Origin of the sequence: Knoellia tibetensis (assembly GCF_048606415.1) — a bacterium.
GTDB lineage: Bacteria > Actinomycetota > Actinomycetes > Actinomycetales > Dermatophilaceae > Knoellia > Knoellia tibetensis.
The window spans coordinates 1-227509 of the sequence record NZ_JBMBWF010000002.1 but is presented as its reverse complement, the minus strand read 5'-3'; the positions used below and the strand labels follow the sequence as shown (position 1 = coordinate 227509).

At 71.5% G+C, this 227509-nt stretch carries 216 protein-coding genes, 3 tRNA genes, 2 pseudogenes and 2 riboswitches (1 of these 223 cut by a window edge); of the genes and pseudogenes, 108 read left to right on the top strand and 113 right to left on the bottom strand.

Annotated elements, in window-relative coordinates; genetic code table 11:
- Both ACOJV7_RS12940 and pssA read left to right on the top strand, forming a co-directional pair.
- A protein-coding gene (locus ACOJV7_RS12940; protein WP_420190619.1) for a phosphatidylserine decarboxylase crosses the window boundary here: on the top strand, positions 1-494 show its 3' portion. 184 nt of this gene lie to the left of the window's left edge; 494 of the gene's 678 nt are visible here — the last part of the coding sequence; its start codon lies off the left edge, out of view; its stop codon occupies positions 492-494.
- Positions 491-1384 carry a CDP-diacylglycerol--serine O-phosphatidyltransferase gene (gene pssA / locus ACOJV7_RS12935; RefSeq protein ID WP_420190618.1) on the top strand — a complete coding sequence of 298 codons (894 nt, stop codon included), beginning with the start codon at positions 491-493 and terminating at the stop codon, positions 1382-1384. Before ACOJV7_RS12940 ends, pssA begins: the two co-directional genes overlap by 4 nt.
- Before the next feature lie 13 nt (positions 1385-1397).
- Here the strand turns inward: pssA and ACOJV7_RS12930 are convergent, their stop codons facing one another.
- Positions 1398-1922 carry a GrpB family protein gene (locus ACOJV7_RS12930; RefSeq protein WP_420190617.1) on the bottom strand — a complete coding sequence of 175 codons (525 nt, stop codon included), beginning with the start codon at positions 1920-1922 and terminating at the stop codon, positions 1398-1400.
- Between the two features lie 42 nt (positions 1923-1964).
- Between ACOJV7_RS12930 and ACOJV7_RS12925 the strand changes: the two genes are divergently transcribed.
- The 11 genes from ACOJV7_RS12925 (at position 1965) to ACOJV7_RS12875 (ending at position 10486) form a co-directional block, all read left to right on the top strand.
- Positions 1965-2828 (top strand): LLM class flavin-dependent oxidoreductase, encoded by an 864-nt coding sequence (locus ACOJV7_RS12925; RefSeq protein ID WP_420190616.1) that lies wholly within the window; start codon positions 1965-1967, stop codon positions 2826-2828.
- Between the two features lie 90 nt (positions 2829-2918).
- Positions 2919-3656 carry a helix-turn-helix transcriptional regulator gene (locus ACOJV7_RS12920; protein ID WP_420190615.1) on the top strand — a complete coding sequence of 246 codons (738 nt, stop codon included), beginning with the start codon at positions 2919-2921 and terminating at the stop codon, positions 3654-3656.
- Complete coding sequence (gene sufB, locus ACOJV7_RS12915) at positions 3653-5071, top strand: Fe-S cluster assembly protein SufB (protein WP_420190614.1); 1419 nt, start codon at positions 3653-3655, stop codon at positions 5069-5071. Before ACOJV7_RS12920 ends, sufB begins: the two co-directional genes overlap by 4 nt.
- A gap of 61 nt (positions 5072-5132) precedes the next feature.
- Entirely contained in the window at positions 5133-6302 is a 1170-nt protein-coding gene (gene sufD, locus ACOJV7_RS12910; protein ID WP_420190613.1) for a Fe-S cluster assembly protein SufD, read from the top strand.
- Positions 6299-6649 carry a non-heme iron oxygenase ferredoxin subunit gene (locus ACOJV7_RS12905; RefSeq protein WP_420190612.1) on the top strand — a complete coding sequence of 117 codons (351 nt, stop codon included), beginning with the start codon at positions 6299-6301 and terminating at the stop codon, positions 6647-6649. Before sufD ends, ACOJV7_RS12905 begins: the two co-directional genes overlap by 4 nt.
- Positions 6650-6652: 3 nt before the next feature.
- Positions 6653-7432 carry a Fe-S cluster assembly ATPase SufC gene (gene sufC, locus ACOJV7_RS12900; protein WP_420190611.1) on the top strand — a complete coding sequence of 260 codons (780 nt, stop codon included), beginning with the start codon at positions 6653-6655 and terminating at the stop codon, positions 7430-7432.
- A gap of 32 nt (positions 7433-7464) precedes the next feature.
- Positions 7465-8754, top strand: coding sequence for a cysteine desulfurase (locus tag ACOJV7_RS12895; protein WP_420190610.1), 1290 nt, complete (start codon positions 7465-7467; stop codon positions 8752-8754).
- A complete protein-coding gene (sufU, locus tag ACOJV7_RS12890) occupies positions 8754-9233 on the top strand; it encodes a Fe-S cluster assembly sulfur transfer protein SufU (protein ID WP_420190609.1) in 480 nt (159 codons plus the stop codon). Before ACOJV7_RS12895 ends, sufU begins: the two co-directional genes overlap by 1 nt.
- Positions 9230-9556, top strand: a complete 327-nt coding sequence (locus tag ACOJV7_RS12885; protein ID WP_035949715.1) for a metal-sulfur cluster assembly factor — start codon at positions 9230-9232, stop codon at positions 9554-9556. The genes sufU and ACOJV7_RS12885 overlap by 4 nt, the downstream gene beginning before the upstream one ends.
- Before the next feature lie 29 nt (positions 9557-9585).
- Positions 9586-10098: an acVLRF1 family peptidyl-tRNA hydrolase gene (locus ACOJV7_RS12880; protein ID WP_420190608.1), complete on the top strand. Its 513-nt coding sequence runs from the start codon at positions 9586-9588 to the stop codon at positions 10096-10098.
- 28 nt (positions 10099-10126) lie between these two features.
- Complete coding sequence (locus tag ACOJV7_RS12875; protein WP_420190607.1) at positions 10127-10486, top strand: hypothetical protein; 360 nt, start codon at positions 10127-10129, stop codon at positions 10484-10486.
- Between the two features lie 33 nt (positions 10487-10519).
- On the opposite strand, the gene ACOJV7_RS12870 is transcribed toward ACOJV7_RS12875, so the two are convergent.
- Positions 10520-10945 carry a cupin domain-containing protein gene (locus ACOJV7_RS12870; protein WP_420190606.1) on the bottom strand — a complete coding sequence of 142 codons (426 nt, stop codon included), beginning with the start codon at positions 10943-10945 and terminating at the stop codon, positions 10520-10522.
- 4 nt (positions 10946-10949) lie between these two features.
- The gene (ypfJ, locus tag ACOJV7_RS12865) at positions 10950-11861 is read right to left on the bottom strand and encodes a KPN_02809 family neutral zinc metallopeptidase (protein ID WP_420190605.1); all 912 of its coding nucleotides are present in this window, start codon (positions 11859-11861) and stop codon (positions 10950-10952) included.
- A gap of 123 nt (positions 11862-11984) precedes the next feature.
- On the opposite strand from ypfJ, the gene ACOJV7_RS12860 reads away from it, so the two are divergent.
- From ACOJV7_RS12860 to ACOJV7_RS12845, 4 genes are all read left to right on the top strand, one after another.
- Positions 11985-13583 (top strand): ABC-F family ATP-binding cassette domain-containing protein, encoded by a 1599-nt coding sequence (locus ACOJV7_RS12860; RefSeq protein WP_420190604.1) that lies wholly within the window; start codon positions 11985-11987, stop codon positions 13581-13583.
- A 115-nt stretch (positions 13584-13698) separates the two neighbouring features.
- Entirely contained in the window at positions 13699-15585 is a 1887-nt protein-coding gene (locus ACOJV7_RS12855; protein ID WP_420190603.1) for an ABC transporter ATP-binding protein, read from the top strand.
- A gap of 156 nt (positions 15586-15741) precedes the next feature.
- On the top strand, positions 15742-16932 hold the full coding sequence (locus ACOJV7_RS12850) for a hypothetical protein (RefSeq protein WP_420190602.1): 1191 nt from the start codon (positions 15742-15744) through the stop codon (positions 16930-16932).
- Positions 16932-17648: a class F sortase gene (locus ACOJV7_RS12845; protein WP_420190601.1), complete on the top strand. Its 717-nt coding sequence runs from the start codon at positions 16932-16934 to the stop codon at positions 17646-17648. The genes ACOJV7_RS12850 and ACOJV7_RS12845 overlap by 1 nt, the downstream gene beginning before the upstream one ends.
- A gap of 36 nt (positions 17649-17684) precedes the next feature.
- Here the strand turns inward: ACOJV7_RS12845 and ACOJV7_RS12840 are convergent, their stop codons facing one another.
- Positions 17685-18470 carry an SURF1 family cytochrome oxidase biogenesis protein gene (locus ACOJV7_RS12840; RefSeq protein WP_420190600.1) on the bottom strand — a complete coding sequence of 262 codons (786 nt, stop codon included), beginning with the start codon at positions 18468-18470 and terminating at the stop codon, positions 17685-17687.
- 32 nt (positions 18471-18502) lie between these two features.
- Here ACOJV7_RS12840 and moaA point away from each other — a divergent pair, with 32 nt between their 5' ends.
- Positions 18503-19513, top strand: a complete 1011-nt coding sequence (gene moaA / locus ACOJV7_RS12835; RefSeq protein ID WP_420190599.1) for a GTP 3',8-cyclase MoaA — start codon at positions 18503-18505, stop codon at positions 19511-19513.
- A gap of 12 nt (positions 19514-19525) precedes the next feature.
- On the opposite strand, the gene ACOJV7_RS12830 is transcribed toward moaA, so the two are convergent.
- On the bottom strand, positions 19526-19726 hold the full coding sequence (locus ACOJV7_RS12830) for a hypothetical protein (protein WP_420190598.1): 201 nt from the start codon (positions 19724-19726) through the stop codon (positions 19526-19528).
- Positions 19723-20019 carry a DUF3099 domain-containing protein gene (locus tag ACOJV7_RS12825; protein WP_420190597.1) on the bottom strand — a complete coding sequence of 99 codons (297 nt, stop codon included), beginning with the start codon at positions 20017-20019 and terminating at the stop codon, positions 19723-19725. Before ACOJV7_RS12825 ends, ACOJV7_RS12830 begins: the two co-directional genes overlap by 4 nt.
- Positions 20020-20119: 100 nt before the next feature.
- Between ACOJV7_RS12825 and fabG the strand changes: the two genes are divergently transcribed.
- From fabG to ACOJV7_RS12810, 3 genes are read left to right on the top strand one after another with little or no spacing between them, the layout of a single operon-like run.
- Positions 20120-20833 (top strand): 3-oxoacyl-ACP reductase FabG, encoded by a 714-nt coding sequence (fabG, locus tag ACOJV7_RS12820; protein WP_420190596.1) that lies wholly within the window; start codon positions 20120-20122, stop codon positions 20831-20833.
- A 38-nt stretch (positions 20834-20871) separates the two neighbouring features.
- Positions 20872-21630, top strand: coding sequence for an enoyl-ACP reductase FabI (gene fabI / locus ACOJV7_RS12815; RefSeq protein ID WP_035949736.1), 759 nt, complete (start codon positions 20872-20874; stop codon positions 21628-21630).
- Between the two features lie 27 nt (positions 21631-21657).
- Entirely contained in the window at positions 21658-23862 is a 2205-nt protein-coding gene (locus ACOJV7_RS12810; protein ID WP_420190595.1) for a tetratricopeptide repeat protein, read from the top strand.
- 75 nt (positions 23863-23937) lie between these two features.
- On the opposite strand, the gene cphA is transcribed toward ACOJV7_RS12810, so the two are convergent.
- The 5 genes from cphA to glgC form a co-directional block, all read right to left on the bottom strand.
- Positions 23938-26829, bottom strand: coding sequence for a cyanophycin synthetase (cphA, locus tag ACOJV7_RS12805; protein WP_420190594.1), 2892 nt, complete (start codon positions 26827-26829; stop codon positions 23938-23940).
- A 63-nt stretch (positions 26830-26892) separates the two neighbouring features.
- Positions 26893-27753 carry a cyanophycinase gene (locus ACOJV7_RS12800; RefSeq protein WP_420190593.1) on the bottom strand — a complete coding sequence of 287 codons (861 nt, stop codon included), beginning with the start codon at positions 27751-27753 and terminating at the stop codon, positions 26893-26895.
- A 19-nt stretch (positions 27754-27772) separates the two neighbouring features.
- Positions 27773-29023, bottom strand: a complete 1251-nt coding sequence (gene serB, locus ACOJV7_RS12795) for a phosphoserine phosphatase SerB (protein ID WP_420190592.1) — start codon at positions 29021-29023, stop codon at positions 27773-27775.
- Between the two features lie 9 nt (positions 29024-29032).
- Positions 29033-29848, bottom strand: a complete 816-nt coding sequence (locus ACOJV7_RS12790) for an LLM class F420-dependent oxidoreductase (RefSeq protein ID WP_420190591.1) — start codon at positions 29846-29848, stop codon at positions 29033-29035.
- A complete protein-coding gene (gene glgC, locus ACOJV7_RS12785; protein ID WP_420190590.1) occupies positions 29845-31098 on the bottom strand; it encodes a glucose-1-phosphate adenylyltransferase in 1254 nt (417 codons plus the stop codon). Before glgC ends, ACOJV7_RS12790 begins: the two co-directional genes overlap by 4 nt.
- Positions 31099-31174: 76 nt before the next feature.
- On the opposite strand from glgC, the gene glgA reads away from it, so the two are divergent.
- A complete protein-coding gene (gene glgA / locus ACOJV7_RS12780; protein ID WP_420190589.1) occupies positions 31175-32365 on the top strand; it encodes a glycogen synthase in 1191 nt (396 codons plus the stop codon).
- Here the strand turns inward: glgA and ACOJV7_RS12775 are convergent.
- Positions 32344-33108: a hypothetical protein gene (locus ACOJV7_RS12775; protein WP_420190588.1), complete on the bottom strand. Its 765-nt coding sequence runs from the start codon at positions 33106-33108 to the stop codon at positions 32344-32346. The genes glgA and ACOJV7_RS12775 overlap by 22 nt on opposite strands.
- Positions 33109-33150: 42 nt before the next feature.
- Between ACOJV7_RS12775 and ACOJV7_RS12770 the strand changes: the two genes are divergently transcribed.
- From ACOJV7_RS12770 to ACOJV7_RS12745, 6 genes are all read left to right on the top strand, one after another.
- Complete coding sequence (locus tag ACOJV7_RS12770; protein ID WP_420190586.1) at positions 33151-33933, top strand: ABC transporter ATP-binding protein; 783 nt, start codon at positions 33151-33153, stop codon at positions 33931-33933.
- A gap of 73 nt (positions 33934-34006) precedes the next feature.
- Positions 34007-34459, top strand: a complete 453-nt coding sequence (locus ACOJV7_RS12765; protein WP_420190584.1) for an NfeD family protein — start codon at positions 34007-34009, stop codon at positions 34457-34459.
- A 30-nt stretch (positions 34460-34489) separates the two neighbouring features.
- The gene (locus ACOJV7_RS12760; RefSeq protein WP_420190583.1) at positions 34490-35650 is read left to right on the top strand and encodes an SPFH domain-containing protein; all 1161 of its coding nucleotides are present in this window, start codon (positions 34490-34492) and stop codon (positions 35648-35650) included.
- Between the two features lies 1 nt (position 35651).
- The gene (locus ACOJV7_RS12755) at positions 35652-36440 is read left to right on the top strand and encodes a sulfite exporter TauE/SafE family protein (protein ID WP_420190582.1); all 789 of its coding nucleotides are present in this window, start codon (positions 35652-35654) and stop codon (positions 36438-36440) included.
- Entirely contained in the window at positions 36437-37159 is a 723-nt protein-coding gene (locus ACOJV7_RS12750) for a TSUP family transporter (protein ID WP_420190581.1), read from the top strand. Before ACOJV7_RS12755 ends, ACOJV7_RS12750 begins: the two co-directional genes overlap by 4 nt.
- 9 nt (positions 37160-37168) lie before the next feature.
- Complete coding sequence (locus ACOJV7_RS12745; protein WP_420190580.1) at positions 37169-37978, top strand: TrmH family RNA methyltransferase; 810 nt, start codon at positions 37169-37171, stop codon at positions 37976-37978.
- Positions 37979-37998: 20 nt separating this feature from the next.
- On the opposite strand, the gene ACOJV7_RS12740 is transcribed toward ACOJV7_RS12745, so the two are convergent.
- Together ACOJV7_RS12740 and ACOJV7_RS12735 are read right to left on the bottom strand one after the other, a co-directional pair.
- Positions 37999-39186 carry a trans-sulfuration enzyme family protein gene (locus ACOJV7_RS12740; RefSeq protein ID WP_420190579.1) on the bottom strand — a complete coding sequence of 396 codons (1188 nt, stop codon included), beginning with the start codon at positions 39184-39186 and terminating at the stop codon, positions 37999-38001.
- The gene (locus ACOJV7_RS12735) at positions 39183-40379 is read right to left on the bottom strand and encodes a M20 family metallopeptidase (RefSeq protein ID WP_420190578.1); all 1197 of its coding nucleotides are present in this window, start codon (positions 40377-40379) and stop codon (positions 39183-39185) included. Before ACOJV7_RS12735 ends, ACOJV7_RS12740 begins: the two co-directional genes overlap by 4 nt.
- A gap of 120 nt (positions 40380-40499) precedes the next feature.
- Here ACOJV7_RS12735 and ACOJV7_RS12730 point away from each other — a divergent pair, with 120 nt between their 5' ends.
- Positions 40500-41003 (top strand): Lrp/AsnC family transcriptional regulator, encoded by a 504-nt coding sequence (locus tag ACOJV7_RS12730; protein ID WP_420190577.1) that lies wholly within the window; start codon positions 40500-40502, stop codon positions 41001-41003.
- A 9-nt stretch (positions 41004-41012) separates the two neighbouring features.
- Positions 41013-41477 carry an EVE domain-containing protein gene (locus tag ACOJV7_RS12725; RefSeq protein ID WP_420190576.1) on the top strand — a complete coding sequence of 155 codons (465 nt, stop codon included), beginning with the start codon at positions 41013-41015 and terminating at the stop codon, positions 41475-41477.
- A gap of 12 nt (positions 41478-41489) precedes the next feature.
- Here the strand turns inward: ACOJV7_RS12725 and ACOJV7_RS12720 are convergent, their stop codons facing one another.
- The gene (locus ACOJV7_RS12720; protein WP_420190575.1) at positions 41490-41870 is read right to left on the bottom strand and encodes a DUF3037 domain-containing protein; all 381 of its coding nucleotides are present in this window, start codon (positions 41868-41870) and stop codon (positions 41490-41492) included.
- Positions 41867-42631, bottom strand: a complete 765-nt coding sequence (locus ACOJV7_RS12715; protein WP_420190574.1) for a HipA family kinase — start codon at positions 42629-42631, stop codon at positions 41867-41869. Before ACOJV7_RS12715 ends, ACOJV7_RS12720 begins: the two co-directional genes overlap by 4 nt.
- Positions 42632-42686: 55 nt before the next feature.
- On the opposite strand from ACOJV7_RS12715, the gene ACOJV7_RS12710 reads away from it, so the two are divergent.
- Positions 42687-44207, top strand: a complete 1521-nt coding sequence (locus ACOJV7_RS12710; RefSeq protein WP_420190573.1) for a protein kinase domain-containing protein — start codon at positions 42687-42689, stop codon at positions 44205-44207.
- 90 nt (positions 44208-44297) lie between these two features.
- On the opposite strand, the gene ACOJV7_RS12705 is transcribed toward ACOJV7_RS12710, so the two are convergent.
- Positions 44298-44385: transfer RNA gene (locus tag ACOJV7_RS12705), tRNA-Leu, on the bottom strand.
- Positions 44386-44487: 102 nt separating this feature from the next.
- Here ACOJV7_RS12705 and ACOJV7_RS12700 point away from each other — a divergent pair.
- Entirely contained in the window at positions 44488-45816 is a 1329-nt protein-coding gene (locus tag ACOJV7_RS12700; protein WP_420190572.1) for a M20/M25/M40 family metallo-hydrolase, read from the top strand.
- A gap of 27 nt (positions 45817-45843) precedes the next feature.
- Here the strand turns inward: ACOJV7_RS12700 and ACOJV7_RS12695 are convergent, their stop codons facing one another.
- Entirely contained in the window at positions 45844-46029 is a 186-nt protein-coding gene (locus ACOJV7_RS12695; RefSeq protein ID WP_420190571.1) for a DUF5703 family protein, read from the bottom strand.
- 39 nt (positions 46030-46068) lie between these two features.
- Between ACOJV7_RS12695 and ACOJV7_RS12690 the strand changes: the two genes are divergently transcribed.
- The 3 genes from ACOJV7_RS12690 to ACOJV7_RS12680 all read left to right on the top strand — a co-directional run bounded on the left by ACOJV7_RS12690 (position 46069) and on the right by ACOJV7_RS12680 (position 48490).
- Positions 46069-46476 (top strand): hypothetical protein, encoded by a 408-nt coding sequence (locus ACOJV7_RS12690; RefSeq protein ID WP_420190570.1) that lies wholly within the window; start codon positions 46069-46071, stop codon positions 46474-46476.
- Between the two features lie 65 nt (positions 46477-46541).
- Positions 46542-47615: an LLM class F420-dependent oxidoreductase gene (locus ACOJV7_RS12685; protein ID WP_420190569.1), complete on the top strand. Its 1074-nt coding sequence runs from the start codon at positions 46542-46544 to the stop codon at positions 47613-47615.
- Complete coding sequence (locus ACOJV7_RS12680) at positions 47612-48490, top strand: undecaprenyl-diphosphate phosphatase (RefSeq protein WP_420190568.1); 879 nt, start codon at positions 47612-47614, stop codon at positions 48488-48490. The genes ACOJV7_RS12685 and ACOJV7_RS12680 overlap by 4 nt, the downstream gene beginning before the upstream one ends.
- A gap of 53 nt (positions 48491-48543) precedes the next feature.
- On the opposite strand, the gene corA is transcribed toward ACOJV7_RS12680, so the two are convergent.
- On the bottom strand, positions 48544-49527 hold the full coding sequence (gene corA, locus ACOJV7_RS12675; protein WP_420190567.1) for a magnesium/cobalt transporter CorA: 984 nt from the start codon (positions 49525-49527) through the stop codon (positions 48544-48546).
- 29 nt (positions 49528-49556) lie between these two features.
- Here corA and ACOJV7_RS12670 point away from each other — a divergent pair, with 29 nt between their 5' ends.
- The 8 genes from ACOJV7_RS12670 to mshC are packed head-to-tail and all read left to right on the top strand — an operon-like array spanning position 49557 to position 55378.
- Positions 49557-50249 (top strand): MSMEG_4193 family putative phosphomutase, encoded by a 693-nt coding sequence (locus tag ACOJV7_RS12670; RefSeq protein WP_420190566.1) that lies wholly within the window; start codon positions 49557-49559, stop codon positions 50247-50249.
- A gap of 40 nt (positions 50250-50289) precedes the next feature.
- Positions 50290-50982 (top strand): energy-coupling factor ABC transporter permease, encoded by a 693-nt coding sequence (locus tag ACOJV7_RS12665; protein WP_420190565.1) that lies wholly within the window; start codon positions 50290-50292, stop codon positions 50980-50982.
- Complete coding sequence (locus ACOJV7_RS12660; protein WP_420190564.1) at positions 50979-51305, top strand: PDGLE domain-containing protein; 327 nt, start codon at positions 50979-50981, stop codon at positions 51303-51305. Before ACOJV7_RS12665 ends, ACOJV7_RS12660 begins: the two co-directional genes overlap by 4 nt.
- A 49-nt stretch (positions 51306-51354) precedes the next feature.
- Positions 51355-52068: a cobalt ECF transporter T component CbiQ gene (gene cbiQ / locus ACOJV7_RS12655; RefSeq protein WP_420190563.1), complete on the top strand. Its 714-nt coding sequence runs from the start codon at positions 51355-51357 to the stop codon at positions 52066-52068.
- Positions 52065-52796, top strand: coding sequence for an energy-coupling factor ABC transporter ATP-binding protein (locus tag ACOJV7_RS12650; RefSeq protein ID WP_420190562.1), 732 nt, complete (start codon positions 52065-52067; stop codon positions 52794-52796). Before cbiQ ends, ACOJV7_RS12650 begins: the two co-directional genes overlap by 4 nt.
- Before the next feature lie 9 nt (positions 52797-52805).
- Positions 52806-53315: a DUF3090 domain-containing protein gene (locus ACOJV7_RS12645; RefSeq protein WP_420190561.1), complete on the top strand. Its 510-nt coding sequence runs from the start codon at positions 52806-52808 to the stop codon at positions 53313-53315.
- 4 nt (positions 53316-53319) lie between these two features.
- On the top strand, positions 53320-54111 hold the full coding sequence (locus ACOJV7_RS12640; RefSeq protein WP_420190560.1) for an SCO1664 family protein: 792 nt from the start codon (positions 53320-53322) through the stop codon (positions 54109-54111).
- Positions 54112-54133: 22 nt separating this feature from the next.
- Positions 54134-55378, top strand: a complete 1245-nt coding sequence (gene mshC / locus ACOJV7_RS12635) for a cysteine--1-D-myo-inosityl 2-amino-2-deoxy-alpha-D-glucopyranoside ligase (protein ID WP_420190559.1) — start codon at positions 54134-54136, stop codon at positions 55376-55378.
- 28 nt (positions 55379-55406) lie between these two features.
- On the opposite strand, the gene ACOJV7_RS12630 is transcribed toward mshC, so the two are convergent.
- Entirely contained in the window at positions 55407-56252 is an 846-nt protein-coding gene (locus tag ACOJV7_RS12630) for a PAC2 family protein (protein WP_420190558.1), read from the bottom strand.
- 48 nt (positions 56253-56300) lie between these two features.
- Here ACOJV7_RS12630 and ACOJV7_RS12625 point away from each other — a divergent pair, with 48 nt between their 5' ends.
- Positions 56301-57008, top strand: a complete 708-nt coding sequence (locus ACOJV7_RS12625; protein WP_420190557.1) for an HAD family hydrolase — start codon at positions 56301-56303, stop codon at positions 57006-57008.
- On the opposite strand, the gene ACOJV7_RS12620 is transcribed toward ACOJV7_RS12625, so the two are convergent.
- Together ACOJV7_RS12620 and ACOJV7_RS12615 are read right to left on the bottom strand one after the other, a co-directional pair.
- Positions 56937-57782: a RecB family exonuclease gene (locus tag ACOJV7_RS12620; protein ID WP_420190556.1), complete on the bottom strand. Its 846-nt coding sequence runs from the start codon at positions 57780-57782 to the stop codon at positions 56937-56939. The two genes, ACOJV7_RS12625 and ACOJV7_RS12620, sit on opposite strands and share 72 nt — an antisense overlap.
- 196 nt (positions 57783-57978) lie before the next feature.
- Entirely contained in the window at positions 57979-59238 is a 1260-nt protein-coding gene (locus ACOJV7_RS12615) for an MFS transporter (RefSeq protein ID WP_420190555.1), read from the bottom strand.
- 150 nt (positions 59239-59388) lie between these two features.
- Between ACOJV7_RS12615 and ACOJV7_RS12610 the strand changes: the two genes are divergently transcribed.
- The gene (locus ACOJV7_RS12610; RefSeq protein WP_420190554.1) at positions 59389-59898 is read left to right on the top strand and encodes a MarR family winged helix-turn-helix transcriptional regulator; all 510 of its coding nucleotides are present in this window, start codon (positions 59389-59391) and stop codon (positions 59896-59898) included.
- Positions 59899-59977: 79 nt separating this feature from the next.
- Here the strand turns inward: ACOJV7_RS12610 and metH are convergent, their stop codons facing one another.
- On the bottom strand, positions 59978-63724 hold the full coding sequence (metH, locus tag ACOJV7_RS12605; protein ID WP_420190782.1) for a methionine synthase: 3747 nt from the start codon (positions 63722-63724) through the stop codon (positions 59978-59980).
- A gap of 118 nt (positions 63725-63842) precedes the next feature.
- Between metH and ACOJV7_RS12600 the strand changes: the two genes are divergently transcribed.
- Genes ACOJV7_RS12600 through arc form a run of 3 tightly spaced genes read left to right on the top strand, consistent with a single transcriptional unit; the run spans position 63843 to position 67654 of the window.
- On the top strand, positions 63843-64943 hold the full coding sequence (locus tag ACOJV7_RS12600) for a site-2 protease family protein (RefSeq protein WP_420190553.1): 1101 nt from the start codon (positions 63843-63845) through the stop codon (positions 64941-64943).
- 11 nt (positions 64944-64954) lie between these two features.
- The gene (locus ACOJV7_RS12595) at positions 64955-65956 is read left to right on the top strand and encodes a tRNA (adenine-N1)-methyltransferase (protein WP_420190552.1); all 1002 of its coding nucleotides are present in this window, start codon (positions 64955-64957) and stop codon (positions 65954-65956) included.
- A 33-nt stretch (positions 65957-65989) separates the two neighbouring features.
- Entirely contained in the window at positions 65990-67654 is a 1665-nt protein-coding gene (gene arc / locus ACOJV7_RS12590; protein ID WP_420190551.1) for a proteasome ATPase, read from the top strand.
- Between the two features lie 113 nt (positions 67655-67767).
- Here arc and ACOJV7_RS12585 read toward each other — a convergent pair whose 3' ends face one another.
- From ACOJV7_RS12585 to ACOJV7_RS12575, 3 genes are read right to left on the bottom strand one after another with little or no spacing between them, the layout of a single operon-like run.
- Positions 67768-68115: a DUF3054 domain-containing protein gene (locus ACOJV7_RS12585; RefSeq protein WP_420190550.1), complete on the bottom strand. Its 348-nt coding sequence runs from the start codon at positions 68113-68115 to the stop codon at positions 67768-67770.
- Between the two features lie 3 nt (positions 68116-68118).
- A complete protein-coding gene (locus tag ACOJV7_RS12580) occupies positions 68119-69108 on the bottom strand; it encodes a ribose-phosphate diphosphokinase (protein WP_420190549.1) in 990 nt (329 codons plus the stop codon).
- A 21-nt stretch (positions 69109-69129) separates the two neighbouring features.
- Entirely contained in the window at positions 69130-70098 is a 969-nt protein-coding gene (locus tag ACOJV7_RS12575; protein ID WP_420190548.1) for an alpha/beta hydrolase, read from the bottom strand.
- A 68-nt stretch (positions 70099-70166) separates the two neighbouring features.
- Between ACOJV7_RS12575 and dop the strand changes: the two genes are divergently transcribed.
- Genes dop through prcA form a run of 4 tightly spaced genes read left to right on the top strand, consistent with a single transcriptional unit; the run spans position 70167 to position 73579 of the window.
- Positions 70167-71693, top strand: a complete 1527-nt coding sequence (gene dop / locus ACOJV7_RS12570) for a depupylase/deamidase Dop (protein ID WP_420190547.1) — start codon at positions 70167-70169, stop codon at positions 71691-71693.
- Between the two features lie 52 nt (positions 71694-71745).
- Entirely contained in the window at positions 71746-71934 is a 189-nt protein-coding gene (locus ACOJV7_RS12565; protein WP_035948323.1) for a ubiquitin-like protein Pup, read from the top strand.
- Between the two features lie 5 nt (positions 71935-71939).
- The gene (prcB, locus tag ACOJV7_RS12560; RefSeq protein WP_420190781.1) at positions 71940-72773 is read left to right on the top strand and encodes a proteasome subunit beta; all 834 of its coding nucleotides are present in this window, start codon (positions 71940-71942) and stop codon (positions 72771-72773) included.
- Complete coding sequence (gene prcA / locus ACOJV7_RS12555; RefSeq protein WP_420190546.1) at positions 72770-73579, top strand: proteasome subunit alpha; 810 nt, start codon at positions 72770-72772, stop codon at positions 73577-73579. The genes prcB and prcA overlap by 4 nt, the downstream gene beginning before the upstream one ends.
- A 52-nt stretch (positions 73580-73631) precedes the next feature.
- On the opposite strand, the gene ACOJV7_RS12550 is transcribed toward prcA, so the two are convergent.
- Both ACOJV7_RS12550 and ACOJV7_RS12545 read right to left on the bottom strand, forming a co-directional pair.
- Complete coding sequence (locus ACOJV7_RS12550) at positions 73632-74336, bottom strand: dienelactone hydrolase family protein (protein WP_420190545.1); 705 nt, start codon at positions 74334-74336, stop codon at positions 73632-73634.
- A 66-nt stretch (positions 74337-74402) separates the two neighbouring features.
- Complete coding sequence (locus ACOJV7_RS12545) at positions 74403-75038, bottom strand: peroxiredoxin (protein ID WP_035948315.1); 636 nt, start codon at positions 75036-75038, stop codon at positions 74403-74405.
- Between the two features lie 145 nt (positions 75039-75183).
- Here ACOJV7_RS12545 and pafA point away from each other — a divergent pair, with 145 nt between their 5' ends.
- Genes pafA through ACOJV7_RS12530 form a run of 3 tightly spaced genes read left to right on the top strand, consistent with a single transcriptional unit; the run spans position 75184 to position 77985 of the window.
- Entirely contained in the window at positions 75184-76545 is a 1362-nt protein-coding gene (pafA, locus tag ACOJV7_RS12540; protein ID WP_420190544.1) for a Pup--protein ligase, read from the top strand.
- Positions 76546-76604: 59 nt separating this feature from the next.
- The gene (locus tag ACOJV7_RS12535) at positions 76605-77549 is read left to right on the top strand and encodes an FKBP-type peptidyl-prolyl cis-trans isomerase (protein ID WP_420190543.1); all 945 of its coding nucleotides are present in this window, start codon (positions 76605-76607) and stop codon (positions 77547-77549) included.
- A 49-nt stretch (positions 77550-77598) separates the two neighbouring features.
- Positions 77599-77985: an FKBP-type peptidyl-prolyl cis-trans isomerase gene (locus ACOJV7_RS12530; RefSeq protein WP_420190542.1), complete on the top strand. Its 387-nt coding sequence runs from the start codon at positions 77599-77601 to the stop codon at positions 77983-77985.
- On the opposite strand, the gene ACOJV7_RS12525 is transcribed toward ACOJV7_RS12530, so the two are convergent.
- Positions 77972-79075 carry a DUF3866 family protein gene (locus ACOJV7_RS12525; RefSeq protein WP_420190541.1) on the bottom strand — a complete coding sequence of 368 codons (1104 nt, stop codon included), beginning with the start codon at positions 79073-79075 and terminating at the stop codon, positions 77972-77974. The genes ACOJV7_RS12530 and ACOJV7_RS12525 overlap by 14 nt on opposite strands.
- A gap of 32 nt (positions 79076-79107) precedes the next feature.
- Here ACOJV7_RS12525 and ACOJV7_RS12520 point away from each other — a divergent pair, with 32 nt between their 5' ends.
- The 6 genes from ACOJV7_RS12520 to ACOJV7_RS12495 all read left to right on the top strand — a co-directional run bounded on the left by ACOJV7_RS12520 (position 79108) and on the right by ACOJV7_RS12495 (position 86075).
- A complete protein-coding gene (locus ACOJV7_RS12520) occupies positions 79108-80097 on the top strand; it encodes a helix-turn-helix transcriptional regulator (protein WP_420190540.1) in 990 nt (329 codons plus the stop codon).
- Positions 80097-81065 (top strand): helix-turn-helix transcriptional regulator, encoded by a 969-nt coding sequence (locus tag ACOJV7_RS12515; protein WP_420190538.1) that lies wholly within the window; start codon positions 80097-80099, stop codon positions 81063-81065. The genes ACOJV7_RS12520 and ACOJV7_RS12515 overlap by 1 nt, the downstream gene beginning before the upstream one ends.
- 29 nt (positions 81066-81094) lie before the next feature.
- Positions 81095-81394 (top strand): Sec-independent protein translocase subunit TatA, encoded by a 300-nt coding sequence (gene tatA, locus ACOJV7_RS12510; protein WP_420190537.1) that lies wholly within the window; start codon positions 81095-81097, stop codon positions 81392-81394.
- A gap of 83 nt (positions 81395-81477) precedes the next feature.
- Positions 81478-82251 carry a twin-arginine translocase subunit TatC gene (tatC, locus tag ACOJV7_RS12505; protein WP_420190536.1) on the top strand — a complete coding sequence of 258 codons (774 nt, stop codon included), beginning with the start codon at positions 81478-81480 and terminating at the stop codon, positions 82249-82251.
- Positions 82248-83144 carry a diacylglycerol/lipid kinase family protein gene (locus tag ACOJV7_RS12500; RefSeq protein WP_420190535.1) on the top strand — a complete coding sequence of 299 codons (897 nt, stop codon included), beginning with the start codon at positions 82248-82250 and terminating at the stop codon, positions 83142-83144. The genes tatC and ACOJV7_RS12500 overlap by 4 nt, the downstream gene beginning before the upstream one ends.
- A gap of 9 nt (positions 83145-83153) precedes the next feature.
- Positions 83154-86075, top strand: coding sequence for a DEAD/DEAH box helicase (locus ACOJV7_RS12495; RefSeq protein WP_420190534.1), 2922 nt, complete (start codon positions 83154-83156; stop codon positions 86073-86075).
- 17 nt (positions 86076-86092) lie between these two features.
- On the opposite strand, the gene ACOJV7_RS12490 is transcribed toward ACOJV7_RS12495, so the two are convergent.
- Together ACOJV7_RS12490 and ACOJV7_RS12485 are read right to left on the bottom strand one after the other, a co-directional pair.
- Positions 86093-87085, bottom strand: a complete 993-nt coding sequence (locus ACOJV7_RS12490) for a 5'-3' exonuclease (protein WP_420190533.1) — start codon at positions 87083-87085, stop codon at positions 86093-86095.
- 38 nt (positions 87086-87123) lie between these two features.
- The gene (locus ACOJV7_RS12485) at positions 87124-87501 is read right to left on the bottom strand and encodes a hypothetical protein (protein WP_420190532.1); all 378 of its coding nucleotides are present in this window, start codon (positions 87499-87501) and stop codon (positions 87124-87126) included.
- Positions 87502-87538: 37 nt separating this feature from the next.
- Here ACOJV7_RS12485 and ACOJV7_RS12480 point away from each other — a divergent pair, with 37 nt between their 5' ends.
- Positions 87539-87961, top strand: a complete 423-nt coding sequence (locus tag ACOJV7_RS12480; protein ID WP_420190531.1) for an Lrp/AsnC family transcriptional regulator — start codon at positions 87539-87541, stop codon at positions 87959-87961.
- Between the two features lie 62 nt (positions 87962-88023).
- Positions 88024-88443 (top strand): hypothetical protein, encoded by a 420-nt coding sequence (locus ACOJV7_RS12475; protein WP_420190530.1) that lies wholly within the window; start codon positions 88024-88026, stop codon positions 88441-88443.
- 23 nt (positions 88444-88466) lie between these two features.
- Here ACOJV7_RS12475 and map read toward each other — a convergent pair whose 3' ends face one another.
- The 4 genes from map to ACOJV7_RS12455 all read right to left on the bottom strand — a co-directional run bounded on the left by map (position 88467) and on the right by ACOJV7_RS12455 (position 92637).
- Positions 88467-89243, bottom strand: coding sequence for a type I methionyl aminopeptidase (gene map, locus ACOJV7_RS12470; protein ID WP_420190529.1), 777 nt, complete (start codon positions 89241-89243; stop codon positions 88467-88469).
- A 13-nt stretch (positions 89244-89256) separates the two neighbouring features.
- Positions 89257-89760 (bottom strand): Cys-tRNA(Pro) deacylase, encoded by a 504-nt coding sequence (ybaK, locus tag ACOJV7_RS12465; protein WP_420190528.1) that lies wholly within the window; start codon positions 89758-89760, stop codon positions 89257-89259.
- Positions 89761-89782: 22 nt separating this feature from the next.
- Positions 89783-91048 (bottom strand): MFS transporter, encoded by a 1266-nt coding sequence (locus ACOJV7_RS12460; RefSeq protein WP_420190527.1) that lies wholly within the window; start codon positions 91046-91048, stop codon positions 89783-89785.
- Between the two features lie 134 nt (positions 91049-91182).
- On the bottom strand, positions 91183-92637 hold the full coding sequence (locus ACOJV7_RS12455; protein WP_420190526.1) for a KamA family radical SAM protein: 1455 nt from the start codon (positions 92635-92637) through the stop codon (positions 91183-91185).
- 86 nt (positions 92638-92723) lie between these two features.
- Between ACOJV7_RS12455 and kdd the strand changes: the two genes are divergently transcribed.
- The 9 genes from kdd (at position 92724) to ACOJV7_RS12410 (ending at position 103023) form a co-directional block, all read left to right on the top strand.
- Positions 92724-93881 (top strand): L-erythro-3,5-diaminohexanoate dehydrogenase, encoded by a 1158-nt coding sequence (gene kdd, locus ACOJV7_RS12450; protein WP_420190525.1) that lies wholly within the window; start codon positions 92724-92726, stop codon positions 93879-93881.
- 18 nt (positions 93882-93899) lie between these two features.
- Positions 93900-95972: a phosphate acetyltransferase gene (gene pta / locus ACOJV7_RS12445; RefSeq protein WP_420190524.1), complete on the top strand. Its 2073-nt coding sequence runs from the start codon at positions 93900-93902 to the stop codon at positions 95970-95972.
- Positions 95972-97174 carry an acetate/propionate family kinase gene (locus tag ACOJV7_RS12440; RefSeq protein ID WP_420190523.1) on the top strand — a complete coding sequence of 401 codons (1203 nt, stop codon included), beginning with the start codon at positions 95972-95974 and terminating at the stop codon, positions 97172-97174. Before pta ends, ACOJV7_RS12440 begins: the two co-directional genes overlap by 1 nt.
- Positions 97175-97311: 137 nt before the next feature.
- The gene (gene kamD, locus ACOJV7_RS12435) at positions 97312-98943 is read left to right on the top strand and encodes a lysine 5,6-aminomutase subunit alpha (protein WP_420190522.1); all 1632 of its coding nucleotides are present in this window, start codon (positions 97312-97314) and stop codon (positions 98941-98943) included.
- Entirely contained in the window at positions 98940-99746 is an 807-nt protein-coding gene (kamE, locus tag ACOJV7_RS12430) for a lysine 5,6-aminomutase subunit beta (RefSeq protein WP_420190521.1), read from the top strand. The genes kamD and kamE overlap by 4 nt, the downstream gene beginning before the upstream one ends.
- Positions 99747-99751: 5 nt before the next feature.
- Positions 99752-100147, top strand: a complete 396-nt coding sequence (gene kal, locus ACOJV7_RS12425; protein ID WP_420190520.1) for a 3-aminobutyryl-CoA ammonia lyase — start codon at positions 99752-99754, stop codon at positions 100145-100147.
- A gap of 23 nt (positions 100148-100170) precedes the next feature.
- Entirely contained in the window at positions 100171-101766 is a 1596-nt protein-coding gene (gene lnt, locus ACOJV7_RS12420; protein WP_420190519.1) for an apolipoprotein N-acyltransferase, read from the top strand.
- On the top strand, positions 101753-102532 hold the full coding sequence (locus ACOJV7_RS12415; RefSeq protein WP_420190780.1) for a polyprenol monophosphomannose synthase: 780 nt from the start codon (positions 101753-101755) through the stop codon (positions 102530-102532). The genes lnt and ACOJV7_RS12415 overlap by 14 nt, the downstream gene beginning before the upstream one ends.
- Positions 102529-103023, top strand: a complete 495-nt coding sequence (locus tag ACOJV7_RS12410) for an FxsA family protein (protein WP_420190518.1) — start codon at positions 102529-102531, stop codon at positions 103021-103023. Before ACOJV7_RS12415 ends, ACOJV7_RS12410 begins: the two co-directional genes overlap by 4 nt.
- 85 nt (positions 103024-103108) lie before the next feature.
- On the opposite strand, the gene ACOJV7_RS12405 is transcribed toward ACOJV7_RS12410, so the two are convergent.
- The 3 genes from ACOJV7_RS12405 to ACOJV7_RS12395 all read right to left on the bottom strand — a co-directional run bounded on the left by ACOJV7_RS12405 (position 103109) and on the right by ACOJV7_RS12395 (position 106592).
- Positions 103109-103471 (bottom strand): RNA polymerase-binding protein RbpA, encoded by a 363-nt coding sequence (locus tag ACOJV7_RS12405; RefSeq protein WP_420190517.1) that lies wholly within the window; start codon positions 103469-103471, stop codon positions 103109-103111.
- Between the two features lie 188 nt (positions 103472-103659).
- Positions 103660-105045: an MFS transporter gene (locus ACOJV7_RS12400; protein ID WP_420190516.1), complete on the bottom strand. Its 1386-nt coding sequence runs from the start codon at positions 105043-105045 to the stop codon at positions 103660-103662.
- 68 nt (positions 105046-105113) lie between these two features.
- Positions 105114-106592: a D-alanyl-D-alanine carboxypeptidase family protein gene (locus tag ACOJV7_RS12395; protein WP_420190515.1), complete on the bottom strand. Its 1479-nt coding sequence runs from the start codon at positions 106590-106592 to the stop codon at positions 105114-105116.
- A gap of 359 nt (positions 106593-106951) precedes the next feature.
- Here ACOJV7_RS12395 and ACOJV7_RS12390 point away from each other — a divergent pair, with 359 nt between their 5' ends.
- A complete protein-coding gene (locus ACOJV7_RS12390; RefSeq protein ID WP_420190514.1) occupies positions 106952-110236 on the top strand; it encodes a GH92 family glycosyl hydrolase in 3285 nt (1094 codons plus the stop codon).
- Positions 110237-110721: 485 nt separating this feature from the next.
- Complete coding sequence (locus ACOJV7_RS12385) at positions 110722-111060, top strand: single-stranded DNA-binding protein (RefSeq protein ID WP_420190513.1); 339 nt, start codon at positions 110722-110724, stop codon at positions 111058-111060.
- 38 nt (positions 111061-111098) lie between these two features.
- On the opposite strand, the gene ACOJV7_RS12380 is transcribed toward ACOJV7_RS12385, so the two are convergent.
- Both ACOJV7_RS12380 and ACOJV7_RS12375 read right to left on the bottom strand, forming a co-directional pair.
- Positions 111099-111413 (bottom strand): DMT family transporter, encoded by a 315-nt coding sequence (locus tag ACOJV7_RS12380; RefSeq protein ID WP_420190512.1) that lies wholly within the window; start codon positions 111411-111413, stop codon positions 111099-111101.
- 12 nt (positions 111414-111425) lie between these two features.
- Positions 111426-111493: riboswitch (guanidine-III (ykkC-III) riboswitch) on the bottom strand.
- 55 nt (positions 111494-111548) lie between these two features.
- Positions 111549-112010: a GNAT family N-acetyltransferase gene (locus ACOJV7_RS12375; RefSeq protein WP_420190511.1), complete on the bottom strand. Its 462-nt coding sequence runs from the start codon at positions 112008-112010 to the stop codon at positions 111549-111551.
- A 160-nt stretch (positions 112011-112170) separates the two neighbouring features.
- On the opposite strand from ACOJV7_RS12375, the gene ACOJV7_RS12370 reads away from it, so the two are divergent.
- On the top strand, positions 112171-112584 hold the full coding sequence (locus ACOJV7_RS12370; protein ID WP_420190779.1) for a helix-turn-helix transcriptional regulator: 414 nt from the start codon (positions 112171-112173) through the stop codon (positions 112582-112584).
- A 10-nt stretch (positions 112585-112594) separates the two neighbouring features.
- Positions 112595-113005 (top strand): VOC family protein, encoded by a 411-nt coding sequence (locus ACOJV7_RS12365; RefSeq protein ID WP_420190510.1) that lies wholly within the window; start codon positions 112595-112597, stop codon positions 113003-113005.
- On the opposite strand, the gene helR is transcribed toward ACOJV7_RS12365, so the two are convergent.
- Positions 112989-115148, bottom strand: coding sequence for an RNA polymerase recycling motor ATPase HelR (helR, locus tag ACOJV7_RS12360; protein ID WP_420190509.1), 2160 nt, complete (start codon positions 115146-115148; stop codon positions 112989-112991). The two genes, ACOJV7_RS12365 and helR, sit on opposite strands and share 17 nt — an antisense overlap.
- A gap of 214 nt (positions 115149-115362) precedes the next feature.
- Positions 115363-116085 (bottom strand): VOC family protein, encoded by a 723-nt coding sequence (locus tag ACOJV7_RS12355; RefSeq protein WP_420190508.1) that lies wholly within the window; start codon positions 116083-116085, stop codon positions 115363-115365.
- 145 nt (positions 116086-116230) lie between these two features.
- Between ACOJV7_RS12355 and ACOJV7_RS12350 the strand changes: the two genes are divergently transcribed.
- The 3 genes from ACOJV7_RS12350 to ACOJV7_RS12340 all read left to right on the top strand — a co-directional run bounded on the left by ACOJV7_RS12350 (position 116231) and on the right by ACOJV7_RS12340 (position 118272).
- A complete protein-coding gene (locus ACOJV7_RS12350) occupies positions 116231-116746 on the top strand; it encodes a putative immunity protein (RefSeq protein ID WP_420190507.1) in 516 nt (171 codons plus the stop codon).
- 33 nt (positions 116747-116779) lie between these two features.
- Positions 116780-117361, top strand: coding sequence for a GrpB family protein (locus ACOJV7_RS12345; RefSeq protein ID WP_420190506.1), 582 nt, complete (start codon positions 116780-116782; stop codon positions 117359-117361).
- Positions 117362-117450: 89 nt separating this feature from the next.
- Positions 117451-118272, top strand: coding sequence for a DUF72 domain-containing protein (locus tag ACOJV7_RS12340; protein ID WP_420190505.1), 822 nt, complete (start codon positions 117451-117453; stop codon positions 118270-118272).
- A 13-nt stretch (positions 118273-118285) separates the two neighbouring features.
- Here the strand turns inward: ACOJV7_RS12340 and ACOJV7_RS12335 are convergent, their stop codons facing one another.
- A complete protein-coding gene (locus tag ACOJV7_RS12335; RefSeq protein WP_420190504.1) occupies positions 118286-118588 on the bottom strand; it encodes a hypothetical protein in 303 nt (100 codons plus the stop codon).
- A 282-nt stretch (positions 118589-118870) separates the two neighbouring features.
- Between ACOJV7_RS12335 and ACOJV7_RS12330 the strand changes: the two genes are divergently transcribed.
- The 5 genes from ACOJV7_RS12330 (at position 118871) to ACOJV7_RS12310 (ending at position 124076) form a co-directional block, all read left to right on the top strand.
- Positions 118871-119266 (top strand): GNAT family N-acetyltransferase, encoded by a 396-nt coding sequence (locus tag ACOJV7_RS12330; protein ID WP_420190503.1) that lies wholly within the window; start codon positions 118871-118873, stop codon positions 119264-119266.
- A gap of 247 nt (positions 119267-119513) precedes the next feature.
- Positions 119514-121169, top strand: coding sequence for an NAD(P)/FAD-dependent oxidoreductase (locus tag ACOJV7_RS12325; protein ID WP_420190502.1), 1656 nt, complete (start codon positions 119514-119516; stop codon positions 121167-121169).
- The gene (locus ACOJV7_RS12320) at positions 121169-122557 is read left to right on the top strand and encodes an ATP-binding protein (RefSeq protein WP_420190501.1); all 1389 of its coding nucleotides are present in this window, start codon (positions 121169-121171) and stop codon (positions 122555-122557) included. The genes ACOJV7_RS12325 and ACOJV7_RS12320 overlap by 1 nt, the downstream gene beginning before the upstream one ends.
- Positions 122558-122578: 21 nt before the next feature.
- Positions 122579-123109 (top strand): nitroreductase family deazaflavin-dependent oxidoreductase, encoded by a 531-nt coding sequence (locus ACOJV7_RS12315; protein WP_420190500.1) that lies wholly within the window; start codon positions 122579-122581, stop codon positions 123107-123109.
- Positions 123110-123263: 154 nt separating this feature from the next.
- Entirely contained in the window at positions 123264-124076 is an 813-nt protein-coding gene (locus ACOJV7_RS12310) for a M57 family metalloprotease (protein WP_420190499.1), read from the top strand.
- 85 nt (positions 124077-124161) lie between these two features.
- On the opposite strand, the gene ACOJV7_RS12305 is transcribed toward ACOJV7_RS12310, so the two are convergent.
- From ACOJV7_RS12305 to ACOJV7_RS12290, 4 genes are read right to left on the bottom strand one after another with little or no spacing between them, the layout of a single operon-like run.
- Complete coding sequence (locus tag ACOJV7_RS12305) at positions 124162-124980, bottom strand: GNAT family N-acetyltransferase (RefSeq protein ID WP_420190498.1); 819 nt, start codon at positions 124978-124980, stop codon at positions 124162-124164.
- A complete protein-coding gene (locus ACOJV7_RS12300; RefSeq protein ID WP_420190497.1) occupies positions 124977-125600 on the bottom strand; it encodes an L-threonylcarbamoyladenylate synthase in 624 nt (207 codons plus the stop codon). Before ACOJV7_RS12300 ends, ACOJV7_RS12305 begins: the two co-directional genes overlap by 4 nt.
- Positions 125601-125603: 3 nt before the next feature.
- Positions 125604-126065: an OsmC family protein gene (locus ACOJV7_RS12295; RefSeq protein ID WP_420190496.1), complete on the bottom strand. Its 462-nt coding sequence runs from the start codon at positions 126063-126065 to the stop codon at positions 125604-125606.
- Positions 126062-126607: a DUF1697 domain-containing protein gene (locus ACOJV7_RS12290; protein WP_420190495.1), complete on the bottom strand. Its 546-nt coding sequence runs from the start codon at positions 126605-126607 to the stop codon at positions 126062-126064. Before ACOJV7_RS12290 ends, ACOJV7_RS12295 begins: the two co-directional genes overlap by 4 nt.
- A gap of 26 nt (positions 126608-126633) precedes the next feature.
- Between ACOJV7_RS12290 and ACOJV7_RS12285 the strand changes: the two genes are divergently transcribed.
- On the top strand, positions 126634-127242 hold the full coding sequence (locus tag ACOJV7_RS12285) for a histidine phosphatase family protein (protein WP_420190494.1): 609 nt from the start codon (positions 126634-126636) through the stop codon (positions 127240-127242).
- Between the two features lie 48 nt (positions 127243-127290).
- On the opposite strand, the gene ACOJV7_RS12280 is transcribed toward ACOJV7_RS12285, so the two are convergent.
- Positions 127291-128772: a glutamate-cysteine ligase family protein gene (locus tag ACOJV7_RS12280; RefSeq protein WP_420190493.1), complete on the bottom strand. Its 1482-nt coding sequence runs from the start codon at positions 128770-128772 to the stop codon at positions 127291-127293.
- 142 nt (positions 128773-128914) lie between these two features.
- Between ACOJV7_RS12280 and ACOJV7_RS12275 the strand changes: the two genes are divergently transcribed.
- Together ACOJV7_RS12275 and ACOJV7_RS12270 are read left to right on the top strand one after the other, a co-directional pair.
- Positions 128915-130093: an exonuclease SbcCD subunit D gene (locus ACOJV7_RS12275; protein ID WP_420190492.1), complete on the top strand. Its 1179-nt coding sequence runs from the start codon at positions 128915-128917 to the stop codon at positions 130091-130093.
- Positions 130090-133179 carry an AAA family ATPase gene (locus tag ACOJV7_RS12270; RefSeq protein ID WP_420190491.1) on the top strand — a complete coding sequence of 1030 codons (3090 nt, stop codon included), beginning with the start codon at positions 130090-130092 and terminating at the stop codon, positions 133177-133179. The genes ACOJV7_RS12275 and ACOJV7_RS12270 overlap by 4 nt, the downstream gene beginning before the upstream one ends.
- A gap of 180 nt (positions 133180-133359) precedes the next feature.
- Here ACOJV7_RS12270 and gcvP read toward each other — a convergent pair whose 3' ends face one another.
- From gcvP to clsA, 10 genes are all read right to left on the bottom strand, one after another.
- Positions 133360-136248 carry an aminomethyl-transferring glycine dehydrogenase gene (gene gcvP / locus ACOJV7_RS12265; protein WP_420190490.1) on the bottom strand — a complete coding sequence of 963 codons (2889 nt, stop codon included), beginning with the start codon at positions 136246-136248 and terminating at the stop codon, positions 133360-133362.
- A gap of 73 nt (positions 136249-136321) precedes the next feature.
- Positions 136322-136419: riboswitch (glycine riboswitch) on the bottom strand.
- A 73-nt stretch (positions 136420-136492) separates the two neighbouring features.
- Positions 136493-137068 (bottom strand): MerR family transcriptional regulator, encoded by a 576-nt coding sequence (locus ACOJV7_RS12260; protein ID WP_420190489.1) that lies wholly within the window; start codon positions 137066-137068, stop codon positions 136493-136495.
- A gap of 145 nt (positions 137069-137213) precedes the next feature.
- Positions 137214-137714 (bottom strand): bifunctional nuclease family protein, encoded by a 501-nt coding sequence (locus tag ACOJV7_RS12255; protein ID WP_420190488.1) that lies wholly within the window; start codon positions 137712-137714, stop codon positions 137214-137216.
- A 17-nt stretch (positions 137715-137731) separates the two neighbouring features.
- On the bottom strand, positions 137732-138430 hold the full coding sequence (ftsR, locus tag ACOJV7_RS12250) for a transcriptional regulator FtsR (RefSeq protein ID WP_420190487.1): 699 nt from the start codon (positions 138428-138430) through the stop codon (positions 137732-137734).
- Positions 138411-138869, bottom strand: coding sequence for an FHA domain-containing protein (locus tag ACOJV7_RS12245; protein WP_420190486.1), 459 nt, complete (start codon positions 138867-138869; stop codon positions 138411-138413). The genes ftsR and ACOJV7_RS12245 overlap by 20 nt, the downstream gene beginning before the upstream one ends.
- Before the next feature lie 94 nt (positions 138870-138963).
- Entirely contained in the window at positions 138964-139353 is a 390-nt protein-coding gene (gene gcvH, locus ACOJV7_RS12240) for a glycine cleavage system protein GcvH (RefSeq protein ID WP_420190485.1), read from the bottom strand.
- A gap of 21 nt (positions 139354-139374) precedes the next feature.
- Positions 139375-140484 carry a DUF881 domain-containing protein gene (locus ACOJV7_RS12235; protein WP_420190484.1) on the bottom strand — a complete coding sequence of 370 codons (1110 nt, stop codon included), beginning with the start codon at positions 140482-140484 and terminating at the stop codon, positions 139375-139377.
- A gap of 10 nt (positions 140485-140494) precedes the next feature.
- On the bottom strand, positions 140495-140827 hold the full coding sequence (locus tag ACOJV7_RS12230; protein WP_035914305.1) for a small basic family protein: 333 nt from the start codon (positions 140825-140827) through the stop codon (positions 140495-140497).
- Positions 140824-141747, bottom strand: coding sequence for a DUF881 domain-containing protein (locus tag ACOJV7_RS12225; protein ID WP_420190483.1), 924 nt, complete (start codon positions 141745-141747; stop codon positions 140824-140826). The genes ACOJV7_RS12230 and ACOJV7_RS12225 overlap by 4 nt, the downstream gene beginning before the upstream one ends.
- Positions 141744-142346: a cardiolipin synthase ClsA gene (gene clsA, locus ACOJV7_RS12220; protein ID WP_420190482.1), complete on the bottom strand. Its 603-nt coding sequence runs from the start codon at positions 142344-142346 to the stop codon at positions 141744-141746. The genes ACOJV7_RS12225 and clsA overlap by 4 nt, the downstream gene beginning before the upstream one ends.
- Positions 142347-142382: 36 nt before the next feature.
- Here clsA and ACOJV7_RS12215 point away from each other — a divergent pair, with 36 nt between their 5' ends.
- The 3 genes from ACOJV7_RS12215 (at position 142383) to ACOJV7_RS12205 (ending at position 145333) form a co-directional block, all read left to right on the top strand.
- The gene (locus ACOJV7_RS12215) at positions 142383-143546 is read left to right on the top strand and encodes a MalY/PatB family protein (protein WP_420190481.1); all 1164 of its coding nucleotides are present in this window, start codon (positions 142383-142385) and stop codon (positions 143544-143546) included.
- Complete coding sequence (locus ACOJV7_RS12210) at positions 143543-145165, top strand: phospholipase D-like domain-containing protein (protein ID WP_420190480.1); 1623 nt, start codon at positions 143543-143545, stop codon at positions 145163-145165. The genes ACOJV7_RS12215 and ACOJV7_RS12210 overlap by 4 nt, the downstream gene beginning before the upstream one ends.
- A gap of 91 nt (positions 145166-145256) precedes the next feature.
- Positions 145257-145333, top strand: a tRNA-Pro gene (locus ACOJV7_RS12205).
- 93 nt (positions 145334-145426) lie between these two features.
- On the opposite strand, the gene ACOJV7_RS12200 is transcribed toward ACOJV7_RS12205, so the two are convergent.
- The 17 genes and pseudogenes from ACOJV7_RS12200 to ald form a co-directional block, all read right to left on the bottom strand.
- Positions 145427-147001, bottom strand: coding sequence for a hypothetical protein (locus ACOJV7_RS12200; protein WP_420190479.1), 1575 nt, complete (start codon positions 146999-147001; stop codon positions 145427-145429).
- Positions 147002-147036: 35 nt separating this feature from the next.
- Positions 147037-149142: a sensor histidine kinase gene (locus ACOJV7_RS12195; protein WP_420190478.1), complete on the bottom strand. Its 2106-nt coding sequence runs from the start codon at positions 149140-149142 to the stop codon at positions 147037-147039.
- On the bottom strand, positions 149139-150596 hold the full coding sequence (locus ACOJV7_RS12190; RefSeq protein ID WP_420190477.1) for a glycosyltransferase family 2 protein: 1458 nt from the start codon (positions 150594-150596) through the stop codon (positions 149139-149141). Before ACOJV7_RS12190 ends, ACOJV7_RS12195 begins: the two co-directional genes overlap by 4 nt.
- Positions 150593-151705, bottom strand: a complete 1113-nt coding sequence (locus tag ACOJV7_RS12185; RefSeq protein ID WP_420190476.1) for a HEAT repeat domain-containing protein — start codon at positions 151703-151705, stop codon at positions 150593-150595. Before ACOJV7_RS12185 ends, ACOJV7_RS12190 begins: the two co-directional genes overlap by 4 nt.
- A complete protein-coding gene (locus ACOJV7_RS12180) occupies positions 151702-152085 on the bottom strand; it encodes a response regulator transcription factor (RefSeq protein ID WP_420190475.1) in 384 nt (127 codons plus the stop codon). The genes ACOJV7_RS12185 and ACOJV7_RS12180 overlap by 4 nt, the downstream gene beginning before the upstream one ends.
- A 129-nt stretch (positions 152086-152214) precedes the next feature.
- Complete coding sequence (der, locus tag ACOJV7_RS12175; RefSeq protein WP_420190778.1) at positions 152215-153696, bottom strand: ribosome biogenesis GTPase Der; 1482 nt, start codon at positions 153694-153696, stop codon at positions 152215-152217.
- 49 nt (positions 153697-153745) lie between these two features.
- A complete protein-coding gene (locus tag ACOJV7_RS12170) occupies positions 153746-154093 on the bottom strand; it encodes a lysophospholipid acyltransferase family protein (RefSeq protein ID WP_420190790.1) in 348 nt (115 codons plus the stop codon).
- A 92-nt stretch (positions 154094-154185) separates the two neighbouring features.
- A pseudogene (locus ACOJV7_RS12165) lies at positions 154186-154380 on the bottom strand (1-acyl-sn-glycerol-3-phosphate acyltransferase); the annotation flags it as partial.
- 94 nt (positions 154381-154474) lie between these two features.
- A complete protein-coding gene (locus ACOJV7_RS12160) occupies positions 154475-155269 on the bottom strand; it encodes an endonuclease/exonuclease/phosphatase family protein (protein ID WP_420190474.1) in 795 nt (264 codons plus the stop codon).
- Positions 155270-155404: 135 nt separating this feature from the next.
- On the bottom strand, positions 155405-156112 hold the full coding sequence (gene cmk / locus ACOJV7_RS12155; protein ID WP_420190473.1) for a (d)CMP kinase: 708 nt from the start codon (positions 156110-156112) through the stop codon (positions 155405-155407).
- A gap of 48 nt (positions 156113-156160) precedes the next feature.
- Positions 156161-157276 (bottom strand): prephenate dehydrogenase, encoded by a 1116-nt coding sequence (locus ACOJV7_RS12150; RefSeq protein WP_420190472.1) that lies wholly within the window; start codon positions 157274-157276, stop codon positions 156161-156163.
- Entirely contained in the window at positions 157273-158217 is a 945-nt protein-coding gene (locus tag ACOJV7_RS12145) for a pseudouridine synthase (protein WP_420190471.1), read from the bottom strand. The genes ACOJV7_RS12150 and ACOJV7_RS12145 overlap by 4 nt, the downstream gene beginning before the upstream one ends.
- Positions 158214-158870 (bottom strand): SMC-Scp complex subunit ScpB, encoded by a 657-nt coding sequence (scpB, locus tag ACOJV7_RS12140; protein ID WP_420190470.1) that lies wholly within the window; start codon positions 158868-158870, stop codon positions 158214-158216. Before scpB ends, ACOJV7_RS12145 begins: the two co-directional genes overlap by 4 nt.
- The gene (locus ACOJV7_RS12135) at positions 158863-159849 is read right to left on the bottom strand and encodes a segregation and condensation protein A (RefSeq protein WP_420190469.1); all 987 of its coding nucleotides are present in this window, start codon (positions 159847-159849) and stop codon (positions 158863-158865) included. The genes scpB and ACOJV7_RS12135 overlap by 8 nt, the downstream gene beginning before the upstream one ends.
- Positions 159833-160750 carry a ParA family protein gene (locus tag ACOJV7_RS12130; RefSeq protein WP_420190468.1) on the bottom strand — a complete coding sequence of 306 codons (918 nt, stop codon included), beginning with the start codon at positions 160748-160750 and terminating at the stop codon, positions 159833-159835. The genes ACOJV7_RS12135 and ACOJV7_RS12130 overlap by 17 nt, the downstream gene beginning before the upstream one ends.
- A 93-nt stretch (positions 160751-160843) precedes the next feature.
- Positions 160844-161794 (bottom strand): site-specific tyrosine recombinase XerD, encoded by a 951-nt coding sequence (gene xerD, locus ACOJV7_RS12125; protein ID WP_420190467.1) that lies wholly within the window; start codon positions 161792-161794, stop codon positions 160844-160846.
- 37 nt (positions 161795-161831) lie between these two features.
- Positions 161832-162947, bottom strand: a complete 1116-nt coding sequence (ald, locus tag ACOJV7_RS12120; RefSeq protein WP_420190466.1) for an alanine dehydrogenase — start codon at positions 162945-162947, stop codon at positions 161832-161834.
- Positions 162948-163003: 56 nt separating this feature from the next.
- Here ald and ACOJV7_RS12115 point away from each other — a divergent pair, with 56 nt between their 5' ends.
- Positions 163004-163615 (top strand): hypothetical protein, encoded by a 612-nt coding sequence (locus ACOJV7_RS12115; protein WP_420190465.1) that lies wholly within the window; start codon positions 163004-163006, stop codon positions 163613-163615.
- Here ACOJV7_RS12115 and hisS read toward each other — a convergent pair.
- Both hisS and ACOJV7_RS12105 read right to left on the bottom strand, forming a co-directional pair.
- On the bottom strand, positions 163578-164924 hold the full coding sequence (hisS, locus tag ACOJV7_RS12110; protein WP_420190464.1) for a histidine--tRNA ligase: 1347 nt from the start codon (positions 164922-164924) through the stop codon (positions 163578-163580). The genes ACOJV7_RS12115 and hisS overlap by 38 nt on opposite strands.
- Positions 164921-165622, bottom strand: a complete 702-nt coding sequence (locus ACOJV7_RS12105; RefSeq protein WP_420190463.1) for an MBL fold metallo-hydrolase — start codon at positions 165620-165622, stop codon at positions 164921-164923. The genes hisS and ACOJV7_RS12105 overlap by 4 nt, the downstream gene beginning before the upstream one ends.
- 57 nt (positions 165623-165679) lie before the next feature.
- Between ACOJV7_RS12105 and ACOJV7_RS12100 the strand changes: the two genes are divergently transcribed.
- Both ACOJV7_RS12100 and ACOJV7_RS12095 read left to right on the top strand, forming a co-directional pair.
- The gene (locus tag ACOJV7_RS12100) at positions 165680-166474 is read left to right on the top strand and encodes a peptidylprolyl isomerase (RefSeq protein ID WP_420190462.1); all 795 of its coding nucleotides are present in this window, start codon (positions 165680-165682) and stop codon (positions 166472-166474) included.
- Between the two features lie 2 nt (positions 166475-166476).
- Positions 166477-168306 carry a DUF349 domain-containing protein gene (locus ACOJV7_RS12095; RefSeq protein ID WP_420190461.1) on the top strand — a complete coding sequence of 610 codons (1830 nt, stop codon included), beginning with the start codon at positions 166477-166479 and terminating at the stop codon, positions 168304-168306.
- Between the two features lie 423 nt (positions 168307-168729).
- Here the strand turns inward: ACOJV7_RS12095 and ACOJV7_RS12090 are convergent, their stop codons facing one another.
- The 11 genes from ACOJV7_RS12090 to ACOJV7_RS12040 all read right to left on the bottom strand — a co-directional run bounded on the left by ACOJV7_RS12090 (position 168730) and on the right by ACOJV7_RS12040 (position 183161).
- Positions 168730-171024, bottom strand: a complete 2295-nt coding sequence (locus tag ACOJV7_RS12090; protein ID WP_420190460.1) for a RelA/SpoT family protein — start codon at positions 171022-171024, stop codon at positions 168730-168732.
- A 9-nt stretch (positions 171025-171033) separates the two neighbouring features.
- Positions 171034-171594: an adenine phosphoribosyltransferase gene (locus ACOJV7_RS12085; RefSeq protein WP_420190458.1), complete on the bottom strand. Its 561-nt coding sequence runs from the start codon at positions 171592-171594 to the stop codon at positions 171034-171036.
- A 4-nt stretch (positions 171595-171598) separates the two neighbouring features.
- Positions 171599-172792 (bottom strand): protein translocase subunit SecF, encoded by a 1194-nt coding sequence (secF, locus tag ACOJV7_RS12080; RefSeq protein ID WP_420190457.1) that lies wholly within the window; start codon positions 172790-172792, stop codon positions 171599-171601.
- Positions 172793-172871: 79 nt separating this feature from the next.
- Entirely contained in the window at positions 172872-174689 is a 1818-nt protein-coding gene (gene secD / locus ACOJV7_RS12075; RefSeq protein WP_420190456.1) for a protein translocase subunit SecD, read from the bottom strand.
- A 1-nt stretch (position 174690) separates the two neighbouring features.
- Positions 174691-175017 carry a preprotein translocase subunit YajC gene (gene yajC, locus ACOJV7_RS12070; RefSeq protein WP_420190455.1) on the bottom strand — a complete coding sequence of 109 codons (327 nt, stop codon included), beginning with the start codon at positions 175015-175017 and terminating at the stop codon, positions 174691-174693.
- A 230-nt stretch (positions 175018-175247) separates the two neighbouring features.
- A complete protein-coding gene (gene ruvB, locus ACOJV7_RS12065; protein WP_420190454.1) occupies positions 175248-176444 on the bottom strand; it encodes a Holliday junction branch migration DNA helicase RuvB in 1197 nt (398 codons plus the stop codon).
- Entirely contained in the window at positions 176441-177046 is a 606-nt protein-coding gene (ruvA, locus tag ACOJV7_RS12060) for a Holliday junction branch migration protein RuvA (RefSeq protein ID WP_420190453.1), read from the bottom strand. Before ruvA ends, ruvB begins: the two co-directional genes overlap by 4 nt.
- On the bottom strand, positions 177043-177555 hold the full coding sequence (gene ruvC, locus ACOJV7_RS12055) for a crossover junction endodeoxyribonuclease RuvC (RefSeq protein ID WP_420190452.1): 513 nt from the start codon (positions 177553-177555) through the stop codon (positions 177043-177045). Before ruvC ends, ruvA begins: the two co-directional genes overlap by 4 nt.
- 88 nt (positions 177556-177643) lie before the next feature.
- Positions 177644-178402, bottom strand: coding sequence for a YebC/PmpR family DNA-binding transcriptional regulator (locus tag ACOJV7_RS12050; protein ID WP_420190451.1), 759 nt, complete (start codon positions 178400-178402; stop codon positions 177644-177646).
- Positions 178403-178608: 206 nt separating this feature from the next.
- The gene (pdxT, locus tag ACOJV7_RS12045; protein ID WP_420190450.1) at positions 178609-179211 is read right to left on the bottom strand and encodes a pyridoxal 5'-phosphate synthase glutaminase subunit PdxT; all 603 of its coding nucleotides are present in this window, start codon (positions 179209-179211) and stop codon (positions 178609-178611) included.
- 107 nt (positions 179212-179318) lie between these two features.
- Positions 179319-183161 carry a CARDB domain-containing protein gene (locus ACOJV7_RS12040; protein ID WP_420190449.1) on the bottom strand — a complete coding sequence of 1281 codons (3843 nt, stop codon included), beginning with the start codon at positions 183159-183161 and terminating at the stop codon, positions 179319-179321.
- A 107-nt stretch (positions 183162-183268) separates the two neighbouring features.
- Here ACOJV7_RS12040 and ACOJV7_RS12035 point away from each other — a divergent pair, with 107 nt between their 5' ends.
- Together ACOJV7_RS12035 and ACOJV7_RS12030 are read left to right on the top strand one after the other, a co-directional pair.
- On the top strand, positions 183269-184993 hold the full coding sequence (locus tag ACOJV7_RS12035) for a helix-turn-helix transcriptional regulator (RefSeq protein ID WP_420190448.1): 1725 nt from the start codon (positions 183269-183271) through the stop codon (positions 184991-184993).
- A gap of 91 nt (positions 184994-185084) precedes the next feature.
- Positions 185085-185333: a hypothetical protein gene (locus ACOJV7_RS12030; RefSeq protein WP_420190447.1), complete on the top strand. Its 249-nt coding sequence runs from the start codon at positions 185085-185087 to the stop codon at positions 185331-185333.
- A 25-nt stretch (positions 185334-185358) separates the two neighbouring features.
- Here the strand turns inward: ACOJV7_RS12030 and ACOJV7_RS12025 are convergent, their stop codons facing one another.
- The 5 genes from ACOJV7_RS12025 to ACOJV7_RS12005 form a co-directional block, all read right to left on the bottom strand.
- Positions 185359-187407 carry a family 43 glycosylhydrolase gene (locus tag ACOJV7_RS12025; protein WP_420190446.1) on the bottom strand — a complete coding sequence of 683 codons (2049 nt, stop codon included), beginning with the start codon at positions 187405-187407 and terminating at the stop codon, positions 185359-185361.
- Positions 187408-187440: 33 nt separating this feature from the next.
- Positions 187441-188346: a glycoside hydrolase family 43 protein gene (locus ACOJV7_RS12020; RefSeq protein ID WP_420190777.1), complete on the bottom strand. Its 906-nt coding sequence runs from the start codon at positions 188344-188346 to the stop codon at positions 187441-187443.
- Between the two features lie 63 nt (positions 188347-188409).
- Positions 188410-189297: a carbohydrate ABC transporter permease gene (locus ACOJV7_RS12015; protein ID WP_420190445.1), complete on the bottom strand. Its 888-nt coding sequence runs from the start codon at positions 189295-189297 to the stop codon at positions 188410-188412.
- On the bottom strand, positions 189294-190280 hold the full coding sequence (locus ACOJV7_RS12010; RefSeq protein ID WP_420190444.1) for a carbohydrate ABC transporter permease: 987 nt from the start codon (positions 190278-190280) through the stop codon (positions 189294-189296). The genes ACOJV7_RS12015 and ACOJV7_RS12010 overlap by 4 nt, the downstream gene beginning before the upstream one ends.
- Before the next feature lies 1 nt (position 190281).
- Complete coding sequence (locus ACOJV7_RS12005; RefSeq protein WP_420190443.1) at positions 190282-191628, bottom strand: ABC transporter substrate-binding protein; 1347 nt, start codon at positions 191626-191628, stop codon at positions 190282-190284.
- Between the two features lie 174 nt (positions 191629-191802).
- On the opposite strand from ACOJV7_RS12005, the gene ACOJV7_RS12000 reads away from it, so the two are divergent.
- The 3 genes from ACOJV7_RS12000 to fdhD all read left to right on the top strand — a co-directional run bounded on the left by ACOJV7_RS12000 (position 191803) and on the right by fdhD (position 194447).
- Positions 191803-192330: a GNAT family N-acetyltransferase gene (locus ACOJV7_RS12000; protein WP_420190442.1), complete on the top strand. Its 528-nt coding sequence runs from the start codon at positions 191803-191805 to the stop codon at positions 192328-192330.
- Positions 192327-193574, top strand: a complete 1248-nt coding sequence (locus tag ACOJV7_RS11995; protein ID WP_420190441.1) for a kynureninase — start codon at positions 192327-192329, stop codon at positions 193572-193574. The genes ACOJV7_RS12000 and ACOJV7_RS11995 overlap by 4 nt, the downstream gene beginning before the upstream one ends.
- Before the next feature lie 63 nt (positions 193575-193637).
- Positions 193638-194447 (top strand): formate dehydrogenase accessory sulfurtransferase FdhD, encoded by an 810-nt coding sequence (gene fdhD, locus ACOJV7_RS11990; protein WP_420190440.1) that lies wholly within the window; start codon positions 193638-193640, stop codon positions 194445-194447.
- Positions 194448-194582: 135 nt separating this feature from the next.
- Here fdhD and ACOJV7_RS11985 read toward each other — a convergent pair whose 3' ends face one another.
- The 9 genes from ACOJV7_RS11985 to thrS all read right to left on the bottom strand — a co-directional run bounded on the left by ACOJV7_RS11985 (position 194583) and on the right by thrS (position 202933).
- Positions 194583-195149 carry a hypothetical protein gene (locus ACOJV7_RS11985; RefSeq protein ID WP_420190438.1) on the bottom strand — a complete coding sequence of 189 codons (567 nt, stop codon included), beginning with the start codon at positions 195147-195149 and terminating at the stop codon, positions 194583-194585.
- A gap of 143 nt (positions 195150-195292) precedes the next feature.
- Positions 195293-196225, bottom strand: a complete 933-nt coding sequence (gene pdxS / locus ACOJV7_RS11980) for a pyridoxal 5'-phosphate synthase lyase subunit PdxS (protein ID WP_420190437.1) — start codon at positions 196223-196225, stop codon at positions 195293-195295.
- Between the two features lie 21 nt (positions 196226-196246).
- Positions 196247-196840 (bottom strand): hypothetical protein, encoded by a 594-nt coding sequence (locus ACOJV7_RS11975; RefSeq protein WP_420190436.1) that lies wholly within the window; start codon positions 196838-196840, stop codon positions 196247-196249.
- Entirely contained in the window at positions 196840-198030 is a 1191-nt protein-coding gene (locus tag ACOJV7_RS11970) for a glycosyltransferase family 4 protein (protein ID WP_420190435.1), read from the bottom strand. The genes ACOJV7_RS11975 and ACOJV7_RS11970 overlap by 1 nt, the downstream gene beginning before the upstream one ends.
- Positions 198027-198956, bottom strand: coding sequence for a phosphatidylinositol mannoside acyltransferase (locus tag ACOJV7_RS11965; RefSeq protein WP_420190434.1), 930 nt, complete (start codon positions 198954-198956; stop codon positions 198027-198029). Before ACOJV7_RS11965 ends, ACOJV7_RS11970 begins: the two co-directional genes overlap by 4 nt.
- Positions 198957-198973: 17 nt before the next feature.
- A complete protein-coding gene (gene pgsA / locus ACOJV7_RS11960; protein ID WP_420190433.1) occupies positions 198974-199615 on the bottom strand; it encodes a phosphatidylinositol phosphate synthase in 642 nt (213 codons plus the stop codon).
- Positions 199616-199641: 26 nt separating this feature from the next.
- Positions 199642-200208: an HIT family protein gene (locus ACOJV7_RS11955; protein ID WP_420190432.1), complete on the bottom strand. Its 567-nt coding sequence runs from the start codon at positions 200206-200208 to the stop codon at positions 199642-199644.
- Positions 200209-200456: 248 nt separating this feature from the next.
- Positions 200457-200924, bottom strand: a complete 468-nt coding sequence (locus ACOJV7_RS11950) for a GNAT family N-acetyltransferase (RefSeq protein WP_420190431.1) — start codon at positions 200922-200924, stop codon at positions 200457-200459.
- A gap of 23 nt (positions 200925-200947) precedes the next feature.
- On the bottom strand, positions 200948-202933 hold the full coding sequence (gene thrS, locus ACOJV7_RS11945; protein WP_420190430.1) for a threonine--tRNA ligase: 1986 nt from the start codon (positions 202931-202933) through the stop codon (positions 200948-200950).
- Positions 202934-203102: 169 nt separating this feature from the next.
- On the opposite strand from thrS, the gene ACOJV7_RS11940 reads away from it, so the two are divergent.
- The 4 genes from ACOJV7_RS11940 to ACOJV7_RS11925 all read left to right on the top strand — a co-directional run bounded on the left by ACOJV7_RS11940 (position 203103) and on the right by ACOJV7_RS11925 (position 209070).
- Positions 203103-203432, top strand: coding sequence for a putative quinol monooxygenase (locus ACOJV7_RS11940; protein ID WP_420190429.1), 330 nt, complete (start codon positions 203103-203105; stop codon positions 203430-203432).
- 53 nt (positions 203433-203485) lie between these two features.
- A complete protein-coding gene (locus tag ACOJV7_RS11935) occupies positions 203486-204238 on the top strand; it encodes an N-acetyltransferase (RefSeq protein WP_420190428.1) in 753 nt (250 codons plus the stop codon).
- 104 nt (positions 204239-204342) lie between these two features.
- Entirely contained in the window at positions 204343-207138 is a 2796-nt protein-coding gene (locus tag ACOJV7_RS11930; RefSeq protein ID WP_420190427.1) for a M6 family metalloprotease domain-containing protein, read from the top strand.
- A gap of 51 nt (positions 207139-207189) precedes the next feature.
- Positions 207190-209070, top strand: coding sequence for a S9 family peptidase (locus ACOJV7_RS11925; protein WP_420190426.1), 1881 nt, complete (start codon positions 207190-207192; stop codon positions 209068-209070).
- Between the two features lie 88 nt (positions 209071-209158).
- On the opposite strand, the gene ACOJV7_RS11920 is transcribed toward ACOJV7_RS11925, so the two are convergent.
- From ACOJV7_RS11920 to ACOJV7_RS11910, 3 genes are read right to left on the bottom strand one after another with little or no spacing between them, the layout of a single operon-like run.
- Positions 209159-210016 (bottom strand): MaoC/PaaZ C-terminal domain-containing protein, encoded by an 858-nt coding sequence (locus ACOJV7_RS11920; protein WP_420190425.1) that lies wholly within the window; start codon positions 210014-210016, stop codon positions 209159-209161.
- Positions 210016-211353, bottom strand: coding sequence for a 3-oxoacyl-ACP reductase (locus ACOJV7_RS11915; protein WP_420190424.1), 1338 nt, complete (start codon positions 211351-211353; stop codon positions 210016-210018). The genes ACOJV7_RS11920 and ACOJV7_RS11915 overlap by 1 nt, the downstream gene beginning before the upstream one ends.
- Positions 211354-211356: 3 nt before the next feature.
- A complete protein-coding gene (locus tag ACOJV7_RS11910) occupies positions 211357-212646 on the bottom strand; it encodes an acetyl-CoA C-acetyltransferase (protein WP_420190423.1) in 1290 nt (429 codons plus the stop codon).
- Positions 212647-212759: 113 nt separating this feature from the next.
- Here ACOJV7_RS11910 and ACOJV7_RS11905 point away from each other — a divergent pair, with 113 nt between their 5' ends.
- From ACOJV7_RS11905 to ACOJV7_RS11895, 3 genes are read left to right on the top strand one after another with little or no spacing between them, the layout of a single operon-like run.
- A complete protein-coding gene (locus tag ACOJV7_RS11905) occupies positions 212760-213509 on the top strand; it encodes a TetR family transcriptional regulator (RefSeq protein WP_420190422.1) in 750 nt (249 codons plus the stop codon).
- Between the two features lie 30 nt (positions 213510-213539).
- Positions 213540-215522, top strand: a complete 1983-nt coding sequence (locus ACOJV7_RS11900) for an acyl-CoA dehydrogenase family protein (RefSeq protein WP_420190421.1) — start codon at positions 213540-213542, stop codon at positions 215520-215522.
- Positions 215519-216151 (top strand): class I SAM-dependent methyltransferase, encoded by a 633-nt coding sequence (locus tag ACOJV7_RS11895; RefSeq protein ID WP_420190420.1) that lies wholly within the window; start codon positions 215519-215521, stop codon positions 216149-216151. Before ACOJV7_RS11900 ends, ACOJV7_RS11895 begins: the two co-directional genes overlap by 4 nt.
- Before the next feature lie 64 nt (positions 216152-216215).
- Here the strand turns inward: ACOJV7_RS11895 and ACOJV7_RS11890 are convergent, their stop codons facing one another.
- The 4 genes from ACOJV7_RS11890 to ACOJV7_RS11875 form a co-directional block, all read right to left on the bottom strand.
- Complete coding sequence (locus tag ACOJV7_RS11890; RefSeq protein WP_420190419.1) at positions 216216-217037, bottom strand: hypothetical protein; 822 nt, start codon at positions 217035-217037, stop codon at positions 216216-216218.
- A 96-nt stretch (positions 217038-217133) separates the two neighbouring features.
- On the bottom strand, positions 217134-218255 hold the full coding sequence (locus tag ACOJV7_RS11885; protein ID WP_420190418.1) for an NAD(P)/FAD-dependent oxidoreductase: 1122 nt from the start codon (positions 218253-218255) through the stop codon (positions 217134-217136).
- Positions 218252-219535: a class I SAM-dependent methyltransferase gene (locus tag ACOJV7_RS11880; protein WP_420190417.1), complete on the bottom strand. Its 1284-nt coding sequence runs from the start codon at positions 219533-219535 to the stop codon at positions 218252-218254. Before ACOJV7_RS11880 ends, ACOJV7_RS11885 begins: the two co-directional genes overlap by 4 nt.
- Entirely contained in the window at positions 219532-220911 is a 1380-nt protein-coding gene (locus ACOJV7_RS11875) for an FAD-binding oxidoreductase (RefSeq protein WP_420190416.1), read from the bottom strand. Before ACOJV7_RS11875 ends, ACOJV7_RS11880 begins: the two co-directional genes overlap by 4 nt.
- A gap of 189 nt (positions 220912-221100) precedes the next feature.
- Here ACOJV7_RS11875 and ACOJV7_RS11870 point away from each other — a divergent pair, with 189 nt between their 5' ends.
- The gene (locus ACOJV7_RS11870) at positions 221101-221475 is read left to right on the top strand and encodes an effector-associated constant component EACC1 (protein ID WP_420190415.1); all 375 of its coding nucleotides are present in this window, start codon (positions 221101-221103) and stop codon (positions 221473-221475) included.
- Positions 221441-223192 (top strand): caspase, EACC1-associated type, encoded by a 1752-nt coding sequence (locus ACOJV7_RS11865; protein WP_420190414.1) that lies wholly within the window; start codon positions 221441-221443, stop codon positions 223190-223192. The genes ACOJV7_RS11870 and ACOJV7_RS11865 overlap by 35 nt, the downstream gene beginning before the upstream one ends.
- A gap of 110 nt (positions 223193-223302) precedes the next feature.
- Here ACOJV7_RS11865 and ACOJV7_RS11860 read toward each other — a convergent pair.
- The 4 genes from ACOJV7_RS11860 to ACOJV7_RS11845 form a co-directional block, all read right to left on the bottom strand.
- Positions 223303-223376, bottom strand: a tRNA-Val gene (locus ACOJV7_RS11860).
- A 102-nt stretch (positions 223377-223478) separates the two neighbouring features.
- The gene (locus tag ACOJV7_RS11855; RefSeq protein ID WP_420190413.1) at positions 223479-223913 is read right to left on the bottom strand and encodes a TIGR02611 family protein; all 435 of its coding nucleotides are present in this window, start codon (positions 223911-223913) and stop codon (positions 223479-223481) included.
- A complete protein-coding gene (locus ACOJV7_RS11850) occupies positions 223910-224758 on the bottom strand; it encodes an aminotransferase class IV (RefSeq protein ID WP_420190412.1) in 849 nt (282 codons plus the stop codon). The genes ACOJV7_RS11855 and ACOJV7_RS11850 overlap by 4 nt, the downstream gene beginning before the upstream one ends.
- Before the next feature lie 68 nt (positions 224759-224826).
- Positions 224827-225867 carry a chorismate-binding protein gene (locus ACOJV7_RS11845; RefSeq protein ID WP_420190411.1) on the bottom strand — a complete coding sequence of 347 codons (1041 nt, stop codon included), beginning with the start codon at positions 225865-225867 and terminating at the stop codon, positions 224827-224829.
- A gap of 188 nt (positions 225868-226055) precedes the next feature.
- On the opposite strand from ACOJV7_RS11845, the pseudogene ACOJV7_RS11840 reads away from it, so the two are divergent.
- Positions 226056-227509: pseudogene (locus ACOJV7_RS11840) on the top strand (hypothetical protein); the annotation flags it as partial.

The following is a 227509-nucleotide window of genomic DNA, read 5'->3' as shown; positions in this document are numbered from 1 at the left end:
ACGTCGACTCGGTCCTCTCGCCCGCCGACGGCAAGGTCATGTATGCCGGCCTCGGCCAGGACGGCGTCGCTCCCGAGGGGGAGTGGCAGCAGGTGAGCATCTTCCTGTCCGCCTTCGACGTGCACATCAACCGCGCCCCCTACGGCGGCCGGCTGCGCGAGGTGACCTACCGGCCCGGCAAGTGGCTCGCGGCATACAGCCACGAGAGCGCGCACCTCAACGAGCGCACCGACCTCGTCGTCGACCGTGAGGTCGACGGGGTGACGCGCACCGTCCACTTCCGCCAGATCGTCGGCCTCATGGCCCGCCGCGTGGTCACGCGGGTCGCAGCGGGCGACGAGATCGAGACCGGCCAGCGGATCGGGCTCATGAAGTTCGGGTCGCGGATGGACGTCTTCGTCCCGACCGACGCCGAGCTCCTCGTCGAGGCCGGCGCGCGCGTCGTCGCGGGCGAGACGGTCATCGCCCGATGGCCCTCGGGTCCACGGGCATGAGCGACGACGGCTCCGGGCGCAGGCGGCGCTTCGACCGCTGGCGCCTCGTCTCGCCCACGGGCGCCGAGGTCGTCTCGCTGCGCCAGCTGAGCAAGCGCGAGCGGCTGCGAGTCACCGCCCCCTCGATCTTCACGACGATCAACATGATGAGCGGCCTCTCGTCGGTCCTGCTCGCGTTCCGGGGGCAGTTCACCCTGGCGGCGATCCTCATCGCGGTCTCGATCGTCATGGACATCGCCGATGGTGGCGTCGCCCGCCTCGTCGGTGCGACCTCACCGTTCGGGCTGCAGATGGACTCGCTCGCCGACCTCATCGCGTTCGGGTTCGCGCCGGCGATCCTCGTGCACACGTGGGCGCTGCCCGACTACCCCGTCCTGTCGTGGCTCGCGGCCTTCTTCTGGCTCGGGTGTGCGGCCTTTCGTCTCGCCCGCTTCAACGTCACGGTCGACCCGACGGCCGACAAGCGCTACTTCGTCGGGCTGCCCAGCCCGGCTGCCGCGTCGGTCGTCATGGCGACGATCTTCGCCCTCAACCAGCCCGAGGCAGGGGGCTACGACACCTCGCTCATCGTGCCGGTGCTCGTCAGCGTCGTCCCGGCGATCCTCATGGTCACCTCGATCCGGTTCCGGTCGTTCCGCAACCTGCTCGCACCGTCGACGCCGCAGGCCTGGGCGATCACTCTTCTCGTCGCCCTGGCGGTCATCGTGGGTCTCGCCCTCGAGCCCGGGATCACGGGTCTCGTCATCGCCTACGGCTACGTGCTGCAGGCACCGCTCGGCGTGCTCACCGCGCCGGTGCGGGAGCGGCTCTTCGGCAGCGACGCGGTGGCACCGCGCCGACAGCGGATGCCCTCGGTCTTCCTTCCGGACCCCGACGCCGACGACGCCTGAGGCGCCGCTCGCCTCAGCTCTCGGTGGGCCGGGCCCACCCGCGCGCGTCCGTCGCTGGGGTCGCGAGGGCGGAGAAGAACCGCGACTTGCTCTCCTCGTAGCCCGCAGTGCCGACACTGTCGGACTTCAACGCGTTGTACTCGTCGAGCAGCGAAGGGTCGGCACGCAGCCGCTCCCATGCGAGCCGGAAGCGCGCGTCGTGCTCCGAGCCGTGCGGGGTGACGGCCAGTCCGGTGGGGATGGACCCCGGCACCTCGAAGACCGCGAGCGTCGCGGCCCAGGCGTGCGGACTCGCGACCGGGAGGACGTCACGCAACCGGCTCACCACGTCTCCGAAGTCCTTCGCCCGCACCCGCAGGTGGAGGTCGACGTCGCCCTTGGTGAGGGCACCCGGCACGCTCAGTCCTCCGATGAGCTCCACCTCACCGGGCAGTCCGAGCCCGGAGAGCGCCGTGGCGACGCGGGCGCGAACCTGCCGGGCCTCGTCGAGGAGGCCGTCAGACCACACGAGCCCGTCCATCGCACCAGCAGAGCACATGGAAGCCTGCTCGCGGTCCGGTGCCCCCAATAGAGTCGAGGCATGCGCCATGGCCTCTCCGTGCCGAACTTCGGCACGGGCCTCGACGCCGCCCGGGTGGCGGAGTGGGCCCGCTCGGCAGAGGACGCCGGGTGGGACGGGTTCTTCCTGTGGGACCACCTCTTCGCCTTCGCCGACGGGCCGGTCGACGTCGTCGACCCCTTCCTTGCCCTGACGGCGGCAGCGTGCACCACGCGGACCATCCGGCTCGGAACGCTCGTCACGCCGCTGCCCCGCCGCCGCCCGCTCGTCGTCGCACGCCAGAGCGTCACCCTCGACCGGCTGAGCGCGGGGCGCCTCGTGCTGGGGGTGGGCAGTGGCGCCGGACCCTTCGAGTGGGACTTCTGTGGGGAGGAGTCGGACCCCGTGGTCCGCGGCGAGATGCTCGACGAGCACCTCGAGCTGCTCTCGCGCCTCTGGTCCGGTGAGCCGGTGAGGCAGGAGGGGCGCTTCTACACCGTCGCCGGCCCCGACTGGGCGGCCCGATGCCATCCGCCGTCGCTCCAGCAGCCCAGGATCCCGGTGTGGGTCGGTGGGACGTGGCCGGGCACCCGGCCGTTCGCCCGGGCCGCCCGGTGGGACGGGGTCGTGCCCATGCGGGTGGACGGGCGATGGACGGTCGGCGACACGGCGGCCGTGAGCGCCAGGATGCGCTCGCTGCGCGACGGGACGGACGCACCCTTCGAGATCGCCGTCCCCGGCGAGAGCGACCCCGCGGACGGCTCACGTCGGTCGACCTTCGCCGACCACGAAGCTGCGGGTGCGACCTGGTGGGTCGAGGCCGTCCACCCCTGGCGCTACGGCGACCCCGGGCAGGGAGAGTGGAACCTCGACGCCATGCAGGAGCGCATCGAGGCGGGTCCCTGACCCCGGCTGCGCAGCGTGGCGCTCGGGCCCATACGGGGTTAGGCACACCTTCGTTTCCCTCCGTGGGCGCATTTACGTAACATTGTCGTTGTGAATATCCCGGTCGGCACCGCGGTGCCCCACACGCTCGAGTCGCGCACGCGCGACCGGGTGCTGCGGGTCATCGGGGAGCGCGGCCCTGTCACGGCCACGGCGCTGGCCGACGAGCTCGGCCTCACGGTGCCGGCGGTGCGTCGCCACCTCGACAACCTCGGCGAGTCGCACCTCATCGAGGAGCGCGAGGCAGCGAGCTCCACGAGCCGCGGACGCGGTCGTCCCGCACGTGCCTACGTCCTCAGCGAGGGCGGCCACCAGTCGCTCGAGTCCGACTACGACCACCTCGCCACGGAGGCCCTTCGCTTCCTCTCGACGGAGGCGGGTGACGACGCGGTCCGCCGCTTCGCCGAGTCCCGCGTCGGGGAGCTCGAGGAGCGGTATGCCGTCGAGCTGGCTGCCGCCGGTCCCGACACCGAGGCGCGGGTCCAGACCCTCGTCGCCGCGCTCACGCGCGACGGCTTCGCCGCCTCCGCCCGCCCCGTCGGTGCCCCCCGCGGGACCGCAGGCGGCAGCGCGACCGGGCTGTCCGGCATACAGCTGTGTCAGGGGCACTGCCCCGTCCAGCACGTCGCCCGGGAATTTCCCCAGTTCTGTGACGCTGAAACCGACGCGTTCTCGCGGCTGCTCGGCGTCCACGTCCAACGTCTCGCAACCCTGGCGCAGGGCGACCACGTGTGCACGACGTTCGTCCCCACCAAGCCTGAGCCTTCAACAGAAAGGTCTTCGCGATGAGCACCATCGAGGAGCTGAACCCGGGTCTGAAGGACCTGGGCCGCTACGAGTACGGCTGGGCCGACAGCGACAGCGCAGGCGCCACCGCCCGCCGCGGGCTCAACGAGGACGTCGTCCTCGACATCTCGCGGCGCAAGAGCGAGCCGCAGTGGATGGAGGACCTGCGCCTGAAGTCGCTGCGCCTCTTCGGCAAGAAGCCCATGCCGACGTGGGGGAGCGACCTCACCGGCATCGACTTCCAGAACATCAAGTACTTCGTGAAGTCGACCGAGAAGCAGGCGACCTCGTGGGAGGACCTGCCCGAGGACATCAAGGCGACCTACGACCGCCTCGGGATCCCCGAGGCCGAGAAGCAGCGCCTCGTCGCCGGTGTCGCCGCGCAGTACGAGTCCGAGGTCGTCTACCACCAGATCCGCGAGGACCTGGAGGAGAAGGGCGTCATCTTCGTCGACACCGACACGGGCCTGCGCGAGCACGAGGACCTCTTCCGCGAGTACTTCGCCTCGGTCATCCCCGCCGGTGACAACAAGTTCGCCGCGCTCAACACCGCGGTGTGGTCGGGTGGCTCGTTCATCTACGTCCCGCCGGGCGTCCACGTCGACATCCCGCTCCAGGCCTACTTCCGGATCAACACCGAGAACATGGGTCAGTTCGAGCGGACGCTCATCATCGCCGACGAGGGCTCCTACGTGCACTACGTCGAGGGCTGCACCGCGCCGATCTACCAGTCGGACTCGCTGCACTCCGCCGTGGTCGAGATCGTCGTCAAGAAGAACGCCCGCGTCCGTTACACGACGATCCAGAACTGGTCGAACAACGTCTACAACCTCGTCACCAAGCGCGCGACCTGCGCCGAGGGCGCGACGATGGAGTGGATCGACGGCAACATCGGCTCCAAGGTGACGATGAAGTACCCCGCCGTCTTCCTCATGGGCGAGCACGCCAAGGGCGAGACCCTCTCCGTCGCCTTCGCCGGCGAGGGCCAGCACCAGGACGCCGGCTCGAAGATGGTCCACGCCGCCCCCAACACGAGCTCGACGATCGTGTCGAAGTCGGTCGCCCGTGGCGGCGGCCGCACGTCCTACCGCGGCCTCGTCCAGATCATGGAGGGCGCGCACGGCTCGAAGTCGAGCGTCGTCTGCGACGCGCTGCTCGTCGACACGATCAGCCGCTCCGACACCTACCCCTACGTCGACATCCGCGAGGACGACGTGACGATGGGCCACGAGGCCACCGTCTCCAAGGTGTCCGAGGACCAGATGTTCTACCTCATGTCCCGAGGCATGTCCGAGACCGAGGCGATGGCGATGATCGTGCGCGGCTTCGTCGAGCCGATCGCCAAGGAGCTCCCGATGGAGTACGCCCTCGAGCTCAACCGCCTCATCGAGCTCCAGATGGAAGGAGCCGTCGGCTGATGGCACCCCACGAAGTTCTCCGTTCCTTCGTCACTTCGATACTTCGCGAGGACCCCACCAGATGAGCCTTCTGGCCCAGAAGAACCCCGCCGCCGAGGCGCACACCGACTCGGCCGCTGCCTTCGTCCCCGACCAGTCCCGCGGCGAGCGGACCACCTCGTATGCCGTGTCGGACTTCCCGGTCCCGTCCGGTCGCGAGGAGGAGTGGCGCTTCACCCCCGTCGACCGTCTCCAGGCGCTCTTCGCCGAGACGTCCGGCACCCCGCTGCGCCGAGAGGAGTCACTGCCCGAGGGCGTGACCCTCTCCAGCCTCTCCCGTGAGGAGTGGCAGCGCAGCGGTGCGCCGAAGCCCGCCGACCGCGCCGCCGTCGTGGCCGTCGACCGGGCCGAGTCGGTCACCGTCCTCGACGTGCCCGCGGAGGCCCAGCTCACCGATCCGGTGCGACTCCTCCTCACCGGTGACGGCGCCCTGTCCCACGCGCACACGCTGGTCCGTGTCGGACCGTTCGCCAAGGCGACCATCGTGCTCCGGCACGAGGGCGACGCCCAGTACTCCGAGCTGCTGTCGGTCGTCGTCGGCGACGGGGCGGACGTCACGGTCGTCACGGTCCAGGAGTGGGACGACACCGCCCTCCACCTCGGCCAGCACGACGTCGTCGTCGGTCGTGACGCCACGGTGCGCCACATCGCCGTGACTCTCGGCGGCGGCATCGTGCGGATCAACACCAACGCGTCCTATGCCGGTCCCGGCGGGTCGTTCGAGGCGCTCGGCGTCTACTTCGCCGACGCCGGCCAGCACCAGGAGCACCGCCTCTTCGTCGACCACGAGGCGCCGCACTGCCGCTCCAACGTCGAGTACAAGGGCGCACTGCAGGGCGACTCCGCCCACACCGTCTGGGTGGGCGACGTCCTCATCCGTGCGGCAGCCGAGGGCACCGACACCTATGAGCTCAACCGCAACCTCATCCTCACCGACGGGGCGCGCGCCGACTCGGTGCCGAACCTCGAGATCGAGACCGGTGAGATCGCCGGTGCGGGCCACGCCTCGGCGACCGGCCGGTTCGACGACCAGCAGCTGTTCTACCTGCAGGCCCGCGGCATCGACGAGGACACCGCGAGGCGACTCGTCGTCCGCGGCTTCTTCGCCTCGATCGTCGGCCGGATCGGCGTCCCCGAGGTCGAGGAGCACCTCATGGCGGCGATCGACCGCGAGCTGGAGGGCACGGCGTGAGCGAGACCACCACGTCCGCGAGTACTGCGCCCTTCGTTCGCGTCTGCTCGCTCGACGAGCTGCCCACCGTCGGAGCGGCCGCGGCCGACATCTCCGGCCGCATCGTCGCGATCGTCCGTACCGCCGAGGGTGAGGTCCACGCCGTCGACGACACGTGCAGCCACGCCAACGTCTCGCTCTCCGAGGGCGAGCTCGACGGCTGCACCCTCGAGTGCTGGCTGCACGGCTCACGCTTCGACATCCGCACCGGCGACCCGTCGGGTCCCCCCGCCACGGCGCCCATCGCCGTCCACACCGTCAAGATCGAGGGCGACGACGTCTACGTCGCCCTGAACCAGGAGAACTGATTCATGAGCACGCTTGAGATCAAGGACCTTCACGTCACCGTCGAGACCGACCAGGGCACCAAGGAGATCCTCCGTGGCGTCACCCTGACCATCAACTCCGGTGAGACGCACGCGATCATGGGCCCGAACGGCTCCGGCAAGTCCACGCTCGCCTACTCGATCGCCGGCCACCCCAAGTACACGATCACGAGCGGCACCGTCACCCTCGACGGCGAGGACGTCCTCGCGATGAGCGTCGACGAGCGGGCCCGCGCCGGTCTCTTCCTCGCGATGCAGTACCCCGTCGAGGTCCCCGGCGTGACCGTGAGCAACTTCCTGCGGACCGCCAAGACCGCCATCGACGGCGAGGCTCCCAAGCTCCGCACCTGGGTCAAGGACCTCAAGCAGTCCATGGCCGACCTCAAGATGGATCCCGCCGTCTCCGAGCGCGGCGTCAACGAGGGCTTCTCGGGCGGCGAGAAGAAGCGCCACGAGATCCTCCAGATGGAGCTGCTCAAGCCCAAGATCGCCATCCTCGACGAGACCGACTCCGGCCTCGACGTGGACGCGCTGCGCATCGTCTCCGAGGGCGTCAACCGCGCCAAGGAGTCCACCGGGTCCGGCGTCCTGCTCATCACGCACTACACGCGGATCCTGCGCTACATCAAGCCCGACTTCGTCCACGTCTTCGTCGACGGCCGGATCGCCGAGGAAGGTGGCCCCGAGCTGGCCGACCGCCTCGAGGCCGAGGGCTACGACCGCTTCCAGGTGCCGGCGACGCCCGCAGCCCCCGCGAACGCCTGACCGGAACCATCGACACCACTGGGACCCCTGCCATGACAGCGACGCCGTTCACCGCCGAGGAGGTCGCCCGGATCCGGGCCGACTTCCCGATCCTGGCGCGCACCGTGCGCGACGGTGCGCCGCTCGTCTACCTCGACTCCGGCGCGACCTCGCACAAGCCGGTGCAGGTCCTCGACGCCGAGCGCGACTTCTACGAGCGCCTCAACTCCGCACCTCACCGCGGGGCGCACGCGCTCTCGGAGGAGGCGACGGCGGCATACGAGGGGGCGCGCGAGCGCATTGCGGCCTTCATCGGTGCGCAGGCCCAGGACGTCGTCTTCACCAAGAACGCGACGGAGGCGCTCAACCTCGCCGCCTACGCGTTCTCGAACAGCCCGCACCCCGGCATCCCGGGCAGCGAGCGGTTCGCGCTCGGCGAGGGCGACGAGGTGCTCGTCACCGAGATGGAGCACCACGCCAACCTCGTGCCGTGGCAGGAGCTCTGCCGGCGCACCGGCGCGACCCTGCGCTGGATCCCCGTCACCGACGAGGGCCGGCTCGACCTGTCCGGGCTCGACGAGCTGCTCACCGAACGGACCAAGGTCGTCGCTTTCGTGCACGCCTCCAACGTCCTCGGCACGGTCAACCCGGTCGCCGAGATCGTCGCCCGTGCTCGCGAGGTCGGCGCGCTCGTCGTCCTCGACGCGTGCCAGTCGGTGCCGCACCTCGGCGTCGACGTCACCGAGCTCGACGTCGACCTCCTCGCCTTCTCGGGCCACAAGATGTTCGGCCCGAGCGGCATCGGCGTGCTCTGGGGCCGGCGCGGGCTGCTCGAGGCGATGCCGCCGTTCCTCACCGGCGGGTCGATGATCGAGACCGTGCGGATGGAGGGCAGCACCTACGCCCCGCCGCCCCAGCGCTTCGAGGCCGGTGTACCGATGACCGCGCAGGCGATCGGCCTCGCCGCCGCGGTGGACTACATCGAGTCCATCGGCGGGGTCGACCGGATTCACGCGCACGAGCTGGCGCTCACCGAGCGGCTGCTCGCGGGGCTCGCGGCACGCTCGTGGGTCACCGTCGTGGGGCCGTCGGACCTCGAGGCTCGTGGCGGCACGGTCGCGTTCGTCGTCGACGGCGTGCACGCGCACGACGTCGGCCAGGTGCTCGACGGCTCGGGCGTCGCCGTCCGCGTCGGCCACCACTGCGCGTGGCCGCTGCACCGCCGCTTCAGGGTCGCGGCGACGACGCGGGCGAGCTTCGCGGCATACAACACCGTCGAGGAGGTCGAGGCGCTGCTCACCGCGCTCGACACCGTGCCGCAGATCTTCGGGATGGCCGGCTGATGGACCTCTACCAGCAGCTCATCCTCGAGCATTCCAAGAACCCCCAGCACGCCGGTCTCCGCGACCCCTACGAGGCAGAGGTGCACCACGTCAACCCGACCTGCGGCGACGAGGTGACCTTGCGCGTGCACGTCGAGGACACCCCCGACGGTCCCGTCGTGCGCGACGTGTCCTACGACGCCCTCGGCTGCTCGATCAGCATGGCGTCGACGTCGATCCTCGCCGAGGAGACCGTCGGTCACCCGCTCGCCGAGGCGCTGCAGACCTACGAGGCCATGAAGGCCATGCTCACCTCCAAGGGTGAGGACCCCGGAGACGAGGAGGTCATCGGCGACGGCGTCGCCCTGGCCGGCGTCGCCAGGTACCCCGCCCGCGTCAAGTGCGCCCTCCTCGGATGGATGGCGTTCACCGATGCGTTGCACCAGTCCGGACACCCCACCGAGTCCGAGCGAAGCCCACTGAACGAAGGAACGTCATGAGCGAGACCACCGCACCGGCCAACGTGGCCGACGTCGAGGAGGCCATGCGCGACGTCGTCGACCCCGAGCTCGGCATCAACGTCGTCGACCTCGGCCTCGTCTACGGCATCACCGTCGACGGCCAGAACCACGCCGTCATCGACATGACCCTGACGTCGGCGGCGTGCCCGCTCACCGACGTCATCGAGGACCAGACCGCGCAGTCCCTCGAAGGGCTCGTGTCGTCCTACCGCGTCAACTGGGTCTGGATGCCGCCGTGGGGCCCCGACAAGATCACCGACGACGGTCGCGAGCAGCTGCGCGCCCTCGGCTTCAACATCTGACCAAGGCAACGACCCGAGTGGGCCGTGTAGTGGACGTCGCGCCCGAGCGGTATGCCGCGTGGCGCGAGCGCTTCGACACCGCCAACCCCGACGGCCCCCAGCGGGTCGTCGGGGTCTCGCGTCTGCAGGCGCGCCACCTCGCCGTCGTGCTCGTCAGGCGAGGTGGGTATGCCGTGGCGCACGTCGACGGGACCGCTCTCGTCACGCACAAGGTGGGGACCCGCCACGTCCAGTCGCGCACGGCCGCCGGCGGGTGGTCGCAGCAGCGGTTCGCCCGGCGCCGGGGCAACCAGGCCGACGAGCTGGTCCGAGCGGTCGTCGAGCACACCCTGAGAGTCGTGCCGGACGGCATACCGGAGGCCTTGGTCGTCGGGGGAGACAGGGCGCTGGTACGCGAGGTCCTGGCCGACCCGCGGCTGGCGTGGCTGCGCGAGCTGCCGCGGCGGGAGTTCCATGACATCGGCGACCCGCGACGAGCGGTCCTCGACGACGTCGTGCGCCGCGCGGTGGCCGTGCAGGTCACCATCGACGACGGGCCCTGACGGGTCGGTCGGCGGACAGAATGGGGCCATGGCCTCCTACACCGTGAACCGCAGGGCCGTGCGCCACTGCCGTGACCTCATCGCCGCGGGCAAGGTCGTCCTCGACAGCGACTGGGGGCGGGTGCAGCCCGACGCGGACATGCAGAACGCGTTCCTCGAGGAGCACGACTGGCCCGACTACGCCGCGTGGCACCTCGGATTGACCGAAGGCGCCAACGACGAGACCAAGGCCCGGCACGCGTTCGTCATGGGCGACTTCGACAAGGTCCACCGCAGCGCGCTCATCGCGTGCGTCTACCGCGCCTCGGAGTGGCGGCACAAGAAGGTCGAGCTCGCCGCCCACCGGCTCCTCCAGGAGCTCGACAAGAAGTACCCCGAGGGCAACTGAGGCCCAGCGCTCGGAGTCTCAGCGGCCGGAGGGTCAGCGGCGGGGCGAGCCGAGGCGCAGCTCGTTGCGGAAGCGCCACAGGAGACCCAGCTTCGCCCGTGGTCCCGGGTTCGTGGCCATCGTCCGGAACAGCTCCTCGGTGCGCTGGGCGGGCGTGACCGTCCACGTGGCGCGGCAGCGGTCCGGGCCGGCGTTCCACATGCCGTGCGCGGTCCGCGGCGGGACGTCGAGCACGTCCCCGGCCCGCAGGAGACGCTCGTCGCCCTCGAGGACGACCGTGAGCTCGCCCTCGAGCACCTCGAAGTGCTCGCGCTGGCTGGGGTGCCAGTGGGTCGGGGGAGGGGTGCCCGGCAGCCACTCGCACTCGAGCTCCAGGGCGCCGGGGGCCGAGGAGAGAACCGTGAGCGTCTGTCGAGGCCCGAGGCGGATCGTGTCGCTCGCACCGGCGGGCCCGGTCATCGGCTCAGCTGACGCGGTCGACGTTGAAGGTGTTGCACTTGTTGAGGTCGCCGGTCTTGTAGCCCTGGAGGAACCAGCGCTGGCGTGCCTCGGCGCTGCCGTGGGTCCACGACTCGGGGTTGACCTGCCCTTGGGTCTTCTCCTGGATCCGGTCGTCACCGACGGCGGCCGCGGCCGACAGCGCGCTCTTGATGTCGGTCTCGGTGAGCTCCTTGAGGTAGGGCTTGCCGCTCGGACCGTTGGTGCTCGAGGCGCTCTTGGCCCAGACGCCGGCGAGGCAGTCGGCCATGAGCTCGATCCGGACGCCGCCGCTGTTGGGGCCCTGCGGGTCCTGCTGGGCCCGGCCGAGCAGGCCGAGCTGGTCCTGGAGGGCGTGGCCGTACTCGTGGGCGACGACGTACTCCTGCGCGAGCGCACCCTCGTCAGCACCGAACTGCTCGCTGAGGATCGAGAAGAAGTCGGCGTCGATGTAGACCTTCTGGTCCAGCGGGCAGTAGAAGGGGCCCACCTGGTTGCTCGCCGTGCCGCACTGCGACTGGGTCGAGCCGGTGTAGAGGACGGTCTTCGTCGGCTGCCACTGCTTCTGGTAGCGGGGCAGCTCCTCGGTCCAGAAGGCCTGGACCGAGTTGACGGTGCCGATGACGCGGCACTGCACGTCCGCATTCGCGTCGGCGCCGGTCTTGCACTTCTCGAAGTCCTGGCCGCTCGCCGACGTGCCGTCGACCTGCTGGTCGCTGCTGCTGCCGCCGCCTCCGCCGGTGGGGAGGTCCGACGGGTTGATGCCGAAGATCAGGGCGATGATGAGCATGATGATGCCGCCGAGGCCGCCGCCGACGACGAGACCCCCGGGGGCCCCACCGCCACCTCCCGACTCCACCTGCGAGGTGTCGAGACCGACGTCGTCGTTGAAGCTCATCCAGGCCTCCCAGCTGTGGCGTTTTCCGTGCGGAGCACGGCGCCACCTAGACTAAACGGCGAAGGGCCCGCGGTGCGGAAGCGGAGCGCCCTCACTCATCTCCCACCCCGACGAAGGACTCCCGTGCTCACTGCTGCCTCCATCGAGCTGCGCGCGGGGTCCCGTCTCCTCGTCGACGGCGCGACGTTCCGCGTCGCCGCCGGCGACCGGATCGGCCTCGTCGGGCGCAACGGCGCCGGCAAGACCACCCTCACCAAGGTGCTCGCCGGCGTCGGGCAGCCCGCCGCCGGGACCGTGCAGTCGACCGGCGAGGTGGGCTACCTGCCGCAGGACCCGCGCACCGGCGACCTCCACGTCACCGCTCGCGACCGCATCCTGTCCGCGAGAGGCCTCGACCGCATCGTGCGCGAGCTGCGTGCCGCCGAGAAGGCGATGGCGGAGGAGACCGGAGAGCGGCTCGAGCGCGCCATGCGTCGCTATGCGCGCCTCGACGCGGAGTTCCAGGCCGCCGGCGGGTATGCCGCGGAGTCCGAGGCCGCGTCGATCGCCTCGGCGCTCTCGCTCGAGGAGCGACACCTCGAGCAGACGCTCGCGACCCTGTCGGGCGGACAGCGCCGCCGCATCGAGCTGTCCCGGATCCTCTTCTCCGGCGCCGAGACCCTGCTCCTCGACGAGCCGACCAACCACCTCGACGCCGACTCGATCGTCTGGCTGCGCGACCACCTCAAGGGCTACAAGGGCGGCCTCATCGTCATCTCGCACGATGTCGACCTGCTCGACGCCGTCGTCAACAAGGTCTTCCACCTCGACGCGAACCGGGCCGAGCTCGACATCTACAACCTCGGCTGGAAGGCCTATCTCCAGCAGCGCGAGACCGACGAGCGCCGACGCAAGCGCGAGCGGCTCAACGCCGAGAAGAAGGCCTCGGTCCTCATGGCCCAGGCCGACAAGATGCGCGCCAAGGCGACCAAGACCGTCGCCGCCCAGAACATGGCGCGACGGGCAGAGCGGCTCCTCTCCGGGCTCGAGACCGAGCGGGCGCAGGACCGCGTGGCCAAGCTGCGCTTCCCCGACCCGTCCCCGTGCGGGCGCACCCCGCTGCGCGCGAGCGGCCTGTCGCGCTCCTACGGCTCGCTCGAGATCTTCACCGACGTCGACCTCGCGATCGACCGCGGCTCGCGGGTCGTCGTCCTCGGGCTCAACGGTGCGGGCAAGACGACGCTGCTGCGGATGCTCGCCGGCGTCGACGCCCCGGACACCGGGCAGGTCGAGCCCGGGCACGGGCTCAAGATCGGCTACTACGCCCAGGAGCACGAGAACCTCGAGGTCGACCGCACCGTCCTCGACAACATGAAGTCGGCCGCCCCCGACCTCGGCGAGACCGAGGTGCGCAAGGTCCTCGGATCGTTCCTCTTCAGCGGCGACGACGTCGAGAAGCCCGCCGGTGTGCTCTCCGGCGGCGAGAAGACCCGGCTCTCGCTTGCACTCCTCGTCGTGTCGTCGGCCAACGTCCTGCTGCTCGATGAGCCGACCAACAACCTCGACCCGGCCTCGCGTGAGGAGATCCTGGGCGCGCTGCGGACCTACAAGGGCGCTGTCGTCCTCGTGACGCACGACGAGGGAGCCGTCGACGCCCTCGAGCCCGAGCGGATCCTCCTCCTGCCCGACGGGGTCGAGGACCTGTGGGGACCGGACTACAAGGACCTTGTCACCCTCGCCTGAGAGGCTGGAGGAGGTGCGGACGGAATCCACCGGGAGCCGTCGAGGTTTGACCTCACGTGCACCTGAGGATCGAGGATCGACACATGGGACGAGCTGACACGATGGCGGCCACGGCATGAGCATGGCCGGCTGGCAGGCCATCCACAGCCTGAGCAAGGACGCGAGCGTGCGCTCCAGGGAGCTCGCTCCCGGCACCGCTCGACGCGTCCTGTCCTACGCGCGCCCCTACCGCGGCCTCATCGCCGGCTTCCTGGCGCTCGTCGTCGTCGACGCGGCCCTCATCGTGGCCACCCCGCTCATCCTCAAGAGCCTCATCGACGACGGGATCTATCCCAAGGACTCCGACCTCGTCGTGCGCCTCTCGATCCTCGTCGCGGCGATCGCGGTGGTGAGCGCGGTCGTCACCCTCGTCTCGCGCTGGCTCTCCGCCCGGATCGGCGAGGGGCTCATCGTCGACCTGCGCACGCAGGTCTTCGGGCACGTCATGCGCCAGCCGATCGCGTTCTTCACGCGAGCCCAGACCGGTGCCCTCGTCTCGCGCCTCAACAACGACGTCATCGGCGCCCAGCAGGCGTTCACGTCGGTGCTGTCGAGCGTCGTGAGCAACGCCGTCTCGCTCGCGCTCATCATCGGCGCCATGCTCGTCCTCTCGTGGCAGCTCACGCTCGCCTCGCTCGTCCTCGTGCCGCTGTTCCTCCTGCCGGCCCGGAGCATGGGCCGGCGCCTCGCGGGCCTCGCGCACGAGCAGATGGGCCTCAACGCCGACCTCGGCACCCGGATGACCGAGCGCTTCAACGTCGCGGGCGCGCTCCTCGTCAAGATCTACGGCAACCCGGTCGTCGAGGACCGCGAGTACTCCGACCGGGCGTCCCGGGTGCGCGACATCGGCGTCCGGATCGCCGTCAACCGGTCCGTCTTCTTCGTCGGTCTCACGCTCGTCGCGGCCCTGGCCACCGCCCTCGTCTATGGCTTCGGCGGTCTCATGGCCGTCGAGGGCGCGCTCACCGTGGGTACCCTCCTCGCCCTGACGGCGCTGCTCGCGCGGCTCTACGGCCCACTGACGACGATCTCCAACGCCCGCGTCGACGTCATGACCGCGCTCGTGTCCTTCGAGCGGGTCTTCGAGGTCCTCGACCTCGAGCCGCTCGTCGCGGAGGCGCCGGACGCCACCCCCGTTCCGGCAGGGCCCGTCCGCGTCGACCTCGACCACGTCGGCTTCGCCTACCCCGCGGCCGACGAGATCTCGCTCAGCTCGCTCGAGGCGACGGCGACGGGGGACCGAGAGGCCGGGTCGGTCGTCCTCGAGGACATCGACGCGACCATCGAACCGGGTCAGCTCGTCGCGCTCGTCGGCCCGAGCGGTGCCGGCAAGTCGACGCTCACCTCGCTCGTGGCACGGCTCTACGACCCCACGAGCGGCGCCGTGCGCATCAACGGCGCCGACCTGCGCACCGTGACGCTCGAGTCGCTGCGCGACACGGTGAGCGTCGTGACGCAGGAGGCGCACCTCTTCCACGACACCATCCGCGCCAACCTCCTGTATGCCGCACCGTCGGCCACCGATGCCGAGCTCGAGGCCGCCCTGCGTGCCGCCCGCGTGTGGACCCTCGTCGAGCGCCTGCCCTCCGGCCTGGACACGGTCGTCGGCGACCGCGGACACCGCCTCAGCGGTGGGGAGAAGCAGCGCATCGCCATCGCCCGGCTCCTGCTCAAGGGACCCAGGCTCGTGGTGCTCGACGAGGCGACCGCGCACCTCGACAGCGAGAGCGAGGTCGCCGTGCAGCGCGCCCTCGACGCCGCCCTCGAGGGCCGGACCGCGCTCGTCATCGCCCACCGCCTCTCGACGGTGCGCCATGCGGACGTCATCCTCGTCCTCGACGGCGGGCGGATCGTCGAACGCGGCACGCACAGCGAGCTGCTCGCGGCCGGCGGACTCTACGCCGACCTCTACACCACGCAGTTCGCGGACACTCCCGCAGTCACGACGGTGCCCCGCGCGTAGTCAGTTCGGGCCATCGGGCTGGTCCCCCCGACGGCAGTGACTAGTCCCTTCTAGGCAACCCTCGGGATTTTCCGACGGTGGTTACCCATGAGTCATAAGCATGGGCACGGATGCACCACCCGTGCATGCACTCTGACACCCGGAGGGGACCACCACATGACTCAGGACGCCACTCGCTCGATCACCAGCACAGCCCTCGGGCTGGCTCTGGTCGGGGGTGTCGCCGCCACCATCGCCATGGCGGGGGCGGCCCAGGCCGACTCGAAGGCGAAGGTCACCATCTGCCACGCGACCGGCGCCGAGGACAAATGGGTCGTCATCACCGTCGACGCCCAGTCGATCCTCGACGGCAAGGGCCAGGCGGGCAGCGGACGCAACGTCATCCCGCCGTTCCTGCACACGGACGGCAAGGGCGAGAACCCGGTGTCCTACCCGGGGCTCAACTGGCACGACAACTGGGAGACCGACGGCCGCGGTGTGCCGACCGGCGACGTCGCCCCTGTCGACTGCCTCGGCGCGGAGACCGGCACCGAGCCGACGCCCACCGCCACCCCGACGGTGACGCCCAGCGTGGCCCCGACGGCCAGCCCCGAGGTCACCCCCACGGACGAGGCCAGCACCACCCCGTCGGCGACGCCCAGCGTCACCGAGACGGGTGGGCCGGAGGTCACCCCGACGCCGTCGGTCACCGAGACGGGTGGCCCGGAGGTCACCCCGACGCCGACGGTCACCGAGACGGGTGGCCCGGAGGTCACCCCGACGCCGACGGTCACCGAGACGGGTGGGCCGGAGGTCACCCCGACGCCGTCGGTCACCGAGACGGGTGGCCCGGAGGTCACCCCGACGCCGACGGTCACCGAGACGGGTGGCCCGGAGGTCACCCCGACGCCGACGGTCACCGAGACGGGTGGCCCGGAGGTCACTCCGACGCCGACGGTCACCGAGACGGGTGGCCCGGAGGTCACCCCGACGCCGACGGTGACGATCCCCACGCCGACGGTCACCGAGACCGGTGGTCCGGAGGTCACTCCGACCCCGACGGTCACCGAGACCGGTGGCCCGGAGGTCACCCCGACGCCGACGGTGTCCGAGACCGGTGGCCCGGAGGTCACCCCGACCCCGACGGTCACCGAGACCGCGACGCCGACCCCGGACATCACCGAGACTCCCTCGGTGCCCGTGCCCGGCGGTGAGCCCGAGGTGCAGCCCACCGGACCGGTCGTCGAGACCGACCTCGTGTCGGCGCCAGGCCCGCAGTCGGTGCTCGTCGGAGGCGGCTCGGCCCTGGCCCTGCTCGGCGCTGGTGCGACCCTCCTCGGCGCTCGACGAGGACGGCAGCTCCCCTGATGTCCGGACGCCCTCTCGTTGTCGGGGGCGTCGCCGCCCTGGTGGTGGGCGGACTCCTCCTCGTGCTCGGGCTCGGCCCGGAGCGGGGAGGGGCGGAGCCCACCACCGCCTCCTCGGTCACCCGGGTCGTCGCGCAGGGAACCAGGACCTCTCCCTCCCCGGTCCCGCGCGCGACCACGACGGCCCCGGCCCTCGGCACGACCGAGGGCCGGCCACTGCCCGAAGCCGGCTCGATGCCGAGGACTGTCGCGTCGACGGCCCTGCCGCCCGCGGTGTCGGGACTGCGGCTCGAGGTGCCCTCGATCGGACTCGACCTTGCCGTGAAGGCTGGTGGAGTGAGCGCGTCGGGACGCATCGTGCCGCCCGCCGGCCGTGCGACGTGGGTCCGGGGGTTCGGCCGGGTCGAGCCCGGCGCCGTCGGCACCGCCGTTGTGGCGGGCCACGTCTCGGCCTACGGCAAGCGTGACGTCTTCGCCGACCTGTCCTCGGTGCGCGTCGGCCACGAGCTGCTCGTGCGGTCCGGCTCCGACGTGCGCACCTACGCGGTGACGCGGGTACGCGTCGTGGACAAGGCCGACCTCACCCGCGACGCGGAGGTGTGGGGCGAGAACGGCTCGCAGCGAAGGCTCGTCCTCATCACGTGCGACGACGACCTCGGCTTCCGCAAGGACGGCCACCGGGTCGCCAACTACGTCGTCGTCGCCGAGGCGACCTGATCCGGTGTTCCCCGCCACCGACGTCGAGCCGACGGCTCAGTAGTCCTCCTCGTCCCAGATCCGGACCTTCTTGGGCTTGACGGGCCGGTCGAGGTCCTCCTCGCGCAGCTCACGGCGGATGCCCAGCCAGATGAGCAGCAGGCCGACCGGCATCGAGAGCCACCACTGGAACGCGTAGGCCTGGTGCGGGCCCAGGCTGCGGTCCGGGCGCTCGAGCGGCTGGGGCCGCGCCGGTGTCGAACCATCCGCCGCCCGCTCGCTGTCGAGGACGACGTAGCCGTCGAGGACGTCGCGACCCCAGGCCGACTCGACATCGGGCAGGCTGATGTTCGCCACCTGACCCTCGGGCAGGGTCTTGCGCTGGGTGGTCTCGAGCGGACGCACCCACCCCACGACCGAGATCTCGCCGGAGGGGGCATCCGGGACCTCGGGCCGTACGGATGCGCCGCGCTCGGAGTTGGGCACCCAGCCGCGGTCGACGACGACGGTCCGGCCGTCGTCGAGGACGAGGGGAGCGAGGACCTCGTAGCCGAAGACGTTGTTGTTGGGCCGGTTGCGGACGAGGAGCTGCTCACCGTCGTAACGCCCCACTGCGCTCACTCGTGTCCAGTCGTCCTCGGCCCGGTCGACCGGCTCGTCGCCGAGCACCGTGGTCGCGGGAACGGGGTCAGCCCGGTAGTGGGCGTCGAGCAGGGCGTTGCGCTCGACCTTGAACTCGTGCCGGCCGTACTGCCAGTGACCGAGCTGGTAGGCGCCGACGGCATACAGCGCGGCGAGTGCCAGTGCGCCCAGCCAGCGAGGGGTGAGCAGACGCCGGAGCACGCGAGTCACGCTACCCGGCATACGCTGAGGGCATGTCCGCCGCCCCGCACACCGCACGCCTCGCGGACCGTCACGGTCGCGTCGCGCGGGACCTGCGGGTCTCGGTCACCGACCGGTGCAACCTCCGCTGCCGCTACTGCATGCCGGCCGAGGGTCTGCCGTGGCTCGCCAAGCCCGAGATGCTCACCGACGACGAGCTCGTCCGGCTGGTGGGGATCTTCGTCCAGCTCGGGGTCGAGCAGGTGCGGCTCACCGGCGGCGAGCCGCTGCTGCGCCGCTCGCTCGTCGACCTCGTCGGGCGGATCGCCGATCTCGAGCCACGCCCGCGCATCGCGATGACGACCAACGGCGTCGGTCTCGACCGCCTCGCCGCACCGCTGGCGGCCGCCGGTCTCGACCGCGTCAACGTCAGCCTCGACACGGTCGACCCGGCCGAGTTCGCGGCGCTCACCCGCCGGAACCGGCTCGCCGACGTCGAGGCGGGTCTCGTGGCGGCACGCGAGGCGGGCCTGACACCGGTCAAGGTCAACGCGGTCGCCATGAGGGGGGTCAACGACACGTCGGTGGCCGACCTGCTCGCCTGGTGCCTCGAGCGTGGCTACGAGCTGCGCTTCATCGAGCAGATGCCCCTCGACGCGCAGCACGGCTGGGACGCCTCGACGATGATCTCGTCGGAGGAGCTCCGCGAGCGGCTCTCCGAGAGGTTCGCCATCACCCCGCTGCCGGCCGCGGAGCGGGGGAGCGCCCCGGCCGAGCGGTTCCTCGTCGACGGTGGACCCGCGACGGTCGGGATCGTCGCCAGCGTCACCGCGCCCTTCTGCGGGGCCTGCGACCGGACCAGGCTCACGGCCGACGGTCAGGTGCGCAACTGCCTCTTCTCGCAGCGCGAGACCGACCTGCGTGGGCCGATGCGCGAGGGAGCGAGCGACGCCGAGCTCGCCGACCTCATCACCGGCGAGATGTGGCGCAAGGCCAAGGGGCACGGGATCGGCAGCGAGGGCTTCGTCCAGCCGCTGCGTCCCATGAGCGCCATCGGCGGCTGACCGGGCGGCCGCTCAGCCGGCGTCGGCGGGGATCTCGTCGACCGGCACGGTCTCGCGGAGGAAGCCGCGCAGCGAGAGGAAGTCGCCGAGGGTGACGCGGTGCTCGTCGCAGGCCAGCCACACCTTGCGGCGCTCGGCGGTGTGGAGCTTGGGGTTGTTCCAGAGCAGGGCCCACGCCGCCTCCAGACGGCACCCCTTGGCGCTGCAGGTCACGAGTCGATCTGGCGACGGTGGGGGTCGCGCGGGGTGACGGGGGCGAGCCGGCCGGCCGCGCGCGGCGAGCGCGCGTTGGCGAAGACGACGGCGATGTAGGGGAGGACGACCGCGAGGGCCACGCACGTCCAGCGCACCCACCCGGAGGTGAGGAAGGCGAGGACGAAGCAGGCGGTGCGAATCCCCATCGTCACGAGGTACTGCTTCATCCGGGCGTTGAGGTCGTCGGCCGCCTTGCGGGGCGCAGTCGTCACCGACTGGACGCTCGGGTCGGGTCGACGGGCCGTGCTCACCACCTCACTCTACGTCCGCTTCCTGAGTGCCTCCCGCGCCGTGGACGCCCGGTCGAGGCGATGCGGGCTACCCATCGGTAGTCCACTAGCGTCGTGCGCCATGAGCCACGCACGCAACGTCCTCGTCACCGGGGGCAACCGAGGGATCGGTCTGGCGATCGCCAAGGCCTTCGCCGACGCCGGGGACTCCGTCATCGTGACGAGCCGCAACGGGCAGGCGCCCGACGGCCTGCGCGCGGTGACCTGCGACGTCACCGACACCGCCTCCGTGGACGCGGCGTTCACCGCGGCGGAGGAGGTCTTCGGCGGCCCGGTGCAGGTGCTCGTGGCCAACGCCGGCATCACCAAGGACGGCCTGCTCATGCGGATGAGCGACGAGGACTTCGACGCCGTCATCGACACCAACCTCGCCGGCACCTTCCGCTGCGTGCGGCGGGCGAGCACCGGGATGATCAAGGCCCGCGGTGGGCGCATCATCCTCATCTCGAGCGTCGTCGGCCTCTACGGCGGTCCGGGCCAGACCAACTACGCCGCGAGCAAGGCCGCGCTCGTGGGCCTCGCGCGCTCGGTGACCCGCGAGCTCGGTGGTCGTGGCATCACCGCCAACGTCGTCGCACCCGGGTTCATCGAGACCGACATGACCGCCGCGCTGCCGGAGGAGACGCAGAAGACCTACAAGGCCGGCATACCGGCGGGACGGTTCGCGCAGGCGAGCGAGGTCGCCGCCGTCGTCCGCTTCCTTGCGTCCGACGACGCCGCCTACGTCACCGGGGCGGTCATCCCCGTCGACGGCGGCCTCGGCATGGGCCACTGACCACCTCCACCCCCACCTCACCCAGGAGAACGACACCGATGCTGCTCGAGGGCAAGAAGCTGCTCATCACGGGAGTCCTCATGGACTCCTCGATCGCCTTCCACGTCGCCAAGCTGGCGCAGGAGCAGGGCGCCGAGGTCGTGCTCACGTCCTTCGGGCGGACGATGAAGATCACGTCGACGATCGCCAAGCGGCTGCCGACCACGCCGCCGGTGGTCGAGCTCGACGTCACCGACACCGAGCACCTCGATACCCTCGCGGAGCGGCTGCGTGAGCACGTCGACGGGCTCGACGGCGTGCTGCACTCGATCGGCTTCGCGCCGCAGGGCGCCTTCAACTTCCTCGAGGGGACCTTCGAGGACGTGTCGACGGCGATGCACGCCTCGGCCTACTCGCTCAAGTCGCTCGCCGTCGCCGCGCTGCCGCTCATGTCGCCCGGCTCGTCCGTGGTCGGCCTGACGTTCGACGCGAAGTTCGCCTGGCCGGTCTACGACTGGATGGGCGTCGCGAAGGCGGCGTTCGAGTCGACGAACCGCTACCTCGCCCGCGACCTCGGTCCGAAGGGCGTGCGCTGCAACCTCGTCGCCGCCGGGCCGATCCGCACGACCGCCGCGAAGTCGATCCCGGGGTTCCAGACCTTCGAGGACTCGTGGGACGAGCGGGCACCGCTGGGCTGGGACGTCAACGACGCCGTGCCCGCCGCGAAGGCCTGCGCGGCCCTGCTGTCGGACTGGTTCCCCGCGACGACGGGCGAGATCGTCCACGTCGACGGTGGCGTCCACGCGATGGGCATCTGAGCCCAGGAGGACAACTAGGCTCGCCGGGTGACCAGCGACCTGCACGCCGCCCCTGCCGTGACCGCGACCGAGGTCCGGGTCCTCGAGGGGCCCAACCTCTACTTCCCGAGGCCGGCGGTCAAGGTCACGCTCGACCTCACGGCATACGTCGACGCCGACCGAGAGACGCTCGCCGGTGTCGCGCGCACAGCGGGACTCGGGGGCGCCCAGGTGGGCGACCCGCACACCGAGCAGCGGCAGCGGGTCGTCGCGCGGCTGGCGGAGCGGGCCGTCCGGCAGGTGTCCCGCGCATCGGGCACGAGCCGGCTCGGCGTGCGGTCGCGACCCGGCACGGAGCTCTCGGTCGTCGTCGTGTCGTTCGTGTGGCGCCGGCGCGGCTCCGCGCAGGCGCTCGGGGAGTCCGTGGCACCGGTGCTCGAGGCGTGGCTGCGCGGTGACGACGTCATCGAGCAGCAGGCCGAGCTCGTCCGGTCGGCCCCGGACGGACCGCCGCCGCGCATCGTCACGCCTCGGATCCCCGTCGCCTCGGTGACCGGCACGAACGGCAAGACGTCGACGACCCGTCTGCTCGCCCACATCGCCATGACGGCGGGCAAGCACACGGCATGGAGCTCGACCGACGGCGTCGTCGACCACGGCGAGATGCTCGAGCCCGGCGACTTCTCGGGGCCCGCCGGTGCGCGCGGTGTGCTCGGCGCGCCCGGTGTCGAGATAGGCATCCTCGAGACGGCGCGCGGAGGCATGCTGCTCAAGGGGCTCGGGGTGTCCCACAACGACGTCTCCGTCGTCACCAACGTCTCGGCCGACCACCTCGGCCTGCACGGCGTCGACACCGTCGACCAGCTCGCCGAGGTCAAGGCGATCATCACCCGCGCCACGCGCCCGGAGGGGTGGACGGTCCTCAACGGCGACGACCCCCGCGTCTGGGCGATGCGCACCGGCTCGCCGGCGAAGCCGTGGGTCTTCACGCTCGACCCCAACTCACCGGCGATCCGCGAGGCCCTCGGAGCCGGCGGCCGGGCGATCACCGTGCTCGACGACCACGTCACCGTCCTGAGCGACTCGGGTATGCCGGACCGTCTCGTCCCGATCGTCGACGTCCCGATGACGATCAGCGGCCTCTCGCGGCACAACGTCGCCAACGTCCTCGCCGCGGCTGCGGCGGCGCTCGGGCTGGGCATCGACCGGGCCGCCGTGGTCGAAGGGCTGCGCTCGTTCCGGCCCGACGCGTCGCTCAACCCGGGGCGCATGAACACCTACACCGCGAAGGCGGGACTGGGCGGCGACTGCACGGTCGTCGTCGACCTTGCGCACAACGAGGCCGGCCTCGACGCCCTCATGGACGTCGCCGAGGGTCTCGTCGCGCCCGGCTCGCGGATCCATCTCGGTCTCGGCGCGGCCGGTGACCGCACCGACGAGATCCTCGAGAACCTGGGCGAGATCGCCGGGCACCGGGCCGACCACGTCGTCGCGGCGCACAAGGCGCACTACCTGCGCGGTCGGTCGATGGAGGAGCTCGAGTCCCACCTGCGTGTGGGGCTGCAGCGCGCCGGCGTCGCCGACATCGCGTCCTACACGACCGAGCTGGCCGGGCTCCAGGCGCTCGTCGAGGCGGCGCACGACGGTGACGTCGTCGCGATCATGTGCCACGCCGAGAGGCAGGCGATCTACGACTGGCTCGCCGAGGTCGGCGCGGTCGCCGACGACGCGGCCGACATCCGCCGCAAGGTCATCGCCTCCCGTGGTGAGCACGAGGCCGAGGAGGCCATCGCCGAGCTGTGGGCCGATGAGGACGCGCATCGTCGCATCGAGACCGGGGCGGCACTGCACGCGAGCTACCCGGGCGACGCCCGGATCACCTACGAGTACGCCGGAACCTTCGACTCCGCCGGGCAGGAGCAGCGGGCGGTCGAGCTCTACCGTGAGGCGCTCGACGCCGGCCTGCGCGAGCCCTACCGCCACCGGGCCGTCATCCAGCTCGCGTCGTCGCTGCGCAATGTCGGCGAGCACGAGGAGGCGGTGCGCCTGCTCGACGAGCTCGCCGCCGACCGGCCCGAGTCCGTCGGCATCGCCGCCTTCCGCGCCCTCGCCCTGCACTCGGCGGGCCGGTCCGCCGACGCGCTCGGCGGGCTGCTGTCGGCCGTCGCGCAGGCCAGCACCGACGAGGACGTGCTGCGCTACCGACGCTCGCTCACGGCATACGCGAAGGAGCTGGAGCAGGGCGTGAGGTGACGACCGACCCGCACCTGCTGGGAGGGTGACGACAAGGCCGCCCGACCCGCCAACGGGGTCTGGCGGCCTGTGTCGTCACTGCGTGGTCGAGCCCGCGTGCGACGCCTCGGGATCCACCTCGCCGAGGTCGTGGTCCGCGAGGTCCTGGTCGGTGGCCTCCTCGCCGCTCACCTGCGCCTCGGCCGAGAGGGTGCCCGGGTCGAGATCCGGGTCGGCCAGCGAGTCGGCGGTGCGCGTGCCCGGCTGGGCCTGCTTGGTCATCGTCTCCAGCTCGTTCATGACGACGCCGTGCTGGTCGACACAGACGACGACGATGTCGCCGGGGTTGGCGCGGGCCATGACGTGGCGCACTGCGGAGAGCTCGTCGGTGACGATCTCGACCTGGCGGCAGCGCGCGCCGTCGGCCATCGCGGCCTTGGCCCCGTCGGCGACGAAGCCGGCGGTCTCGCCGGGCTTGCGGCCGCGGAGCCGCTCGTCCTCACGGACGACGAGGACGTCGAAGTGCTGTGCGGCGAGGGAGCCGAGCTCGCGCATGTCCTCGTCGCGCCGGTCTCCGGCGGTGGCGATGACACCGAGCCGCGAGATCTTGCCGAGGTCGCTCGAGCCCGCCTTGGCGTCGGCGTAGCGCTCGACGAACTCGCCGAGGACCTTCATGCCGGGGGCGTTGTGGCAGTAGTCGACGATGACGTCGATGTTGTTGACGTTGACCTGGTTCATGCGGCCGGGGGAGAGGTAGTAGCTCGTCGAGAAGGTCCGCAGGCCCTGGCGGATCTCGTGCAGCCCGGTGCCGACGGCGAAGGCCGCACCTGCGGCTGCCATGGCGTTGGCGACGTTGAACATCGCCGTGCCGCCGAAGGTCGCGGGCAGGAGGTGGGTCCAGGCGAGCTGCATGGCCCGGCGGCCGTGGCGGATGACGATCATGTCGCCCTTGTCGGACGGCTCGAGGACGACCGCGCGACCGCCACGGCGGCAGTGGTCGTCGACGAAGTCGCGCACGGGGGTGCCCGGGGCCGACATGGTGAACCAGACGACCGAGCCGGAGCACTTGCGGCGCATCTTGCGGACGAGCTTGTCGTCGGCGTTGAGGACGGCGAACCCGTTGCGCGGCACCGCCTCGACGATGACGGCCTTGACGTCGGCGAGCTGCTCGACGGTGTCGATGCCGCGCAGTCCGAGGTGGTCGGGAGCGATGTTGGTGACGACGGCGACGTCGTTGCGGTCGTAGCCGAGGCCCTCGCGCAGGATGCCGCCGCGGGCGACCTCCATGACGGCGAAGTCGACCCGGGGGTTCTGGAGGACCATGCGGGCGGACTTCGGGCCGGAGGCGTCGGCCTTGAAGACCAGCCGCTCGTCGACGACGATGCCGTCGGTCGAGGTCATGCCGACCTTGCGGCCGACGCCCTTCATGATGTGGGCGATCATCCGCGAGGTCGTCGTCTTGCCGTTGGTGCCGGTGACCGCGACGATCGGCACGCGCGAGGGCGCGCCGGGCGGGAAGAGCAGGTCGACGACGGGCCGTGCGATGAACTGCGGCTCGCCGATCGTCGGGTGGGTGTGCATCCGGAACCCGGGGGCGGCGTTGACCTCGCAGATGGCGCCGCCGGTCTCGCGGACGGGGGAGGCGATGTCGGGGCAGATGAAGTCGATGCCGGCGACGTCGAGCCCGACCATGCGGGCGGCCTCCTCGGCGATCTCGACGTTGTCCGGGTGGGCGTCGAAGGTCCGGTCGACCGAGATGCCGCCGGTCGACATGTTGCCGGTGAGGGCGAGCTTGACCATCGTGCCCTGCGGCGGGACGGCGTCCATCTCGAAGCCCTGGTCGCGGACGAGCGCCTCGGCGGCCCCGTCCACCTTGATCCGGGTGAGGACCTTCTCGTGCCCGACGCCACGCCGCGGGTCGGCGTTCGTGATGTCGACGAGCTCGGACACGGTGTGCTCGCCATCGCCGACGACATGCGCGGGGACGCGCTCGGCGATGGCCTGCATCCGGCCACCGACGATGAGGCAGCGGTAGTCCTTGCCGGTGACGAAGGACTCGACGATGACCCAGCCGCGGCGCGACTGCTCGCGGGCCACCTCGAAGGCCTCGCGCACCTCGTCGTCGCTCTGGAGGTCGAGGCACACCCCGCGGCCGTGGTTGCCGTCGAGCGGCTTGACGACGACCGGGAAGCCGATCTTGCGGGCGGCGGCGACGGCGTCGTTGGGACCGCGCACCGTCTCCTGCTTGGGCACGGGGAGGCCGGCTGAGCCGAGCAGCTTGGTCGTGAGGTCCTTGTCGGAGGCGATGTCGACGGCGAGGGCGCCGGTCTTCGACGTCATCGTGGCCCGGATGCGCTGGGCGTGGACGCCCTGGCCGAGCTGGACGAGGCTCGCGCTGTTGAGCCGGATGTAGGGGATGTCGCGGCTCACCGCCTCCTCGAGGATGGCCGCGGTCGAGGGGCCGAAGGCGGTCCGCTCCGCGCGCTTGAGGAAGGTCTCGAGGGCCTCGTCGAAGTCGAAGCCCTCCTCCTCCTGCACGAGGTGGTTGACGAGGCGCACCGCCAGGTTGCCCGCGGCGAGGCCCACGCCCTCGTCGGAGTAGCCGTAGATGACGTTGTAGCGACCCGGGACGCCCTTGACCTGACGCGTCTTGCCGCGACGCTGGTCGTGGCCCGCCTCCTGCTGGAGCTGGAGCGCGATGTGCTCGCTCACGTGCCCGAGCCAGGTGCCCTCGCGCATCCGCTCGATGAAGCCGCCCTTGACCCCGCGCGAGCACGTGTGGTTCTCGAGACCGGGGAGGAGCTCGACGAGCCGGTCGGTGAACCCGTCGACGAGGTCGGTCGGGTACTGCTCGAGGATGCCGAGGTCGACGACGAGGTGGATCGCCGGGTCGTAGGACCAGACATTGCCGCCGCGGTAGACACGGGACTCGACGATGGTGAGCTCGGGTGCGGCCGGGCCGGTGGGGGTCGGGCGGTCCTCGGACATCGGACTCCTCGGTGTGGGGTGGGTGGTCCTTGCGGTCGGTGCGGGGTCGGTGCGGGGGGCGGGTCAGTCGGTGGAGCTGGCGGCGAGCGAGGCACCCACATCGGGGTGCTGCTCGACGAACTCGACGAGCGTGGCCGTCGCCAGGTCGAAGGTGGCCCCTGCCGGAAGAGTGTGGATCACGGCCCCGGAGACGAGCAGTGGTGCCCCGCGCCGCGCGTCGGGTGCGTCGGTCGTGACGTCGCGGCAGTCGATGACCGTGACACCCCCACGCCCGTGCACGGTGAAGCGGGAGCCGTCGACGACCTCGATCGCCGTGTCCTCGTCGATGCCGATCCCCAGCAGGCTCGGCGACGAGGCGACGACGGACATGAGCCGACCGTAGCGCGAGCGCTGGGCGAAGTGCTGGTCGACGATGACGCCCTTGAGCAGACCCAGCCCGGCACTGATCTGGCTGGCCCGCTGCACGGGCGTGATGCCCTCGTCGCCCATCGAGATCATGAACTCGCTCATGATCGACGCACCGGCCGAGGTGCCGGCGACGACGGTGCCGCGGGCGTGCGCGCGGTGCAGGGCGTCGCCGAGCGGGGTGCCGGGGAAGTACTGCGACAGCCGCAGCTGCGACCCGCCGCTCATGAAGACGCCGGTCGCGTTGTCGACCAGGGCGACGGCGTCCGAGTCCTGGGCGTCGCGCCGCGACTGCGGGTTGACGACGTCGACGCTCTCGACCCCGAACCGGGTGAAGACCTCGGTGTAGGAGGAGACGACCTCGTCCTGGAAGGAGGACGCCGTCGGGATGACGACGAGACGCGCCTTGCGGCCACCGGTGATCCGCACGAAACGCCGCAGGAGCGCGGCTCGGCCGACACGGTCCTCGGCGCCCCCGATGATGAAGAGCGTCGGTGTCGCGGACGGGTAGCGGGGCATTGGGCCAGCCTACGAGGTGTCAGTCGTGCGGGGTCGCAGGCGCGGGCGTCGGGGTGCCGTCGGCGTCGTCGGCCTCCTCGATCTCCTCGCGGGTGATCCCGAGGAGGTGGAGGACGGCGTCGAGATAGGGGACGTTGACGGCGGTGTCGGCCTGCTCGCGTACGACGGGCTTGGCGTTGAAGGCGATGCCGAGCCCGGCCGTGCCGAGCATGTCGAGGTCGTTGGCACCGTCGCCGATGGCGACCGTCCGGGCGAGCGGCAGCCCGGCGAGCTCGGCGAACTCGCGCAGCGCGGCGGCCTTGCCCTGACGGTCGACGACGTCGCCGAGGACCCGCCCGGTCAGACGCCCGTCGACGATCTCGAGGCGGTTGGCGCGGGCGTGGTCGATGTCGAGCTCGTCGGCGATGGGCTGGACGATCTCGATGAAACCACCGGACACGAGCGCGACGGTGAAGCCCAGCCGCTTGAGCGTCCGGACGAGGGTGCGCGCACCGGGGGTGAGCCGCACGGCGTCGCGAACGGTGCCGAGCACCGAGGCGTCGAGCCCCTCGAGGGTGGCGACGCGCGCATGCAGGCTCTCGGCGAAGTCGAGCTCCCCGGCCATCGCGCGCTCGGTGACGGCGGCGACCTCCTTCTCCCGGCCGGCATGGCGGGCCAGCAGCTCGATGACCTCGTCCTGGATGAGCGTGGAGTCGACGTCCATGACGACGAGCCGCCGGCCGCGGCGGGCGAGCCCGGACGGCGACACGGCGATGTCGACCCTCGCCTGCGCCGCGACGAGGGAGAGCTCGCGTCGCAGCGCGGCGAGGTCGGCCCCGCTCACGTCGAGCTCGAGCGTCGTCACTGGGTAGCGCGAGAGACGGCGGATGCGGTCGATGTTGGCGCCGTGCGCGGCGATCGAGCGCGACACGGCGGCCACCGCGGCGGCCTGCAGCGGGGCACCGAGGACGACGACCGCTGCTCGGCCCGTCGGCCGTCGGCGGTTGTCGCCACGACCCTCGACGACGTGCACGGCGAGACCGAGCCGGTCCCCGACGCCGCGAACCACCGGCTCGAGCTCTGCGGTGTCACCGATCGGCCGGAGCAGCGCCGCGAGCGTCAGCTGCCCCCGGACGAGCACCTGCTCGAGGTCGAGGACGAGCGCACCCGTCGGCGCCACGGCATCGAAGAGGGCGCTCGTCACACCCGGGCGGTCGTCACCGGTGAGGGTGACGAGCAGGGTGGGGTGGGCGTCGGCCGGTGGCTGTGCGGGTTCGGGCTCCGGGGTCACGCGCACAGGCTAGGAGTTCACGCCGTCGCGCCACGAGAGCAGATCACGGACCGGACCGAGGTCGGCGTAGGGACCGCTCAGGCCGAGGGTGAACAGGCGCGTGCCGACGGCATACAGGGCATCGGCGTTCGACGCGTAGTCGGGCACGTCCTCCGGGAACCGGCCCGGTCGCATGGCGACGCCGGCAGAGCGTTCGATCGTCGCGGGGTCGCGACCGACCTTGGCGCACCAGTCGTCGAGCACCGCGTGCTTGTGCGCGATCGTCTCGGCGCCGCCGAAGCCGTGCCAGATGTCGGCCTGCTCGGCGACGATCCGCAGCGTCTTCTGCTCGCCACCGCCGCCGACGAGCACCGGGATCGAGCGGGTCGGCGCCGGGTTGAGCCGCTCCCACCGGGCCTTGATCCGCGGCAGGTCGCGGTCGAGGGCGTCGAGGCGGGTGCCGGCGCGACCGAACTCGTAGCCGTACTCGTCGTAGTCGCGCTCGAACCACCCCGAGCCGATGCCGAGGATGAGCCGCCCCTCACTGCCACGCGCCGAGATGTGGTCGACCGTCCGCGCCATGTCGGCGAGCAGATCCGGGTTGCGGTAGGAGTTGCAGGTGACGAGGGCGCCGATCTCCACGCGCTCGGTCGCCTCGGCCCACGCGCCGAGCATCGTCCAGCACTCGAAGTGGGCGCCGTCCGGGTCGCCGTTCAACGGGAAGAAGTGGTCCCAGTTGAAGAGGACGTCGACGCCCAGCTCCTCGAGCCGCGCGCACGTGCGACGGATGTCCGCGTATGCCGCGTGCTGCGGTTGGAGCTGGACCCCGACTCGCGCTCTCGTCACGGCTGGATGACCGTGCCCTTGCCGACCACGGTGATGCCCGACTCGGTGACCGTGAACCCCCGGGCCCGGTCGTGCTCGACGTCGAACCCGATCGAGGTGTTCTCGGGGAGGTGGACGTTCTTGTCGATGATGGCCCGGCGCACCCGGCAGTTGCGGCCGATGTCGACGCCGTCGAGGATCACCGAGTCGTCGATCTCGGTGTAGCTGTGGACGTTGACGTCGGGCGAGATCACCGACGCGTTGACCCGGGCGCCACTGATGATGACGCCGGGGGAGACCATCGAGTTGAGCGCCTCACCGAAGCGGCCCGAGGCGCCGTGGACGAACTTCGCCGGCGGGTACGGGCCGTAGCTCGTGAAGAGCGGCCAGTCGTAGTTGTAGAGGCTGAAGACGGGGTGGATCGAGATGAGGTCCATGTGGGCGTCGAAGTAGGAGTCGATCGTCCCGACGTCGCGCCAGTAGCCCTGGTCGCGCTCGGTGCCACCGGGGATGACGTTCTTCTTGAAGTCGTAGGTGTAGGCCGAGCCCTCCTTGACGAGCGCGGGCACGATGTCACCGCCCATGTCGTGGGAGCTCTCCTCGTCCTCGGAGTCGCGGGTCACGGCGTCCTGGAGGACGTCGGCGTCGAAGACGTAGTTGCCCATCGACGCCAGGATCTCGTCGGGGGAGTCGGGCAGGCCGTCGGGGTCGGCCGGCTTCTCGCGGAACGCCTTGATGCGGGTGTGGTCGTCGGCCTCGACCTCGATGACGCCGAACTGGTCGGCCATCGCGATCGGCTGGCGGATCGCGGCCACGGTGACCCCGGCACCGGCCTCGACGTGCTGGTCGACCATCTGCGAGAAGTCCATGCGGTAGACGTGGTCGGCCCCGACGACGACGACGATGTCGGGGCGCTCGTCGGTGATGGTGTTGAGGCTCTGGAAGATCGCGTCGGCGCTGCCCTGGTACCAGGACTTGTCGATGCGCTGCTGCGCCGGGATCGGCGCGACGTAGTTGCCGAGCATCGTCGACATGCGCCACGTCTTGGTCACGTGGCGGTCGAGGCTGTGCGACTTGTACTGGGTGAGCACGACGATCTTGAGGTAGCCGGAGTTGACGACGTTGCTCAGCGCGAAGTCGATGAGCCGGTAGATGCCGCCGAACGGCACCGCAGGCTTGGCCCGGTCGGCCGTGAGGGGCATGAGCCGCTTGCCCTCTCCACCTGCGAGAACGATGACGAGCACCTTGGGTCCACCGCTGCGGTAAGCCATGCAGCCAACCTAGTGGAACCGGAGCCGCCGATGTGATGGGCGCCGCAGGGGTCCCGGGCGGCGCTAGGGTCGAGTCGTGCGCGTCGACATCCTCAGCAAGGAGTACCCCCCGACGATCTACGGCGGGGCGGGGGTGCATGTCGCCGAGCTGACCCGGGCCCTTCGAGAGCGCGGAGACATCGACGTCCGGGTCCGCGCGTTCGGCCCGCCGCGCGACGAGGAGGGCACCACTGGATACCCCGACCTCGACGCGCTGTCCGGCGCCAACCCGGCCCTCGTGACGATGGGCGTCGACCTCGCGATCGCGGCCGACTGCGCCGGGGCCAACCTCGTCCACTCGCACACCTGGTACGCGAACTTCGCCGGGCACACCGCCTCGCTCCTCGAGGGTGTCCCGCACGTCGTCAGCGCGCACAGCCTCGAGCCCATGCGACCGTGGAAGGCCGAGCAGCTCGGCGGCGGCTACCGCCTGTCCTCGTGGATCGAGCGGACGGCATACGAGGGGGCGGCCGCGGTCATCGCGGTGAGCGATGGCATGCGCAAGGACGTCCTGCGCAGCTATCCCGACATCGACCCCGCCAAGGTGCGGGTCGTCCACAACGGCATCGACAGCGAGCTCTGGAAGCGCGCCGAGGACGCCGACGTCGTGCGCCGCCACGGTGTCGACCCCGACCGGCCGAGCGTCGTCTTCGTCGGCCGCATCACCCGCCAGAAGGGCCTGCCCTACCTCCTGCGCGCCGCGTCGGAGCTGCCGCCCGAGGTCCAGCTCGTCCTCCTCGCCGGTGCGCCGGACACGCCCGAGATCAAGGCCGAGGTCGAGGAGCTCATCGCCGGGCTGCGTGAGACCCGCGACGGCGTCGTGTGGGTGCCCGAGATGCTGCCCCGGGCGGAGGTCATCGCGATGCTGTCGGCTGCGACGGTCTTCGTCTGCCCGTCGGTCTACGAGCCGCTCGGCATCGTCAACCTCGAGGCCATGGCCTGCGACCTCCCCGTCGTCGCGACGGCGACCGGCGGCATCCCCGAGGTCGTCGTCGACGGCGAGACCGGCTGGCTCGTGCCGATCGAGCAGGTCCAGGACGGGTCGGGCACGCCGGTCGACCCCGACAGGTTCGCGGCAGACCTCGCCGCGGCGCTCAACGAGGCCGTCTCGGACCCCGAGCGGGCCGCCCGCTTCGGCGAGGCCGGGCGCCGTCGGGCGGTGGAGTCGTTCTCCTGGGCCCGGATCGGTGACGAGACGCTCGCGGTCTACCGCGACGTCCTGGGGTGAGCCACGGCCGCGACCCCGGCGTTGGTCGCGTCCGCGAGGGCGCGCTCGGCCACACGCCGCAGGTCGCGGAGCAGGTCGAGCCGTCGCTGCTGGGTCCAGCCGTCAGGGCCGTCCTGCGGTCCGTCGATGCCGGCCGCCGCGGCGGTGCTGACCGCGGCCGCGAAGGTCACCGCACGCAGAGCCTGACCCGGCAGGTCGTCGGGCAGCGCCCACTGGCCCGGGCGTGGCATCGCCTCGCGCGCTGAGGCCGCGTCGAAGGGCTGCCCGCCGAGGGCGTCGAGCTGCTCGGTGACCTCGAGGACCTTCGCCGTGAGGGTGCGCGTCGTCTCCCGTGGGTCGAGCGCCTCGACCCGGTGGGTCGGGACCGGCTCGCAGTCGTATGCCGTCCAGTCCAGTCGCGTGCCCGCGTCTTGCCCGGTGGCGCCGGGCGCGCCGAAGGTCGACCACCTCGGGATGAGGAGCGCGCCGAGCCCCGGAGCGATGAGGCACTCCTCCGCTTCCACGGCGGCGTCGAGCGCGTCGGCGCCGCACCGGGGCAGGCTCGCCGGGTCGCCGCTCGACGGGAGGGCGACGAGCACGGTCCGCTCACCGAGGTCACGCCAGAGCTCGAGCGTGCGGATGCCGTCGCCGACCGCGTCGACGTCGGGGAGCGCTGACTCCATCGCCGACTCGAGCGTGCCGCCATTGCGCCACGTCGAGGTGACCCACAGGGCGATCCGGACGGAGGCGGGCAGCTCGGGCATGCCGTCATCGTAGGCAGCCCTGGTTCAACTAGGGTTCCCGTCATGAGCGATGTGCTGGCGCTGGCGGGGGTGGGCGTCGTCCGCGGCGAGACGACGCTCCTCGACGACGTCGACTGGGAGGTCGAGGAGGGGCAGCGCTGGGTGGTCCTCGGGCCCAACGGCGCGGGCAAGACCACGCTCCTGCAGCTCGCGTCGGCCCGGATGCACCCGACGCGCGGCGTCGTCGGCATCCTCGGCGAGGTCCTCGGCGCCGTGGACGTCTTCGAGCTGCGGCCGCGCATCGGCCTGGCCTCGGCCTCGCTCGCCGAGCGGATCCCCGGGGGAGAGCGCGTGGGTGACGTCGTCGTCACCGCGTCCTACGGCGTCGTCGGTCGCTGGCGCGAGAGCTACGACTCGCTCGACCACGCGCGTGCGTCCGAGCTCCTCCAGGCGCTGGGTGCCGACCACCTCGTCGACCGCACCTTCGGCACCCTCTCCGAGGGCGAGCGCAAGCGCGTCCAGATCGCCCGGGCGCTCATGACCGACCCCGAGCTCATGCTCCTCGACGAGCCGGCGGCGGGCCTCGACCTCGGCGGCCGCGAGGACCTCGTCGCGCGGCTCGGCGAGGTGGCGGGCGACGTCATGGCGCCGGCCCTCGTCCTCGTGACGCATCACGTCGAGGAGATCCCGCCCAACTTCACCGACGTCCTGCTGCTGCGGGACGGCAAGGTCGTCGCGCAGGGGCCGATCGAGATCACCCTGACGTCCGAGAACCTCAGTCGCACGTTCGGCATGCCACTGCGACTCGAGCAGCGGGGGGCCCGGTTCGTCGCCTGGTCCGACTGACGGGCACGGATCGGGGCATGGGATCGTTGTCAGGACAACCCGTCGACGACGACGGTGACGGAAGGGGAGAGTCATGGAGTGGCTGACCGAGAACCCGTGGGTCGCCTGGGTGGGCGTGGCCCTCATCCTTGCGGCGATCGAGGCCGCGACCGTGGACTTCGTCTTCGTCATGTTCGCCGGGGGAGCCCTCGCCGGGGCGCTGGCCGCAGCGCTCGGCGGCAACGTCGCCGTCCAGGTGATCGTCGCCATCCTCGTCGCAGGGCTGCTGCTCTTCGTCGTGCGACCCATCGTCAAGCGCAAGTTCACCGACGGTGAGCACGACCACCACATCGGGGCCTCGGGCCTCGTCGGTCGCGAGGCACGCGTCCTCCAGACCGTCACCGACACCGACGGGCGGATCAAGCTCGCGGGGGAGACGTGGTCCGCCCGGGTCGCCGAGGGCTCGCAGGCCCTCCGGCCGGGCGACGACGTCAGAGTCATCGCCATCCACGGCGCGACGGCCATCGTCGCCGCCGACCGTCACTGACCAGACCGTCACTGATCGCAGGGAGAACCCATGATCGAGCTCGTCATCCTCGGGCTGCTGCTGCTCTTCGCCGTCATCGTGCTCATGCGCACGGTGCGGATCGTGCCCCAGCAGACCGCCCTCATCATCGAGCGGCTCGGTCGCTACCACAGCACCCTCGAGGGCGGGATCCACTTCCTCGTGCCCTTCGTCGACAAGGTGCGCGCCAACATCGACCTGCGCGAGCAGGTCGTCTCCTTCCCGCCGCAGCCGGTCATCACGAGCGACAACCTCGTCGTCAACATCGACACCGTCATCTACTACTCCGTCATCGACGCCAAGTCCGCGGTCTACGAGATCGCCAACTTCATCCAGGGCATCGAGCAGCTCACCGTCACGACCCTGCGCAACGTCATCGGCTCGCTCGACCTCGAGCAGACCCTGACCAGCCGTGACCAGATCAACGCCCAGCTCCGTGGCGTCCTCGACGAGGCGACCGGCAAGTGGGGCATCCGCGTCAACCGCGTCGAGCTGAAGGCCATCGACCCGCCGATGTCGATCCAGGAGTCGATGGAGAAGCAGATGAAGGCCGAGCGCGAGCGTCGCGCCCAGATCCTCAACGCCGAGGGCGTCAAGCAGTCCAACATCCTCACCGCCGAGGGTGAGAAGCAGAGCCAGATCCTGCGCGCGGAGGGTTCGGCCCAGGCCCGGGTCCTCGAGGCGCAGGGCCAGGCCCGCGCCATCCAGCAGGTCTTCGACGCCATCCACCGCGGCAAGCCCACCCAGAAGCTCCTCGCCTACCAGTACCTCCAGGTCCTGCCCCAGATCGCCCGCGGTGACTCCAACAAGATGTGGATCATCCCGAGCGAGCTCACCGACGCCCTCAAGGGCATCGGCGGCGCACTCGGCCGCGGCGAGGGTGGCGGCGGCTTCGACGACGGCGACTCCGACGAGTGGGAGCCGTCCGAGGACCTGTCCACCCCTTTCGACGAGACCATGCTCGTCGACCCGGCCCAGGCCCTCGCCGAGGCCCGCGACCAGGCCGGCGAGGCCCAGCGCGAGGCCAAGGACCACGCGACGCCACCGGCCCGCCAGCAGCCGCCGCTGACGCCGCCCGCCGATGCCGTGCCCCCGCGCACCCCGGCGGAGCAGCCTGCTCCGCCGGCTCAGCCGGCCCAGCCGGCGGACACCACGCCGCCGCGCGAGAGCTGAGGTGGGCCTCGCCGAGGCCGCGCTCATCCTCCTCGCCGGCGTCGCCGCCGGCACGATCAACACGGTCGTGGGGTCGGGCACGCTCGTGACCTTCCCGACCCTTCTGTTCTTCGGCTTCGCGCCGGTGACAGCCAACGTCTCCAACACCGTCGGGCTCGTCGCCGGTGGCCTCACGGGTTCGTGGGGCTACCGGCACGAGCTCGGCGGCATGCGGTCGACGCTCCTTCGGTGGATGCCGATGTCCCTCGTGGGCGGGGTCACCGGAGCGCTGCTCCTGCTCGTCCTCGACCCGGCGGCCTTCAAGGCGATCGTCCCGGTCCTCATCGGTCTCGGGGTGCTCCTCGTCGCCCTCGGGCCGCGCCTCACCGCGTGGAGCGCGGCCCGACGCGGCGAGGAGACCTCGACCGCACTCGGCGACCACTCGCGCCGACGGGCTCTCGTCCTGTCGTCCCTCGTCCTCGCGACCGCGGTCTACGGCGGCTACTTCGGGGCCGCCCAGGGCGTCATCCTCATGGGCGTCCTCACGACGCTCACGAGCGAGTCGCTCCAGAGCCTCAACGCCATCAAGAACGTCCTCTCGACGATCGTCAACGCGGTCGCGGCCCTGACCTTCGTCATCGTCGCCCCCGACCAGGTCGACTGGCGCGTGGCCGGCCTCATCGCCGTCGGGTCGCTCGTCGGCGGCGTCATCGGCAGCCGGGTCGGACGGCGCCTGCCGCCGAACGTCCTGCGTGCGGTCATCATCGTCATCGGCATCGTCGCGATCGCCCGCATGGTCCTCGCTCCGTGATCTCGTGGTGGGTCGTGCTGGGTCTCGGCCTGGCCCTCTTCGTCGGCGCGCTCGTCCAGTCGATGATCGGCTTCGGCATGGCGGTCGTGGCCGTCCCCTTCGTCGTCGTCGCCGCGCCCGACCTCATGCCGGGAGCGGTCCTCGTCACGAGCTTCACGCTGCCGGTCGTCCAGCTCGCCCTCGCCCCGCTCGACACCGCCTGGCGCGAGCTCGGCTGGGCCCTGCTGGCCCGGCTCGTGACGACACCTCTCGGCGTCGCGGCGGTGGCCCTGCTCTCGACCCGGGTCATCTCGGTGGCTGTCGCGGTCCTCATCCTCGTCACCGTCGCGACCTCGCTCACGACGATCGAGGTCCGGATGAACGCGCGCAACGCGGTCGCGGCCGGTGCCATCGCCGGGGTGTCCGGCACCGCGACGAGCATCGGTGGGCCCTTCCTCGCGCTCGTCCTCCAGCACGAGCGTCCCGAGCGCATCCGCTCGACGCTCGCGGTCTTCTTCCTCCTGGGAGCCGTCATGGCGATCGGCTCGCTCGGGCTCGCCGGAGAGTTCACCCGTGAGCAGCTCGTCGCCGGTCTCGTCTGGCTCCCCTTCATCGGAGCCGGGTATGCCGTCGCCTCACCTCTGCGGCACCGTCTCGACGGCGAGCGCCTGCGCCGGTCGGTCCTGACGTTCTGCGTCGTCGCGGGAGTCAGCCTCGTCGTCCGCGCCCTCGTCTTCTAGCCTCTCAGGGTGCCGACCCGGATCACCGACCCCGACGACCCTCGCGTCCATGACTACGTCGGGCTCACCGACGTCGCCCTGCGGAGACGCAGCGAGCCCGAGCGCGGGCTCTACATCGCCGAGTCCGAGAAGGTCATCCGCCGCGCGCTGGCGGCCGGTCACCGCCCCCGCTCGTTCCTCATGGCGGAGAGGTGGCTCACCGACCTCGGCGACCTCGTCTCGCAGGCGGAGGCGGACGGCATACCCGTCCTCGTCGCCGACCACGAGGTGATCGAGGGGTTCACCGGGTTCCACCTGCACCGCGGCGCGCTGGCGTCGATGCAGAGGCCGGAGCTCCGGTCGGTGGCCGAGGTCGTCGCGGACGCACGACGGGTTCTCGTCATCGAGGACGTCGTCGACCACACGAACGTCGGTGCGGTGTTCCGCAGCGCCGCCGCGCTCGGGATGGACGCCGTGCTGGTCACCCCGCGGTGCGCCGACCCGCTCTACCGGCGCGCGATCAGGGTCTCGATGGGCACGGTCTTCCAGGTGCCGTGGACGCGGATCGACCCGTGGCCGGCCGGCATGGACACCTTGCGGGACAGCGGTTTCACGGTCGCAGCGCTGGCGCTGTCGGACGACGCGGTCGGGCTCGACGAGCTCGCAGCCGACCCGCCCGAGCGGCTCGCCCTCGTCCTCGGCACCGAGGGCGACGGGCTGGGCCGCCGGACCGTCGAGGGGGCGGACGTCGTCGTCACCATCCCGATGGCCGGGGGAGTGGACTCGCTCAACGTCGCGGCCGCCGGAGCCGTCGCCGCCTGGGCGCTACGCGCTCACTGACGCCGGCCAAGCCGACCGCCTCATGAGTCGTGGGCCGTCGCGGCGATCGCCTGGCGCAGGTCGTCGACGAGCGCATCGGCCCCCTCGAGCCCGATGGACAGGCGCAGCATGCCCGGGGGGATGCCGGCGTCGAGGCGCTGCTCTGGCGTCATGTTGAAGTGGGACGAGTTGAAGGGGACGCTGGCCAGGGTCTCCACCCCGCCCAGGCTCGTCGCCTCGACCCCCACCCGGAGCCGGCGCAGCACCGCGAGGACGCGCTCGTCGCCTCCGGCGAGGACGAGGCTGAGCATCGCGCCCTTGGCGTGCGGCATGACGGCGTCGACGACTGCTCCCGCGTCGGGGTGGTCGAGCCGGCTCGGGTGACGGACGTGGTCGATGCCCGGTTCGTCCGCCATCTTCGTGGCGACGATCTCGGCCGCGCTGCATGCCTCTGCCAGCCTGACCCCGAAGGTCCGCATGCCTCGCCAGACGAGGAAGGCGGCGTGGGGGTCCATGCAGCCGCCGAAGGTGATGAGCCGACGCTGCACCTCCGCGGCGAGCTCCTCGTCGTCCGTCGTGACCGCTCCCGCCACGACGTCCGAGTGACCCGCCAGGAACTTGGTGGCCGACTCCACGACGATGTCGGCGCCGAGCTCGATGGGACGCGTGCAGAACGGTGTGGCAAACGTGTTGTCGACGACGAGGCGTGCCCCGACGCTGCGGGCGACGGCGGCCACGGCAGGGACGTCCAACAGCCGCAGCTGGGGGTTCGACAGGGTCTCGCCGTAGAGCACGGCGGGACCGTGGGCCCGCGCCGCTCGTTCCCACGCGGCGGTGTCGAACGCGTCGACCCTGACGACGGTGATCCCGAGGGCGGGCAGGTCACGCTGCAGCAGGTCGTCGGTGTCGCCGTAGACCTGTTTCGACGCCACCACGGTGTCGCCGCTCCGGAGCAGCGTGAGCAGCGTGGTGGCGATGGCTGCCATGCCGCTCGCCGTCATGATCGAGCGCGACGCGCCGTGCAGCCGGGCGACCTCGGCAGCCGCCGCGTCCACCGTGGGGTTGTTGAAGCGGGAGTACCACGTCTCGCGGAGACCACCGGTTCCCTGGATGTCCGCGTACGACGTGTCGTCGAGCTCGAACGTCGTCGTCTGGTAGATCGGAGGGATCACCGGGTACGTCCGCGACGTGTGGTCGCGGCCGGGGCGGTACGGGTTCGTGCTGGTCACGTCGAGCTCCTGTCTGTGGTCCCGGCTGCTGGGATGTCCACGAACTGCGAGCCCTCGAGCACCGTCACCAGCGAGTCGGCGAACGCGCGCAGCTGGGAGAGGTCGAGCCACTCGTCGGCGGCGTGCAGGCCACCGCCGCTCGGACCGCAGACGACGGTGGGACAGAGCTCCTGCCACAGCGGCGCCTCCATCCAGTAGGGGGCGTCGAAGACGGCGCCGGTGTCCAGCGCGTCGCCGAGGGCGCGACCGAGCTCCGCCGCGACGCCCTGCTCGTCGAGCCGCCACCCCTCGCGACCGGCCACGAGCTCAGCGGTGGCCCGCCACCGAGGGTCGAGCAGGGCCGTGACGACGTCGAGGGCCTGCGCGCAGGGCTGCTCGGGGGTCAGCCGCATCTCCACGAGGCATTCGGCGCTGTCGGGGACCACGAACGCGGACGAGCCGCCCGTGACCACGGTCGCCATGAGGTCGCCCCCCTGGGCGCGCACGGCGGGAGCCTGCTCGTCGAGAGCGTGGAGGAAGCGACCCAGGTGTGTCACCGCGTTGACCCCGAGCTCGGCCTGGGAGCTGTGGGCCGCTTGCCCGGGGAAGCGGACACGAACGACCGCGAAGCCGCGCAGGGATCGGGTGACGACGAGGTCGGTCGGTTCTGCGATGAGGCAGACATCCGGCTGGATGCCGAGGTCCGGCAGGGTCGCGATGACGGACTCGCTGCCGATGCTGGCGTCCTCCTCGTCCGCGACGAGGGCGAGCACCGGCCGCACCGGCGTCCCGGTCGCCACGAGCTGCTCGGCCGCCACGACCAACGCCGCGACTCCACCTTTCACGTCCGCTGCGCCGCGTCCGAGGAGCCGGTCGCCCTCGACCCGAGGAACGAACGGGTCGGTCATCCCCGCGACCCCGACCGTGTCGAGGTGCCCGTTGAGCACCACGGTGGCTGCACCGGGGCGCGCGGGAGGCGCGGCGACGAGGCTGGGGCGTCCCCCGTCCTCGGCGCCCGGCACGACGGTGACGGTGAACCCCGACCGGGTGAGGCGTGAGGCCAGCAGCTCGACGATGCGCTGCTCTCCGGCCGCGCCGGGGACCAGACCGGGGTTGACGCTGTCCACCGCCACCAGCTCGCACGCCAGCTGAACTGCCGCGGCGGCCGTCGGTGATGCGTGGAGCTCGACCATGCTGCTCGTGTCCTGTCCCATGGCGAGCATCCTCCGGCAGGCGCACATCTGTCACCAGAGATCCGGAACGACCGACGACAACCTCGGTCCACGGCGCAACGACGTTGCGCGTCGGTCCCCGAGGCAGGAATGATCGGTCCCGTGACCGCCGACCTCGACGAGATCGACCGCCGTCTGCTCGCGGCGGTGCAAGCCGACTCACGGCTGTCGCAGGCGGCCCTGGGCACCCGGGTCGGGCTCTCGGCGGCCGCCGTCAACCGTCGCCTCCGACGCCTGTCGGACAGCGGCGTCATCACCGGCGTCACGACGGTGCTCGCGCCCGAGCGCCTCGGCCATCCGCTCACCGTCATTGCGCAGGTGGAGGTCGAGAGCGAGCAGGCGATGCCCCTGGACCAGGTGCGTGAGGCGTTCGTGTCCTGCCCGCAGGTGCAGCAGTGCTACAACGTCGCGGGGGACTGCGACTTCGTCCTCGTCCTCGTCGTGCGCGACATGGCCGAGTACCTCGAGCTCACTCGCACGCTCTTCTACGGCGACCCCAACGTCAAGCGGTTCAAGACGCAGGTGGTCCTCGACCGCACCAAGGTCACGCTCGACGTGCCGCTGGACCCGACCGACGACGGCGGCGCCCGCACGACGGGCCGTTAGGACGGGTCCATGGCGAACCTCATCAGGCGGGACAACCTCGGCGCATGGCTCATCAAGTGCAACCCGCTGTCCAACCCCGAGCTGGTGCGGCAGCTGGACCAGCCCGACCCGCCCGTGGTGACTCAGTGGTGTGTCGCGGACAACTACCGCAGCCGGATGATGCGGCCCGGCGACCCGGCCCTCCTCTGGTTCTCGGGCAACGGTCGGCACGTCTGCCGCGGCATCTGGGGCCTCGGCCGGGTCACCGGCACCTTGGCCGAGGGTCACGGCGACGGCGGGACCCCCGGCCCGGTCACGATCCCGCTCGACGTCCGGCTCCTCACCAGAGGGGAGGAGCTCGCCGCGAGCGAGCTGGTGGAGGCGGGTGTCACCGACCTCGAGGTGCAGGTCACGCCGGCGATGTCGAACCCGTCATGGGTGAGCAAGGACCAGCTCGCCCGCATCGAGGCGCTGATGGAGGCCTCGAGCGGCTGAAGGAGATGCCCCTCAGCGGACGAGGCGGTCGAGGAGGGCCTGGAGCTCGCCTTCGGGGTCCTCGGTCGTGCCGCCGTGCACGCCCGACGGCTGGATCACGGTACTGCGCGGAGCGCTGAGCCACCCGAACCGCTTGCCCGGCGTCGACAGGGTCGGGCGCCCACCGCCACCGGTGCCCGCACACACGTCGTCGACGACTGCCAGCGACGCCCGGACGGCGTCGACGTCGACATCGGGGGCAAAGGCGCGCAGCCGGTCCTCGTCCACGTGGCACGCAGCCCGGAGGAAGCCCGCCGACTGGGAGTAGAGGACGACGCCGACGTTGAGGCACTCACCGCGGTCGACGCGCGGCACGCACCGCAGCACGACGTACTGGTAGGGATGACCGCTCATGCCGCCGCCTCCCACCAGGCGCCGGCGTTCTCGAGCCGACGGGTGAGGTGGTCGACGTATGCCGTCCGCACCGCCTCCGCGTCGTCGAGTCCCGGAGCCGTCTCGAGCCACTCCTCGGGCACGAGCCCGACGACCTCGGTGATCGCCTCCGTTGTCAGGGCCGCGACAGCCCGCGCATGCGCGGCACCCAGGTCGCCTGCCACGTCACCGAGCACGTGCTGCGACGCGTCGAACGGCTGGGCGGCGAACCGCGCAGCGTCGGCGCCGCGGCTGGGCCACGAGTGGTGGAACCAGATCGCGGCGCCGTGGTCGATCGCCCACACCTGCCGGTGCCACACGAGAAGGTTGGGGTTGGACCACGTGCGGTCGACGTTGGCGGTGAAGGCGTCGAGCCAGACGATGTCGGCCGCCTCCTCAGGGGTCGGCGGCCGGGAGCCGTCGTAGCCGAAGGAGCCGGGCAGGAAGTCGACCGCGAGGTTGGTGCCGGGGCTCGCGTTGAGGAGGTCCTGGACCTCCTCGTCGGCCTCGTAGCGCGCGATCGCCGTCGGCATGTCGATGACGGCCATCTCGGGCACCCGGATGCCGAGGCGCCGCGCGAGCTCGCCGACGACGACCTCGGCGACGAGGACCTTGAGTCCCTGACCGGCGCCGCGGAACTTCACGACGTAGGTGCCGTCGTCGGAGCCCTCGACGATGCCGGGGAGGGACCCGCCCTCGCGCAGCGGGGTGACGAACCGCGTCGCGGTGATGTGGGGCAGCACGGACTCAGCCTATGGGAGGGACTAGTGTCGACGAAGCCCCCACGCGAGGAGAAGGATGAGCCAGACGCAGGGACGGCTGCTCGGCGGCCGTTATCGACTCGGAGCCCCTTTGGGAAGAGGTGGCATGGCCGTCGTCTGGCGTGCCCAGGACGAGATGCTCGGGCGCGAGGTCGCGGTCAAGACCCTCGACCTCACCGGTCCCGACAGCGACAACGCGGGGGAGCGGTTCCGTCGCGAGGCCCGCGCCACGGCAGCGCTCAACCACCCGCACATCGTCACGGTCTACGACACCGGGGTCGAGGACAACACGGCATACCTCGTCATGGAGCTCCTCCCGGGACCCACGCTCGCCGAGCAGGTGCGCGACTCGGGACCCTTCCCGGTCGAGGAGGTGCGGATCATCGGCGAGGAGGTCGCGAGTGCACTCCAGGCCGCCCACGACGCCGGGATCGTCCACCGTGACATCAAGCCGGGCAACATCGCCTATGCCGCCGACGGCACCGCCAAGGTGCTCGACTTCGGCATCACCCAGCTCGTCGACGAGGCGCTCGGTCACGGCCACCAGCTGACGATGACCGACACGATCGTCGGCACCGCCGAGTACCTTGCGCCCGAGCAGGCCACCGGTCAGCGCGTCGATGCCCGGGCAGACCTCTACGCCCTCGGCTGCGTCCTCACGACCTTGCTCACCGGCAAGCCGCCGTTCTCGGCTCCGACGCCTGTCGCCATCCTCATGAAGCACGCCCACGAGGTGCCGCCGGACGTGCGCGACCTGCGCCCCGACGCACCCTCCGACCTCGCCGGCCTCGTCGCGGCCCTGCTCGCCAAGGACCCCGCGAACCGTCCCCAGTCGGGCCGCCAGGTGGCCGAGCTGCTGCGGGCTCACCGCGCGCCCGCGCTGACCGAGGTGCTCCCCGCGGCCGCGGGCAGCATGGCCCCGACGGCCGTCGCACCCGGGCCCGAGCCCATCGACGAGAGGTGGGCCGAGCCGGCATACAGGAGGGACCTCGAGCCCGAGCGACGCGAGTCGCGGGCGTGGATCTGGCTCCTCCTGCTCGCCCTCGCGCTGGCCGCCGCCGGCCTCTGGTACGTCCTGCAGGGCCGCGACGGCGAGGGCACCCAGTCGCCGTCCACCACCCCGACCGTCTCCCAGACCTCCGAGGCGCCGTCGGAGACTCCGACGCCGACACCGGAGACGCAGACGCCCAACCCGACGGTGACGATCACCACGACTCCCACGCCGACTCCGTCTCCGACGCCGTCGGAGACGCCGACGCCGGCCGACACGGGCAAGGCCGTGACCGACGCCGTCTCCGACTTCCAGTCGAGCCTGCGCGACGCCCGGCAGAGCGGCGACATCGAGGCGGACGTCGCCGGGACCATCCAGGACAAGCTGCGCGACATCAACGCCAAGGTGCGCGACGAGGACGTGCAGGCGGTCCAGTCGCTCGTCGACGACATCGAGAAGGAGCTGAGCCAGGCGGCGGAGGACGGCAAGCTCACCCAGCCGGGCGCCGCGACGCTCGCCGAGCCGTTCGACACGCTGCGCCAGGCGGCGGACGCGTACCAACCCTGAGCGATCGGGCCGAGCGGTGTGCCTGACCGGCACGCGGCGCGGAACGAGAAACGCCCCGAGCTCCTGACCTGCAGGAACTCGGGGCGACCGTGGTGTCCGAGGGGGGACTTGAACCCCCACCCTCTATACGAGGACTAGCACCTCAAGCTAGCGCGTCTGCCAATTCCGCCACCCGGACGGGGTGTCTGCAAGCCCCGTGGGGCGGTGCCTGCAACGAGCGGGAACTTTACACGGCATACCGGTCCGAGCGAAATCGACCCCTCGGCCTAGTCTGGAAGCCATGACGGAGACGACGAAGAGCCGCCCCGAGGACGAGGTCGTCGGCATCTGCCGCGACCTCATCCGCATCGACACGTCGAACTATGGAGACGGCTCCGGACCGGGGGAGAGGGAGGCCGCCGAGCACGTCGACCGCCTCCTGCGCGAGGTCGGCCTCGAGCCCGAGATCGTCGAGTCCCAGCCGGGCCGCACCTCGGTCGTCGTGCGGATCCCGGGTGCCGACCGGAGCCGTGGCGCGCTCTGCATCCACGGTCACCTCGACGTCGTCCCCGCCAACGCCGACGACTGGTCGGTCGACCCCTTCGCGGCCGTCGAGAAGGACGGCTGCATCTGGGGCCGGGGCGCCGTCGACATGAAGGACATGGACGCGATGATCCTCGCGTGCGTCCGGCATCTCGCGCGTGAGGGCATCGTGCCGCCACGCGACCTCGTCGTCGCCTTCTTCGCCGACGAGGAGGCCGGGGGAGTGCACGGCTCGCACCACCTCGTCGAGCACCGGCCGGACCTCTTCGAGGGCGTCACCGAGGCGATCAGCGAGGTCGGCGGCTACAGCGTCACCGTGCCGACCGCCGACGGCGGTGAGAAGCGCGCCTACCTGCTCCAGACGGCCGAGAAGGGCATCGCCTGGATCCGGCTCACCGCGCACGGCCGTGCGGGCCACGGGTCGGTCCCCAACGACGAGAACCCCATCGCCCGCCTCGCCGAAGCCCTGAGCCGGCTCGCGGCGCACAAGTGGCCGCGCGAGTTCATCCCCTCGGTCCGCACCCTGCTCGACCGGCTGAGCGAGATCACCGGCGTCGCCTATTCGGACGAGGACATCGACGAGCTGCTCGACCACCTCGGCGGCGCGCAGGGCTTCGTGCGCGGCACGCTGCAGGACACGAGCAACGTGACGATGCTCGACGCCGGCTACAAGCACAACGTCATCCCGCAGCACGCCCACGCCAACGTCGACTGCCGCTTCCTCCCCGGCCACGAGGACGACCTCATGCGCACCATCGAGGAGCTCGTCGGCGAGCACGTCGAGGTCGAGGTGCTCCACCGCGACATCGCGCTCGACGCCCCCTTCGAGGGCGCCCTCGTCGACGCCATGGTCGAGGCCCTGCGCGCCGAGGACCCCGAGGCAGAGGTGCTGCCCTACTGCCTCTCCGGCGGCACCGACAACAAGGCCCTGTCGCTCCTCGGGATCACCGGCTACGGCTTCGCGCCGCTGCGGCTGCCCGCCGATCTCGACTTCGCGCCGATGTTCCACGGCATCGACGAGCGCGTCCCCACCGAGTCGCTGCGCTTCGGCACGCGGGTGCTCCAGCGGCTCATCGAGACCTGCTGACGGCGCCGGGGGCCCCGCGCGCGACGCTCAGGAGGCTCGCGGCACCCGGATGATCTTGCGCCGCAACCAGGTTCGCGTCGTCCCACCGATGTAGATGCGGGTCCGGTGCAGCTCCCAGTGGCCGTACTCGGCCTGCTCGGTGAGGGCGCGACGGATGTCGGCGCGCCTGGTGCCGCGGCCGAAGACGAGGACCCGGTACTCGTACTCCACCATCGACCCATTGTGGGGCACGAGTCCGATAGCGTCTGTCACATGAGCGCCGACCCGCGTGCCGCCCTGTCCTCCCTCGTCACCGCGTTCGAGCGGCACCTCGAGGCGTGCTCGGGTCGCAGGGGTGAGGACGACCCCACCGTGGCCGCGGCCTACGACGACCTCCTCGACGCCTTCGAGGTCTACGACAACGCTCTCTACGAGGCCTTCGGCGAGATGACGCCGCTCGACGTCTACACCGGCGACGACGCCGACGAGGACGAGGAGGCGCGCGACGATGTCGACGACGACGACGACGACGACGACGATGACCTCGACGAGGACGACGACGATGACGACGGCATCTACGCCGGCCTCGACGACGAGGAGTACGACGAGTCCGACGACGAGGACTCGGACGATGACGGCGACGACTCGGAGGACGACGACGACGACGACGACGCGCGCTGAGCTCACCCGTCCCCACCGTTCCCCTCGGTGACGGCCGACCCCGTCACGCCCACTACGGTTGGCGCATGCGACTCGCGGTGAACCTCGGCTACATGGGGCTGTCCTCGAGCCAGGACATGCTCGCGCTGGCCGCCGAGGCCGACCGGCTGGGCTACGACTCCGCGTGGGTCGCGGAGGCCTACGGCAGCGACGCGGTGACCTTCCTGTCGTGGATCGGCGCCCGCACCGAGCGCATCGGGCTCGGGTCGGCGGTCATGCAGATCCCGGCGCGCACCCCGGCGATGACGGCGATGACTGCCGCGACGCTCGACCACCTCTCCGGCGGCCGTTTCCGGCTAGGCCTGGGCGTCTCCGGTCCGCAGGTGAGCGAGGGCTGGCACGGCGTCCGCTTCGGCAGGCCCCTGGCCCGCACCCGTGAGTACGTCGAGATCGTCCGCCGTGCCCTGGCGCGCGAGCGCGTGGAGTATGCCGGCGAGCACTTCACGCTGCCCCTCCCGGACGGTCCCGGCAAGGCACTCAAGCTGACGATCGCGCCCACGCAGAAGCACGTGCCGGTCTACCTCGCCGCCGTCGGCCCCAAGAACCTCGAGCTCGCCGGTGAGATCGCCGACGGCTGGCTCGCGATCTTCTTCTCGCCGGAGCACTCCGGTGACATCCTCGAGTCCATCGCTACCGGGCGTCGGGCCGCGGGCAAGGGCACCGAGGACGACCCCATGGCCGGCTTCGACGTCGTGCCCACGGTCCCGGTCGTCGTCACCGACGACGTCGAGGCCGGTGCGCAGGCGGTCGCCGCCTACTCCGCCCTCTACATCGGCGGGATGGGCTCGCGGGAGAAGAACTTCTACAACCAGCTCGCCTGCCGGATGGGCTTCGAGGAGGAGGCCGCCAAGGTGCAGGAGCTCTTCCTCGCCGGTCAGCACCGCGACGCCGCGGCCGCCGTCCCCGTCGAGTTCATCGACGCCACCGCCCTCATCGGCCCGCCCGAGCGCATCCGCAGCCGCGTCGGCCGCTACGCCGAGGCGGGCGTCACCACCCTGGGCGTCTCGCCCTTCGCCCTCACCGTCGAGGAGCGGCTCTCCACCCTGCGCGTCATGTCCGAGATCGTCCCGTCCCACGCCGAGGAAGTCCCCGCCCCGTGATCCTTGCTGACCCCGCCGTCGAGCTCAGCTACTTCCAGTCCGTGGTCCTCGGCATCGTCGAGGGCCTGACCGAGTATCTCCCGGTCTCGTCGACGGGCCACCTCACGATCGCCGAGAAGCTCCTCGGTATGCCGGTCGACGCACCGGCCGTGACGGCATACACGGCCTTGATCCAGATCGGAGCCATCCTCGCGACGTTCACCTACTTCGGGAGGAAGATCCTCCGCCTCTTCCTCGCGTGGGTCGCCGGGCTGCGCAGCGCCGAGGCGCGCAAGGAGCACGACTACCAGCTCGCGTGGGCGGTCATCGTCGGCTCGCTCCCGGTCGTCGTCGTCGCCCTGCTGCTCAAGGACCTCATCTCCGGTCCGCTGCGCAGCCTCTGGGTCGTCGCGGCCGCGCTCATCCTCTGGAGCGCCGTCATGTGGGTCGCCGAGCGCCGCCACGACACCCTCGAGGCGGCGGGAGACCAGCGTGGCGAGGACGCGCTGACGATCAAGGACGGGCTCGTCATCGGACTCGTCCAGTGCTTCTCGCTCGTCCCGGGTGTCTCGCGCTCGGGCGCGACGATCTCGGCCGGCCTCATGCGCGGCATCGACCGCGTGACCTCGACCGAGCTCTCCTTCTTCCTCGCGATCCCCGCGCTCACCGGCGCCGGCATCTACGAGACGCTCGACAACGTCGAGGCGCTCAAGGTGCTCGGCATCGGCCCCATCATCACGGGCTGCGTGGTCGCGTTCGTCGTTGCCTACGCGTCGATCGCCTGGCTGCTCAAGTTCGTGCAGAGCAACTCGCTCATCTCGTTCATCGCCTACCGGGTCGTCCTCGGCGCGGTGATGTTCCTCGCGCTGGGCGCGGGCTGGCTCACGGCCACCTGACCGACCGGACTGCGACGGACCGGCACACCCGGCACAGCCCGGCACGGCACGGCCTAGAGCCAGCTCACCTTCTTGAACGTGGCGTAGAGCCCGACGCACGCGGCGGCCATGACGCCGAGGACGAGGAAGTAGCCGTAGTGCCAGTGCAGCTCCGGCATGTTGTCGAAGTTCATGCCGTAGATGCCCGCGATCATCGTCGGCACCGCGGCGATGGCGACCCACGCCGAGATCTTGCGCATGTCGGCGTTCTGCTGGACCGAGATCTTGGCGAGGTTGGCGCTGAGGACGTCGCTGAGGAGGCGGTCGTAGGACTCGACGCGGTCGGCGACGAAGTGCAGGTGGTCGTCGACGTCGCGGAAGAGCAGGCGCAGCTCCTCGTGCGGCTGGGGAGAGCGCGTGCTCGTGTGCAGCATCCGCAGTGGCGCGATGAGCGGTGTGATCGCGCGCCGGAACTCGAGGACCTCCCGCTTGAGGCGGTAGATCGCGTCGGAGGAGACGAGCCCCTCGGAGAAGACCCCCTCCTCGATCTCGTCGATGTCGCGGGCGAGCTCGACGTCGATCTCGCGGTACTGGTCGACGACGCGGTCCATGATCGCGTGCAGCGCCGACATGGGGCCCAGCGCGAGCTTCTCGCGGTCGGCCTCCAGCTCGCGACGGACGCCGGTGAGCGGGGTCAGCTCGCCGCGGCGGATCGTGAGGACGAAGTGGTCGCCGACGTGGACCATGAGCTCGCCGGTCTCGACGTCCGAGGTCTCCTCGATGTAGCTGAGCGTCTTGAGCACGACGAAGAACGTGCGGCCGTAGGCCTCGATCTTGGCCCGCTGACGGCCCTTGACGGCGTCCTCGATCGCGAGGGGGTGCAGCCCCAGCCCGAGCTCCTCGTTGACGCTCTCGAGCTCGTCCATCGACGGGTCCTTGAGCCCGATCCAGATGAAGTCGGTGTCCGACCCGGTCTCGCGGATGGCCTCGAGCTCGTCGCTGAGGTCGCCGCACGTGTCGCGCCGTCCGCCACGGTAGAGCGCCTTGTCGATGATCACGCGCGTCATTGTTGCCTACAGTGGGCGCCGTGGCTCTGCTCCTGCTCGTCCGACACGGGCACTCGACAGCGAACGCCGACGCCGTCCTCGCGGGATGGACCGAAGGCGTCGGTCTCACCGACCGGGGGCGAGGCGACGTCGAGCGCGTCGCCGCCCGTCTCGCCGGGCTCGACATCGCCCGGCTCGTCACGAGCCCGCTCCAGCGGTGCCGTGAGACCGCCGCCATCCTCCTGCCGGGCGCGACTGCCGAGGTCGTCGAGGACCTGGGGGAGTGCCGCTACGGCGCGTGGACCGGGCGCCGGCTCGCCGACCTCACCTCCGAGCCGCTCTGGCGCACGGTTCAGGACGACCCGGCGTCGGCCCGCTTCCCCGAGAGCGACACCTATGCCTCGGAGTCGCTGACCGAGATGACCGAGCGCACGGTCGCCGCGATCCGGCGGATCGACGAGGAGGTGACGCAGGAACGCGGACCCGATGCGGTCTGGGTCGCCGTGAGCCACGGCGACCCCATCAAGGCGGTCATCGCCGACGCCGTCGGCGCCGGCATCTCGGGCCTGCAGCGGGTGCACGTCGACCCCGCGTCGGTCTCGGTCATCCGCCGCACCGGCGAGCGGTCGATGGTGCTCGCCACGAACTCGTCGGGGGAGGCGCTCCGCGCCGCGGCCGCCCGCCCGGCGACCGTGCCCCCGGGCGACGCCACCGTGGGAGGAGGCACGGGCTAGAGTCCTTGTTGCAAATACTTGGCAACAAGGAAGGCGCGACATGCACGTCCCCGACGGGTTCCTCGACGCTCCGACGTCGCTCGCGACGGCCGCCGTGGCCGCGGGCGCCGTGGGTCTGGCCCTCGGCCGGGCCCGACGCGAGCTCGACGACCGCACGGCCCCACTGGCCGGTCTCGTCGCCGTCTTCGTCTTCGCTGCCCAGATGCTCAACTTCCCGGTCGGTGCCGGCACGTCCGGCCACCTCCTCGGTGGTGCGCTCGCTGCGGTCCTCGTGGGTCCGTGGACGGCGACGCTCTGCCTCACCGTCGTCCTCGCCGTCCAGAGCCTGCTCTTCGCCGACGGCGGGATCACCGCCCTCGGCACCAACGTCGTCCTCATGGCGGTCGTCGGCGTCTGGACCGGCTGGCTCGTCTTCGTCGGCCTGCGCCGTCTCGTGCGCCCGACCGGGATGAGCGTCGTCCCCGCCCTCGCGGGCGTCGCGGCGGTCGTCTCCGTCCCGGCCGCTGCCCTGACCTTCACCGCCCTGTATGCCGTCGGCGGCCACGCGCCGATCCCGCTCGCCGAGCTCACCGCGGCGATGCTCGGCTGGCACACCCTCATCGGCCTCGGCGAGGGTGCCATCACGTTCCTCGCCGTCGGCAGCATCATCGCCACCCGACCCGACCTCGTGCACGGCGCCCGTGACCTCGGTGCTCGCCAGGAGCTCGAGATCCGGACAGGAGCCACTGCATGAGCACCCCAGCACCCCGCAGCCGCGTGTCGACCAGGCGCCTCGTCGTGGCCGGACTCGTCGTCTGTGCCGTCCTCGCCGGCGTGGTGTCGGCCTGGGCGTCCGCGAGCCCCGACGGTCTCGAGCATGTCGCCGAGACCCTCGGATTTCTCGACTCGGCGACCGACCACGGCAGCGCCGGCTCGCCCTTCGCCGACTACGGCACGGCCGGGGTCGAGAGCCCAGGGCTGTCGGGCGGCCTCGCTGGGCTCGTCGGGGTCGTCGTCGTGGCTGTCGTCGCCTTCGGGCTCATGCACCTGCTGCGTCGCCGCGGCTCCGACGACTGACGTGGGCTCCGGTCACGGGCCGCACCTCCACGTCGAGGGGAACTCGCCGGTGCACCGCCTCCCGGCGCACACCAAGCTCGTCGGCCTGCTCGCCTTCGTGCTCCTCGTCGTGGCCCTGCCGCGCGAGGCCCACCTCGTGCGCCTTGCGATGCTCGTCGTCGCCCTGGGTGTCGTCGCCGCGACCCGCGTCCCGGCACGGCACGTCCTCGGCCGGCTCGTCGTCGAGGTCCCCTTCGTCGTCTTCGCGCTGCTCCTTCCGTTCATCGCCACCGGGCCGCGCCGGACGCTCGGGCCCCTCACCGTCTCGCGGGACGGCCTCGACGCCGGTCTTGCCCTGCTCGTCACGGCGACGACGAGCGTGCTCATGGCGATCGCCTTCGCGACGACGACGTCGAGCCGGGACCTCGTGCGTGCCCTGCAGCACCTGCGGGTGCCGGACCGACTCGTCCAGATCCTCGCCTTCATGGTCAGATACCTCGGTGTCGTCGGATCGCAGGCCCAGCGGATGAAGGTCGCCCGGGACTCACGCGGCTTCCGCCCCCGCTCGCTGGGCTCGTGGCCCGTCCTCGCGTCGAGCGCCGGATCGCTCTTCATCCGCTCCTACGAGCGTGGCGAGCGCGTCCACCTCGCGATGCTGTCGCGCGGCTACTCCGGTCGTATGCCGGTGACCGACCCGCTCCGGGCCGGCGTCCGCGACTGGGCCCGGGCGCTCCTCCCTGCCGCGCTCGCCACCGTCGCGCTCGTCGCGGGGTATGCCGGGTGAGCACCCCCGTCCTCGACGTCCGGGGCCTCGCGTTCGCCTACCCGGACGGCCACCAGGCGCTCTTCGGCGTCGACCTGCACGTGCACCGCGGGGAGCGCGTCGCCCTCCTCGGCCCCAACGGCGCTGGCAAGACGACGCTCGTCCTCCACCTCAACGGCATCCTCGAGGGAGGCGCCGGCACGGTGTCGGTCTCCGGGCTGCCGGTCACGCGCGAGAACCTTCTCGAGATCCGTCGCCGGGTCGGCATCGTCTTCCAGGACCCCGACGACCAGCTCTTCATGCCGACGGTGCGCGACGACGTCGCCTTCGGGCCGGCCAACCTCGGCCTGCGCGGCGACGAGCTCGACGCTCGGGTCGACAGCGCCCTGGCGGCCGTGGGGATGCTGGATCTCGCCGGGCGGGCTCCGCACCACCTGTCCTTCGGTCAGCGGCGCCGGGTGGCCATTGCCACGGTGCTCGCGATGGAGCCCGAGATCCTCGTCCTCGACGAGCCGTCCTCGAACCTTGACCCCGCCTCGCGGCGGGAGCTCGTCGAGCTCGTCGAGTCGCTCGACGTCACCGTGCTCATGGTCACCCACGACCTGCCCTTCGCCCTCCAGCTGTGCGAACGGGCTGTCGTGCTCTCCGACGGGGTCGTGGCCGCCGACGGCGACACCAAGGACCTGCTGGGCGACGCGGCGCTGCTACGGACCCACCGCCTCGAGATGCCCTGGGGCTTCTCGGGTTAGTCTGCGCGCATGGCGTTCAGTGACTTCGACCCGCCGGAGCGATTCGTCGCCGGCACCGTCGGTCCACCCGGAGGCCGCACCTTCTTCCTCCAGGCGCGTGGCCGCGGCCGGCTCGTGTCCGTGTCGATCGAGAAGGTCCAGGTCGGCATCCTCGCGGACCGGATCGTCGACCTGCTCGACTCCGTGGGCGGGCCCGAGGGTTCCGACGCCGTCGCCGAGCAGCACGTCGACACCGACGCCCTCGAGACGCCGATCGAGGACGAGTTCCGGGTCGACACCGTGAGCCTCGCCTGGGACGAGGAGCGCTCGGCCGTCGTCATCGAGTGCCACGACCGTGACCCCGAGGAGGAGTCCCCCTCGGAGAGCGTGCGCGTCGTCCTGGACGCCACCTCGGCACGTGCCTTCGCCCGCCGGTGCCAGGCGATCGTCGCCGCCGGCCGTCCCCCCTGCCCGTTCTGCGGGCAGCCGCTCGACCCCGAGGGGCACATCTGCCCCCGGGCCAACGGCTACAAGCGCTAGACCCGTGGCCGCCGAGGTCGAGCACCTGCTCGCCGAGGGCGAGGTCGAGCTCCTCGGGCGGATCGTCGACTCGTCCAACGGCGCCGTCCTCGTGCGGGTCGGCCTCGACGGGGAGACCCGGCTCGCGATCCACAAGCCCGTCGCCCTCGAGCGACCCCTCTGGGACTACCCCGACGGCACCCTCGCCGGACGGGAGCGCGCGGCCTACGTCGTCAGCGAGGCCGGGCACTTCGGCGTCGTCCCGACGACGGTGCTGCACGACGGGCCGTGGGGGACGGCGTCGACACAGGAGTGGATGGGACGGCCCGACGTCGCTCCGGACCTCGTCGTCGACGTCGTCGCGCCCGACGCGGTGCCCGCGGGCTGGCGCGAGGTGCTCAGGGGCGAGACGCCCGACGGCGAGGAGGTCGTCGTCGCGCACGCCGACGACGCCCGGCTGCGGACGGCCGCGGTCTTCGACGCCCTCATCAACAACTCCGACCGCAAGGGCGGCCACCTGCTCGTCGTCGGCGGCGGACTCTGGGGCGTCGACCACGGCGTGAGCCTCGGCGTCGAGCCCAAGCTGCGCACGGTGCTGTGGGGCTGGGCAGGGGAGCCGTGCGACGACGCGGACCTCGAGCGCGTGGAGCGCGTCCGGGCCGCCCTCGCCGAGGGCACCCTGCGCGCCGAGCTCACCGGGCTCCTCACCCCCGACGAGGTCGCTGCTCTGCAGGCGCGGGCCGAGCGGCTGCTCGCGACCGGGCTCCACCCGCTGCCGACCCCCGGCTGGCCGGCCATCCCGTGGCCGGCCATGTGAACGGCCGCCGTAGGCTTCCTCCGTGATCTCGTGGCCCACCCCGTTCCTGCCCGCCGTTCCCGGACACGGGGAGCCACTCCGGCTCCACGACACGAGCTCGGGGGAGCTGCGCGAGGTCGCTCCCGGACCGGTGGCCCGCCTCTATGTCTGCGGGATCACGCCCTACGACGCCACCCACCTCGGCCACGCCGCCACCTACGTTGCCTTCGACCTCGTCGGCCGGGTCCTGCGCGACAACGGGCACGAGGTGCACTACACGCAGAACGTCACCGACGTCGACGACCCGCTGCTCGAGCGGGCCGAGCGTGACGGCATCGACTGGCGCGACCTCGCGGCCGCCGAGGGCGACCTCTTCCGCGAGGACATGACCGCCCTGCAGGTCATCCCGCCCGAGGACTACGTCGGCGTCGTCGAGGCCATGCCGACCATCGCGGACCTCGTGCGGCGCACGGTCGAGAGCGGGACGGCATACGAGGTGACGTCCGACGAGGCGAGCGGCCCGGACCTCTACGTCGACCTCGCCAAGGTGCGCGACTTCGGGTCGGTCTCCGGTTGGACGCGCGAGCAGATGCTCGAGGTCTTCGCCGAGCGCGGCGGAGACCCCGACCGCCCCGGCAAGCGCGACGAGCTCGACCCGCTGCTCTGGCGCGGCGCCCGCGAGGGCGAGCCGTCGTGGGAGTTCGAAGGACTGCCCGCGGGGCGCCCGGGCTGGCACGTCGAGTGCACCGCCATCGCTCTCGACCGCCTCGGCGTGCCGATGGACGTCAACGGCGGCGGCTCGGACCTCATCTTCCCGCACCACGAGATGACCGTCGCCCAGGCGAGCGCGGTCGGTGTCCACGACTACGCCGCGATCCACGCCCACGCCGGCATGGTCGGCCTCGACGGGCACAAGATGAGCAAGTCCCGCGGCAACCTCGTCCTCGTCTCCAAGCTGCGCGAGGACGGCGTCGACCCGATGGCGATCCGTCTCGTCCTGCTCGGCCAGCACTACCGCAGCGACTGGGACTACACCGAGGAGCTCCTGCGCACGGCGCAGGCGCGGCTCGCGCGGTGGCGCGAGGCCCTCTCGGTCAACGCCGCCGGGTCGTCCGACCACGCCGTGGCAGCGGTGCGAACGGCGCTGGCCGACGACCTCGACGCGCCGGCCGCCCTTGCCGCGGTGGACGCGTGGGTCGAGCACACCCTGACCGTCGGGGGCGACGACGCCGGGGCGCCGGGCGTGCTCGCGCGCGCCCTCGACGCCCTCCTCGGCGTCCGCGTCTGAGGCCGCGCCGGCAGGCTCGGCCGGCGGCTCAGTCCTCCGTGCCGCGCTTGCGGAGGTAGCGCTCGAACTCCTTGGCGATGGCGTCGCCGCTCGCCTCGGGCAGCTCGGCGGTGTCCTGTGCGTCCTCGAGGGACTCGACGTACTCGGCCACCTCCGCGTCCTCCGACGCGAGCGCGTCGAGCCCGTTCTCCCAGGCGCGGGCGTCCTCGTCGAGGCTTCCGTGCTGGATCGGCGCGTCGAGGAGGTCCTCGAGGCACGACACGATCGCCCGGGTCGCCTTGGGTGAGGGCGTGTGGTGGGCGTAGTGGGGCACCGCCGCCCAGATCGAGATCGAGCTCACCCCCACCTGCACCGCGGCGTCGGCGAGGACCCCGACGATGCCCGTCGGGCCCTCGTAGGTGCTCGACTCGATGTCGTGGCGGTGGCGGGTGTCCTCGTTGTCGGAGGTGGCCGTGACCTGGATCGGGCGGGTGTGCGCCACGTCGGCGAGGAGCGCGCCGAGCGTGATGACGGTCGTGACGTCGGCGGCCTGCGCGAGCTCCATGAGCTCGATCGCGAAGGCGCGCCAGCGGAACGACGGCTCGACGCCCTGGACGAGGACGACGTCGCGGCCGATGGGCGTGTCGGTGGCCACGAGGATCCTCGTCGTGCGCCAGCTGATCCGCCGACGGCCGTTCTCGACGACGACCCGGGGGCGGTTGACCTGGAAGTCGTAGTAGTCCTCGGGGTCGAGCGCGGCGACCGGCTCGGCACCCCACAGCTCGGCGAGGTGCTCGATGACACCGGTGGCCGCCTCGCCGGCGTCGTTCCAGCCCTCGAACGCCGCGATCATCACAGCGTTCTCTAGGTCGGGCAGGTCGTCGAGTTCGATCAACGCATCCTCCTCGTAGGTCCGGCTCCACCCTATTCGTAGACTCCACGCATGACGTTGCCTGCCGCAGTTCTCTGGGACATGGACGGGACCCTCGTCGACACCGAGCCCTACTGGATCGCGGCGGAGCACGCCATCGTCGAGGAGCACGGTGGCGTCTGGTCCGACGAGTTCGCGCACCAGCTCGTCGGCAACGACCTCATGGTGAGCGCCGAGTTCATCCGTGACAACTCGCCGATCACGTGGGAGCCCGAGCGGATCATCGAGGAGCTCCTCGTCCGGGTCACCGCACAGGTGCGTGAGCACGTCCCGTGGCGGCCGGGTGCGCGCGAGCTGCTCGCGGCGCTGCTCGAGGCCGGTGTCCCCAACGCCCTCGTGACGATGTCGTGGCGCTCGCTCGCCGGGGCGGTTGTCGAGGCGCTGCCGGACGACACCTTCGCCGCCATCGTGACCGGCGACGAGGTCGAGCACGGCAAGCCGCATCCGGAGCCCTACCACGCGGCGGCGCGCATGCTCGGCGTCGACGCCCGTGACTGCATCGCCATCGAGGACTCTCCGACGGGAGTCCGCTCGGCCGTGGCCGCGGGCGTCCCGACGATCGCGGTGCCGCACGTCGTGCCGGTGCCCGTCACGCGCGGTGCGGTGCAGCTGCCGAGCCTGCGCGGACTGACCCCCGAGGACCTCGTCTCAGTCGTCGCCGACGAGCGCCTCGCCCGTGACGCGCGGGTCGAGGACGAGACGACCGGCGTCGGCGGGTAGCGGCGGGGGAGTGCCACCCCACTCGGGGCACAGCTCCTTGAAGTCGCACCAGTCGCACAGCCGTGACGTGCGCGGCCGCCAGTCGCCGGTCTCGCTGGCCCGCACGATGGCCTGCCACACCGCCTGGACGTTGCGCTCGAGCCCGAGGAGGTCGTGCTCGTCGGGCTCGTAGCGGACGATCTCGCCGTTGCCGAGGTAGACGAGCTGGAGCTGCTTGGGGATGACGCCGCGCTGGCGCCAGAGCACGAGCGCATAGAACTTCATCTGGAAGAGCGCCTTGCCCTCGAACGCCTCGCGCGGCGAGCGACCGGTCTTGTAGTCCACGACCCGCATGGCGCCGTCCGGCGCGATGTCGAGGCGGTCGACGTAGCCGCGCAGGGTGAGGCCCTCGACCTCGGTCTCGACGTAGAGCTCGCGCTCGGCGGGCTCGAGCCACTGCGGGTTCTCGAGGGTGAACCAGCGCTCGACGAGGGCCCCGGCGGCGGCAAACCAGCCGTCCTCGTCGAGGGTCTCGTCGTCCTCGATCATCGTCGCGAGCTCGGGCCGCTCCTCGACGAGGCTGGCCCACCGCGGCTGGAGCAGGGAGAGCGCGGCCTCGGGCGTGCGCTCGGCGGCCGGCAGCTCGAAGAGGTGCTCGAGGACCTCGTGCACGAGGGTCCCGCGGGCCGCGGCGGGCGAGGGCGGCCCGTCGAGCTTGTCGATCGTCCGGAACCGGAAGAGCAGCGGGCACTGCTTGAAGTCCGCTGCGCGGCTCGGGGACAGGGCGGGAACCATAGACTCCACCGTATGCCGTCGCTCCGACACCCCGACGCACCTCACCGTCCGTGCCGCTTGCGTCCGCAACCCTGGCAGCAGAGCCACCAGAATCGCGGACGCAAGGTGTGCCGCGCGGACGGCATACCCCTTGCGTCCGGCAGGGTGCCGGCCTGGCAACCACAGTTGCGGACGCAAGGTGTGCCGCGCGGTCGCCTCAGGCGGCGAGGACCGCCTCGTCGGACCCGGACCGCGTGCCCGACGCCCCCTCGACCGCGGCGCGACGCATGGCACCACGGAGGCGCCACGCGGCATACACCGCGAGCAGGCTGATCGCGAGGTGCAGTCCGAGGAAGCCGTTGGCGAAGCCCGCTCCGAGAAGGGCGCCCGCGACGAGCGGCCCGACGGCCGAGAAGGTCGTCTGGAGGGCTCCGAAGATGCCGAGCGTCTGGCCGACCATGCCGGCCGGGGCCAGGGATGCGGTGAGCGGGTTGAGGACCGGGCTGTACATCGTCTCGCCGACGGCGAAGATGCCGAACGTCGTGACGAACATCGCCGAGGCGACACCTGGCGCGAACTGGGCCGACGACAGGACCATCCACGACAGCACCCAGATCGCACCGACGGCCATGAGCAGCGTGGGCGCGCTGCGGTTGGCCGTGAGACGCACGACGATGACCTGGAGCGCGACGATGACGACGGCGTTGACGGCCGCGGCCGTGCCGATGGCCGCCGTGTCGATGTCGAGGACCGTGAGGCCGTAGGCCGGGAGGCCGGACTCGAACTGCGCGTAGAAGCCGAGGGCGAGGGTCACCGTGACGACGGCGGTCCACCGCAGCGCCGGGCTCGCGAAGATGAGCCGCAGGGACTCGCGCGGGCTCGACGGCGCGGACACGTCGGTGACGAGGTCGGCACCCGGGTGGATGCCGGCACCGCGGCCGGCGAGACCGATGATGAGGGAGGAGAGCGCGAAACCGGCTGCGGCGGTGAGGAACCCGACGTCGAGACCCTGCGGCTGGCGCAGGTCGACGAGGTGCCCGGCGATGTAGGCGCCGGCGGCCATGCCGAGCGCCTCCCCGGTGAACTTGTAGGCGAAGATCTTGCGGCGGTCCCCACTGTCTACCCAGCGGAGCACGAGCACCTGCTTGGCCGGCACGGCGGCGGTGAGCCCGAGCCCGAAGACGAACATCCCCGCGAGGAAGGCAGCGGGGGAGTCGGCGAAGACGAGCGCGCCCACGCCCAGGGCGCCGAGCAGCTGGGCGAGCACGGCGACGAGCACCGGGTCGAAGCGGTCGCTCAGCCGGCCCGCGACGGGCGCCGCGACGAGTGCCCCGATCGAGAACAGCGACGACGCGGCAGCAGCGGCGAACGCGCCCCACCCACGGGTGTCGGCGGCATACGCGTACTGGAACGGGAGGACGGCACCCCATCCGAGCATGCCGATGGACGAGGCGAGGACGAGCAGCTTGGCGCGCACGACGAGGTTCCACCTTTCCGGTGTGTGGCAGGAGACAGACCCCGACCGCACCGGACCGGGACCCACATCGGCTTCGATGCCGAAGAGTTCGAACCCGAATGTTCGATTTCGAAAGGTTAGCATTCGAAGAACGCATGCGACAATCGGGTTATGCCCCGACGACCGAGGTCCGCAGCGCAGCAGCACCGCGACGCCGTCGCGGCCTATGTCGCCGCCGGTGGCGAGGAGTCCGTGCAGCGCGTCATCACGGCTCTCTATGGCGTGACGAAGAAGCTCGACCAGTGGTACGCCCGCCAGCTCGCCGACCTCGACCTCACCCAGGGGGAGTGGGCCGTCGTCGCCTCGCTGGCGCGCGCCGGGGAGGCCTGCCTCACCCCGAGCCAGCTCGCCGAGCTGACGAGCGTCGCTCCGTCGTCCATGACCCACCGCCTCGACAAGATGGTTCAGCGCGGCCTCGTCGCCCGCCGTCCGGACGCCGACAACCGCACGCGCACCCTCGTCTCGCTCACCGCCGAGGGGTGGGAGCTGTTCACCCAGTCGATCCGCGAGTCCGACGTCGTCGAGAGCGACGTGCTGCGCGGCCTCGACGCCGAGGAGCGCGGCGAGCTCGCCCGCCTCCTCGAGGAGGTCATCGCCGAGCTCGACGACGTCGACGCCTGAGGCCGCCGGTCCGGAGACGAGGCCCAGGCGGGGCCGTGAGCCGCCCCGGCGAGGTGCCGGGACGGCATACGGGGCCTTGTCAGTCCTCGGGCTGGTAGCCGAGGTTCGGCGCGAGCCAGCGCTCGGCCTCTGCGAGGGTCCAGCCCTTGCGCTCGGCGTAGTCCTCGACCTGGTCGCGCCCGAGGCGCCCCACGACGAAGTACTGGCTCTGCGGGTGTGCGAAGTACCAGCCGCTCACCGAGGCGCCCGGCGTCATCGCCATCGACTCGGTGAGGTCCATGCCGGCCCGCTCGCGCGCCTGGAGGAGCGAGAAGATCGTCTCCTTCTCGGTGTGGTCGGGGCAGGCGGGGTAGCCCGGAGCCGGCCGGATGCCGGTGTACTTCTCGGCGATGAGGTCCTCGTTGGTGAGGTGCTCGGAGCCCGCGTGGCCCCACAGCTCGCGCCGGACCCGCTCGTGCATCCGCTCGGCGAACGCCTCGGCGAGCCGGTCGGCGAGGGCCTCGAGGAGGATCGCGCTGTAGTCGTCGAGCTCCTCCTTGAAGGCCATGATGCGGTCGTGCGAGCCGAGGCCGGCAGTGACCGCGAAGGCGCCGACGTGGTCGCGGATCCCCGTCTCCTTGGGCGCGACGAAGTCGGAGAGGCACCGGTTGGGCACGCCCTCGCGGTGCTGGCCCTGCTGGCGCAGACCGTGGATCGTCGTGAGCACGGTCTCGCGCGCCTCGTCGGCGTAGACCTCGATGTCGTCGCCCACGGCGTTGGCCGGGAAGAGGCCCACGACGCCGTTGGCGGTGAGCCACTTGCCCTCGATGATCTTGTCGAGCATCGCGTTGGCGTCGTCGAAGAGGCGGCGGGCGGCCTCGCCGGTGGCGGGGTTCGACAGGATGTCGGGGTAGCGGCCCTTCATCTCCCAGGTCTGGAAGAACGGCGTCCAGTCGATGTAGCGGCGCAGCTCCTCGATCGAGTAGTCGGCGAAGACGCGCGTGAACTGCGCGGCCGCCCGGTGCCAGTGCGTGTCCGTGCGCCCCGACCAGACGTCCTTGCTCTGCTGGGCGAGCAGGTGCGGCCGGAACGGCCGGTATGCCGTCCAGTCGACGGGGGTGCGTGCCTTGCGGGCCGCGTCGATCGAGACGAGCGGGCGCTCGGTTCCCTTCGCGGCGTGCCGCGCCCGCATTGAGTCGTAGTCCGCCTTGACGGTGGCGAGGTAGGGCTCACGCTGGGCGTCGGAGAGCAGCTGGCTCACGACGGTCACCGAGCGTGAGGCGTCCTTGACCCAGACCACCGGGCCGGAGTACTGGCCGTCGACCTTGACCGCGGTGTGCGCGCGGGAGGTCGTGGCGCCACCGATGAGCAGCGGGATGTCGAACCCCTGCCGCTCCATCTCCCCGGCCACGCGCACCATCTCGTCGAGCGAGGGGGTGATGAGCCCGGAGAGGCCGATGACGTCGGCGCCCTTCTCCTTGGCCGTGTCGAGGATCTTCTGGGCGGGGACCATGACGCCGAGGTCGATGACGTCGTAGTTGTTGCACTGGAGGACGACGCCGACGATGTTCTTGCCGATGTCGTGGACGTCGCCCTTGACGGTCGCCATGACGATGAGGCCCTTGCTGTTCTGCGTCGTGACTCCCGACCTCTGCTTCTCCGCCTCGATGTAGGGGATGAGGTGGGCGACCGCCTTCTTCATGACACGGGCCGACTTCACGACCTGGGGGAGGAACATCTTGCCGGCGCCGAAGAGGTCGCCGACGACGCCCATGCCGTCCATGAGAGGTCCTTCGATGACCTCGATGGGCTTGCCGCCCGCGGCCTCGATCTCCTGGCGCAGCTCCTCCGTGTCGTCGACGACGAAGTCGTCGATGCCCTTGACCAGCGAGTGCGTGATGCGCTCGCGCACGGGCCGACCACGCCACTCCGACTGGGCGACCTCCGGGGCTGCCTCGCCGGCGTTGTTGAACCGGTCGGCGATCTCGAGGAGCCGCTCGGTGGAGTCGGGGCGGCGGTTGAGGACGACGTCCTCGATCCGCTCGCGCAGCTCGGGGTCGACCTCGTCGAGGACGACGAGGGCGCCGGCGTTGACGATGCCCATGTCCATGCCCGCGGCGATGGCGTGGTAGAGGAAGACGGCGTGGATCGCCTCGCGGACGGGGTTGTTGCCGCGGAACGAGAACGACACGTTGGAGACGCCACCCGACACGAGCGCCCCGGGGAGGTTCTGCTTGATCCACCGGGTCGCCTCGATGAAGTCGGTGCCGTAGGCCGCGTGCTCCTCGATTCCGGTCGCCACCGCGAAGATGTTGGGGTCGAAGATGATGTCGTGCGGGTCCATGCCGACCTCCTGCGTGAGCAGGTCATAGGCACGCTGGCAGATCTCCTTGCGGCGCTCGAGCGAGTCGGCCTGGCCCTCCTCGTCGAAGGCCATGACGACGACGGCGGCGCCGTACTTGCGACAGAGGCGCGCCTGCTCGAGGAAGGGCTCGACGCCCTCCTTCATCGAGATCGAGTTGACGATGGCCTTGCCCTGCGAGCACTTGAGGCCGGTCTCGATGACCTCCCACTTGCTCGAGTCGATCATGAGCGGGACGCGGCAGATGTCGGGCTCGCTCGCGACGAGCTTGACGAAGCGGTCCATCGCGGCGACGCCGTCGATCATCCCCTCGTCCATGTTGATGTCGATGACCTGGGCGCCGGCCTCGACCTGCTGGCGGGCGACCGACAGGGCGGTGGGGTAGTCCTCCTCCTTGATGAGGCGGCGGAACCGGGCCGAGCCGGTGATGTTGGTGCGCTCGCCGACGTTGACGAAGAGCGAGTCCGCCTCGACGGTGAGCGGCTCCAGGCCGCTGAGCCGGAGCGCGCCGGGCACGTCGACCGGGACCCGCGGCGTGCCGTTGGAGGCCGCGTCGGCGATGGCGCCGATGTGCTCGGGCGTCGTGCCGCAGCACCCGCCGAGGACGTTGACGAGGCCGCTCGACGCGAACTCGCCGACGACCGACGCCATCTGGTCCGGCGTCTCGTCGTACTCACCGAAGGCATTGGGCAGGCCCGCGTTGGGGTAGGCCGACACGAAGCAGTCGGCAATCCTCGAGAGCTCGGCGATGTAGGGGCGCAGCTCGTCGGCGCCGAGGGCGCAGTTGAGCCCGACGACGAGCGGGCGGGCGTGGCGGACCGAGTTCCAGAACGCCTCGGTGACCTGGCCCGAGAGGGTGCGGCCCGACGCGTCCGTGATCGTGCCCGAGATGAGGACCGGCCAGCGGCGGCCGAGCTCGTCGAAGAGGGTCTCGAGGGCGAAGATCGCCGCCTTGGCGTTGAGGGTGTCGAAGATCGTCTCGACGAGGAGCGCGTCGGCGCCGCCGTCGACGAGGCCGCGCGCCTGCTCGAGGTAGGCCTCGACGAGCTCGTCGAAGGTGATGTTGCGGGCGCCCGGGTCGTTGACGTCGGGGGAGATCGACGCGGTGCGGGTCGTCGGGCCGAGGGCGCCCATGACCCAGCGCGGACGGCCCGTCTCCTCGGCGACGGCGTCGCAGGCCCTGCGGGCGAGCCGGGCCGCCTCGCGGTTCATCTCGTAGGCGAGGTCGGCCATGTCGTAGTCGCCGAGCGAGATGCGCTGCGCGTTGAAGGTGTTGGTCTCGACCAGGTCGGCCCCGGCCTCGAGGTAGGCCCGGTGGATGCCCTCGATGATCGAGGGCTGGGTGAGGCTGAGCAGGTCGTTGTTGCCACGGAGGTCGCTCGGCCAGTCGGCGAAGCGCTTCCCGCGGTAGTCCTCCTCGGAGAGACCCTCGCGCTGGATCATCGTGCCCATCGCACCGTCGAGGACGAGGACGCGCTCCGACATCGCCGCCGAGAGGTCCGCCGTCGCGTCGGGACGGTGGTCGGTCGCCGTGTCGGTCTCGGTCGTCGCGGTGGAGGTGCTCACCGGTCGAGTATGCCGTGCCCCTTGTAGGGTCGCGCCCATGGCTGCACCTGCTGAGACCCGGTCCTCGGGCCTCGTCATCGCCCGCGTGGGCGGTGTCCCGGTCGAGATCGGCGCCAGCTGGCTCCTCCTCGCGGCCTTCATCACGTTCATCGTCGGCTCGGGCGCGCCCGAGCTGGGCGGTCTCGCCTACGTCGTCGGCCTCGCGTATGCCGTCTCACTCCTCGTCTCCGTGCTCGTCCACGAGGGCGCGCACGCGGCCACGGCCGTGGCCGTGGGGCTTCCGGTCCACAGAGTGGTGGCCGACCTCTGGGGTGGGCACACGGCATACGACCCTCGTCTGTCGACACCCGGGAAGGCGGCGCTCATCGCGGTCGTCGGACCGCTCGCCAACCTCGCGCTCGGCGCAGTGGCGTGGGTCGCTTCGCTCGCCGTGACGTCGGAGGTGCCCGAGCGCGTGCTCTACGGGGTCGCGTTCGTCAACGTTCTGCTGGCGGTCTTCAACCTGCTGCCGGGGCTGCCGCTCGACGGCGGCCAGCTCGTCGACGCCCTCGTGTGGCGGCTGACCGGTCGCCGCGAGAAGGGCCTCATCGCCGCCGGCTGGACCGGGCGCGCCGTCACCGTCGGGGTGGTCCTGTGGTTCGTCGTGCGGCCGCTGCTCGCCGGGCAGCAGCCGTCGTTCACGCAGATCGTCTGGATGGCCCTCATCGGCTTCTTCATGTGGCAGGGGGCCACAGCCGCGATCCGGACCGGCCAGGCGCGGCAGATGCTCGCGCGCGGCACGGTCTCCCAGGTCGTCATGGGGCTTCCTGTGCTCCGTCCCGAGGACCCGCTCGTCGCCGCGGCTGCCACCGCCGGGCAGGCCGTCGTCGTCGACGCGACCGGACGACCGACGGCGCTCGTGTGGGCGCAGGACGCCGCTTCGGTTCCGCGAGAGCTGTGGTCGACGACGCCGGTGTCGGCACTCGCCCGGGTCCAGCCCGACGGCTGGGTCGCGCACACCCGGCGCGGCGACGACCTCACGGCCGTCGTCACGGCGATCCAGGAGTCGCAGAGCACCGTCGTCGTCGCGGTCGAGGACGGGCGGGTGCTCGGCGTCGTCACCGTCGAGGCGGTCAACCGGGTCATCGAGGGCAACTAGACTCCCGCCTCATGAGTGCGACCGGTGCCGACCTTCGACGTGGACCCTTTGCCGAAGGTGAGCGGGTGCAGCTCACGGACTCCAAGGGCCGGCTGCACACCATCACACTCGCACCGGGCAAGCAGTTCCACACCCACCGCGGCTTCCTCCAGCACGACGACCTCATCGGCGCCCCCGACGGCTCGACGGTGACCAACACGGCCGGCTTCGAGTACCTCGCGCTGCGCCCGCTGCTCGCCGACTACGTCATGTCGATGCCGCGCGGTGCCGCCGTCGTCTACCCCAAGGACGCCGGCCAGATCGTGACGATGGCCGACATCTTCCCGGGTGCCGTCGTCGTCGAGGCCGGCGTGGGGTCGGGTGCCCTGTCGATGTCGCTGCTGCGGGCGGTGGGCGAGAGCGGGCGCGTGCACTCCTTCGAGCGGCGCGAGGACTTCGCCGAGATCGCCAAGGCGAACGCCCGCGCCTACTTCGGCGAGGACCACCCGGCGTGGACCGTCACCGTCGGCGACCTCGTCGAGGCGCTGCCCGACCACGTCGAGCCCGGGACCGTCGACCGCGTCGTCCTCGACATGCTCGCGCCGTGGGACTGCCTCGACGTCGTCGGCCGCGCCCTGGCTCCCGGCGGCGTGCTCATCTGCTACGTCGCGACCGCCACCCAGCTCTCCAAGGTCGCCGAGGCCATGCGCGACGCGGGCGAGTGGACCGAGCCGTCGGCGTGGGAGTCGCTCGTGCGCGGCTGGCACCTCGAGGGCCTCGCGGTCCGCCCCCAGCACCGCATGCACGGGCACACCGGGTTCCTCATCACGACCCGCAGGCTGGCGCCCGGCGTCACCCCGCCGCTGCGCAAGCGCCGCCCCGGCAAGGGCTACGACAGCTCCGAGGACGCCGAGGGCACGACGACCGAGACGATCCCCGGTGCGACCGCCGAGGAGTGGACCCCGGAGGCCATCGGAGAACGTGTGCCGTCCGACAAGCGAGTCAGGAAGGTTCGGCGCAGCGTCACGGGTTAGCGTGGAGGTGCACGCCGAGCCGAGGAGGCCACGATGACCGAGTTCACCCCTCCGTCCGACCGCGACGCCACGCGCCGCCTCGAGGGACAGGTCGCCGACCTGCGCTCGCAGGTCAACACCGTCTCCGCCCAGAACGAACGCCTCGTGCGCACGCTGCGCGACGCGCGTGAGCAGATCGTCACGCTCAAGTCCGAGGTCGACCGGCTCGGCCAGCCCCCGTCGGGCTACGGCGTCGTCGTCGAGACGTTCGACGACAAGACCGTCGACGTCCTCACCGGCGGACGCAAGATGCACGTGGCCGTGAGCCCCACCATCGAGCCCGGCGAGATCGAGGTCGGTCGCGAGGTCATGCTCAACGAGGCGATGAACGTCGTCGCGGTGCATGGCTTCGAGCGCGCCGGGGAGGTCGTGCTGCTCAAGGAGATCCTCGACGACGACCGCGTCCTCGTCCTCTCGCGTGCCGACGAGGAGCGCGTATGCCGGGTGGCCGCCTCCCTGGGCGGCGTCAAGCTCCGCGTGGGTGACGCCCTGCTCCTCGAGCCGCGCAGCGCGTTCGTCTACGAGCAGATCCCCAAGGCCGAGGTCGCCGACCTCGTCCTCGAGGAGGTGCCCGACATCGCCTACGACGACATCGGCGGCCTGGGCAGCCAGATCGAGCTCATCCGCGACGCCGTCGAGCTGCCCTACCTGCACCCCGACCTCTTCACCGAGCACCACCTCAAGGCGCCCAAGGGCGTCCTGCTCTACGGTCCGCCCGGCTGTGGCAAGACGATGATCGCCAAGGCGGTCGCCGCGTCGCTGTCGCGCAAGATCGCCGAGAAGGAGGGACGCGAGCCCGGGGCGAGCTACTTCCTCAACATCAAGGGCCCCGAGCTGCTCAACAAGTACGTCGGTGAGACCGAGCGTCACATCCGCGTCATCTTCCAGCGGGCCCGCGAGAAGTCGTCCGAGGGCTTCCCCGTCGTCGTGTTCTTCGACGAGATGGACAGCCTCTTCCGCACCCGTGGGTCGGGTGTCTCGAGCGACGTCGAGACGACGATCGTGCCGCAGCTGCTCAGCGAGATCGACGGCGTCGAGGGGCTCGAGAACGTCATCGTCATCGGTGCGAGCAACCGCGAGGACATGATCGACCCAGCGATCCTGCGTCCCGGTCGCCTCGACGTGAAGATCAAGATCGAGCGGCCCGATGCCCAGAGCGCGACCGAGATCTTCAGCAAGTACCTCACGGCCGACCTGCCGCTGCACGCCGACGACCTCGCCGTGAACGGCGGTTCCCCGGAGGCGACCGTCGAGGCGATGACCCATGCCGTCGTCACGCGGATGTACACCGAGGACGAGGAGAACGAGTTCCTCGAGGTCACCTACGCCGGCGGTGACAAGGAGGTCCTCTACTTCAAGGACTTCAACAGCGGCGCGATGATCCAGAACATCGTCGACCGGGCCAAGAAGATGGCGATCAAGGACCTCCTCACGACCGGCCAGCGCGGCCTGCGCGTCGACCACCTCCTCCAGAGCGTCGTCGACGAGTTCAAGGAGAACGAGGACCTGCCCAACACGACGAACCCGGACGACTGGGCGCGGATCTCGGGCAAGAAGGGGGAGCGGATCGTCTACATCCGCACCCTCATCAAGACCAAGGAGGGCAACGAGCCCGGCCGCTCCATCTCCACGATCGCCAACACCGGCCAGTACCTCTAGGACCCGCCGGACCCTCTGACGGTCCGAGTGGAGCATCACCGGGGTTCCTGCCCCTGCGATCCTCCACCTGGGTCAGGCAGTCAGCCGCCGCTGTCCCACTTCAGCCCGCGGGCCTAGGAGATCCAGCGGGCGAGGAGGCGCCAGCCGAGCATCGTCGCGGCGAGGAAGAGTGTGGCGACGACGACGAACGACGGTGCTGTGCCCGCTGTCGCGAGCCGCCGCAGCAGCATCCCGATGACGACGGTGGCCGCGACGACGATGGCGCCGAACTGCCACGACCGCGGTGACGCGTCGAGGGTGAGCGAGGCGAGCAGCCACCCCGCCGCGGTCCCGCAGAGGAACGGCGCCGCCGTCTCGAGCACCCCGCCGAGGGTGATGCCGTGCGCGTGCGAGCGGCGACCGACGAGGGCGAAGACGAGGACGGCGAGCAGGTCGAGCAGGGGTGCGAGCAGTCGCGCCACGGGTCAGCTCCCGACCTTGTCGAAGAGCGACCCCTGCGGAGGTGCGTGGGTCGGGTCGACGCCGTCAAAGAGGATGCTCACCGACTCGCCCTCGTGGATGCGCGTGATCGCCTCGGCGAACAGACCCGAGACAGTGCGCACCTGGAGCTCGGGCCAGCCGCCGGGGGCCGGCACGGTGTCGGTCGTGACGACCTGGCTCACCATCGGGTGGTTGCGCAGCCGCTCGACGGCCCGGCCCGCGAAGAGCCCGTGCGTGCAGGCGACCGCCGCCTCGGTGACCCCGAAGTCGGCGAGCCGGTCGAGCAGCTCGATGATCGAGCCACCCGTGGCGATCTCGTCGTCGAGCACGATCGCGCGCTTGCCGCGGACGTCGCCGACGATCGAGTCGATGACGACCTTGTCGTCGCTCTCCCGCTTCTTGCTGCCGGCGGCGACGGGCAGGCCGAGCAGGCGCGAGAACTGGGTCGCCTCCTTGGCGTTGCCGAGGTCGGGGGAGACGACGACCGAGTCGGTGAGGTCGGTGCCGCGGAAGTGGTCGGCGAGCACGCCGAGGGCGGTGAGGTGGTCGACCGGCACCGAGAAGAAGCCGTGGACCTGGGGTGCGTGGAGGTTCATCGTCAGCACCCGGTGGGCGCCCGCGGTCGAGATGAGGTCGGCGACGAGCCGGCCTCCGAGCGAGATGCGCGAGGCGTCCTTCTTGTCCGAGCGGGCGTAGGCGAAGTGCGGGATGACGGCCGTGATCTGGGCCGCCGACGCGCCGCGCGCCGCGTCGATCATGAGGAGGAGCTCCATGAGGTGCTCCTGCGTGGGCGGGACGAGCGGCTGGACGATGTAGACGTCGCGCTGGCGGCAGTTGGCGAGCAGCTGCGCCTGCAGGCAGTCGTTGCTGAAGCGCTTGATCTCGCTGCGCGAGAGCGGGACCCCGAGCCGGTCGCAGATCTGGGAGGCGAGCCCCTCGTGGGCGCTACCGGAGAAGACGACGATCTCTCGCATGGTCCGACCCTAGGCCAGAGGTCAGGTGAGGTGGCGCCGCAGTTCGCTGACGAGCTCCCACCGGTGCTGCGCACCCGCCGCCGAGGCACCTGGGTAGCTCGCGAACCCGTGCGGGACGCGCAGGTAGTTCGTGAGGCGGACGTCGACGCCCGCGTCACGCAGCGCGACGGCATACCGGGTCCCGTCGTCGCGGATCGGGTCGAGGTCCGCGGTCTGGATGAGCGTGGGCGGGAGGCCTTCCAAGGTGCCGAAGAGCGGTGACACGAGCGGGTTCTCGTAGTCGCGGTCCGGGCAGTAGTGGTCGCGGAAGGCGAGGATCGACTCGCGGGTGAGGATCGGCGCGTTGGCGTGCTCGTCGATCGAGGGCGAGGCCATCGTGAGGTCGGTGGCGGGATAGAGCAGCGCCTGATGGCGGATCCAGTCGGCGCCGGTGGACGCGACGACCTGCGCGACGACGGCGGCGAGGTTGCCACCGGCGGAGTCCCCGGCGACGGCCAGTCGGTGGGCGTCGGCGCGGAGCACGTCGGACTGGGCGGCCACCCACGTCGTCGCGTCGACCGCGTCGTGCACGGCCGTCGGGGCGGGGTGCTCTGGCGCGAGGCGGTAGTCGACGCTGACGACGACGGCTCCGACCTCGGTCGCGAGGTGCGTGCAGATCGGGTCGTAGTTGACGACGTTGCCGAGCACCCAGCCGCCACCGTGGAACCACACGACGACGGGCACGTCGTCCTGCGCGTCGCGGATCGCGCGGGGGCGGTAGATCCGCAGCGGGATCTCGTAGCCGTCGCGCGCGGGCGCCGTGCCGAAGGTGATGCCGACGGCCGGGTCGGCGACGCCGGTGACCCACGAGTGCGGCGGCGTCGACCGGTAGGTCGTGCCGCGTGCCTCGTGCCGCTGCTCCTCGGTCATCTCCTCGACGGGCACCCGCATGCGGTCGATGAGGGCGACGGTCGCGGTGGTGAGCGGGGACATCCCGCGGTACGAGCGCATGCCGGGAGTATGCCGTGGTCGTGGTTGGCTTGCCCCATGTCCGGATTCGGTGTCGCTGGGGTGGGTTCATGACGGTCCGACGGGTCATGGGCATCGAGACCGAGTACGGCATCTCGGTCCCAGGCGCCCCCGGCGCCAACCCGATGGTGCTCTCCGGCGACGTCGTGACGACGTATGCCGCGAGCCGGGGCATCCGTCCCGCGCAGGCCTCGTGGGACTACGCGGACGAGGCGCCGCTGCGCGACGCACGCGGTTTCGACATGGGTCGGGGGACGGCGCACCCGAGCCAGCTGACCGACGTCGAGGACCCGACGATGGCCAACGTCGTCCTCACCAACGGCGCCCGCCTCTACGTCGACCACGCCCACCCGGAGTACTCCTCGCCGGAGGTGACGACCCCACGCGACGCCGTCGTCTGGGACAAGGCCGGCGAGCTGATCATGCGGGAGGCCGTGCAGCGGCTCGCGACGGTCCCGCCGGGCGTCAACCTCTACAAGAACAACACCGACGGCAAGGGCGCCTCCTACGGCACCCACGAGAACTACCTCATGTCGCGGCGCACGCCCTTCGCCCGGATCATCTCGCAGCTGACGCCGTTCTTCGTCGTGCGTCAGGTGATGTGCGGCTCGGGCCGTGTGGGCATCGGCGTCGACTCGCGCACGCCCGGCTACCAGCTGGCCCAGCGCAGCGACTTCTTCGAGACCGAGGTCGGCCTCGAGACGACGCTCAAGCGGCCGATCATCAACACCCGCGACGAGCCGCACGCTGTCGCCGACCTCTACCGCCGCCTCCACGTCATCCTCGGCGACGCCAACCACTGCGACGTCGCCAACCTGCTCAAGATGGGCTCGACCTCACTCGTCCTCGCGATGATCGAGGACGACGCCTTCACCAAGGACCTGTCGGTCGTCGCCCCGGTGCGCACGCTGCAGGCGGTGAGCCACGACCCGACGCTGCAGTCGACGATCGACCTCGCCGACGGCCGCTCGATCAGGCCGGTCGAGCTGCTCCGGACCTACCACGAGCTCGCCTCCGCCTACGTGGAGGAGAAGTGGGGCACCGACGTCGACGCGGAGACCACCGAGGTGCTCACGTGGTGGGACCGCGTCCTCACGGCGCTCGAGGGGGACCCGATGGACGCCCGCCGCTGGGTCGACTGGGTGGCCAAGCTGTCGGTCCTCGAGGGCTACCGGGAGCGAGACTCGCTCGGTTGGGGCGACCCCCGGCTGCGCGCCGTCGACATCCAGTGGTCCGACGTCCGGGCTGACCGCGGGATCGCGCACCGGCTCGCCGCCACCGGCCGCGTCGACGTGCTCGTGTCGGACGAGGAGGCGGCGCGCGCGAGGGACCACGCACCCGAGGACACGCGGGCCTGGTTCCGGGGGGAGTGCCTGCGCCGGTTCCCGGACGCGGTGGTCGCCGCCTCCTGGGACTCGGTCGTCGTCGAGGTGCCGGGGGAGCGGTCTCTGCAGCGCATCCCCATCCTCGAGCCGCTCCGTGGGACCCGGGCCGCGGTGGGCGAGCTCGTCGACGGTGCGCCCGACATCCGGTCACTCCTCGCGTCGCTCGCTGTGGCTGACCGGCCCTCGGACTAGGCTCGGACGCACAGGCACCTGCGAGGTGCGGCGGCGACACGAGGAGGGCCCGATGGCCGGCCAGGAACAGATCAAGCCGGGGCGACGCGACGACGGTCCGGACGACGCCCCCGAGCCCGCGGCCCCGCAGGCCCAGGTCGCCGACACCGACATCGACGACATCCTCGACGAGATCGACGGCGTCCTCGAGACCAACGCCGAGGAGTTCGTCCGAGGGTTCGTCCAGAAGGGCGGCCAGTGACCCGGATGCCCGACGGCGGCCGTCTCCCGGCGGCATATCTGCGCACCGGTTCGTCGTCGTTCACGGACTTCGTCGCCGAGCACGAGCCGAGCCTCATCCCGTCGCGCCGCGGACTGCCGCCCGGAGCCACGATCGACGCACCGCACGGGACGACGATCGTCACCCTGACCTTCGACGGCGGCGTGCTCATGGCCGGCGACCGCCGGGCGACGATGGGCAACATCATCGCCAACCGCGACATGGAGAAGGTCTTTGCCACCGACGAGTTCTCCGTCGTCGGCATCGCCGGCACCGCGGGGCTCGCGATCGAGCTCGTCCGGCTCTTCCAGGTCGAGCTCGAGCACTACGAGAAGATCGAGGGCACGCTCATGTCCCTCGAGGGCAAGGCCAACCGGCTCGCCTCGATGATCCGCGGCAACCTCGGCATGGCCATGCAGGGCCTCAGCGTCGTCCCGGTCTTCGCGGGCTACGACCACCAGGCCGCGCTCGGCCGGATCTTCAGCTACGACGTGACCGGCGGCTGCTACGAGGAGCACGACCACCACAGCGTCGGATCGGGGTCGCTCTTCGCCCGGGGTGCGATGAAGAAGCTCTACCGCCCGGGCATGAGCGACGACGAGGCGGTCCGGGTGGCCGTCGAGGCGCTCTGGGACGCGGCCGACGACGACTCGGCGACCGGTGGGCCCGACGTCGGCCGGCGCATCTGGCCGACGGTCGCGCTCGTCACCGCAGAGGGCGCGCGGTTCGTCTCCGACGACGCGGTCGCGCCCGTCGTCGACGCGATCATCGAGCACCGCCGCGGCAACGCCGGCGGTCGCCGCGACGGGAGTGCGTCATGACAGCGGGTATGCCGTTCTACGTCTCGCCCGAACAGCTCATGAAGGACCGGGCGGACTTCGCCCGCAAGGGCATCGCCCGAGGTCGATCCGTCGTCGTGCTCGGCTACGACCACGGCATCGCCTTCGTCGCCGAGAACCAGTCGCGCAGCCTGCACAAGATCGGCGAGATCTACGACCGCATCGCGTTCGCCGCGGTCGGCAAGTACAACGAGTTCGAGAACCTCCGCGTCGCCGGCGTGCGCTACGCCGACCTGCGCGGCTACTCCTACGACCGCAGCGACGTCACGGCCCGCGGCCTCGCCAACGCCTACGCGCAGACCCTCGGCACGGTCTTCACCCAGGAGTCCAAGCCCTACGAGGTCGAGATCGTCGTCGCCGAGGTCGGTCGGGACGCCTCGAGCGACCAGATCTACCGACTCACCTACGACGGGTCGGTCGCCGACGAGCACGGGCTCGTCGCGATGGGCGGTGCCTCCGACCAGATCGAGGAGCGGCTCACCGAGCAGTGGCAGCCCGGCCTCACCCTCGCCGGCGCCCTTCGCCTCGCCGTCGACGGCCTCGCCCACGACCCGGCGGGCGGGCCCGACCGTGAGCTCGGCGCCGACCAGCTCGAGGTCGCCGTCCTCGACCGGACGCGCACCCGGCGCACCTTCCGGCGGATCAACGGCGACCTCCTCGGCCAGCTGCTCTCGGACGACGACCCCACCGACGACGTGCCGCCGGTCGACCACGACACCCCGCGGCAGGCGGCGAGCAACCCGCAGACCCAGCGCCACGCTGACGAGCCCACGCCCGACTCCGACTGACCCACTGCCGACCGACCCGATGCCGACCGGCCCGTCGGCATCGGGCCCAGGCTCAGCGCGTGGTCGCGGACGCCTCCACCGGGAGGTGGGAGGCCAGCCACGTCGCCGTCTGCTCCCACGCAGCGGCCGACGCCTCGGCGTGGTGGAACATCGGCGACGGGTTGTCGAAGGCGTGGTCGCCGCCCGGGTGCACGACGAACGTCACGTCGTCGTGCCCCTCGGTCACGGCGCGCTCGATGTCGCGGACCGTGGCTAGGGGGAGATAGGTGTCGCTGTCGCCGAAGTGGTGCAGGCTCGGCGACGTGACGTCGGGCGCGAGCCCGAGGAGGTTCGGCAGCGCCGAGCCGTAGTAGCTGACGAGGGCATCCGGCGCCGGCCGCGCGACGGCAGCGACGTTGAACGCCATCCCGCCGCCCAAGCAGAACCCCAGGACGCCCACGCCGCCCTCGACGGCTGGGTGGTCGCGCAGAGCGGCGACGGCCGCGACCCCGTCCTCGACGGCCTGCTGCCAGTCGAGCTCCTCGAGCAGCGCCATCGCGCGCGGCAGCCCCTCCCCGCCCTCCTCGACGACCGGGTCACCGAGACGTGCGTACAGGTGAGGGACGAGGACGACATAGCCGAGGTCGGCGAGGTCCTGCGCGCGGGAGCGGATGTAGTCGGTGACGCCGAAGATCTCCTGGAAGAGCACGATGCCCGGTCCGGAGCCGGACTCGGGCAGGAGCAGGTCAGCGGGGACGTCGAGGTCGATGGGTGACATGCAGACCAACGTATGCCGTGAGGTCCCCGTGAACGGGACCCCACGGCATACGTGTCCGAGGAGGACTCAGGCGGAGGGTGCGGCGGCGTAGCGGAGGTAGGGCTTGACCTCCTCGACGTCCGCGAACCGCTCGCGGGCCTCGACGGTGGAGACGGTGGGGGCGACGATGACGCGCTCGCCCTGCTTCCAGTCCGCCGGCGTCGAGAACGGGCCGGCGTCGTTGACCTGGAGGGCGTCGAGGGCCCGAAGCACCTCGTCGAAGTTGCGCCCGGCGCTCTTGGGGTAGGTGAGCGTGAGGCGGACCTTGCCCTTCGGGTCGATGAGGAAGACCGAGCGGACGCTCGAGGTGTCGCCCTCGCCCGGGTGGATCATGTCGTAGAGCTCGGCCACCTTGCGGTCCTTGTCGGCGACGATCGGGTAGGTCACGGCCGAGCCCCCGACCTCCTCGATGTCCTTCTTCCACGCCTCGTGGTCGTCGATGGCGTCGACCGAGACGGCGAGGACCTTGGCGTTGCGGTCCGCCCACTCGTCCTTGAGGGCGGCGACCCGGCCGAGCTCGGTCGTGCACACGGGGGTGAAGTCGGCGGGGTGGCTGAAGAGGACGGCCCAGCCGTCGCCCTTCCAGTCGTGGAAGCTGATCTCACCCTCGGTGGTCTCAGCGGTGAAGTCCGGGGCGGTGTCGCCGAGACGCAGCGTGGCCATGTGGAGTCCTCTCATCGGTAACACGACGTTGTCGAAGACCAAACATGCCGTTAGGTGCCGAATGCTGGTACCGCCGTTCCGGATGCTGGACCGGACACGATGCCGACCACCGTCATGAGGCCGTCGCCGAGACTAGGGTGACGTCATGGAGCGACGGATCTTCGGCATCGAGAACGAGTACGGCATCACCGCCTCGTCCGAGGGCCAGCGCACGCTCACACCCGACGAGGTCGCCCGCTACCTCTTCCGCAAGGTCGTCGCCTGGGGTCGCTCGAGCAACGTCTTCCTCGCCAACGGCTCCCGCCTCTACCTCGACGTCGGCAGCCACCCCGAGTACGCGACGGCCGAGTGCGACTCGCTGCGCCAGCTCGTCGCCCACGACCGCGCGGGGGAGCGGGTCGTCGAGGGCCTCGTCGCCGACGCCCAGGCCCGGCTCCGCGAGGACGGCGTCACCGGCGAGATCTACGTCTTCAAGAACAACACCGACTCTGCCGGCAACTCCTACGGCTGCCACGAGAACTACCTCGTCGGCCGCAGCGGCGACTTCCAGGTGTTCTCCGACACCCTCCTGCCGTTCCTCATCAGCCGCCAGGTCACGTGCGGCGCCGGCAAGCTCGTGCGCACCTCGAAGGGCGTGGAGTATGCCGTGAGCCAACGGGCGGACCACATCTGGGAGGGCGTCTCCTCGGCGACGACCCGCAGCCGCCCGATCATCAACACCCGCGACGAGCCGCACGCCGACGCCGAGCAGTACCGCCGCCTCCACGTCATCGTCGGCGACTCCAACATGAGCGAGACGACGACGATGCTCAAGGTCGGGTCGTGCGACCTCGTGCTCAGGATGATCGAGGACGGCGTCGTCATGCGCGACCTCACCCTCGAGAACCCGATCCGGGCCATCCGCGAGATCAGCCACGACATGACCGGCCGTCGCCTCGTCAGGCTCGCCAACGGCCGTGAGCTGAACGCCCTCGACCTCCAGCGGGAGTACCTCACTGCCGCAACGGCATACGTCGACCGCGAGGGGGCACGCGACCCCGACCACAAGACCGTCCTCGACCTCTGGGAGCGCACCCTCGACGCGATCGAGACCGGCAACCACTCCGCTGTCGACACCGAGATCGACTGGATGATCAAGTACCGCCTGCTCAGCGACTACGCCACGAGGCACGGGCTCGACCTCGACTCCCCGCGGCTCGCGCAGATCGACCTCGCCTACCACGACATCACCCGCCACCGCGGGCTCTTCTACCTCCTTCAGGCGCGGGGCAGGGCGGCCAGGGCCGTCACGGACCCCGAGATCTTCGAGGCCAAGGTCAAGCCGCCGCAGACCACCCGGGCCAAGCTGCGCGGCGACTTCATCCGCGCGGCGCAGGAGCACCGGCGCGACTTCACCGTCGACTGGGTCCACCTCAAGCTCAACGACCAGGCCCAGCGCACCGTCCTGTGCAAGGACCCGTTCCGCAACGAGGACCCCCGGGTGGAGCGGCTCATCTCAGGGATGTGACAGGTCGTGTGGTTATGGTGGGGCGATCCCACCCCCTGTTCGATCCGAGGTACTTCCCTGTGTCCCGCGCACGTTTCGCCCCCTTCGTCGCTGCCCTGACCCTGGGGGCCGTCGCCCTCGTCGGCTGCGGTGAGTCCTCCTCCGGTGGCTCCGAGGCCGACTCCGGCCCTCTCGCCCAGGTCAAGGTCGAGGGCTCCGACCCTGCCAAGGAGCCGACCGTCACGATCGCTCCCAAGCCGCTCAAGCTCACCGGTCAGACCAAGCGCGTCGTCACCGAGGGCGAGGGCGAGGCCGCGGACAAGTCCGACATGGTCTCGATCAAGGCCCAGATCGTCAACGGCACCGACGGCAAGGTCGTCACGAGCACGTGGAAGGAGGGTCAGACGCTCGGCATCGACCTCACCGACCAGCAGATGCTGCCGCTCTTCACCTCCCAGCTGCCCGGCTCGAAGCCCGGTTCGCGCCTGCTCATCGGCGCCCCCACCTCGGAGGTCTATGGGCCGCAGGGCAACACCAACCTCGGGCTCAAGGCCGAGGACCCGATCCTCTTCGTCGTCGACGTCGTCAAGGTCGCGACGCCGCTCAAGGAGGCCGAGGGCGCTGCCGTCGCTCCCAAGCCCGGTCTCCCGACCGTGAAGATGAACCCGGGCAAGGCCGCGACGATCACCATGCCGAAGACGACCGCCCCCACGACGCTCGTCAACCAGCCGCTCGTCACCGGCAAGGGCGACAAGGTCGCGAAGGGCCAGACGATCAAGGTCGCCTACACCGGCGCCCTCTGGCGCGACGGCAAGGTCTTCGACTCCAACGCGACGGGCTACCCGACCGCCATCGGCGTCGGCGCCGTCGTCCCCGGTTGGGACAAGGCCATCGTCGGCCAGACCGTCGGCAGCCGCCTGCTCCTCGTCGTCCCGCCCGCCGACGGCTACGGCGCGCAGGGCCAGGGCGAGATCAAGGGCACCGACACCATGGTCTTCGTCGTCGACATCCTCGGCGCCGTCTGACCCGCACCACCGCTGCACCACCCGATCCACCCTCGCGAAAGGACCCCTCATGGGCTTCGACCCCAAGACCACCAAGCCGGAGATCGACTTCCCGGGCGACGAGGCTCCCACCGAGCTCGTCATCGAGGACATCACCGTCGGTGACGGCGCCGAGGCCACGGTCGGCTCGACCGTCTCGGCCCACTACGTCGGCGTCGCCCACTCGACCGGCGAGGAGTTCGACGCCTCGTGGAACCGCGGCGAGCCGCTCGACTTCCGTCTCGGCGTCGGCCAGGTCATCCGCGGCTGGGACGAGGGCATCGTCGGGATGAAGGAGGGCGGTCGCCGGCGCCTGCTCATCCCGAGCGACCTCGCCTACGGCGAGCGCGGAGCCGGCGCCGTCATCAAGCCCGGCGAGAGCCTCATCTTCGTCGTGGACCTCGTCAGCGTCCGCTGACCCGCTGCGCCGCGCAGACCCCGGCGACGGCGCTGACGACGAAGGCGGCCAGGTCCTCCTCGAGGCCCCGCCCCATCGTCGACAGTCGCACCGGCGACGAGCGCAGCGCCTGCAGCAGTCCCTCCGTGCCGACCTCGACGACCTCGAGGTCGGCACGGCTGCGTTGGGCGAGCGCCGCAGCCTGTGAGCGGACGAGCGCAGCAAGCTCACCCCCGCCCGCCGGGACCGGCACGACCGCGGGGGAGAAGAGCGCATCCCCGTATGCCGTCGTGCTGTGGTGCGAGATCCCGCGGTGCCTCGGCCTCGGGTCGGCTCCCGAGACGCGGAGCGCGGCGACGGGCGTGCCACCGAGGGCCGTGGTCGCGTGGAGGGCGTCGGCGGCGGCCACCCCGGAGTAGCCCCAGCGCGTGCCGGTGCCGACGTTGCCCGGGCCCTGCGCGACGATCGTGACGTCGGCGCCCGCGACGTGCCTGGCCGCGAGCAGCCCGCTGTGCAGCGAGACCGCCTCGTGGTCACCGCCGAAGGCCTGCCCGACGGTGATCGTCGAGGTGAGCCACCCCGCCTCCTTGAGCCCGGCGACGGCCCGGGAGAAGGCGAGGGGGAGCGCGCCGCCGTCGGTCATGACGTAGGCGACCTTCGCGCTGGGGTCGACGGTGCGCACGCCCGCGATGACGGCGGGCAGGGCCGAGTGGAGGTCCGCGACGACGACGGGCATGCCGTCGACCGACTCGGCGTCGCGCAGGACGTGGTGGTGCGGGCTGTCCTGCTCGTCGACGGCGAGGAACATCTGCTGCTGCGGCGTGTAGCGCGCCTTGACGATGTGACCGGGGGAGTCGGGGGCGTCGGCCGGCAGGCTGTCGGGGATGGCGACGACGAAGGCGAGCCCGCCGGTGCCGAGCCCCTTGAGCAGGGTGGAGGCGTTGAGGACGACCCGGTCGCCCACCTCGGGCCGGCCGACCATCGCCGTGTAGGCGAGGGCGCGCACCTCGGTCGGTGCGTCGGCGGCGGGAGCGAGCGTCACGGCATACTCGACGGCTCCCGGCCACTCGCGGATCTGTCGGACGACCACGCCCTCGCGCCACTGCATCACGGGAGGCAGGGTATCGACTACCGTCGGACATCATGAGCGCAGCGCAGGGGCCCGCGGCCAAGACCGAGCGGCTGCTCAACCTCGTGCTCGTCCTCCTCTACACGCGCCGACCGCTCGCCAAGGCCCAGATCCGTGCGCTCGTGCCGCAGTACGGGGAGACCGCGTCGACCGAGGCCTTCGACCGGATGTTCGAGCGCGACAAGGACGAGCTCCGTGCGCTCGGCGTCCCGCTCGTCACCGAGGAGATCGACGTCCTGCACGAGGACGAGCCGGGCTACCGGATCCACCAGCGCGACTACGCCCTGCCCGACATCGAGTTCGAGCCCGACGAGCTCGCCGTCCTCGGCCTCGCGAGCCGCAGCTGGGCGCAGGCGTCGATGGCCGGCCCCGCGGCCCAGGCGCTGCGCAAGCTGCGCGCCGCCGGGGTCGAACGCGACGACGCCGCCCTCATCGGCATCGAGCCGCGCCTGCGCACCACCGAGCCTGCCTTCGACGCCGTCAAGGACGCGGTCCTCAGCCGGACGCCCATCACCTTCGGCTACCGGCGACCCGAGCGGGCGGAGGCGCAGGTGCGCACCGTCCAGCCGTGGTCGCTCGTGCAGTGGCACGGCCGCTGGTACCTCGCCGGCCACGACCTCGACCGCGACGACACCCGGGTCTTCCGGCTCTCCCGGATCGACGGCACCGTCCGAACCGCCGGTCGCGCAGGCTCGTTCGAGGTGCCCGACGACTTCGAGGCGCGGGTCCTCGTCGAGAGCTCCGCGCCACGCGGCGACGCCCGTGCGGCGCGCCTGCTCGTGCGCCCCGGTGCCGGGCACAGCCTGCGTCGCCGAGCGACGTCGACGGCCGATACCGACGGCGGCTGGTCCGAGCTCACCCTCGACTTCCACGACGTCGACGGGTTCGCCTCCGAGGTGGCCGGCCACGGGGACGACGTGCAGGTGCTCGAGCCCGACGAGCTCGCCGAGCGCGTCCGCAGCCAGCTGCGGGCCGTGCTCGCCGTCCACGAGGCAGGTGCCTGATGGCGACCGAGACCGCGACCAACCGCCTCACCCGGCTCCTCACGATGGTGCCGTGGCTCGTCAACCGGCAGGGCATCGAGCTCGAGGAGGCGGCGGCCGGCCTCGGGGTGAGCGTCGACCAGCTCGAGTCCGACCTCAACCTGCTCTTCCTCTGCGGCTACGGCCAGATGCCCGACGAGCTCATCGAGGCCGACTGGGAGGGCGGTCGGGTCTTCGTCGGCAACGCCGACACGATCTCGCGTCCGCTGCGTCTCGGTGTCGACGAGGCGGTGACGCTCGTCGTCGGCCTGCGCACCCTCCTCGACGTGCCCGGGCTCACCGAGCGGGACGCCATCGAGAGGGCCCTCTCCAAGCTCGAGGCCGCTGCCGGTGCCGCAGCCGAGCCGGCGTCGCGCGTGTCGGTCGACCTCGCCGACGCCGTCGACCCGGGGGTTCTCGCCCGGGCTCGGGAGGGCGTCGAGAGTCACCGCCGCCTCCACCTCACCTACCACGTGCCCGGTCGCGACGAGTCGACCGAGCGCGACGTCGACCCGATGCGCGTCATCGCCGCCGAGGGCCACTGGTACCTCGAGGGCTGGTGCCACCGGGCTGTCGGCGTCCGGATGTTCCGCCTCGACCGGGTCGAGGCCCTCGACCTCCTCGACGAGGACGGCACCCCGCCCGAGGACGCCGCGCCGCGCGAGCTCGGAGAGAGCATCTTCAGCCCGACCGAGTCCAACCTCCTCGTCACCCTGAGCCTGCGGTCCGGGGCGCTCTGGGTGAGCGACTACTACCCCGTCGAGTCCGAGACCGAGGAGCCCGACGGCTCACGCACCATCACGCTGCGCACCGCCGACACGGCCTGGCTCGAGCGGCTCGTCCTCCGGATGGGCGGGCACGTGCTCGTGACCTCACCGGAGGACCTCAGGGAACGCATCGCCGCGAGGGCCTCGGCCGCCCTGGCTCCACAGACCCACGACGTAGACTGACAACGACCCTCACCGGAAGAAGGCAACTCATGTTTGGTGGCCGACTCGGCGCCCCCGAGATCATCATCATCGCGGTCCTGCTCATCGTCATCTTCGGCTGGAAGCGCCTGCCCGACGCGGCGCGCAGCCTCGGACGCTCGGCCCGCGTCTTCAAGTCGGAGGTCGACGAGATGAAGAACGACGGCAAGGACAAGAAGTCCGAGACCGTCACCGGCGAGACCGTGCACCGTGAGGCCGACGTCGACGCGGCCCGCCGCACCTCCGCCGTGGACGAGAACGCCCCGCGGACCGACAACACGTCCGGCCCCGCCTCCGGCACCACCGCCTGACCCGCCCACCCCACATGGCCCGAGTTGCGAAACCCGGTCGTCCTCGGCTGCCCCGACGGCGCCGGCGCGACCCCGAGGGCAGGATGTCGCTCGGCGACCACCTGCGTGAGTTCCGGCGGCGGCTCTTCATCGCCGCCGCCGCCCTCATCGCGTGCTCGGTCGTCGGCTGGTACCTCTTCGACATCATCTACGAGCACCTCACCCGACCCATCGCGACGATCGCCGAGCAACGGGGTGAGGGGTCGCTCATCGACCTCAACTACGCCGGTCTCACGGCGGCCTTCTCGCAGCGCCTCAGCCTGGCGATCTGGGCGGGAACGATCATGTCGGCGCCCATGTGGCTCTGGCAGGCGTGGGCCTTCATCGTCCCCGGGCTGACGAAGAAGGAGAAGCGGACGTCGCTGGTCTTCATCGCGGCGATCGTCCCGCTCTTCCTCGGCGGATGCTGGTTCGGCTACGTCACCCTGCCCAAGGCGGTCGAGATCCTCCTCGGGTTCACGCCGGAAGGGGCGGCCAACCTCCCCGAGGCGGCGCTCTACTTCTCGTTCGTCACGCGCTTCATCCTCGTCTTCGGGATCGCCTTCCTCTTCCCCGTCGTGCTCGTCGCGCTCAACGTCGCCAAGGTCCTGCCCGCGCACGTCATGCTCAAGGGCTGGCGCCCGGCGGTGGTCCTCATCGTGCTCTTCGCCGCGATCGCCACGCCCACGCCGGACCCCTACACGATGCTGCTGCTCGCGACCCCGCTCGTGCTCCTCTACTTCGTCGCCTACGGCATCGCCCGGCTGCTCGACCGCCGACGGGAGCAGGAGCGGCCCGACTGGCTCCAGACCGCGGACGACGAGGCCTCGTCGCTGTGAGCCCGCGCCTGCGCGTCGGTCTCGTCATCAACCCGACGGCCGGCAAGAACACCGGGGCCCGCATCGGCCGCGAGGCGGCGTCGCTGCTCGCGGCCGCGGGCCACGAGGTCGTCGACCTCTCGGCGATGGACGGCGCCCACGCCGTCGAGCGCGCCCGTGCGGCCATCGAGGCCCGGTCCATCGACGTCGTCGTCGTGGCAGGCGGCGACGGCATGGTCCACCTGGGCGTCAACCTCGTCGCCGGCACCGACGTGCCGCTCGGCGTCATCGCGGCGGGAACGGGCAACGACAACGCCCGCGAGCTCGGCCTCCCGGTGCGCGACGCGGCCAAGGCCGTCGAGCGGATCACCCGAGGGGCCACCCGGCGGGTCGACGCCATCCGCGTCCTCGACCCGCACGGCTCGCCACGCTGGTTCGTCGGCGTCCTCGCCGCCGGCTTCGACGCCGTCGTCAACGAGCGCGCCAACGGGTGGCGCTGGCCCAAGGGGCAGATGCGCTACAACCTCGCCATCGCCCGCGAGCTCGGCGTCTTCAAGCCGATTCCCTACGTCGTGGAGATCGACGGGGTCCGCCACGAGACGAAGGCGATGCTCGTCGCGGTCGCCAACGGACCGGCATACGGGGGAGGCATGAAGGTCGTCCCGAGCGCGTCCTACGACGACGGGCTTCTCGACGTCCTCATCCTGCACGAGGTGTCGATCCCCACGCTGCTCAGGGTCTTCCCCAGGGTCTTCAAGGGCGCACACGTCAGCCATCCGGCCGTCGAGATCCTCACCGGGCGTCGGGTGCGGCTCGAGGCGAAGGGCATCGTGTCCTACGCCGACGGCGAGCGGTTCGAACCGCTGCCACTCGAGTGCGAGGTCGTCCCCGGAGCCGTGACCGTCCTGACGTAGCCTGACCGCATGAGCGAGCCCATTGCGGAGTCGTCCTCGCACCTCGCGACCTTCGTCGCCTCGCAGGGCTTCGACCTCGACGAGTTCCAGCTCGAGGGGTGCCGGGCTGTCGAGGCCGGGAAGGGGGTCCTCGTCGCGGCGCCGACGGGTGCCGGCAAGACGATCGTCGGCGAGTTCGCCGTCCACCTCGCGCTGGCGACCGGCCGCAAGGCGTTCTACACGACCCCGATCAAGGCGCTGTCGAACCAGAAGTACCACGACCTCGTCGCCGTCCACGGACCCGACAAGGTCGGCCTCCTCACCGGCGACGCGTCGGTCAACGGCGAGGCTCCCGTCGTCGTCATGACGACCGAGGTGCTCCGCAACATGGTGTATGCCGGCTCGTCCACCCTCCGGGGTCTCGGCTTCGTCGTCATGGACGAGGTCCACTACCTCGCGGACCGGTTTCGTGGCGCCGTGTGGGAGGAGGTCATCATCCACCTGCCCGAGTCGGTGCAGGTCGTCTCGCTGTCGGCGACCGTGAGCAACGCCGAGGAGTTCGGCGACTGGCTCGCCGAGGTGCGCGGCAACCACGCCGTCGTCGTCTCCGAGCACCGGCCAGTGCCCCTGTGGCAGCACATGCTCGTCGGCACGTCGATGTTCGACCTCTTCGTCGACGAGACCGCCGAGCCGCGTGAGGACGGGTCGACACCGCGGGTCAACCCCGAGCTCGTGCAGGCGATCCGCGGTGCCGAGCAGCGCCGCGCCGACGACGGCTGGGTGCGGGGGAGCACCCGCCACCTCGACACCGGTCGTGGCGACCTCGGGCGCGAGCGCGGGCGGGGTCCCGGTCGCGGACCCGGTGGCCAGGGCCGCGGGCAGAGCGGACGCGGCCAGGGCGGACGGGGCGGGCCGGGCGGGTTCTCCGGCCACGGCGGCCAGGGCGGGTCCGGTGGCAAGGGCGGCTCGGGCGGTCGCGGGCGCGACGAGCGCGGGTTCGTCCGCGGCGGACGGCCCGGCGGGGGAGCGACCCGCGCCGAGGTCATCGCCCAGCTCGACCGTGACGGGCTGCTGCCGGCCATCACCTTCATCTTCAGCCGGATGGGCTGCGAGGCCGCCGTCGGGCAGCTGCTCTCGGCCGACACCCGCCTCGTCCCGCAGCGCGAGGGCGAGCGCATCCGCCGGCACGTCGAGGAGCGGATGGGCTCGCTCGCCGACGAGGACCTCGGCGTCCTCGGCTACTTCGACTTCGTCGAGGGGCTGTCGCGGGGCTTCGCCTGCCACCACGCCGGCATGCTGCCGCTCTTCCGCGAGATCGTCGAGGAGCTCTTCACCGCCGGCCGCATCCGCGCGGTCTTCGCCACCGAGACCCTCGCGCTCGGCATCAACATGCCGGCGCGCACCGTCGTCCTCGAGAAGCTCGTCAAGTTCAACGGCGAGGCCCACGTCGACGTCACCCCGGCGGAGTACACCCAGCTCACCGGCCGCGCCGGCCGGCGCGGCATCGACTTCGAGGGCCACGCGGTCGTCCAGTGGAGCCGCGGGCTCGACCCGATCGCCGTCGGCGGCCTCGCCTCGACCCGCACCTACCCGCTGCGCTCGAGCTTCCGGCCCACCTACAACATGGCCGTCAACCTCGTCGCGCAGGTCGGGCGCGAGGTGGCGCGCGACATCCTCGAGACCTCGTTCGCCCAGTTCCAGGCGGACCGGGCCGTCGTCGGGCTCGCGACGAAGGTGCGCCGCAACGAGGAGGCTCTCGACGGCTACGCCGAGTCGATGCACTGCCACCTCGGCGACTTCCGCGAGTACGCCGGGCTGCGCCGGGCGATCGCCGACATGGAGAAGGACGGCGCGAAGCAGCGCTCCGCGAGCCGGCGTGCCGAGGCCGCCCTCAGCCTCGAGAACCTCAAGGTCGGCGACGTGGTCAAGGTGCCCGCCGGCCGCCGCGCAGGGTGGGCCGTCGTCGTCCAGTCCGCCAGGTCGGGCAAGGGAACGCCGAGCGGCCCCGGGGTCGTCACCGAGGACCGCCAGTTCCGCCGGCTCACCCTCGCCGACGTGCCGGAGCCGGTCGAGGCTGCCACCCGGATCACCGTCCCCAAGCACTTCAACCCGAAGTCGCCCAAGTCCCGCCGCGACCTCGCGACGACGATGCGCATCGCCGTGCCGCACGACCCCCCACGGACGTCGGCCAAGCAGACCGGGCGAGAGGCCGCCGAGGAGAACGACCGGCTCGCCCACCTGCGGGCCGAGCTCAAGGCGCACCCGTGCCACCAGTGCCCCGAGCGCGAGGACCACGCCCGCTGGGCCGAGCGGTGGCACCGCCTCAAGCGCGAGACGTCCGGCCTGCAGCGCAAGGTGGAGGGCCGCACCAACAGCGTGGCCCGGACCTTCGACCGCATCTGCGTCGTCCTGCGCGAGCTCGGCTACCTCGACGAGGACTCGGCCGTCAGCGACCGCGGCGAGCGGCTGCGCCGGCTCTACACCGAGCGCGACCTCCTCGCCGCCGAGTGCCTACGCCGCGACGTGTGGAAGCGCCTCGACGCACCCGGCCTCGCGGCGGTCGTCTCCACGCTCGTCCACGAGCCGCGTCGCGAGCAGGCGGACCCGTCACCGCGGATGCCCAACGACGACGTCTCGGCCGCCGTCACCGAGATGCAGCGCCTGTGGAGCGAGCTCGACGACCTCGAGGAGCAGCACGGGCTCGAGACGACCGAGGCGCCCGACGGCGGCATGGCGTGGATGGTGCACCGCTGGGCGAGCGGCGAGTCGCTCGACACCGTCCTGCGCGGCAGCGACATGGCCGCCGGCGACTTCGTCCGCCGGTGCAAGCAGATCGTCGACCTGCTCGGCCAGGTGGCCGACGCGGCGTCCGACACCGAGCTGCGCCGGACGGCACGCAGGGCGATCGACGGCATGATGCGTGGCGTCGTCGCCGCCGACCGGCTCGACTGACCGAGAACCCCTGTGACTCAGGGGATCTGCAGGGCGGAGAGGACGCGGTTGATCGGGTTCGTGATGCCGTAGGTGGACGCCAGCTCGCTCAGCAGGCGGGTGTCGGCCACCGACGTGGGCAGGGCCGTGTCGACGTCCGCGACCGGCGCGTCGCGCGCGACGCGCACGACCCGCGGAGCGACGTCGAGGTATGCCGCCGCCGCCTCGAGGTTGGCCCGGCGGGCTCCCTTGATGGCCGGGTCCCCGTCCTCGAGCGCCTTGCGCAGGCCGTCGAGCGTCCCGTATGCCGCGATGAGCTGGGCCGCTGTCTTGTCGCCGATGCCCTTGACGCCGGGCAGTCCGTCGCTCGTGTCGCCCCGCAGGATCGACATGTCGGCGTAGGCGTCGCCGGACGACACGGCATACCGCTCCTCGAGGTAGGACTGCGTGCCGAGGTCCGGCTCACGGACGCCGCCCTTGCCGGTGTAGAGGACGCGGACCGCGTGCTCGTCGTCGATGAGCTGGAGGAGGTCGCGGTCGCCGGTGACGACGTCGATGGGCATCGTGCCGCGGTGGCGCTCGACGAGGGTCCCGATGACGTCGTCGGCCTCGAACCCGTCGGCGCCGAGACGGGCGATGCCGAAGGCCGCGAGGGCGTCGGCGATCAGCGGGACCTGGGGCGCGAGGTCGTCGGGCACCTCCTCGGCGGCGGTGTCGTCGGAGGCCGGGTGGGCCTGGTCGGGGACGTCACCGGCGGCCGGCGCAGGGGCGTCGGCTCCCGCTCCGGCGACGCGGTGCGCCTTGTAGCTCGGGATGAGGTCGACCCGGAACTGCGGGCGCCAGTCGTTGTCCCAGCAGGCCACGAGGTGCGAGGGGTGGTGGGCCGTGACGAGGGTGGCGATCATGTCGAGGAAGCCGCGGAGCGCGTTGGTCGGGTGCTCGTCGGGGGAGGTGCGCTGGTCGGGCACGCCGTAGAACGCCCGGAAGTAGAGCGAGGCGGAGTCGAGGAGCAGCAGCCGGTCCGTCGTCATGGCGGCAGCCTAGTCAGCCGGTCCCTCGAGCCTGTGGGTCAGACGGCGCCCGCCACGGTGCCGACGAGCCAGACGCCGAACCCGAGCACGAGGAGTGCTCCCACGATGACGTCCCACACGGTCCGGGGCGAGCCGCGGCTGATCCGCACGAGCCGGACGACGAGGGTGACCGCCAGGGCCAGCACGGTCGACGGTGCGACGACGATGATGCCGGCGAAGGCGACGGAGTCGTGCGGGGTGAGGGTGCAGCCGAATCCCAGTCCCTCGCACTGACCACCGGGGTTGCGGTCCGGCGCGACGAGCCAGGCGACGCCCCAGAGAAGCCAGAGGACGACGAGGGTGGCGAGCACGACGAGCGATCCCCGTGGCGTCCTCGGCCTCGTCGGTGCCTCTGCCGTGCTCGTCGGTGTGGTCATGCCAGCCATCGTGCCCTGTGGAACTAGGGTTGGCAGCGTGGAGGACCTGGACCGCAAGATCGTCGACCAGCTCTCGACCGATGGCCGGATGAGCTACACCGACCTCGGACGGGCGCTCGGCATGTCGACGTCCGCGGTGCACCAGCGAGTGCGCCGCCTCGAGCAGCGCGGGATCATCAAGGGCTACACGGCCCGGGTCGACCACGCCGCGCTCGGTGTCGCCATGACGGCGTTCATCTCGATCACCCCCCTCGACCCCGCCGCGCCCGACGACATCCCGGACCGGCTGCGTGACGTCCCGGCGGTCGAGGAGTGCCACTCGGTGGCCGGCGACATGAACTACGTCCTCAAGGTGCGGGTGGCGACGCCGCTCGAGCTCGAGGAGCTGCTCGCCACGATCCGCTCGAAGGCCAACGTCTCGACCCGGACCACGGTCGTCCTCTCGACCCCCTGGGAGTAGGTCCCGCAGGCGCCTGTGGAAAAGCCCGCAGCGCTTCGCGGCGATCCGGGCAGCATCGCCGCATGACCTTCGAGAACCTGCCGCCCAACCTCCGTGAGCTCGCCCTCGACGACCCCGTGCTGCGCGCGGACGCCGTCGACCTCTTCGTCACGCATGCTGACCGCGAGTCCGGCTGCGTCATGCTGCTCCTCCTCGACGAGGGCCACCGGGTCGAGAGCCCGGTCGTCATCGGCGAGATGGGCCGCCCGACCGCGGAGCACCTCGACCTCGTCGTCAGCCGGGTCGTCGCGGAGCTGCGGCCGCCCGCCCTCGTCGTCGCGCTCGGCCGCAGCGGCTCCGCACTCTTCACCGACGCCGACCGTGCCTGTCATCAGGTTCTCGTTGACGGCTGTCGCGAGGTGGGTGTCGACCTGCTCGCGACCTACGTGGCGACGGCCGGGGCCGTCCGCGAGCTGCCGGACCACCTGCGCATCGCGTCCTGAGGATCGGGTTGGGCCCTCGCGCCTCAGCCCCGCGTGGGCAGGGTGAGGATCTCCGCACCGTCCTCGGTGATGGCGACCGTGTGCTCGGTGTGCGCGGTGAGGCAGCCGGTGACGCTGCGCAGCGTCCAGCCGTCGGCGTCGGTGACGAGCTCGTCGGTGTCGGCCATGACCCACGGCTCGAGCGCGAGGAGCAGTCCCGGCCGCAGCCGGAAGCCGCGTCCGGGTCGTCCGGTGTTGGACACGTGCGGGTCCTGATGCATCGTCGACCCGATGCCGTGTCCGCCGAACTGGGTGTTGACCGAGTAGCCGGCCCCGCCGAGCACCGTCCCGATGGCGTGCGAGATGTCCCCGATCTTGCCGTCCGGTCGTGCCGCGGCGATCCCGGCCTCGAGCGCGCGTCGGGTGGCGTCGATGAGCGCCTCGCCCTCGGGTTGCGGTGCGTTGCCGACGACGAAGGTCACCGCGGCGTCGGCGGCCACCCCGCCCTTGAGGACCGCGAGGTCGAGGGTGAGGACGTCGCCGTCGGCGAGGGCGTAGTCGTGGGGGAGTCCGTGGAGGACGGCGTCGTTGACCGACGTGCAGATGTAGTGCCCGAAGGGGCCACGACCGAACGACGGCTCGTAGTCGACGTAGCAGGACTCGGCGCCGGCCTCGAGGATCATGTCCTTGGTCCAGGTGTCGATCTCGAGCAGGTTCGTGCCGGGCACGGCGCGCTCCCGCATCGACTGGAGGATGTCGCCGACGAGCGCGCCGGTGACGCGGGCGCGGGCCACCTCGGCCGGGCTGAGGATCTCGATCATGGGGCCAACCCTGTCACGACGCGCGTCGGGCGATCGGCGCCAGGGTGGCTCCCGTGGCCCGGACGAGGTCCTCCGGGCTGAGCTCGAGGTCGAGCCCCCGCCGCCCACCCGAGACGAGCACGCTCCCGTGCCCCGACGCGGAGTCGTCGAGCACGGTCGGCAGGGCGCGCTTCTGACCGATGGGGGAGATGCCGCCGACGACGTATCCGGAGCTGCGCTCGGCCGCCGCCGGGTCGGCCATGCCCACCTTCTTGACGCCGAGCGCGGTCGCGACCGCCTTGAGGTCGAGTGTCGCGTCGACCGGCACGATGCCGACGGCGAGCCCGCCGCCGGTGTCGACGAGCAGCGTCTTGAAGACCCGCGCCGGTTCGACGCCGAGGGCCTGCGCTGCCTCGAGCCCGTACGACTCGGCCGCGGGGTCGTGCTCGTAGGCGCGGACGGCATACGGGATGTTCGCCTTCGTCAGCGCGACCGTCGCCTGTGTGCCGACCGAGCCACCGCGGTCCTTGCGTCCCATGACGCGAGGGTATGCCGGTCGCTCACTCCCGCGTCGCGAAGGTGCGCACGAGCGCGGCCGAGCCCGAGAGCACCGCGACGACGACGCCGTAGATCGTCGCCGTCGTCTCCAGACCGAGCTCCGGCGCGGCAAAGCCGGCGGCGACCGCGGGCAGCCCGAACGCGAGGTAGCTGACGACGAAGACGCTCGAGAAGAGCTCACCGCGCTGGTCCGGTCCGACGGTCGGCGTGATCGAGCGCATGATGCCCAGGAAGGACGTCCCGAAGCCCGAGCCCGCGACGACGGCGGCGAGCAGGAAACCGGGGAGCGACGCCGCGTGCAGGGCGACGAGGGTGAGCACGGTACCGAGCGCGAGCATCGTCGTGCCGTAGATCGTCACCTGGCGCGGGGAGCGGTTGCGCCAGAGATAGCAGCTGAGCGACCCGGTGCCGGTGAGCACGGCGACGACCGAACCCTGCGCGAGGTGCGAGCCACCACCGAGCAGCTGGCCCACGATCGGCGCCCCGAGCGAGAGGTACAGGCCACCCGTGGCCCAACCCGCGAAGAGGGCCGGGGCGCTCCTGCGGAAGGCCGCGCGAGCAGGGACCGGGATGCCGACCCGGGGCCGCAGCGAGCGGGCCCACCCGTCGTGACGGGGCGAGGTCTCGGGGAGCGCGAGAGAGGCGAGGGCGAGGACGGCATATACGGCCGTGAGCGTGGCGAAGACGAGCGGCAGGGCGTTCGAGGGCTGCGCGTCGAGGACCGCGCCGGCGACGAGCGCGCCGGCCGCGAGCCCGAAGAGAGGCATCACGCTGTTGAGCGTCGCGGCGAGCCCGGGTCGGGACTCGGGTTCGAGGTCGGTCACCCCCGCCGTCATCGTCGAGAGGAGGAGACCGGCGGCCACGCCCTGCACGACCCTGGAGACCAGCAGCATCACGACGCCGTCGGAGTGCCAGAAGCCGACCATGCTCGCGGCGAGGACGGCGAAGCCCACGGCGAGGACAGGCCGGCGGCCGACGTGGTCCGAGAGCGAGCCGGTGACGAGCAGCGTCGCGAGCAGGGCGAGCGCGTAGACGCTGAAGATCGTCGTCATCGTGCCCGGCGAGAAGCCGATCTCCTGCTGGAGCACGGGGTAGAACGGCGACGGTGCGCTCGCGCCGACCATCATCGCCACGACCGCGGCGAGCGCGAGGGCGAACCCCGGCGTCCGGTCCAGCCGCAGACGGGATCGGGTGTCCCCGTCTCTGCGCCCAGCCGGTGCCCGGTCGACGTCCTCGTCCGTGCTCGTGCGGATGCTGGTCGTGCTCATGGGGACCTCTCGGACGACATCGTCGGTACGAGAGGAGAAGAACCCCGGGCGACCTCCCCGCATTCCGCCATGCACGCCGACGGGCCCCGACCTCGGTGAGGTCGGGGCCCGTCGGCGACCGGCTGTGCGGTTGCTCAGTCGAGGTCGCGCGCGGAGGCGTCGCGGCTCGCGCCGGCACCGGCGAGCGCTGCGGCGTGCACCTCGTCGACGTCGGTGTTGGAGCGCCACCAGTCCTGCCCGGCCTCGGGGAGGGTGTAGATCGGGTCGTAGTAGACGTACTCGCGCGACAGCGCGGCAGCGTCCTCGCCCTCGATCGAGGTGCGGTAGTTCTTCCGCCAGAAGGACATGCCCTTGTCGCGGTCGTAGCTGTCGACCTGGTGCACCCAGCGCTTGCCGACGAACGGCACGTCGCAGACGATGCGCGGCGTCGCGAAGCCCGGCAGGTAGCCCATGATCGAGTGCTGGAGGTGCTGGGCCTCGTGCAGCGCGAGCCGCCAGTGCTCCGAGAACGGGATCATGTCGCACATGTAGAAGTAGTAGGGCGTGATCATGGCCTCGTCCTGGAGGGCGAAGCAGAGGTCGAGCAGGTCCTCGCTCGTGTCGTTGACACCGCGCATGAGCACGCCCTGGTTGCGGACGTCGCGGACGCCGGCCTGGAGCATCGCCCTCGCGGCGTCGGCGACGAGCGGCGTCACCGACTGTGCGTGGTTGACGTGGGTGTGGATGGCGAGCGAGACCCCACGGGAGCGGGCCAGCGCCGACACGCGCGCGACGCCCTCGACGACGTCGTCCTGGAGCCAGTGCTGCGGCAGTCCCATGAGCGCCTTGGTCGCGAGGCGGATGTCGCGGATGTTGTCGATGCGCAGGAGCTTGTCGAGGAACCCTTCGAGGTTCTTCCACGGCATGTTGGCGACGTCGCCACCGGAGACGACGACGTCCCGCACCTGCGGGGTGCGCTGGAGGTAGTCGAGCATCGCGGCGTGGCGGTCGACGGGCTTGCCGGCGAGCTTGAGCTTGACGATCTGGGGCGTCGAGTTGCCGACGAGGTCCATGCGCGTGCAGTGGCCGCAGTACTGCGGGCAGGTCGGCAGCATCTCGGCCAGGACCTTGGTGGGGTAGCGGTGGGTGAGGCCCTCGACCGCCCACATGTCGTGCTCGTGGAGGCTGTCGCGCGCAGCGAACGGGTGCGAGGCCCAGTCGGTGCGGCGGTCGCTGAAGACGGGCAGCATGTAGCGGCGCACCGGGTCGGCGAGGAAGGCCTCGGTAAAGGCGGCGCCGGCAGCGGGCATCGACCCGTCCGCCCACGTCATCTCGCTCACCATCGTGTTGAGCATCTGCGGCGGGACGAGCATCGACATCGTCGCGCGCTCGGCCTGGTCGCGCTCGAGGTCGGCGTAGAAGTCCTCGGTGAGCAGGTCGCCCATGAGGTCGCGCAGCTGGCCGACGTTCTTGACGCAGTGGGCGCGCTGCCACTGGGCGCTGGCCCAGTCGGCGGCGGTGACGTCGCGCCACCCCGGGAAGCGGGTCCAGTCGGGCTCGACGAGCTCCCTGCGCCGGTAGACGTAGGGCTGCTCGATGTTCGTCGTCATGTCTGCGAGGATACGGACAGATCACTCGCTCGTCACATTCATGCCGCAATATTTCTTGCCGCGTGTCGTCAGACAGGAGAACTTGCGTGCCTGCCACGGTCTCGTCCCACACCACCTCGTCGTCGCCGCTCGGGGTCCACCGGGTCCTCGAGCCCGCGGGGGAGTCGCTGCCGCAGGCGGCCCGCGTCCTCGACGCGAGCCCCGAGCTCTGGGACGACGAGGTCCGCATCGACGTCGAGACCCTCAACCTCGACGCCGCCTCCTACCGCCAGCTGCACGACAAGCACGGCGGTGACGGCGACGCGATCCGCGCCGAGGTCCTCGAGATCGTGCGCACCCGCGGCAAGATGCAGAACCCCGTCACCGGCAGTGGCGGCATGCTCATCGGCACCGTGGCCGAGGTCGGTCCGCGCTCCACGCTCGGGCTCGCCGCCGGCGACCGCGTGGCCACCCTCGTCTCGCTCTCGCTCACCCCGCTCGCGATCACCGACGGCCTCGAGCGCTGGGACGGCTCGGGGGAGCGGGTCCCGGCCGCCGGGCACGCCGTCCTCTTCGGCCGCTCCATCGCCGCGAAGCTGCCCGAGGACCTCTCGCCCGAGCTCGCGCTCATGGTCATGGACGTCTGCGGCGCCCCCGCGCTCGTGGCACGCACCGTCCGCTCGTATGCCGGCCGCGCCGCGCCCGTGCCCAACTCGCCAATTCCTCCCGGACCGCACGCCTCGGCCGTACCGGAGGAGGGGAATTGGCGAGTTGGGCACGGCGGCGAAGGGCCGTCGGTCGTCGTCCTCGGCGGGGCCGGCAAGTCCGGGTCGCTCTCGCTCGCCGCGGCCGCCGACGCCGGGGCGACCCGCCGTGTCGCCGTGGTGCGCGACGAGGCCGAGGCGGCCCTGCTCGAGGGCACAGACCTGGCGACCCACGTCGTCGTCGCCGACGCCCGCAGCCCGCTCGGACTGAGCGAGGCGCTCGCCGCTGTCGGTGGACCTGCCCACCTCACCGTCGTCTGCGTCGACGTCACCGGGTGCGAGCAGCCGGCGATCCTCGCCACCGCCGAGGGCGGCACGGTGATCTTCTTCTCGATGGCGACGAACTTCGCCGCCGCCGCGCTCGGCGCCGAGGGCCTCGCCGCCGACGTGACCATGCTCGTCGGCAACGGCTACGTACCGGGGCACGCGGCCTACGCGCTCGACCTCCTGCGTGGCAACCCGTCCGTGCGCGCCCTGTTCGAGGGCCGTCTCGAGCACTAGCACGGTAGTTTCGGCGGTGTGGTGACGAGCATCTACATCGCGGGCACGGAGGCGCAGTCGGGCAAGTCGGCGGTCGCGGTGGGACTGCTGGACCAGCTCGCCCGCCGCGCGGGTCGGGTCGGCATCTTCCGCCCGATCGTGCGCGCCGGTGCACCCGACGAGCTCGTCCGCACGCTGCTCTCCCAGCTGCCGCGGACCCTCACCGAGGACCGGGCGTGCGGGGTCACCTACGACGAGCTCCACGCCTCGCCGGAGCGGGCCATGGGCGTCATCGTCGACCGGTTCCACGACGTCGCGCGCGACCACGACGTCGTCCTCGTCGTCGGCTCGGACTTCACCGACGTCGCGGCGCCCACCGAGTTCTCGGTCAACGCTGCCATCGCGGCCAACCTCGGCTCCCGTCTGCTCCTCGTCGTCCCCGCCGGTGACCACGACCCGGCCGAGGTGGCGACGACGGCCGAGATGGCGGTCGCCGCCGCTCGCGGGGTCCACGCCCACGTCACCGGCGTCGTCGCCAACCAGGTCGCGCCCGACGCCCTCGACGCGACCCGGGAGCGGCTGGCCGCGCGGATGACCGTGCCCGTGCACGTCCTGCCCGAGACCCCGCTGCTGCGCGCGCCGACCGTCGCCGACCTCGTGGAGGCGTGCGACGGCCGGCTCGTCCACGGCGACCCGGCCCGGCTCGACCGCGAGTGCATGGGCCTCGTCGTCGCGGCCATGACGATGCCGCACGTCCTCGACCGCCTCATCGAGGGCGGCGTCGTCATCGTGCCGGGGGACCGGGAGGACGTCGTCATCGGCGTCCTGCTCGCCCACCGGTCCAAGACCTTCCCGACGCTGTCGGGCATCGTCCTCAACGGCGGGTTCCCGCTGCCCCCTCAGGTCGAGCGGCTCATCGAGGGTCTCGACGTCGTCCTGCCCGTCATCGCCACCGACGGCGGCACGATGGCCACCGCGAGCCGGCTGGGCGTCGCCCGCGGCCGCCTCACCCCGGACTCCGGCCGCAAGCTCGCCGCCGCCGTCGCCCTCGTCGAGGAGGGCCTCGACGCCCAGGAGGTGCTCGGCCCTCTCGTCACCGCCGGCTCCGGTGAGTCCGGCGGCGGGGTCGTCACACCGCTCATGTTCGAGCACCGGCTCGTGGAGGCGGCCCGCGCGGCGGACTCCCACATCGTCCTGCCCGAGGGGGCCGAGGACCGGATCCTCCTCGCCGCCGACACCGTGCTCGCCCGCGGGCTGGCCCGGCTCACCCTCCTCGGCGACCCCGAGGCGATCGCGGGCAATGCGGCGCGGCTCGGCGTCGACGTCGCACGGGCCGAGGTGGTCGACCCGGCAACGAGCCCGCTGCGCGAGCAGTTCGCCGCGACCTACGCACGGCTCCGCGAGCACAAGGGCGTCACCCTCGAGCAGGCCCGAGACCGGGTGCTCGACCCGTCCTACTTCGGCACGATGCTCGTCCACGAGGGCCTCGCCGACGGCATGGTCTCGGGGTGCATCACGACGACGGCCCACACGATCCGGCCCGCGCTCGAGATCGTCCGCACGGCACCCGACGTCTCGGTCGTCTCCAGTGTCTTCCTCATGTGCCTCGCCGACCGGGTGCTCGTCTACGGCGACTGCGCCGTCAACCCCGACCCGAGCGCCGAGCAGCTCGCCGACATCGCCATCTCCTCGGCCCGCACCGCCCAGCGGTTCGGCATCGACCCGAGGGTGGCGATGCTGTCCTACTCGACGGGGGAATCCGGCAGCGGCGCCGACGTCGACAAGGTGCGCGCAGCGACGGCGCTGGTGCACCAGCGCGCCCCCGAGCTCCTCGTCGAGGGCCCGATCCAGTACGACGCCGCGGTCGACCCGCACGTCGCCGCGACCAAGCTCAAGGACAGCCCCGTCGCCGGCCGGGCCACGGTCCTCGTCTTCCCCGACCTCAACACCGGCAACAACACCTACAAGGCGGTCCAGCGCAGCGCCTCGGCCGTCGCCATCGGCCCGGTGCTCCAAGGCCTCAACCGGCCGGTCAACGACCTCTCCCGCGGCGCGCTCGTCCGCGACATCGTCAACACGGTCGCCATCACCGCGATCCAGGCCGGCGCCTGATGTCGCCGCGCCCGGTCCTCGTCGTCAACGCGGGCTCGTCCTCGCTCAAGTACTCCGTCCTCGACGCCGAGTCGGAGGAGACGGCGGCCGAGGGCATCGTCGAGCGGATCGGAGGCACCGGTCGGCTCACGCACATCCGCGACGGCGAGACCACCGACGAGGAGGTGACCTGCAAGGATCACGGCGAGGCCCTCGACGCGGTCCGGCAGGCCCTGCGTGAGCACGGTCCCGACCTCACCGGCGTCGGCCTCGTCGCCGTCGGCCACCGGGTGGTCCACGGCGGGCCCCACTTCACCGAGCCAGTGCTCGTCGACGACGACGTCCTCGCCGCGGTCGAGGACCTCGTGCCGCTCGCCCCGCTGCACAACCCGGCGAACCTCGAGGGCATCCGCAGCGCGCGCGAAGCCTTCCCCGACGTGCCCCAGGTCGCCGTCTTCGACACCGCGTTCCACCAGGGCCTGCCGCCCGCCGCCCACACGTATGCCGTGCCGCGGGAGTGGCGCGAACGGCACCGCGTCCGCCGCTACGGCTTCCACGGGACCTCGCACCGCTACGTCTCCCGGCGCACGGCTCACCTCCTCGGCCGCACGCCGGAGGAGTGCAACGTCATCGTCCTCCACCTCGGCAACGGGGCCAGCGCCTGCGCCGTCCGCGAGGGCCGGAGCGTCGACACCTCGATGGGTCTGTCGCCGCTCGAGGGCCTCGTCATGGGGACGCGCTCGGGCGACGTCGACCCGGCGCTGGGCGCCTACCTGGAGCGGGTCGCGGGACTCGACGGGACGGCATACGACACCGCCCTCAACAAGGAGAGCGGACTGCTGGGCCTCGCCGGCGTCTCCGACCTGCGCGAGGTGGAGTCCCGCCGCTCGGCGGGCGACGAGGACGCCGCGCTCGCGGTCGACGTCATGGTCCACCGCCTGCGCAAGTACGTCGGCGCGTATGCCGTCCTGCTCGGTCGCGTGGACGCCATCGCCTTCACCGGTGGGATCGGCGAGAACAGCGCCCTTGTCCGTCGGGAGGTGCTCGGCGGGCTCGGCATCCTCGGCGTCGAGCTCGACCCGGACGCCAACGAGGACGGCGCGCCCGAGCGCGTCGTCACGACACCGTCGAGCCGGATTCCGGCGTGGGTGGTCCCCACGGACGAGGAGCTCGAGATCGCCCGTGCGTGCCTCGACGTCCTCGACGCTCAGGACTGCCGGTAGACCGAGACAGCGAGCCGGACGTCCACGAGAAGGGCCAGGGAACCGGATGTGGAGGGGACGCGGCCCGGTCGTGACGATCTTGCGGGCTGGAGGCGCTGTTGCGAAAGAATCGTCGGTGCCGTTGATAGTGTGCCGTCGTGTCTTCACGTCTCCGCCTCCTCCTCGAGCTCGACCGGGCCGACGTCCGCCGGGCCCGCTCGCTCGCCCGCGCCGTCGGGAAGCCCGTCGTCAGGATCGCCAACCGGCACACGACCGTCTCGGTCGAGCGCGCGACGCTGCGCCTCGCCGGGCTCTCCGGCGCCGACCACGAGCGGGTGCCGTGGGTCAACCACCTCGTCGACGCCGTCCGCGAGGGCGTGGGCCTCGAGCACGGCGTGACCCTCCCGGTGTGGGACGCCCTCCGGCGCGGCCAGGCGCCCGACCTGCTCACCCTCGCGCAGAAGGCGAGCAGCCGGTCGGTCGACTTCCGGATCCCGGAGGGCAAGGACGCCACAGCGGCGGCGAAGCAGTCACGCACGGCGGTGGCGGCCGGCATACGCCAGGTCGACCGGCAGCGCGCCGCGCGAGAGCGGCTCGTCAAGCGGCACGGCGACCCCGAGCAGCGTCCGTGGATCTACCTCATCGTCGCCACCGGCGACATCTACGAGGACATCCCGCAGGCGCAGGCCGCCGCGCGCGAGGGCGCCGACGTCATCGCCGTCATCCGCTCCACGGGGCAGTCGCTCCTCGACTACGTCCCCGAGGGCGCGACCCGCGAGGGGTATGCCGGCACCTACGCCACCCAGGAGAACTTCCGGCTCATGCGGGCGGCGCTCGACGAGACGAGCAAGGAGGTGGGCCGCTACATCCGGCTCACCAACTACGCGAGCGGGCTCTGCATGCCCGAGATCGCGACGCTCGCCGGGCTCGAGCGGCTCGACATGATGCTCAACGACTCGATGTACGGCATCCTCTTCCGCGACATCAACCCGATCCGCACGTTCGTCGACCAGCGCTTCAGCCGCCAGATCCACGCCCGTGCCGGGATCATCATCAACACCGGCGAGGACAACTACCTCACGACGAGCGACGCCGTCGAGGCCGCGCACACCGTCACGGTGAGCCAGCTGCTCAACGAGTACTTCGCCAAGGAGGCCGGGCTCGAGGACTGGCAGCTCGGGCTCGGGCACGCGTTCGAGATCAACCCCGACCTGCGCGACAGCTTCCGGATGGAGCTCGCGCACGCGCTGCTCGCCCGCACGCTCTTCCCCGACGCACCGCTGAAGTGGATGCCGCCGACGAAGCACATGACCGGCGACGTCTTCCGCGGCAACCTCCTGGACGGGTTCTTCAACCTCGTCGGTGCGCTCACCGGCCAGGGCATCCTGCTCGTCGGCATGATGACCGAGGCCGTCGTCACGCCGTGGATCTCCGACCGGGACATCGCGCTGCAGAACGTCCGCTACGTCCTCAACGCGGCCGGCGGGCTCACCGAGGACTTCCACCCGCCGCGCGACGGGTTCATCCAGACCCGGGCCCGCCAGGTGCTCACCGAGGCGATCGACCTGCTCCAGCAGATCAGCGACGAGCCCGGCAAGGCGCCGCTGCTGGAGGCCATCGCCGACGGCACCTTCGGCGAGATGAAGCGGCCGGCGACCGCGGGCAAGGGGCTTGACGGCGTCGTCGAGCGCGCCGACGGCTACGACAACCCCGCGATCACCCTCCTCGAGAGCGCGGAGCCAGCTCGGAGCCGGACGAAGTCCGGCAACGAGGAAGGAGCGACCCGATGACTACCAGCAGCACGCCGGACCGCGCCGCCGACGTCGCCGAGATCCCTCAGGTGATCCGCCCCTACGGCGACCAGACCGGCGACGGCATGGTCCAGGTGTCCTTCACCCTGCCCATGCCCAACGGCAAGCGGGCCGAGGGCGCCGCGCTCCAGCTCGCGTCGAAGATGGGCATCGAGCCCGCCCTCGTCGTCCACGCCAAGGCGATCGGCGACGGCTTCACCTTCTTCGTCGTCTACGGGCCGGTCAAGCACCTCGTCGAGCCCGCTCTCGTCGAGGTCGTCGAGCGCGAGTTCCCGCTGCTCTCGGGCAAGGAGATCAACACCGCGATCAAGCGGCACCTGCGCCGCAAGCTCGTCGTCGTCGGCGCGTGCATCGGCACCGACGCCCACACCGTCGGCATCGACGCCATCCTCAACATCAAGGGCTTCGCGGGAGAGAAGGGCCTCGAGTACCACCGCGAGATCAAGGTCGTGAACCTCGGCGCGCAGGTGCTCATCCCCGACCTCGTCGAGCGCGCCCGCGCCGAGAAGGCCGACGCCGTCCTCGTCAGCCAGGTCGTCACCCAGCGCGACGCGCACATCCACAACACGACGGCGATGTCGGCGGCCTTCCGCGAGGCGTTCCCCGCGGGTCGGGTGCCGCACCTCGTCGTCGGCGGGCCGCGCTTCGAGGAGGGCTCGGCCGGGGCCCTCGGCGTCGACCGCATCTTCGGTCGCGGCACGACGCCCGGCGAGGTCGCGAGCTATCTCATCCACGCCCTCGTCGCGCCTCGCGCCGCCGCTGGCCACAGCAAGGGAGCATGAGCACCATGAGCGACACCGCCGCCACCGTGGGCCGCACCGTCACCCACCGCCGCTACGTCCCCTACAGCCACGCGCACTACGCCGGCAACCTCGTCGACGGCGCCTACTCACTCGCCGCGTTCGGTGACGTCGCCACCGAGATGTGCATCGTCACGGACGGCGACGAGGGGCTCTTCGCGTCCTACAGCGACGTGCAGTTCCTCGCGCCCGTGCGCGCCGGCGACTGCATCGAGATCGAGGCGACGCTCGTGCGCGTCGGCACCCGCAGCCGCGAGATGGACTTCGCCGTCCGCGTCGTCGCCCGCGGCAACCCCGAGCGCGGCGAGTCCGCTGCCGACGTGCTCGACCCGCCCGTCGTCGCCACGACGGCGCGCGGCGTCGTGGTGGTGCCGCCGCGCTGATGCCGGTGACCTACGGTGGCTCCGTGCCGCCGAGAGTCCCATATGCCGTTCGCGCCCTTGTCGCGGTCGTCGCCGGGGTCCTGCTCTGGCTGGCCTTCCCCACGCACGACCTGTGGTGGCTCGCGCCCGTGGCCGTCGCGCTGCTCGGTGCGGTGACCATCGACGTCGGCGGACGTCGCGGCTTCGTCCTCGGGCTCCTCGCCGGGTGGGCGTTCTTCGTGCCGGTGCTGTCCTGGTCGGGCATCTATGTCGGCAAGGTCCCGTGGTTCGCCCTCGCGACTCTTGAAGCGCTCTACCTGGGGCTCATGTGCGCCGTCGTCGGCTTCGTCGGCCAGCGACTCCGTCCGCGTTGGGGAGACGCCGTGTATGCCGTCATCCCCCTCGCGTGGGTGGTCCAGGAGCTCGCTCGCGGGACGACACCGTTCGGCGGGTTCCCGTGGGCCCGGCTCGCGTTCAGCCAGGCCGACAGCCCGCTGGCCAACGTCGCGCAGTGGTTCGGGGCCCCAGGAGTCACCTTCGCCGTGGCCGTGGTGGGGACACAGCTGCTCGTGGCTCTCGATCTCCTCCGCCGCGAGAGGCTCCAGGCGCTCGCCATCGTCGCAGCCACGGTCGTCTGGGTCGTCCTCGCAGGTTTCATGAACCCGTCGGTCGACGGGCGTCGTGTCACGGTTGCGATGGTCCAGGGCAACGTGCCGCGCCCCGGCCTCGACTTCAACGCCGAGCGTCGCGCCGTCCTCGACAACCACGTGCGCGGGACCGAGCTCGTGGGGGAGCGGGTCCGGGCCGGTGACCCGGGGGAGCGCCTCACCGAGCCGCTCAGCCTCGTCGTCTGGCCGGAGAACTCCTCGGACATCGACCCGATCCGCAACCCCGACGCCGCCGCGCAGGTGCAGCGGGCGCTCTCGGCGGTCGGCGTGCCCGTCATCGTCGGGGCGGTCCTGCAGGAGCCGCAGCCCGACGTCTCCAACGTCTCGTTGCTCTACCGGCCCGGGGGAGGGGAGCCCGAGCGCTACGTCAAGAACCACCCGGTGCCCTTCGCGGAGTACATCCCCTACCGGTCCTTCTTCCGGAGGCTCAGCGACAAGGTCGACCTCGTCACCAAGGACTTCGCCAAGGGCAGTGAGCTCGGTGCCTTCCGCGTCGACGCCCTCTCGGGGGCCTACTGGGCGCTGCCGACGATCTGCTTCGAGGTCGCCTACGACGGGCTCATGCGCGAGTCCGTCACCCAGCCCGGCAAGGACGCGGGGCTCATTCTCGTCCAGACCAACAACGCCACCTTCGGCTACACGGCGGAGTCCGAGCAGCAGTTCGCGATCTCCCGCATCCGGGCCATCGAACACGGACGGTCGGTCGCGCACGTCTCCACCGTCGGCGTCTCGGGCTTCATCGCCCCCGACGGCTCGGTGACCGGCAAGACCGGGCTCTTCACCGCCGAGCAGCGCATCGGCTCGGTCACCATCCGCACCGACCGCACCCTCGCCGACACCCTCGGTCCGTGGCCCGAGTGGCTGGCCTCGGCGGCGCTGCTCGCCCTGCTGGGGTGCGCGGTCGCAGTCGGCCGAGGCGTTAGGGTCGGACGACCCGAACCGGCGCGACCCAGAAGGACTGTCGTTGACTGAGCGTCCCACCCTCGAGCGCGTCGTCGTGCTCATCCCGACCTACAACGAGCGCGAGAACCTGCCGATCGTCGTCGAGCGTGTCCGGCGAGCAGCGCCCGAGGTCGACGTCTGCGTCCTCGACGACAGCTCGCCCGACGGCACCGGCGAGGTCGCCGACGAGCTCGCCGCCGCGGACGACCAGGTCCACGTGCTCCACCGGGCCGGCAAGGAGGGGCTCGGCGCGGCCTACCTCCACGGGTTCGCCTGGGCCCTCGAGCAGGGCTACGACGCCGTCGTCGAGATGGACGCCGACGGGTCGCACCGTCCGGAGGACCTGCACCGGCTGCTCGAGGCCGCACGCGACGCCGACCTCGTCATCGGGTCGCGCTGGGTCAAGGGCGGTGAGGTCGTCAACTGGCCCACCCACCGCAAGGTGCTCAGTGTCGGCGGCAACATCTACACCCGGGTCCTGCTCGGGATGCACGTCAACGACGCGACGGCGGGCTACCGGGTCTACCGCGCCGACGCCCTGCGCCGCCTCGACCTGCACAACGTCGAGTCCGCCGGGTACTGCTTCCAGGTCGACCTCACCCGTCGCGCCGTGCTCGCCGGGCTCACCGTCGTCGAGGTGCCGATCACCTTCGTCGAGCGCGAGATCGGGGACTCCAAGATGGACCAGGACATCGTCCGCGAGTCCCTCGCCCGCATCACCGTCTGGGGCGTCCAGCGCCGCAGCGACCAGCTGAGGGAACGGCTCACCGGCCGCGCTCGTTGGCACAGGTTGTGAACCACCCGATCGGCTCCACCCCCTACGCGCGTCGTCGACGGCGGCCCCGCTGGCTCACCTACGTCCTCGTCGGGCTCGTCCTCGCCCCGGTCATCGAGATCACCGTGCTCGTCCTCGTCGGCAAGGCGATCGGCATCGGCTGGACGCTCCTGGCGCTGCTCGCCCTCACCCTGCTCGGCACCTGGCTCATGCGCCGCGAGGGGTCGCGCACCTGGAAGGCGCTGCGCGAGGCGTCACGCACCGGACGCATGCCGAGCCGCGAGATCGCGGACAACGCCCTCGTCCTCATCGGCGGCGCGTTCCTGCTGCTGCCGGGCTTCGTGAGCGACCTCATCGGTCTTTTCTTCGTCCTGCCGTTCACGCGGGTCTTCGCACGCGGGCTGCTCGAGGCCTTCGTCGCCAGCCGCGTGCTCGTCGCCGTGCCGTTCCCCGGCCGCGGCCCGGGGGCCCCGGGCCCGCAGGGCACCATCCGCGGCGAGGTCGTCGACTGACCTGAGTCGGTGGGCCAGAACGCACGTATGCCGTGCGCCCGGGTGGGCACACGGCATACGGCGTCTGTGGGGGAGAGAGAACCCGTCAGGCGGACTTCTTCTTGCCCGGCTTCTCACCGCGCGACGCGCGCAGGAGGGTGAGGCGCTCCTCGAGGAGCTCCTCGAGCTCGGGGATCGAGCGACGCTCGAGCAGCATGTCCCAGTGGGTGCGGACGTGCTTGACGGGCTTGGCCTCGGGCTCAGGGCCACCGCCCTGGAGCTTGGCCTCCTCGCCGCAGCGGCACTCCCAGACTGACGGGATCTCGGCCTCGATAGAGAACGGAAGCTCGATCCTGTGGCCCTGCGGGCACAGGTAGGTCGTGATCTGCCGCTCGCTCGGGACGACGTTCTCGTCCGTCTCCATGCTGAGGGCGCCGAGACGGCTGCCGCGCAGGCTGCGTTCTGCCATGGGGTTTCTCCCAACGAAATCGTGGATCCCGGCGGAAGGGTCCGTGCGCCGGGTGTCACAGGGTGAAACGGATGAGGAACACTCGTTGTTCCGAAGGCAGCGACCGACGTCACTGCCTGCCTGGCAGGGCTCGTTTCCCCCATGTGACTGCACGCGCCGTGACGGCGCGACATATCAGTCTAGCGGATTCAGAGGACTGCTGGCACCTCGTTGCCCGCTTCACGGATCCCACGCTTCATGTCGACCTTCGACAGGAGCACGCCGCCGAGCACGAAGAAGACGATGAGCGCGAGGATCGCCGGGCGGTAGGAGTCGGTGAGCTGGTGCACGAGACCGAAGATCACGGCGCCGAACCAGCTCGTGCCGCGCTCGAGCGCCTGGTAGAGGCTGAAGAACTCCGCCTCCCGGTCGCGGGGGACGAGCTGGGAGTACATCGAGCGGCTCAGGGCCTGGGTGCCACCCATGACGAGCCCGATGCCGACGCCGAGCGCGAAGAGGGCGGCGAGGGCCTTCTCGGGGACGAAGAACGCCGCGACGATGACGAGGACCCACATGACGATCCCGCCGAGGACGGTTCGCCAGGCGCCGAGCCGGCGGGCGATCCGGCCGAAGACGAGGGCGCCGCCGAACGCGACGAACTGCACCATGAGGAAGAGCGTGAGCATCGTCGTCTCGGAGAAGCCGAGCTCGGCCGTGCCGTAGAGGCTCGACTGGCCGATGACCGTCTGGATGCCGTCGTTGAAGAACATGTAGGCGACGAGGAAGAGCAACGTCTGGCGCAGCCCGACGAGGTGACGGAAGGTGTCGGAGAGCTGGCGGAAGGTCCCCCCGACGACGCCGGCCTTCGCGGCGACGACCGGCCTCTCGACTCCCCGCATCTGCCACATGCCGATGACGGGGATGAGGGTGAACAGGCCCCACCACAGGCCGGCCATGAGCATGCTGATCCGGACCGTCTGCCCGGTCCCGCCGAAGGTGTCCTCGTTGCTCAGCATGAGGAAGTTCACGGCGAGCAGGAGGCCACCGCCGAGGTAGCCCAGGGCCCAGCCACGCGAGGACACCTTGTCGCGGTCGTCGGGGTGGGCGATGCGCACGAGGATGGCGTCGTAGACGACGAGCGAGGCGCCGAGGGCGATGCTCGCGACCATGAGCAGGAGGACGCCGAGCTGCCAGTTGGTCCCCTCGACGAAGAACATCAGCGAGGCGGCCGTCGCGCCGATGCCGGCGAAGAGGGCCATGAGCCGAGCGGGACGCTTCGTCCGGTCGGCGATGGCGCCGACGAAGATGAGCAGCAGCGCACCGACGAAGGTCGAGAAGCCGACGGTGTAGGGGTGGAGCGAGCCCGGGTCGATGGGCAGCCCGAGGACGTTGAGGTCGGTGGTGCAGTCGGCGCCGTCGGGCAGCCCGGGACAGGCCGCCTCGGTCGCGATCGCCGTGAGGTAGGGGCCGAAGAGGACGGTCGCCGTCGTCGTGACGAACGCCGAGTTCGCCCAGTCGTACCAGTACCAGGGCCGCTGGTAGCGGGCGGTGTCCGCGTACTCGTCGATGGCGGTGTCGGCCGACTGCGTCGTCATGAGCCGAACTGTGGCATACGGTCGACCGCGCGGGGGCGAGTATGCCTACTCAGCGCAGCGTGTCGGCGTCAGCCCGCGAACTCCCAGTGCCACGGCTCGGGAGTGGCCCCACCGGGACCGGCCCAGCTCGGGTGGAACCAGCCGTAGAGGGGCGCGTTCTGCTTCATCCAGAGGTGCGCCGGCGAGCCGAAGTTGTTGATGCCGCCGCAGAGGTCGAGGGCCATGCCGAGGCCGTGGCGGCTCGTGCCGGGGCGGGCGGCGAACCGGCCGCGCTTGGCCTTGGTGACGTACTGCTGGCTCAGCGAGCGGTAGGAGTCGGTGACGCAGATCGGGCTGCCGGTCTGCCGGGCGTAGGCCTGGCTCATGGCGTTGAAGGACGCCGCGGCCCTCGGCGACAGCATCTCGCCGGGTGCCTGCCACAGGGGGCAGAGCGCGCTCGTCGGGAAGAGCCCGTTGGGGTAGCTCGTCGACGCGGTCGTGCAGGGCCTGCCGATCCCCGAGGTCGTGATGGCCGTACCGAGCACGCCGACGAGCTTGCTGTAGGCGGCCTTCGCCGCCGGCGTCTGTATGCCGGCCAGGTAGGCGGCGATCGGGCCCGCCTTGGCGACGTCTGCTGAGTGCGACTTCTGGAGGGCGGCGAGCTTGGTCTGCTGCGTCTTGACGAGCGTGTCGAGGGCCGCCTTCTCGCGCACGATGGTGGCGGCCGCGTCGCTCGCCGCCTTCTGCGCGTCGGCCCGCACCTCGGTGAGGTGGCTCTGCCGGGCGGTGAGCGTGCGGACCTCGTCGACGGCGCGGACCCGCTGGTCGGTGAGGTAGGACAGGTCGCCCAGCGGGTCACCGACCTCGGCCTCCTCCGCCCTCATCGCGTCGAGGACCGAGAGCAGCTCGCCGTTGCTGCCGCCCTCGGAGTAGGCCTGGAACGCCCACTCGCGCACGATGGCCCGGGCCCGCTCGAGACGGCCCTGGAGGACTCCCAGCTCGACCTTGGCCTGGGCGGCGGCGGCCGTCGCGGCCGCCTCGGTCGTCCGGGCGGTGGTGAGCGACTCGAGCAGGGTGTTGGACTGCGCGGCGAGGCCCTGGAGCTCCTTGAGGGCGACCGCCAGACCGGTGTTGGACGCCGTGATCTGCGCCCAGATCTGCTCGGCGGCCGTCACCTGGTTGGCGAGCTCGGTCATGCTCAGGGTGACGTCCGGGTCGAAGGAGCGGGGCCCGTCACTCGTCTCGCCGGGCGGCGGGGGCTCCCACGGGAGCCGCGGCGTGGGGGTCGGCCTGGCCGTGGGGCGCGGCGTCGACGTCGACGTCGACTGGGGCGTGGGGGTCGTCGGCTGCGTGGTGGGCGGCGGGGTCGTCGTCGTGGGAGTCGGCGTCGGCTCCTGCGTCGTCTCCGTGGGAGTCGGAGTGGGTGTCGGTGGGGGAGTGGGCTCGGCGGTGACGGCCGTCGTCGGCTCAGTCGTCGGCTCGGCCGCCGCGACCCCCATGCCCATCGCGACGAGGGCTGCCGTGGCAGCGGCGCCTGTCGCGAACCGCGACAGTCTCGTGCGTTGCATTGTGGAGTCACTTCCCGGGGCCGGCGGGTCGCCGGCCCCTGCGCCGTCCGGGTCGTCTGACCCGGCTTTCCTCCGGTCCACAGTAGAGGAGCCCCATGGTGGTGTCAGGCGATCGGGGTCGGCCCAACCCGTTCGCGGGACGCGTGGGGCCGATGGGACTGGACAGCCGGAAGGCCCAGCTCAGATGGGGGGTGTGCGCCGAGCACCAGGCGCCACGGGGCCGCGATCAGGCGCGTGGCCGGCTTGTCCGGTCTCGGCTGCCCACCGGACAAGGCCCGGTCGTCCTGTTGCCGGGGTGCGCCGCCACCGGGAGGGTGAAAGCGACTCGTGGACCACCGTCGCTTCACTAGGAGCAAGCCATGCCTCTCCGTCTGCCCAGACATACCCCGCTCGTCGCCACCGCGGCTGCCCTCGCGCTCGCGGCGCCCGCCGTCGGCGCCGGCCCGGCGCCGTCGGCGTCGGCCGCCACGGCCCTCACCTCCGAGGTCAACCCCTTCGTCGGAACCCAGGACAACGGCAACACCTTCCCCGGAGCCAGTGCCCCCTTCGGCATGGTGCAGGTCAGCCCGGACACCGGAGGAGAGGGTGGCTACGACTACTCGCAGTCCCTCATCCACGGCTTCAGCCAGACCCACCTGTCCGGTGTCGGCTGCCCGGTCGTGGGCGAGCTGCCGGTCATGCCCACGACGGGAGCGGTCACGACGACCGACTCCACGGCATACCGGAGCGGGTTCACGCACGACGACGAGGAGGCGACGCCGGGGTACTACCGGGTGGGGCTGACGAAGTACGACGTCGACGCCGAGCTCACGGCGACCGACCGGACGGGGTGGCAGCGCTACACCTTCCCGGCGGGCAAGCAGGCCAACGTCCTCTTCAACACCGCCAAGGCCAACAGCACGGTCTTCGACTCCGAGATCCATGTCGTCGGCGACCGCACGATCGAGGGCCGGATTCACAACGGCAACTTCTGCGCCGGCAAGGACGAGCACACGATCTACTTCTCGGCGGAGTTCGAGAAGCCGTTCGCGTCGTTCGGGACGTGGTCGGGCTCGACCCGCACGCCGGGCTCCCGTGACGCCTCGACCAGCCGCGGCGCCAACGGCGCCTGGGTGACGATGCCGGAGGGCACGACGAGCGCCACCCTCAAGGTCGGCCTGAGCTACACCGGGGTCGAGGGCGCCCGCGCGAACCTCGAGGCCGAGACGAAGGACTCGTTCGACTTCGACGCCACCCGCGCCGCCCTGACGCAGCGGTGGGAGAAGGAGCTGGGCAAGGCTCGTATCACCGGCGGCTCGAAGGAGCGGCGGACCGCCTACTACACGGCGCTCTACCACGCGCTGCTCCACCCGAACCTCGCCGAGGACGTCGACGGGAGGTACTTCGGGTGGGACGGCAAGGTCCACACCTCCGACGGCTGGACGGCCCGGCAGAACTTCTCGCTCTGGGACACCTACCGCCCGCAGAACCAGCTGCTCGAGATCCTCGCCCCGGACGTCGCCCGCGACTCCTACCTGTCGGTGCTCGCCATCGGCCGCGAGGGTGGCTGGCTACCGCGCTGGGCGCTCGCCAACAGCGAGACCAACATCATGACCGGTGACCCCGTGACGCCGTTCCTCGTCGAGGGCTGGTCAAAGGGCTTCCTCGCGGGCCACGAGGCCGAGGCCTACGCGCTGCTGCGCCAGAACGCCACCGAGCGCCCGCCCAAGGACAGCCCCTACAACGGCCGCAGCGGCCAGCACTACTACGAGAAGCTCGGCTACATCCCCTTCGGGCTCGAGCTCGGCACCGACTGCGACCACAAGGGCGGCGACAACGACTGCGTCCACCCCGCGTCCGCCACGCTCGAGTACGCCGCGGCCGACGCCTCGCTGGCGATCATGGCCAAGGGGCTCGGCAAGACCGCCGACGCCGCGATGTTCGACGAGCGCGGACGGAGCTACCGCAACCTCTACGACTTCGAGACCGGCACCTTCCGCCCGCGCCTCGAGGACGGCACCTGGCTCGACCCGTACGAGCCGGTCGCGGCGTCGCACGCCTTCCACGAGGGCGGCGCGTACCAGTACCAGTGGCTCGTCCCGCAGGACCCCGCCGACCTCGTGAGGATTCTGGGCGGCCGGGAGAAGACGGCCGAGAGGCTCGACGAGTTCTTCGCCTACGACAAGCTGCTCGTCGACCCCGAGACGACGGTGCGCACCGACTGGATCGAGGCGACCTACGCCTACTACAGCAAGCCCACCTACAACCCGAACAACGAGCCCGACCTGCTCGCGCCCTACATGTACGCGTGGGTCCGGGAACCGAGCAAGACCGCCACCGTGGCGCGGGCGGCATACACGCTGTTCAACCCGGGACCGGATGGCATGACCGGCAACGACGACCTCGGCACGATGTCGGCCTGGTACGTCATGTCGTCGTGGGGCCTGCACCCGCCGATGAGCGGCGCGAACTACTTCGTCGTCTCGAGCCCGCAGTTCGAGCGGACCGACATCACCGTCGGCCGCCCGCAGACCGGGTCGGCGCGCCAGGGCGGCACCCTGACGATCACTGCGCCCGGAGTCTCGGACGACCGGCCCTACGTGCAGTCGCTCAAGGTCAACGGCACGCAATCGACGAAGAGCTGGGTGCGCTGGGACGACCTGCGCTCCGGTGGTTCGCTCGCGCACGTCGTCGGGTCCTCGCCGAGCTCGTGGGGCACGCTGCCCTCGGACGTCCCGCCGTCGGTGTCGACGTCGAAGGGCTCCAAGGCGGTGTCGATGAGCATGTCGGTCAAGCCGAGCCCGCTCGTGCTCGCGACCGGTGACACGTCCGGCAGGTTCGTCGTCGACCTCCTCGGGCAGGCCCAGAAGAGCCTGCCGGTGCGCGTGACCGTCGCGGCGCCGGAGGGGTGGAAGGCGACGCCGGCGTCGACCGACACCGTGCTCAAGAGCAACGGAGTGCCGGCGTCGGGCTCGGTGCCGGTGACGCTCACCGTGCCCGAGGGCGCGTCGGGGACCCACGAGGTCGTCGTCACCGCCTCGGCACCGGGTGTCCCGGACGTCGTCCGGACCCTGCAGGTGCGCTTCCAGGTGCCGCTCACCTGTGCCGGCGGCGCTGCGGCAGGGCCGTGCGCCGTCGACCTCGCCGGCGAGCGGAACCACGACGGCACGGCGAGCGTGTCGGCGTCGACCGAGGGCAACTTCGACGGCGGCGGCTGGAGCTTCGACGCCGCGCTGCTCCCGGCTGCCGGTTCGTGGGAGCACCAGGGCGTGACGTATGCCGTCCCGTCGCCTGCCGGGACCGCCGCGAACTTCGTCGAGGCCCGGGGACAGACGCTCCTCGTGCCGAGCGGGGCGCGCAGCACCCTCCGGGTCATCGGCGCCTCGCACGGCGGTGACGTCACGACGGCCCTGCGGGTGACCTACACCGACGGGTCCGTCGCCGACGTGCCCTTCGCCCTCACCGACTGGGCCGCCGGCAACGGGCGCAACGGCAACACCGTCGCCATCGCCATGGACCACCGCATCCGGGCGGGCCAGGGCGTCGACGGGCCGCCGGTGCAGCTCTTCGCCGCCGCGGGTGCCACCGATGCCGGCAAGCAGCTGCGGTCGGTGACGCTGCCGGACGACCCGCGGTTCGAGGTGTATGCCCTGACCCTCGAGTGACACCACCTGCCACGACGCTCGGCGACCTGCATCCGCGTTGCAGCTTCCTGCAGGCGCCGAGCGTCACGGCGGGGTGAGGGGTTGGGTGGACGGGGCGGGAGACCTCCCGCGCCGTCCTCGGCTGTCGCCGCGGATGACTCGCCGGACCGGACCCACCAGACCGGGCCGACCACTGTCAAAGGAGACACCATGCGCACCACCCGTCGTTACCTCGTTGGCCTCGCCGTCATGGCCGCCGTCGGCATCATGGGCGCCCAGGGCGCGCAGGGGAGCCGGTCGCGATGTGCGCCGGCAAGTCCTTCTGCAGCCCCTCCCGCTGAGACCCCACGGCCCCGGGACCCTCGTGGTCCCGGGGCCGTTCGCTGTCCACAGGGCGCCCCCGGTGTCCTCGTCGTCCACAGGTGCCGGCTCGGGGGCTGCGCTCCGCGCGGTCGCTGCCCCACGCTGGGTGCTCGACAGCGGGGACGACCGGACGGGGAGTGGGCATGGCGGCACAGGTGGAGACAGGGTCGGAGGAGGCCCTCAACAGCGTCGAGCTCGTCGGGCGGGTGAGCGGGGAGCCGGACGCACGGGTCCTGCCGAGCGGCGATGACCTCGTGACCCTGCGCGTCGTCGTGCCGCGACCGGCCGGTGGTCCCGTCGACACGATCGACCTGGCGTGCTGGTCGCGGTCCGCGCGGAGGTCGGCGCAGCGGATGTCGGACGGGGACCGGGTCCACGTCGTCGGCGCGTTGCGGCGCAGGTTCTTCCGGACGCCCGGGGGCGCGGCGAGCCGCTACGAGGTGGAGGTGACGAAGCTGACGCGACGCCGGGGCTCCGGCTGACCGCCGCGGCGCGCCGGCGCGATCCTTCGGACCCGGCGTCAGTGGGTGAGCTTGAGCCCGACGACCCCGGCGACGATCATCCCGACGAGCAGGATCCGGACGAGCGAGGCAGGCTCGGCGCCGGTGGCCATGGCCCAACCGACGGTGCCGACCGCACCGATGCCGACCCACACGGCATACGCCGTCCCGACGGGCAGGTCGCGCATCGCCCAGGCCAGCCCGCCCATGCTGAGAACGAGCGCCCCTCCGAAGACGACTGTCGGTCCGAGGCGGGTGAAGCCCTCCGAGCGGCCGAGTGCGGTGGCCCACACGGCCTCGAGGATCCCGGACAGGACGAGGACGATCCATGACATGACGAGCGCTCCTGCGGGCCGTCTTGTCGCGTGCCGGGTACGGCGCCCATCGTCCGGGAGCCTTGAAGTCGAGGCTCTCATCCGAGAGTCTCACACGGGGGAGTGGGCGGCAAACCGGCTGTGCGACAGTCCAGTTCAGAGATCCTTCTCGTAATAGACGGCGAGCGGGCCGGAGCCTCGCCCCTCGTGGCAGTCGAAGCCGAGGGACTCGTAGAGGTGGCGGGCCGCCTCGTCGTCCTCGGAGGTGTTGAGGTCGGCGTAGGTCGCACCCCGGGCCCGGCAGTGGTCGAGGACGTCCGTGAGGAACCGCCGGCCGAGCCCGCGGCCGCGCGACGCGGGTGCGACGTAGAGCTCGGCGAGGTAGGCCTCGGTGGTGTCCGCCCACGTCGCGGTCCGGAACCGGACGATGGCGAGGCCCACCACCGGCTCGCCGGCGAGCAGCACGCTCGTGTCGCCGCCGGCGACGAGCCGCGAGAGGTGAGTGGCCATGACGTCGACGTCGGGGACGGGTTCGTCGTACTCACGCTGGAAGTCGGCGAACAGCCCTGCGGCAGAACGGAACTCGTCGTCCCTGGTCGCCAGCCGAGCGGTGTCCACCCACCGAGGCTATCGCCGCCTCCGACGCGGGGGAGGGGAGACGGTGCAAGATCGTGCCGTGAGCGATGCAGGGACCGGGGGCCGCGGGCGTGAGGACCGCCGGCGCGATGAGCGGGAGCAGGAGGGTCGCCACCGGGAGGAGCGCCAGCGGGAGGACCGGTTGCGCGACCTCGCGCTGCTGCGCCGGGTGCGTGACCGGATGGACCGCGAGTTCGACCGGCCGCTCGACGTCGAGGCGCTTGCGCGTGACGTCCACATGTCGTCCGGCCACCTGAGCCGGTCGTTCCGGGCGGCCTACGGCGAGTCGCCCTACAGCTACCTCATGACCCGTCGGATCGAGCGCGCGATGGCGCTCTTCCGCCGCGGCGACCTCAACGTCACCGAGGTCTGCTTCACCGTCGGGTTCTCGTCGCTGGGAACCTTCAGCACGCGCTTCTCCGAGCTCGTCGGCATGTCCCCGAGCGCCTACCGCCGGCTGGCCGAGGAGCACAACGCCGAGCTGCCCTCGTGCGTCACCAAGGCCGTGACGAGACCGGTCAGGAATCGAGAAGCGCCGCCCCTGCCACCGAACTAGCGTCGGCGCCATGGACATCACCATCCACCACACGTTCCTCCCGCACACCGACCCCGAGGCCTCGCTGGCCTTCTACCGCGACACCCTGGGCTTCGAGGTGCTCGCCGACGTCGGTCAGGGCGCCATGCGCTGGATCACCATCGCGCCCGCCGGCAACCCGACACCGTCGATCGTGCTCACCCCGCCCGCCGCGGACCCCGGCATCACCGACGACGAGCGCACCACCATCGCCGAGATGATGGCCAAGGGCACCTACGCCACGATCGTGCTGTCGACGCCCGACCTCGAGGGCACGTTCGACGCCGTCCAGGCCAGCGGGGCCGAGGTCACCCAGGAGCCGACCGACCAGCCCTGGGGCGTGCGCGACTGCGCCTTCCGCGACCCCGCCGGCAACCATGTGAGGATCAACCAGGCGTCGTGAGGACGACGAGCTCGCGCGTCGACCGAGTCATGGCGACGTAGCGGTCGACCGCTCCCTCGACGCCGTCGCCCCACCGGTCCGGGTCGACGAGGACGACGAGGTCGAACTCGAGCCCCTTGGCGAGCTCGGGGGAGAGGGACCGCACTCGGGACGACCCCTCGAACCCGGGGTCCCCGATGACGCACGCGACGCCGTCGTCGTGGCGAGCCAGCCAGTCCGCGACGACGGCGTCACGGTGTGCCACGTCCGCATGGCGCACCGGCACGCCGCTGCTGCGCACGGACGTCGGCACGTTCGCGTCCGGCACTGCCGCACGGATGACGGGGGCGGCCTCGGCCATGACCTCCTCGGGCGTCCGGTAGTTGACCGTGAGCGAGGCGAGGCTGACCTGCGTCAGCCCTACGCGTGCGAGCCGCTCCTGCCACGACTCGGTGAACCCGTGCCTTGCCTGGGCCCGGTCGCCGACGATCGTCAGGCTCCGCGACGGGCAACGCGCCAGCAGCATCTGCCACTCGGCGTCGGTGAGCTCCTGGGCCTCGTCGACGACGACGTGGGCGAACGGCCCGGCGAGCTGCTCCGGCCGGCTGCGTCCCACGGGGTCGTCGTCGACGAGGTTCCGCCGCAGGTCAGGATGACGCAGCATCGTCACGAGACCCTCGCCGTCGTCGTCGGCGGCGATGAGGTCGTCGATGACGGTCTCCACCTGCCGGCGCTCGGCCTCAGCGGCCGCCTCGCGGCGACGGCGTCGGCGCTCGGCACCGGCGTCACCCAGCCGGAGCCTGGCGGCGTCGAGCAGCGGCAGGTCCGACACCGTCCATGCCTTCGGCTCGGTGCGCTGGAGCAACCCCACCTCCTCCGGTGTCAGCCACGGGGCGCAGCGCCGCAGGTAGGCCGGGACGGTCCACAGGTCACCGACGAGATCGTCGGCGTCGAGCAGCGGCCACGCCCGATGGACGGCGTCGACGAGGTCGGTGTCCTGACGCAGCACTCGGCGCAGCAGGTCGTGGGGAGCATCGACCTCCTCGTCGTCATGCTTCTCGACGAGGATCTCGACGAGCGCCTCCCAGACCTCCTCACGAGCCTCGTTGTGCGGCGTACCCGGCGACGGCGCGTCGAAGGCGACCTCCCAGTCCTCGGGTCCGAGCCGGACCTCCGCCCACGGCGTCTCCACCGTGAGTCCCTCACGGGGCGGCTCCTCGTAGAGCCCGACGGCCGGCTCGATCGCCGCGACCATCGCCGCCCTCGACTTGAGCAGGGCGACCCGGGGGTCGGCCTCGGCCGGCGCGTCCTCGCCCTCCGGCACGAGGTCGCGCACGGTGCACGTGAGCACGCCTTCCTCACCGAGGCTCGGGAGGACGTCCGAGACGTAGCTGAGGTAGGGCACGTGGGGTCCCACGAAGAGGACGCCACCGCGGCTGTGCCCAAGCCGCGGGTCGGAGTAGAGGAGGTATGCCGTCCGGTGCAGGGCCACGACCGTCTTCCCGGTGCCGGGACCCCCGTCCACGACGAGGGCGCCCCGTGAGCCGGCGCGGATGATCGCGTCCTGGTCGGACTGGATCGTGCCGAGCACGTCGCGCATCCGGCTCGACCTGCTCGACCCGAGGCTGGCGAGGAAGGCCGACTGGTCGTCGAGGGATGCGTTGTCCCGCATGCCCTCCTCGGTGAAGACCTCGTCCCAGTAGTCGGTGACCCGGCCGCCGGTCCATCGGTAGCGCCTGCGGCTCACGAGACCCATGGGGTTGGCGTGGGTGGCACCGAAGAACGCCTCCGCGACGGGAGAGCGCCAGTCGACGAGCACCCTGTTGCCCTCCTCGTCGGTGAGACCGAGTCGCCCGACCCAGATCGGCTCCGGGTCGTCCTCACGCACGATTCTCCCGAGGCAGAGGTCGACGCCGTGACGGCCGAACGAGCGGAGCCGGGCGGACAGTCGGTGGGTCTCGAGGTCGCGGTCGAGTGCTGCCCGCCCTGCCCCACCGGGTCGCCGTCGGGAGGCGTCGAGTCGGGCAGCGAGGTCCGTGCGCGTGAGGTCGAGGCTTCTCGCCACCTCGCGAAAGTGCCTGTCGTCATTGGCGATTCGGCTCGGCTCGGCCTTCGCCGAGAGCCGGTCCGGCAGGTCGAACCAGGTGGTTGTCGTGGTCTTCACACAGCGCTCCGATCGGCCGGCACGTCCGGCCACGACCATCGATTCTGGACACGACCAGCCGCTTGCCACAAGGCCCCCTGTGCGCTATACCTTGGACATGGAGGGACGCTGCGGCGTCCCTCTCCTGCGTTGTGGCACAGCAGATCCCGGTGTCACCGGCCCCATCACGAGGGGTTCCCGAAGCGCCGACGACCGCCGACCGGGGGAGCGAGGCTCAGCCCACGAGGACCCGGAACTCGTTGCCGTCGGGGTCGACGAGGACCGACGCGCCGTCGGTGCGGTTCGCCTCCGTCTGCTCGATGGCGCCGAGCGCGACGAGCCTTCGCACCTCCGGTCCGAGGTCACCGGACGATGGCACCGAGAGCTCGAGGTGGAGGCGGTCGCGGCTGAGGCGAGGCATGAGGGGCGGCCCGCTCCACGTGATCTTCGAGCCTCCCGTCGGGGACTGGATGGCGGTCTCCTCGTCCTGGTCCCACACGAGAGGCCAGCCGAGGACCTCGCTCCAGAAGACCCCCAGCGCGTGCGACCCGTCGCAGTTGATGCCGCCGATGACGCCGGTGTCGGCGAGGAAGGAGTTCCCCGGCTCGATGACGCACAGCTCGTTGCCCTCGGGGTCCGCGAGGACCACGTGCCCGTCGTCCGCCGTCTGACCGATGTCGATGTGGCGGCCGCCGAGGGCCAGCGCCCGGTCGACCGTCGCGGTCATGTCGGCCTCGGACCGGCTCGTGAGGTCGAAGTGGATCCTGTTCGGGTCGCGCTTCGGGGTGTCGGCCCGTCGGAGCGTGAGCCGGTAGTCGGTGCCGTCGTGGGGGAGTGCGACCACCTCGTCGGACGCCTGTTCGTCGAGCTCCCAGCCGAGCACCCCGGCCCAGAACCGGCCGACGAGGACGGGCTCGGAGCACTCGATGCTGATGCCGCGGAACCGTGACGTCGCCATCCGGTCACCGTAGGCAGCCGACACCACGGCGGCAACGGGATTTCCTGCGGCTCACCGGTTCTCCGGCGTCCCCGCCAGCCGACGGCCGGACAGCTGACCATCGGGCGCATAGGGTGCGACCCGTGCGTGACGACGTGAGGCGATCGTGATCCTGCCGAAGGTGCGGGACCCGCGGCTCGTGACGATCCGTCGCGGTGGGACGCTCACCGACGACGACCACCGCCTGCTCGCGCTGTGGGCGGCGGACTGCGCCGAGCACGTCCTGCACCTCGTCGAGGCGGAGCGACCCGACGACCCCAGGCCGCGCACGGCGGTCGAGTCGGTGCGCGCCTGGACCCGGGGCGGGCTGGGCATGATGGCCTCACGTGCTGCTGGGGGACACGCCATGGGAGCGGCACGGGACCTCGTCGGGGCGGCCCGCCACGCGGCATACGCGGCAGGTCAGGCGGCCTGCGTCCCGCATGTCGCCGAGCACGACCTGGGCGCGGCTGCCTACGCGATCAGGGCGGTGCGGGCGACGGCGTCGGGCGACGAGGGGATCGTCCTCGGTCGCCAGGAGCTCACGTGGCAGCGCGACCGGCTGCCGGCGCAGGTGCGCGACCTCGTCCTTCAGGACATGGTCCGGCGCGACGACATCTGCTGGTCGGTCTTCAGCGCCTGAGCGCGGCTCCATGCGACCACTAGGGTGACGCACGTGGACGAGACGCAGCGGCCGGGCACGCGTCGTCGTGCCGACGTCACCGACCTCGAGCTCGTCGCTGGCGTCGAGAGGCGCGAGCTGCACCTCGTCGAGCCGGACCCGTCCTGGGCGGCCTGGTTCGCCGAGCACGAGACTCGACTGCGTGGCGCACTGGGCGCGACCGCCGTCAGCGTCGAGCACATCGGCTCGACGTCGGTGCCCGGTCTCGCGGCCAAGCCGATCCTCGACGTCCTCGTGACGGTGCCCGACATCACCGCCGACGAGGACTACGTCGACGCGCTCGTCGCCGTCGGCTACGTGCTGCGGGTGCGTGAGCCCGGCCACCGTCTCGTGCGAACCCCGGAGCGCGACGTCCACGTGCACATCCTCGAGGATGGAGACCCGGTGGCCGACGACTACCTGTTGCTGCGCGACCACCTGCGTGTCGACGCGGCCGACCGCCGGCTCTACGAGGACACGAAGCGCGACCTCGTCTCACGCGACTGGTCCGACATGAACGCCTACGCCGACGCGAAGACCGACGTCATCGAGGCGATCAAGGGACGTGCCCGCACGCGGCAACGGCACCCCTCCTGACCCCTTCGTAGAACGCCGATAATCGACATTATGTCAACCAACGGGAGCGCGGGCGTCCGTGCCGACCTCCCCCGCGCTACGTTCGACAGGTGATTCGCATCGGAGTGTCCGGCTGGCGGTATGCCGGGTGGCGCGGCGACTTCTACCCCCAGGGGCTGCGCCAGAAGGACGAGCTGGCGCACGTCGGTTCGCGGATGTCGAGCGTCGAGATCAACGGCTCGTTCTACTCGTTGCAGCGACCGACGTCCTATCAGCGCTGGCGTGCCTCCGTGCCGGACGACTTCGTCTTCGCCGTCAAGGGCAGCCGCTACGTCACGCACATGAAGCGGCTGCGTGACGTCGGGACGCCCTTGGCGAACTTCTTCGCGTCGGGTCCACTCGCCCTCGGGCCAGGGCTCGGACCGCTGCTCTGGCAGCTGCCGGAACGGCTCGTCTTCGACCGCGACACCGTCGCCGACTTCCTCGCACTACTCCCCCGCACGACGTCCGCCGCGGCCGACCTCGCGAGGAGACACGACGACCGGGTGCCCGCCGACCGCGCCTGGACGACGACCGACGTGGACAGGCCGCTCCGGTATGCCGTCGAGCCTCGCCATCCGTCGTGGGACACGTCCGCGACGCGGTCGCTGCTGTCGGAGCACGGTGTCGCCCTCGTCCACGCCGACACCGCGGGCCGGTTCCCCGAGATGGGCGACGGCACGGCCGACTTCCACTACGTCCGCCTCCATGGCGAGGAACGCCTGTATGCCGGCGGCTACAGCGACGCGACCCTCGACACGTGGGCGGAGCGGCTCACGGGTTGGGAGTCGTCGGGCGCGGACTCCTACGTCTACTTCGACAACGACATCGACGGCCGGGCGCCGTGGGACGCCGTGCGCCTCCTCGACCGGGTCGACGCGGCGCGGACCTGAGCCGGCGAGCCACTCAGCCCAGGCCCCGGTGCGCCGCCCACATCACGGCGGCACGGGTGGCCGCGGCGTCGACGAGGGCGGCGAGCTCGGGCCGGTCCGGGATCCTGAACGACGTGTAGCCGCCCCGGCCACCGGCGACTGGCCGTCCGTAGGCCTTCGCAGCGACGTGACCGTCCGGGAGCAACCGGATGTTGAGCGACGTGAGCTCGAACTCCTCTCCGCGCCTCGAGTCCCGCCACCTCAGGTCCTCCGGCACGGTGACGTTGATGGCGAGGGCGCTCACCTCGACGGCTGCCTCGTTCCCTGCCGGCTCCACGTCGTCCCCACTCCCCTGCGTCCCCATCACGTCACCTGCTCCCGCGCTGCCGGCTCGCGCGCGTCACGCCGTAGCCGGGGACGAACGCCTGTTCGAGGACCGCGCGCTGGTCCCTCGTGAGGCCGGTCATGGACGTCGGCGTCACGGGATGGGGCAGGGCGCGCCCTCGCAGCAGGGGCGGATCCAGCCGCACCCGTCGCAGCGCTCGTGCGAGGTCTCCCAACGCAGGAGATGTCCGCAGTTGGGACACGGTTCGGTGTGGTCGGCCATATCGTCAAGCCTATGGGCTGGACGGTGGTGCCCCTCGGACCCGACACGTGGGACGGCTTCGCCGACCTCGTCGACCGCAACAACGGCATCTTCGGCGGCTGCTGGTGCATCGGCTTCCACCTCGACCGCGCTGACGATGTCCCGAGCTACCGCGAGGCCAAGAGGGAACGCGTGCACTCCGACCGGGCCCACGCCGCCCTCGTCGTCGACGACGACGGGGCCGTGCAGGGGTGGGCCCAGTTCGGCGACGTAGCGGAGCTGCCGGGCATCAAGCACCGCCGGGCCTACGAGCAGGAGCCTCCGTCCGTCCCCGACTGGCGGATCACCTGCGTCTTCGTCGACAAGCGACACCGTGGCCGGGGTGTGGCCCGGCTGGCGGTCGAGGGCGCGGTCGACCTCATCGCGTAGGCCGGTGGCGGTCTCGTCGAGGCGATCCCGGAGCGGACCGAGGGTCGCGACGCCCCGGGCCGATTCCTCTTCAGCGCCACCCTCGAGCTCTTCGAGAGCTTGGGGTTCACCCCGGTCCGGCAGGTCGGCAAGCACGCATGGGTGGTCTCGCGCACGGTCGCCGGCTCTTCTCGCCAATGACCGGACGCCGGTCCGTCGCTGCGTGAATACTGGCTGCGTCTGCGCCTGCCCCCGGCCAGGAGGACCCATGGCGAAGCCCTCGATCCTCGCCGTCGACGACGACGTGGCGGTCGTCGGCGCCGTCGTGCGCGACCTGCGCGCCCGCTACGGGCAGGACTACCGCATCCTGCGGGCGACCCATGGCGCCGAGGCCCTCGAGATCCTCGCCGACCTCCTCCTCAAGGACCGGCCGGTCGCCGCCGTCGTCTCGGACCAGCGGATGCCCGGCATGACGGGCATCGAGGTCCTCAGCAAGGTGCGCGAGACGTTCCCGGACTGCAAGCTCGTGCTTCTCACGGCATACGCGGACACCGACGTCGCGATCGCGGCGATCAACGACATCGACCTCGACTACTACCTCATGAAGCCGTGGGACCCGCCGGACGAGCGGCTCTATCCCGTCCTCGACGGGCTGCTCGGCGACTGGCGGCGCGGCCATCCGGACCGGGACTCCGAGGTCCGCGTCGTCGGACACCGGTGGTCGGAGTCGACGCAGGCGGTGAAGTCCTTCCTCGCGCACAACCACGTGCCCTACCGCTGGCTCGAGGTCGGCCAGAGCGACGAGGCCGAGCGGCTCGTCGATGTGGCCGGCCCGGGTGAGGGCCAGCTGCCGCTCGTCACCCTGCCCGACGGCGCCTCGCTGTGGTCGCCCCGCACGGTCGAGCTCGCGGACGCGCTCGGGCTGCGGACGCGTGCCCGCCAGCCGCTCTACGACCTCTGCATCGTCGGGGCCGGGCCGGCCGGTCTCGCCGCGGCCGTCTACGCCGCCTCGGAAGGCCTAGAGACGGTCGTCGTCGAGCGCGATGCGCCCGGCGGGCAGGCGGGTCTCAGTGCGTCGATCGAGAACTACCTCGGCTTCCCCAAAGGGCTTTCCGGTGCCGACCTCGCCCACCGGGCAGTCGCGCAGGCGGCTCGGTTCGGGGCCGAGATGGTGCTCGCCCGCGACGTCGTCGGGTTCGAGACGAGGGGGCCCGTCCACGCCGTGCTGCTCGACGGGTCGAGCGACATCGAGGCGCGGGCGGTCCTCGTCGCGAGCGGGGTCTCCTACCGCCGGATCGACGCTCCCGGGCTCGACGACCACGTCGGCCGCGGGCTCTACTACGGCGCCACCGCGGGTGAGGCGAGCCAGACCGCGGGCGAGGACGTCTACCTCGTCGGGGCCGCGAACTCGGCCGGACAGGCGGCGCTCAACTTCGCCCTGCACGCCCGTCGGGTCGTCCTCCTCGTGCGAGGGAGCACCCTCGAGGCATCGATGTCGCAGTACCTCGTGACCCGCCTCAACGAGGCGCCCAACATCGAGGTCCGCCTCCGCACCGAGATCGTGGGGGCGAGCGGTGACGACCACCTGCGGTCCATCACCCTGGCCGACCGGGCGACCGGGGACGAGCAGGAGGTCGAGACGAGCTGGGTCTTCGTCTTCATCGGTGCGGCCCCACGCACCGACTGGCTCGGCGAGGCGATCGCCCGGGACGCACGCGGGTTCGTCCTCACCGGCCCGGAGCTGCCCGTGCCCGCCGAGGTCGGCTGGCCGCTCGAACGCAGCCCGCTCGCCCTCGAGACGAGCGTCCCGGGCGTCTTCGCCGCCGGTGACGTGCGCCTCGACAGCATGAAGCGGGTGGCCTCGGCCGTCGGTGAGGGAGCCATGGCCGTCCATCTCGTCCACCGCTACCTGGACACCGTCTGATGCTCGCCGAGGAGCTCCGAGCCGTCCCGCTCTTCGATGGCTTCACCGACGAGCAGATCCGCGAGCTCGCGCGCGCCGGTGAGGAGGTCCACTTCGACCCGGGCACCACGCTCTTCGACGAGGGCCGCCCGGCCGACGACTGGTGGCTGCTCCTCGACGGCAAGGTCGACCTCGTCCGCCGCATCGGGCACGAGGAGACGGTCATGGCGACGATGTCGCAGCGTGGCCAGTGGGCCGGAGGTTTCCGGGCCTGGGACGAGCACGGCGTCTACATGGGCAGCGGCCGCGTCATCGAGCCCACCCGGCTCTTCCGCCTGTCGTCGACGAGCCTCGGCGAGCACGGCGAGGTGTGGTTCCCCTTCGCCGTCCACCTCCTGCGCGGGCTCATCGGCACCGCGCGCCGGATCGAGCACAACGCGCGCCAGCGTGAGGCGCTCGTCTCTCTCGGAACTCTCGCCGCCGGGCTCGCCCACGAGATCAACAACCCGGCCTCGGCGGCGGTGCGGTCGGTGGGCGCGCTCCAGTCGAGCTGCGACGACCTGCTCGACTCGCTGCACCGGCTCGCGCTGAGGCCCATCACCGCTGCCGACTTCGTCGCGCTCGACGGCCTGCGACGCGCCCTCGACGATGCCGAGGTGCCGACCGGGGTGGCGCTCGGCGACCGCGAGGACGAGATCGCCGACTGGCTCTCCGAGCGCGGCGTCGACCGCGACTGGGTCCTCGCCCCCGTCCTCGCCGGCGCCGGAGCCGACCTCGGCTGGTGCGAGCGGGCCGAAACCGCCCTCCAGGACGACGGTGTGCTCCAGGACGGGCTCGACTGGGTGGTGAGCGCGGTGACGACGACCTCCCTCATCGCCGAGGCGCAGGACGCCACCCGGCGGGTCTCCGACCTCGTCTCCGCGGTGAAGTCCTACTCCCAGCTCGACCGGGCCACCGTGCAGGAGGTGCAGGTGACCGACGGGCTCGAGAGCACCCTCATGATCCTCGGCCACAAGCTGCGGGACGGCGTGGTGGTGCACCGGGACTACGGTCGCGACGTGCCGCCCGTCATGGCCGCACCCGGCGAGCTCAACCAGGTGTGGACCAACCTCATCGACAACGCGGTCGACGCGATGGACGGGTCGGGAACCCTGTGGGTGCGCACGTCCGCCGACCAGCACTCTGTCGTCGTGGAGATCGTCGACACCGGCTCCGGGCTCACCGACGAGGTGGCCGCCCACGCGTTCGACCCGTTCTTCACGACCAAGGACGTCGGCAAGGGCACGGGGCTCGGCCTCGACATCTCGCGGCGGATCGTCGTCGACAACCACGGCGGGGACATCTCCTTCGAGTCCCGCCCCGGCGAGACGGTCGTGCGCGTCCGGCTCCCCCGGCAGGCGACGACCTGACCCATGCGGGAGGGTGTGCCCATGAGCGACGACTCCCTGGTCCGCGCGCTGGGCTACGCCCACTCCCCCGGCAACGCCGTCCAGCGCGGCCTGCGGCGCGTCGCCGGGACGCGGTTCGGCGCCGCTGCCCTCTCGCGCACGCTGCGTCACGCCGACGGCATCGTCGGCCGGAGGACCCAGGGGCGGCACAGCGCCGCGAGCCTCGCCACCGGACTGTCGGTGCTCACCCTGACGACGACCGGTCGGCGCTCGGGGGTGGCGCGCACGAGCCCGCTCATCGCGACGCCACTCGGCGACGACCTCGCCCTCCTCGGCACGAACTTCGGGCAGTCGTCGACCCCGGCGTGGGCGCTCAACCTCGAAGCCAACCCGGAGTGCGTCGTGGGCTACCGCGGCCTCGAGGTGCCCGCGCTGGCGCGACACGCGACGCCGGAGGAGGCCGACGTGGTGTTCGACCTCGCGAGCCGGTCCTACGTCGGCTATGCGCACTACCGCGAGCGGATCGGCGACAGTCGCCGCATCCGGGTCTTCGTCCTCGCCCTCGCCCGCTGACCCGACCGCGGGAGCACAGCGTGGCGTGAGCCGTCGAGGAACTCTTGACCCGGCATACCAACTCTTGACCGTCGGGGAACCCGGCGTTGACCGGCACGTCCATACGTTGGCGGACGGCCGCTCACCGCGGCTGTCCCTGCCACCAGGAGTAGACATGTCGACGACCAGTCGCACCTTCGCCGTCCTCGCCGCGACCGCCCTCACCGGCGGTGCCATCTTCGCGGGCCAGGCCACGGCGGCCGAGGGCCAGGCGCCCACCTACGGCGAGTTCAAGGCCTCCACCTTCCAGGACCTCGATCGCAAGTACATCGTCAACGGTGACGAGCCCGTCGACACCGACGGCAAGCTGCGCCAGTTCTACGACGCGCTCGTCGCGCCGCAGCAGACGCAGGAGGACGGCCTCATCGTCAACACGGTGAGCGGCCGCGACGACAAGTGGTCGGCGACCCAGGCCCTCAACCTCACCTACTGCGTGTCGACGAAGTTCGGCGCCGACTACAGCCGCGTCGTGTCGGCGATGACGGCCGGCGTCGGCCAGTGGGAGGCGGCGACGAGCAAGGTGAACTTCACGCACGTCACGACGCAGGACGGCAGCTGCACCACGCGCAACACCTCGGTGCTGTTCTCCGTCGAGCCGACGAAGACGACGCAGTACATCGCGCGGGCCTTCTTCCCCAGCACGGCGAAGTCCGGCCGCAACGTCCTCGTCAACGCCAGCTCGCTCTACAACAGCGGCTCGTGGACCCCGTCGAACATCATGGCGCACGAGCTCGGCCACACCCTCGGCTTCCGCCACGAGCACACGCGACCCGAGGCCGGAACCTGCTTCGAGGACAACAACTGGCGTCCGCTCACGCCATACGACAGCGCGTCGATCATGCACTACCCCCAGTGCAACGGATCCTCCGATGACCTCAGCATGACCGAGAGCGACCGCCAGGGAGTGCGCGCGCTCTACGGCAGCTGAGAACAGCCTGCTCGCTTTCCTCCCGAGCAGGCCGCATCACCCCCACCGGCACCCAGGGGCTCCGAGCCGGTGGGGGTGACGTGCGTCAGGACGCGATCGGCAGGAGGTGCGCGCGCTCGGTCCCGATGGGCACGAACCCTTCCCGCAGCAGGAGCGGCAGCGAAGCCGTCCGTCGCGCCTTCGTGATCGCCGTGTGGCACCGTGCGGTCGCGGCGAGGTCGAGACGTGCGGCGAGCATCGCGGCATACACGCCTCGCCGTCGTGCGTGCGGCAGGACGGCCGCGCCGACGAGCGGGGCCACCTGCCACTCGAACCCGACGCTCGCGCGCCCCACCGGCTCGCCGTCGACCCAGCCGACGACCCACGCGCTCCTCGCGGCGTCGAGGTCGTCGAGCACCTCCGCGAGGTGGGCGTCCGGGTCGGGAGGGACCGGGTCGTCGAAGACCTCCGCGCCGATCCGCACGACCGCCTCGAGCCCTTCGGCGTCCCGCACGAGCGTGACCCGCACGCCGGGGGCGATCGGCGGGACCGACCCCTCGACGGCCCTCGCCACGCACACCTGGTCCTCGACCGTCGTCGCACCCGCGGCGACGACGAGCTCCTCGAGGCCCTCAGGAGTCGAGTCGTCGCGGAACCACCACTCGGCACTGCGCGCTCCGCGCGCCCGGAGGTATGCCGTGAGGTCGGCGAGCACGTCGGCGGGCTCGCGCTCGGAGTGGGTCCAGTGCACGACGAACGGGCGCTCCGGCTCGTCGGGGTGGTGGCTGACGAGGGCCTCGTCGTGGGTGAGGGTGACGTAGCCCCTGGCGGGGACGACGCCGTGGCGGGTCATCGCGTGCAGCACGTTCGCGGGGAACGGCGCGTCCCCGCTCGAGTCCCCGTCCACGCCCCCGCCGGTGCTCACGCCTCGAAGCGGCTCGGGTCGCCGGCTCCCTGCCGGACCACCTCTGGGACGTCGCCGGAGAGGTCGACGACGGTTGTCGGCTCGCTGCCGCACTCCCCCGAGTCGATGACGACGTCGACGACGTGGTCGAGCTCCTCCTTGACCTGCCAGCCGTCGGTCATCGGCTCGGTCTCGCCGGGGAGGATGAGGGTCGACGTGAGCATCGGCTCCCCCAGCTCGGCGAGCAGCGCGCGCACGACGGGGTGCTCGGGGATGCGGACCCCGACCGTGCGCTTCTTGGCGTGGAGGAGCTTACGCGGCACCTCACCGGTCGCGGGCAGGATGAACGTGTAGGGGCCCGGCGTCGAGGCCTTGACCGCCCGGAAGACCGCGTTGTCGACGTGGACGAACTGCCCGAGCTGGGCGAAGTCGGCACAGACGAGCGTGTAGTGGTGCTTGTCGTCGAGCCTGCGGATGTCTCGGATCCGGTCCTTGGCCGACTGGTTGCCGAGCGCCGCGCCCAGGGCGTAGCCGGAGTCGGTCGGGTAGGCGATGAGGCCTCCGTCGCGAAGGGTCTCGACGGCCTGCCGGATCGAGCGCGGCTGCGGGTCGACGGGGTGGACGTCGAGGTAGCGCGCCACCGCTCAGTCCTCCCGCATCGTCACGGGCGTGCCGATCTGGACGGTGCGGGACACGCTGCACAGCCGGTCGTGCGACTGGGCGATAGCCCGCGGCAGCATGTCCCGCGCGCGGTCCCCGTCGGCGCCCTCGGGGAACCGGACGCGGAAGGTGACCTCGAGGTCCTCGATGTGGTTGCCCTGCTCGTCACGGACCTTGGTGCCCGAGCTCGTCACGGTGAACTCGGTGGGCTCGGCCCGCTTGGCCGTGATGAAGTCGACGTCGACGGCGCTGCACCCGGCGATCGCCGTGAGGAGCAGCTCGACCGGCGTGAAGTCGTCCGTCTCCCCGGTGCCGATGTGGATCGTGCCGCCGCGCACGTTCGTCACGTCGAGCTCGCCGTGCCCCGTCCGCGTCATCGACACCGACCGGAACCCCGGGCCGGTGCCGCCGGTCTCGGGCTCCGTGCTCGTGCTGGGCTCGGTCATGTGGTGCTCCATTTCTCGTCGATGGCGCGCACGACCTTGATGTCGCGCATCGTCACTGCGGTGCCGGCCAGCTTCTCGAGCCGGGATCCGGTGAGCCGGACCTTGTCGAACGTCGTGTCGTACTCGAGGAGGAGGTCGCGCCCCACGACCCGGCAACGCTCCGGTGACTCCTCGTATGCCGTGAGCGCCTGTGCCGCGTCCTCGCTCACCTCACCCTTGGCGAAGGCGACGTAGCGCCGCCCACCCTGGCGGACGAGCTGCGGCACCTTCTCGCAGGCGGCGCGCAGGTCGGCCAGCTCGGCGGGCGAGCGGACGATCGTCGGCACCTCGAACCCTCGCCACTCCTCGAGCAGCCGCTCGATGGCCGCCTCGACCTTGGCCTGCGAGCGCATCGTCGACGTGACGGCGATGTTGCCGGTCTGGATGTGAGTGGCGACATCGGTGAAGCCTGCGTCGGCGAGCCGTTCGCGCAGCTCGGCCATCGGCACCTTGTGGTGCGGACCGAGGTTGATCGCCCGCAGGAAGGCGAGGTGGCGCGGCATACGGGGATCCTGCCAGAGTGACGACCATGACCGGCGCACCCACTGTCCCCGATGGCCACATCGTCCTCGTCCGCCACGGCAAGACGGAGTGGAGCGAGTCGGGGCAGCACACCGGGACGACCGACCTGCCCCTGACCGAGCAGGGTGAGGCAGACGCGGCGACGCTCGGTGAGCGGCTCTCCGGCTTCGACTTCGGGCTCGTCCTCTCGTCACCGATGCAGCGCGCGCTGCGGACCGCCGAGATCGCCGGGTTCAGTGACGTCGTGGTGGACCCCAACCTCGTCGAGTGGGACTACGGCGGCTACGAGGGACGCACGACCAAGGACATCCGCGCCGACCTCGGCTACGACTGGGCCGTCTTCGAGCACGGCGTCGTGTCGGGAGCCACCCCCGGCGAGACGGTGGAGGAGGTCGCGGCGAGGGCGTCGCGCGTGCTCCTCCGCGCTGCTCCGGTGCTGCAGGACCGCGATGTGCTCCTCTTCGGCCACGGGCACGCGCTGCGTGTCCTCGCGACCGTCTTCCTGCGCGAGCAGCCCCGCTTCGCCGCCAAGCTGCTGCTCGATGCCGGGTCCGTGAGCGTGCTCGAGTACGAGCGCGAGCAGCCGGCGATCAAGCTCTGGAACAGCCTGGGCTGAGGCCGGTCACCGGCCGCCCGGGTCCAGGGGCTCGGGGACACGCTCGGGTCAGGGCAGCGGCCAGGTGTGGACCGGCTCGTTGGTTGCCATGTGCTCGGAGTAGAGCGCGAGCATCTGGTGCAGCGCAGTGCGCCGGTCGCTCCCCTTGGCCTCGAAGCGGCGCACCGCCTCGGTCTGCCAGGTGGCCCCGTTGACCCCGGCCCTCGCTCGGGCCTCGATGATCCCGAGGAAGCGGTCGCGGACGGCCTGCGAGACGCCCCACTCCTCGAGCCCCTCGTGGGCGAGCGGCAGCAGGTGGCGCAGGACGAGCTCGTCGGCGCCGACCTCGCCGTAGCCGGGCCAGTAGAGACGCGACTCGATGCCGTCGCGGGCGCCGCGGTGGAAGTTCTCCTCGCACGCGGCGAAGCTCATCTTCGTCCAGACGGGCCGCTCGGTGGAGGCGAGCTTGCGGACCGCGCCGTAGTAGAACGCGGCGTTGGCCAGGGTGTCGGCGATGGTCGGTCCGGCCGGCAGCACGCGGTTCTCGACGCGGAGGTGGGGGCGGCCGTCGACGATGTCGTAGATCGGGCGGTTCCAGCGGTAGACCGTGCCGTTGTGCAGCCGCAGCTCGGCGAGGTCGGGCGCCTCCCCCGCCTCGAGGCGGGCCATCGGGTCCTCGTCGGTCGTCTCGGCAAGCAGCGCCGGGAAGTAGCGGGAGTTCTCCTCGAAGAGGTCGAAGATGCTCGTGATCCACCGCTCGCCGAAGAACACGCGGGGACGCACGCCCTGGTTCTTGAGCTCGATGGGGCGGGTGTCGGTGGCCTGCTTGAACAGCTCGATCCGGGTCTCGGCGTGCAGGCGCTGCCCGAAGAAGAACGGCGAGTTGGCGGCCAGGGCCACCTGGACCGGCGACAGCGCCTGGGCGGCGTTCCAGTGGTCGGCGAAGTCCGCGGGCGTCACCTGGAGGTGCAGCTGGACGCTCGTGCAGGCGGACTCGGGCGCGATGGAGTTGCAGTAGGTCGCGACGCGCTCGCCGTGCGGGCCGTGGATGTCGAGGTAGATGTCCTCGCCGCGGGCGACGAAGATCGAGTCGTTGAGCGCGGTGTAGCGGTTGTTGTCGCTGATCCAGTCGCCCTCGTAGTGCTCGGGCATGATCGTCGGCAGGATGCCGATCGAGACGAGCCGCGAGCCCACCTCGCGGGCCTTGGAGTCGGCGGCGTTGAGCGAGGACCGCAGGTCCTCCTCGAGCTCGAGCGCGGCGTCGCCGGGCAGCGGGCGCGGCGGGACGTTGAGCTCGATGTTGTACTGCGCCAGCTCGGTCTGGTAGCCGGGGTCGGCGATGGCCTGGAGCACCTCGGCGTTGGCGAAGTGCGGGTCGTAGTCGCCGTTGACGAGGTTGAGCTCGATCTCGAGCCCGGTCATCGGCCGCTCGAACTCGAACTGGTCCTGGGTCAGCATCCGCTCGAAGACGTCGAGGTTCTGGCGCACCTTCTCTCGGTAGCGCTGTCGCTCCTCGCGCGTGTAGCTCTGCGCGCTGACCTCTGCACCCACGCCCATCACCTCCGGTTCCAGCCGTCCAGTCGAGCTCGTTGGCCAACTCAATCACCATCCGAGCACAGGGTGCGAGGGGAAGGGCCGGGAATCCGCGTTTCGGTCACCGGCCCTGTCGGTGGCCGGACCTAGCCTCGGTGACGTGCGCATGATCCACACCTCCGACTGGCACCTAGGGCGGGCGTTCCACCAGGTGGGGCTGCACGGCGCCCAGTCGGCCTTCCTCGACTCCCTCGTCGAGGTCGTGCGCTCCGAGGCTGTCGACGCCGTCCTCGTCGCGGGCGACGTCTACGACCGCGCCCTGCCTGCGCCCGACACGGTGGCACTGCTCTCGGACGCGGTCGAGCGGCTCATCGACGCCGGCGCCGTCGTCGTGCTCTCGAGCGGCAACCACGACTCCGCGATCCGGCTCGGCTTCGCCTCGCGCCTGCTCGAGCGGTCCGGGCTCCACATCCGCACGAGCCTCGACGACGTCGGCCGGCCGGTCATGGTCGGCGGCGTCGCAGTGCACCCCCTCCCCTACCTCGAGCCCGCGCTCACGGCCGGTCCGCTGGGAGCCACCGACCGCACGCACGCCGGCGTCCTGCGGGCCGCCATGGCCAGAGTGAGGTCCTCGCTCGCCGAACGCCGTCACGAGCGGTCGGTCGTCATGGCCCACGCCTTCGTCACGGGCGGGGCGACGAGCGAGTCCGAGCGCGACATCGCCGTCGGTGGCGTCGCGGCCGTGCCACCCGAGGTCTTCGACGGCGTCGACTATGCCGCGCTCGGCCACCTGCACGGGCGTCAGGAGGTCGCCGAGGGACTGCGCTACTCCGGCTCGCCGGTCGCGATGTCCTTCAGCGAGACGACCCACACCAAGGGCTCCTGGCTCGTCGACCTGTCGACCGGCGACCCCGCCGTCCAGTTCGTCGAGGCTCCGGTGAAGCGGCCGCTCGCATTGCTGCGCGGCACGCTCGACGAGCTCCTCACCGACCGTCGGCACGCCTCCGCCGAGGGTGCCTGGTGCCAGGTGACGCTCACCGACCCCGTGCGCCCGCTCGGCGCCATGGAGCGACTGCGCGCACGCTTCCCGCACACCCTCGACCTCCGCTTCGCCCCCACCGGTGAGGTGACGACGATGAGCGCGTATGCCGGCTCGCTCACCGAGCGCTCCGACCTCGCCGTGTGCTGCGACTTCCTCGGTCACGTGCGCGGGGGCCACGCCGCCGACGAGGAGGAGCGGATCCTCCTCGAGGAGGCGGTCGAGGGCGCCCGGCTCCGGCGCGCCGGGGCCGAGGGCGAGGTCGCCACCCGGTCCACACGGCGCAGCGGTGCCGCATGAGGATCCACCGCCTGCAGGCCACCGCGTTCGGACCGTTCCCCGACGAGGTCACCGTCGACTTCGACGCGCTCACCGCCTCCGGCCTCTTCCTCATCCACGGGCCCACCGGCGCGGGCAAGACGAGCCTGCTCGACGCCATCTGCTTCGCCCTCTTCGCCGACATCCCCGGGGTGCGTGACCGTCGCGGGATCGTCAGCGACCACGCGGCCCCGACCGCCACCCCGTCGGTCGAGCTCGAGTTCACCTGCGGCACCCGGCGTTTCCTGCTCATGCGCAAGCCCGCGCACGTCCGCCCCAAGAAGCGCGGCACCGGCACGATCGAGAGCCCGGCGACGGTGAGCCTGTCCGAGCAGGAGGGCGAGGGCTGGCGGGTCCTCTCCACGCGCAACGACGAGGCCGCCGAGGTCATCAACGACGTCCTCGGCCTGGGCAAGGAGCAGTTCGCCAAGGTGGCGATGCTCCCCCAGGGAGAGTTCGCAGCCTTCCTCACAGCCAAGGACGACGAGCGGCGAGCGCTGCTCGAGAAGCTCTTCGACATCACCCGCTTCGCCGACGTCGAGGAGTGGCTCGTCGACCAGCGCCGGGCGAGCGAGGCAGCCGTCGCCGCCGTCCGGGCCGGTATCGACACCGACCTGGCGCGGCTGGCCGACGTCGTGGCGGTGAGTGGTCTCACCGGTCCCAGCGACGACGCGGTCGAGCCGCAGGACCTCGGTGGGGACGGTCCGTGTGTCGACGACTCCCCCGACGCCATCCGGGCCCGGCTGCACGCGATCGGATCCGAGCTCGACGCCCGGCTCTCCGAGGCGATGGTCGCGCTCGACGTGGCGCAGAGCGAGGAGTCCCTCGCCGCGCGCGCGGCGGAGCGGACGAGAGGCCTCGTCACCCTGCGGTCCCGCGCGACCGCGGCCCGCACCGCGCTGGCCGAGCTCGACGCCGCCGCCGAGGACATCGCCCTGGTGCGCGCCGCCCACGACGAGGGCCGCCGGGCCGCCGGCGTGCGTGGCCACCTCGACGCCGTGCTCCGCGCCGAGACCGACGTGGACCGGCTGGGCGACCTCGTCGAGCAGAGGTCGTCACGCGTCCTCACGGACATTCCCGGCGCCACCGACCCGGCCGCCGTCCTCGCGGACCTCGTCGTCCACGACGACACGGTGCGCGAGCTCGTCCGGCTCGAGCGACAGGTCGCCTCGCGAGCCGACCTCGCCCGCGTGCAGCAGCAGGCCGTCGAGCGGGCAGGGCAGGTCCTCGCGACGGCGGACGCCGACCGCGCGGCTGCCCAGACCCGTGCCGCGGAGGCGGCGGCCGAGGTCGCAGCGGCGGCCGAGGCGGCGGCGGCTCTCGACGGAGCCGTGGCCGCAGCCGACGACGCCCGTCGCCGACTCCGTCTGGCCGAGCGGGTCGTCGCCGACGAGACGACCGTCGCCCGACTCACGGAGGCCGCCTCCGACGCACGGACAGCGGCCCAGGACGCGCGGGACGCCGAGCAGGACCTCGTCGGGCGCCGGCTCGAGCAGATGGCCGCCGAGCTCGCCGAAGGGCTCGTCGACGGCGACTCGTGCCCCGTCTGCGGCTCTCAGGAGCACCCAACCCCTGCGACCGGGTCCGGCCGCGTCACCCCCGAGGAGCTCGAGGCCGCACGGTCGCGCCACTCGGCCCTGGTGGTCGAGCACCAGCGGGCGGAGTCCGCGGCGGCCAGCGGCAGGGCCCTCCTCACCGACGCCCTCGAGACCTTGGGTGTCGCGGCTCCCCGCGAGCTCGACCTCGACGCCGAGGCGGCCATCGTGGCGCTGGCGGACCAGCGGCGTGACGACCTGCGTCGACGGGCCGGCGGACGTGCACGTCACGAGACGGCGCAGGCCGCCGCCCGGGCCGAGGCCGCGCGGATCGACGAGGCCGTGGCCGAGGCCTGCCGTGCGCTCGCGCAGGCGACGACCCTCGTCGAGCAGGCGGTCGAGGCCCAGGCCGCAGACGTCGCCGAGGCGTCTCGGCTCACCGAGTCGCACGCGCCCTGCCCGTGCCGGCGGAGCCACGACGTCGACACCGTGGACGAGGCGCCGTCAGCCGAGGCGACGTCGCAGAGGCACCGCCGTCTTGTCGACCAGGTCACGGGCTGGGCCGAGGCCGCCGAGCGCCACGGCACTGCCGTCGCCCGGCACCAGGAGTCGGTGCAGGCCGCCACGGCCGCAGCGATCGAGGCCGGCTTCGAGTCGGTGGAGGACGCAGCACGGGCGATGGTCGCCCCGACCATGCTGGAACGCCTTGGCGACCGGGTTCGCGACCACGACCGTGCCCGGTCGGCGGCACAGGCCGTCCTCGACGACCCCGACGTGCAGGCAGCCGAGGCAGCGCCCGAGCCTGACCTCGACGCCGTCGTCACGGCCGCCCAGCAGGCCCGGACGGTCCTGCTCGAAGCGCAGTCGCGCCAGGCGCGGGTCGCCTCCGCGACCACCTCCTTCGCCTCCGTGCGGTCGAGCCTCACCGCCGGACTCGACGCCGCCGGACCGATGCTCGAGCGCCACCACCGGGTCAAGGACCTCGCCGACACCTTCGCGGGCGGCGGGATCAACAACACCCTGCGGATGCGCCTCACCTCCTACGTCCTCGCCGCCCGGCTCGAGAAGGTCGCCCAGCTCGCCAACGAGCGGCTACGGGTCATGGGTGACGGCCGCTACCGGCTGGAGCACTCCGACCGGCTCGCCGCGCGAGGCGCACGCAGCGGTCTCGGCCTGCGCGTCCTCGACCAGTGGACCGGGGTGACGCGTGAGACGTCCACGCTCTCCGGCGGCGAGGCCTTCATGGCCTCACTCGCCCTGGCCCTCGGGCTCGCGGACGCCGTCCGGGAGGAGTCCGGCGGGTTCGACCTCGGCACCCTCTTCGTCGACGAGGGCTTCGGCACGCTCGACGACGAGAGCCTCGAGCAGGTCATCACCGTCCTCGACTCCCTCCGTGAGGGAGGCCGCGCGGTCGGCGTCGTCTCGCACGTCGGCGAGCTGCGCAGCCGCATCACGAGCCAGCTCGTCGTGCGCAAGACGGCCAGCGGCAGCACCGTCGCCGTGTCGGCCCCCGGCGCCGAGAGCGCGGCCTGAACGGACCGACGCCGGCACCACGCCGTGGCCACCTCGCCGAGGCAGGGCCGAGGCACACCCCCACACGTCACCGGGGCGCTGACGATCGACGGACACGTCCAGGTCGTGGTCTCGCTGTGAGCCGCGCCGCGCGACCCGGATGGGTCACGCGGCGCGGCGTCACGGCATACGGGGGCCTGCTCAGTCCTCGAACGCCTCGGGCGGCGGGCACGAGCACACGAGGTGACGGTCGCCGTAGGCGCCGTCGATGCGACGCACCGGCGGCCAGTACTTCGCGAGCGGGTCGACACCCTTGGGGAAGGCGGCCTCCTCGCGCGAGTAGTCGACGTCCCACTCGCCCGCCAACGACAGGGCGGTGTGCGGTGCGCCGCGCAGGACGCTCGAGTCGGCGTTGCCGGCCGACCCCGCCGCGTCGATCTCCGTGCGGATCGCGACCATGGCGTCGCAGAAGCGGTCGAGCTCGGTCTTGTCCTCGCTCTCCGTCGGTTCGACCATGAGCGTGCCGGCGACGGGGAACGACATCGTCGGCGCGTGGAAGCCGTAGTCGATGAGCCGCTTGGCGATGTCGTCGACCGTGACACCCGTCGCCTTGGTGAGCGGACGGACGTCGAGGATGCACTCGTGCGCGACGAGGCCGTCCTCGCCGGAGTAGAGCACCGGGTAGGAGTCGCGCAGGCGGGCGGCGACGTAGTTCGCGTTGAGGACGGCGACCTCGGTGGCGCGCTGGAGACCAGCCGCACCCATGAGACGGACGTAGGCCCACGAGATCGGCAGGATCCCGGCCGAGCCGTAGGGCGCCGCCGAGACCGGGCCCACGCCGGTCCCGGGACCGGCCTCGGGGTCGAGCGGGTGGTTGGGCAGGAACGGCGCGAGGTGCTCGCGCAGGGCCACCGGGCCGACACCGGGACCACCGCCACCGTGCGGGATGCAGAAGGTCTTGTGCAGGTTGAGGTGCGACACGTCCGCGCCGAAGCGACCGGGCTGAGCGAGCCCGACGAGGGCGTTGAGGTTGGCGCCGTCGACGTAGACCTGGCCGCCGGCGTCGTGGACCATCGCGCACAGGTCCTTGATGGTGTCCTCGAAGACGCCATGGGTCGAGGGGTAGGTCACCATGATCGCGGCGAGGTCGTCGCGGTGCGCCTCGACCTTGGCCTTGAGGTCGTCCATGTCGACGTTGCCGGTGATCGTGTCCGTCTTGACGACGACGACCTTCATGCCGGCCATGACGGCGCTGGCCGCGTTGGTGCCGTGCGCGCTCGCCGGGATGAGGCAGATGTTGCGCTCGGCGTCACCGCGCGAGCGGTGGTAGGCGGCGATCGTGAGGAGTCCGGCGAACTCGCCCTGCGACCCGGCGTTGGGCTGGAGCGAGACGGCGTCGTAGCCGGTGATCTCACAGAGCCACTGCTCGAGCTGGTCGACGAGGGCGCGGATGCCCTCGGTCTGGTCGAGCGGCGCGAACGGGTGGAGGTTGGCGAACTCAGGCCACGTGATGGCGAGCATCTCGGTCGTCGCGTTGAGCTTCATCGTGCACGACCCGAGCGGGATCATGCCGCGGTCGAGCGCGAAGTCGCGGTCCGAGAGCCGGCGCAGGTAGCGCAGCATCGAGGTCTCGCTGTGGTGGCTCGAGAAGACGGGGTGGGTGAGGTAGTCCGAGGTGCGGTCCAGCGCCTCGCCCCAGCCGGGCTCGGCGATGTCGACCCGCGTCGGCTCGGCGACGCCGAAGGCCCGGGCCACACCGGCGATGTCGTCGAGGTCGGTCGTCTCGTCGACCGACACGATGACGGTGTCGGCGTCGTGGCGCCAGAGGTTCGTGCCCTCGTCCAGTGCCGCGGCGACGACCTCGTCGGCCTTGCCCGGCACGGTGACCGAGAGCGTGTCGAAGCGCGGGCCGTCGGCGACGTCGACGCCGCCCTGCCCCAGGGCCGACGCGAGGGCCTCGGCGTGGGCGTGGATGCGCAGCGCGATCGCGCGCAGGCCGCGGGGTCCGTGGTAGACGGCATACATGCTCGCCATGACGGCGAGGAGGACCTGCGCGGTGCAGATGTTGGACGTCGCCTTCTCGCGACGGATGTGCTGCTCGCGGGTCTGGAGGGCGAGGCGGTAGGCCGGCGCGCCGGTCGCGTCCACCGAGACGCCGACGAGGCGGCCCGGCAGGGTGCGCTCGAGGCCGGCCCGCACCGACATGTAGCCGGCGTGCGGACCACCGAAGGCCATGGGCACGCCGAAGCGCTGCGTCGTCCCGACGGCGATGTCGGCGCCCCACTCCCCCGGCGCGACGGCGAGAGTGAGCGCCATGAGGTCGGCGGCAGCGGTGACGAGCGCACCGGCGTCGTGCGCGGCCGAGGCAAGGCCACGGTGGTCGAGGATCCGGCCGTGCAGGTCGGGGTACTGGACGAGGACGCCGAAGACGGCGCGTCCACCGGCGGCCTCGGTGACGGCTTCGGTGGTCGCGACGCCGGACAGGTCCGCGACGACGATCTCGATGCCGAGCGGGAGGGCGCGCGTCTGCATGACCGCGAGGGTCTGCGGGAAGACCGCCTCGTCGACGAGGAGGACCGCGTCCTGGGCCGCCTTGCTCGAGCGGCGCATGAGCGTCATCGCCTCGGCGGCAGCGGTCGCCTCGTCGAGGAGCGAGGCGCCCGAGATCGTGAGGCCGGTGAGGTCGCTGACGACGGTCTGGAAGTTGAGGAGCGCCTCGAGCCGTCCCTGCGAGATCTCGGGCTGGTAGGGCGTGTATGCCGTGTACCAGGCCGGGTTCTCCAGCACGTTGCGCTGGATGACCGGCGGCACGACGGTGCCGTAGTAGCCGAGCCCGATCATCGACGTGAGGACCGAGTTGCGGGCGGCGAGACCCCGCAGCTCCTCGACGACGGCGGCCTCGGACGCGGCCGGGGCGATGTCCATCGCCTGGGTCGCCCGGATCGCGTCCGGCACGGCGGTCGTGGTGAGGTCGTCGAGGCTCGAGCGGCCGATGGCCGCGAGCATCTCCGCGACGGCCTCGTCGTCGGGACCGATGTGGCGTCCCGCGAAGGCGGGCAGGTCGGTCGGGCTCAGCGTGGTGTCGGTCATGAGGTGAGGCTCCTGGCGCACGGGACGGGCACGGGCCTCCCCATCTGTCGCGGGGACGCCGCTTCAGAGGTGCCTGATCCGTGCGGTCCTTTGCGCCTGAGAGGTTCCGGGGAGTTTGCCCCTTCGGCGCCCCGGTCCCTGTCGGGCCGAGGACTCTCCCGCTCGGTGTGTGCGGCCCGCTCAGGGTAACAAAAGCGGTGCGTGCCCCGGAGGGCACGCACCGCGTGGAAGGTGAGGTCGGCGCTCAGGCCAGACGCGCTGCGCGACGGGCGCTGAGCTCGTCGCCCGGGTGCGCGGCGGGGGCCTCGTCGCTCGGCCGCTCACTCGGCAGCTGCGAGAGGTCGCCCTCGACCTCGCGCCACACCTTGCCGACGGCGATGCCGAAGACGCCCTGCCCGCCTTGCAGCAGGTCGATGACCTCCTCGTTGGAGGTGCACTCGTAGACCGAGGCGCCGTCGCTCATGAGCGTGATCTGGGCGAGGTCGTCGACACCACGGTCGCGCAGCACCTGGACGGCACCTCGGATCTGCTGGAGCGAGACGCCGGTGTCGAGCAGGCGCTTGACGATCTTGAGGGCCAGGATGTCGCGGAAGCCGTAGAGACGCTGGGAGCCGGATCCGGCAGCACCGCGCACCGACGGCTCGACGAGCGACGTGCGGGCCCAGTAGTCGAGCTGGCGGTAGGTGATGCCGGCGGCCTTGCACGCGGTCGGGCCGCGGTAGCCCATCTCCTCGTCGAGCTCGGGCAGGTCGTCGGTGAACAGCAGGCCCTGTGCCGCGACCGGCACATGCCCCTTGGGGTTCTCTTCGATGGCGTTCACGCCGTCCTCCTGCTGTCCACGAAAGCGCTGTAACTACATGGTCGTCGTTCTCTGAGTGCGACGCTAGGGGTCGGGGAACCCCGGGTCAACTACCACTCGACCCTGACAACATGCGTGTCGTGTGTCACTTCCGTAACACTGACCCTCAACTCGACGGTTGGTCTCCGGTGTCGAAGTCGTCGGCGGAGACGTGGTCGAGGAACTCCTTGAACTTCTCGACCTCGTCGTCCTCCTGCTCCCCCGCCATCGCCACACCGGCCTCGTCGAGGAGCTCCTCGGAGGTGACGATCTCGACTCCGGCCCGGAGCGCGAGGGCGATCGCGTCCGACGAGCGCGAGTCGATGCTCGCCCCGCCGCCGGCCTCGCCACCGTCGATCTCGAGCACGGCGTGGAACACGCCCGCCTCGAGCGAGGTGATCCGCACCCGGTCGATCGAGTGCCCGAGGTCGGTGAGCACGTTCTTGAGCAGGTCGTGGGTGAGCGGGCGGGGCGGGACCACGCCCTGCTGGGCGTAGGCGATGGCCGCGGCCTCGGCGGCGCCGACCCAGATGGGCAGGTAGCGGCTGCCGTCGCGCTCACGCAGGAGGACGATGGGCTGGTTCGTCGGCATCTCGACACGGACCCCGAGAACGTCCAGTGACTTCACTGCTCCACCGTACGTCGTCAGGGACGGGCCAGACCACCCTTGACCAGCGCCGCGTGGAGCTGGAGGCACAGATGGGCGACCTGGGCCTCGTTCGCGGCCCGCCCGTCGGCACGACGCGTGCTCATCGCCTGCTCGACGAGGCCCACCTCGCGATCGGCGGCCGTGCGGAACGGACGCAGGTGTCGCGCCTCGATCCCATATGCCGCCAGGCCGGCTGCCGCGTGCGTCGCCTGGAGGTCGGTGGCGGAGTAGTGCCCGTCGGCGTCGGCGCGCAGGATCCCGAACCCCTCGAGCGAGGTGATGACCTCGGCGTCGAGGCCGGTGGCGGTCGCGAGCTCGTCACGGGTGAGCCGGACGGCCTGGGTGGGCCTCAGCTCGGCGACGTCGGGCACGTCAGGGTCGCTCACCGGCTCGGGCGGGCGCGGCCGGGCGTCGGCCTCGGGAGCCGGTTCGAGCCCGCGGTCGATCGCGTCGAGGGACTCGCGGATGACCTTGAGGGGCCAGAAGCGGTCTCGCTGGGCGCGCAGGACGTAACGCAGCCGCTCGACGTCCGACACGGCATACGTGCGGTAGCCGGCGGGAGTGCGGCTGGGCTCGACGAGCCCCTCGGACTCGAGGAAGCGGATCTTGGAGATGCTGATCTGCGGGAACTCCTCGCGCAGCGCGTCGAGGACCTTCCCGATGGTCAGCGGCCGCTCAGCCCTGCTTGGCGGCATAGAAGACGAGGCGGTACTTGCCGATCTGCACCTCGTCGCCCGTCTGCAGGGTCGACTCGTCGATCCGCTCGCGGTTGACGTAGGTCCCGTTGAGCGAGCCGACGTCCTTGACGACGAAGTGGCCCCCGGTCCGCTCGAACGTCGCGTGCTGGCGCGAGACCGTGACGTCGTCGAGGAAGATGTCGCTCTCGGGGTGGCGGCCTGAGGTGACGACGTCGTCGTCGAGGAGGAACCGCGCTCCGGTGTTGGGTCCGCGCAGGACGACGAGCAGCGCCGTCCCCGGTCGCAGCGCCTCGACGGTCGCCTGGTCGGCACGGGTGAGGACATGCTCGCTCTCGTGGACGATGTCGGACTGCTCGAGACCCGGCACCGCCTGGAACTGCATCGTCGTCGACGACTCCGGCTCGCGCGCAGGGGTGTCGCGACTCTGGTCACTCATCTGTGCGGCTCCTCGTCTGTGCTCTCCGTGGAGCATTCACCCTAGATGACGGCTCGAGGGATGACTAGGCAAATGCCCGTGGTGGGGCTGGGAATCAGCTGAGCTGTTGCTGGTAGGCCTCGACGTCGAGCAGTCCGTCGACCGCGGCGGCGTCGCTGGGACGCATCTCATACATCCATCCCTCGCCGTAGGGGTCGGAGTTGACGAGCTCGGGTGAGGCGTCGAGGGCCTCGTTGACCGCGGTGACCTCACCGGCGAGCGGGGCGTAGAGGTCGCTCACCGACTTCGTCGACTCGACCTCCCCGCACGCGTCACCGACGGCGACGGTGTCCCCCACGCCCGGGAGGCTCACGTAGACGACGTCCCCGAGCGCGTCCTGGGCGAACGACGTGATGCCGATGCGGACGGTGTCACCCTCGGCGGCACGCACCCACTCGTGCTCGGCGGTGTAGCGCAGGTCGCTGGGGTACTCGAGGTCGCTCATCGGTGAACTCCTTTGGTCCGTTCAGGACTTCGTGGGGCTGGGAATGGGTCGAGCGTACTGAGGCTCGGAAACGGTCTGCAACGCGGACACGGTGACCTCGTCCTTGGTCTCGATGCTCGCCTCTCCCCCGACGCTGCGGACCGTGTTGGTGACCCCTCCCGGGATCTCCATGGCCGACGCCAGGGTGGAGCCGTCACCGATGGCGGTGATGACGTAGGGCGCCGACACGTCCTTGCCGGAGATGGCGATGCTGCCCTCGCCGTCGGTGAAGTACGTGTTGGCGACGATGCGGACGTCGTTGATCTCGACGGCCTCCGCGCCGGCGTCGCGCAGCTCCTGGAGGGTGTCCAGCAGCATCGGCGCGGTGACGCCGAACTCGGGGTCGCGGATGGTGAGGACGATGCCGGGACCCCTGGCGGGCGCGGTCCCCGTGAGGATGGCGAGTGAGTCGAGACGCTGCTGGGCCGCGGTGCGCGACTCGGTCAGGCTCGTCGTGTCGCTCTGGAGGCGGTCGCGCGAGAAGCGGAGGGTCTGGATCTCCTCGGCGAGCCGGTTGCCGTCCTGGTCGACCGTGTCGAGGATGCGGATGAGCTCGTCCTCGCGCAGGTCCTCGAGGCCCTCGATCGACGTCTGCCGGACCTGTGCCGCGATGGCGAACCCGAGGCCGATCGCGAGCAGGGTCGCGAGCACGTTCGCCTTGGTGGGTCGTGGGCGGGCGGCCAGACCGAGCCGTCGCCACGCCCGCTCGGAGCTGTCGGTGGGACCCGGGGTGCCCGGGTAGGGCTGGGCGTCGTCGACCCGATCGGGCTGGGCCGACGACGGCGCAGCGACGGGTTCCGGCTCGGGTGCGGTGAGGGGCTCGGCCTCGGTCACCACCACGGGCTCGGACTCACGCGCCATGACGGGCTCGGGCTCGGGTTCGGGCGCGACGCTGTCGACCGGCTGGTGCACGACCGTCGGCTCGGCGGCGTCGCCGGCCTCGGCCGGCTCAGCGACCGGGTCCGGGTCCGACTCGGCGAAGGGCACCACTGCCGGATCGGCGGTGGGATCGGGCGCACCCACGACCGGGGGCTGGGCCGTCGGGACCCCGGGACGCGGTTTGCCCCGGCTCTTCTTCTTCTTGGCACTCATGACGGTCGGCTCACGCGTTGAAGAGGTGGCGACGGATCGAGGCGACGTTGGAGAAGATCCGCACCCCGAGGACGACGACGACACCGGTCGAGAGCTGGCTGCCGACGCCGAGCTGGTCACCGAGGAAGACGATGAAGGCGGCGACGACGACGTTGGACAGGAACGAGACGACGAAGACCTTGTCGTTGAAGATGCCGTCGAGCACGGCTCGCACGGCGCCGAAGACTGCGTCGAGCGCGGCGATGACCGCGATGGGCAGGTAGGGCTGGAGCCACAGCGGCACCTCGGGCTGCAGCAGGACACCGACGACGATGCCGATGACCAGACCCAGGGCGGGAATCACGAGGGTCCTCCTTCGGACGTGGGCGGTGCGGCGGGGCCGAGCCTATCCGCGGGGGTCGCGGACCGGGTCCCGAGTGTCGCCGACGCCGGAATCGTGACCTCCTTGCGCACGACCGTGCTCACCCGGATGCCGAACGAGTTCTTGAGCGTCGAGAGGTAGGTGCCGCCGCTGCCGTCGGCGAAGGTCGCCGGCAGGTCGCCGGGGTCGCCGATCGCCGTGACGACGTAGGGGCGCTTGAGCGGGCGGTAGTCGACGAGGATGGCCTCACCGGCGAAGCGGATGGCCGCGGTCGTCGTGAGGCGCTGACCGTTGACCGACACCGCCTCCGCGCCGGCCTCCCACAGGCTGTTGGTGATGAGCTGGAGGTCGCGCGCGATGACCTTGCCGTCGGTGGACCCGCTGTCGCCGCGCGGGTCGGAGTTCGTGCCCTCGTCCGCGCTGCTCGGCGCGTCGTCGACGGTGACGACGAAGCCGGGGCCGCGCACGGGCACCGCCCCCGCGACGAGCGAGAGTCGCTGCACGTCCTGGGCCAGCTCCTCACTGACGTTGCGCAGGGTCTCGGCGTCGAGCGCGGCGATCTCGGAGCGCAGTGCCCCGGCCTGTGCCGCTTGGGCGTCGACCGCCGTCTGCTGACGCTCGATCCGCTCGATGAGGCTCGACTTGGTGCGCTGCTTGGTCGTCTCGCTCCCCCGCAGCTGCATGGCCGCGATGCCGACGAGGGCGCCGATGATGACGAGGAAGACGACGAGCCGCGGCGACCTGAGGCTCGTCGACCGGGAGAGTCCGGCCTTCTCGCGTCGCTCTGCGGCCGCGGCATAGCCGGGGTCCAGGGGTCGCTCGAGCATCGAGGTGATGAGCGTCATCGACGCGTCGGGGCGACGCGAGCGGCGCTCGGCGGGCGGGATCGACGCGTGGCTCACGACGCCCTCCGCTGCGCGACCAGGCGGCTCAGCTGGACGGCATACAGGATGCCGGCGACCCAGTAGAGGACGGTGCCCCACCACGCGAAGCCCCACCCGACGGGACGCATGAAGGTCGCGAGCCAGCCGCCGCCGTCGGCCATGAGGAGGGCAGGGAACGCGTAGAGGAGGTTGAACGTCGCAGCCTTGCCGATGAAGTGCACGGGCAGCCCGGTCCAGCCATAGCGGTGGGCGATGAGGACGACGACGGCCATGAACGCCTCGCGGGCGAAGAGCACGGCGACGAGCCACCACGGGATGATGTCGCGCCAGGCCAGCCCGAGCAGCGTCGTCACGATGTAGAGGCGGTCGGCGATGGGGTCGAGGAGCTGTCCGACGCGCGACACGAGGCCGTAGTGACGGGCGATCTTGCCGTCGAGGTAGTCGGTGATCCCGGACGCCATGAGGATGACGAGGGCGATCGCGTCGTGCTCGGTCGCGATGGCCCAGATAAACGCGGGGACACCGAGGAGCCGGAGGGCCGAGAGAGCGTTGGGCAGGGTGAGGACGCGGTCGACGGGGGCGCTGTCGGTCCCCCGCAGGCTCTCACCGGCAGTCATGCGCTCAGCCTATGTCGTCGTGTCTACAGTCTGGTCATGACTTCCACTCTCCTGACGGGTGACGCGACGACCTGGCGCCCGCGGCGCACCGGTGTGAAGTGGGGGGTCTACGCCGACGACGTGCTCCCCCTCTGGGTCGCCGAGATGGACGCAGAGCCGTGCCTGCCGGTCGTCGAGGCCGTCGAGGCCGCGATGCGCCGCGGCGACACGGGCTACCCCCTTGGGGCCGAGTACGTCGAGGCCGCCGCCACCTATGCCTCCGACACGTGGTCGTGGTCGGTCGACACCCGTCGCACCTCCCCCGTCGCCGACGTCATGATCGGCGTCGCCGAGGTCCTGCGCGGCGTCACCGACCCGGGCGGACCCGTCGTCGTGTCGTCCCCGGTCTACAACGCCTTCTTCGACTTCGTGGACATGACCGGGCGCCGTGTCGTCGACGCCCCCCTCACCCCTGCCGGGCGGCTCGACCCCGAGGCGCTCGACCGGGCGTTCGGTGAGGCGCGAGCGGGAGTCGAGCGCGGGTCCCATGCTCTGCATGGGCCGGCATACCTGCTCTGCAACCCCCAGAACCCCACCGGGACGCTCCACACGCGTGAAGAGCTCGAGACCCTCGCGGCGATCGCCGAGCACCACGGCGTCACCGTGGTCGCCGACGAGATCCACGCGCCGATCGTCCACGACGGCGACTTCACGCCCTACCTGACTGTCGCGGGCGCGCAGCGCGGGGTGAGCCTGCTCTCGGCATCGAAGGCCTGGAACCTCGCCGGGCTCAAGGCTGCCCTCGTCGTCACCGGCGAGGAGGCCCCGCCGGGCGCGACACTGCACGAGGTCCACTCGCACGGCGCAAGCCACCTCGGACAGATCGCGGGGATCGCCGCGTGGACGCAGGGTCGCGAGTGGCTCGCGAAGGTCACCGAGGAGATCGACGCGAACCGCACGCTGCTCACGCGCCTCCTCGCCGAGAGGCTCCCGCAGATCCGGTATGCCGTCCCCGCCGCCACCTACCTGGCTTGGCTCGACTGCCGGGAGCTCGCACTCGGGGACGACCCGGCGGTGGTGTTGCGCGAACGTGGCCGGGTGGCGTTCTCCTCCGGACCGTCGTTCGGCGAGACCGGTCGGGGGTTCGTCCGGGTCAACCTCGCCACCTCGCCGGAGATCCTCACCGAGGCCGTCGACCGCATGGCCCGAGCGCTGTCGTGAGCGGCGGGCCCGGCTCGGACGTGACCCGCTGGCTCCTCACCGCGAGCGAGCGCGGCAACCCGCACACGGCCATCGACGACGAGCACCCCGGTGAGCAGGCCTGGTCGACCGGCAACTCGGTGCGTCCGCTCGTCGACGGTGCGACCTACTTCGAGGAGCTGTTCCGGACCATCGAGGCGACCCGAGCGGGCGACCTCGTCCTCTTCGCCGGGTGGCGGGTCGACGCCGACCAGCAGCTCACCGACGACCCGTCGAGCACGCTGCTCGAGGTGCTCGACCGCGCCGAGGACCGGGGAGTCCAGGTGCGTGGGCTCATCTGGCGCTCGCACACCGAGCAGCTCGACTTCTCGGCCGAGGACAACCGCGAAGTGGCCGAGGAGCTCGCCGACGAGGACGACGAGCACGCCGAGGTCCTGCTCGACATGCGGGTGCGCCGGGGCGGATCGCACCACCAGAAGTTCGTCGTCGTGCGTCACGGCGACGACCCCTCGCGGGACATCGCGTTCGTCGGCGGAATCGACGTCGCACACTCACGTCGCGACACCTCCGACCACCGTGGGGACCCGCAGCAGCAGGCCCTGGCGGAGGAGTACGGCCCGAGCCCGGGCTGGCACGACGTCCACTGCGCCATCACCGGCCCGGCCGTCGCCGACGTCGAGACCGTCTTCCGCGAGCGGTGGGACGACCCCTCCCCGCTCACCCCGGCGCTGCACTCACGGCTGCGCGACCGCCTCAGCAAGGTCCAGCACGAGCCGACGCCGCTGCCGGAGCGCCGGCCAGCACCGCCGCCGGTCGAGGGTGGCACCCATGTCGTGCAGGTGCTGCGGACCTACCCGCACCGCCACCTGCGCCGGAGGTATCCCTTCGCTCCCAAGGGTGAGCGGTCGATCGCCAGGGCCCACCTCAAGGCCATCGAGCAGGCGCGGCACCTCATCTACCTCGAGGAGCAGTACCTCTGGTCATCGACGGTGAGCCTCGCGCTGGCAGAGGCTCTCTCGGCGAACCCGGAGCTCCACCTCATCACCGTGCTCCCCCACCGCCCGGACCTCAGCGGCATGGCCGAGCTGCTCCAGCTCGAAGGACGGTTCGAGGCGCTCAAGCAGCTCACCGAGGCGGCACCGGAGCGTTTCGCGGCTTACGGGATCGAGAACCACGCGGGTTGGCCTGTCTACGTGCACGCCAAGGTCGTCGTCATCGACGACTGGTACGCGACCATCGGGTCCGACAACGTCAACCGCAGGTCGTGGAGCCACGACTCCGAGCTCGCCGCCCTCGTCGTCGACGACGCGGGCACCGACCACTCGCCGTTCGCCCGCTCCCTGCGGCTGCGCCTCGCGGCGGAGCACCTCGACCGGCCCCTGTCCGGCGAGGAGCACGAGGCGGCGATGGCCGACTGCGTCCCGGCCGCCGGGATGTTCACGGCCTACGCCGATGCGGCTGCGCGGCTCCAGGAGTGGCGCGACGGCGGCATGCTCGGGCGCAGGCCCCCGGGCCGGCTCCGAGCGGTGCGGGAGCCGGACATCGGCCGCTGGCCCCGGCGGGTCCTCGAGGTGCCGCAACGACTCCTCGGCGACCCCGATGGACGGCCCTCCGAGCTGCGTCGCCGCCACGTCTACTGACCGTGGGGCCGCCCACCGGAACCGATTCGGTGACGGCGTGAGGCATGGGATATGGTTTCGTTCGCTCGCGCGGCAACGCGGGAGCGAGCCACGGGCTGTGGCGCAGCTTGGTAGCGCACTTGACTGGGGGTCAAGGGGTCGCAGGTTCAAATCCTGTCAGCCCGACCAGCTCCCCTGGGAGACCACGGGACACGAAGGGCCCCTGCCGGACCACGGCAGGGGCCCTTCGTCAGGTCCGCCGGCGCCGGTCTGTGGGACGGCTCAGGGGCGGTCGAGCCGGATCGCCAGCACGCTGCCCGCGTTGACCGAGCTCGGCATGGCGTCGAGCGGTGACAGCGGTGTGAGCTTGCTGCCGTTGCGCACGTCGAGCGTGTCGGCCCAGAGCACCGAGGCGCGGGTGGCGGACAGGCCCTTCGGAAGCGCGAGCGTGAGGGGTGACGGCCCGACGCCGGCCGGGTCGTTCATGTTGACGACGACGAGCGTGACGCCGGTGGCGTCCTCGATCGCGTAGGCGTGCACCCGGGGCGCCCCCGCGACGGCGATCTGCCGAATCGTCCCCTGCTGCACCTCGGCGAGCTGCAGGAGGGCGAGGTAGTTGGACTGTCCTCGCAGACGTGGCGTGCGCTCCCCCAGCTCTCCGGTGTCGCACAGGGGGCTCATCGGCGCCCCGCCCCGGCAGGCGTCGATCATGCCGTGGTAGTTGAGCCGCCGGACGCCCAGCGCTGCCGTGTGGAGGGTGAAGTCCGCGGTCCAGAGCGCCTGGGCGTGGGTGCGGGACGTCTCGTTGGTGCCGACGCACGAGGTCGGACCTGCCTCTTCCAGCCAGAGGGGCAGGCGGTAGCGCGCAGCCGTCTGCAGGCCCATGCCGAGGATGTCGTCGACCCGGTCGTGCAGCCACGGTGACACGAGGTTGCCGACCGTGGGCGCCGCCCTGCGGTCACCGGACGTGCCGCACGCCCAGAGCGGGTACCAGTGCGCCGCCATCGCGGCCGTGTCCGCGATCCTCGCGTCACCGAAGGCGCGCCACCACGGGGCGTCGAACGTGCCCGGACCGATGATCGGCAGCCCGGGCACGCGCGCGTGGATGGCCTTGACGTAGGGACGGAGCTCGGCGACGTAGTCGGACGGGTTGTACTCCCCTTCGCGCATCCGGTACTGCGGCTGGGAGGCGAGGGCGAAGCCGTTGGGCTCGTTGCCCACCGAGACGGCCACGAGTCGGGCGCCGAGGGCGCGGCGGGCGTGGAGGACGTAGTCGGCGCCTCGCGCCGGGTCGTCGTGGCCGAGGTCGACGACGAGCGTCACCGTGGCGTCGACCTTGGTCGCGAAGGCGGCGAGACGCGCGAAGTCCTCGGGCGTGAGCGTGACCTGTGCCCACGTCGGCGCCGGCTCACCGGTCGAGGTCCACCACACCCGCCGGTCGACCGAGTTGCCGCCGAACCGCAGCGACGGACGGTCGAGCGCCCCGACGAGCTCGTCGAGGTAGCTCGCGTCGGGGTCCCAGCGGGGGTCGGCGAGGTCGCTGGCCTCGAAGGACAGCCCGACGTTCGCGGGATCGAACCGCGCTCCGACCGGCTTCGCGCTCGCCTGGAGTGAGAGCGACAGGGCAGGTCCGGGCTTGCGCACCGGTGGGGTCGGGTTGAAGAAGCGTGGCTTCGCGGGGCGCAGCCCCGGGGCGAGGTCCTCGAGCGTGAGCACCCTCGCGCTCGTGGGGCGCTCGTCGGTGCCGGGCCGCTCGGGCCTGCTGGGGGACGAGGTCGTGCACGCCCCCGCGAGACCGACGGCCGCCGCGAGGACGACCGCGCTGGCGGCCGTCCGCAGGGAGCGTGGCATCGGCACGGCCCGATCGTATCCGCGCCCGGTCGGACCGGAGCTCACGCGTCGACGACGACCTCGGACGCGACGTCACGTCGCGGCTCGGGCTGCTCGCGATGCGCGTCGGGCTCCACCTCGACGAGCGGAAGCACGAGGACGACGCTCGTGCCCTCACCCTCGACGGAGTGCAGCTCGAGCTCGCCGTGATGGGCCTCGACGATCGCCTTGACGATCGCCAGCCCGAGTCCGGTGCCCGGGATCGCCTGCTGGGTCGCGTTGCTCGCCCGGAAGAACCGGGAGAACATCCGCTCCATGTCGGTTGCGGGGATGCCGATCCCCTCGTCGCGGCACTGGATGCGCACGCGCGTCGCCTCGAGCACGGCGGACACGGTGACCGCTCCCCCGTTGCGCGAGAACTTCACGGCGTTGCCGATGACGTTGGTGAGGGCACGGCCCAGCTGGAGCGAGTCGCCGGAGACGACGCACGGCTCCGGCAGGTCGAGGACGTCGATCCTGATGTCGTTGGCCGACGCCTGCGGCTGGAGGTCCTGGGCGACGTCGCGCACGAGCGCGCCCACGTCGACGGGGAGGAAGCTCGGGTCGAGGCCGCGGGTCTCGATGCGGTTGAGGACGAGGACGTCCTCGATGAGACCACGCAGCCGCACGGTGTTGCGGTCGATGACGGTGAGGGCCTTCTGCTGTGCCGGTGCCACCTCGCCCAGGTCGCCGTCGGCGAGCATCTCGAGGTAGCCGGCGATCGACGTGAGGGGCGTGCGCAGCTCGTGGCTCACGGTGCCGACGAACTCGTCCTTCTGACGGTCGAGGGACTCCAGCCGGGCCACGTGCTCGGCCTGTTGCTGCTGTCGCTCCTCGGCGAGGAACGCCCGAGCCGCGTATGCCGTGGCCTGCTGGAGCGTGGTCCGCTCGTGCGTCGTCCACTCCCTCGGCTCCGGCGCGACGAGGAGCATCGCGCCGATGACGCCGTCGCCGACCCCGAGCGGAGTGCCGAGCAGCGCACCCATCGGCACCTGCTCGGCGATGCTGCGGAAGAAGGGCCACTGCCGGAGGTCGTCGTTGGCGAAGTCCGAGGTCTCGAGCAGCCTGCCGGAGAGCCACAGCCCCTTCGTGATGCTCTCTCGGGAGACCGGCACCTCGAGGACGACGCCCGACTCGTCGATGGCGCCCTCGGGCCAGCACGCCGCGAGCCCCCACCTGCCGGTCTCGCCGCGCGAGGTCGAGTCCGTCGTGAAGATGGCGGCGGTGGTGCCCGTGGCCTCGCCGAGGCTCCGCACCGTCATCGCCAGAGCCTCGTCGGCGGAGACCCGGCCCCGGAGCGCGGTCGCCAGCTCGAGGGTGAGCTCGCGCAGCCGGATGGCCTCTCGCTGGTCCTCCTCGAGCCGACGGGTCGTCTCGGTGAGGTGGTTGAAGTCGGCAGCCAGGCCGCGGACGTCGAGTGGGCCGTCGCGCTCGTCTGCACGAGCCGCACGGTCCCCGAGCCGCTGGAGGTGGACGACGTGGCGCAGGGCGTCGATCGACCCGGTGAGCGCACGCGCGATGCGCCAGCCGGCATACAGGGCGAGCACGGACGCGAGGAGCCCACCGCCGACGAGAAGCACGAGGGCGTCCCGCAGCTGCCCGGTGGAGGCTGCCCGGGTCTCGACCCGTTCGTCGCGCAGCTCCTTGCCGAGCGTGCCGTTGGCCTCACGGACCCGGTCGAAGAGCTGCTTGCCGGTCATGAGGTCGAGGTTGCCCCCGGCGTCGAGGCGGGCCCGGCTGTTCTCCGCGTAGCGCCACCACACCTCGATCCACTCCGCCTGCTCGTCGAGGGAGTCCGCCCAGCGTGCGCTCTCGGGGCCGAGGGCCGACCGGAGCTGCGACTCGTAGGCGTCCGACCGCTGGTGCGCGCCGACATAGGGCTGGAGGAGCGCGGCCTCCTGGGAGGCGTCGTAGGCCCGCAGGCCGGTCTCGGCGTCGGTGAGGGTCTGGAGGAGCATCGAGTTGGCGTCGGCCGCCGGTCCGAGGACGGTCGCGAGGCGATCGACCTGCCGGTAGGCGCCGAGCACCGCCACACCCCCCGCCACCATGGCCGTGAGCATGAGCCCGACGAGGATGAAGACGAGGCGCCGCAGCCGGCGGGTCACCGTGACGTCGTTGAGGAAGCTCACGGCTGGGACTCCTCGCCGAGACCGACGCGGGTCATCGTGCCCCACACCTGCTTCCGGCCGCGCAGGCTCGCCCACCACCCCTGGAGGCGCCACCATGCGGTGAGCTGGCGGTAGCCGATGTTCTCGGCGATGGCCGCGACCAGCATCGTCCCGAGGTCACGCCAGCGGGCGTACTTGCGGAAGGTCATCTCCTCGAGCGTCATCGCGGCGAGCGTCACGAGGATCGCGTAGCCGTAGGCGATGAGCATGAAGAGGATCGCGAAGGGGACGTTGATGACGTCGAGGACCAGACCCAGGATGACGAGGAGCAGCCCGACGAACTCGAGGAGGGGCGCGATGAGCTCGAAGAGCCAGTAGTACGGCATCGCGAGCATGCCGACCTTGCCGTATCGAGGGTTGAGCATCATGTGCTTGTACTTCCACAGCGTCTCCCAGAGTCCGCGGTGCCAGCGGGCGCGCTGCTTCTTGAGCACCTTGGCCGTCGAGGGGACCTCGGTCCAGCAGACCGGCTCACCGACGAACTTCACGCGGTAGTCGAGACCCTCGCGCTTGAGGTGCTGGTGCACGCGCACGAGGACCTCGAAGTCCTCGCCGATGCTGTCGGTGTCCAGCCCGCCGACCTCGACGAGCACGTCACGACGGAAGACGCCGAACGCACCCGAGATGAGGACGAGGGCGCCGAGGCGCGACCAGCCGGCGCGTCCGATGAGGAAGGCGCGGAGGTACTCGACGACCTGGATCCGGGGCAGGAGCTGGCGCGGCATCCGCGGCTCGACGAGACGACCGGCGACGACGCGGCTGCCGTTGGCGGCACGGATGACCCCACCGGTGGCCACCATCCGCGTCGGGTCGTCGGCGAACGGGACGGTCACCGTGATGAGGGCGTCGGGGTCGAGGATGGAGTCCGCGTCGACGAAGACGCACAGCTCGCCCGACGCGGCGTTGATGCCGACGTTGACCGCGTCGGAGCGTCCGGAGTTCGTCTTGCGGATGATCGTCAGCGGCGTGCGGCCGTTGCGGGGCACGTGGATCGACAGCACCTCGGCCTTGACCGGGAGCTCACGCGGGATCTCACGGTCGACCTCGACGAGGTCGAACGCCTCCCTGAGCCGCTCGAAGGTCTCGTCGGTGCTGCCGTCGTCGACCCCGACGACCTCGTGCTGCGGGTAGCGGAGCGAAAGCAGCGACTGGATCGACTGGACGATGCCGGCCGCCTCGTTGTACATCGGCACGACGAGGGTGACCGAGGGCACGAACTCGCTCGCCACGCGTTCCTGCCGGCCGCTCTGCTCGACCCGGCGGAGGTGGTGGATGAAGTCCCAGGCAGCCAGGGCGATGAAGACGAGGTAGGAGGTGTTGATGAGGACGAAGTAGATGAGCACGGGCCACTGAGCGGCAGCGAGCAGGTCGATGATGACCTCGCGCAGCCCGGGGATGATGTCGTCGACGCTCATGCGACGCCCTTGCCGCTCGCCCGCAGGTCGAGCATCTGCAGCATCCCGGTCACGGCGGAGCGCGCCTTCGGCGCGACGGAGTCCTCGGCGGCCAGCTCACGCAGCGCGCGGCGTCCGCCCTCGGTCTCGGCCAGGGCCGTGGCCGCGCTCGTCGCGAGGAAGCGATCGTCGTCCCCCAGCACCGAGACGAGTCCGGCGACCGCGACGTCGCCGCCGAGCTCGCCGAGGGCACGTGCGGCCGCCCGGCGCACCACGGCGGGCTCCGCCGGCGCGAGCAGTCCGACGATGACGTGGACGTCCCCGGGACGCCCGACGGCCCCGAAGGCCTCGGTCGCGCTGACCCTCACGGTGTGGTCGGGGTCGGTGGCGGCCATCTCGGCGAGCCGCGGGCCGGTGGCGAGGAAGAGGTTGTGGCCGGCCACCCCCGCCGCGACGTTGCGCACGCCGGGATCGTCGTCGTCGAGCCCCGCGACGACCGCCGCCTCGGCCGAGACGCCGAGCTGCGTCAGGGTGCTCAGGGCCACCGTCGCCGGGACACCCGGCGCCGAGCGGCGGCTGCGCACCGCGCGGAGCACGGCACCCGCGGCCGACGGGCCGGCACTGGGGCCGAGCGCGCCGATGGCGCGGGCTGCGACGATGCGCACCTCGCCCGAGCGGTCGTCGAGCATGCGGAGCAGGTCGTTGACGTGCGACGGGTCGCGGAGAAGGCCGAGGATCCGGGTCGCCCGAGCGCGGCGGACGCTCGAGGCGGACCCGAGCGAGTGCAAGGCCCGGGCGACACCCTGGCGCTCCCGCAGCACCTCGACCAAGTCCTCCGCCGGTCCCCCGCGCACCTTGGTGAGGAGGTCGACGACGGCCTTGTCGAGGTCGGGCCCGGCGGTGCGGTCCTGTACGAGGCGACGGCGGGCGGCCCCGGACTCGTCCTCACCGGCACCGACCGCGAGCAGGTCGCCGCGCAGGGGTGCGAGCCGCTGACGGCTCCTCTCGGCACGGCGGGCGATGCGGACGCGGCTCACGACGACGAGGATTGCGAGGACGACGCAGAACCCGATGACGCCGACGAGCACCTCGTCGAGGAAGCCCGCCCCGATCGGCTGCGTGTCGGTCACTGAGAGCGGGCGAGGAGTGCGGCCACCCGATGGACGAGCTCACGCGGGCTGAACGGCTTGATGAGGTAGTCGTCGGCGCCGGTCGAGAAACCCATGTCGACGTCGGTGTCACGCGATCTGGCGGTGAGAAGGACGACCCGGACGCCCTTGAGCGCCTCGTCCGAGCGGATCTCGCGCAGGACGTCGATGCCCGAGAGCCCGGGCATCATGACGTCGAGCACGGCGAGCTGCGGCGGGTCGCGACGGATGTCCTCGAGTGCCTCCACGCCGTTGGCGGTGGCACGCACCTCGTAGCCGGACTGGGTGAGCTTGAGCTCCACCAGGTCCCGGATGTCGTCATCGTCGTCTGCAACAACCACCTGCACCGCTGTCGGTGACACGCGAACCCCTCTCGTCGAGCCACCAGTTTATAGCCCGCGACTAGTCACCACCCGACAAACGGGCCAACGTGAGTGGCCAGTTCGAACCAGTCCGTCATCGCCCGAGGGCCCGGACGACACCGAGTGGGCTCAGCGACGGGAGCGCTTCTCGCGAACCCGGACCGACACCTCGATCGGTGTGCCCTCGAAGCCGAACTCCTCGCGCAGCCGGCGCTCGACGAAGCGGCGGTAGCCGGCCTCGATGAAGCCCGACGCGAAGAGGACGAACCTGGGCGGCCGGGTCGAGGCCTGGGTCGCGAACAGGATGCGGGGCTGCTTGCCACCACGCACCGGGTGCGGGTGGCCTGCGACGACCTCGCCGAGGAAGGCGTTGAGCCGGCCGGTGGGGATGCGCGTGTCCCACGACTCGAGCGCGGTGTCGAGGGCGGGGACGAGGCGGTCCATGTGACGGCCCGTCGAGGCGGAGACGTTGACGCGCGGCGCCCACGGGATCTGGACCAGCTCTCGCTCGATCTCCCGCTCGAGGAAGTGACGACGCTCCTCGTCGGTGAGGTCCCACTTGTTGTAGGCGATGACGAGCGCGCGCCCGGAGTCGACGACCTGCTGGACGACGCGGATGTCCTGCTCGGTGATTGAGACCGACGCGTCGATGAGCACGACGGCGACCTCCGCCTTCTCGAGCGCGGTCTGGGTCCGCAGCGACGCGTAGAAGTCGGCGCCGCGGGTCTGGTGGACCCGGCGACGGATGCCGGCCGTGTCGACGAAGCGCCACGTCGTGCCGCCGAGCTCGATGAGCTCGTCGACCGGGTCGCGGGTCGTGCCGGCGACGTCGTCGACGACGACGCGGTCCGTGCCCGCCAGCCTGTTGAGGAGTGAGGACTTGCCGACGTTGGGCCGACCGAGCAGGGCCACGCGACGGGGCCCGCCACGCTGGTAGGCCGCGACGGCCGACTTCTCGGGCAGGACGTCGAGGATCGCGTCGAGGACGTCCCCGCTGCCTCGGCCGTGCAGCGCCGAGACCGGCCACGGCTGGCCCAGACCGAGGTTCCACAGCGCCGCGGCGTCGGCCTCGGTCCGCTGGTCGTCGACCTTGTTGGCGACGAGGACGACGGGCTTGCCGGCCCGGCGCAACAGCTTGACGACGGCCTCGTCGTCGTCCGTGGCACCGACGACCGCGTCGACGACGAAGAGCACGGCGTCGGCGAGCTCGACGGCGATCTCGGCCTGCTCGGCGACGCGCAGATGGATGCCCTTGGCGTCGATGGCCCAGCCACCGGTGTCGACGAGCGTGAACTGGCGGCCGGCCCACTCGGCGTCGTAGGCGACGCGGTCACGGGTCACACCGGGGACGTCCTCGACGACGGCCTCACGCCGGCCGATGATGCGGTTGACGAGGGTGGACTTGCCGACGTTGGGGCGGCCCACCACGGCGACCACGGGGACCGCCGTCTCCTCGGCGTCCTCGCCGGCCTCGTCATCGCCCCGATCGACGAGCGCGAGGTCCTCCTCGCTCAGCTCGAAGTCGTCCAGGCCAGCACGCAGGGCATGCGTGACGGACTCGTCCAGCGACCCGTCGGAGGTCACGGTCTCGTCGGTCTCGGGGGTGTTCATGCGCACCATTCTCCCAGAGGCCGCACCGTGCTCGGTCCGCTCGGTCCGCTCAGTCCCAGACGTCGGGAGGGACGTCGGTCGGCAGCTCGATGCCGTGCCGATCGCTCGAGTCCCGCACGTGCTCGGCGAGCGAGACCCGGATCTGCTCCGCTGCACGCTCGAGCCGGACCCGACCCGGTATGCCGGCCGCCCCCGTGAGCGCGACCGGCTCGCCGAAGTCGACGACGAGGCGGCTGCGCAGCCGCGGCCACGACGACGCGAGGTCACCGGTGGCCCGGGTGCCCAGGCACGCGACGGGCACGACGGGTGCGTGCCCCTGGAGGGCGAGCCAGGCGACGCCCTTCTCCGCCCTCTCGAGGTCGCCCCTGCCGCGTCCTCCCTCGGGGAAGATGCCCACCACTCCCCGCGCTCGAGCACACCGAGCGCCGAGGTCAGGGCCACCCGGTCGCCACGACCCTGGTGCAGCGGGATCTGCCCGCTGAGGTGGAGCAGCGGCCCCACGCCCAGCTCGAAGGTCGCGGCGAGCACGAGGAAGTGCGCGGGGCGCGGCGCCAGACCGAGGACGACGGCGCCGTCGAGATAGCCCGTGTGGTTCGCCGCGAGGATGACCGGACCGGACGCGGGGACCCGGTCTGCGCCGACCGCCCGCGCGGCATACAGGCTCCTGACGAGGACGCTCCCCACACCACGGCCGAGGTCGCCCGCCACGGCGTCGGCGGGGCCCAGGCTCTCGTGCGTCACGGGCGGGAACGTCAGTGCACCGCCCGTGACCCACGGCTCAGAACGAGGCAGGCACCGAGACGGCCATCTGGACCGGCTCGTGGTGGCCGTAGATGTCCCCGAGGGTCGTCAACGGCTCGTTGGCGAGCCCTCGAGGCTTGTAGAAACCGTCGATCCCGACTCCGCGCGGGACGATGCGCCCGTCGGCGCGGGCCGAGATGTCGTTGGGGTCGTCCGTCACCACCTTGTTCCAGTCGCCGCCGAGGAGCAGCCGTGAGGGGTGGCGGTTCGAGAGCGCCACGACGTTGTCGGCCATGACGGCATACAGGCTTCCGGGTCCGGTGGCGCAGCGCGGTGGTGGCATGTGCAGCGAGGCCGCGACGAGGGTCGCGCCGTTGGCGAGGTGGACGTCGGCCACGGCGATCCACCGGGTCTGGATGCCGCCGTCCGGACAGGGTCCACCGTCGGTCCCCTTGACGAGCCGGAAGTTCGTCACCGCGTCGGTGGCCCGGACGGCGGTGCGCCGGATCGCCAGGGCGCTGCCGCGCGTCGACTCCGACGTCGTGTCCTGACGGACGATCCACGTGTCCGTGTCGACGAGGTCGGCCAGACGCACGTCCCGCGCCTCCTGGAGCATGACGATGTCGGCGAAAGGGCTGTAGCGGGCGAAGTCGTCACGCACCGAGCTCGCGGGGGCGCCGAAGTCGACGTTGACGGTGACGACACGCACGCGTTGGGGGTCGGTCAGAGCGGCGCTGCCCGCCGTCGCGGTCGAGGCGGTGGCGCCGAGCAGTCCCACGGTGAGGGCGCAGAACGCCGCCCCGCCCGTGGTTCGTCGGGCAAGCGTGGACATGGCGTCTCCTCAGGTGGGACCCGCTGGTCGGGTCGTCCCGAGCAGGCTGCGTCCCGCCGCTGCGGAATCGCTGCGCCACCGCTGCGACGCCGCTGCGGTCTCCGCTGGTGTCGTGCGGGGCCGGGCCCGGGGAGGTCAGCCGCGCGCGTGCCCGGCGAGCGAGGCGACGACCGCGAGCACGGCCTCGACGCTCTCGTCGAAGTCGAGGTCGGAGGTGTCGACCGTGACCACACCGTCGGCCGCCACCGTGAACTGCGAGACGGCGGAGTCGTCACGGTCGCGGCGTAGGACCTGGTCGCGGGTGGCGGCGATCGCCTCCTCGTCGACGGCGCCGTGGACCTCGGCCGAGCGCCGGCGCAGCCGGGCCTCCTCGCTGGCGGTGAGGAGCAGCCGCACGAGGGCGTCGGGAGCCACGACGGTCGTGATGTCGCGGCCCTCGGCGACGACGCCCCCGGTCTCCTCGGCGATGGCCGCCATGCGGTCGCGCTGCGCCTGCTGGAGGATCGGGCGGACGCCGGTGTTCGTCGCGACCTTGGACACCTCGGAGCTGATCGCGGTCGAGCGGATGTCGGCGGTGACGTCGGTGCCGCCGACGACGACCCGCTGGTCCTCCGGGTCGGTCGACAGCTCGAGGGGCAGGCCCTCCGCGGCGACGACGACGGCGGCCTCGTCGGCGAGGTCGACACCCTGGTCGAGGCACCACCAGGTGAGCGCGCGGTACATCGCGCCGGTGTCGAGGTAGCCGATGTCGAGGCGCGCGGCGACGGCCTTGGAGACGCTCGACTTGCCGGAGCCGGACGGTCCGTCGATGGCGATGGTCAGCGGGGCGGAGTCGCTCGTCATGGCGGTCAGCCTAGGCGGTCGTGGTCGTGGCGCCGCACCCGCCGACGCTCACCCGTGCAGCCGCCAGCCCCGCTCCTCCAGCCCCTCGGCGAGGGCTGCCGCGGCACCGGGGACGACGTCGACCTCGGCCAGACCGAAGGCCTGACCGAGACCATGGTCGAGGTGGAACTCCTCGATGTTGGTGCCGATCGCGCCGACGTCGGCGAAGAGCCGGCCGAGCTGTCCCGGCTCGTCCGGGATGAGGACCCGGACGGTCGTGTATGCCGTCGGCGCGGCTCCGTGCTTGCCGGGGATCCGCGCGTGGCCGGCGTTGCCCGCTGCGATCGTGCGGGCGAGCGTGCCCCGGGCGCCGGGCGCGTCGGTGTCGGACCCCAGGGCGTCGAGCGCACTGATGACGCCGTCGAGGTCGCCCGCGAGCGAGGCGAGGACGTCGCGCACGGCATGCGCGTTGCCGGAGAGGATCTGGGTCCACAGGTGCGGGTCGCTCGCTGCGATCCGGGTGACGTCGCGCAGCCCCTGGCCTGCCAGCGCCACCGACGAGTCGGCGAGGTGCTCGAGCCGGGCCGCGACGAGGCTCGCGACGAGCTGCGGGACGTGCGAGACCGACGCCACGGCAGCGTCGTGGTCGGCGGGGTCGAGGGTGACGACGGCGGCGCCGGCCCTCGCCGCCACCGCACGCACGAGGTCGACGGCGGCCGCACTCGTCTCCGGCGTCGGCGTGAGCACCCACGCGCGACCGTGGAAGAGGTCGTGCCTCCCGGCCACCGCCCCGCTGCGCTCGCGGCCGGCCATGGGGTGCGAGCCGCAGAAGCGGCTGAGGTCGGCGCCGCGCTCGCGCAATGCGTCGATGACCGCCACCTTGACCGAGGCGACGTCCGTGACGACCGCGTCGGGGAACCGCTCGAGGGCGGCTGCGACGCAGGCCGCCGTGACGTCCGGCGGAGTGGCGACGACGACGAGGTCGGGATGCTCGCCACCCGGCGCGCCCCCGCGCGTCGGAACGGTCTCCCCCGCGCCGAGGTCGCGGGCGAGCGCAGCGTTGGTCGTGGAGATGTCCTCGAGCGTCACGGCACCGCCGGCGCGGGTCAGCGCGAGGCCGAGGCTCGTGCCGATGAGGCCGGTGCCGACGACGTGGACGCGCGGAGGGACGGGCGCCTCGCTCACATGCCCGCCGCGGAGTAGAGCTCGCCGACCTCGCCCTTGGTGAGCCGGCGGAACTTGCCGGGCTTGGTGTCCCCGAGGCGGATCGGGCCCACCTGGGTGCGCACGAGCGACAGGACGGGGTGGCCCGCCTCGGCGAGCATCCGGCGCACGATGTGCTTGCGGCCCTCGTGGAGGATCACCTCGACGATCGCCTTGCCGGGCTGGCTGTCGACGACGCGGAACGAGTCGACCTGCACCGGCCCGTCCTCGAGCTCGATGCCCTCGCGCAGCCGCTTGCCGAGGTCGCGCGGGACGGGTCCGCGGATCTGCGCGAGGTAGGTCTTGAGCACGCCGTACTTCGGGTGCTGGAGCCGGTGGGCGAGGTCGCCGTCGTTGGTGAGGAGCAACAGGCCCTCGGTGTCGGCGTCGAGGCGACCCACGTGGAAGAGCCGCTCCTTGCGGTCACCGAAGTAGTCGCCGATGTCGATCCGGCCGAGCTCGTCGTTCATCGACGTGACGACGTTGAGCGGCTTGTTGAAGGCGAGGTAGACGCGCGACTCGTCGAGCGTGACGCGCACGCCGTCGACATGGACGACCTGGTCCGCGTTGATGCGCACGCCGAGCTCGGTGACGACCTGCCCGTCGACCTCGACGCGGCCCTCGGAGATGAGCTGCTCGCACACCCGCCTGGACCCGACGCCCGCCGAGGCGAGCAGCTTCTGGAGTCGTATGCCGTCGGGGTCGTGGACGTCGACCGGCTTCGACGTGGGCCGGTTGGGCAGCGAGGTCGGTTGGCTCTTCTTCGTCGTGCCGACGCCGCGGGGACGACCACCACCGGCACCTGCACCGGCTCCACGCGGACCGCCGGACGCGCCCCGCGGGCCACCCTGGCCGGCACCGCGACCGCGGCCGCCGGACGGATTCTTCGCGGGTCCGCCGCGTCGGTTCTGCGGCGGGGTCATGACCGGCCGCTCTCTGCGATCTCGTCGAGCACGTCGACCTCCGGGAGGTAGGGGGCAAGGGCTGGCAGGTCGTCGAGCGACTGCAGGCCGAGCCGCTCGAGGAAGGTGGCGGTCGTGCCATAGAGGTTGGCGGTCGACTCCTCGTCGGTGCCGACCTCCTCGATGAGACCACGCGTGAGCAAGGTGCGGATGACGCCGTCGACGTTGACGCCACGGACGGCGGCGACGCGGGAGCGTGAGACCGGCTGCCGGTAGGCGATGACCGCGAGGGTCTCGAGCGACGCCTGGGTGAGGCGGGCCTGCTGGCCGTCGAGGAGGAACTTGCTCACGACGGGGGCGTACTCGGGACGGCTGTAGACGCGCCACCCGCCACCGACGTTGCGCAGGCAGAAGCCCCGCTGCTGCGCGGCATACCCCTCCTCGAGCTCGGCGAGGGCGGCCTCGACATCGGGCACGGGCACCTCGAGGGCGGAGGCGAGTGCGAGCTCTGTGACCGGCTCGTCGACGACCATGAGGACGGCCTCGACGGCGCCGCGCAGGCCACCCGGGAAGTCGCCCACGTCGAAGGCGAGCTGGTCCTGCGGCACCTCGTCGACGACGCCCTCGTCGCGGACGTCGTCCGAGGTCGTGTCGGTCAGGTCGGTGTCACTCATGGTCAGCCTCTCGCTGATCGGTGGTCGGTGCTTCCGGCGCCGGCGGGGCGGCATCGGCCGGGGCGGCGTCATCGGTCGGTGCGTCCCCGGCGGGCGCAGCATCGTCGCCCGGGGCGACCTCCGCGGGTGCGGCGTCGTCGAACTCGTCGTCGACGTCGATGTCGCCCTCCATCGACCCGGTCCAGCGCACGGTGAGCTCGCCGAGGGCCTCGGCCTGCTCGAAGGTGATGGCGGACTCGCGGAAGAGCTCGAGCAGCGCGAGGAAACGGGCGACGATGACGAGGGTGCTGTCGGCGTCGCGCACGAGCGCCCGGAAGGACGCCACGCCGTCGCGCCGCAGCCGCTCACCGATGATGCTCGCCTGCTCGCGCACGCTCACGGCCGGCGCGTGGAGGTGGCCGAGGCCGACGGTGTCGACCGGTTTGGGTGTGAGCGCGCCCGCGGCGATCATCGCGAGCTGCTCCGGCGTCACCGTCATGATGAGCTCGGGCAGGAGCCTGGCGAACTGCGGCTCGAGCCCGGCCTGGCGGGCGGTCATCCGCGAGGCCGTCGCCATCCGCTCGTCGAAGGTGCGGGCGATGTCCTTGAACGCCCTGTACTGGAGCAGCCGCGCGAAGAGCAGGTCGCGGGCCTCGATGAGCGCGAGGTCGTCCTCGTCCTCGGGGCCCACCTGGGGCAGGAGCCGAGCGGCCTTGATGTCGAGCAGCGTGGCCGCGACGAGAAGGAACTCCGAGGCCTGGGAGAGGTCCCAGCCGTCGCCGCCCTTGGCCTGCTCGGCCTTGATGTGCGCGATGAACTCGTCGGTGACCCGCGCGAGGGCGATCTCGGTGATGTCGAGCTTGTGCTTCGAGATGAGGCCGAGGAGGAGGTCGAAGGGCCCCGAGAAGACGTCGAGGTGGACCTCGAAGGCCGTCGTCGCCGCCCGTCGCGTCAGGACGCCGCCGGGGGCCTCGGCCAGAGTGTCAGGCTGCTCCGCCACGGGCGATGAGCTCTCTCGCGAGCTGGCGGTAGGCGCCAGCGCCCTTGTGGGTGGAGTCGTAGGTCGTGATCGGCTCGGCCGCCAGGGTCGCGTCCGGGAACTTCACCGTGCGGCTGATGACGGTGTGGAAGACGCGTTCGTCGAAGTGCTCGACGACGCTGGCGACGACCTCGCGAGAGTGGAGGGTGCGACCGTCGTACATCGTCGCCAGGATGCCGTCGACCTGGAGGCGCGGGTTGAGCCGGTCGGTGATCTTCTCGATGGTTTCGACGAGGAGGGCGACGCCGCGCATGGCGAAGAACTCGCACTCGAGCGGGATGAGCACGCCGTGGGCCGCGGTGAGGGCGTTGACGGTGAGCAGGCCGAGCGAGGGCTGGCAGTCGATGAGGACGACGTCGTAGTCGTCGAGGACGGGGCGCAGGACCCGGGCCAGGATCTGCTCGCGGGCGACCTCGCCGACGAGCTGGACCTCGGCGGCCGAGAGGTCGATGTTGGCCGGAATGACGTCGAGGCCGTCGACCTTGGTGCGCTGGATGACGTCGCGCACGTCGTGTGCCCGCTCGGTGAGCAGGTTGTAGACGGTGACGTCGAGCTCGTGCGCGGGGATGCCGAGACCGACCGACAGCGCACCCTGGGGGTCGAAGTCGACGAGGAGGACGCGGCGGCCGTACTCGGCCAGAGCGGCGCCGAGGTTGATCGTCGTCGTCGTCTTGCCGACGCCACCCTTCTGGTTGCACATCGCGATGACGCGCGCCGGTCCGTGGCTGGCCAGCGGCGGCGGCTCGGGGAAGCTCGGCAGGGGTCGACCGGTCGGACCCGGCTGCCCCGCGGGGGGCTCGGTCCCGGGCAGGTGCCCGTTGGTGCCGCTGGTCACGGTCCCGGTGTCATCGGACGTCTGCATTGAGGTCACCACGTCGTCGATGTCTGACGAATCCATCTCTCTCCCGGAACTGGCGTGCACGCGGTCAGCATCCCGCTGATCGCCACGACACTATCAGCGCGCACGCGGGTGGCTCTGCGCATAGACCTCGCGCAGCTGCTGCACCGTGACGAGCGTGTAGACCTGCGTCGTCGTCACCGACGCGTGACCGAGGAGCTCCTGCACGACACGCACGTCCGCACCGCCCTCGAGGAGGTGGGTCGCGAACGAGTGGCGCAGTGTGTGCGGAGAGACGTGGCCGGTGAGCTGGGCCCGCTCCGCCGCGGCCCGCAGGACCGCCCACGCGCTCTGCCGCGAGAGCCGCGACCCGCGCTGGTTGAGGAAGATCGCGGGCGTCCCCCTGCCCTTTGCCGAGAACGTCCCCCTCCCCCTCACGAGGTATGCCGTGAGCGCCACCTTCGCGTAGGACCCCAGCGGCACGAGTCGCTGCTTGCCGCCCTTGCCCTCGAGCCGGACGACCCCGGCCTCCACGTCGACGTCGTCGATGTCGAGCCCGACGGCCTCGGAGATGCGGGCGCCGGTGCCGTAGAGGACCTCGAGCAGGGCGCGGTCGCGCAGGGAAGCGGGCGTGTCCCCGACCGACGCCGCGTCGAGCAGGCGCTCGACCTCGCCGACGCTGATCGCCTTCGGCAGGCGTGAGGGCGGCGGTGGAGGGCTGACAGCAGCCGTCGGGTCCGCGTCGACCACACCCTCGAGCGCGAGGAACCGGTGCAGCCCGCGCACGGCGACGAGGGTGCGTGCGGCCGACGTCGCGGCGAGCGGAGGGTGCTCGTCGTCGCCCTCGCGCAGCCGCGCGAGGAACTCGCTCACCTGCCGCTCGCTCACCGCCGCGGGGTCGTCGACCCCGATCGAGGAGAGGTATGCCGTCCACCTCCCGAGGTCGCGTCGGTAGGCCTTGAGGGTGTTGGCCGACGCACCCCGCTCGACGTCGAGGTGCGTCAGCCACGAGCGGACGGCGCGCTCCACCCGGCTGGCGCTGCGTGCGTCCGCCGAGGTGGGGGTCATGGCGTCACCCTGCCGGACGCACGGCGTGGGTCCGAGCTCAGCCGAGGACCTCGGCGACGTCGCGGTGCTCCATGCCGTGGGCCTCTGCGACGGGTCCGCAGACGACGTCGCCGGCGTGGGTGTTGATGCCGAGGGCCAGGCCCGGGTCGGTGCGCGAGGCCTCGAGCCAGCCCTGGTTCGCGAGGCGGACGGCATACGGGAGGGTGGCGTTGGTGAGCGCCCAGGTCGAGGTGTTGGGGACGGCACCGGGCATGTTGGCGACGCAGTAGAAGACCGAGTTGTGGACCTCGTAGGTCGGGTCGGCGTGAGTCGTGGGGCGCGTGTCCTCGAAGCAGCCACCCTGGTCGACGGCGATGTCGACGAGGACGGAGCCGGGCTTCATCTGCGAGACGAGCTCGTTCGAGACGAGCTTCGGGGCCTTGGCACCGGGGACGAGGACGGCGCCGATGACCATGTCGGCCTCCATGACCTGCTGGCGGATCGCCAGGGTGGAGGACGCGAGCCCGTGGACGCGGTTGTTGTAGCGCCAGAAGCTCATGCGGAGCTTGTCGAGGTCGGTGTCGAGGAGGGTGACGTCGGCGCCCATGCCGAGCGCGATGTTGGCGGCGTTCTGCCCGGAGACGCCGGCGCCGATGATGACGACCTTGGCGTTGGCCACGCCGCCGACGCCGCCCATGAGGACGCCGCGACCGCCCTGCGGCTTGGTGAGCGAGTAGGCACCGACCTGGGGCGCGAGGCACCCCGCCACCTCGGACATCGGGTAGAGCAGGGGCAGCCCACCCGATGGGAGCGCCACGGTCTCGTAGGCGATCGCTGTCGTCCGCTTGGCGACGAGCTCCTTGGTCAGCGGCTCGTCGGCGGCGAGGTGGAGGTAGGTGAAGAGCGTGAGGTCGTCGCGGAGGCGGTGGTACTCCTCGGCGACCGGCTCCTTGACCTTCATGACCATCTCGGCCTCGCCCCAGACGTCGTCGGCGTCGTCGAGGATCCGCGCACCCTGCGAGACGAACTCCTCGTCCGGGATGGAGGACCCGAGACCGGCGCCCTTCTGGATGAGCACCTCGTGACCGTGGGCCACCAGCTCGTGCACACCGACCGGCGTGATGCCGACCCGGAACTCGTTGTTCTTGACTTCGCTGGGGATGCCGATGCGCACCGATGACTCCTTCGTCGTGGTCGCGGTGGATGTGCCGCAGTGCGAGTCTAGGGCGCGTGAAGCTCTACGCCGACCTGCCCGGACGCCGCCTCGCCCAGATGCTCGCCGACCTCGGAATCCTCGCGTGGGCGGTGGTGTGGGTGTGGGTCGGGAGACGGGTCCACGACGTGACGATGGCGCTCGCCGAGCCCGGTCGCCGGCTCGAGGGTGCGGGTGCCGGGTTCCGCGAGAAGCTCAACGCCGCCGGCGACGGGGTGGACGACCTCCCGCTGCTCGACGACCGGGTGGCCGGCCCGTTCCGCTCGGCAGCCGGTGCCGGCACCGACATCGAGCGGGCCGGGGCCGACCTCGTGACCGCGGTCGAGCGGTTCGCCCTGCTCATCGGGTGGACCACGGCGCTCGTGCCGATCCTCGTGGTCCTCCTCTGGTGGGCGATCGCGCGTGGCCGCTTCGTCCATCGCGCCTCGGCCGCGCAGCGGTTCATCGACGCGGACGACGACCTCGACCTCTTCGCGCTGCGCGCCATGGCCAACCAGCCGATGGCGTCGCTCGCCAAGGTGTCGAGCGACCCCAGCGGGGCGTGGCGGCGCGGTGACCGTGAGACGATCCGTGCGCTCGCGCTGCTCGAGCTCAGGGACTCGGGGCTGCGGCCGCCACGAGCGGCGTGAGGTCCTCGGCCGAAGGCGTCCACTCGGCGGGGTCGGCGTCGACCTGCTCGCCGGAGCGGATGTCCTTGACCTGGTGCTCGACGTCCCCGGACCCGGGGAACCAGACGAACGGGATCCCCCGGCGGTCCGCGTAGCGGATCTGCTTGCCGAACTTCGCGGCGCTCGGCGCGACCTCGCACGGGATGCCGCGTGAGCGCAGGGCCGTCGCGACGGCGGTCGACTCGCTGCGCGACTCCTCCTCGACGACGGCGACGAGCACCGCTGCCGGCGTCGAGCGCGAGGCCGAGACGAGCCCCTTGGACAGGAGCAGGCCCAGCAGGCGGGAGACGCCGATGGAGATGCCGACACCGGGATAGGTGGTCTTGCCGTCGCTGGCGAGGGCGTCGTAGCGGCCACCGGAGCAGAACGAGCCCCACGACTCGTGGCCCTCGAGCTGGGTCTCGTAGACGGTGCCGGTGTAGTAGTCGAGGCCGCGGGCGATCTTGAGGTCGGCGACGAGCGCGCCGGGGGCGCTGGCGAGACCGGCCCGGATGACGGCCGCGAGGGCGTCGAGCCCCTCGTCGAGGACGGGGTGCTCGACACCGAGCGAGCGGACGCGGTCGACGAAGGAGAGGTCCTCGGTGCGGATCTCGGCGAGGGCGAGGCACTGGTCGGCCTGCTCCTGCGTGCGTCCCGCCTCGACGAGCAGGGCCCTGACCTTCTCGGGGCCGATCTTGTCGAGCTTGTCGACGATGCGGAGCGTGCCCGCGACGTCGTCGATGCCGATGCCCCGGTAGAAGCCCTCGGGGATCTTGCGGTTGTTGACCTGGATCGTCATCCGGCCGATCGGCAGCCGGCGGAAGACCTCGGCGACGACGAGCGGCATCTCCGCCTCGAAGTGGGGCGCGAGCTCGCCCACGTCGACGACGTCGATGTCTGCCTGGGTGAACTCGCGGTAGCGCCCCTCCTGCGGCCGCTCCCCCCGCCACACCTTCTGGATCTGGTAGCGGCGGTAGGGGAACGCGAGCTTGCCGGCGTTCTCGAGGACGAAGCGGGCGAACGGCACGGTGAGGTCGAAGTGCAGGCCCAGCTGTGGATCGGAGCCTCGCGCGCCATCGGGCTGGTCGGCGAGCCGGGTGACGCCGTAGATCTCCTTGTCGGCGTCGCCGCCCTTGCCGAGCAGCCGGTCGACCGGCTCGACGGCGCGCGTCTCGAGCGAGGTGAACCCGTGCAGCTCGAACGTCTCGCGGATGACGTCGAGGAAGTGCTGCTCGACGATCCGCTCGGCGGGGAGGTACTCGGGAAATCCGCTCAGCTTGGTGACCTTCACGCGGTCAATCCTTGCAGGTAGGGGTTGGTGCTCCGTTCACGCCGCATCGTCGTCGCCGGGCCGTGCCCGGGAAGGAGGAGCGTGGAGTCGGCCAGGGGCAGGACGACCGCGCGCAGCGAGCGCTGCATCGCCGCGCCGTCACCACCCGGCAGGTCGGTGCGCCCGATCGAGCCGGCGAAGAGGACGTCGCCGCTGATCATCGTCCGGTCGAGCTCCTCGGGAGCGCGGACGCCCTCGGGCAGCCGCTCGAACCCGAACATCACCGAGCCCTCGGTGTGGCCGGGCGCGTGGAGCACCTCGAGGTCGAGCCCGGCGAGCGTGAGCGCCTGCCGGTCGGTCACCTCGACGACGTTGCCGGGCTCGGACCACGTGGCCTTCGAGCCGAACTGCTGCTCGAGCATCCCGACGATCCCCGGACTCGCGGAACCGAGCGGGTCAACCAGGCGGTAGCGGTCGTCCGAGTGGATGTATGCCGCGGTGTCGCCTCCGCAGACCGGCGTCACCGAGTAGACGTGGTCGATGTGGCCGTGGGTCAGCAGGACCGCCGTCGGCTTGAGCCGGTGCTGGGTGAGCACCTCGCGCAGGGTCTCCTCGATGCCGATGCCGGGGTCGACGACGACGCACTCCTCCCCCTCGCCGGGGGCGAGGACGTAGCAGTTGGTGCCGAAGGCCGCGGCGGGGAAGGCGATGGTCAACACACCGGTGAACCCTAGTCGGGTGAGCACACGGCATACCGGCTCCCTAGACTGCGCCGGGTGACGAAGAAGCAGGAGCGCGACCGGGCCCGGCGCAGGTGGCAGAAGCAGCAGGCAACGCAGGCGGCGAGGGCCGAGAGGCGCGACCGCATGAAGCGGGTCGCGGCAATCGTCGCGACCGTCGCGGTCGTGGCCGCGCTCGTCGGCGGTCTCGCCGTCGCGCTCAAGCCGGAGGAGAAGGAAGCGGCCAAGCCGTCGACGACCGCCGCGGGCTGCGAGCAGCCGCCCGCCCCCCTCGGCACCGCGGCCAAGCTCGAGCTGCCGGACAAGGCGACCGCCAAGGGTGTGATGTGGACGGCGACGCTCACGACGAACTGCGGCGACATCGTCCTCGACCTCGACGGTGCGAAGGCACCGCAGGCCGTCGCGTCCTTCATCCAGCTGGCCAAGGCGGACTACTGGCTCAGCTCCCCCTGCCAGCGCCTCGGCGTGAGCGAGGGCTTCAAGCTGCTCCAGTGCGGCGACCCGACCGGGACGGGTCAGGGCAACCCCGGCTACGGCTTCGGCGTCGAGAACGCGCCCAAGGACGGGACCTACCCGCGGGGCACCGTCGCCATGGCGCGCACGCAGGACCCGGTCAAGGGCAACGGCGGCCAGTTCTTCCTCGTCAACGGGGAGTCGAGCCTGCCGGACCCGAACGGATACACGATCTTCGGCACGATCACCAAGGGTTTGGATATCGTCGACAAGGTCGCCGCAGCGGGTGTCCAGCCCGGCGGCGAGTCGGAGACCATCGGTGCCCCCAACGCACCCATCAGCATCCTTCGGGTTGCGGTGACAGAGAAGAAGGCATAGCCGTGAGCGACGAGACGACGAGCACCACCCCCGCGGACGGACCCGTGGAGGAGCAGGCCCCATCGGCCGCGCCCGACGCCACGGTGGAGGTGACGACACCGGAGCCCGAGGAGACCAGCGCCGCGGTCCAGCCGGAGGAGACCCGCCCCGAGGCGCAGTCCGACGCCGCCGAGACCGCCGCTGCGGCGGAGGTTCCCGCGGTCGAGCCCGAGCCCGCGACGTCGATGCCGACGCCCGCCACGTCCGCTGCGGCTGAGCCCGAGGCTTCGGAGTCGCCGGCCCCTGCCGACGAGACCCCGGCGATGGCCGAGCCTGCGCCCGCCGAGGAGGCGGCACCGGCTGCCGAGGAGGCGGCACCTGCGACCGTGGACCCCGCTCCCGCCGACGAGACCATCGCTGCTTCGGAGACGCCCGCCGTCGACCCCGAGCCTGCGACGTCCGTGCCGACGCCCGCGACTCCCGCTCCCGCAGCCCCCGCCCCGGCGGCGCCGAAGCCCGCGGTGCCCTCCCCCGCAGCGCTCGCGTCGCGGATGGCCGCACGGCCGACCCCGCCCGTGGCGCCGGTCGTCCACGAGCACTCGGACTCGGCGCGCTTCGGCCGCGTCGACGACGAGGGCCACGTCTTCGTCACCGTCGGCGAGGAGGAGCGCGAGGTCGGCTCCTACCCCGGCGCGACGCCCGACGAGGCCCTGCAGTACTTCGCCCGCAAGTACGACGAGATCGCCGGCTCCGCCGAGCTGCTCGAGCAGCGGCTCGCCAACCCGGACGTCTCGGCGAAGGAGGTCGCTGAGGGCCTCAGCACCCTCAAGGAGCACCTCGCCGAGGCCCACGTCGTCGGTGACCTCGCCGCGCTCGACGCCCGCGTCGCCGCGATCGAGACCGGGCTCGTGACCAAGCGTGAGACCGAGCAGGCGGCGCGCGCCGAGGCACGTGCCGCGGCCGCCGCCGAGCGTGAGGCGATCGTCTCCGAGGCCGAGGCCATCTCGGGCCAGGACCCCGAGCAGACCCAGTGGAAGCAGAGCGGTGAGCGGATGCGCGCGCTGCTCGACCAGTGGAAGCAGCACCAGCGCAGCGGGGCCAAGCTCGACAAGCCCACCGAGAACGCCCTCTGGCAGCGCTTCAGCCACGCCCGCAACCACTTCGACAAGGGACGTCGCAGCTACTTCGCGCAGCTCGACTCCTCGCGCGCCGAGGCCCGCGGCACCAAGGAGGCGCTCGTCAAGGAGGCCGAGGCCCTCGCCACGAGCAAGGACTGGGGCCCCACCGCACGCGCCTTCAAGAACCTCATGGACCAGTGGCGCCAGGCCGGACGCGCCTCCCGCTCGGAGGACGACGCCCTGTGGGAGCGGTTCAAGGCCGCACAGGACGCGTTCTTCAACGCGAAGGACGAGGTGGCAGCCGCCGAGGACGAGGAGTACCGCGCCAACCTCGCCGTCAAGGAGGAGCTCCTCAAGGAGGCCGAGCAGATCCTGCCCGTCACCGACCTCGAGAAGGCCAAGGCGCAGCTGCGCGTCATCCAGGACAAGTGGGAGGCTGCCGGCAAGGTGCCGCGCGCCGACATCGACCGCACCGAGAAGGCCATCCGCCGGATCGAGGCGGCCGTGCGGGAGCAGGAGGACCAGAAGTGGAAGTCCTCCAACCCGGAGGTCGCCGCCCGCGCCAACTCCCTCGTCACACAGCTGCGCAGCTCGATCGAGTCCCTCGAGGCCGACCTCGCCAAGGCCACCGCCTCGGGCAACGACCGCAAGGTCAAGGACCTCACCGCCAAGCTCGAGTCGCAGCAGGCCTGGCTCGCCCAAGCCGAAGCCGCCAACTCCGAGTTCGGTTCCTGATCCGACCCACAGCTCCCCTTTCCGCGCACCTCGCGCTGAGGAGTCTTCGGTCGACGCCATCCATCCGACCTGGGCGCGCTGAGCGCACTCCGGTCTCCCGCCAGGCCCAGCCAGCGCCGATCGAAGACCCCTCATCACTCGACTAACGCCGCTTCTCACCTTCCCGAGGGGCACCTAGGCGACTATCCAGGAGCGCGCGGGTCCGTGGGCGGCGATGGCGGGTCTGGCGGGAGCGGGGAGCGCGCTCAGCGCGCGAGCCGCGGATGGATCTCGTCGCCCACGGACCCGCGCGCGACGTCACGTGAGCCCCGCGACGTGACCTGAGCCGCGCGACGTGACCCGCGCGAGACGTCACGTGAGCCGCGCGACGTCACGTGAGCCGCGCGACGGGACGTGAGCCGCGACGTGCTCGGCAAGCAGCGACTACGTCTGGGTGATGCGGTAGGCGTCGAAGACGCCGCCGACGTTGCGCACGGCCTTGATGACGTGGTCGAGGTGGCTGGGGTCGCCCATCTCGAAGGTGAACTTGAGCCCGGCGACGCGGTCGCGTGAGGTCTGGACCGAGGCGCTGAGGATGTTGACGCCGCTCTCGGACAGGACGCGGGTGACGTCGGAGAGCAGGGCCGAGCGGTCGAGCGCCTCGACCTGGAGCTGGACGAGGAAGACGCTGTTGGCGGTCGGCGCCCACTCGACGTCGATGATCTTGTCCTGCTGGCTGAGCAGCGAGGAGGCGTTGGTGCAGTCGCGGCGATGCACCGAGACGCCCATGCCGCGGGTGACGAACCCGAGGATCTCGTCGCCGGGCACCGGCGTGCAGCAGCGGGCCAGCTTGACCCAGACGTCGGACATGCCCTTGACGACGACACCGGGGTCACCGGCGCGGCGGCGGCGGTTCGACACGGGCCGGGGCATCGTCATCTCGGCGAGGTCGTCGCTGGCCTCCTCACCCCCCTGGGCGGCGACGAGGCGCGCGACGACGTGCTGGGCGCTCACGTGGCCCTCGCCGATCGCGGCATACAGGCCGTCGATGCCGCTGAGCCGCAGCTCCTCGGCGACGCCGGTGAGCGACTCGACCGACGACAGGCGCGCGAGCGGCAGGCTGCGCTTGCGCATCGCCTTGACGAGCGCCTCCTTGCCCTGGTCGATCATCTCCTCGCGACGCTCGCGGGTGAACCAGTGCCTGATCTTGTTGCGGGCCCGGGCCGACTTGACGAAGGTGAGCCAGTCGCGCGACGGGCCGGCGCCGTCGGCCTTGGAGGTGAGGACGTCGACCGTGTCGCCGTTGTCGAGGCGGGACTCGAGCGGCACGAGGCGACCGTTGACCTTGGCGCCGATGGTGTGGTGGCCGACCTCGGTGTGCACGGCATACGCGAAGTCGACGGGCGTCGAACCGGCGGGAAGGCCCACGAGCTGACCCTTGGGCGTGAAGACGTAGACCTCGCTGGCGTTGATCTCGAAGCGCAGCGACTCGAGGAACTCTCCCGGGTCGGCGGTCTCCCTCTGCCAGTCGAGGAGCTGGCGCAGCCACGCCATGTCGTTGGCGCCGGTGTGGCTCGTCGAGGGCTGGTCGGCGCCCGCCGGCCCCTTCTCCTTGTACTTCCAGTGGGCGGCGACGCCGTACTCGGCGCGGCGGTGCATCGTGTGGGTGCGGATCTGGATCTCGACCGGCTTGCCCTCTGGACCGATGACCGTCGTGTGCAGCGACTGGTACATGTTGAACTTCGGCGTCGCGATGTAGTCCTTGAACCGCCCGGGCACCGGCGTCCACCTGGCGTGCATGGCGCCGAGCGCTGCGTAGCAGTCGCGCACGGTGTCGACGAGGACGCGGACGGCGACGAGGTCGTAGATCTGCTCGAAGTCGCGGCCGCCCACGATCATCTTCTGGTAGACGGAGTAGTAGTGCTTGGGCCGGCCCGTGACGGTCGCCTTGATCCGCGCCGACCGCAGGTCCGACTCGACACTCTCGCGCACGGTCGCGAGGTACTCCTCACGGGCCGGCGCGCGCTCGGCGACGAGCCGCACAATCTCGTCGTAGACCTTCGGGTAGAGGGTCTGGAACGAGAGGTCCTCGAGCTCCCACTTGATTGTGTTCATGCCGAGCCGGTGCGCCAGCGGGGCATAGATCTCGAGGGTCTCGCGCGCCTTGCGCTGGGCGGACTCCTTCGACACGTAGCGCCAGGTGCGCGCGTTGTGGAGACGGTCGGCGAGCTTGATGACGAGCACGCGGATGTCGCGCGCCATCGCGACGACCATCTTGCGCACGGTCTCGGACTGCGCCGCCTGGCCGTAGGTGACCTTGTCGAGCTTGGTGACGCCGTCGACGAGCATGGCGATCTCGGCGCCGAAGTCCTTCTCGAGCTGGTCGAGGCCGTAGTCGGTGTCCTCGACGGTGTCGTGCAGGAGGGCGGCCGCCAAGGTCGGCGGCGTCATGCCGAGCTCGGCGAGGATCGTCGTCACCGCGAGCGGGTGCGTGATGTAGGCGTCGCCGCTCTTGCGCATCTGGCCCTCGTGGGCGCGCTCGGCGACCCCGTAGGCACGCTCGATGACCGAGAGGTCGGCCTTGGGGTGGGTCAGCCGGACCGTCGTGAGCAGCGGCTCGAGGACGGGGTGCGCCGACGGACGCGAGGAGCCGAACCGGGCGAGGCGGGCACGCGCACGGGCGCGGTTGGAGCCTGCTGCCCCACTGCGCACCGGGATCGGCGTGGTTTCCTCTGCCATGGACGGAGTCTAGGCGTCCCTCACGCCGCCCACGACATGCAGGGAGTGGACCGGACGCGACCCCATCGCCTCGCGGCCGCCGAGGAAGGCGAGCTCGACGACCGTCGCGAACTCGACGACCTCGGCACCGCAGTCGTCGAGCAGGTCCCAGGCGGCGATCGCGGTCCCGCCGGTGGCGAGGACGTCGTCGACGAGCAGCACCCGCTCCCCCGGTTCGACGGCGTCGGCGTGCACCTCGATCGTCGCCGTGCCGTACTCGAGGTCGTAGGTGCGCTGCACCGTCTCCCCCGGCAGCTTGCCGGCCTTGCGCACGGGCACGAAGCCGACGCCGAGCTCGTGGGCCAGCGCGGCCCCGATGATGAATCCACGCGCCTCGACGCCCGCCACCGAGTCCAGCCGGGCACCCGATGCCGTATGCCGTGCCGCCAGGGCCCGGACCACCTCACCGAACGCCTCGGGGTCCCCGAGGAGCGGGGTGATGTCCTTGAAGACGACTCCCGGCTTCGGGAAGTCGGCGACGTCCCGCAGGCGGCTCTCGACGAGCTTGCTGATCGCGACCGGGTCGGTCATCGGGTCACTTGCGGCGCGACTTGGGCGCGCGCCTGGGCTGGTTGCGCGGGCCCGACTGCGCGTACTTGTGCACCTGGCGGCCCGTGATGGTCGCCGACTCCTCGTCGGTGGCCCTCGGGAACGAGTCCGCGGCGGGGTGGCCGTCGGCCTCGGCCACGGCCACGGCGCCGCCCTGCGAGGCGCCGGCACCGACGGGAACAGCCGCCCGCTCCTTGGCGCGCTTGGCCTCCGAGCGGACCGCGCGCTTGTCGAGCTCGAGGACGGCGGAGTCCTTGCGGCGCAGGCTCACGAGGAGCGGGGTCGCGAGGAAGATCGACGAGTAGGCGCCGACGAGGATGCCGATGAAGAGGACGAGCGCGAGGTCGAGCAGGGTGCCCGGGCCGAGGAAGAGCGCGCCGACGACGAGGACGGCGAGGATCGGCAGGACGCCGATGACGGTCGTGTTGATCGACCGGACGAGCGTCTGGTTGACGGCGAGGTTGGCCGCCTTCGCGAACGTCATCCGCCCGTTGGCGAACGCCTCGTTGGTGTTCTCGCGCACCTTGTCGAAGACGACGACGGTGTCGTAGATCGAGTAGCCGAGGACGGTGAGGAAGCCGATCATCGTCGCCGGCGAGACCTCGAACTTGCTGAACGAGTAGATGCCGACGGTGATGACGAGGTCGTGCACGAGCGCGATGAGCGCCGCCGCCGCCATCTTCCAGTTGCGGAAGTAGACGGCGAGGACGGCTGCGACGAGCACGAGGAAGATGACGAGTGCGCGCAGCGCCTGCTTCGTGACCGAGTCACCCCAGGACGGGCCGATGAAGGTCGCGCTGACCTTGTCCTCGCCGACCGAGAAGGTCTGGGCGAGCTCAGTGCGCACGCGGGCGCTCTCGGCGTCGTCCAGCCGCTCGGTCTGCACCCGGACGGTGCCGGCGCCGAGCTTGGAGACGCGGACGCCCTGCGAGTCGTCCGCCGCACCGAGGGCCTCACGGGCCTTGGACTCGTAGTCGGCGGGCACCGACGTGTTCGTCACGCGGAACTCGGAGCCACCACTGAACTCGAGGCCGAGGTTGAGCTTGTTGATGCCCAGACCCGCGACCGCGATCGCCATGAGGACGAGCGAGACGATGTAGAACGTCCGTCGCTTGGGGACGACCGGGATCGACTTCCTGCCGGTGTAGAGGTCGTTGCCGAGGTCGGAGAACTTGATCATCGGGGTCCTCGCAAAGTATCGGAGTGACGCGGGAGCGCGGGTCCCACGTTTTGCGTGGGCGAACTTTGTGGGGTGATGATCACGACGGGCTCCCTTCGTGGGCCGCAACGCGGGGCGGGTTCGTCGTGAACCGGCCGCGGCCGGCATACGTGGTCTTCTTGACGGCACCGAGCTTGTCCGGGTCGAGACCCGACATCGGGTGCCCACCGCGGAAGAACTTCCGGCGGGCGAGGAGCGTGACGAGCGGGTGCGTGAAGAGGAAGACGATGAGGATGTCGAGCAGGGTGGTGAGGCCGAGGGTGAAGGCGAAGCCACGCACGCTCGAGCTCGCGAGGACGTAGAGGACGATCGCCGCGAGGAAGTTGACGCCGTCGGCGATGAGGATCGTGCGCTTGGCACGAGCCCAGCCGGTGGCGACGGCGCTCTCGAGCGAGCGGCCCTCGCGCAGCTCGTCACGGATGCGTTCGAAGTAGACGATGAACGAGTCCGCGGTGAAGCCGATGGCGACGATGAGGCCGGTGACGCCGGCCATGTCGAGGCGGTAGTTGTGCGACCAGCCCAGGATCGTGATCGCCAGGTAGGTGAGGACACCCGCCGCGAGGATCGAGGCGATCGTGACGAACCCGAGCACGCGGTACTGCAGCAGCGAGTAGATCGTCACGAGCAGCAGGCCGACGAGGCCGGCGTAGAAGCCGTAGCGCAGCTGCTCGCTGCCGAGCGTCGGGCTGATCTGCTCACGCGTCTGCAGGTCGAACGAGATCGGAAGCGCGCCGAACTTGAGCTGCTGGGCGAGGTCGCGGGCCTCGGTGATGCCGAAGCCGCCGGTGATGCTCGCCTTGCCGTTGGGGATCGCCTCGTTGAAGCTCGGCGCGACGATGACGCGCGAGTCGAGCGTGGCTGCGAGCTGGTTCTGCGGCTGCTGGAGCGGCACCATCTTGCGCGAGATGTCGGCGTACTGCTTGGCGCCCTCGCCGTTGAGGTTGAGCTGGATCTCGACGGTGCTCGTCTGCTGGCCGTTCTGGCCGACCTGGTAGCCGGCGCTGGCGTCGGAGATCTTGTCTCCGGAGACGACGACCGGGCCGAGGATGTACTTGGCCGCGCCGTCGGCGTCACAGGTGACGAGGGGCTTGGTGTCGTCGTCGACCAGGTCGTCGAGCGCACCCTCCTTCGAGCAGTCGAGCGCGGTGAAGTCGGCGGTGAGCTCGGGCGTGATCTGGTCGAGGCTGAGCGGGTCCTTCGCGCCGGAGGCGCCACCGGATGCGCTCGGGCTCGGCGAGGCGCTCGGCGAGGCGCTCGGCGACGGGCTGGCCGAGGGCGAGGCCGACGGGCTCGGCTCGGCCGCGAAGGCACCGGGCACGGCGGAGTTGTTGGTCGACGACGGTGCCGGACTGGCGACGGGGGCGCTGGCGGAGGGGCTCGGCTCCGGGACGGCGGAGCCACTCGGGCTCGGGCTGGCCGAGCCGCTGGGCGACGGCGAGGCCGACGGCTGCGCCTGGGGCGAGCCGGCCGCGATCGCGAGCACCGGGCGGAACTGGAGCTGCGAGGAGCGGCGGATCGCGTCCTCGGTGCTCTTGGGGGGCGTGCCGGGCATCGACACGACGATGTTGCGACCACCCTGGGTCGTCACCTCGGCGCCGGCGACGCCGCCGGCGTCGACGCGCTGGACGATGATGTCGCGGGCCTGGGCGATCTGCTCCGAGGACACCGTCTTCGCGCCGGTGAGCCGCGGCTGGAGGATGATCTGGGTGCCGCCCTCGAGGTCGAGGCCGAGCTTGGGGGCGTAGGACCCGTTGCTGAACTGGTTCGCGCCGAAGAGCAGGCCCATGAGGGCGATCGTGAGGACCGCCATGCCGGCGAGGGCACGGCGCGCGAAGGTCGCGTGGCTCATCTGTGCCATCTCAGCCCACCTCGGGGGTCGCGTCGGGACGCGGGCTCTCGTCGGTGCCGGCCGGGCGCTCGCCGCCCGGCTGCACCATGCCGACAGCGCGGCGGTCGACACGCACCTGGACGCCCGGGGCGATCTCGAGGGTCGCGACCGTGTCGTCGAGTGCGACGACCGTGCCGTAGAGACCCGAGGTGAGGACGACCGCGTCGCCGACGCCGAGGCCCGACTGGAAGGCCTGGACCTCACGACCCCGCTTGCGCTGGGTGAACATGAGGAACGCCAGCAGCAACAGGGGCAGGGCGAGCACGAGCAGGTTGCCGAGGCCGGCACCGGAGTTCATGAGAAGTCCTTCGAGTGGGATGTGCGCACCCGCATGCTGCCGGGCGCGTCAGTGGCCCGGTCGACGCCGGGCAACCGGGTCAGCATAGGTGACGTGGTCACTCTCGCCAACGCGCCACTCCCCGGTCGAGTGCCCTCCTGCGGTCGTGTCCGAACCGCAACCTCGTATGCCGTCCGCGCGCCTGCCCATCCAGCATGCGCCGAGCGCCCGCTCAGGTGAGGACGTCGCGATCAGCCGCCGAGACGGCCCTGACCGTCGGCGAGCGGCAGCACGTCCTGGGTCGCGACGTCACGCGGCGGGGTGAGGCCGAGGTGCGACCACGCCCGGGGCGAGGCCGCCCGGCCGCGGGGCGTGCGGACCATGAAGCCCTCGCGCACGAGGTAGGGCTCGGCGACGGTCTCGACGGTGTCGGACTCCTCGCCGACGGCGATGGCGAGCGTCGAGAGTCCGACCGGGCCACCACCGAAGCGACGGCAGAGGGCGTCGAGCACGGCACGGTCGAGCCGGTCGAGGCCCGCGTCGTCGACGTCGAAGAGGCTGAGCGCCTCGTGGGCGGCCTCGAGGTCGACGTGCCCGGAGCCGTGGACCTGGGCCCAGTCGCGCACGCGGCGCAGGAGGCGGTTGGCGATGCGGGGTGTGCCGCGCGACCGCCCGGCGATCTCGGCGATGCCGGACTCGTCGGCGTCGACGTCGAGCAGCCCGGCGGAGCGGCGCAGGATCGTCGTGAGGTCGGCGGCGTCGTAGTAGTCGAGGTGGCCGGTGAACCCGAACCGGTCGCGCAGCGGCGCCGGCAGCAGGCCCGAGCGGGTCGTCGCACCGACGACTGTGAACGGCGGGAGCTCGAGCGGGATCGCCGTCGCGCCCGGGCCCTTGCCGACGATGACGTCGACGCGGAAGTCCTCCATCGCGAGGTAGAGCATCTCCTCGGCCGCGCGCGACATGCGGTGGATCTCGTCGAGGAAGAGCACCTCTCCCTCGTCGAGCGACGACAGGACCGCCGCGAGGTCGCCGGCGTGCTGGATCGCCGGTCCGGACGTGATCCGGATCGGGCGCTCGAGCTCGGCGGCGACGATGAGCGCGAGCGTCGTCTTGCCGAGACCGGGAGGACCGGACAGGAGGATGTGGTCGGGCACGCTCCCCCGGCGGCGAGCCGCCTCGAGGACGAGCGAGAGCTGGTCGCGCACCCGCGTCTGCCCCGGGAACTCGGCGAGCCGCTTGGGTCGCAGGGCCGCCTCGACGACGCGCTCGTCGTCGGAGTCGGCGCCGGCGTCGACGATCCGGGCGGTCGCGTCGAGCGACCCGTCGTCGGCGCGCCACGTGGCGTCGTCACCGCCCGCTGCCTCGACGATGTCGGACCGGAAGCCACGCGTCGTGCCGCCGAGGTCGTCCTCGCTCGTCGAGGTGCGGCGCATCGCCGGGCCGGTCATCGGCCGAGCTCCCGCAGCGCCATGCGCAGCAGCGCCGCGACGGAGGCATCCGGGTCGGCCGACGACGACACGGTCGACACCGCGTCGGCAGCCTGCCTCGAGGACCAGCCGAGACCGACGAGGGCCTCGGCGACCTGGTCGCGGCGGGCGTCGCCGGAGGGCGCGGCCGCGGCGGCGACGTCACCGCCTGCGGGGGCGGACGGCATACCGACCTTGTCCTTGAGCTCGAGGACGAGGCGCTCGGCGCTCTTCTTGCCCACGCCGGGGATCTTCGTCAGGGTCGCGACGTCGCCGGTCGTGAGCGCCGCGCTGACCTCGTCGGGGGTGAGGACCGAGAGCATCGCGAGGGCGAGGCGCGGACCCACGCCCGAGACGGTCTGCACCGTCTCGAACATGTCGCGCTCCCCCGCCGACCCGAAGCCGAAGAGGGTGAGCGAGTCCTCGCGCACGACGAGCGTCGTCGAGACGGTGACCTCGGAGCCGGTGCGCAGGTCGGCGGCGGTGCGCGGGGTCGTGTGGACGAGCATGCCGACGCCACCGACCTCGACGACGAGGCGGTCGAGTCCGACGTGGCCCACCCGACCGGAGAGCGACGAGATCACCGGGCACCGGCCTTGGCGAGGGCGTCGAGCCGCGCGGTCGCGGCACCACGCCACAGGTGGCAGATCGCGAGGGCCAGCGCGTCGGCGGCGTCGGCGGGGCGCGGGGGCGCGGCGAGCTTGAGGATCCGGGTCACCATCGTCGTCACCTGTGCCTTGTCGGCGCGGCCGGAGCCGGTGACCGAGGCCTTGACCTCGGTCGGGGTGTGGAAGACGACGGGGATGTCGCGCTTGCCCGCGGTGAGCAGCGCGATGGCGGTGGCGTGGGCGGTGTTCATGACCTGGGTGACGTTGGTGTCGGCGAAGACCCGCTCGACGGCGAGCACGTCGGGCTCGAAGCGGTCGAGCCACCCCTCGAGCTCGCGCTCGAGGAACATGAGGCGCTGCGACGGCTCGGCGTCGGAGGGGGTGCGGACGACGCCGACGGCGATCATCGACGCGCGACCGGCCCGGCCGTCGACGACCCCGAGACCGCACCGGGTGAGGCCGGGATCCATGCCGAGAACGCGCACGCGCGCCGCCTTCCGAGAGAACCGAACAGGTGTTCGGTGCCACGCTACACAGCGTGCGGGAAGGCGGCGCGCAGCAACACGCGGTCGCTCAGTCCTCGGCGTCGAGCTGGGCGAGGACGTCGTCGGGGATGTCGCCGTTGGCGAAGACGTCCTGGACGTCGTCGGAGTCGTCGAGCGCCTCGATGACGCGGATCATCTTCTTCGCCCCGTCGAGGTCGAGCGGCACCTGGAGGTTGGGCACCCACGAGGCTTCGGCCGAGTCGTAGTCGATCCCGGCGTCCTGGACCGCCTTGCGCACCGCGACGAAGTCGGTGGCCTCGGAGATGATCTCGAAGGAGTCGCCGAGGTCGTTGACCTCGTCGGCGCCAGCCTCGAGGACGACCTCGAGAATGTCGTCCTCGGTCTTGTCGCCCTTGGGGACGACGACGACGCCCTTGCGGTCGAAGACGTAGGCCACCGACCCGGGGTCACCGAGCTGGCCGCCGTTGCGGGTCAGTGCGGTGCGGACCTCGGCGGCGGCGCGGTTGCGGTTGTCGGTGAGGCACTCGATGAGGATGGCGACGCCACCGGGCGCGTAGCCCTCGTAGGTGATCGTCTCCCAGTCGGCGCCGCCGGCCGTGGCGCCGGAGCCGCGCTTGACCGCGTTGTCGATGTTGTTGTTGGGCACCGAGCTCTTCTTCGCCTTCTGGATGGCGTCGTAGAGCGTCGGGTTGCCGGTCGGGTCACCGCCGCCGGTGCGGGCCGCGACCTCGATGTTCTTGATGAGCTTCGCGAAGAGCTTGCCGCGCTTGGCGTCGATGGCGGCCTTCTTGTGCTTCGTGGTCGCCCATTTGGAGTGGCCGGACAAGGTGTCTCCTCGTGCTGTCAACGTGCAGGTCCGGCGTCGATCCTATGTCGTATGCCGTCCGCTCCCGTCCGCGTCGTCCCCCGCACCCTTGTGTCCGGCAAGGTGACGACATGGGCACCACGTTGCCGGACGCAAGCCCAGCGTGAGCTGCAACGTTCGGCGACGTGACGGCATACCCACCACCTTGCCGGACGCAAGCAGCAGGGTCAGGCGTGGCGGACGATGTCGACGAAGAGCTGGTGGAAGCGGTGGTCGCCGGTGACCTCGGGATGGAAGCTCGTGGCAACGAGGTTCTCTTGGCGGACCGCGACCGGGTGGTCCGCTCCCCCGACGTGGACGCTCGCGAGGACCTGCACGCCCTCCCCCACCTCCTCGACCCACGGGGCTCGGATGAAGACGGCACGCACCGGCTCGGGTCCGAGCTCGCGGATGCGCAGGTCCTCCTCGAAGGAGTCGACCTGCCGTCCGAAGGCGTTGCGGCGCACGGTGATGTCGAGACCGCCGAGGGTCTGCTGGTCGCGGTGGCCGTCGAGGATGCGGTCGGCGAGCATGATCATGCCGGCGCACGAGCCGTAGGCAGGAAGCCCCGCGTGCAGCCGCTCAACGAGGGGGTCGCGCAGCTCGAAGATCCGGCAGAGCTTGTCCATCGTCGTCGACTCGCCGCCGGGGATGACAAGTCCGTCGATCTCCGCGACCTCGCTCGGGCGCCGGACCGGAACCGCCGTCGCACCGGCGGACTCGAGCGCGCGGACGTGCTCGCGCACGTCGCCCTGGACGGCGAGGACTCCGATGGTGGGGTGGGCGGTCACGTCCCGACCCTATGCCGACGTGGACGAGCCCCAGCCCACGGGCCGGCGGCGTGGAGGTCACCGCTGGTCCGTGGGCTGGGCCCCACCTCGTCACGAGGCCGTGGCGGTCACCAGACCCACACGTCGTCGAGCCAGAGGGTGGAACCGGCCGGCAGGGTGGCCGGGGCCTTGGTGGTGAGCACGACGCGGGAGGCACCCGCCGGTACGGACAGGGAACCGCTGATCTTGCTCACCGCCCCACCGCTGATCTTGCTCACGGACTCGTCGATCTTGCTGACGGACTCGTCGATCTTGCTCACCACGAGGTCGACGGAGGCGATCTTGCTCACGACCTTGCCCGCGCCGTCGAGGAAGGTCGCCGACACCGCCGGGGCACCACCGGTGGCGGACATCGCCAGTGAGTACGTCGACCCTGCGGCGACGTCGACCGGGGCGCTCGACCAGCTGCCTCCGGTCAGCCCGCCGGTGAGTCCGACCGCCTTCTGACCGTCCGTGGCGTGGGCGCCGGTGCCGTCGTAGGTCGTCGAGCCTGACGAGGTCCAGGCGTCGGGAGACGTGCCCGACGTGGAGGCCTCGTAGGAACCGTTGACCACCCGGTTGCCCCGGATCGTCACGGTGCGGCTCAGCGAGTTGTCGGCCTCGTTCGACTCCTTGACGGCGTTGGCCGGGTCGACCACCGCACGCAGCGCACGGTCGCCCTGGACGCCCTTGGTGTCCCACACCTTGGTGACCGTGGTGCTCGCGCCGGCCGCCAGATCGACCGGTGCGGTCCTCCCGAGGGAGGTCGACCCGTCGAAGAGCTCGACGACCACTCCAGCAGCCGCGGCGTCGCCGGCGTTCGTGACCGCCACCGACAGCGTCGTCTGCTTGCGCTCCGGCTGGGCAGCCGTGACCGAGGTGGGCTTGACGTTCGCAGCGGCGGCCGGTCGGCCGTCGCCCTGCGGGTTGACGGTGAAGTAGAACACCTGGCCGGCCTCGACGAGCTTGGGGGCCGAGGTGTTGGCCGCCGTCTGCGGGACGCCCCGGGCAGCGAGGGCCGCGTTGCGGGCGGCGTACTCGGAGTGCAGGTAGTCGCCCTTGCGGAAGAGCTCACCGGCCTGGGTGCGCCACTGCTTCATCCTGGAGAAGTCGGCGCTCCACGCGTCGGACGGGGTGGTCCGACCTGCCGCAGCCTCGTCGGAGAGGCGCTCGCGCAGCGCGTCCTGCGCGCCGATGAGGTACTCGGCGGTGTGACCCCGCTGCAGCTGGTCCTGGTCCTCGACCTCGTAGGGACGGTAGGACATCGCGTACGTCGTCGGTGCGGCCGAGACGTCGTACATCCAGCCCAGGCCCTGCCAGTAGCACTCCCACTGCCCCGCCTGCGGGTGCCCCGCGGGGCACCGGTCGACGCCATAGGAGCCGTCGTGCGGGTGGCTCAGGCCGAGGTTGTGGGCGGCCTCGTGCTCGATGGTGTAGCTGAACCCGCCACCGCTGTCCTGGGTCGGGAGCGAGGTGTCGGTCATCGAGCGCTTGGACCCCGGGGCGTCACCGGGCTGGACGCCCGGGTAGTGCGACGCACTCGACTTGAAGCGGTCGTTGACGTTGTTCATGACGCCCCACGCCTCGCCGTCCGCGGTGCCGACAGCGATGCCGCCGACGATGGCCGGGAGTGCCCAGGTGAAGGCCTTCTCGAACACGACGTTGATAGCCGGGATCGTGTTGACGCCCTCGACCTGGTCCGCGATGCCGTCGGGGTGGGCGTCGATGAAGTCGCGGAACGACTCGTGCGACACGGCGCCGTCGTAGCCCGGGCCGAGGCCCGAACCCGTCGCCTTGGCCTTCTCGAGCGCCTCCTGGACGGCGGTGAGGTTGACGCTCTTGTCGCCGTAGTGGGCGTGGTGGTCGTGCCCGTCGTGGAGCGGCTCGGGCACCTTCGTGGCACCGTCCTTGGTCTGGACGTGGTGCGAGGGAGCCGGCAGGTCCGCGTACTTGGGGGAGGTGTCGAGCACCTCGCCCGTGGGCTGGTTGTTCGTGGGGTCGTAGAGGGGGATCGTCTCGTTCTTGCGGCCGACCCAGCGCGCGTAGGGCGTCGCCGAGGACAGCCAGCGCAGGGTGTCGTCCTGCTTCGTGCCGCCGGAGACGTCGCCGATCTTGTAGAGCTTGTCCATGTCGGTCCACCAGGTGCCGTAGTACGGCGCGTTGGTGAGCTGGCCGTTGACCCACTGGGGCCGCGAGTAGAAGTCGGTCCAGTTCGACACCGCGAGCCAGTACGTGTCACCGCGCGGGATCGGCCGGTAGAGGAACCCTGCCGTCGACCGGAAGAAGAGGCCGTAGGCGACGTCGCGCGCGAGGCGCGGCATCATGCGGCACGGGGTGTTGTTGTTGTAGGGCAGGTCCATGCCGGCGACGGGGGTGCCGTCGGTGGCGCAGGTGTCGCCCTGCTGCTTCCACAGCGGGTCGGACGCGTACTGCCACACCGGCGGGTCGCCGTGCGGGTAGTCGCTCGACATGCCCAGACCCTTGCCGGCCCACGTGGAGGCCTCGTAGTCGTTCGGGGCCGCGCCGAGGTCGATGAAGTGGAACCGGTAGCGGCCACCCCACGTGCGGGCGTAGTCGATGCCGTCCCAGTCACCGGTGTCGGGGTCGGTGATCCGCCACGAGCCGCCCTCCTCGACGGCCTTGGGGACGATGCCACCGTCGATGACCTTGTCGGTGCCGTAGGTGTGGTAGGCGTTCGGGCGGAAGTAGTCCTTGGCGTAGTCCGGGGTGAAGGTGTCGAGGAAGAAGAACGACGACCCCTGGTTCGGGCCCTGCGGCATGCGGTCGAGGTTGAGCCCGTTCTTGTCGTAGTACGGGTCGTGGTAGGCGCCCTTGTCCGGGTTGACGACCGAGGGGTTGGAGCACGCGCCGGTCTCGAGGTTGGTGAAGGCGCAGGCCCACTTCGTGTCGTAGCGGCTCTGGAAGATCCAGTCCTCCACGGCGTAGGCGTCGACGAGGTCGGTCTTCGACGGGTCGGTGACCTTGTATGCCGGGTCGCCGCCCTTGGCGGTGACGCGGTGGGCGCCGAAGGCGGCGTCGTACTTCACCTGGTTCGCCGTGCGGGTGCTCGCGGCACCGGCGTGGTAGGTCTGGGCCTTCGCCGTGGCGTCCTCGGCGACCTGGAACAGGGCCTTGGCGTACTCGTCCGTGGCTGCGAGCACGTTGATCTTGTAGTTGTAGGTGATGCCCTGGAAGTAGGGGGCGCCCTCGAAGTGGTCCTTGTTCCAGTTGAGCAGCCCGGCGCCGACCTGCGTCGGCTCACCCGAGGCGGACGTCTTGGTGGACACGGTCGGGCGGTACTTCGCGGGGGTCCACTGCTTGAGCTCGGCGACCTCGGCGGCGCTGGGGCGGCGACCGACGAAGACGACGTTGAGCGGGTAGTCGACGACAAGCTCGTCCTCGACCGCCTTGCGGGACTCCGGGTACTTCATGCCCGTGGGAAGCGCCGTGCTCTCCAGGGTCGCCGTCCCGGTGTAGCTCGAGCCGGCGGTGGCGTAGGGGACGACACGCACCGTGTACGAGCCGGGGGCGAGGGTGCCCAGGTCGACCGACTCGCTCGTCGTGTTGCCGGAGGCGCTGGAGCCGACCTGGCGTCCCGAGGAGTCGTCGACATAGAGATCGAAGTCGTCGGAGGCCGAGGCCCAGCTGATGGCGATCTCGACGCCACCCTCGTGCGAGTCCCAGTGGTCAGTCGGGATCGTGAGGTCCACCGCGTGCGAGTCGCACGTCGTGGGCGTGCACGACTCCGGCGCCAGCACTGCACCGGAGTACGGGCCGCCGGTCCAGGTCACCCGGCTCGAGTTCCCGCTGGACGGTGGTTCCAGAGTGGTCCTGCCGGGTGTCGACGCCGACGCCGTGCCGGTCGTGGCGAGCGCGGCGGCCACCAGGGCGGCGGTCGAGAGGGCCACGGCCCTCGAGGTCATGGATCGCATGAACATCCTCCACAGACGTGGCACGTCAGGGGGTGCGTGCCAGAGGACAAGCAAACGCCCTCCCGAGCCGTGAGCGGACCTGTCAAAACTGCCTATATCCTCGTCACATGGCCGCTCAGACCCCCCTTGCCCCGCGTCGGCAGGCCGCGCCGACGAGCCGTAGGCGGGTCTCGTCGCGGTCGGCCCTCGCCTCGTTCGCCCACAGCGTCTCCCCCGGCCTGCGCCCGGTGCTGCGCGAAGCCGAGGGCATGGGCCTGCGGGGCGACACCGCGGCCGCCCTCGACCTCCTCGTTCGGACGGCGGCGGCGCTGCCGGCCGACGCCCTGGACGACGACCGCGTCGCCATCGGCGAGCTGGCGGTCGTCGTCAGCGCCTGGGGCAGCGAGCTTCTCGACGCACACCCGTTCCTCGAGGCCCTGGCCGAGCAGGTCGGCTCGCCCGATGCGCGCGGAGCGCTGCTCTTCACGCGCGGCCGGGCGGGGACGGCGGCCGAGACCCCCGACATCCTCATGCGGGCACTCTCGGAGTTCCGCCTGGCCGGTGACCTCCGCGGCCAGGCGGTGACGCTGGGTGAGCTCTGCTGGCCCCGCGAGGACGGTCTGAGCGGGGACTACCGCGTCACGGTGGGCAGGGAGGGCCTGGCACTGGCCCGCCGCACCAAGGACCCCTGGGCCATCGCGTTCTGCGCCGGTCGGCTCGCCGGCTGCGAGACCTACCTCGACCGTCCCGAGGCGCTGGAGCACTGGCGCGACGCCGCCGAGGTCCTCCCGTCCAGCCCTGATGCGGTGACCGCCGAGATCGCGAGCCTCAACCAGTTCAACTGGGCGCACACGGCATACGGGCACGGCGACTACGCGCTGGCCGCGCGCGTGGCACGCGAGGGCAAGCTGCTGGCTCACGGAACGACGTGGGCACGCAAGTTCGCGGCGGTCGAGGCCCTCGTCCAGTGGCGCACCGGTGACCTCGACGCGGCCGTTGCGTCGGCGAGGTCGGCGCGGCTGGGGCGACCGCAGATGGCGACGGGCATGGCGGGAATCGTGCTGGGCGCCGTCGCGCTGGAGCGAGAGGGGCGCCCGGACCCCAAGGTGCTCGACGACTCCCTCGGGCACATCGAGTTCGACGAGCAGATGCTCTGGCTGGCGCTGTCCGTGCGAGCCGCCCACAGGGTCGCCCGACGGGAGCCCGCTCCCCTGCGCGACGTCGACAAGGCACTCGACACGGCCGCCGGGATGGGCGTGCGGTTCGGGTGGGAGGACCTCGTCCTCGTCATGGCGCAGGAGGATCCCGAGCGAGCCCGGACTGCTCTGGAGACGATGGCGCCGCTGTGGCCGACCAACCCCCGGGGGACGGCGGTGCGCCTCGCCGTCGAGGGGCTCGTCCGCGGCTCCGGTGGGCATGGACTGCTGCTCGAGGCCGCGGAGCGCTTCGCGGCCCTGCCCGAGCCGGTGACCGTCGGTCGGCTGCTGCACGCCGCCGCCGGGGTCGCGCCCGACATGGCCACGGGCAACGCCCTGCGCCGGCGCGCCATCGACCTCTTCCAGGCCCACGGCGCCGAGCGGTCGATGGCGGCGGTGCTGCGCGACCGGAGTCTGCACCGTGGGCACGACCTGCCGTCCGTGCCGGCCAGCCAGCGGCTCGTCTCCACCGCCGGGCTCACGACCCGTGAGCGCGAGGTCGCGACCCTGGCGGCACAGGGCTACACGGCCCAGGAGATCGCAGACGAGCTGCACATCTCCATCGGCACGGCGCGCAACCACGTCCTGCGGGTCAGGGAGAAGTTCGGAGGCGTGCCCAAGCGCAAGCTCGCACAGATGCTGGCCGAGGGCGCCTGACGCTGCGGTGAGGGCCCACCCGGCCGACACCGGCGCGGTGTCGCCGACGGCCACCCCGTCACGGGGCACGCCGCCCGCCTAGTGTGGAGCGATGACCACACCAGCATCCCGGGACGAGAACGCGAACGAGGTCGTCGAGGCGAGGGTCGAGGCGCTGCAGGCGGTCCTCGACCGTGTGCTCTCCTGGCAGGAGGGCGCGACCGAGGGCACGGTGCGCGAGGAGCTGGACTCCGCGCTCGACGAGGTGGGCATCGAGCTCGACGAGTCCGTGCGCGAGCGCATGGTCGAGCACATCCACGAGGGGCACGAGCACATCGACGTCCGCCGCTTCCTCGACTGAGGAGGCGGCGGACGCCGGTGCCCGGTCAGGGCTGGGGTCGAGCCGTGCCCTTGAGGCCGTAGACCCGCACGTAGTCGAACTCCGCGGTGATCGGTGACGTGACCTGGTCCGTCGCGCCCATCGACACGAGACCGATGAGGGCGTCCTGTCCGAGGCTGTGCGTCCACGTGCCGCCGCGCACCCATGTCGTGCCGTCCTGGCTCGTGTATGCCGTGTAGCGCTCCGTGTCCCCGCCCGCGGCAGCCTGCTCGGCGCCCGTGAGGCGCTCGACGACGATGCGGAGGTAGGTCCAGTCGCTCTGAGCAACCGGGTCATCGTCGTCCCCGGGGGGACCGACGACGGTGTTGCCGTAGCGGCTCCACCCCTCGGGCACCGGGCTGAGCTCCTTGGCGAACTCCGTCTGGCGCGTCTCCCAGATGGAGGCACTCGTCAGCTTGATGAAGTTGTCGTCGTCCTCGTAGATGACCAGGCCTGCCTGCGCGTAGTTGAAGCAGCAGCCGTCGTCCGGCAGTCCCTCGAGGCGCACCTTCGTCTCGACCACGTAGTCACCCGAGGGCGCGTCGCGGACGAGGACGGAGGCAGTGTTGCTGTCGACGTAGAGGTCGGTGTGCTCGACCTCCCAGCGGAGGACCCCGTCGGTGACGGCGGCGTCACCCACGCGTCCCTCAGCCCAGGACCAGTCTCCGTCGAGGGTGCTGCCGGAGAACTCGTCGCGGTCGATGAGCCGGTTGACCGTGTCGGGCTTGAGGAGCTTGGGGCGGTAGCGGGTCCGCTCCCCCGGCTGCGCGGCCGGTGCCGGCATCTTGGTGTCGGAGGCCATGTAGCCGCCGTTGACCACGGGCCAGCCGTCCACCCAGTCCACCGGGTCGAGCAGGGCCGGTCGCTTCGTGAAGCCGGTCTGGAAGGCGTAGAACGGGTCCTCCTGGTCGACCGCGTGGTAGACGGTCCACCACTGGCCGCCCTCGTCGACGAAGACGGAGTTGTGGCCGGTGCCGATCCAACGGTTGCCGTTCATCGTGAGGAACGGCGTGCCGCCGACGTTGGCCTCCAGGAACGAGTTGCCCTCCTGGTCGAGGAAGGGACCGTAGGGGCTCGTCGAGCGCCCGACGAAGACGCTGTAGCCGGTGAGGGCACCGTTGCAGCAGTTCGTCGCGGAGGCGAAGAGGTAGTAGTAGCCGTCCTTGTAGACCACGTTGGCGCCCTCGTAGCGGTTGGCGATCGCGATCTGGGTGTCGTCAGCCGTCGTGCCCGTGCTGACCTGGTCACCGGGGCCGAAGGTGATCGGCGTGGCGAACATTCCGCCGTAGTACGAGCCGTAGTACAGGACGCCCTGGCTGCCCACGGTGTCTCCGAGCACGTCGGGGTCGTAGGTCCAGAAGTAGTTGCACCCGGGGCCGTTGGAGCGTGGTGCCACGACGGGCGCGTCGGTGAACGTCCACGGACCGGTGGGGCTGTCGCCGACGGCGACACCGATCGCGCTGTCACCCGTGCAGTTCGGGTCGGCGGAGCCCCCGCCTGCTGCCGTGGTGTCGGTCACCGTGACGAAGAGGTAGTACTGGTCAGTGGCCTCGGAGTACACGACCTCCGGCGCCCAGAAGGCGGCCCTGGGTCCGATCCAGTCAGGGGTGTCTCCACCGTCGAGCGGGAAGGCGTCGCCGACGTAGGTCCAGTTGACGAGGTCGGTCGAGACGTTCATCGGGATGCGGTGGAAGACGGGGTTCCCCGCGGCGTCGACGTCCTCGTCGTTGAGCGGGTCGGTCGTGCAGTACATGTACCAGACCTGCTTGCCGTCGATCGTCTCGCCGTCCTGGCCCTTGATGATCATCGGGTCGGCGCAGCTGTCGACGGTTCCGTCACCCGGGATGTCCGGTGCGAGCGGGTTCTCGTAGGTCGTCGTCACGGGCTTGGCCTTGCTCGCAGCCGCGGGCGCGGCCGTCGGGCTCGCCGCTGCAGCGCCGGCGGTGGCGAGGAGCAGGGCGACCATGGCGGTGAGGGGCGCGAGCAGGGTGCGGGCCCGTCGGAACGAGGTGGTGGGGCCCGGGCCGGGTGGCTGGGTGGGGGTGCTGTCGGTCATGGCCGTGTCCTTGTCGGGTCGTGCGTGGGGCCTTCAGGTGGTGGGCGGGCGCGCGGTGACGCTCCCGCCGTCGAGGTGGAGCTCGAGCCGGTGCGGCCGACGCCGTCGCAGCTCGGGGTCCCAGGCGTGCAGGAAGAGGTGCCGTGTGCCGCGGTCGTCGGTGAGGACGCTGCAGTGGCCGGGCCCGACGAGACCTGTGGACGCGCTCGAGACGAGCGGGCCGCGGTCGGTGTCCTCGTGCCACGGACCGAGCGGTCCCGGCGCCGTCGCGACGGCCACGCCGTAGCCGGGCGTCTGCCAGTTCCCCCCGGAGTAGAGAAGCAGGCACCCCCCGTCGTGGTCCAGCACCGTCGGGCCTTCGAGTGTGTGCCAGTCGTGGACGCCGCCGTGGATCTCGCGCCCGGCCTGGAAGCGCTGCCAGTCGGCCGTGGCGCGCAGGACGTTGGTCGGCTCGCCCTCGAGCCGGGTCATCTCGAGCAGGCGCTGGACGGCCAGGACCGTGCCCGGACGGTCCCCCTCGACGAGGTCGGTCGCGTAGAAGAGCCACCACTGCCCCGACGGGTCGAGGTAGGGCGAGGGGTCGATCGCGAAGGGAAGGTCCGGTGTGAGGACGATCCCGAGGTCCTCGTAGGGGCCGGTCGACGTCTCCGACGTCGCGACGCGGAGGCGGTGGCCGACGTCGCCCACGCCGACGGAGTAGTACATCCAGTAGCGGCCCTCGGCATGGGCGACCTCGGGGGCCCAGTACTCCGCTCCGTCCGGGGCGTCCGGGAGCGGGACGAGCGCCCCGCCGGCGTCCTCCCAGTGGTCGAGGTCGTCGCTCACGAGCACCTGGAAGGCACGCCCTCCGGGCAGGGGTGCCGGCGTGGTCCCGAACATGACGAAGCGACCGTCGGGGTCCTGCAGGACGAACGGGTCGGCGCAGTAGCCGTCCCACAGCGGCTGCGTCGGCTCGGTCCCCGCGCCGGTGTCGGCTTCGGCGTTGGCTCGGGCGTCGATGGCTCAGCCCTTCACGCCGCCGCGGGCGATGCCCTCGATGACGAACCGCTGGCTGATGAGGAAGAGCAGCAGGACCGGGATGCTCGCGATGACACCTCCGGCGAGGATCGTCGCGTAGTCCGTCGTGTAGGCGCTCTGCAGCGTGGACAGCCCCGGCTGGATCGTCAGCCGTTCGGGGCTGAAGAGGACGTAGAGCGGCCAGAGGAAGTCGTTCCAGTTCGCGAGGAACGTGAGCAGCGCGAGCGTCGCGAGGGCGGGCCGCGAGAGCGGCACGATGACGGTGAGGAAGATCTTGAAGCGGCTGGCGCCGTCGAGCAGCGCCGCCTCCTCGAGCTCGATGGGCAGCCCGAGGAAGAACTGCCTCATGAAGAAGACCCCGAAGGCTCCGGCCGCACCGGGGACGATGACCGCTGCCAGGCTGTCCAGCCACCCGAACTTCGACACGATGACGTAGTTGGGGATGAGCAGCGAGATCGGCGGCACGAAGAGGGTCGCCAGGACGACGCCCGTGATGACCCGCTTGCCCGGGAACGACAGACGGGCCAGGGCGTAAGCGGCCATCGTCGCGACGACGAGGACGAGGAGCGTCTGTCCGGTGGCCGCCAGCATCGAGTTGAGGAACCAGGTGGCCACAGGCGTCTGGGGCGCGTCGAGGATCTTCTGGTAGCCCTCGCCGCTGACCTCGCCCGGGATGAAGTTGAGGTCGGCCCGGGAGACCTCGGCAGTCGACTTGAGCGACGTCGAGACCATCCACAGCAGCGGGGTGAGGAAGAGCAGTCCGAGGAGCGCGAGGAAGAGCGCCCGCCACGGGCGGCGGGCGGTCCCGTCGTCGTCGGGCCGGCGGCCCTCCGCGTCCGGGCGGTCGTCCTTGACCACGATGGCTGCGGTCATCGGGTGACCTCCTTCGGGGTGCGCTCCCGCAGGAACGACAGGCTGAGGGCGCTGACGAGGAGCAGCGCGAGCGTGAGCATCGTGCTCATCGCGGATGCGCTGCCCATGTTGAACTGGCGCAGGCCCTCCTCACCGATCTGCATGATGGCCGACCTCGTCTCCTCGCCCGGCTGGCCCTGGGTGATGAGGTAGGGCTGACCGAAGACGTTGGCACTGGCGAGGATCGTGATGGTGAGGACGAAGATCATGACCGGCCTGAGCCCCGGCAGGGTGACGTGCCGGAAGCGCTGCCACGCGCTGGCGCCGTCGAGCTCGGCCGCCTCGTAGAGGTCGGCCGAGATGTCCTGCAGGCCGGCGAGGAAGATCACCATGTTGTAGCCCGCCGTCCACCAGATCGTCGGTACGACGAGGGCCAGCCAGACCCACGGCGTCGCCGTGGTGAACGGGATCCGGTCGATGCCGAGCTGGTCGAGGTAGTAGTTGACGACGCCGACGTTGGGGTCGAGCAGGTAGCGCCAGAGCAGACCGATGACCGCCACCCCGAGGACATAGGGCGCGAAGAAGATGGCCCGTACGATGTTGCGTCCACGGAACTTCTTGTTGAGCGCGACCGCCAGGGCCAGCGGCAGGACGATGAGCAGCGGGACGCTGAGCAACGTGAAGATCCCGGTGGCCCGCATCGAGCTCCAGAACGGACCCGAGGTCGTCGACCCCCCGGTGAAGAGGTCCACGTAGTTGCGCAGCCCCACGAAGGGTTTGCCCGGGAGCAGGAAGTCCCACTGGTGGAGGCTGATCCAGAGGCCGTAGACGATCGGCGCCAGGACGAAGACCCCGAACAGCACGAGGTAGGGGGCGAGGAAGAGCAGGGCGGTGCCGGTGCCCGCGCGCATGACCGCCGGGTCCGCGTTCGGCGCCTTGGTCCGGCCCTCCGGCCGCCGGTCCTTCGTGCGCTCCGACGCGGCAACAGGTGTCGCCGTGGACATGTCAGGACTGGTACTTCGACCGGTTGGCCTCGAGCAGCGAGTCGGCCTTCTTGGCCGCCTCGTCGAGCGCCGCCTTGGCCTGCTTCTTGCCGAGGACGACCTCGTTGACCGCCGTCTCGTAGGTGGGCGTCGTGACGTCGCCGATGCCCGGCACCGACGGCGGGAACTGCACGTCGGGCAGCTGCTCGGCCAGCGTCGACTGCACCTTGAGCGCCTTGAACTCCGCGGAGTCGCGGACGGTCTTGCGAGCCGGCACCTGCCCCGACTTCGCCCACTCGATCGACTTGCCGGAGATGTAGGAGATGAAGGCGCGTGAGGCGGCCAGCTTGTTGGGGTCCTTGGCCGCCTGGCTGGTGACGACGAAGTTGTGCGAGCTGGCCCAGACCGCCGGCTTGTCACCGATCGTCGGGAACTTGGCCGCCTCCCACTGCAGGCCCGAGACCTTGGCCCACTCGTTCATCATCCAGATGCCGTCGAAGGTCAGGGCGTTGCGCTGCTGGCGGAAGGCGACCGCCTGAGCGTCGTTGGAGACGTTCTTGGGGCTGGCCCCGTCCGTGATGAACTTCGTCATCCACTGGAGGGCCTCGACACCGGCGTCGGAGTTGAAGGTCGCCTTGGCGCCCTCCTCGTCGTAGATGCTCCCACCGAACTGGGCGATGAGCGAGGTGAAGATGAGGTGGGCCGGCCACGTGGCGGTGACCCAGAACGGGGTGGCGACGCCGCCCTTGCCCTTGAGCTCGGTGACGGCTGCCTCGAAGCCCTCGCGGTCGGTCGGGATCTCGGTGATGCCCGCCTTCTCCATGAGGCCCTTGTTGGCGTAGAAGGCCAGCGGGTGGATGTCGAGCGGGATGCCGTAGCGCTTGTCCTTGTACTCGCCGGCGTTCCACACCACCTCCTGGAAGTCGCTCTCCTCGAGCTTGAGCCCGGACGCGACCTCGTCGAGCGGGACGATGACCCGGCGCGCGGCGTTGGTGGCCAGCTGGTCGATGTGCATGATCGCCACGTCGGGGCCGGCACCCGAGGCCACCGCGGTGGGGACCTTCGGGTAGAAGTCGCCCCACTGCAGGGTGTTCATCGCGACCTGCGCCTTGGGGTTCTCCTTGTTGAAGGCGTCGACCATCTGCTTCATGAACGGTCCGTCACCACCGGTGAAGCCGTTCCAGAAGGCGAGCTTGACCTGCGGTCCGTCGTACTTCTCGCCCTCCCCGAACGAGCCCTGCGACGGCGCGGTCCCGGGTGGCGTGCTCGACCCGCCACAGGCCGTCAGTGCGGCACTGGCGCCGAGGGCGCCGATGCCACTGAGCAGCAGGCGGCGGGGGATGTCTCGTGAGAGCTCGGTCGGGGACATGTGCGACTCCTTTGTCAGCGGGCGAAACCGACCGGCGCGGCATCCGGACGGCGTTCTCCTACCCACTCTGTGACCTGCGACACATCGCGGTGGGGCTGCGGTGGGTCACGGTTCGGTCACGACGGAGGCGAACCCGCTGGTGGGCGCCCTGTGTCGCCCGCTTAGCGTGAGCCCGTGCCCGTGACGACCCGCGCCCGACGACCCGACGACCTGCCTGCCCTCGTCGCCCTCCTCGGCGAACAGCAGGCAGCGACCTCCTACCCGCAGCGGTGGCCGCTCCCGTTTCCGCCCGAGGAGTTCGTCGTGCGCCCCGGCGAGCTCGCCGCCTGGGTGGCCCTCGACGGCACGGAGGTCGTCGGCCACGTGTCGGTGACCGACCTGTCCGTCGGGCGCATGGGCGACGAGTGGGTGGCCGCGACCGGGCGACCGGCCGACGGACTGGCCGAGGTGTCGGTCCTCTTCGTCGCGCTCGACCGCCACGGCTCGGGCATCGGCGGTCTCCTCCTCGACACCGCCCTCGCCGAGATCCGGCGTCGGGGCCTCACCCCGATGCTCGACGTCGTGGGCGAGGACACGAGTGCCGGCGAGTTCTACCGGCGCCGGGGGTGGCGCACCGTCGGCACGGCCCGCCCGCCGTGGCTGCCCGACCACCGACCGGACCTCGCGTTCATGCTGCTCGAGGATGAGAGGGTCGGGTCATGACCGACGACTCCACCGCGCGTCTCTCCGAGCGGGCCCGCAGCCTCGACGCCGAGCACTCCTCGTCCGACCGCCGCGACGACTTCGTCCTACCCGACGGCGTCGTCTACCTCGACGGCAACTCGCTCGGCGCCCTCTCGGTCGCCGCCCGCGAGGCGACCCGCGACGCGGTCGAGCGCCAGTGGGGCGAGCAGCTCATCCGGGCCTGGAACGACTCCGGGTGGTGGACCGCCCCCGAGCGGGTGGGGGACCGCATCGCCGAGCTCGTCGGCGCCCCCGCCGGCTCCGTCGTCGTCGGCGACTCGACGACCGTGAGCCTCTACAAGGCGGTCCACGCCGCGGCCCGGTTGCGTCCCGGTCGCCAGGTCGTCCTCACCGACCCCGACTCCTTCCCCACCGACGTCCACGTGACCCGCGGGGTCTGCGAGCAGCTCGGCCTCACCCTCGAGCTCGTCTCCCCCGGCGACGCGGTCGCGCGGCTCGCGGGGTCCGAGGACGTCGCACTCGCGTCCTACTCACAGGTGGACTACCGCACGGGCGAGCTGTGGAACCTCGAGGCCATCACGACCGCGGCGCACGACGCCGGCGCCCTCTCGTGCTGGGACCTCTGCCACTCCGCAGGGGTCGTCGAGGTCGGCCTCAGCGCCGGCGGCGCGGACTTCGCCGTCGGCTGCGGCTACAAGTACCTCAGCGGCGGGCCCGGCGCTCCCGCGTTCATCTTCGTCGCACCGGAGCACCTCACGGCCTTCACCAACCCGATCCTCGGCTGGAACGGGCATGCGACGCCCTTCGCCATGTCGCCGGACCACGTCGCGGCCGACGGCATCACCCGGGCCCGGGTGGGAACTCCCCCGGTGCTCGGGATCGCGGCGCTGGAAGGCGCCCTCACGGCATACGACGGGTTGGACGTCGCGGACGTGAGGCGACGCTCGCTCTCGCTCACGGCGTTCTTCGTGGAGTGCCTCGGCGGCCTGGGTGTCGACCTGCCGGTCGTCACACCGGCCGACGACGCGCGTCGCGGCTCGCAGGTGAGCCTGCGGCACCCCGAGGCGTATGCCGTCGTGCAGGCCCTCATCGCGCGGGGCGTCATCGGGGACTTCCGTGAGCCGGACATCGTGCGGCTCGGGTTCGCCCCGCTCTACCTCTCGCACGAGGACGTGCTCACCGCGGCGGTGCACCTGCGCGACGTGCTCGACGGCCGCGAGTTCGAGCGGGCCGAGTTCGCGACGCGTGCAGCGGTGACCTGAGAGAGGGATGATGGACCGCATGGACTCCTCGGCAGCCGCCCCCCGCGCCGCGGCGGTGCGCTGATGGGCCGGGTCACGTCACGGCACAAGGTCGTGCGGATCGACCTCGACGGCGAGGTCACCCGCTCGATCGACACCGTGGCCGGCGAGGAGCCGCTCGAGGTGCGGGTCAACGGCGAGACCCTCACGGTGACGATGCGCACGCCGGGTCACGACGTCGACCTGGCCCACGGGCTCCTGCGCGCCGAGGGGATCGTCGCCCGTCGAGAGGACGTCGTCTCGGCGCGGTTCTGCTCCGACCTCGACACCCTCAACGTCGTCAACCTCGAGGTTCCCGGCCGCGAGAGCGCGCTCGCCGTGACGTCGACGCGCAACCTCGCCTCGCTCGGTGGGTGCGGGCTGTGCGGCACGACGGCCGTCGACGCGGTGGACGCGGTGGTCGCGGCCCGCCCGCCGGAGGTCGTGTGGGAGGCGGCGCGCGTGGCCGCCGCGCTCGACGAGCTCCAGTCGCGGCAGTCGATCTTCGCCAAGACCGGCGGCGCCCACGGTGCCGGCCTCGCGCTCTCCCCCGATGTCCAGTCGCTCGCGCTGGTCCGCGAGGACATCGGACGGCACAACGCCGTCGACAAGGTGCTCGGCGGGGCGCTCGTCACCGACCTGCCCACGCAGGGGGCCCTCCTCGTCGTGTCGAGCCGGGCGAGCTTCGAGATCGTCCACAAGGCCGCGGTGTCGGGGGTGTCCGTGCTCGCGTGCGTGTCGGCGCCGTCGTCGCTCGCCATCGAGGCAGCCGACCGGCTCGGGGTCACGCTCGTGGCGTTCGCCCGCGGGCGTCGGATGAGCGTCTACACGCACTCGCACCGCGTCCCCCACTGACGCCGAGCCCCTCGGGCCCAACCCTCTCCCAACCGCCCTGCCCGACCTCCTCCTCATTCACAACTCACCAATTCCTCCCGTTCGGTACACCGAGCATTTGTACCGAACGGGAGGAATTGGTGAGTTGTGCGTGGGTCAGGCGGGGTCGATGGTCGCGCCGGCCTTGTGGAGCAGCCAGAGCAGCTCGTCGGCGTGGCGGCGCTGACCCGCGTCGGCCAGGGAGCCGCCCACGGGGATGACGATCGGCTCGTGGCTCACCGTCAGGTTGAGCCGCCCGGTCTGCTCCGAGTCGATCCATACCTCGGCCTGCGAGAAGACGCTGTGCAGCCCGGCGCGCAGGTGGGTGACCGGGACGATCCACGTGGGCGTCGCGACCCCGGCGACGTGGAAGCCGAACCAGCCGTTCTCGAGGCGCACGACCCCGCTCTCGCCGTCCTGCTCGCGGTAGCCCTGCGGGGTCACCCGCGCGTTCCACTGCCCGATGGGACTTCCGCCCACGGCCGAGGGAGCGCGGCCCGCGGCCCATGCCGCGGGCGCCGTCGTCAGCGGCACCCGTGGCTGCCGCGAGCGGATGTAGAGCGCGAGCAGGCCCAACCCGACGAGGACGGGCAGCAACGACCCGAGGAGGCCGAAACCACCGAAGAGCCACTCGGCCGGCTGCGGCACCAGGTCGCCGTCGAACCCACGGCCCATCGTCGTCATGGGCCGAGGCTAGCGGCCCGCCACTCCCGGGCTCCGGCGTTCGGGAAAGACTGGGAAACGAGCGACCGCCGCCGCGTCCCGGGACGGGACGACGACGGCGGTCGACGAGGTGCTGGAGGCGGTTCGCGACGGACCGCCGGAGGTCACCAGCCGCGCTCGGCGAGCCGGTGCGGCTCGGGGATCTCGTCGACGTTGATGCCGACCATGGCCTCACCGAGACCGCGCGACACCTTGGCGATGACGTCGGGGTCGTCGTGGAAGGTCGTCGCCTTGACGATGGCCTCGGCGCGCTGGGCCGGGTTGCCGGACTTGAAGATGCCCGAGCCGACGAAGACACCCTCGGCGCCGAGCTGCATCATCATCGCCGCGTCGGCCGGGGTGGCGATGCCCCCGGCGGTGAAGAGGACGACCGGGAGCTTGCCGGCCTGCGCAACCTCCTTGACGAGCTCGAACGGCGCCTGGAGCTCCTTGGCGGCGACGTAGAGCTCGTCCTCGGGCAGGCCGTGGAGGCGCAGGATCTCGGCGCGGATCTTGCGCATGTGGGTCGTGGCGTTGGAGACGTCGCCGGTGCCGGCCTCGCCCTTGGAGCGGATCATCGCCGCGCCCTCGGTGATGCGGCGCAGGGCCTCGCCGAGGTTGGTGGCGCCGCAGACGAAGGGCACGGTGAACTGCCACTTGTCGATGTGGTTGGCGTAGTCGGCCGGGGTGAGGACCTCGGACTCGTCGATGTAGTCGACACCGAGGGACTGGAGGACCTGCGCCTCGACGAAGTGACCGATGCGGGCCTTGGCCATGACCGGGATCGAGACGGCCTCGATGATGCCGTCGATCATGTCGGGGTCGGACATGCGCGACACGCCACCCTGGGCGCGGATGTCGGCCGGCACCCGCTCGAGGGCCATGACGGCGACGGCGCCGGCGTCCTCGGCGATCTTGGCCTGCTCGGCGTTGACGACGTCCATGATGACGCCGCCCTTGAGCATCTCGGCCATGCCGCGCTTGACCCGGGTCGTGCCCGTGTGGGACGCCTGGGACGCTGCGGCGGTGGTGTTCTCGGCGGGGGTGTTCTCACTCATGCCCGCAAGTGTAGGACCGGCTCAGTCGACCACAGCAGGCGGAAGCTCGTCGTCGAGGTCGACCGGCTGCGGGAGGGCCGCGTGGCCCGCGAGACGGAAGAGCCGGACCACACCCTTGGCCCGCACCCGGCGCACCTCGCGGACGGCGTCGTTGTGGAACCGGCGGGCGAGCTGCACCCTCAGCGCGGTCGACTCGACCCGCGCCAGGGCGAGCGCGCCGGGGCTGTCGGGGTCGCTCCGGAGCCCTTGCACGATGTCCTCGGCGAGCACGGCACGCAGGGCCTCGGTGAGGTTGGTCTCGGTCCCCTCGCGGCCGGCGAACGTCTGGCCGTCGAGCGGGTCGTGGCTCAGCGGGTGGTGCGTGTGCCGCTCGAGGGCCTCGCTGGCGGCGTCGGCGAGCAGCAGGGACGTGGCCGGGTCGACGGCCCCGCTCGTCGCGAGCTCGAGGGTCGCCTCGGCCCGTCGCACGAGCTGCGCGTCCAGCGCCGAGACCGCCCCCTCGACCTTGGCGTGCAGCCGGTCGAGCCGCGACGCGGAGTAGGAGAGGTACCACGCGACCGCGAGCAGGACGAGCGCGACGATCGTCGCGACCTGGAGGACGTCGATGTCGGACATCAGGCTTCACCTCTCGTCGGCCAGCGCAGGCGCCCCAGGAGCCCCGACCGCAGGGCCGACTCGACCGGCGAGTGGTCGGCGCCCTCGATGACGGTCTCATAGACGGCCATGACCCGCTGGGCGACGACGTTCCAGTCGAAGGACCGGGCTCGCCGGATCCCGACCTCACGCAGCCGAGCCCGCTCCTCGGGGTGGCCGACGAGGTCGACGACCGCCTCGGCGAGCGCGCCGCCGTCGCCGTTGGGGAAGGTCCGTCCGGCCGGCCCGTCACCGAGCACGGCCGTGAACGCCTCGAGGTCGCTCGCGAGGACGGGCGCCCCCGCCGCCATCGCCTCGACGAGGACGATGCCGAAGCTCTCGCCCCCGGTGTGCGGGGCGACATAGAGGTCCGCCGACCGCAGCAGCGCGACCTTGTCGTCCTCGGACACGGCGCCGAGGAACTCGGTCGCTGCACGCACCCGCGGGTCGAGTCCGGCCGAGATCTCCTCGACGTCACCCGGTCCGGCCACGACGAGCCGGGCCCCGGGCAGCGCGTCGAGCACGCGCGGCATCGCCGCGAGCATGACCGCGAGGCCCTTGCGCGGCTCGTCGATCCGGCCGAGGAACGCGAGGACGGGTCGGTCCGGCGTCCCCGACCACCGGGTCGTGGCACCGTCGGGGCGGAAGCGGCTCGTGTCGACGCCGTTGGGGATGATGTAGGCGTCGCCGCCGAGGTGGCGCCGCACGGTGCCCCGCGCCTCCTCCGACACGGCGATCCGGGCGCGGATCTTCTCGGTCGAGGGCCGGAGCAGCGGGTTGGCCGCGTGCATCGCGCGGGAGCGCAGGTTGGACGTGTGGAAGGTCGCCACCACCGGCTCCGTCGAGGCCCACAGCGCCATGAGGGACGCGCTGGGCGTGATGGGCTCGTGCAGGTGCAGCACGTCGAAGTCGCCGTCCTCGATCCAGCGGCTCACCCGCGACGAGGTCACCGGCCCGAACGTGAGGCGCGCGACCGACCCGTTGTAGCGCACCGGCACCGCCCGCCCGCACGACATGACGTATGCCGGCAGCTCGGCCTCGGGGTCGTCGACCGGTGCGAGGACCCGCACCTCGTGCCCCTGGGCGAGGAAGAACTCCGCGAGGTCGCGCACGTGGAACTGCACACCGCCCGGGACGTCGAAGGCGTAGGGGCAGACGATCCCGATCCTCATGACGCACCCGCCCGGGCGAGGCGGTCGGGGTCGAGGTCCTTGGTGAAGACGGCCTGGAGCATGTGCCAGTCGGCGGTGTGGGTGCGCACGGTCGCGCCGAGGGCGTCGGCGCACGCCTGCGTCATCGCCGCGACCTTCTCGCGGGTCGTGCCCGAGGGGGGGACGGCGACCGGCTCGTGGAAGATGATGACGATCCCCCAGCCGCTCCCCCGCCGCTCGTGACGGATCGACACCGGGTGCAACGGTCGCCGCCCGGCCAGGGCCAGCGCGGCCGGTCCAGCAGCCATCCGAGCGGGCTCGCCGCAGAAGTCGACCTCGACGCCGTCGCGCGAGAGGTCGCGGTCGGCCAGGAGCGGGATGAGGCCACGCTCGCGGGCGGCATCGCGCAGCAGCGGGAAGGGCGCCGGACCGCCGGTGAGCGGGTGGATCGTCATGCCGAGGCCGGTGCGGAAGGCGAGGAACTCCTCGAAGACCTCCTCGGGCTCGAGCCGCTCGGCCACCGTCGTCACCGGTCCGAGGTGCACCGCTCCCCAGGCCCCGGCGAGGTCCCAGTTGCCGAGGTGGCCGAGGAAGCACACGACGGACCCACCCTCGCCCAGCACGTCACGCACCGGGGCATCACCCTCGACGCGCACCCGGGCGGCGAGCTCGCCCGGCGTCAGCACCGGCAGCCGGAAGGCCTCGCAGTAGTAGCGCATGTAGGCCCGCATACCGTCGCGCACGAGCGCGTCGAGCTCTCCCTCGTCGAGCTCCGGTCGCACGGTCGCGTAGTTCGCGCGCATCCGCGCGGCACCGCCACGGGCGACGGTGAGGTCGGCGATCCGGTCGAAGAGCGCGTAGGCCGCGCGCTCCGGCATACGACGGATGAGGGACCAGCCGACCCGGAAGCCGGCCACGGTCACGGCGTCGGTGGCCCGGGAGACCACGGCTGCAGGGAAGGCCGTCACGCGACGTGCAGCGCCTGCCGGCGGACTTCGAGCATCCGCTGCACGACGGTGATGAAGCTGGCGAGGGCGAGCAGGCCGAGCACGACCGTGAGGAAGATCTCGGGCAGGAACCAGCCGACGAGACCGGTGGTCACGAGGACGGCGACGAGGCGCTCGGCGCGCTCGGCGATGCCCACGTTGGCGGTCATCCCGAGGCCCTCGGCGCGCGCCTTGGCGTAGGAGACGACCATGCCGAGGATGAGGCACGCGAGAGCGAGCGCGGCCATGATGCCCGGGCGGACCTCGAGGGTGCTGCCCGGCCGGAGCAGCTGGCCACCGGCGTAGAAGAGGACGAGGCCGCCGAAGACCGAGGCGTCGGCGACGCGGTCGAGCGTGGAGTCGAGGAAGGCGCCCCACGTGCTCGAGCGGCCCGAGCCCCGCGCCATGATCCCGTCGACGGTGTCGGAGAAGACGAAGGCCGTGATGACGAGGGTCCCGACGAGGAACTCGCCGCGGGGATAGAACACGAGCGCGCCCAGGCTCACGCCGAGGGTGCCCACGATCGTCACGACGTCGGGGCTCACCCCGAGGCGGACGAGCAGCGAGGCGAGCGGCGTGAACAGCTTCGTGAAGAAGGGGCGCGCGTACTTGTTGAGCATGGTGGCGTCAGCCTAATGGGCTGCGCTCACTCCCCCGGCCAGGCCGCGGCGAGTCGGGAGCGCGCGTCCTCGAGGAGGACGGGCAGGGCCTTGGTCTGGCCGACGACCGGCAGGAAGTTCATGTCTCCGCCCCACCGCGGGACGATGTGCTGGTGCAGGTGCGCCGCGACCCCGGCACCCGCGACGGCCCCCTGGTTCATGCCGATGTTGAAGCCCTGCGGACCCGAGGACGCCTCCAGCGCCCGCAGCGCCGACTTGGTGAGGCGGGTGAACTCGGTCGTCTCGTCGTCGGTGAGGTCGACGTAGAGGGACACGTGGCGGTAGGGGCAGACGAGGACGTGACCGGGGTTGTAGGGGAAGAGGTTCATGACGACGTAGCAGTGCTCGCCGCGGTGGACGATGAGCCCGTCCTCGTCGTCGCGCTCGGGCGCGGAGCAGAACGGACAGCCGACACCGGCCTCCTTCGAGGGCCGCTCCCCCGTGATGTAGGCCATGCGGTGGGGTGTCCACAGCCGGTCGAACCCGTCCGGCACGCCGACGAGCTCGTGCTCGGCCTCGGTCGGGATCTCGTCGCCGGGCCGCTCGTCCGTCATGCACCGATCCTAGACACCGGGCCGTCGGCGCCGGCCGGCCCGGTCGGTGGCGGACGGGTTCGGCGTCACGACCCCCTGCGCCGGGACGCCGAACCCATCCACCACCTCAGACGTGCGCCGAGCCGTGGAGGTTGTCCTCCGGACCCACCGGTTTTCGGTTCGTGGGGATCTGCCACGCATGGGGCCTTGCGTTGTGACTTCTCGCCAGCCGCTCGCGTCGCACGCACCGCGCAGACCCTCGTATGCCGTCAGCGCCGGTCGCGCTCGACCCGCCACTCGAGACGGTCGTCGCCCGGAGGGGCGAAGCCCGCGCGTTCGTAGAGGGTGCGCGCCCGCGGTGCGGCGTTGAGCTGCACCCGGCTCACCCCGTTGGCGACGCACCACTCCTGGAGCGCACCGAGGAGCCGGGCGCCGAGCCCGGCGCCGCGCGCGTCGGCGGTGACGAAGAGCAGCGAGACGTGCAGCCAGCGCGACACCGGCCGGCGCGAGCTCGGCAGGGTCGTCACCACGGCAGCGGTGACAACCCCGAGCGGCCGCCCGTCCGAGGCCTCGGCGAGGAAGGTCACCCTCGCGCGGTCGGCGAGCCAGGCGTCGGCGTGGCGGTCGAGGAACCCGGGCTCGACGACGGCCCCGCACTCGCGGTCGTCCTGGAGCGTGAGGGCCGCGACCGCGAAGGCGTCGCGGGGCTCGGCGAGGCGGATCGCGGCGTCATCCACTCGACCCACCTCGCCGGCTCCGGTCAGACCTGGGCGCGTGACTCGACGGCGGCGAGGACCTCGGCGACGGCGTCCGCGACCGGCACACCGTTCTTCTGCGACCCGTCGCGGTAGCGGAACGACACCGCACCGGCCGCGCGGTCCTCCTCACCGGCGATGAGGATGAACGGCACCTTGGACTTGCTCGCGTTGCGGATCTTCTTGGGGAAGCGGTCGTCGCTCTCGTCGAGCTCGACGCGGATCCCCTTCGCCTTCATCTGCGACAGGACGTCCCAGAGGTAGTCGTTGTACTCGTCCGCGACGGGCACGCCGAGCACCTGGACCGGGCTGAGCCACACCGGGAACGCGCCGGCGTAGTGCTCGACGAGGACGCCGATGAACCGCTCGATCGACCCGAACTTGGCCGAGTGGATCATGACCGGCTGCTGGCGCGAGCCGTCGGCCGCCTGGTACTCGAGGCCGAACCGCTCGGGCTGGTTGAAGTCGTACTGGATCGTCGACATCTGCCAGGTACGCCCGATGGCGTCCCGCGCCTGGACCGAGATCTTCGGGCCGTAGAAGGCGGCTCCGCCGGGGTCCGGCACGAGCTCGACGCCGTACTTGCCGGCGGTCTCCTCGAGGACCTTGGTCGCGGTCTCCCACTGCTCCGCCGAGCCGATGAACTTGTCGGCCTTCTCGCCGTCCTCGTCACGGGTCGACAGCTCGAAGTAGTAGTCGTCGAGGCCGAAGTCCTTGAGCAGCCCGGTGACGAAGTCGAGGAGGTGCTCGACCTCGGCGGGCGCCTGCTCCGGGGTGACGTAGGAGTGCGAGTCGTCCTGGGTCATCGCCCGCACGCGGGTGAGGCCGTGGACGACGCCGGACTTCTCGTAGCGGTAGACCGACCCGAACTCGAAGAAGCGCAGTGGCAGCTCGCGGTAGGAGCGCCCACGCGACCGGAAGATGAGGTTGTGCATCGGGCAGTTCATCGCCTTGAGGCGGTACTCCGCGTGCTCGAGCTCCATCGGCGGGAACATCGTGTCCGCGTAGTAGGGCAGGTGTCCCGAGGTGTGGAACAGCCCGTCCTTGCTGATGTGCGGGGTGCCGACGTAGTCGAAGCCCTCCTCGATGTGGCGCCGGCGGACGTAGTCCTCCATCTCGCGCTTGATGACGCCGCCCTTGGGGTGGAAGACCGCCATGCCCGAGCCGATCTCGTCGGGGAAGCTGAAGAGGTCGAGCTCGGCGCCGAGCTTGCGGTGGTCGCGCTTCTCGGCCTCGGCGAGGCGGTCGAGGTAGGCCTTGAGGTCGTCCTTGGTCGGCCAGGCGGTGCCGTAGATGCGCTGCAGCTGCGGGTTCTTCTCGGACCCGCGCCAGTAGGCGGCGGCGCTGCGCATGACCTTGAAGGCGTTGCCGAGGACCTTGGTGCTGGGCACGTGCGGGCCGCGGCAGAGGTCACCCCAGGCGCGGGTGCCGTCGCGGCGGACGTTGTCGTAGATGGTGAGCTGTGCGCCGCCTACTTCGACGTCGGCGCCTTCGGCCTTGTCGCCGGCCGAGCCGCCCTTGAGCCCGATGAGCTCGCACTTGTAGGGCTCGTCCTTGAGCTCGACGAGGGCGTCGTCGTCGCCGATCTCGCGCCGCACGAAGGTCTGGCCCTCGTTGACGATCTTCTGCATGACCTTCTCGAGGGCCTTGAGGTCCTCGGGGGTGAAGGGCTCGGCGACGTCGAAGTCGTAGTAGAACCCGTCGCGCACGGGCGGGCCGATGCCCAGCTTCGCGTCCGGGTTGACCTGCTGCACCGCCTGGGCGAGGACGTGGGCGGCGCTGTGCCGCAACACATCCAGCCCGTCCTGCTCCTGCGCGGTCACCGGCTCGACGACGTCGCCGTCGTCGAGGACGTGGGCCAGGTCGCGCAGCTCGCCACCGACCCTTGCGACGAGGACGTCGCGCTGGCCCTCGAACAGCTCCCCGGCCGTCGTCCCCTGACCCACCGATCGCTCGTCTCCGGCGACGTGGACGGTGATCTGGGATGACACAGGCTTCTCCTGAGGTGGGAACTGCGGAAGGTATGCCGTGTGCGGACGTCCCGACACGGCATACCGATGCTATCCGCCGGCGGAGCCGGGTCGCGACGCAGTTCCGGGCGTGGTCGGTAGGGTCGAACGCGGTTCACGACACCGGAACGCGCCTGCCGAAGGAGCCCCCTTGATCTTCATCACCGCCCGCTTCCTCGTCCGCCCCGAGCACGCCGACCGCTGGCCCGAGATCTCGCGCGAGTTCACCGAGGCGACCCGCGCCGAGCCCGGGTGCCTGTGGTTCGACTGGTCGCGCAGCCTCGACGACCCGAACGAGTACGTCCTCGTCGAGGCCTTCCGCGACGACGAGGCCGGGGCGGCCCACGTGGGATCGGAGCACTTCCGGGCGGCCCAGAGCCACCTGCCGCCACACCTCGCCGCGACGCCGCGCATCGTCAACACGACCGTGCCGGGGACCGAGTGGTCCGAGCTCGGCGAGATGGCCGTCGACGGCGGCTGAGCCGCACCGCAAAACCGGGTGCGTTCGGGCTCGGGCCGCCCTACGGTTCGGGCATGGAGCTCGCCGTCGCCACTCTCGCCGACCGCCCGGACCTCGCCCCGCTGCTGCGGGAGTTCGACGACCCGTGGCCGGAGTTCATGAAGTGGGACCCGGTGAGCGACCAGTACTACTCGCGGGCGGCCACGACCTTCGCTGCATGGACCCTCGTCGCCTGGGACGCGGCGGACCCGGGCCGGCTCGTCGCGAAGTCGCACTCGATCCCCTTCGCGATGGGCGAGGACCTCGGGCGCACCGAGCTGCCCGACGACGGATGGGACGGCGTCATCACGTGGGCGTGGTACGACGAGGTGGCCGGGCGCGAGCCGACGCACGTCTCCGCGCTCGAGGTCGCGATCCGCAAGGACCTCCAGGGCACGGGGCTCGCGTCGGTCATGCTCGAGCACAAGCGGGAGAACGCCGCCCGCCACGGGTTCCACGACCTCGTCGCCCCGGTGCGGCCGAGCCTGAAGCACCTCCACCCGCACCTGCCGATGCGGGACTACGTCACCCGGATGCGCGAGGACGGACTGCCCGAGGACCCGTGGCTGCGCCTGCACGTCCGGGTCGGTGGCGAGGTCGTCAAGGTTTGCCCGCGCGCCATGACGATCTCCGGAACCCTCGCCGAGTGGCGTGGCTGGACGGGGCTGCCGTTCGAGCGGTCCGGCGACGTCGAGGTGCCCTTCGCGCTCAACCCGGTGCACGTGAGCGTCGAGCACGACCACGCGGTCTACGTCGAGCCGGGCGTCTGGGTGCACCACCGCATCTGAGTCGTCCCCACTTTCCCCGACCACGGCGAGTCGTCGCCGGCACGGTGGCACAATTCTGCGCGACACCTGGCGGTCGGGCTGTCACAGCTCCCGAGGTGATGACGATGGTTTTGACGTGGCGTGGCTCGTTCGTGGCGATGGCGGTGGCCCTGCTCGGCGGCGTCCCGTCCGCGGTGGCGACCGCGCAGGAGCCCGTCGCAGGGCCGGCGGCAGTCAGCATCCGCTCCGGCTCATCGGACGCCGGACAGGTCGGCACGGTCGGCAGGGTCGGCACGGTCGGCAAGGTCCGGGAGGTCAGGGGCGCGCCGGTCAACACGGCCCCGCAGACCCTCGTCCAGCCCGACGGCACGAGCTTCACGGCCCGCCAGCGCGGCGACGCGGCACGCCACTGGTGGACCGTCGGCAACGCGACCGTCGCCCGCGACACGGCCGGCACCTGGCGCTTCGCCACCCGGCTCGACCGCGCCGGCCAGCCCGCCGCATCGGGCTCGCGGGTCACCCGGAACGCCGCAGCACCCTCGGCCGCGAAGGGGCTCCGGCCCGCCCGGGACCGCGTCGACGCGCCCGAGAGCGCGCTGCCCCGCATGGGCGTCGAGGGGCCGCAGAAGACGCTCGTCATCCTCGCCCAGTTCCTCAACCGGTCATCGGTCGGCACCACGGCCGCGCAGTGGAACGCGCGGTTCTTCGGCGCGACGGACAGCGTGCGCTCCTTCTATCGCACGGCGAGCTCGAACCAGCTCGACATCACCCCGGCGACCGAGTCGTCCGGGACGGTGAACGACGGGGTCGTCGGGTGGGTCACGCTGCCGATGAACCACCCGAACTACTTCGACGACGTCGATGGCCGCGCCTGGGCGGTGACGGCTGCGGCGGTCACCGCGGCGAACCCCTTCGTCGACTTCGCTGCCTACGACACCGACGGCAGTGGCGTCGTCGAGCCCGACGAGCTCCACGTCACGGTCATCGCTGCCGGCTACGAAGGCTCCTACGGCGGAACGACGTCGTGCACGCCCAACGTCTGGGGCCACCAGTGGGCCATCGACTCCGGCGCCCCGACCGTCGACGGCAAGGTCGTCGGGCGGGCCGGCTACACGCAGTTCGGTGAGTCCCACTGCGACGTGAGCGACCCGACGGACGCACACCAGGCGACCATCGGGATCATGGCCCACGAGCTCGGCCACGACCTCGGCTGGCCAGACCTCTACGACATCGACCAGTCGTCGTCCGGGATCGGCGAGTGGAGCCTCATGGCCGCAGGCAGCTGGGGCACCAAGCCAAGCAGCGTCCTGCCAGGTGACGCCCCGACCCTCCCCGACGCGTGGAGCCGGAGCGTGCAGGGGTGGGTCGACCCGGTCGAGGTGGTGGGTACCCGGTCCGTGGACCTCACACAGGTCCAGACGACCGACGGCGTCTACCGGCTGCTGCCGAACCCGAACGGCCCCGAGTTCTCGTGGACCGGCTCAGGCCGGGGCGAGTACTTCCTCGTCGAGAACCGTCAGCCGTCCGGGGCCGACGTCGCGCTGCCGGGCTGCGGCCTCGTCGTCTACCACGTCCAGGAGAACCAGCCGGACAACTCCGTGGACACCGATCGGCTCGTCGACGTCGTGGAGGCGGACGGCCTCGAGGGGCTCGACGACCGCTTCTACCGAGGTGGCCCGGGCGACGCCTGGCACGGGGCCGCCGGGCAGACGAGGCTCAGCTCGACGACGACGCCGAGCACCCGGCTCAACAACGGCGCGTCCACCCCCGCCGCGATGACCGCCACCGGTGGCTGTGCCTCGACGATGGCGGCCACGCTGACGGGGACGCCGAAGGGCGGGCGCTTCGTCGCACAGACGCCCACCCGCGTGCTCGACACCCGCACCGGCACCGGCGTCCCCGAAGCACCGGTCGGCCCGGGCGCCACGGTCACGCTTACCGTGCCGGGCCTGCCCGCCGACACCACCGCGGTCACGCTCAACCTCACCGGCACCGGCCCCACGGCGTCGACGTTCGTCACCGCGTGGCCGGCCGGCACGACCCGCCCGAACGCCTCGAACCTCAACCTCGCCAAGGGTGCCACCGACGCCAACCTCGTCACCGTCAAGGTCGGCCCGGGCGGCAAGGTGAGCTTCTGGAACGCCAGCGGCAGCACCCACCTCATCGCCGACCTCGCCGGCTACTACTCCCCCTCGGCGTCCGCCGCCTACAGCCCGGGCTCACCGAGCCGGGTCCTCGACACCCGCACCGGCACCGGGGTCCCGCAGGCTCCGGTCGGCGCGGGCGAGCTCGTCACCCTCACCGTGCCCGGCCTGCCCGCGGACGCCACGGCGGTCACGCTCAACCTCACCGGCACAGGACCCACCGCCTCGACCTACGTCACCGCATGGCCCGCCGGCACGACCCGCCCGAACGCCTCGAACCTCAACCTCGCCAAGGGCGCCACCGACGCCAACCTCGTCACCGTCAAGGTCGGCGCGGGCGGCAAGGTGAGCTTCTGGAACGCCGGCGGCAGCACCCACCTCATCGCCGACCTCGCCGGCTACTACTCCCCCTCGGCGCCCGTGACCTACTACCCGGGCTCGCCGGCTCGCATCCTCGACACTCGCACCGGGACGGGCGTCCCCAAGGCACCGGTCGGAGCAGGCGCCACGGTCACGCTCACGATCCCGGGCCTGCCCGCCGACGCGACCGCGGTCACGCTCAACCTCACCGGCACCGGCCCCACCGCCTCCACCTTCGTCACCGCCTGGCCCTCAGGCACCACCCGCCCGAACGCCTCGAACCTCAACCTCGCCAAGGGCGCCACCGACGCCAACCTCGTCACCGTCAAGGTCGGCACCGGTGGCCGGGTGAGCTTCCGGAACGCCAGCGGCAGCACCCACCTCATCGGCGACCTCGCCGGTTACTTCCGTCCCTGACCCGGCGCGTGACCGTGAAGCCGCCATCCGCCGACGGTTAGTTTGGGCCTCATGACCGTCCTGCCCCACGGCTCCTGGCCGTCGCCCCTCTCCCCGGCCGCGCTCACCGCGGCGACCCGCACGCTCGACGAGGTGCGCGTCGACGGTGACGACACCTACTGGCTCGAGTCCCGCCCCTGGGAGGGCGGACGCGTTGCGCTCGTCCGTCACGCGGGTGTGACCGGCGAGGTCGAGGACGTCGTCGGTGAGGGCGTCAACGTGCGTTCCCGGGTCCACGAGTACGGCGGCGGCGCGTATGCCGTCCGGTCCGGTGTCGTCGTCGTCACGACCCTGCCGGACCTCCGGGTCCACGTCGTCGAGGACGGCGGGCTGCGCGCCATCACGCCCGAGGGCGGGTTCCGCTACGGCGGACTCGTGCTCGGCGACGGGTTCGTCCTCGCCGTGCGCGAGGACCACTCCGGCGAGGGCGAACCCGTCAACACCCTCGTGCAGCTGGCGCTCGACGGCGACAACGCCGACGGCGGGCGACTCCTCTGGGAGGGCACTGACTTCGTCTCGCGCGCCGCGCTCTCCGGCGACGGGACGCAGGTCGCGGTCGTCACGTGGGACCACCCCAACATGCCGTGGGACACCACGACCCTGCGTCGCGCGGCGCTGACCGACGAAGGCCCCCTGGAGTGGTCGGTCGTGGCCGGCGACGACGAGGTCTCGGTCGGCCAGCCGAGGTTCGCCCCCGACGGGTCGCTGTGGTTCGCCTCCGACGAGTCCGGGTGGTGGAACCTCAAGCGGCACAACGGATCCGAGACCGTGGCCCTGCATTCCATGCCGGCCGACCTCATCACGCCGCAGTGGGTGCTCGGCATGAGCGACTTCACCCTGCTCGCCGACGGACGCGCGCTCGTCCACTGGTGGGCCAACGAGGCAGGACACCTCGGCATCCTCGACCCCGGGTCGGGGGACATCACCGAGCTCGACGTCGACGGCGTGCAGTTCGACCATCTCCAGGCGATCGGCGAGGAGGTGGCCCTCCGGGTCGGCACCCTCTCCGAGCTGCCGTTCATCGTCCGCGGCCCTGTCGGTGGTGACCTGACGACGCTGAGGCGCAGCCGCGACGAGGGTCTCGACCCGGCATACGCCAGCACGGCGCAGCCGTGGACCTGGACCAACGGTGAGGGCCTCGAGGCGCACGGCGTCTTCCTCCCCCCGACGTCGCCGGACGCGACCGGGCCCGAGGGTGAGCTGCCGCCGCTGCTCGTGCTCGCCCACGGCGGGCCGACGTCACGGACCGAGGCCGGGCTCCAGCTGGCCCGCGCCTTCTGGACCACCCGCGGCTTCGCCGTGCTCGACGTCAACTACTCGGGGAGCACCGGCTACGGCCGCGACTACCGCAACCGGCTCCGCGGCCGCTGGGGCGTCGTCGACAACGACGACATCATCAGCGGCGCGCGCTCGCTCGCCGAGGCGGGTCTCGTCGACGGCGGGCGGCTCGCCATCCGCGGAGGCAGTGCCGGAGGGTATGCCGTCCTTCGCGCCCTCACGACGAGCGACGCCTTCGCGGCGGGGGCGAGCTACTTCGGCGTGGCGGACCTCCAGGCACTCGCGACCGACACGCACAAGTTCGAGTCGCGCTACCTCGACCAGATGGTCGGCCCCTACCCCGAGGCCAAGGACACCTACGTCGACCGCTCGCCGATCCACCACCTCGACTCCGTGCAGGGTGCGGTGCTGCTGCTTCAGGGCGGGATCGACGAGGTCGTCCCACCCGCACAGGCCGAGACCATGGCGGCGGCGATGCGGGCTGCGGGGCAGGACGTCGACCTCGTCCTCTATCCCGACGAGGGCCACGGCTTCCGGGCGGCGTCGGCCATCGAGGACTCGCTGAGCCGCGAGCTCGCCTTCTACGGACGGGTCTTCGGCTTCACTCCCGCCTGAACCCGGACTTCTTGCGGATAGCGGACGCCTTCGGCGCCGTCGACGGGCGCGCAACGTCCCCTATCCGCAAGAAGTGGAGAGCCGGGGCTCAGTCGTGGGTGGTGAGGGTGAGGACGAGGTGCTCGGTCTCGGGCCTGCGGGTCGACCGCAGCCCGGCGACGACCGACGACGCGCTGCGGTCGACGACGAGGTCGATCGACCCCGGCAGGAGCACCGGCTTGCGGAACCACACATGCGACGTGCTCGGACCGTTCACCGAGCGACCCAGCGCGGCGAGCACGCGAGCGGAGGTCCACATCCCGTGCGCGATGGCCTTGGGGAAGCCCATCGCCTTGGCGGTGAGCGGGTGCATGTGGATCGGGTTGACGTCACCCGAGACGGCGGCATACCGACGACCGAGGTTCCCCGGCAGGCGCCAGCGCGCGGCGGCGACCCCCGTCGGGATGGGCGGCGCCTCGGTGCCGCGCTCGGCGTCCGGGGTGCGCCGCCCACGGGCGAGGTAGGTCGAGCGCCCGCTCCACACGGGCTCGCCGGCGACGCTCACCTCGGTGACGAGGTCGACCTGTCGACCCTTGGGGTGCTCGCGCAGCGCCTCCGCGTGCACTGCCACGTCGAGGACGTCGGCGGCGGTGAGGGTCCGGCGGACGGTGATGGCGTTCTCGACGTGGACGAGCCCGACGAGCGGCAGTGGGAACGCCTTGCGCGCCATGAGCTCGGCCTGCAGCGGGAACCCGAGGATGTGCGGGTAGGTGTGCGGCAGGACGTCGTCGACGCCGAAACCGCACAGCCGCTGGTAGTCGAGCAGGTGCTCGCGGTCGACGGTGTGCCCAGCGAGCACGAGCTCGCTGCCGGGCAGCGTCGAACCGGACTTCTTGCCGGCCAGGGCTGCTCGGACGAACACCTTGGCGAGGGTCGGCGCGGTGTCGAAGGTCTCCTGCTGACCCATCAGGCCCCCATGAGCATCTGTCCGCAGACGCGCACGGTCGTGCCCGTGACGCCTCGGTTGGCGTCCCACGCGAAGTAGCCGATGGTCTCGGCGACGTCGACGGGCAGGCCTCCCTGCGACAGCGAGTTCATGAGCCGGCCGACCTCGCGGGTGGCGAGCGGGACCTTGGCCGTCATCTCGGTCTCGATGAACCCAGGCGCGACCGCGTTGACGGTGACGCCCTTGTCGAGGACGCGCTTGTCGGCGGCCAGGGCCGACGTCATGCCGATGACGCCCGCCTTGGACGCGGCGTAGTTGGTCTGGCCGCGGTTGCCGGCGATGCCCGCGATCGACGACACGTTGACGATGTGGCCGCCGTCGTTGATCGCCGGGACGAGCGCCTCGTTCATCCGCAGGATCGACAGGAGGTTGACTTGGAGGACGGAGTCCCAGCGGTCGGCCTCGGTGTTGGCGAGCAGCTTGTCGCGGGTGATGCCGGCGTTGTGGACGACGATGTCGAACCCGCCGTGGCGCGCCGAGGCGTGCTCGACGATCTTGGCCCCGGCGTCGTCGGCCGTGACGTCGAGCTGGAGCGCCGTGCCAACGAGGCGGTTGGCGACCTCGGCGAGGGGGCCACCCGCAGAGGGCATGTCGACCGCGATGATCGTCGCTCCGTCACGGGCGAGGGTCTCGGCGATCGCCGCACCGATGCCGCGCGCGGCACCCGTGACGACGGCGACCTTGCCGGCGAGCGGCTGGTCCCAGTCGGCGGGGGCGACGACGTCACCCACCGGCTCGCTGACGTGGAACACCTGCGCGGAGACGTAGGCCGACCGGCCCGAGAGCAGGAAGCGGACGGTCGCGTCGACACCGGCGTCGGCGCCCTCGGCGACGAGGACGGTGTTGGCCGTGCCGCCACCGCGCATCTCCTTGCCGATCGAGCGGACGATGCCCTCGACGGCGCGGCGCGCGGCAGCCTGGGCGACCGAGGTCGCGGACTCGGGCGGACGCCCGATGACGATGACGCGACCCGTGGGTGCGAGCGTCTTGAGCGCCGGTGCGACGACACCACGCAGGGTCTCGAGGTCGGCCGGGGTGTCGATGGCGGTGAGGTCGAGCACGACCGCCGCGACCGACGTCGACGGCTGGGACGCCACCGAGACGCCGGCGTCGGCGAGCAGGTGCCGCACCCGTTCCGCGACCGGGGCGTCACCGTGGCCGGCGACCAACACCTCGCCCGGCACGAGCGAGCCGCCGGGCTTGTGGCGACGAAGCCGCGAGGGTCGCGGCAGGCCGAGCGTGGTGGCGAGCTGCTTGCCGATGCCACCGCTGACGAACTGTCCGTAGTTGAACGCCATCGGTCAGGCTCCTTCGAGGATCGCGACGACGCCCTGGCCACCGGCCGCGCAGATCGAGATGAGGCCGCGGCTGCCCGGGCCCTTCTCGTGCAGCATCTTGGCGAGCGAGGCGACGATGCGGCCACCGGTGGCGGCGAACGGGTGGCCCGCGGCGAGCGACGAGCCGTTGACGTTGAGCTTGGAGCGGTCGATCGAGCCGAGCGGCTTCTCGAGGCCCAGCCGGTCGCGGCAGAAGTCCTCGTCCTCCCAGGCCTTCATCGTCGACAGGACGGTGGACGCGAACGCCTCGTGGATCTCGTAGTAGTCGAAGTCCTGGAGCGAGAGGCCCTGGCGGGCGAGGAGGCGCGGCACGGCATACGCGGGGGCCATGAGGAGGCCCTCGTCCCCGTGCACGTAGTCGACCGCGGCGACCTCGCCGTCGACGAGCCACGCCTGCACGGGCAGGTTGTGCTCGGCGGCCCACTCCTCGCTGCCGAGGAGGACGGCGGAGGCGCCGTCGGTGAGCGGCGTCGAGTTGCCCGCCGTCATCGTCGCGCCCTCGCCCTTGCCGAAGACCGGCTTGAGCTTCGCGAGCTTCTCGACGCTCGAGTCGGGGCGCAGGTTCTGGTCCTTGGCGAGGCCGAGGTAGGACGTCATGAGGTCGTCGAAGAACCCGCGGTCGTATGCCGCGGCGAGGTTCTGGTGGCTCGCGGCGGCCAGCTCGTCCTGGGCCTCGCGGGTGATGCCCCACTTCTTCGCGGTGATGGCCATGTGCTCGCCCATCGAGAGCCCGGTGCGCGGCTCGGTGTTGGCGGGGGTCTCGATGCCCAGGTCGGTGGGGCGGATCGCGAGCAGCTTCTTGGCGCGGTCCGCGGCGGTCCTGGCCCGGTTGACCCCGAGCAGCTTGCGACGCAGCTTCTCGGTCACCATGATCGGCGCGTCCGAGGCGGTGTCGACGCCACCGGCGATGCCGGACTCGATCTGGCCGAGCTTGATCTTGTTGGACACGAGGATGGCGTTCTCGAGACCGGTGCCGCACGCCTGCTGGACGTCGTATGCCGTCGTGTGCGGGTCGAGGCTCGACCCGAGAACCGCTTCGCGCGTCATGTTGAAGTCGCGGCTGTGCTTGATGACGGCACCGCCGACGACCTCACCCAGGCGCTCGCCGCCGAGGCCGTAGCGGGCGACGAGGCCCTCGAGGGCGGCCGTGAACATGTCCTGGTTCGAGGCGTTGGCGTAGGGACCGAACTGCCGTGCGAAGGGGATGCGGTTGCCACCGAGGACGGCGGCGCGGCGGGGACTCGTAGGTGACACCGGGGGCTCCTGGGATCGGTCGGAGGGAGGACGTCGTGGGCCGCGTGGGACGCGCCACATATCCGGTACTGACGGTAGCAGGTACCTCTCCGCACCTGCTACGGTCCGATCTTGTGACCAGCACCACGGACCCGCAGGGCGACGAGGTCGTCGACGGCCGGCGCAGCAGGTGGGAGAGCCACCGCGCCCGACGTCGGACCGAGCTCGTCGAGGCCACGCTGCGCGCCATCCGCGCCCGTGGTGCGGGCGTCGGCATGGACGACATCGCCTCGAGCGCGGGGACGTCGAAGACCGTCTTCTACCGGCACTTCAGCGACCGGGCCGGGCTCTACTCCGCAGTGGCGGAGCGGGTCAACCGGATCATCCTGCGCGACATCACCAAGGCCGTCGGCGACCTGAGTGCGTTCTCCGGCACCGCATCCCAGCGGTCGACGGAGCCGCGTGCCCTGCTCGGTGCGGCAGTCGACGCCTACCTCTCGCTCGTCGAGAACGACCCCGAGGTCTACCGCTTCATCGTCGCGGCACCCCTCGTGCCACCGTCGGAGCGCACCGAGACCATCGACCTCGCCTCGACCGTGAGCCGCGCGATGGGCGTGCAGATCGGGGCGCTCATCGCTGCCACCCTCGAGGGGGCCGGTCGCAGCACGGAGCCCGCCGAGACCTGGGGGCACGCCGTCGTCGGCATGGTCCGCGCCGCCGGTGACGAATGGCTCCGGTCCGGAGCGGCCGCCTCGGGCACCTCGCGTGCCACCCTCAACGAACACCTCACCGAGCTCATCTGGGCCGGACTCTCGTCGGCGTGGCCGACCGACCCCGCGAGCGACGACCGACCGACGACCGACCGACGACCGACCGACGACTGACCGACGACTGATGGACGACAAGGAGTGACCGTGGACGACCTCGCCCCCGAGCTGACCCGCATCCTCGACGGACGCTGGGGTGACGTGCGCCGCCGGCTGCGCGCCCACGACGACGTCTCGCGCTTCGCTCCCCCGGCCGAACCGCTGCCGATGGAGCAGTACCGCAGTCACACCACACGCCAGCTCCTCGCCCTCACCGGCGAGGACTTCGCCGCCGCCGGACTCGCCAAGGGTATGGGGGGCACCGGCGACTTCGGCGCCTCCGTCACCGCCTTCGAGATGCTCGGCCACGGTGACCTCTCCCTCCTCGTCAAGGCCGGGGTCCAGTTCGGGCTCTTCGGCGGCGCGCTCGCCAACCTCGGCACCCAGCGGCACCACACGGCATACGTGCCGGGGATGCTCGACGGGACGCTCATGGGCTGCTTCGCGATGACGGAGACCGGGCACGGCTCCAACGTCCAGCACCTCGAGACCACCGCCACCCACGACCCGACGACCGACGAGCTCGTCGTCCACTCCCCCACTCCCGGCGCCGAGAAGAACTACATCGGCAACGCCGCCCGTGACGGTCGCATGGCCGCGGTCTTCGCCCAGCTCGTCACGGGCGACGGCGAGTCGCACGGCGTGCACTGCGTCCTCGTGCCGATCCGTGACACCAGTGGCAAGCCGATGCCCGGCGTGACCATCGGCGACGACGGCGCCAAGGGCGGGCTGCCCGGGGTCGACAACGGGACGCTGTCGTTCGACCACGTGCGCGTCCCCCGGTGGAACCTGCTCAACCGCTACGGCGACATCTCTGCCGACGGCACCTACACCTCGCCCATCGACAACTCGTCGCGGCGCTTCTTCACGATGCTCGGCACCCTGGTGCGTGGCCGCGTGTCGGTGGCCGGTGGCGCGGGCGCCGCCACCCGGTCGGCGCTCACCCTCGCGACGCGCTACGCCCTGCACCGGCGGCAGTTCGCCGCACCGGGCTCCGACGAGGAGCTCACCCTCATGAGCTACCGGGCGCACCAGCGCAAGCTCCTGCCGGCGATCGCCCGCAGCTATGCCCTCATGCTCGCCCAGAACGAGCTCGTCGAGATGATGCACGAGGTCGCCGACCACGAGGGCGCCGCCCCCGAGGAGCGCCAGCGCGAGCTCGAGGCACGGGCCGCCGGCATCAAGGTTGCGGCGACGCGGCACGCGACCGACGCGATCCAGATGTGCCGCGAGGCGTGCGGTGGCGCCGGCTACATGGCGGAGAACCGCCTGACGACCCTCAAGGCCGACACCGACGTCTTCACGACGTTCGAGGGTGACAACACCGTGCTGCTCCAGCTCGTCGCCAAGGGGCTGCTCACCGAGTTCCAGGAGACGTTCGAGGACAACTCGCCGCTCGCGATGATCGCCTTCGCGTCGCGGTTCACCGCCTCGTCCATCCTCGAGAAGACGCCTGCGGCCGGGCTCATCTCCAGGCTCATGTCGAGAGCCCCGAGCAGCGACGAGGACGGCGCCGAGCGCCACCGCGGCCGCCAGGTCGCGCTCTTCGTCGACCGCGAGAAGCACCTGCTCGAGGGTGTGGCACTGCGGCTCTCGAAGGCGGCCAAGGCCGAGCCCGCCGACGCCTTCCGGATCTACAACAACGCGCAGGACCACCTGCTCGCCGCCGCCGAGGCGCACATCGACCGGGTCCTGCTCGAGGCCCTCTGCGCCGCGGTCGAGGAGTGCGAGGAGGGTCCGGTCAAGGAGCTCCTCGACGACGTCACCGACCTCTTCGCGCTCTCGACGATCGAACAGCACCGGGCGTGGTACCTCGAGCACGGCCGCCTCACCCCCGTGCACTCGAAGGCGGTCATCCACGACGTCGGCGTGCTGTGCAAGGACCTGGCACCGCACGCGCGCACCCTCGTCGACGCCTTCGCGATCCCCGACGCGTGGCTCGGCGCGCCCGGGCTCCTCAAGCCCCTGCCGACGGAGCCGCCGTCGGAGCTGCCGTCGGGGACACCCACCGTCACCACGGCGACCGCGTGAGCGAGGTCCCACCCACCCGCTGGGCGCTCGCCGGACCCGCGAGCCACGGCTACGGCTCTCGGTTCGCGGACCTCGTGGCCCGCGGTGAGGACGTCGACGGCGAGGCGCGCCTCGCCGATGCGCTCTCACCGCGCGGGGCCCGCATCCTCGACGCCGGCGCGGGCATGGGCCGGGTCACCGCCGCCCTGCGTGCGCGCGGCCACGACGTCACCGGCGTCGAGCCGGACACCGCGCTGGTCGAGCAGTCCGAGCGCACCTACCCGGGCATCGGCCTGCTGCCCCTCGACATCCTCGAGACGACGCCTGAGGCCCTGGAGGCACACGGCCGCCCCACGGCATACGACCTCGTCGTGGCGGTCGGCAACGTCTTCATCCTCCTCGCGGAGGGCACCGAGCGACGTGCCCTGGCGACTTTGCGCGACCTCCTCGCCCCCGGCGGCCGCATCCTCGTCGGCTTCCACCTCGCCGCCGGGCCCGCGGGCAGCCGCGCCTACGCGCCGGAGGAGTTCCGCAGTGACGTCGAGGTGAGCGGGCTGCGCGTGGACCTCCTCGCCGGCAGCTACGAGCTGCACCCGCCGAACGCGGAGTATGCCGTGTGGCTCCTCTCCCGGGGCGACGCCGCCATCTGACGCGGACCACACGCGTGGAACGGCCCGTGCGCGGTCGCGCACGGGCCGTCCGGGTGCTTCTCGGTCAGCAGCTGAGGCTGAGGAAGAAGTAGTCGTCGACGAAGGTGCCGGAGCTGTTGGTGATGCCGACCTTGACCTTGTTGCCGCCGTAGCCGGCGTTGTTGTCGGGCGACGGGTCGGTGTTCGAGGCCCAGACGATGCTGCTCGCGGTCGCCGAGCACTTCGCGACGTTGCGGTCGAAGACGACGTCGTAGTTGCCGGTCGACGTCTTGGTGACCGACACGACGCCCGAAGCGATGCCGGTGTAGATCGTGCCGCTCGGCGAGACCGCGACGTAGGCCGGCTTGGTGTAGTAGCCGGCGACGTCGGCGAAGACGTTGGCCTTGCCGGTGACCCGCAGGTTGAACTGCTCCGACCCGTTGAGCGGCATCGTCACCATGTTGGCGATGGCGGCGACGCCGAAGTTGAGCAGCGAGGCCAGGGGCTGCGGCTGGCCGGTCTCCCAGCCCTGGACGTAGCCACCGGACGTGACCGGGACGGCGCCGAGGTTGACCTGGACCGCCTCGGCGTTGGTCGGGATGCCGCAGCCGGCCGCGTTGCCGCCCTGGGCGGCGAGGCCGGTCCTGGCGCTGAAGGTGCGCGTGGCGTTGTGGAGCGGGCCGCCGCCATAGCGGGTGTCGAGGATGCGACACGGGGCGACGGCGTGGAAGACGAAGTCCGAGCCGGGCGATCCGGGCGGCACGATCGACAGCGCGGGCCCGCGGTTGCCGCTCGGGGTGGGGTTCGGTGAGGACGCCGACTGCGCGGCGGCCCCGCCGGCGGCGAGGATCGTCGCGAGTGCGCCGAGTGTGAGGACGCGGCGGGTTCTGCTGCTGAGCTGGTGCATGGTGACTCTGCCCTTCTGGGATCTGCCCGGTCGCCCCCGCGACCGAGTCACGAGGAAGGAGCAGGCCCGGGGTGCCCAGATACACCGGCCTTTCGGTCAGTCCTCCGGCGGAGGGTGGCCGACACTGGCCCGCATCTCGTCGGAGGCGTCCCAGTCGTTGGCCTGCATGGCCGCGACGACGGTGTCGCCACGCACCCACCAGGCCCGGAACGGCCCGCTGAAGTCGCCGCGGGTGAGGACGCGGTCGTAGCCGTCGGGCCCGACGTGACCCCAGTACTCCATGCCGAGGTCGTACTGGTCGGTGAAGAAGTAGGGCATCCGGTCGTAGGGCTCGGAGGCGCCGAGGATCGTCGCCGCGGCCGCCTTGCCCTGACCGATCGCGTTGTCCCAGTGCTCGACCCGCACCCGGCGACCGAGCACCGGGTGCTGCTCGCTCGCGATGTCGCCGACTGCGAGGACGTGGTCGTCGGAGGTGCGCAGCAGCTCGTCGACGAGGACACCCCCGTCGACGTCGAGTCCGGCGCCTTCGGCCAGCGCGGTCCGGGGGGCGGCTCCGATGCCGACGACGACGAGGTCGGCATCGCCGAGGTCCTCGGCCGTGACGTCGGCGCCGAGGCGCAGGTCCACGCCGTGGGACCGGTGGAGGTCGGCGAAGTGTTGGGCGACCTCCGGTCCGAGGACCGCGAGCAGGGGCAGCTCGGCGGTCTCGAGCACCCTGACCTCGGCACCCGCCAGCCGGGCGGCCGCCGCGACCTCGAGCCCGATCCAGCCCGCTCCGACGATCGCGACCTTGGTGCCCTCGGTGAGGGCCTCGCGCAGGGCGAGCGAGTCCTCGACGGTCCGGAGGTAGTGGACCGGACGCCCCGACTCCTCTGCCATGCGCAGGCGGCGCGGCTCCGAGCCGGTGGCGAGCACGAGCCACTCGTAGGGCTGCTCCCCCGCGGTCGTCATGACCCGTCGGCCAGCGAGGTCGACGGACTGGACCTCGATGCCGGTGCGGACGTCGACGTCGTGCTCGCGCCACCACGCCTGGTCGTGAACGGTGGCGGAGTCCGGTTCCTTCTCGCCGAGGAGCACGGCCTTGCTCAACGGTGGGCGCTCGTAGGGCAGGTGCTGCTCGGAGCCGAAGAGCACGATGTCGCCATCGAACCCGCGCTCGCGCAGGGTCTCGGCGACCGTGGCCCCCGCCAGGCCGGCCCCGACGATCACGACGCTCATGACTGCCACCAGGGGCGCAGCGGCACGCGTGGCAACCGCGAGCCGTCGAGCCTCGTCGCGAGAACCTGGTGGAGCTGGACGACGTTGCGCTCGAAGCCGCGTCGCGACCCGGCGAGGTAGAGGCCCCACACCTTGGCGGTCGCCTCGCCGACCTCGTCGACGCACGCGTTCCAGTGCTCGACGAGGTTCTCGCTCCAGCCGGCGAGGGTGCGGGCGTAGTGCTCCCGGAGGTTCTCCTCGTGAAGCACCTCGAAGCCGCTGTCCTGCATCGTCGTGATGATCCTTCCCGATCCGGTGAGCTCACCGTCGGGGAAGATGTAGCGGTCGATGAAGGCGCCGGTGCTCCTCGGGCGGTTGTCGGGGCGGGTGATGCAGTGGTTGAGGACGAGGCCGCCCTCCTTGACGTGGGCGAGCATCCACTGGAAGTACCCCGGGTAGTTGCGCACCCCGATGTGCTCGGTGATGCCGATCGACGAGATGGCGTCGAACCCGCTCTCGGCGACATTGCGGTAGTCGTCGTGGCGCACCCTGGCCAGGTCGGCAAGTCCCTCGCGCTCGATGGCCTCCTGCGCCCACGCCGCCTGCTCCCTGGAGAGGGTGACGCCGAGCGCGTGCACGCCCCGACGCGCGGCGTAGCGGACCATCCCGCCCCAGCCGCACCCGATGTCGAGGAGACGGTCGCCCCGCCGGAGCCCGAGCTTGTCGAAGACGAGGCGGTACTTGTTCTCCTGCGCGGCGTCCAGGTCCGCGTCGAGGTCGGGGAACACCGCGCAGGTGTAGGTCATCGTCGGACCGAGGACGTGCTCGTAGAAGCGGTTCGAGACGTCGTAGTGGTGGCGGATCGCCTCGCGGTCACGGGTGAACGAGTGCCGCAGCCCTTCGGTCACCCGGCGCCAGCGCGGCAGCGCCTCCTGGGGCGGGGGTGGCGGTGGGGTGAGGCCCCGAAGCCCGAGCACCTTCGCGAGGTCGACGACGAGGCGCGGGTCGGGCCGCCGGAAGTGCAGCTCCTCGAGGTCGACGAGGACGTCGTAGGGGTTGCCCGGGTGCACGCCCTCGACGACGAGGTCGCCGGTCGTGTAGGCGCGCGCCATGCCGAGGTCCCCCGGCGCGGTCGCGAGGTAGGAGACGGCCCGCGGCGTCCCGATGTGGAGGGTCCGCTGGGCGCTGTCCGGTCCGGCCTTGGACCCGTCGTATGCCGTGATCCGCACCGGGAGCGGCCCCACCACGACCTCGTCCACGAGGTCGGCGATCGTCCTGGTCTCGCGGGTCGTGCTGGTCATGCGTGTCGCACCGCCTTGTCGTAGAGGTGGGGGAACCGGCCGGAGGGGTCGTGCTTCGCCTTGAGGACGGCATACGCGTCGCCGCCGTAGAGCGCGTCGAACTCCTCGCGGGAGTAGAAGGACTCGGAGTAGAGGGACTTGTGGCCGTCGAGGGCGTCGACCTTGCGCTCGATGGCGCGGTTGGTGGCGCCGGGCTCACCGCCGGGGACGCTCGACCAGAACCCGACGTTGACGTAGGTCTCCCCCGGCGAGAGCGGGTAGAGGCCCCATGAGCGGTCACCGCGAAGACGCAACGGGCACAACCAGATCGGCTCGATGGGGACGGTGTCGAGGAACCAGCCGAGGAACTCCGCCGTGTGCGCGAGCGGGACCTCGACGTCCTGGACGACCCGCTCGCGCGGTGGGTTGCCCTTGCGGGCCTCGATGCGGTCGGAGACGTGGAGACGCTGGTCGAGGGCGACGAGCTTCCAGTAGACGCTCGACCGGCGCCAGCGGCTCGGCCAGAGGCGACGCACTCGCGGGTTCTGGGCGCCGAACGCGCGCGAGCACCAGAACCAGTCGGTGTCCCAGCGCCAGAGGTAGTCGTGGGTCGTGAGGAGCTCGCGGCGGGGCTCGGGGTCGTCGTGCTGGAGGGAGCGGTAGAAGATCTTGTGCCCGGTGTAGTCGCTGGTCCGGCCCGTCTCCTCCGTGTGGCGGGCGACGGTGAGGTAGGCCTCGTCGCGCGAGAAGACGACGCCGTCGATGAAGTCGACTCTCTCGCCGTCGTGCTCGCCGGTGGCGACCACCTCGCCGATCGCGGTGCAGAGGCTCTCGACGTCGTGGAAGCGGACGTGGCGCAGGGCGACGTGGCCGGTCACCGGCTCGAGCTCGATGAGCAGCCGGGTCGCGTAGCCGAGCGAACCGTAGGAGTTGGGGAAGCCGCGGAAGAGGTCGGCGTGCTCGTTGTCGGGCGTCGCCGTGACGATCTCGCCGGTGCCCGTGAGGATGTCCATCTCGAGGACCGACTCGTGCGGCAGGCCGTTGCGGAAGGACGACGACTCGATCCCCAGGCCGGTCACGGCTCCCCCGAGCGTGATGGTCCGCAGCTGCGGCACGACGAGCGGCATGAGGCCGTGGGGGAGCGTCGCGGCGACGAGGTCCTCGTAGGTGCACATGCCGTCGACCTCGGCGGTGCGGGTGCCGGCGTCGACGACGCGGACGCCGGTGAGACCGGTCGTGTCGAGGCCCGGGACACGGGTGTTCGACCGCTCGCGGAAGAGGTTGGAGGTGTGCTTCGCGAGGCGGACCCGCTCCCCCGGAGGGATGGCCGCGAAGCTGTCGAGCAGTCGCTGCTCCCCGGTGGTGCGTGCAGCGGCGTCGAGGAGGGTGCGCTCCATGATGCGCACGTTACGCCCAAGGTGTGACGGTGACATGTCGAAATCGGGCCCGGTGCCGGACAGGTCGTCAAGGGCCCGTGGTTCGTGGCTCTGGCGCCGCGGGCCCGACAGTCGTATACAAGGAGCAGGCCCGAACGCGGCCGAGGTGTCTCGGTGACGCGTCACGGGCGTGACGACAGGAGTCTCGCCATGACGCGGATCGACGTGCTCGTCCAGGTCCAGCCGGACGGCGACGAGGAGACCGACGAGCTCCTCGACCTCACCGATGGCCTGCGCGAGGAGCTGCTCACCCTCGACGTCGACGACGTGCGCCCCGTCGAGGCATCGGAGGCGCCGGACGGGGCCAAGGGCCTTGCCGCCGTCGCCGGCTGGCTCGCCGTCCAGCTCGCCTCGGCCGATGTCCTGCGGGCAGCCGTCGACGCGCTGCGTGGCTGGGCCACCCAGCGGCGCCGGGACGTCGAGGTCACCATCGGCGGCGACACCCTCAAGCTCTCAAGGGTGTCAGCCGGTGAGCAGGAGAGGATCATCGATGCCTGGATCGCCCGACACTCGGCCGGCACCTGACCTGCCGACCGAGCGCCGGCTGGCGCTCGTCATCGCGACCGAGACCTACGAGGACCTCTCGCTCCGGCAGCTGCGCGCGCCCGGACGCGATGCCGACGACCTGCGAGATGTCCTGGGCGACAGCGACATCGGCGGCTTCGAGGTCACAACGGTCAAGGACGGCACCGCCCAGGCTGTCCGGGTCGCGGTGGGCGACTTCCTCGCGGACCGCTCACTCGACGACCTCGTCCTCGTCTACCTCTCGTGCCACGGACTCATGGACCTGCGCCGACGTCTCTACTTCGCCGCGCGGGACACGACCAAGACCCGGTTGGCGGCAACGGGCGTCGAGTCGCAGTGGCTGCTCACCCAGCTCGAGGACTGCCGCGCCAGGCGCCAGGTCCTCGTCCTCGACTGCTGCTTCAGCGGGGCCTTCGCCGCGGGCACCAAGGGGGACGACGAGCTCGGCCTCGGGCAGCACTTCCTCGGGCAGGGCCGGGGCCGCGTCGTGCTCACCGCCTCGCGTGGCAGCGAGTACTCCTTCGAGGGCGAGCCGGTCCCAGGGCAGGAGGTGCCGGGTTCGGTCTTCACCCAGGCGCTGGTCGAGGGCCTGCGCTCGGGCTCGGCGGACCTCGACCGCGATGGGTTCGTCTCGGTGGACGACGCCTACGGCTTCGCGTTCGACCGCGTCCGGGCCTCGGATGCGATGCAGACCCCGCAACGCTGGCTCTACGGCGCCGAGGGCGCGATCCTCCTCGCGCGCAGCCCCGCCGGAGTGACCGTCGAGCCCGCGGAGGTCCCTGCGGGCATCACCTCGTCGCTCGACAGCTCCTATCCGTCGGTCCGGATCGGCGGGGTCGACGCACTCGCCCAGTGGCTCGACGACGACGACCCGGCTCGGGTCCTCGCGGCCCAGCAGACGCTGGCGGGGGTCGCCGAGCACGACCGGCCCGAGGTGGCCGCCCGCGCGCGTGAGCACCTCGACGCGCACGTGGTCGTCGACGAGGAGGCGGCGTATGCCGTCCGCTCACCGACCGGCGCCGGGTCGGGGAGCGCTTCGTTGGGCGGCACGGAACGGCGGGCGGCCGATACGCAAAGGCGGGAGGACGGCATACGGCGATGGCTGGGCACTCCGGTGGCTCGTCTTGCGGCGGTCGGGGTTCTCGTCGCGGCGGGGATCGCCACCGCGGCGGTCCTGTGGGACCGGGACTCCGGTGGGTCCGATGACAGCTCGTCGTCGAGCCCGACGTCCGGCAGCTACACGGCCGAGGGTCCGTGGCGGTTCGAGCTCCACGGCAGCGGTGACGGGTGCACGTTCACGCTCGAGCAGGGCGGCACGAACCTCCGGGAGGTGTCGGACCCGATCTACAGCACCCGCAGCTTCCAGGTGGCCCAGACCGGGACCTTCCGATGGACGGCGAGCGACTCCGCGTGCCGCGTGGTCGGCCGGGCGGGGTCGGGCGAGGCGACGCTGCCGGCGACCTTCCCGCCCTATCGCGGCGACACCGACGCCTTCCGTGCCACGGGTCCGATCACGGTGACCGTGCAGGACTGGGAGGGCAACACCGAGTGCGAGCTCACCCTGAGGGATCCCACCGATGCCAACGCCTCGAGTCCGGTGGACATCCGGACGGTGACGACGGAGCAGCCCAGCACGGTGCTCGACCCGGGCGGACGCGAGGCGGTCTACCTCGAGGACCTCACCTGTGGAGTGAGGGTGGAGGTGAAGGCACAGTAGGGGGCGGGCCTGTGAGGGTGGACGTGGAGGCGGGCCCCATCATGTCGACCCGAGCCTGCGAGGGTGGACGTGAAGGCGGGCCCCATCATGTCGACCCGAGCCTGTGAGGGTGGACGTGAAGGGACTCGAACCCCTGACCTCTCGCGTGTGAAGCGAGCGCTCTAACCAGCTGAGCTACACGTCCGGCACCCACTGCGGAGCGGGCTGGACGAGGATACCCGCCGCCATTCCCGTGGGCGAAATCGGGGGCTGTGGTTGCGGCTGCGGCCCCGGTTGCGGACGGTCCTCAGACGCGCGCGGTCGTGCGCATCCAGTTCTCGAGCCCGTCGGGGAAGAAGCCGGGGATCCCCGAGAAGTGGAAGGTCAGCCACAGCACCGCCGCGACGAACACGAGGCCGGCCAGCCCTGCGAGGAGCTTGACGAACGGGTTCTGGCGCTTGATCCACTGCTCCCACGCCCGCACCTTGGCCTTGACGAACTCGAGGACGCGCTGGGCCCGCTCGAACTCGGTCGCCCAGATCGCGAGCCCGCCGATGACGATGAGCCAGCCGGGTCCGGGGAACGGGATGAGCAGCAGCCCGACGACCACGACGACGAGCCCGAGGACGAAGACGCCGATGCGATAGATCCGCGCGGCCTTCGGGTTGGCCCGGATCCGCCGGCGCCAGGCCCAGTCGTCCTCGTCGCTCTCGACGAAGACGTGGTGGTCCTGGTGGTTCACGGGTCCATCCCGAGGTCGGCCTCGGCGGTCCGCCAGATGTCGACGGCGCGACGGGTGACCGGGCCGGGGGCGTCGAGCCGGCGGTCGTCGACGAGGTGGACGCCCTGCACGTCGCGGGACGAGTTCGTGATGATGACCTCGTCCGCGGACTCGAGCACGTCGAAGGGCATCGTCTCCTCGACGACCTCGACCCCGGCCTCGCGGCACCACTCGATGGCGAGCTCACGGGTGATGCCGGCGAGGCAGCCGCTGTCGAGCGGCGGGGTGCGCAGGACACCGTCGGTGACGACGAAGACGTTGGACGCCGTCCCTTCGCAGAGCTCGCCGCGCGTGTTCGCGAGCAGCGCCTCCGCGGCGCCACGGGAGTTGGCGTGGGTGATCGCGATGACGTTCTCGGCATAGGAGGTCGTCTTGAGACCGGCGGTAGCACCGCGCTCGTTGCGCACCCACGGCACGGTGACGACGGCAGCAGAGGGGGCGTGAGGCTTCGACGGCGTCGACGCGATGATGACGGTCGGCGGCGAGTCGTGCCGGTCCGAGCTCAACGGTCCCGCTCCCCCGGTGACGGTGATGCGCACGCGGCCGAAGGCGATCCGGTCGCCGGTGGCGAGCACCTCCTTGACCCCCTCGCGCACGAGCGCGTCGTCGACCGGGGGCAGGCCCAGCCCCGACAGCGTCCGCCCCAACCGGCGCAGGTGACGCGTCATGGCGAACGCCTCACCGTCGACGATCTTGCACGTCTCGAACGCACCGTCCCCCACCGTCATCCCGTGGTCGAGAGCCAGCACCGACGGCTCGTCCCTTCCCACGATGCGACCGTTCACCCACACCTGGATATCGCTCATGGGTCGAGCATTGCAGATGCGCCCGACCGCGCCCGCGAGTGACATCCCGCTGCCGGAGACGGTCGGGGTCAGGACCCGGCGCTCCCAGCCACCTGTCCACGGGCCAGTGCCATGAGGCGCCGCGCCTTGAGCTCGGTCTCGCGCACCTCGCCGCGGGCGTGCGAGCCCCACGTGATCCCGGCGCCCGTCCCGAACCTCAGCACGCGCTCCCCCGAGGGTTCCTCGTCGACCCAGAAGGTGCGGATGCCGACCGCGAGCAGCGCCTCGTCACGGTCGGCGTCGATCCAACCCACCGCCCCGCAGTAGGGGCCGCGGGGCACCGGTTCGAGGTCGTCGATGGCCCGCAGCGCCGTGTGCTTGGGGGCGCCCGATACCGAGCCCGGCGGGAACGACGCGTCGAGCAGCTCGCGCCACGTCGCGTCCTCCCGCAGCTCCCCCGAGACGTCCGAGACGAGGTGGACGAGGCCGGGATGTTGCTCGAGACGGCACAGGTGGTCGACGCGGACGGTGCCGGGACGGCATACGTGCTGGAGGTCGTTGCGCACGAGGTCGACGATCATGACGTTCTCGGCGTAGTCCTTGGGCAGCATGTTCTCGGCGGTCTGCGCGGTGCCCTTGATCGGGCTGGAGGTGACGGTGCTGCCGCGTCGGGTGAGGTATGCCTCGGGTGAGGCGCACGCGACCTCCAGCCCGGCCTCGGGGATGTCGATCGTCGCGGCGTAGGGAGCCGGGTTGCCCTGTGCGAGAAGGTTGCCCAGGGCGCGCATCGACACGCGCGGCTCCGCCGCGCGGCTGAGAACGCGACAGAGGTTGACCTGGTAGACCGTGCCGCGCGCGATCCGCTCACGGATCTCCTCCACCCCTGCGACGTATGCCGTGTCGTCCAGGCTCGTGGCCCACTCCCCCTGCACGCCGGTCCAGTCGGGCACGCCGGTAGGCGATGGGTCCCGGTCGACGGACGCCATGCGCACGGCCGTGAGGCGGCCCTCGAAGGTGATGACGACGGCCCAGAACCCTGATGTGACGTCGTCGATGTCCGAGGTGACGGCCTCGACGCCGGTCGCCTCGATGACGCCCCCGTCCAGGGAGCTGAACCTCGCCCACGCCACGGCGTCGATCGTAGGGGCATGCGCTCGAGGTCGGTGGGCCCCGCCGGTCGTCGCCGAACGAGGAAGCGGTCGCGACTCATCAGCTCACGAGGTACAGACGGTGGCTCGTCTCGAATGTGGCTGCGGCACAGCGACATTCACACCGTCGAGGTGTTGTATTCGAACTATTGTTCGACTACACTCGTGTCATGGACCTGGGCGCGGTGTCGACAGCGGTGGCGGAACTGTATGCCGCGCTGTCGGCCCCTGCCGCGACGGCACCGGTCGGGGTGTCGCGTCCGGCAGGTTTCCTCGACGCGGACACGCTGCTGGCGACGATCGAGCAGGCGCAGCAAATCGTCAACATCTGCGGTGGGATCCAGGCCCACGCCATGGCGCATCTGGCTGCGCACGAGGAGGTCCGCGACGCCGAGGACGCCTCGGGCTGGGCGTGGAAGCGGCACGGGCTCGGGTTCGTCGCCGACGACACAGCCTCCCTCGTCGCCGACCGGCTCGGGGTCTCGGTCCCGGTCGCCGCGAACCGGGTCGAGGACGCCGTGCACCAGGTCACCGTCACCCCACGGCTGGTGGACGCGATGGGGTCCGGCGCCCTCGACCAGTTCCGCGCCCACCTCGTCACCCGCGAGGTCAGGGACTGCGACGACGCGACCGCCGCCACGATCGTCGAACGCCTCGTCGCCCGCGCCGCCGACCCCGCCCCGTGGAAGAGCACCGACCCCCGCCCCGGCCACGACAACACCGACGAGGGCGGCGCTGACGACATCGGCGACAGGAACAGCGTTGAGGGCGACTTCGACGCCGACGGCGAGAACGTCAGCGGCGACAGCCCGGAGGCACACGGCACGGACGGCGCCCCGGGCTGCCCATCGCGGGGCTGGGACGAGACCGCAGGACCACTGGCGTCGCGCGCCCGCCGGCTCGTGACCCGCCACGCCCCCGAGGTCGCCGCGGCACGCAAGAAGCAGGCCCTGAAGGACCGGTGCCTGACCCGACGCGCGATCTCCGAGGCCGCGGACCAGTGGCACGGGCTCGTCCCGGTCGAGCAGTCCCTGGTGATGTGGCAGGCCGTGGACCACCTCGCGCGCACCCTCCAGAGCGCCGACCCCGGCCTCACCCTCGACCAGGCCCGCGTCGATGCGCTGCAGCAGCTCGTCCTCCAGCAGGCCGACGTCACCATCCACCTCCACGCCACCCACCCCCCCGCTCCCAGCGCCGCCACCACGACCGACGCAGCCACCGCACCAGAGCCCGCGCGCGCAGCCACCGCACCAGAGCCGGCACGTGCAGCCACCACCTCGTCCGCGGCATACACAGCTCCCGCGACCCGCACCGCCCGCGCGTCCACCGCCACCGTGACGCCCCAAGCGACTACCGCGCTCCGAGGCGACACGACCCCCGCGCCTGCAGACAGTCACCCCGCCGCTGCGCCGGCCTCGGCCTCGACGGACGCGCCGGCACAGGGCCACCGGGCAGGACTGGCAGAGCGGGCCGTCCGTGGGGTCGTCGAGCTCGGCGGGCTCAACCGGCCCGGCACCACCGTCGTCGACCTCGACCGGCTCCCGGCGAGCGTGCGCCTGACCGACTCGACCACCCTGACCTGCCACCCCGACACCGGCGCCCTCCTGACAGGCCACGTACCGAC

Bases quoted from the DNA above. Each gene is read 5' to 3' on its own strand.
- pssA (WP_420190618.1), top strand. From the start codon at position 491: ATGAGCGACGACGGCTCCGGGCGCAGGCGGCGCTTCGACCGCTGGCGC.
- ACOJV7_RS12930 (WP_420190617.1), bottom strand. From the start codon at position 1,922: ATGTGCTCTGCTGGTGCGATGGACGGGCTCGTGTGGTCTGACGGCCTC.
- ACOJV7_RS12925 (WP_420190616.1), top strand. From the start codon at position 1,965: ATGCGCCATGGCCTCTCCGTGCCGAACTTCGGCACGGGCCTCGACGCC.
- sufB (WP_420190614.1), top strand. From the start codon at position 3,653: ATGAGCACCATCGAGGAGCTGAACCCGGGTCTGAAGGACCTGGGCCGC.
- sufD (WP_420190613.1), top strand. From the start codon at position 5,133: ATGAGCCTTCTGGCCCAGAAGAACCCCGCCGCCGAGGCGCACACCGAC.
- sufC (WP_420190611.1), top strand. From the start codon at position 6,653: ATGAGCACGCTTGAGATCAAGGACCTTCACGTCACCGTCGAGACCGAC.
- ACOJV7_RS12895 (WP_420190610.1), top strand. From the start codon at position 7,465: ATGACAGCGACGCCGTTCACCGCCGAGGAGGTCGCCCGGATCCGGGCC.
- sufU (WP_420190609.1), top strand. From the start codon at position 8,754: ATGGACCTCTACCAGCAGCTCATCCTCGAGCATTCCAAGAACCCCCAG.
- ACOJV7_RS12885 (WP_035949715.1), top strand. From the start codon at position 9,230: ATGAGCGAGACCACCGCACCGGCCAACGTGGCCGACGTCGAGGAGGCC.
- ACOJV7_RS12875 (WP_420190607.1), top strand. From the start codon at position 10,127: ATGGCCTCCTACACCGTGAACCGCAGGGCCGTGCGCCACTGCCGTGAC.
- ACOJV7_RS12870 (WP_420190606.1), bottom strand. From the start codon at position 10,945: ATGACCGGGCCCGCCGGTGCGAGCGACACGATCCGCCTCGGGCCTCGA.
- ypfJ (WP_420190605.1), bottom strand. From the start codon at position 11,861: ATGAGCTTCAACGACGACGTCGGTCTCGACACCTCGCAGGTGGAGTCG.
- ACOJV7_RS12855 (WP_420190603.1), top strand. From the start codon at position 13,699: ATGAGCATGGCCGGCTGGCAGGCCATCCACAGCCTGAGCAAGGACGCG.
- ACOJV7_RS12850 (WP_420190602.1), top strand. From the start codon at position 15,742: ATGACTCAGGACGCCACTCGCTCGATCACCAGCACAGCCCTCGGGCTG.
- ACOJV7_RS12845 (WP_420190601.1), top strand. From the start codon at position 16,932: ATGTCCGGACGCCCTCTCGTTGTCGGGGGCGTCGCCGCCCTGGTGGTG.
- moaA (WP_420190599.1), top strand. From the start codon at position 18,503: ATGTCCGCCGCCCCGCACACCGCACGCCTCGCGGACCGTCACGGTCGC.
- fabG (WP_420190596.1), top strand. From the start codon at position 20,120: ATGAGCCACGCACGCAACGTCCTCGTCACCGGGGGCAACCGAGGGATC.
- fabI (WP_035949736.1), top strand. From the start codon at position 20,872: ATGCTGCTCGAGGGCAAGAAGCTGCTCATCACGGGAGTCCTCATGGAC.
- cphA (WP_420190594.1), bottom strand. From the start codon at position 26,829: ATGTCCGAGGACCGCCCGACCCCCACCGGCCCGGCCGCACCCGAGCTC.
- ACOJV7_RS12800 (WP_420190593.1), bottom strand. From the start codon at position 27,753: ATGCCCCGCTACCCGTCCGCGACACCGACGCTCTTCATCATCGGGGGC.
- glgC (WP_420190590.1), bottom strand. From the start codon at position 31,098: ATGGCTTACCGCAGCGGTGGACCCAAGGTGCTCGTCATCGTTCTCGCA.
- ACOJV7_RS12775 (WP_420190588.1), bottom strand. From the start codon at position 33,108: ATGCCCGAGCTGCCCGCCTCCGTCCGGATCGCCCTGTGGGTCACCTCG.
- ACOJV7_RS12770 (WP_420190586.1), top strand. From the start codon at position 33,151: ATGAGCGATGTGCTGGCGCTGGCGGGGGTGGGCGTCGTCCGCGGCGAG.
- ACOJV7_RS12765 (WP_420190584.1), top strand. From the start codon at position 34,007: ATGGAGTGGCTGACCGAGAACCCGTGGGTCGCCTGGGTGGGCGTGGCC.
- ACOJV7_RS12760 (WP_420190583.1), top strand. From the start codon at position 34,490: ATGATCGAGCTCGTCATCCTCGGGCTGCTGCTGCTCTTCGCCGTCATC.
- ACOJV7_RS12735 (WP_420190578.1), bottom strand. From the start codon at position 40,379: ATGGGACAGGACACGAGCAGCATGGTCGAGCTCCACGCATCACCGACG.
- ACOJV7_RS12725 (WP_420190576.1), top strand. From the start codon at position 41,013: ATGGCGAACCTCATCAGGCGGGACAACCTCGGCGCATGGCTCATCAAG.
- ACOJV7_RS12720 (WP_420190575.1), bottom strand. From the start codon at position 41,870: ATGAGCGGTCATCCCTACCAGTACGTCGTGCTGCGGTGCGTGCCGCGC.
- ACOJV7_RS12710 (WP_420190573.1), top strand. From the start codon at position 42,687: ATGAGCCAGACGCAGGGACGGCTGCTCGGCGGCCGTTATCGACTCGGA.
- ACOJV7_RS12700 (WP_420190572.1), top strand. From the start codon at position 44,488: ATGACGGAGACGACGAAGAGCCGCCCCGAGGACGAGGTCGTCGGCATC.
- ACOJV7_RS12695 (WP_420190571.1), bottom strand. From the start codon at position 46,029: ATGGTGGAGTACGAGTACCGGGTCCTCGTCTTCGGCCGCGGCACCAGG.
- ACOJV7_RS12690 (WP_420190570.1), top strand. From the start codon at position 46,069: ATGAGCGCCGACCCGCGTGCCGCCCTGTCCTCCCTCGTCACCGCGTTC.
- ACOJV7_RS12685 (WP_420190569.1), top strand. From the start codon at position 46,542: ATGCGACTCGCGGTGAACCTCGGCTACATGGGGCTGTCCTCGAGCCAG.
- ACOJV7_RS12665 (WP_420190565.1), top strand. From the start codon at position 50,290: ATGCACGTCCCCGACGGGTTCCTCGACGCTCCGACGTCGCTCGCGACG.
- ACOJV7_RS12660 (WP_420190564.1), top strand. From the start codon at position 50,979: ATGAGCACCCCAGCACCCCGCAGCCGCGTGTCGACCAGGCGCCTCGTC.
- ACOJV7_RS12645 (WP_420190561.1), top strand. From the start codon at position 52,806: ATGGCGTTCAGTGACTTCGACCCGCCGGAGCGATTCGTCGCCGGCACC.
- ACOJV7_RS12625 (WP_420190557.1), top strand. From the start codon at position 56,301: ATGACGTTGCCTGCCGCAGTTCTCTGGGACATGGACGGGACCCTCGTC.
- ACOJV7_RS12620 (WP_420190556.1), bottom strand. From the start codon at position 57,782: ATGGTTCCCGCCCTGTCCCCGAGCCGCGCAGCGGACTTCAAGCAGTGC.
- ACOJV7_RS12610 (WP_420190554.1), top strand. From the start codon at position 59,389: ATGCCCCGACGACCGAGGTCCGCAGCGCAGCAGCACCGCGACGCCGTC.
- metH (WP_420190782.1), bottom strand. From the start codon at position 63,724: ATGTCGGAGCGCGTCCTCGTCCTCGACGGTGCGATGGGCACGATGATC.
- ACOJV7_RS12600 (WP_420190553.1), top strand. From the start codon at position 63,843: ATGGCTGCACCTGCTGAGACCCGGTCCTCGGGCCTCGTCATCGCCCGC.
- ACOJV7_RS12595 (WP_420190552.1), top strand. From the start codon at position 64,955: ATGAGTGCGACCGGTGCCGACCTTCGACGTGGACCCTTTGCCGAAGGT.
- arc (WP_420190551.1), top strand. From the start codon at position 65,990: ATGACCGAGTTCACCCCTCCGTCCGACCGCGACGCCACGCGCCGCCTC.
- ACOJV7_RS12580 (WP_420190549.1), bottom strand. From the start codon at position 69,108: ATGCGAGAGATCGTCGTCTTCTCCGGTAGCGCCCACGAGGGGCTCGCC.
- ACOJV7_RS12575 (WP_420190548.1), bottom strand. From the start codon at position 70,098: ATGCGCTCGTACCGCGGGATGTCCCCGCTCACCACCGCGACCGTCGCC.
- dop (WP_420190547.1), top strand. From the start codon at position 70,167: ATGACGGTCCGACGGGTCATGGGCATCGAGACCGAGTACGGCATCTCG.
- ACOJV7_RS12565 (WP_035948323.1), top strand. From the start codon at position 71,746: ATGGCCGGCCAGGAACAGATCAAGCCGGGGCGACGCGACGACGGTCCG.
- prcB (WP_420190781.1), top strand. From the start codon at position 71,940: ATGCCCGACGGCGGCCGTCTCCCGGCGGCATATCTGCGCACCGGTTCG.
- prcA (WP_420190546.1), top strand. From the start codon at position 72,770: ATGACAGCGGGTATGCCGTTCTACGTCTCGCCCGAACAGCTCATGAAG.
- ACOJV7_RS12550 (WP_420190545.1), bottom strand. From the start codon at position 74,336: ATGTCACCCATCGACCTCGACGTCCCCGCTGACCTGCTCCTGCCCGAG.
- ACOJV7_RS12545 (WP_035948315.1), bottom strand. From the start codon at position 75,038: ATGGCCACGCTGCGTCTCGGCGACACCGCCCCGGACTTCACCGCTGAG.
- pafA (WP_420190544.1), top strand. From the start codon at position 75,184: ATGGAGCGACGGATCTTCGGCATCGAGAACGAGTACGGCATCACCGCC.
- ACOJV7_RS12530 (WP_420190542.1), top strand. From the start codon at position 77,599: ATGGGCTTCGACCCCAAGACCACCAAGCCGGAGATCGACTTCCCGGGC.
- ACOJV7_RS12520 (WP_420190540.1), top strand. From the start codon at position 79,108: ATGAGCGCAGCGCAGGGGCCCGCGGCCAAGACCGAGCGGCTGCTCAAC.
- ACOJV7_RS12515 (WP_420190538.1), top strand. From the start codon at position 80,097: ATGGCGACCGAGACCGCGACCAACCGCCTCACCCGGCTCCTCACGATG.
- tatA (WP_420190537.1), top strand. From the start codon at position 81,095: ATGTTTGGTGGCCGACTCGGCGCCCCCGAGATCATCATCATCGCGGTC.
- tatC (WP_420190536.1), top strand. From the start codon at position 81,478: ATGTCGCTCGGCGACCACCTGCGTGAGTTCCGGCGGCGGCTCTTCATC.
- ACOJV7_RS12495 (WP_420190534.1), top strand. From the start codon at position 83,154: ATGAGCGAGCCCATTGCGGAGTCGTCCTCGCACCTCGCGACCTTCGTC.
- ACOJV7_RS12490 (WP_420190533.1), bottom strand. From the start codon at position 87,085: ATGACGACGGACCGGCTGCTGCTCCTCGACTCCGCCTCGCTCTACTTC.
- ACOJV7_RS12485 (WP_420190532.1), bottom strand. From the start codon at position 87,501: ATGACCACACCGACGAGCACGGCAGAGGCACCGACGAGGCCGAGGACG.
- ACOJV7_RS12475 (WP_420190530.1), top strand. From the start codon at position 88,024: ATGACCTTCGAGAACCTGCCGCCCAACCTCCGTGAGCTCGCCCTCGAC.
- map (WP_420190529.1), bottom strand. From the start codon at position 89,243: ATGATCGAGATCCTCAGCCCGGCCGAGGTGGCCCGCGCCCGCGTCACC.
- ybaK (WP_420190528.1), bottom strand. From the start codon at position 89,760: ATGGGACGCAAGGACCGCGGTGGCTCGGTCGGCACACAGGCGACGGTC.
- ACOJV7_RS12460 (WP_420190527.1), bottom strand. From the start codon at position 91,048: ATGAGCACGACCAGCATCCGCACGAGCACGGACGAGGACGTCGACCGG.
- ACOJV7_RS12455 (WP_420190526.1), bottom strand. From the start codon at position 92,637: ATGACGACGAACATCGAGCAGCCCTACGTCTACCGGCGCAGGGAGCTC.
- ACOJV7_RS12440 (WP_420190523.1), top strand. From the start codon at position 95,972: ATGTCGCCGCGCCCGGTCCTCGTCGTCAACGCGGGCTCGTCCTCGCTC.
- kamE (WP_420190521.1), top strand. From the start codon at position 98,940: ATGACTACCAGCAGCACGCCGGACCGCGCCGCCGACGTCGCCGAGATC.
- kal (WP_420190520.1), top strand. From the start codon at position 99,752: ATGAGCGACACCGCCGCCACCGTGGGCCGCACCGTCACCCACCGCCGC.
- ACOJV7_RS12405 (WP_420190517.1), bottom strand. From the start codon at position 103,471: ATGGCAGAACGCAGCCTGCGCGGCAGCCGTCTCGGCGCCCTCAGCATG.
- ACOJV7_RS12400 (WP_420190516.1), bottom strand. From the start codon at position 105,045: ATGACGACGCAGTCGGCCGACACCGCCATCGACGAGTACGCGGACACC.
- ACOJV7_RS12395 (WP_420190515.1), bottom strand. From the start codon at position 106,592: ATGCAACGCACGAGACTGTCGCGGTTCGCGACAGGCGCCGCTGCCACG.
- ACOJV7_RS12390 (WP_420190514.1), top strand. From the start codon at position 106,952: ATGCCTCTCCGTCTGCCCAGACATACCCCGCTCGTCGCCACCGCGGCT.
- ACOJV7_RS12385 (WP_420190513.1), top strand. From the start codon at position 110,722: ATGGCGGCACAGGTGGAGACAGGGTCGGAGGAGGCCCTCAACAGCGTC.
- ACOJV7_RS12380 (WP_420190512.1), bottom strand. From the start codon at position 111,413: ATGTCATGGATCGTCCTCGTCCTGTCCGGGATCCTCGAGGCCGTGTGG.
- ACOJV7_RS12365 (WP_420190510.1), top strand. From the start codon at position 112,595: ATGGACATCACCATCCACCACACGTTCCTCCCGCACACCGACCCCGAG.
- ACOJV7_RS12355 (WP_420190508.1), bottom strand. From the start codon at position 116,085: ATGGCGACGTCACGGTTCCGCGGCATCAGCATCGAGTGCTCCGAGCCC.
- ACOJV7_RS12330 (WP_420190503.1), top strand. From the start codon at position 118,871: ATGGGCTGGACGGTGGTGCCCCTCGGACCCGACACGTGGGACGGCTTC.
- ACOJV7_RS12325 (WP_420190502.1), top strand. From the start codon at position 119,514: ATGGCGAAGCCCTCGATCCTCGCCGTCGACGACGACGTGGCGGTCGTC.
- ACOJV7_RS12320 (WP_420190501.1), top strand. From the start codon at position 121,169: ATGCTCGCCGAGGAGCTCCGAGCCGTCCCGCTCTTCGATGGCTTCACC.
- ACOJV7_RS12315 (WP_420190500.1), top strand. From the start codon at position 122,579: ATGAGCGACGACTCCCTGGTCCGCGCGCTGGGCTACGCCCACTCCCCC.
- ACOJV7_RS12310 (WP_420190499.1), top strand. From the start codon at position 123,264: ATGTCGACGACCAGTCGCACCTTCGCCGTCCTCGCCGCGACCGCCCTC.
- ACOJV7_RS12295 (WP_420190496.1), bottom strand. From the start codon at position 126,065: ATGACCGAGCCCAGCACGAGCACGGAGCCCGAGACCGGCGGCACCGGC.
- ACOJV7_RS12290 (WP_420190495.1), bottom strand. From the start codon at position 126,607: ATGCCGCGCCACCTCGCCTTCCTGCGGGCGATCAACCTCGGTCCGCAC.
- ACOJV7_RS12285 (WP_420190494.1), top strand. From the start codon at position 126,634: ATGACCGGCGCACCCACTGTCCCCGATGGCCACATCGTCCTCGTCCGC.
- ACOJV7_RS12270 (WP_420190491.1), top strand. From the start codon at position 130,090: ATGAGGATCCACCGCCTGCAGGCCACCGCGTTCGGACCGTTCCCCGAC.
- gcvP (WP_420190490.1), bottom strand. From the start codon at position 136,248: ATGACCGACACCACGCTGAGCCCGACCGACCTGCCCGCCTTCGCGGGA.
- ftsR (WP_420190487.1), bottom strand. From the start codon at position 138,430: ATGCCGCCAAGCAGGGCTGAGCGGCCGCTGACCATCGGGAAGGTCCTC.
- ACOJV7_RS12245 (WP_420190486.1), bottom strand. From the start codon at position 138,869: ATGAGTGACCAGAGTCGCGACACCCCTGCGCGCGAGCCGGAGTCGTCG.
- gcvH (WP_420190485.1), bottom strand. From the start codon at position 139,353: ATGAGCGACCTCGAGTACCCCAGCGACCTGCGCTACACCGCCGAGCAC.
- ACOJV7_RS12235 (WP_420190484.1), bottom strand. From the start codon at position 140,484: ATGAGTGCCAAGAAGAAGAAGAGCCGGGGCAAACCGCGTCCCGGGGTC.
- clsA (WP_420190482.1), bottom strand. From the start codon at position 142,346: ATGACTGCCGGTGAGAGCCTGCGGGGGACCGACAGCGCCCCCGTCGAC.
- ACOJV7_RS12215 (WP_420190481.1), top strand. From the start codon at position 142,383: ATGACTTCCACTCTCCTGACGGGTGACGCGACGACCTGGCGCCCGCGG.
- ACOJV7_RS12190 (WP_420190477.1), bottom strand. From the start codon at position 150,596: ATGAGCGTCGACGACATCATCCCCGGGCTGCGCGAGGTCATCATCGAC.
- der (WP_420190778.1), bottom strand. From the start codon at position 153,696: ATGAACACCCCCGAGACCGACGAGACCGTGACCTCCGACGGGTCGCTG.
- ACOJV7_RS12160 (WP_420190474.1), bottom strand. From the start codon at position 155,269: ATGTCCACGCTTGCCCGACGAACCACGGGCGGGGCGGCGTTCTGCGCC.
- cmk (WP_420190473.1), bottom strand. From the start codon at position 156,112: ATGACGAGCGACTCCGCCCCGCTGACCATCGCCATCGACGGACCGTCC.
- ACOJV7_RS12145 (WP_420190471.1), bottom strand. From the start codon at position 158,217: ATGACCCCGCCGCAGAACCGACGCGGCGGACCCGCGAAGAATCCGTCC.
- scpB (WP_420190470.1), bottom strand. From the start codon at position 158,870: ATGAGTGACACCGACCTGACCGACACGACCTCGGACGACGTCCGCGAC.
- ACOJV7_RS12130 (WP_420190468.1), bottom strand. From the start codon at position 160,750: ATGCAGACGTCCGATGACACCGGGACCGTGACCAGCGGCACCAACGGG.
- xerD (WP_420190467.1), bottom strand. From the start codon at position 161,794: ATGACCCCCACCTCGGCGGACGCACGCAGCGCCAGCCGGGTGGAGCGC.
- ACOJV7_RS12090 (WP_420190460.1), bottom strand. From the start codon at position 171,024: ATGGCAGAGGAAACCACGCCGATCCCGGTGCGCAGTGGGGCAGCAGGC.
- ACOJV7_RS12085 (WP_420190458.1), bottom strand. From the start codon at position 171,594: ATGACCGACCCGGTCGCGATCAGCAAGCTCGTCGAGAGCCGCCTGCGG.
- secF (WP_420190457.1), bottom strand. From the start codon at position 172,792: ATGATCAAGTTCTCCGACCTCGGCAACGACCTCTACACCGGCAGGAAG.
- secD (WP_420190456.1), bottom strand. From the start codon at position 174,689: ATGGCACAGATGAGCCACGCGACCTTCGCGCGCCGTGCCCTCGCCGGC.
- yajC (WP_420190455.1), bottom strand. From the start codon at position 175,017: ATGAACTCCGGTGCCGGCCTCGGCAACCTGCTCGTGCTCGCCCTGCCC.
- ruvB (WP_420190454.1), bottom strand. From the start codon at position 176,444: ATGACCGGCCCGGCGATGCGCCGCACCTCGACGAGCGAGGACGACCTC.
- ACOJV7_RS12040 (WP_420190449.1), bottom strand. From the start codon at position 183,161: ATGCGATCCATGACCTCGAGGGCCGTGGCCCTCTCGACCGCCGCCCTG.
- ACOJV7_RS12035 (WP_420190448.1), top strand. From the start codon at position 183,269: ATGGCCGCTCAGACCCCCCTTGCCCCGCGTCGGCAGGCCGCGCCGACG.
- ACOJV7_RS12030 (WP_420190447.1), top strand. From the start codon at position 185,085: ATGACCACACCAGCATCCCGGGACGAGAACGCGAACGAGGTCGTCGAG.
- ACOJV7_RS12025 (WP_420190446.1), bottom strand. From the start codon at position 187,407: ATGACCGACAGCACCCCCACCCAGCCACCCGGCCCGGGCCCCACCACC.
- ACOJV7_RS12015 (WP_420190445.1), bottom strand. From the start codon at position 189,297: ATGACCGCAGCCATCGTGGTCAAGGACGACCGCCCGGACGCGGAGGGC.
- ACOJV7_RS12010 (WP_420190444.1), bottom strand. From the start codon at position 190,280: ATGTCCACGGCGACACCTGTTGCCGCGTCGGAGCGCACGAAGGACCGG.
- ACOJV7_RS12005 (WP_420190443.1), bottom strand. From the start codon at position 191,628: ATGTCCCCGACCGAGCTCTCACGAGACATCCCCCGCCGCCTGCTGCTC.
- ACOJV7_RS11995 (WP_420190441.1), top strand. From the start codon at position 192,327: ATGACCGACGACTCCACCGCGCGTCTCTCCGAGCGGGCCCGCAGCCTC.
- fdhD (WP_420190440.1), top strand. From the start codon at position 193,638: ATGGGCCGGGTCACGTCACGGCACAAGGTCGTGCGGATCGACCTCGAC.
- ACOJV7_RS11985 (WP_420190438.1), bottom strand. From the start codon at position 195,149: ATGACGACGATGGGCCGTGGGTTCGACGGCGACCTGGTGCCGCAGCCG.
- pdxS (WP_420190437.1), bottom strand. From the start codon at position 196,225: ATGAGTGAGAACACCCCCGCCGAGAACACCACCGCCGCAGCGTCCCAG.
- ACOJV7_RS11975 (WP_420190436.1), bottom strand. From the start codon at position 196,840: ATGTCCGACATCGACGTCCTCCAGGTCGCGACGATCGTCGCGCTCGTC.
- ACOJV7_RS11970 (WP_420190435.1), bottom strand. From the start codon at position 198,030: ATGAGGATCGGGATCGTCTGCCCCTACGCCTTCGACGTCCCGGGCGGT.
- pgsA (WP_420190433.1), bottom strand. From the start codon at position 199,615: ATGCTCAACAAGTACGCGCGCCCCTTCTTCACGAAGCTGTTCACGCCG.
- ACOJV7_RS11955 (WP_420190432.1), bottom strand. From the start codon at position 200,208: ATGACGGACGAGCGGCCCGGCGACGAGATCCCGACCGAGGCCGAGCAC.
- ACOJV7_RS11935 (WP_420190428.1), top strand. From the start codon at position 203,486: ATGGAGCTCGCCGTCGCCACTCTCGCCGACCGCCCGGACCTCGCCCCG.
- ACOJV7_RS11930 (WP_420190427.1), top strand. From the start codon at position 204,343: ATGGTTTTGACGTGGCGTGGCTCGTTCGTGGCGATGGCGGTGGCCCTG.
- ACOJV7_RS11925 (WP_420190426.1), top strand. From the start codon at position 207,190: ATGACCGTCCTGCCCCACGGCTCCTGGCCGTCGCCCCTCTCCCCGGCC.
- ACOJV7_RS11920 (WP_420190425.1), bottom strand. From the start codon at position 210,016: ATGGGTCAGCAGGAGACCTTCGACACCGCGCCGACCCTCGCCAAGGTG.
- ACOJV7_RS11915 (WP_420190424.1), bottom strand. From the start codon at position 211,353: ATGGCGTTCAACTACGGACAGTTCGTCAGCGGTGGCATCGGCAAGCAG.
- ACOJV7_RS11890 (WP_420190419.1), bottom strand. From the start codon at position 217,037: ATGCACCAGCTCAGCAGCAGAACCCGCCGCGTCCTCACACTCGGCGCA.
- ACOJV7_RS11885 (WP_420190418.1), bottom strand. From the start codon at position 218,255: ATGAGCGTCGTGATCGTCGGGGCCGGCCTGGCGGGGGCCACGGTCGCC.
- ACOJV7_RS11880 (WP_420190417.1), bottom strand. From the start codon at position 219,535: ATGACCAGCACGACCCGCGAGACCAGGACGATCGCCGACCTCGTGGAC.
- ACOJV7_RS11875 (WP_420190416.1), bottom strand. From the start codon at position 220,911: ATGGAGCGCACCCTCCTCGACGCCGCTGCACGCACCACCGGGGAGCAG.
- ACOJV7_RS11870 (WP_420190415.1), top strand. From the start codon at position 221,101: ATGACGCGGATCGACGTGCTCGTCCAGGTCCAGCCGGACGGCGACGAG.
- ACOJV7_RS11865 (WP_420190414.1), top strand. From the start codon at position 221,441: ATGCCTGGATCGCCCGACACTCGGCCGGCACCTGACCTGCCGACCGAG.
- ACOJV7_RS11850 (WP_420190412.1), bottom strand. From the start codon at position 224,758: ATGAGCGATATCCAGGTGTGGGTGAACGGTCGCATCGTGGGAAGGGAC.